This window comes from Hafnia psychrotolerans (genome assembly GCF_014639435.1).
Lineage (GTDB): Bacteria > Pseudomonadota > Gammaproteobacteria > Enterobacterales > Enterobacteriaceae > Ewingella > Ewingella psychrotolerans.
Map to the genome: position 1 here is coordinate 288,357 of NZ_BMFZ01000002.1, position 230,686 is coordinate 519,042.

A 230,686-nucleotide genomic window follows, 5' to 3' on the forward strand; every position below is an offset into this window, starting at 1 on the left:
TGTGCTGATGGAGTTTGCCAGGAGCTACAAGTATCTGGGTACACTCGATGATGCCCCGCCTCACATCATTCCGATAGGTTACTTCAACGATATCGGCCATGCCATCAAGGTGCAGGAGCAGTATTGTTGCGGTGAGTTATTTCACGTCATCGACGTCCGCGATGAATGGATCAGAAAAACTCTGACCCGACTGAGGGATATTTATTCCGATATGGACAGGCTGGCAATGGAGTGATCCGAGAGTGCCAGAAAGCGGATCTGCGCGTCAGGAAACCACTAGAGGATTTGATTTATTCCAAGAGCAATAAAATCATATCAAGTGTGGTGTTTATCATTTATAAAAGAATCATATTTAATATGATATTTACTTAATTTATATAATCATTGTCAATATCATTTACTACAGTATCGGACATCATCAAATGGAGTGTGCAATATGGTTCGGGAACCGAACGCTTCACTCGGCGATGAAACGCTGACAAGCGAGTGTGAAGATGATTGATGACAGTCAGACCATGAGGCGGTATCTATGACCGATGTTAACATTCCGCGCCGGCCGTTGCCGCCTGGAGGAGAGTGGCCTGCTGCGCACCCTGCGGGCGCCGAACCTGCAACTGGTCCCGCTTGCTGTTGGCCAGAAAACCATAATATCGTACCATCTTAAAATGTCGCGACGGGATGTGGCTGACGTAACGCTGCAGCATCTCCTCTAGGCTGATCTTCTGGCGGTTGAGGCTGCAAAGCAGCCGTGCTCGCACCGCAGGTGCGCTACGTTCTCGTTGATTTATATTCACGCCGGATTACCGGTTCAGCTCTCTCATTAACTGCTGATGCTGATCTGGTGTGCAGGGCTTTGCGTAATGCGCTGGAAACACGACCGCGTGATGGCCGTCTGATGTTTCATTCCGATCAAGGCGTTCAGTATAAAAGTAATAAATACAGAATGTTAATCTGGAGTTATGGGGTAATGCAAAGTATGAGTCGCAGAGGGAATTACCTGGATAATTCACCGATGGAAAGAGTCTTTCGCAGTCTTAAAAGTGAATGGCTTCCGAAAGATGGTTATGGTGATTTTAGCCATGCTGTACGCGATATAAACCAATGGATGAATGGTTATTACAACGTTTATCGCCAGCATACGAACAATGGTGGTTTATCGCCTTGCTCGCATGAAGAAAAGTGGCAACAGGTTATCGCGGTCTCCTGATTTTGTGATCCACTACAATTGACAGTAAGGTTTTGCAGGAGCACCATTATAGATGAGAATCAAATAGTTGCATTTACCATTTACCATGGTATTCAACTGAACCTCCTGTGGAGGCGAAGTAAGGATTTTGTTCAGTGGTTGGCGTCTTACAGCCACGACGAGGTATCCTCTTGTTGTTTCCAGAGTTCTGATTGGTGGATTAAGTTCGTAAAACGGAGAAGGATTTTCTTGTGCGTATTCTCTTTATTGGCCCTCCTTTGTATGGGCTGTTATACCCGATAATTTCTCTGGCTCAGGCTTTTCGGGTGAACGGACATGAAGTCGTGGTTGCGAGTGCAGGTAAATTCACGCATAAAGCGGCAGATGCTGGTCTGGTTGTTTTTGATGCCGCACCAGGACTGGATTCAGAAGCGGGTTATCGCCATCAGGAAGAGTTGAGAAAGAAAAGTAACATTGTGGGGCGTTTCTCTTTTTTCAGTGATGAGATGGCTGACCGTCTCGTTGATTTTGCAGGGCAATGGCACCCGGATTTAATCGTCTACCCCCCACTTGGTTTAGCCGGACCGCTGATTGCCGCTAAGTATGGGATCCCTTCGGTCATGCAGACGGTTGGATTTGCCCATACTTCTGCCCATATCCAGATGGTAACTCGTTCTCTGGCTGATGCTTACAGGCGTCATGGTGTCAGTGGCCCGCCGCGTGATCTTGCATGGATTGATGTCACACCTCCGAGTATGAGCATTCTTAAAAATGATGGTGAGCCTGTTATTTCCATGAGGTATGTGCCCTACAATGGAGGTGCTGTCCGGGAGCCGTGCTGGGACAGAGCACCGGGAAGAAAACGTCTGTTGATAAGTCTTGGTACAGTCAAACCAATGGTGGATGGGCTGGATTTGATATCATGGGTGATGGATTCTGCAAATGAGGTGGATGCTGACATTATTCTGCAACTGGCGATGAATGCACGTGCCGGATTGCGAAAGTTGCCATCAAATGTGCGTCTGGTAGAGTGGATCCCTATGGGGGTATTTCTCAACGGAGCTGATGGATTTATTCATCATGGCGGTGCGGGTAATACCCTGACAGCCCTGTATAGTGGGATACCGCAGATTGTGTTTGGTGAAGGTGCTGATCGCCCTGTGAATGCAAAAGCAGTTGCGAAGCGTGGATGTGGAATCATTCCTGGTGACAATGGTCTGACCAGTGATTTGGTTAATACCCTTCTTTATGATGATTCACTTCGCTTATGTTCAGCACAGGTTGCTGCTGAAATGGCTGAACAACCCAGCCCAGCTGAGATCGCTGGCGTTCTGGTAGCGAAACTGAAAACCAACCGGCAATAATTGTATAACACTGCTGAAATTATCCACGAAAGCTGCCATTGGAAATATAAAGTCCTTCATCATATGAGTGAAGGACATTGCTGAGTGGGAAATGAACATGAAATAATGTAGCTGAAAGGGTTACCAGAACGGTGAAATCATTGCCGATAGGACATTACTCTCTGGTATCTAGTCACGATTACACATCTGATAATCCGTCGATAATTGCTCCACGCCACCAGGCATAATCGTGCCCCCCGGTATAGACAGAAAGTTTACTTTTCAAACCACCGGCGAGCAACGATTGATGTAACTGCTGAACATGAGGGACTGTAGCTCCTTCCCGAGAACCGACCCCCAGCTGAATATTTACGTCTTTCGGAAGCGCAGAAAGTACCTGTTTACTTACCCAGGAGGTATCATTCTCCGTAAACATTCGAGGAGTGTTTCTGTTGGGACTCCACCACATTGAAGGGGAGTGGCTGATTACTGTGCCAAATATATCCGGTGCATATAAGGCCGCCATCAGCGCGGTGACTCCACCAAGGCTTTGTCCGGCCAGTATAGTATTCGAGTGACCAGCCCATACGATATCAGGATACTCCTTGTATAATCGAGGGATCAGATTTCCCGCGATATCGAGAATGAGTTCTTTGTTACCCCCCAGAATATTCACACGATCAGATTCATTAATATTGTCTATTCCCAGAATCGCCATCGGCGCAATACGTCCAGTAGTAATGGCAATGTCTATTGCCCGAGTAATACCTATACGGTCAAACCATATTTCTGCATCAGGTAATACTAGTAACCCCAGAGGAGCTGAGGTTCGATACCCCGGAAGGTAGAAACGAATCTGGCGCTGGTGTCCCGCAACAAAGGAATATGATGTGGAAAGGACTCCGGAACAGGTGTGGGAAGTATCATCCCACTCCGTTTGTCCAGGAGCCAGATCAAGAGAAAGGACTGATTCCCCGAATCCTCGTATATTTATTTCTGATGTTTTGTTAAACGGGTCGGGCTGGCCGGGTAACGGTGAGAAACGACCTCCAAGCTGAGAAATATCTTCTTGCTGCATTTCCGGTGGAATTTCTATAAACGAGTATGAACCACGATATGAAGCAGGTAACTCCAGAGTCAGTGTCCAGATATCCGTAGAAGGGATATGGGTCATAAGTCCTTTTTCGACATCTTTTTTATCTGTAACACGGTTCAGGCGAAGATATACGCCTTGTAGCACTTCTTCTGAACGCCACAGAAATGTGACCTCCCGATTTTCTGTGTTGCTGCAGCTTTTTGTCATCAGGGGAAGAGCAGCAGATTCAACTTCGCGCCAGAAGTGGGTGATATCCATTGGTGGATTTGTGGACAACTGTGCACATATTCTTGATTCCGTACAGATATCATCAAGACTTCTGGATGGATGATTCCTCATAAATGGCATACCTTGTAGACAAAATTTATATATTATAAGGATGATGCGAAGCTCTCTTAGCTATAAAAGAGGGTTCACTTCCCGTGATGCGGTCTAGTAATATCGGACACCAGTTAAAGTTTTTACGCTAGATGCTTCTCTTTGACATACGGCGTCTGACCGGTTCTGTCGCATTAAGGTTATGTCGGGTAAGATGCTGTTTTTTTTTGAACATACCTGTGATCCGAAACGCCTTCCGGCGGCTGCATTATCCCATCTATATTATCGCCCAGTGTGTTCGCTGGTATCTAGACTAGGCACTGAACCTGCGTAATCTGGAAGAAATGATGGCGGAGCGTGGCAACGTAAGTAGCGGAAACACTTGCCATAACCACTGGCAACATGGCATAACGGAAAGTCAAAATACCTGTCTATCATCCGATATGCGTGGTGCAGAATATATGTCGCGGGTTTGAAGGTTATGAGGTCGGAAACGGCTAATATTTTTCAACGGAAATGTCGCAGATGTTCTGTGTTCGTATAACCTGCATTGAGACGACCCATTAATAAATATATTTATCCGCACAACACCACGCATGGAAAATTTTTGATAAGCACTGTAATCACAATCGCTCACGAAGTGCCTCTCTGTTTATGACAGCACTAAAAATGTTCATTATTATATAATAATCAGCATACTAATCTGTCCCAAAACAATCGAATCAGATTAGTATGCAATTGTTATTTCTTCGTCAGATTTTAAATCGGTTTAGCTTCCGCTTCCGGCTGCTGAAGAGGAACTAGATGGACCACTATTTCCAACTGCATCATATAATGCACCAACCCCAGCGCCGATCGCCACCCCAATGGCAGGCCCCATTGGACCTGCCAAGCCAGTTCCAAAAGCTGTACCTGCAACTGTAGCACCGCCAACAGCCACATCCCTGCCTACCTGTACCCAGTTAACATCTCCTGCACCAGATACAGAATTCATATCATTATAACTTAGTGCTCTTATTTAACTCTTCCTTTCATTTGAAAAAAAATGAACATTACAATGGCAACAAAAATAGAAACACATAGAGACTGGACTAATGGAGAGGCATTAAAATACCTTGCAATCCATCCAATCACTACCTCAATAAACACACAAAGCATTGCAACTATTGTATTACTCAACTTACCTCCTTATGGTTTATAAGAAGCTATAGTCACAGAAACTCATACCAACAATCAGTAAAAACTTATCCTACTGAATTATAAATTGAAATGATTCAATCGACCGTACTCAGCGTTGTCTCCCTGTGTGCGATAATCACTCTGATGATGTTCATGTTTTTTATAACAACATTCACAAAGCGTTCACTTTCTGTATCAAGTGAACTGGTAGCCTCATCCATTAATAATATGGATGGTCTACGGTACAGAGCTCTGGCGATAAAAATACGTTGTTTTTGCCCTCCGGGAAGCCCTTCAGGTGAAGATACAGGCCTGAAACTCTGTACTCCAAGAGTACAGAGTTTCAGGAGTGATCATAGATTCCTAACTATCAAGCCACCTGAATATAGTAGATGACTTAGTTTAATTATTAGCTCCCCCCCCCAGATGATGAAGTTGCGCTGGAATTGTTACCGAAGAATGACTGGACTAACGAACCAGCCACGTAAGCAGCTCCAGCAGTAGTTGCGCCAGCTATAGCTCCTGGACCTGCTCCCAATCCACCTATAACGGCACCACCCATTGCACCAGCGACAGCACCTCCAGCAACAACACCAGCAAGTTCACCATAACTGAACTCACCAGCACCTGATATCATACTCAGTTTGGTATCACTTATTGGTCTCATATTTACTCTCCTTATTATTGCATTAAGTCTCTAGATATCCGAACGTACTCTTTTTCTTAATAAGAGTACTGTAAAGAGACTAGAAAAAATGAACGCTAGCATAGCTGTACGGGAAGGTTTAAAGATCTCACCACAAACATACACTCCGATATAGATACAACCATAGAAAACAATGAAAAACAAAAACCAATAGATTAACAACTTCATTTTACGCATATAAACTCCTTTAGGGAAAAAGAGATTTTTATGTCCTCCTTACCTCCAGCTCTCCGATTAAAAAACTCACATTACTTCCGTTGAATTACGTTACTTATACAACCATACAACTAAACCATACTCATAATTCAGCGCATTAAGATAAACCCTCTTAAGAAATCACATTGATATTACCCTGCCAACTGTCCTAAGAGTCGTTTCTCTGTGCGCAATAATTACTCTGGTAATGTTCATGTTTTTTATGGCAACATTCACAAAGCGTTCACTTTCGGTATCAAGTGAACTGGTAGCCTCATCCATAAATAATATTCCTGGTCTACGGTACAGAGCTCTGGCGATAAAAATACGTTGTTTTTGCCCTCCGGAAAGCCCTTCCCCCAGTTCACCAATCAGGGTTTCATATCCCATAGGCATTTTCATTATCACATCATGGATATAACTGGCCCTGGCACACTCGATCATCCAGGCCTCGTCCATCTCTTCAGAGAACCCACAAATATTCTCCCTGATAGACCCTGAAAATAATCGGTCATCCTGCATCACGCAGGCAATCTTCCGGTGATAATTGTTTATCCCCAGTTGCCGTATATCCGTACCATCCACCAACACTTTTCCCGTATCTGGCTCAAACAACCCACATAATACTTTCATTAACGTGGTTTTTCCTGCACCGGATGTACCGGTTATGGCCACACTTTCTCCGGGAGTCACTGACAGGTACAGACCACTGAACACCGGCGCTGACTGGCTGTCATACCGGTAACTTAAATCAGTGGTTTCCAGAGAGACCGGGCTCATATCAGCAACAATATCAAATTCAGGTTTCTTCTCTTCCTTTTCATGCAGTGCGATATCAGCAATACGCTCATTATGCAGACTCATCATTCTCAGTTGCAGAAGAAAGTTGGTCAGAGAGGCAACCCGATCCGAAAACTGCCCACGGAAAGAACCAAACGCCACAAACATCCCTATTGTCATCTGATTATCGATCACAAGGCTGGTTCCCAGCCATAAAATCGCCACCTGGTCACAGGCTGCAACAAAAGTGTTTATCCCGCCAAAGAATAAATCCATTTTGGTTAACTTAATGCCTGAATTGATGGCATCAATTTTAAGGTTAAGCCAGTGCGTTCCCCGCCGTTCAGCCATGCCCTGAATTTTTACAGTGGCAATGCCATACAGGGTTTCCATAAAATAGGAACTGGCTCTGGCTCCCCTGACCAGCGTTTCCTCCGATATCTGCCGGTAATAGCCGTATGTCACCAGGCGAATCAGAACGTAAACCGTGGTAAACCCGAGAACTATCCATGTAAGATACCCTCCGTATAACAGCATCATCACGAAAACACCCACAACCATAATACTGTCCATAATGGCCCCCACCACACTGGTGGTGAAGGTGGCTCTCAGAGTATCAAGGGAGCCAAAACGCGACTGGATATCACCTAATTTGCGACGTTCAAAATATGCCAGCGGTAGCCTGAGCAGATGGTTAAACAGACCCGACTGCCACTGAACATTGATGAGTGTGCCCATAACCAGCGAGGACCATGCACGGAGCATACCCGTAGCTGCCCTGAGCAGTATAAAGAACATAAGGCCAGCAGAAATGAGTGTCAGCAACCCTCTGTCCCCGGCCGGAATCGCATGATCCATAACCAGTTGAGTACCCACAGGCATTACGAGATTGATAGCTTCAATCACAACCGACAGGCAGAATATTTTCGCCAGTGTACTTTTAATACCATAAACACTGTTAATAAGTGAGCGTAGATGGATTCGATTCTGCGTGGTCTCCGCCGAAAATTCACTGCCTGGCCAGACCTCAAGCGCAACTCCGGTAAAATACCGGGTCATTTCCTCCAGTCCGACATTTCTTCTGCCTCTGGCCGGATCATGCAGTACATAACGGTTACGCTTTACGCTGACCAGTACGACAAAATGGCTGAAATCCCAGTGGAGAATACACGGCGTTTTGAGCCCACCAAGTTCATCCAGCTCCAGCGAAAGTGCCCGGGTTACCATCCCCAGCTGCTCCGCTATACTATTTATTCCCGCAAGGTTTGCCCCACGGGCAGAAAGATTAAACTTCCGCCGAAGGGATATCAGGTCAATATTCTTGCCAAAATGTCCACATATCATTGCCAGACAGGCCAGTCCACACTCCGAGGTCTCCGTCTGGTGAATAACCGGAACCCGACGTCGCCAGCGCATATCAAGCTGATTTATCATTCGTCTGACATTCCCGTTACTCATCGATCGGCCCTGTTGCACTGTGTTTCATGTCATAGAAAGGAGAAAGCATCCACTGGTAAATGCGTCTTTTTTCCAGGAATAGAGTGCTTTCAGCTTTCATTCCATTCTCAAGAGAGAGAGATTTCCCGTCATAAGAAATAATCTGTTTTTCAGGTTTAACGATGACCTTATACCAGGGAACAGAGGTGCCCAGCGTATTTTGAGGCGCCCCCTTGTAGGTCAGCATTTCCTGAGTTGAGGCTGGCGTTCTGGATATGGTTTTCACCGTAGCAGAGAACTGACCAAATTTTTCTGCAGGAAAGGCTTCATAACGAACGTTCACTTTATCTCCTGCCGAAATATAAGGAACAGCATCATTAGGGACCCAGAGAATAAGGTAATAGTTTTCGATATTTTCAGGGAGAATCTGCAGGAGACTGTCTCCGGCATTGACCATTTGCCCGACAGTGACACTCAGGGAGTCAACTTTCGCGTCAGACAACGCACGGATAATGATTTCCCCCGCCACATCAGTGTCAACCAATTCTTTCTGCAACTCGTACCGTTGCAGTTCCATCTGATAGATACGGTTATCAAAATCCGCAGCCTGAGTCTGGATCTGGCTCTCCAGGCTGGTTATCTGCAGGGCATTCTGTTCATTTTGTCCGCTCAGGCTGAGAAGATTATTTTGTTGCTGATAATATAATGCTACCTGGTTAGTTAACTGATCTTTATTAATCAGCCCTTTTGACTGGTAGTTTCTGTAATTCTCCATGTTGTTCTTCATTATTTTTATCCCTTCCTCTGCCCGCCGTATAATATCTGATGAGCGACGGAACGCATCGCTGTATTGCAGATGTTGCTTTTCCAGCGTATTCAGCGTAATTTTTTTACTTTCTTCCAGACGGGAAATGATGTTGTCCACTCGGACCAGTTGGTTTTCGATATCCCTGCGCTGATTATCGGTGACAACGCCACTGCGTGTGCTTTTACTGACGTCAATCTGGTAAATCGGATCCCCTTTTTTTATCGACTGACCTTCATGTACAAACTGCCTGACTACAAACCCCTGCACACCGGAGTATATATTGACGGCTCGCGGCCAGGTCGTGACCTCACCACTGACATTGACACGACGGCTATAGGTACCAGCTATAACGAACGTCAGAAATGCCGTGATAAACGCAATGCTTCCCAGCATGGTTAACCAGAGCGGTATCCCGGGAAGTAAAATTGCCCGTCCCCGCCATTTCATTCTTCTGTTTTCTAAAGCATCCTGACGAAACAAAATATATGTCCTTACTCACTCGTTTCCTGTCATACCTTCAGAATTCATCCGAACAGGCATAATCAAAACTCCGAAAATGCAGCGTTCCATCAAAATGATACCGGGGTGCATTCCGCCTCCGGTATTCACAGTTCTTTTGTCTCCGGGGCCACTGGCATTTTATGTCGCCGCGTGGGCCGAAATGTCATGATTTTCTTTCTCCTGCTCAGCCAGCGCACCTCACCCTTCCCCCATGGGCGAAGCTGAAATAAACGCTCAATGGCCTTTCGGCCAAAGCCGGGCTTACAACAGAAATCCAGGATCCAGATCCTTCCATCTTCATCCCATTCAGAAGGATGTAGTCTGAACTCCGGATCGTTGAGCAGGCGTGCTTCCGTATCTGCCTCAAGATACGCCCAGGTAATATACGCCAGTGGAAAACCTCGCGAATCAAACAGAAACTTTATCTGATTGTGCTGTATCGCATATTCAGTCCAGTATTGAATGGTTAACACCGGATACAAGCTGTAGTTACGGTTATGAAGCATGCAACTGACTGCAAAACCAATCTGCTCATAGACAGCCCATTCCTCTCTGCCCCTGATGGATTCTCGTATATGCGACATCATTGTCATTATCCTTATATTTTACACCGCAATTCTGACAGGGTTTACATGGCCGAAGGCTTCTCTGGAAAATGCCTGCATTCGGGTTCCCATATCAGAAAATGCCTCCCGCAGGTAATATGGGTTATCGCTGTGTTCATCCAGAAGAGAGGCAATCTCCTCAGACAAACACGCCTTTCCCAGCCATTTTCTGGGTTGCAACCTCTTTCTGACATGGTTTTCCATTTCTTTCAGGAGGGATGAAACATTTATTTGACGGCTGATACTGACCTGCGTCAGCCAATGTATAGCACGGGAAAAACACTGTTGCGCTTCTGTAAAATGAACATCATGCTCAGCGTCATTATCCACTGGGTGGGTTTGGTCCTGGCTCTGCCGAATCAGTTCCACCACAAGGCTTTGCAGTGGTGAATCATCTCTACAAGCAGTATCTGGACAGTACAATCGATCGCTGCGTTTATTGACCAATACAACGAGGCTGTTGACCAGTTGTTTCAACGTATCCGGTATCCCTTCCTGTGGTAGAAACTCTGTTGGGATACCCAGTTGTTCCAGATAACAGTAATAGCATGCTTCATGGAAAGTTTTCTGAAAGGTCTCCTCAACCATCAGGCGGGACACCATTGTAAAATCAGGGTCAAACATGTATTTTCCGATGTACAAACAGAGATCGGACAGCCCCTGCATCAGTACCATCGGTTCTTTCACCAGTTCAGCAAGTCTGAGCCGATGTCCAAAATCATCGGGGGAATCTCCCGGGAACAAACAGCTGAGCCCGTTAAAATCCATTAACCTGCCATCCATCGCAATATTAGAAGGAGATGTCGTCAATCTCATGAAACGTGTACGACAAAAAGCCATCTGCCATGCTTCACGGCGGGCCAATTCACATAACCCCTCAATACAATAAACCCGGGGATTACGTCGAGCTTCTCCACTGACCCCTTCTGGTGGTACAGGTAAATTACCTGGCAGCATGTAGATCACGGAGCCGACCCGACGGGCATCATGAATCAACTGACCGGCATATTTAGGTTGAGGTCTGAAGTAAGGCGCGCGTTCAAAATGCGCCGGGCGAACCACCGGTTCGCGTACCAACAGGGCTCGTCGGGATTTCCCATGGGGGCGATCAAATGCTTTGTCGGAATAGAGATTGGTAAGCAAAACTGCCCGAACTCGCACAGCACTATAGGGTAATATTTGCGCTAGTACTTCTCCCCATAAAGCCTCATAGATTGCATGAGTGGCACCGAGTGCGCCGTTAGAATGGCGCCCGTCAGTCCCTTCACCGACTAAAGGATTGGCTCCTATGCCTTTAACCTGATAGTTACCATCAAATCCACAACGTGCGCCACCGCCATTACGCTGAATACCACTTCCACCATAGCGCTCTGCGTGGAATGTTTTGGCAGAAGCTGAACTGACAGGATCTATTATATAGCTGCATGCTTTTAGTAATACTTCTGTATTTCGGACATTTTCAGCACACCAAATTAACGAAGAGGTTATCCGTCGGGCAGTGAAGGGCACCAGGTTTTCATTCAGTTCAGCAAGCGAACATAGCTGGTTCATTTAACTGTATTTCTCCGTTACAATGGCCTGAAGAGTCGTTGACTCCGGAAAGGCTTCATCCTTTTTCTTATTTCTTACATACCCAAATCAATTGGGTAACCCAACACCAATAAAGACAAGGGACTCTATACGGAATAAGACCGCATAAGATTTCTTTCTGGGTTACAAAAAGTCAGAACATTGACAAAGAATACTCGAGCAATGTTGCGGACATGATCAAAGCCAGCAACGTTGTTCTTAACCCGCCATCTGCCGCCACCAAGTCTGTAGCAAACTCCATTTCACTTACCTCACCAAGAAGAGAATGATTGTTATTTACTTTTACTTAAAAAATTGACATATTAGACACACGAAGTCAAATGTTAATTTTTATTGATGTATATATACCAATACACTCGCACAGCATACGGGGTTTAGCAGGGACACCTTGGTTTAATAACTGGTTAAGTACTGATTACGTTAACTACCAGTAGTGGTAGTTAACTGATGGGAGGCTGAAATGAATGGCAACAAAGTTCACAAAAAAACCAAAAAGATAAGCATGGATAATGAAAGTGAAGTGCAACACCAGCAGGTAACAGAGGTGAGTAAAGAGGCTGGAGATTTCCTCACTCTCCTCCATTCCCCCGAACCCCTGCTATTCCTAGAAAATACAGCATTAAAAGCTAATTATTCCATCCGAACAGAAAACACTGTTTCTGAATATCAGAATATAGCGAATGCAGAATGCAACCAGCATATTATGCAGATAGATTCAGCCCTAGATAAACGAGAGTATGGGGATGATAATTATATTTGTGGATGCGGTTGTGAAAGTTGCAGCGGCTGCGGTCATGACCTATAACAAAAAAAGGGTTCTGTCGCATTAGCGTAGACACGTCAGAAAAAATGGCATTGCCGATTTATTAGGCTGCCAACAGATAAAATTGCTGTGCCGGCGACAATGAATATTTATAACAGGTGAGTACATGGATGTTACTATAACTGCTGCTTTAATAATAAAAAATGAATGTCGCTGTATCAGAAGATGTCTCGATAGAATCTGCAATATATTTGAAGAGATTATCATTGTTGATACAGGGTCCAGTGATGGCACTTTAGATATAGTTAATGAATGCAGTAATAATAAAATAATAACTTTCCAAATTCCTTGGGTAGATGACTTCTCCTATGCTAGGAACTTTGCCATCAGCAAATCAAATTCTAAATATATTTTTTTTATAGATGCCGATGAATATCTTGAGACTGATAGAGAGGGCGTTATAAGAGAAATAAATGAGATTGACTCTAGGGGTGCTAAAACTCCAACAGTTTATTGCCCTGTGATAAAAAATCATGATGGGAATACATCCAAAGGAATAGGACGGATTTTTAGAAATGATGGTGAATATTTTTATGCTGGATTTGTGCATGAGGAAATAAGGCATAAAAGCAATGTGAGTGTTACAGGGTGTGAAGTTAATGTGATTTTATTACATGATGGATATAAAGATGAGTTCATCATAGATAAAAATAAAGCTGAAAGAAATAATTTTCTAAATAAAAAAATATTAAAAAAGAGCCCTGCAACTTAAGGTGGCGATATTTCTATTTTCGTGACAACTTCTCTAAACTTGATCCTGGTAGAGTGTGTGATGATATATTTAATCTGATTGGAGTTGGCGACGACAGAAAATTACAATTAGATAACATCCATATTATGGATTACGCTTTTCCAATGTTGGATATCCTTGCCAAAGCGTTGCTAATAACACTTGGTAATGATGTGGGATTCAGGGGTGTTATTAAGGCAATGGAAAAGATAATCCCTTATAATAGTAATTCATTCTATTACGAATCGCTTTATGATATATATAAATTTAAATCACTTGCCAAGGAATGAATTCAAAAAATAATTGAATTAAATAATGATAGTCTTCTACAGCATGATGGCATGATTCATTCTAAAGGACTTCATATTGATGCGGTTTTATCATTCTATCTTTACGAGTTAGGACTTACAGAACAGTCTGAAAAATTATTGCGAAGCGTGGTAAGTAACGGTTTTAAATCAGAAATGACTTTTTTATCTTAATAAATTTAATTGAAAAACAAATGAGGAAGGTTATGAGCGTTAAGAAAATATTTATGATCTCAACCCCATCCCCAATGTTGGGTCGTTCCCCGTTACACGGTGCAGGTGGGGGGCTTTTTGGATACTATAATGAAAATAATTATGTTGCAGAAGTTCAAAGAAAACTAGATGCAAATTACCCTGGGTGGATTATTATTGCTGATGATACTGAAGCAAATATTGAGAAGATTATTGAACAAAATGCGATTTTAATTGTTTGTGCTCCAGGGTTGAAATTTCAATTTAACAGCAATGGATTTGATAAAAAAAGAATAATTCATCTTAACACTTTTGATTACGCATCAAAAAATGTCACCCCTGTAATGAAAAAAGTAAAGGAGCTAAGTAATGAGAAATGAGCATTTAAATATTTTAAAAGAGATCACAGAGGAAGCAGAATTAATGCTAATTACTGGAGGTGAAGGTAGCGGGCAATGGGAAACAGGAGCGGCTGGAGTTTGGGCTGGGGTTATGGGAGGTTTAGGCTATAGTTGTTCATTACCTGGCGGATTTTATGGAGGAGGAGGTTCATTTTCTGATGGTGGTTATGGTGGTGCTTCAGGCCCGGGAGGATACGGTTCAAGTTCAAGTGCTAGTAGTGGCTCGTGATTATATTAGTTAAATGTAAACACGTTTAATTAGCCACTACAAGTGGCTAATTAAACCCTATAAATAGGTAATCCACCCATTTATTGATACTGTAATTTAAATTGTATTTAATGCAATTCCGATCACGACAAAAGCTGCCAATACGGCAACGGATAATACGAATGACATTTCCGTAGCCAAAGGGGATCAGACAATACGCACACTTTCTGGCATGCCTGCCTTCGTCATTTTGTTTAACGCCCGCACCATAGTCAAAGCCTCTGCTACCTGACCGTCGTAGTTACGCAGCGTCAGTGAACCTCCGAATAACTGTTTAACCCTAAACATCGCCGTTTCCGCTATCGACCGACGGTTGTATTCTGTTGTCCATTTCCAGCGCGCATTGCTCCTGCTCAGACGTTGATTCGCAACGGCACGGTTCCGGGCTGCATACTCCTCAGGCCAGTAACCTGCGCCCTTTCGGGGGGGAATAAGGGCACTGATTTTCTTACGCCGAAGTTCATCGTGACACCGTCGGGTGTCATAAGCCCCATCCGCAGCGGCTGACCTGATTTTTCGAAGCGTTTGCCGGATTAATCCGGCAAACGCCTCTAAGTCCGTAACATTGTTCAGCGACAGGTCTGCACAGATGATTTCATGTGTGTTTGCATCAACCGCAAGATGAAGTTTTCGCCAGATAAGACGACGCTCCTTGCCATGCTTTTTGACCTTCCACTCACCTTCGCCGAAGACTTTCAGCCTGGTCGAATCAATCACCAGGTGCGCGATCTCACCTCGAGTGGGCGTTTTAGGGGTCCGCTTGGAAAACGGAAAATATCCCACGTTAGGCCTGTTTTTTAAGCAGTCAGCATTTGACAGGCTGCTGTGAGCGAAATATAGACTTTCATACCCTGAAAACTACGCTATTAGGTGATCCAGGGTATGCGCTTACTGGTTACAAATATTGAGCGATAATCATGCGATGATCACCGTTTTTCTTTCGAACCAGCAGGTGCTCCGCGTTCGCTAACGAATGCTCAGGGCATGCAGATAAACTGCTGGCTATATTTCTTTAGGAGAGCGTGGAATGCATACCAATCCCCGATAAAAAGGAGTTGGTGATGACTGCGATTAATCAGTTTTCTGCTCATGTAGGTCTGGACTGGGCGGATAAAATGCACGATGTCTGCGTTCAGTTTAAAAACGGTGAACGCGTATTCCATGTGATGGAACAATACGGTGGCCCAGTCTGCAACAACTGAAACGCGCCAGATGCGGGGCTATTCAAATCACTTCCGGGCATGGGGCCGTGTATGGGCCCACGGATGCTTGCTGCACTTGGTGATAACCGTGACCGATTTAACAGCGCTGAAGAAATTCAAAACTATGCAGGTATAGCACCGGTGACAGAACGAAGTGGCCAGAAATCCTGGGTTCACTGGCGATGGCAATGTACCAAGTTCATCCGACAGACCTTTGTTGAGTGGACTGCCAAGACGGTTAACTCATCATACTGGGCCAAACTGTATTATCAGAGCCTCAGAGAGAAGGGGAAATCTCACCAATCTGCGATCCGAGCACTGGCGTTCAAATGGATCCGGATAATTTATTGCTGCTGGAAGAACAGAACCTGTTACGACGAAGCAAAATATTTACTGGCTCTCAAAGAACGAAATTCGCCCTTACTGAAGCCATAAAAAACTTGTTGAATGTCTCAGGGCGTGAAGCGGACCTACCGGTTATAAAGTTTGCAGAGGCAATTATGACACAATGGAAGTATGACTAAAATCAGAGTGCGCTATTCCACGGGGAGCAGCTCAGGACTTCTATGTCATGAAAATTTCATAAACATGAGTTATCAAATATCTTATAGCTCACTTCAAAGCTGGTTATTACCGAGGTGACCCACCTAATATCGTATTGGAATTCACAAATGTATGAGTTAAGAAAGCCTGCATCCAGTTCTCAATACATCGCTGTCTTTATCATTTTGGCGCTATCTCAAATAACAGGATGGGGTGTTATTGGCATACTGCCGGTGACTGCCGGGGCAATGGCCGTTGATCTGCATACAACATTACCCACCATTTTTCTTGGCTTAGCAGTGATGAAGGTAATTATGGGATTTATGTCCCCATTGATAGGTAAAATTTTCAAATTCTATGGAACACGCAGAGTAATGTCCGTTGGCGCAGTGGTATTAGGATGCGGGATCTTGGGTGTTGGGGCCGCTCAATCGATCCCATTGTATCTTGCAGCTTGGAGCATGCTGGGTATTTCAGGCGCCATGTTTTTGACTACGCCTGCCTATATATATCTTGCGGATTTCGCAAACGAAGGTGCCCGTAAACTCATTGGTTTACTAATGCTTGTAACCGGCTTGGCAACCAGTATTTTTTTACCACTCACCTCCATATTAGAACAGTTTATTGGTTGGCGTGGTGCAGCTCAAATTTATTCGGGGATGTTAATTTTCATTGTCGCTCCACTGATTTTATTTTACCTTCCTGAAGTGGGTGAGCTGCCTCAACCGAATAAGCCAGTTGATGAAGTATTGCGAAAAAACCGCATTTTCTGGTTACTCGTCACGGTTATCGCTCTAAATAGTTTTGTAACATTCGGTATTGAAGCTGTAGGCGTTGAACTCTTGAGTTCGCTTGGAGTGAACTTAGTATGGGCAGTCACTACTGTTTCTTTTCTTGGTGTTTTCAAAATTTTCGGGCGACTATTCGATATGTTCGGCGGTAAACAATGCGATGCAATAATAGCGGGTTTAATAGCCGGGGCAATGATCCCAATAGGCATAATAATTCTTATAACCTGTGGGACTGGATTGTGGTCACTAACAGCCTTCCTCTTTTTCTACGGGGTGGGTAGTGGAGCATTTGCCGTTTCACGAGCCACGATACCGCTAGTTTTTTACAGTAAATCTTTATACACAACAGCTATATTGAAAATTGCCCTCCCAATGAATTTGATCAGCGCAATAGCTGCCCCTGTCTTATCATTTGTTTTATTAAAACAAGGTGCCGATATTACACTCATGCTACTTATATTTTGTAGTGGGGGTGCACTTACATTGCTGTTTCTGCTTAATCATTATAAAAACAAGTTCTTAATGAGAAAGTGTTCCTGTTTATAGCACCTGCTGTACAAGCTAATGCGCCTGCGGCTTGTTCAACTGGCCTGACGGTATGTGATCAGTAAATTCAGGCTGGCGACGGAATTATCACTCATGTGAACGGAAAGGCAATTGAGTACTCCCACCCGATGCGGCCACATCGAGCGAGGAGCGGAAGTTGGGTTAACCGGAGTACAGGAACTCCCACAAGAGTCGGGTCCAGTTAAGCGGGGTACAGCTTAACCTCCAGAACTATATGCAGATGACCGCCAGTAAAGAATATCTTCCCGTCGTACAGTCATCTCTGCACAATAAGTGGAAGTGGTTTCCTAGCGAGTCATTAAATAAAGCAATTTATTTGCAAAATTCTGATAATGTTCCTGCAAGCGCCTCAGGATTTTCCCATGACATACAGTGTCCACATGTCGGTAAAATAACCGTTGATATATCAGAGCCTGTCAGGTAGGCGAAATTATCATCAGGCAGAGAATACTCACCGAATATCAGCTGTTTCTTAATAGGAAGTTGGATAAATAAATCCCTCCAGCTATTGCCTGATATAAGGCTCGCAGCTCCACGGCATACCGCCCACGACGCATTGGCCTCCAGGCTGGCTGACCAAGGAGTGGAGTCCTGTGCCACCATTTCTTGCCATCCGCTGTCGATAAATTCATCCTCGCTGTAGCTACAAATTTTTTTACTGAAAAAACCGCCACCGGGATGAAAATTAGGCTCGGATACGACCAATCCCAACAAATATTCTTCGAGTAAACCTGCCGCTTCGATGCTAATACTGCCTCCCATACTGTGCCCATAGAGATAACAGTGATCGATCCCCAGATGCGCCACCAACTCGGCTACCACGCTAGCCTGATCAGAAATTGAGTAACTATAATCCCTAGGCTTTTGGCTATATCCACAGCCGGGTAAATCAATGAGAATGGCCCTTCTGCCACCGAAAAAGGGTCTGTTACAACGCGTGGATATTCATAGGAGGAAGCACAACCTAATCCATGAACAAAGAGCACCGGCGCTCCCGTCCCAGGGAAGTCGTGCCAACGCACAAGACAATTAGCAGTGGATGATAAAAAAGAGTTCATTTTTTATCCTTTAGATAAACAATGATGAGCAGCTCGCCGTTATTTTTCAAGTTGGCCTGAAACCACCAGAACAAGGTGCACATAAAACAAGGGGTATAATTTTTTACCTGTTTTTTTATACAGCCATATGAATCATGTGTCAAACTGACATAGCAGTCCGCTGTTGGCACAGGTTGTGTGAAAACTTTTTTGGCCGCTGAAACTGCCAAAAACAGAGCTGAAAACCGCGCTCATACGTAAAATTCGGCTCTAACTAACCAGTCGATCAATTCCAGATTTTGCGTAGACGTGTGCACTTCAGTTTTTGGTCAGGGTTTTCACACAGCCTGGGCACTCATCTGCCTCTCGAAACATAGCCGGCAGCTTTACTGCGAGAAGCGTACGTTTTACCTGCAAAAAAAGCGGCTCTAGTTCGTTGTTGTTCGATATGTCTTGATTGAACGTGGCGAATCCATGTCAATTTCAGTCCCTCTTCGGCCAACGCAACATAAGGAAAACACCTCTTCCAATGCAACGCATTGACGCCATGTAATAAAAAGGCATGATGGGATTTTAAAAAAGAGGATCTTGTTATGAGCCATTCTACATGCACATCAATAGGGCTGCTCCTGTTTCCAGATCTCACTCAGCTTGATCTCACCGGCCCGTATGAAGTTTTTGCCAGGGCACCGAATACCAAAGTTCATCTCATCTGGAAGAATCTGAACCCTGTCGTTTCTGACCGTGGAATGGCTATTCTGCCAACAACCACTTTCAATACGTGCCCGAAACTGGATGTGATTTGTATTCCTGGAGGACCGGGACAGATAAACCTGATGGAGGATGAAGACGTTCTCTCGTTTATCAGGCATAAAAGTGCAGAAGCCAGACTCGTTACCTCGGTATGCACCGGATCTCTTGTTCTTGGTGCTGCCGGACTGTTGAAAGGATATAAAGCCACCACGCACTGGGCTTCGCTAGACCAGCTCGCTCTACTGGGTGCAGAACCAGTAAACGAACGCGTAGTTCGTGATAGAAACCGGATTACAGGCGCTGGCGTCACCTCAGGTATAGATTTTGCACTTAACGTGGTGGCAGAAATATATGGAAGCGATGTTGCTCAAAATATTCAATTAAATTTGGAATATGATCCAGCGCCTCCCTTTAATTGTGGCTCTCCCCGAACTGCGTCAGCAGTGCAGCTTAAAAAAGCACAAGATCAGCTCGCTTCATTCATTGAGAAGAGACGACTGGCTACGGTGAAAGCAGCTGCCAATCTTCAAAAATAAGAGTCATTAGAGGAAAGAACAAATCTCTCTGCTAAGTTATTCCGGATGTATTTCTTCCATAGCATCCGGTCGTTTATCGCCAGTCTGAAAGTTTATTTATTATATCCATCTCTGGCACGAGGTCGCCGACTCCAGCATTATCAGGCAGTTCAGAGCGAGGAACGAAAATCGCTACTCATGGTGAAATCCGCATCATTGGTAAATCAGTGGCTTTGAGAACATCAAAGCATTTTTACAGTGTAATCTAACCAGGCAGGAAGATTTTCTCTGTACCAATTGAGATATAAATGAAAATCACTTTTCTGCCGTTCATTAAGCAGTACGACTACTTCGGTAACAATCCATGCTTTGGCAATTGCCATTTCTTTAGCCAAATCATTAGGCTTAGAATGGCAAGATATACAGTTATAGCGATCTGCAAGCTCAATAAATTTTTGTATAGAGCCCATTCCCTTTATGAGTGGAGCAAGATCTATAGCTGGGCTTCCAATGCTGAATCTCTCCCAGTCGAAAAGAACTAAATCACCGTCATCCCTTTTTCCCCAATTACCCGCATTACTATCACCTGAAATTAAGCACTTACCACTAAACAGTGCATCACTTGCCTGCTGGAAATGCCGTAACTGTTGTGCTGATCTGCCCGGTAATGCCAAAAGATTGAGAGATTTTTCGAGCGCAGATTCTGACCAAGTATGATTGTGATAAACCCATGAAGGGTCAGCTGGATAGCAATGTAAGCGAGACAGAATTGACAACACTTCATCTCCTGAAACTGCGTCCTGATCAACTTGATGTGGGATATATTCCAGCCTCAACTTGCGTAAGGACGGATCGGCGAAAAACAGCGTTGGGGTGGCAATGTCTACCTGGGCGAGATTCTTGGCTGCGTGTTGATAAAAACTGTACTCCACATCACTCACAGGAAATTTCTCGATTACCTGATGACCTGATTCATCCACAAAAAGTACCACTTTGGCGGTACCCATTCGGGATATATTGTCATCGGACATAGATCTTTCCTTTAGCGTTGACCGGTTGATTATTTTGAGGCGTTTGAGTTTAACGCAAACTGGAGATCATGCTGACAGACCTCCTCCCCATAGTGAGTATATTGTGATGGTTGCTCCGTCCGCTTGGCAAAGAGTAGCCGAAGCAACACCAGGGGACTGCAAGGCGCGAAAAACGGAAGTCGCAGTTGCTCTCACAACTGATGAAGACATTACTCAAATCGCGGTGTATTAATCAACAGGTGCCGCTATGTGTCACTCTCCAGTATCTGCTTGGCATTAAGGTATTCGTAAGTCGTAACTTCAATCTTGTTGTTACTAAGATCGCTAAAGTATACGGACATCGATACAGCATGGTCACCGACGGTGAAAGCGATTCTTCTGTCCTTGAGGATCGGTATCAGCTCGATGAATGCAGTTGCCCCTACACTGAAAGCCATTGTATGACCGGGGTGCTGATCTTTTCTGCGGAAAAGGGAAAGTGAAGCTCCGTTATTCCTGATAACCAGCGGTCCTCCCTGTTCAAACCAGAAGTACAGTGAGTTATCGCGGGAGAATCCAAGCACCTCGTAATACCAGTCTTCTGCCTGCTTAATGTCTTCAACGTATACGTGTATATGATCAATCTCAGTTATCTGCACAGTACAACTCCCTGATTTTTGTTATCAGAAATACTCGCTAAATCCTCTTTGATAAACAACCCACAAAGCATATGGCAACACGACATTTATCATAACCACTAGGGTTAATCTGTAACTATAGCTTTTTGCCTAAAGAGACAGTTAAAAAAATTAATTATCGGGAAATTAATAAGTTAAGTTATTCGCCCCCGTTAATTAGTGCCCTCATGTGTCAGCAACATCCACTCCTGGCAAAAAAACTGCCGACGCTACAATTAGGGGCAGCTATGAGTGAATAACTCTCACAATGCCAAAGGATCGCTAATAAGAAATGGAAGTTCTTACCGGATTAAAAGATAAACTTAAAAATATTTTCAGGATCCCCTCAGACTGGATATATTCTCTTAAACATCACTTTTCCTATGCGGAGCGCGAAATGCCAAATTACTGTTTTTTTCAAAAGGGTAAGCAAATTGTTGTGCTGGAAAGCTCGGACGTGAGCAAAGCGTCTCAACTGATGGAGCATGGTTACGAAAAACAGTTTGAAGAGGCCAGTGCCACGAATGAAAAAAACGCGCTTGCACGCTTTGCTGACATTCGCCGAGATAACCAAATAGATCGCGACAACTTCCTGGCGGGCGCTGGACCTATGCCCCTTATAGGTGGATTAACGGCCATTGCTGCTTATCTTGTTAGCAAAAAGTAGCTCAGCTACGAGCGAAAAACGGGCGTCCAGTTTGCAGGAAATAAGGCTTGAGAATGTCTAGATTATCCTTAGTGATTCATTTTCTTGAACTCACCGTTCGCTTTAGCCGCGCCGGAATTTGAGACATTCTATAACGATTTTTTCATAAAAATACGGCTAGTTCCTTCCGGCTTACAGTCAATACGCCCAAACTCTTCCCAACCATACTTTTTATAAAAATCAGGAGCCTGGAAGCTTATCGTATATAGAAACGCAGCAGAGCAGCCTCTTTTTCGCCCTTCATCTTCGAAGCGGTGAAGAATGTCTGAACCTACCCCCATTTTTCGCAACTCTGGTGGAAGATAAAAAAGATCTATAAATAGGAGTCCTAGCGATGAACGTCCTTGCATTCCGCCAAGTACCTTACCCGTGTTGGTTGATTTGACCAATACAGACAGCGGCTTACGATCGCTTATGCCAGTAATAAGATCGTTAAATTCGTTAAGCCCTTCTTCAATTGGCAGCCATTGCGCTGCATCGGAGTTTTCACATACCTCAAGACTGATTTCTTTTGATAAGTCGCTCATTTCATATGCCCTTTCAAAAGTGATAGACCCATTACCTAAGTAGTCTGTGAGATTATCGCGGAAAACTCGGGTTTACTATCTTTCGGCCACTTCAGTCTGGCGTTGAAATTTGAGGCAGTCCGCTTTGGCACACAGCAGACAAACACGTGACGCTGAAGATCTGCTGATAGCAAACAGCCTCGTGCACCCACAGACTCCTCTAAATGGTATAGTTATCCTCCCGTAACAAGGAAAGGAAAAGTGAATGATTGTACGTACATGGCACGGCTGCGTTCCGCTGAAACATGCGGAAGGCTTTGCAAGGCATCTTGAAAAAACGGGCGTTGAGCATTCAAGAAGCATTCGGGGTAACCGGGGAGCGTTAGTACACAGAGAAACCCAGGGCAGCTGGGAGCATTTTTTCCTAGCGACTTACTGGCAGGATCTCGATGCAGTGAAGGCATTTGCAGGTGAACGCTACAACGTGGCCGTGACCTACCCGGATGACGAAGTGTTTGAGTTGCTTTCAGATCCCTACGTTTTCCAGCATGAGGTGGAAGCCGTTTCACCCCTCTAGCCACGCATCAGAGTGATTTTTGAACATAACATTTGTCCGCCCCATTTTGATGCTCACTCAACGCGTGAAGAAAACGTCTCGAGATCCTTCCCCTCCAGTCGGAAGTACTGTTTTTCATCAATCAGAGCAGCACCAAGGGACAAGTAAAATGCCCCGGCTTACCGAGCCGGTCTGATTGGCCGCATCACTGAAATACATGGCAGTTATTATGCAAGAGAACATCATTTTGGCCGTTTTTTTGAAAGCAAGGTTGCAGCGGGTCTGGCTGAATTTCGGGGCGCCTGGAAAAGTCATGTAATGAAATCTGGTTGGCCATACAAAACGAACGCATAGTTGGCTTTGTGGCAATTTTTGAAATCAATGGAGGTGAATGAGATGGTTGATGAAAACATGCTGATTACTGAGAGTAATGAGCTTGAGCAACTTTACGGCGCGGTAGCCAAGCCTTCTTTAACCAAGGTGACTGACCATATTCATCCTGCCTACCGACCCTTTATTGAGGCATCCCCTTTTGTGGCGCTTGCAACATCAGGACCGGACGGTCTGGATGTATCTCCAAGAGGTGATCCCGCAGGCTTCATTCACATCGAGGACGCTAAAACGCTACTTCTACCCGATCGTCGAGGTAATAACCGCATAGATAGTCTGCGCAATATTTTAAATGACAACCGGGTTGCGCTTCTCTTTCTAATTCCCGGCATTGGCGAAACGTTGCGTATAAGTGGGACAGCTGAAATACGTAAAGACCCAGCTTTACTTGATAAATTCTCAATCAATAATCAATCTCCCAGAACCGTATTGCGCATTTCAGTGGAAAGCGTTTTTTTCCAGTGTAGCAGAGCAATCATTCGCTCAAAACTCTGGGATCCTGCCACACAAATTGAGCGCCAGGCCCTCCCCAGTACAGGCAGTATCTTGAGTATGATTTCTCAGTCAGAAATTGATGGTTTGGCTTACGACGAAGCCCTGCCCGAGCGATTGAAAACCACACTTTACTGATTATTGCGAAAAGTGAGCCCCGACACAGTCAGGGGCTTAGCGGCTAGCAGAAGAAAGCGCCGCCGCTACGAGGGCAGGCTTCGTGCTTCAAGCATTCAAGGATATGCGCCGGGATGGCCGTTCCCGCCCGCGGCATCGTGATAAACAACGGAGCCGTTCCACGATGCAAAATATCATCTTCGGCCTCAGTCACCCTTTATTCCTCCAGGTAACTTGCCAGCACCCGTTGGCGAATCGCTGCGATGTCCCCTTGCTGCGGTGACATTGCCATGCTCGACGCTTGATAGCGCAGCGTTCCCCGGGTCCACACCCGCTTGATGGCCGATTGCCGCGAGCTGGCAAAAATATGGGCCGCAAGTATGGCGTCTGGCGAAATCCCCGCCAGAGCAGGATGCGCTGTATCGAGCTCAACAAAATCAGCATGCTGACCATATTGAATACCCGAAATTAACCGGCCCGAGGCCTGCGCCCCGCCCTGCAAGGCCTTCCGATAAAGATAACTGGCAACGTCGGGTTCCACTTCATCGCAGCAGAGATTACGTTGCTGGTGCAGCAGTCGCTGTGAATACTCAAGTTGCAGTAACTCTTCTGCGGCATTCACAGCGATATGGCTGTCCGAACCTATACCCCAATGGCCCTGATGCCTTTGCCACTGGCAGTAATCAAAAATACCATCGCCGAGATTCGCTTCTGTCGTTGGGCATAACCCAATAACCGCACCGGTCGCTGCCACTTCCCGATACTCCTGCTCGTCCATATGGGTGGCATGAATCAGGCACCAGCGAGCATCAACCTCGATATTATCCAGTAACCATTGCACAGGGCGTTTTCCGCACCAGGCAAGGCAGTCATCAATCTCTTTCTGCTGTTCCGCAACGTGGATATGAACGGGCGCGGTGGCATCTGCCGCAAAGATATGGGATAGCACGCCCTGTAAATCAGCGGGATTTATCGCGCGTAAGGAGTGAGGCGCAAGCCCCAGTTTGACACCCGCTTCATGACAAAAGCGAAACAGCTGATCCCAAAAAGCCAGGAAGGATGACTTATCATGCGTAAAGCGGCGCTGATGTTCTTCTGGCTGCTGATTGCCAAACCCGCTGGTCTGATAAAGCACGGGCAGCAACGTCATGCCCATTCCGGTGTGTTGAGCCGCTCGGACCAGCGCAGCACTCATCGCAATCGCATAAGGATAAGGCTCGCCACCCGGCTGATGATGCACATAATGGAATTCACAGACTGAGGTATATCCCGCGGCCAGCATCTCCTGATAAAGCTGTGTGGCAATAATTTCGAGTTGATCCGGCGTGATTTTCTGGGCAAAGGCATACATCAGTTTCCGCCAACTCCAGAAGCTATCCCCCGGATTCTGGCGATATTCCGTCATGCCGGAAAAAATGCGCTGAAAAGCATGTGAATGCAGATTGGGCATACCGGGCAGTAACCAGGAGACACACTCACTCCCCTTAGAGGGCGTTGAGTTGGGCGCGACGGCGGTAATAAGGCCTTCATTGTTCCAGGAAATCAGTACATCTTGTTGCCAGCCTTGTTCAAGCCAGGCATGTCGGGCAAAAATCTGGTTAATACGCATACGCTAATGATCTCACTTCAACGCTATTATCGTGTTAATACGGCATTGAGGAATTGACGGGTTCGCTCGCTTTGTGGCGCGCCAAAAATCTGTTCAGGCGGACCGGCTTCCACAATCCCACCGCCATCCATCACCACCACGACATCCGCCACTTCGCGCGCAAATCCCATCTCATGCGTCACAATCATCATGGTCATGCCTTCACTCGCGAGCATCTTCATGACCTGAAGCACTTCACCGACCAGTTCAGGATCAAGTGCTGAGGTGGGCTCATCAAACAGCATGACACTGGGAGACATCGCCAGCGCGCGGCTGATGGCAACACGTTGTTTTTGTCCACCGGAAAGATTGCCCGGCATGGCTTGTGCTTTGGACGTCAGGCCCACTTTATCCAGCAACTTGAGTGCGTTCTGCTGCGCGGTGGCTTTATCAAGGTTACGTAACATCATTGGCGCGACGCACAAATTTTCCAGAACGGAGAGATGCGGAAACAGGTTAAATGACTGGAACACCATGCCAACCTCTTTGCGCAGTTGGTTTAACTGTTTCTCAGGGAGTGGCTTCCCCTTGCTGATGAGTGGGCTGCCGCACAGCGTGATATCACCGCGTTCGGGGAGTTCGAGTCCGTTACAGCAGCGCAGGAAAGTGCTTTTCCCCGAACCACTGGGCCCGATAATGACAATGACCTGACCACTGAATACATCAAAATCGATGCCACTGAGCACCACATTGTTGCCAAAACGCTTATGCAGGTCTCGGATGCTGATTTTGGGGTGTGGACGGGTTTCACGATTCGACATTATTGTACCCCTCTCTGATGATGCCGTTTTTCAAAGTGGCGCAATGCCATCACGGTGACGCTGGTCAGCACAAAGTAGATCGCAGCGATAACCAGATAGGTCTCAAGGTCCCGATAGGTATTACTGATGATGGTGTTACCCTGCTGCATCACATCGTGGATAGTAATCAGCGAGACCAGCGCTGAGTTTTTAATTAAGGCGATAAATTCATTACCCAACGGTGGCAGCATACGAACCACCGCCTGCGGGAGAATGATTTTCATCATGGCTTGTTTGGATGACATCCCCAGCGAACGTGCCGCTTCATTCTGGCCACGGTCAATGGACGTAATGGCACCCCGTACAATTTCTGAAATGTAGGCGGCTGAATAAAGAGCGAGTCCAATCACGCCGCAGAAAAATGAGGGCAGCATGACCCCGAGTCGTGGCAGGCCGTAATACCAGATAAACAGCTGAACCAAGAGCGGCGTGCCGCGGATAATGGCAACATAAGCGCTGGCGATACCGTACACGGCTTTCCGCTGTGGATTGATTCTGGCGACACCAATGACTAAGCCAAGCAGGCAGCCCAGAATCAGGGCGCAAAGGGTAATTTCAACGGTCACCAGCGTGCCTGCCAGCAGTGCATCACTGCTGGCAAACACGGGCGAGAAATCAAGATCTAAACTCATCTTTAATCCTATGTTTTCGCCAATGAATTACTTCGAGGAACCCGGAAACCACTTATCAACCAGTTGCTGGTAGCTACCCTCTGCTTTCATTTGTTCCAGTGCTGTGTTTATTTCCGTCACCAGCGACGTTTCATCTTTACGCACGGCGATTCCGTATTCTTCACTGGTAAGGGAACCTGGCAGGATTTTTACACCACCACGGGTTCGCGCGTACTGGAATGCCGCCGGTTTACCGGTCACCGCGGCGTCCACACGTCCGATGCTTAGCAGATTGAACATTTGCTGATTCTTCTCAACTTCAACGGTTTGTGCTTCCGGAATGTGGGTATGTAGCCACTCAACAGATTTGGTACCGGTCTGCACGCTGACTTTTTTGCCTTTTAAATCATCGGCCGTTTTAATACGGTCATTACCTTCTTTCACCAGGGTAACCAAACCACCCGCCATGTAAGGTTGGGTGAAATTAACCACCTTCTGGCGCTCAGGCGTAATGTAAATGGCGGACACAGCAATATCAGCACGTCCTGCCGTCAGGCTGGGAATGAGTCCCTTAAAATCGACGTTAGTCCATTGAACGGAACGGCCAAGCTTGTGCGCAATGGCTTCAGTGAGTTCAATATCAAACCCAACCATTTTTTGGTTTTCGGTAAACTCCATCGGTGGGAATGTCGCGTCGGTCACCGCCTTGATCGGCTCCCCGGCGGCAAATGCTGCGGCTGAAACGCTCAGTAAGGTCAGTGATAACAGAGCATGTTTAACTGTGTGTTTGAATGAAGGCATGGGCTCAATTCCTAACATTAAGATTGATAAATAACCGCAGGAGATGCCTGCGCGAATGTCGTGTTCAGACTGTCTTGAACACGTTTGGCTGCGCTCAGCGTTTCTTCGATCAAACGCTGGTGCTTGTTCTGTGTACGGATCACCGGAGCCATCAACGTCAGCGCTCCGAGCAATTGTTGATTGGGTGAAAAAATGGGGGCACTTATCCCCCATACGCCCGCATCCACTTCGTTTTCACTGCAGGCATAGCCCTGTTGAACAATCGAGAGCAACTCTTTCTCATGTGCAACACGTTCGAACATGTTGCTGAAGTGTGCTTTTAAAATATGTTGGCTGACAGGCACCGGCAGATGCGCCAGCAGGCATTTAGCGGTTGCTCCTCGATGAAGAGGCAAGCTGCGGCCCTTTTCAAAGGAACAGCGTAAGGATTGCCGGGGTTCTAACATACTGATGCACACCGCTTGCTGCTGCATGACGACAGTAACGGCAACGGTTTCCTGCGTGGCATCCCGCAATGCCATCATCGCGTCATTGGCGTGCAACGAAAGCAGCGTAACGGCATCAAAGTTCAGGGCCATTTGCAGACAAGCGGGACCCGGCGCATACATCGCATCGGATTCCATCACAAACCCCCAGCGACGCAACGAGGCTAAAAGCCGATACACCGTGCTTTTGTTTAAGCCGGAAGTATGGATGAGTTCGCTGGCGCTGACGGGGCGTCCATATTCAGCCACCGTGCGAAGCACCATAAGCACTCTTTCGGAGGTGGGTACCTGTTCATCAGAATCAACCGGGTTCTGAATCGTCTCCATGCGTTAATTCACCTTTCTTGCATCATTTATATTCAACATTGCAGGGGTTGTGCCAAATATGAGGAAAGACATTCCCCTAATAAGGGAATGGCTTTTTAAACAGAAAGATAAAACGAATAATAAATCGGCGGAGGTGACGTTAATGAAGACGTTTTTATTGAAGCTATGGATGATGGTGAGGCGATGAACCCGTAGGGTGCAGGCAACGCCCAAATTGAGAGCGCTGTGTTAATTGGGTGTTCGTTATATCGCTAACGAGGATAAGCTGAGAAAACGCAAGCGAGCTTATGGAAGATCCGTCCTGATACGGGGCGTTCAGGTAACGACCAGCGCCTGACGACGCCATTATCTTGCTCCAGGGCGAGCAGTTCGCTGCTTTCAGTATTCGTCCAGTACAGCCTGCGTGTATTTTCGCACCATAGTGGACACTCTCCCAGCGTATTCCTGATATCAGTTGCCATTGAAAACATGTTATTCCCCCGGAGGATAAAAAGCTTTTTAAGCCATGCTTACGAACGTTGCACAGCGCCTGCGGATCGGCATGGATGGGGCCGCGCCCCATTCACCGTCACTGTGGGGGATTTATCTGGCTGAAACATGCTTGTGCAAAGAATGATCTCTAATGGCGCAATATTTTGCTGACAAATTGGCGGGTACGTTCATGGGTTGGGGCGTCAAACACCTGCTGTGGGGAGCCGGTCTCCACCACCTGGCCATCAGCCATAAACACCACCTTCGACGACACTTCACGAACAAAACTCATCTCATGGGAAACGATAAACAGAGTGATCCCTTCCGAGGCCAGTTCGCGAATGGTGTCGAGCACTTCGTTAACCATCTCGGGGTCGAGCGCCGCCGTCACCTCATCCAGCAACAGGATGGTCGGCTTCAGTGCCAGCGCACGAGCAATGGCTACGCGCTGCTGCTGACCGCCGGAGAGTTGATCCGGGTAAGCATTGATACGATGTGACAACCCTACCCGCTCCAGCAAACGGCGCGCATCATGCTCCACCTGTTTCTTCGGCCAACCTTTAACTTTGGTTGGCGTGATCATCACGTTTTCCAACACCGTCATATTTTGGAACAGGTTGTACTGCTGGAACACAATAGCGATAGACTCACGCAACTGACGTAACGCGTTTTTATTGGTGTAATCCACCACGCTGTTTTCCAGCACAACCTGCCCCTCTTTCGGTAACAGCAATCCCATCAGCACCCGCAGCAAGGTACTTTTCCCCGAGCCGGAAGGTCCGATCAGGCTAACGATGTCGCCCTTCTCCACCGATAACGTGACATTCTCCAGCACGGGCTGATCGTTATAGGCGGCTTTTAATTTAATGATGTCGAGCTGTGGCAATTTTTCTCTCCAGACGCTTACCCAGACGCGATAATGGATAAGACACAATGAAATACAACATGAGGACAACGGCATACACCAGCGTTGCCGAGTAGCCTTTATCAGACAGAATTTTGCTGGCGGAGGTGAGTTCCATTACCCCAATCTGCGAGGCAAGCGTCGTATCTTTGATGTACATAACGAAGAAACTGAAGGTCGGTGCGATCACCACGGTCAGGGATTGCGGAATGATCACGTAGCGCAGTGTTTGCAGATATGAAAAGTTCAGCGTCACCGCGGCTTCCCACTGATTATGATGGACGGATTCCAGTCCACTACGGATGATCTCCCCGAGATAGGCGGCAGCGATGATGCACACGCTGATCAGCGCCACAGTAAACGTGGAAAAACGCAGGCCGGAATACTGGCTAATAAAAAACACCAGAAATAACGTCACCAGGAAGGGAATTCGCCGAAAAATAAACAAGTAAACATGCACCACACTGCGCAGTGGCGACAGGATGGCCGCTTTCGTGCTCATGGTGACCGCCAGCACGAAGCCCGCGAGAAAACCGATCAGGCAGCCGAACGCTGACAGTGCCAGCGTGATGCCTAACCCCTGCAATAACAACACCAGGTTGTAGTACGAGAACAGACCCGTAATTTCCGACCAGTCGAAGTAGCTCATCAAAATACCCCTGTCCTGACCCGGAAGAGAAACCGCCCCATAATTGCCAGAGCAAAGGTGGCAAGAATAGTGATAGCGATATAGATAACGGCAGCCACAGAGAAGGATTCCACTGACAGATAAGTTTGTGAGCTCAAGTTATAGGTACGACCGGTGAGTTCTTCGACGCCAAACATCGAGGCCATCGAGGTGCCCAACGTCATAACAATGAACTGGTTGGAGAGCGGTCGGAACATCACCTTGATCACATGGGGAAGGATAACGTAACGAATGATCTGGACACGGGAGAATCCCAGCACTTCCGCGGCTTCGATTTCCATGCGACGGACTGAATCAAAACCCGCCCGCTGGATTTCACACAAGTAGGCGCCTGCGTTGAAGGTCGCGCCAATCAGGACTGCCGCGAAGGGTGACAGCAAAATGCCGACTTCCGGCAAGGCAAAAAACAGAAAATAGATCTGTACCAGTTGGGGAGTATTGGTGGCAAAAACCACATACGCGTTAATAAATTTGCCTGCTAATTGAGGCCCATAGCGCAGGACACTGGTACAGATCATCGCAATCACCATACCAAAGGCGAACGCCAGCACCGCCAGTTGCAGGCTGATCCAAGCTCCGCCCAGTAGGTAAGGCAACTGGTCAAGAATGGGGAAAAAATTCAGATTCATCAGAACAACGCTCAATCAGGCAAGGGCGCCCAGCCTTCGGGCGCCCGATTTAACCAGAACGAAACTCAGTATTTCGTCGGCGAGGCGGTGGGATCATGCAGCATGGCGTGACCAAACCATTTCTTCCAACTGCTGGCGATAAAGCCGGATTTATGCAGCACCGCGATCTCGGTATTTAACTTCTCACGCAGGGCTGTGTTGCCTTTGCTGACAGCGATACAGTCGTAGTCCACTTCGATGGGGTCATCCACCACATGCCACTTGGTGGGATATTTTTTGGTGTAATCCAGCATGAAATCGAGCACATCAATCAGCGCATCGGCGCGGCCCTGGGCAATGGTGCGCACCGCATCCGGGTAGTTATCCAGGATTAACAGCTGGGCTTTGGGAATATTGTCCTGGATATATTTGATCGGCGTGGTGCCACGCACCTGAACCAGCTTGACGGACGGATCATTCAGGTCCTGCCATTTTTTGTACGGCTTTTTGTCGGTGGTCAGAATCCCCAGCACTTCGGTGTTGACCGGATCGGTGAAATCCACCACCTTCATGCGGTCATCGTTACGGGTCATCCCGCCCATCACCGCATCAATTTTGTCAGACATGATAAACGGCACACGGTCATTCGACCCAACCGCCACCAGTTCCAGTTTCACGCCCATTGAATCGGCAATCTTCTTCGCCACTGTCGCATCAAAACCGGAGATCTGATTTTTATCGTCATACACCCCTAATGGCGGAAGATTCGGGTTAACACCGACGACCAGCGTTTTGGATTTCATGATCTCATCCAGCGATCTGGCGTTGGCCGTTGCGGTGCCGAACAGCGCACTGACGATACAACTCGTGATGACCAGTTTTTTCAACATACTAATTTCACTCATTATTTAACTCCTGATGTCGTCTGATTGCTTACCCTGATGTTGGCAAATGACCAACGATATAAACTTCGCATGCTTTACATATACGATTAGTATACGATACTATGCATTCCATCTTGTCAAGCCTCAGTGAGTCATTTTCGACCAAAAAGAGAGACTTTATGCCGCACACTTCAGGGAAAAATGTCCGTTTCGTTTTCGACAATCAGCGCTATATGGCATTACCCGGCCAAAGCATTGCTGCTGCGCTTTTTTCCAATGGCGTCAAAACGTTGCGCTTGAGTCCGCATCAACATCAGCCCCGTGGCATGTTTTGTCTGATGGGGTCGTGTCAGGAGTGTCTGGTCATCGTTGAGGGTAAGCGGGTATTAGCTTGCAAGACTGAGGCCAGTACTGATCTGATTGTTCACTCTGTTTCGGATAACGATCCTTATGAATCATTATGATCTGATCGTCTTAGGTGCTGGCCCTGCGGGCGTTTCTGCCGCCATGATGGCTTCAGCGAAAGGGCTGTGTGTCGCGCTGTTCGACGAAAATACAGCGGCCGGTGGGCAGGTTTACCGCGCGCCGATCCTGCCTGACGCAAAAATGGATGGCGCGGAATTCAGGGCCGGTGAAACCTTGCGTGATGCATTGGCGCGAAGCAATGTACGCCTCTTTTTAGGGCATACCCTGTGGGCAGTAACCGGCGATTATCGTGTTGATGCCCTCGGACCGGGCGGTTCGATATCCTGCACCACAACACTGCTGCTGGTGGCAACAGGCACCACCGAACGTGTCGTGCCCTTCGAGGGATGGACGCTGCCGGGCGTGATCGGGCTGGCAGCCGCCACGATTTTACTCAAATCGCAGCGTACCTTGCCGGGTAAAACCACGCTGGTGGCGGGATGTGGCCCGCTGCTGATGGCGGTGGCCGGGCAGACCCTCAAAGCGGGCGGCGACGTGAAGGCGATTGTGGATATTGCCTCGCGCGGTGAATGGCTCGGCACAGCTTCTGCGCTGCTGACCCGACCGGCCATTTTCAAACAAAGCCTGAGTTATGGCTTACCGATCCTGCGCGCCCGAACCCCGCTCTATTCACGCCATACGCTGGTGAAAGTGAGTGCGCACGGTGATCAACTTCTGGCTGAACTCGCCCCTTGCGATGCCTCGGCACGCCCTATCTCTGGTCAAACTAAAAAGATTCTGGTGGATTGTGTTGCCGTGGGTCATGGCCTGACGCCGTCGACCGACATTACGCGTTTGCTGCATGCTAAACATCATTATTGCCGCGAAGCCGGTGGCTGGATTGCCCAAACGGATGCAAACGGGCAGACCAGCCGTGAACGGTTGTTTGTCGCCGGTGACGCTGCGGGTATCCGCGGTGCCGCCGCTGCGATTGAACAGGGTAAACAGGTCGGTCTGGCCTGTGTTGGCATCATTCTTGGTCATGCCGGACCAGAGCCGGCAGCAGAAAACTTCAGCCAAGCCTGGCAGCACGCAGCCCGCTTTGGTCAGAGAATGGCCGCAATGATGGCGCTGCGTGAAGGGCATGTTGAGAGTATCCCACCAGCCACTGTGGTGTGCCGCTGTGAAGACGTGACGCGCGCCGAGATTGAACAAGCCTGCGAGGCCGGTGCACATGATGTTAACCAACTGAAAGCCTGGACACGCTGCGGTATGGGCCCTTGTCAGGGACGTACCTGTGGGGATATCGCCGCCGAACTGCTGGCGGCTAAACAGGGCGTGTCGCGTGAATCTGTGGGGATCTTCTCTCCCCGCACCCCGCTGCGTCCACTCACTATCAGCGAGATGACCGGTGACTATGACTATTCGGACATCCCTATTCCTAAGGCGGCCCCACTATGACTTCACCCCGCTTTGATGTGTGCATCGTCGGTGGCGGCGTGATGGGCTGCTCCACGGCGCTGTTTCTGGCGAAAGCCGGGATGCGTGTGGCGGTGGTGGAACGCGATGCCTTGTGCAGAAGCGCATCCGGCGTCAACGCCGGGACGTTAACACTGCATATGACCCGCGCGGCGCTGGTGCCCTACGCCATAAAAGCCTGGGAGATGTGGATGCGGCCGGAAACCTGGCTGGGCCAGAGCGTGCTGGCGACCCATGCGCCCGGTTTGTCCCTCGCCTTCACTGATGCCGAAGTCGTCATGCTGGAGGAGCGCGCCGCGGCCCGCCGTGAGTATGGAGCGGATATTTCAGTGATTTCGTCGCAAGCGGCGATGAATATCGATCCGGGTATTAATGGATCAATCAAGGCTGCCGCCTTTTGTGAAATCGACGGCTTCGCCAGTGCCTATCTGACAGGTCGTGCATTCCATGCGGCGCTACGTGATGCCGGTGTGACCCTCATTGAACAGTTCTCTGTGGGGCATATTGAACGACAAAACGCCGGTTATCGCGTATCAACCGAGGATCGTCTGCAATCTGTTGAAGCCTCTCGCCTCGTGCTGGCCGGTGGCGTGTGGCTGGAGCCGCTGCTGGCGATGGTCGGCCTGACCATTCCGGTTAAAACGCTGATCAACCAACTGATTGTGACCGAAAGAATGCCGCCAGTGATGCGATCCGTCCTGAGCATCGCCAATGGTTTGTTATCCATGAAGCAGTTTGCCAATGGCACCGTGGTGATTGGCGGTGGCTGGCAGGGTATCGGCTCGCGTGAGCTGGGCGGTCGGGAGACCATCCCCGAGAACCTGATCGGCAACCTGCGGCTGGGACAACATGCCGTCCCGGCGCTGGCCTCCGCGCGCGTCGCCCGCATCTGGCTCGGGCTTGAGTCCGAAACCGCTGATGCGATGCCGATGATTGGGCCGGTTGCACAACACCCAGATCTTTACGTGATCGGCTGCGTCCACTCCGGTTATACCAGCGGGCCTTATATGGGCAAGTTGTTAGCGCAGCAGATTTTAGGCCAGCAGCCAGAGATGCCGCTTTTCGATCCCTCACGACTGCTGCCCACTGATGACAACACCGTCGCATTCTTATCCAGAGGCTAATAATAAAATGAAAGAGTTACACCATTACCAGGGTGTCTATGCGGCGACGGTCTGTCCGATGGACGAAAGTGGCAGAGACATTGATGAAGCCAGCCTGATTGCGCATTTGCGTCGGGTTTCGCAGGTGGCCGGGATTCGCGGCCTGTTAATCAACGGGCATGCCGGTGAAAACTTCGCACTCTCGCGTGAGGAGAAACGTCGGGTGGTGACCCTGGCACGCCAGGTCTGTTCCCCGGATACCCTGCTGGTGGCGGGTCTCAATGCGGAAGACAGTTACGATGTCCAGGCGCAGGCAGACGATGCGAAAGCCGCCGGTGCCGATGCCATTCTGCTGTTCCCGCCCTACTCCTGGACACTCTCCACCGATGATAAAACGGTGCTCAACCATCACCGTATCGCCAACGAAAACGCCGCGTTACCGTTGATGCTCTACCAGTCAGGCGTGAGCAGCGGCGGCATGGCATATCCCCCCGCCCTTCTCCAGCAGTTGGTCTGCTTACCCCATGTCGTTGCGGTGAAAGAAGGCAGTTGGGAAACCGCCACCTATGAGGCGAACCTGCGGCTGGTACATGAAGTTGCGCCCCATGTGGCGGTGATGGCCTCGGGTGATGAGCACCTGATGACCTGTTTTGCGCTGGGCACCGATGGCAGCCTGGTGAGCCTGGCGGCAGTGGTACCGGAGCTGGTGGTGGCGCTGTACAACGCAATGCAGGCGCAGAACCTCGCAGAAGCGCAACGTCTGCATCAATTTGTCTATCCGCTGGCCAAAGCGATCTATGGCACCTGGCCGGGCACCCATGCCAATGCGCGGTTAAAAGCCTGCCTGCATCTTGCCGGACATCTTCCTCATGCCATGCCGCGCCCACCGGTGCCTGCCGTCGATGACGCGCAGCGTCAGCGGTTAGCGACAGCGCTGACCTTTGCACAATCTTTTACTGCCATCCCCTAAGTACAAGCGGAGACCAACATGACCAATACCCTGATTCGCGGTGGGCGCATTATCACTGCTGTGGACGATTATCACGCCGACATCCTCATCGAGAATGAGAAGATCGTCAGTATCGGACTTAACCTGCAACCTGGCGCAAACTGCCAGGTGATTGAAGCCAACGGCATGCTACTGTTCCCCGGTGGCGTTGACTGCCATACCCATATGGAAAATACCTTTGGTCCCTCAGTGACCGCGGATAACTTTCAATCGGGCACCCGCTCGGCGGCCTTTGGCGGCACCACTACCATTATCGACTTTGCGTTGCAAAATCATGGCACCAGCCCGTTGCAGGCCATCGAGCGGGCGCAGTCAAAAGCGGATAACGTCGCCAGCATTGATTATGGCTTTCACGTCATTATCACCGAGGTGGATAAACAGGTTCTGGAGGATATGCGCTACGCCATCCGTCATGAAGGGGTCTCCAGCTTCAAGATGTTTATGGCTTATCCTGGTACGGTAATGTCAGATGATGCAGCCATTTTCCAGGCGATGCGCATGGTGGGCCAACATGGCGGTATGGTGGCACTGCATGCGGAAAATGGCACCATCGTCGAATTGTTGATTCAGGAAGCACTGGCGCAGGGACACACCTCTCCACGCCATCACGCCCTGACGCGTCCGGCCCTGCTGGAAGGTGAAGCAACCCATCGCGGTATCAAGTTGGCTGAACTGGCAGAAGCGCCGGTCTACTTTGTCCATCTCTCGGCAAAAGAAGCCCTGAAGCATGTGGTGGAAGCGCGCGACCTCGGCATTCCGGTCTTCGCCGAAACCTGCCCGCATTATCTGTTCTTTGATGAATCTTCTTACGCTGACAGCGACGAATCTGACAGCTTTGATGGTGCACGTTTTGTGATGAGCCCGCCGCTACGCTCTAAAGAGGCGCAAAACGCCCTTTGGACGGCACTGAAAACCGATGACCTGCAACTGATTTCCACTGACCACTGCCCGTACTGCATGAAAGAAGGTCATTTAGGCAAAATGAATCAGAAGCCGCTGGGCGCTAATGATTTTTCCAAAATCCCGAACGGCGTACCCGGTGTGGAGACGCGCATGACCGTGGTTTATGATGGTGGCGTGCGCAGTGGCCGCATCTCGTTAAATCGCTTCGTCGAGCTCATGTCCACCGCCCCGGCGAAACTGTTCGGCCTGTTCCCGAAAAAAGGCACTATTGCGGTGGGCAGCGATGCCGATATCGTCATTTTTGATCCCAATGAAAAACACACCATCAGTGCCGCGACGCAACATAGCGACGTTGATTTCACGCTTTTCGAAGGACATCAGGTTCAGGGCAAAGTGAAGAAAGTGCTGTTACGCGGCAAACTCCTGGTCAGCGATGATCAATGGGTGGGTAAAGCCGGTCAGGGACGCTTTATTTCACGCGGTGAAGTGGGTAAGTGGTAGGAGAATGTAATGCCTTACTATGACTATCTCTGTTCAGACTGCGGCGCATTTGAATTGCGCCGTTCTGTGGCAGCGCGTGATGAACCCGCGCTCTGCCCGATTTGCCAGAAAAACGCCGGGCGGAAAGTCAGCTTTCAACCGGTGTTGCTACGCAGCAAACCGGTCGCCGAGGTGCGCAACCCGTTACATGTTGAGGGATGTCCCTGCTGTCCTGCCGCGTTCAAGTAATCTGCTGTTCAAAGGTATGCGACTGAGGCATACCTTTGCTGTGATTAATTGCCTTCCGTGATTCTCTTCAGCACGAAGGCTGACAGGTTTCTGATATGCGTTCTTACCGCCTGGCTGGCCGCCGCGGCATCTCCGCTTTTCCACGCATTGAGAATCGCCAGATGTTCTTCACGATCTTCTTCAATACGGTTGAACGGCGTGATCAATTCGAACATCCGGCTCTGAGTCCGGGCCTGTTCAATCATTCGGGCCAGCACCGCATTACCTGAACGTTGAGCGAACAGCCTGTGCACGGTATCGTCAACATCCCAGTAAGCTTGTTCAGGTTGACCTGCCGCGAGGGACTCAACCTGGTCGGTGAGCTGATCGATGATCTCAGGTTCAATCTTGTTGATGGACAGCCCAATGGCTTCGGTTTCCAGCAGCTCGCGCACTTTCATAATCTGAAAATATTCCTGCGCGCTGATAAAGCGAACGGAATAGGAACGGGCGCTTGACCGGACCAGCAATCCCTCACCCTCGAGTCGCAGCAACGCTTCACGCAACGGTGTACGGGAAATATTCAGTTCTTCAACCAGTCGACCTTCAACTACGGCTCCGCCGCTACGAAGGGTTTTTTCCAGGATCATACGGCGCAGGGTCTGGTAGGCCAGTTCACCTAGTTTTTCTGCACCAGCTTGTTTATCTGAGGTCACGAGGTACTCACTATTAAGACATTTACCGGAAAGTATACAATACGTGTACGATGGAAAAAAGGAGCCAATTCTGAGTTCTACTCCCTCAAACACATTGTCTCTAGACCGCAACGCTAAAATGAGTGCCATCGAGAAAATTAACCTCCAGGAATGCCACTCCGCCTCCAACGACTTCAGCACTATTCCTTCCTGTTATTGTTGATTACCTATATCCCCATGCTTTCACTGTGGCTGCCTTCTCATTTCCATTAAGCCAGGGAATGGTTGAATGCATGCCGTTAGCAAGGTTAAGTCGCATTGACGTTATGATGCTGAGGGCAGAAGACGGTTTTCGGTCCAGTCACAATGGTCTGGAGGGCGTTTCAGAGCGTCATGAGAGTCCGGCAACGCTTCCCGAACTCTCATGATCTCTGGCGTGGTGATTAGCCTAATACTTTCTTAACACAGCTTTTAAACACCTGAACGCCGATTTCCAGCGCGTCGAGGTCAAACCGCATCTCGGGGTGATGCAGGCCAGGTGTCAAGTTGGCCCCTAATCCCCAGAACCCGGTTTTTACCTGAGGACGCTGGCGAGGATAGTGGAAGAAATCTTCACAGCCCGGCGTAAACTGGGGTTCAGTCAGCCCTTCGGCCCCCAACACCTCGACAATCGACTCCGCAATCAGCGCCGTGACGTCATCATCAATGATGGCCGCATGCATCTCTTTCATCACGGTGATTTCAGCCGTGGCACCCATTGCCGCCACGCTGTGTGTGATGGCATTAATGACTTTGGCTTTCAACGTATCCATTGGCTCGTTGAACTGTGAACGCAGATCCCAGCATACGCGGGCCTCAGACGGCACTGAATTCGTTACCCCGGCATCGCACAGCATACGCGTGGCTTTAACACTCCAGGTAAGATTTGGGGCTAAGTGAATGGTATTCACCGCCTGGACGGCAGCAACAGCGGCATCCAGGGCATTAATGCCCAAATGCGGACGGGCGGCATGCGCGGGTAACCCCGTGATCACGGCTTCAACGGTAGCGCCCGCAGAGTAGAACATGGCAGGCACGGCTTTGCCCATCGGACACTCTTCCAGCGGGCGAACGTGGAAGCCCAGCAGGATGTCTACATCGTCCAGTACTCCTCCTTCCACCATGGCCAATGCGCCAGTGCCGAGCTCTTCCGCGGGTTGGAATAAAATTTTCAGACGCCCTTTTTTGACGACGCCTTCGTTAATCACCTCCTGCGCGGTGGCGAGTACCACCGACGAGTGACCGTCGTGACCGCAGGTGTGGCGAGCTACCAGCTGGCCATCAATGATGTGTCCGAGTGCGTCCATGTCGGCACGCAACGCCATCACGGGGCCCGGCTTGCCGCTGTCGAGTTCGGCGACAATACCGGTGGTATCGTTGATGTTGCGCGTGACCTTGAAACCGGCCACTTCGAGCGCATCGGCAATGTAGGCCGATGTTTTGAATTCAACAAATCCCAACTCCGGGATTTGATGCAAATGTTGATAATGTTCCAGTGTTTTAGCCACGAAATAGTCTCCTGTTAAAATATTATTCAATGCATACCAGCGAAAACGATCGGATCATCAGGAGATCACTCGCATCACAATCATGGCAATAATTGAGTTCAAAATACTGGTCAGCATCAGCAGCGGCCAATACTTTTTCGGGACATCTGCCACACCCAACAGGCGTCCCATATACTGCAACTGCGAGCCCATAAGAAAGATCGCTGGCGCCAGAATAGTGATCTGCGCGGCATCCAGCGTGCCCTTCGTCAACAGACTGATCGCCACGCCGGTTCCAGCTGATGAGGAGAGCCAGGCGGTCAGCAAGACGGTAACCGCCTCCCCCGGAAGACCCAAGAGGCCCATTAATGGTGCAAAAAGATGACCAATAAAATTCATAACACCCAGTAGGTTGAGAATTTCGGCAATAACGTAGGCCATGACGACATTGGGCATCAGGTTGTTGATGGCAATATTAAAACCTTTACGCGCCCCAACAACAAAAATATCGAACGGATTATTTGAAACCTTGGCAATATTACTCATTGTCGAAATCCTTTTTATAAACAGTATTCAGCATTAAGCGGACAAATACCGCACCCACGAATTTCATCACCAGCATCAATACCAGGGGAATAATCACCGGGAGCGTTAATGAGGCGAACATGGCAGATCCGATAGAAAAATAGTTATTAATCAACCCAGCCCCGGAATACTGCCAGGCTCCCATAATAACGACGTCTTTGCGGGTAATACGTTTACTGTCGTAAAGCTCTTTACTCAGTGCCGCACCTGCATCGGTACTTTGCAGGTCGGTGATCAACGCCAAACCGGTATGGCCGGGAATCCCCAGGATCGGTTTCAGCAAGGGTGTCAGCAGTCTATGAGCCGCACGGATGGCACCATAGTGGGTAAAAATCTCCAGCAGGCCAAGTGCCAGCATAACCGTTGGTACCAGTGAGAGCGCGAACAGGAACCCCGCTTTGGCGCTGAGCCCGCCCGTACCGACAAAGGTGTTGGTGGCTGGATTTTTCATCGTCCCAAAGGCGCCGCCGAGTGTTGTAAAGTCAAACGCCCCCAACCAGGCCATGCCATCTACTTTCAAAAAAGCGCCGGAGAACATCAGAACCACGGCGATCAAAGCGATATACGCGCCTTTACTGACTTTCCACTCACTGGCTTCATCGGCCGGTTTATCTGTGGATATTGGTGTTTCACTCATTGAATTCCCCTTCTAAGGTGTCAATTATAATTACAATGCCTAACCGTGTTTTATTAATCGAATGGGTAAATCGTAAAAGGATAAACAATTAACGCATTGGCCCACTCATTATTCACTTACGTAAGTAAAGGCAGGATTCATGCCAATATGCTTAGAAAGATGAAAATAATATCAGCCACGCGATATCAATGACCTTAAAGGAAATAATGTCAAAAAATTGTACAATACTCAAAAGTTATTAAGAACACAAAAACCACCCTTAATTAAATAAGCGTGGTCATCATTAACCGGTTTGATGAGGTTATCAATCAGTCACCCCAACGCACCACTTTGGAATGCATTGCACTAAAAAAGTGCAAGGTGGTGGCAAACAGTGTGACGTTACGGTTTCATCATACGCGGGGTCCTGCCTTGTTCAACGAAGACCACGTGGCCAGTACCAGACATTTCATCTCGCTGAGGATGAGCGACGCATGCTTTGGCAGATAATCGTATGCAGTTGGCATCAAGGTTCCTGGTGTTAACGGTCATTCTGGTGTTAACGGTCATTAAAGAGTCTATTGGGATTATCACCAACGTATCGCTCGATATAAATATCATTTCAATGACGGTATTGTTGACCTGTGAGCAACACCGATGAGCGGACAAAATGAGCCAACTATTTCACGAAAAGCAGATCAGCTATCTGTACGAAGTGGGCATTCAGGGTGGGATTCGACGCGCGGCAGATATTCTGGGGATTAATGCCTCAGTGATCAGTCGGCAGATTTCTTTACTTGAACGCACGCTGCAACTGCCGTTGCTTGAGCGCAAAGGTCGCACTGTGGTGTTAACGGAGGCGGGTAAGCTGCTGGCCGACGATTTCTTTGAGAGCCGTGAGCGGCGTACCCAGCTTGAACGTCACCTGAAAGATCTGCGCTACATGAAAGGCGGTGCGATCAGCATCCGGGTCGGGGCCGGACTGGTGGATACGTTCGTTGAGTATGTGCTTAAAAAGTTTGCTGCCTCTTATCCCAACGTTTTTGTGGAAATTGTGGCAGGGAGTATGCAAGCCACGCTGGCGGCCATCGTTCAGGGAGAGGCCGACATGGCGCTGGCTTTTGGGCCGATTGGCAACCCGGAATTGAAGCGGCACAGTTTTCCGTGGGGGCCCATTTGCGCGGTGGTTAATCCGCAGCATCCGATAGCCCACTTAAAGAGCGTCACCATTGAAGAGTTGAGTAAGCATCGGCTTATCTCGCTGAGTGAAACCTTTGGGCTACAGCGTCACATGAACGCCATGTTCCAAAGTCAGGGTTACCTGTTCACTCCTGCATATCGCTGCAATCTGTTCTCTACGGCCATGAGTTTGAGTATTTCAGGAATGGGCATTTCGTTTATGAGCGCCCAAGCGGCAGGCGAGCGGATCGAGCACAATATTCTGGTCGCCGTGCCTGTCGATCATCCGATTGCTACCGAGGCCCAGTGCCACCTGTTGCGAAACTCTGACCGTCGATTTAGCCCGGCTGCGCATCATCTGTGGCAGCTTTTACTGAATTTTTTTCAGCAGGAGGAAAAACCAACAAGTCATCAAGAGTGAGTTTGAACACCCCATGAATTTAATTGGTGTTTTGCATCTGTTGTGTGAGCAGCGTACGCAATGGAACGCTGCTTTTGACGATCGGCGATTTAATCACGATGTAGCTAAAATACTTGTCGATACCAATGTTTTTATCCAGCAACGATTCAATGACTTCCTGATAGTGTTCAATGCTGCGGGTGATAAATCGCAGCAAATAGTCATAACCGCCGGTAATGAGATGGCACTCAATAAGCTCATCGTATTCGCGGATGCAGTTCTCAAATTTTGAGAACTCTTCGCGACGATGCCCTTGTAGTGTGACCTCGGTAAACACGGTCACTGATCCCGTGATTTTAGGGAGATTAACGTGCGCTTCATAGCCGGTAATATACCCTGCACTTTCCAGACGTTTGACTCGCTGCAAGCATGGGCTTGGCGACAGTCCCACCGCATCTGCCAGGTTAACGTTGCTGATGCGACCGTCTTTTTGTAACTGAACCAGTATATTGATGTCGATGCGATCAAGTTTTAAAAAGCCGTTCATAGCACCTCAATGTCGTCTTGAGCGTCGACTCGCAATAAAGAGCAGGTTTTCTCTCTGCGTCTCATTCGACCCTGAAACCACCGATAATCCATCATGAGTACGAAGGATGTGCCACCAAAATTGCCTGGCTACGACCTAGGTATATCACGGTTATACGCATGAACACCAGAGCTCGACGCAGAGAGCTTTAAACCAGCAACATAAGCAAACACCATGAAATAATTAGAAAAATTAGCCAAGACGTCCAGTTCCACGCGCCAGTGCGATATCAAAGATATGCATTGCCTCTTCTAACTGTGCATCCGTGGTGACCAGTGGAGCAAGAAAGCGGATGGTGTTACGATAAAGACCGCATTTGATGAGTAGCAAGCCTGCATCACAGGCGCAGTGAAGGATCTTCTCGGTCAGGGGCGCATCGGGTTTGCCTGTGTCATAATCCACGATTTCGACCGCCTGCATAAAGCCGACCCCACGTACTTCACCAATACAGGCATATTTATCCGCCAACTGAAGTAAACGAGCCTCCAACTGCTGCCCTAATGCGACCGAACGCTCAAGCAAGCGTTCATTTTCCAGTACGTCGAGCACAGCCAGTGCCGCAGCACAGGCCAGGGCGTTGCCGCCATAAGTACCACCCAGACCGCCAGGACTCGGTGAATCCATGATTTCGGCTTTCCCCACCACGCCAGAGATAGGTAAACCACCGCCCAGACTTTTCGCCACGGTGATCAGGTCAGGCACGATGTCTGAATGCTGGAAACCGAACATTTTTCCGGTACGGCCAAAGCCGGTTTGCACTTCATCACAGATCAGTAAAATACCGTGTTTGTGGGTCAAATCTCGCAGTGCCTGCATAAACGCTTTAGGCGCTGGCAGAAAACCACCGTCGCCCTGCACCGGTTCGATCAGGATAGCGGCCACGCGTTCGGGCAGCGTTTGCGTCGCGAATAGCGTATCCAGCGCGTTAAGTGAGTCTTCGGGGCTGATACCGTGAAACGCATTCGGATAAGGAATACGGTAAATATCACCGGGAAAAGGTCCAAAGTTCTGCTTATAAGGCTGGCTCATTCCGGTCAGTGCGCAACCTAATAAAGTTCGGCCATGAAATGCACCATCAAATGCAATGATGCCGGAACGGTGCGTATAAGAACGCGCTATTTTAACCGCGTTTTCCACCGCCTCTGCACCTGAGGTAAATAGCACTGACTTATAATCCTCGCCTTTGCCGACCACTTTATTTAAACGTTTTGCCAGCTCAATATACGGAGGGTAAGCCACGACCTGAAAGCAGGCATGAGAGACGTTTTCTAACTGGCGCTGTACAGCTTTAACCACCTCAGGATGATTATGCCCAACGTTTAATACCCCAATACCACCCACAAAATCGAGATAGCGACGACCTTCGTCACTCCACACTTCCGAACCCTTCGCTTTTACCACCACCAGGCTGTGGGCAGTCACTACGCCGCGCGGCACATTTTTTTCACGCAGCGCAAGCCAGTCGATATTCTCTTCAGTTACAGGTTGTGTAATCAGTACATTGTGCATGGTTTGCCTCATCCGGTTAATTCGGGCGCTGTCAGAATTTGATTCAGTATCTCAATACAGGGTTTTATTTCGTGCCGTAATGCCGGTTAAGAAAAAATATCATGCGGTAGTTAGGTATTAACAACGCAGCATTTTCTTTCATCCCATTGGGACTTGAATTAAAAGTTGAAATTAAAAAGAAACCGCTAATTGAATTCGCACCACGCTCGCAAACCACGCTATCCCGTCAGGAATAATATGGTCATTAAAGTCATAGGCAGGATGATGTAAGGGGGCCAGCGGTTTTGTACTGCCGTCACCCTGTCCAAGCCACAGATAGGCACCCGGTTTTTGCTGCAGCATAAAAGAGAAGTCTTCCGAAGTCAGCGCGGGCTTCGGGGCTACGCTGGCATCAAGACCTGCATTTTTAGCCGCTTGCAAGGCAATTTCAGCCTCGTCGGGGGTATTCACTGTTGCCGGGTAATAACGATGGTATTTTACTTCAGCGTTAAGGCCATGTGCAGCGGGAACGTGCGCCGCAATGCGTCTCAGGCTGGCTTCGATAATGTCCTGCGTGCGCAGATCAAAACTGCGTACCGTGCCGGTAATATGCGCCTCTGCCGGGATCATATTGTGCGAAAACCCACCGTGCACCTGCGTGACCGTTAACAACGCCGGATCAGTCGGGTCAATACAGCGGGCAATGATGGTATTAAGCTGAACCACCAGTTCGCTGGTGGCCAGCATAGTGTCGGCAGAAAGGTGTGGCTGCGCCGCATGACCGCCGCCGCCGTACACCCGGATATCGAAGCGATCGGCTGCTGCCATAATGGGGCCGGGACGGGTTTGCGCTATCCCCTGTGGCAACTCAGGCCAATTGTGTACTGCGAAAACACTGTCGCAAGGGAAACGCGCAAATAGGCCGTCGTCAATCATCGCCTTGGCCCCAGCCAGCCCTTCTTCGGCTGGCTGGAAGATAAAGTTCACTGTACCGTCAAAATCAGCCGTGTTTGACAACAGCCACGCTGCGCCAAGCAGCATCGTGGTGTGACCGTCATGGCCACAGGCGTGCATCACACCGTGATGTTTGCTGACGTACTCTGGCGAGCCCTGTTCTATGATCGGCAACGCATCCATATCCGCGCGCAACCCGACACTTCTGTCGCTGCTGCCTTTACGCAACACCCCCACCACGCCGACTTTACCGATCCCCTCGTGCACCTCGAGTCCCAGTTCTCGGAGAAAATCCGCCACCACTTTCGCAGTCCGGTATTCATTAAAACCCCGTTCCGGATGCGCGTGAAGGTCATGACGTAGCGCAATCAGGCGCGGCAGAATGTCATTGATGAGTGGTTGACGGGTTAATGATTCACTACCACTGGCGACAACATTACTCATGTTAATCTCCCTTTGTTCTCTGAATTTCACCCTGCATCGGCGGCCGGTGCTCAAAACGCGGTGAATGGGCCTGACGGCTGATACTGACCCCGTACCGGCTCGGAACGATAAAAAGCAGAGTCTGGGGGTTAACCCTTAACCCATCGCCTGGCTCATGAGCGAAAAATTAAACCATCCCGATGGAGAAACCAACGGCCCACCCTGTTTATACATGGTCGTTGGCCGATCGACGCACGGCAGGCCGAGTTCTTCAAGCCACTCGCTCAAACCTGACGCGCCCTCCACGTCAAGACGGACAAATTGACCGGCACTCTCGTTTAGCAACTGGGCGACCAGGCATTTGGCATCGTCGAGGTTATCGGCAATCACCGGGCCTATCGTATATCCGCGACCAAACTTGCGCAGCATGCTAAAACCGGCGGGCTGGCCGTTGCGAGTCAGCATCAGCGTTGTTTCGAGATGTGGCAGGTTTGCCGCGTCAAACAGTGCCTGGTACAACACCGCCCGCTGCATGCCGCTCGAGAGCGCGTCAAGTTCAGCCAACGTGATGGCATTCTCAGCGGTTAATCGCCGGAACTGGCAATCACCTGACAGCATCGGTGCAGCAAGGGTAGGCAGTTCACGGTGTTGGTGCTGACAGACACTACCGGTAGTCACAAACCCTAATTTTTCGTAGAGCGGTTTACCTTCTGGTGTGGCGTGCAGGCGAACTGTCGTGCCTTCAAGCTGTGCCAGGACGGCGTTCAGTAGCGCTTTGCCTACCCCGCGGCCCTGGCAGTCAGGACTGACAATCACCAGCCCCAGCGTGGAGTATGTACTGCCCCATTGCCAGTAAAGCGCACTGCCAATCACTTTACCGGCGGACTCAGCCACCCACCCTTTTCCGCATTGAAAAGCCAGTTCCCAGTCCGCCAAACGATGAGGCCACTCAACCGCCTGAGAAAGCGCATGACAGGCCGGGAGATCGGTTGACGTTATCTCACGCAACCGGATTTGAGATGCGCCCTGAGGTGTCGTTTGAATAGTATGTTCAGTCATTTACATCATTCCCGGTTTTTTGATATCACTGCCGTCACTAAAACGGCTATAGCGGAAAGGTGTCGGGTCGACAACCGGTGTGCTAGCGGTCACAAGGTCAGACATCAGGCTACCCGCACCCGGTCCAATACCAAAACCGTGACCACTGTAACCGGCAGAAATAAACAGCCCCGGCAGCTTCTCTACCTCAGAAATGACTGGCACGGCGTCGGGCGTGCTGTCTATCATGCCGCCCCACGACTGCACCACTTTTACCGCACCCAGTTCGGGATATTCACGCCGCATGGCGTCAATGCCTTCTTGCACCATCGCATGGTCCGGCTCGGGGTCGAGTATGCGCATTTGTTCAAACGGCGAGCGGGCATCAAATTGCCATTTCCCCAAGGCCTCCGGTCCTTCAAAGAACGCGCCGGGGCTAAAATGAACATGGAGATTTTTACGACGAGCCAGGAAGGTAGGGTAAAACTTTTTAGCATAGCGTAAGCCCTGTGGACCGATATCCAATCGCCCTCTTCCCGAGATTGACAGCGTATAGCTGCCGTCGAGCTGCGGACGACAGGCAAAACTTTCGGTGTAGAGCGGTATCTTGATCACTTGCTGGATCGGCGCGGTGCGCATCGCGGTGCCGACCACATTCCCCAACGGTAAATCGATGCCGTGGCGGCGGCAAAACATTGAGCTCCATGCCCCTCCGGCACACACCACCGAACTGGTGCGGATTAATCCGCGCTCAGTCCATACGCCGCTCACCCGGCCCGCCGATACGTCGAGTCCACGGACAGCGCATTGCTGAAACACCTGTGCACCAAGCTTTTGTGCGGCAATGGCTAACCCCGGCGCGGCCAGCGAGGGTTCTGCGTGACCGTCCGTCGGCGAATATACGCCACCTAACCAGTCCGAGGTGCTGCCTGTGGTGAGCGTTTTAGCCCGTGCGGCAGTAAGAATTTCGCTGTGCATACCGTAGTTTTTCGCCATCTCTCCCCATGTTGTCCAGGCGTCGATCTCCGCCTGCTGTTTGGTGGCATATAACAAACCAGTATTGCGAAAGCCCAGCTCTTCACCGGTCTCCTCTTTAAGCACTTTCCAGCGCTGAAGAGCATGGATTGACAGCGGCAGTTCGCGCTCGTCGCGGTTCTGCTGACGGCACCAGCCCCAATTGCGGCTGGACTGTTCTGCACCAATTAATCCCTTCTCAAGCAAAACCACAGAAACCCCTTTACGCGCGAGTTCGTAGGCGGTAGCGACACCGGCAATGCCTCCACCAATGACCACCACATCAACCGCGTCGGGAAATAGATGACTGTCTTGTACAAATCTAATCGGTGCTGGCATCGACTGTTTTCCTTATTGAAACGTAATACCTGGCGCTTGTTTGAGGTAATGAATTTATAAGCAAAACCATTACATTTTCGGCAGTTAAACCACGTCACTGTCCTGCTCGTCAAGCCATCCCTGACGGAGCTCAGGCACGGCGCGTTTAAGCTTTTCGTAGTAAAGATGACTGGTGGGCTTGTCAAAATCGGTACGGCTGACCTGAGTGACCATTTTTCCATTATTGACGACAATAATGTCGTCGCAAATGGAGCGTACGGCATGAAGGTCATGGCTGATAAACAGAAACGAAACCTTCAGTTCACGACGCAGTTCGGAGATTAAATCCAGAATTGCAGCGGCGACCACAGAATCCAGCGCTGACGTCACTTCATCACAAAGAATAAGATCCGGTTCCGCCGCCAGCGCTCGCGCCAGGTTGACGCGCTGCTTCTGTCCACCAGACAATGCACATGGCTTACGATGCAAAATGCTGTGCGGCAAACGGACAAGATCGAGAAGCTGTTTAAGTCGGGCATCGAGCGATATGCCCTGAAGTCCGTGGAAGAACACCAACGGACGCTTCAAAATGGTCGCAATAGTCTGGCTTGGGTTAAGCGCAGTATCGGCCATCTGAAACACAAACTGTACGCGGCGGAGTTCGTCTAGGGTGCGGGCTGACATATCGCCAGCCAGGTAGCTTCCGTTAAACAAGATATAGCCATGACTCGGAACAATCATGCCCGCAATCGCGCACGCCAGCGTGGTTTTACCCGACCCCGACTCACCAATAATACCAATCGCCTGTCCCGGATAGAGTTTGAAATTGATATCATGCAGGATGCTGATTTTCGGTTGACCGTTCGCATCGAGGGGACCATATCCGGCAGCCATCTCGCGCACCTCAAGCAAACAACTCACTGGCGCATCTTCGGGCTGCCACGGGCTATTGCGCGGTAGGTGTTGTGCAGCGTCGAGCAGGCTACGGGTATAAGCTGAAGCGGGTCGCTGCAGCAAATCTTCTGTGGTGCCGTATTCAGCGACTCGCCCTTTTAGCAGCACCAGGATTTTGTCGGCCATTTGCGCGACCACCGCGAGATCATGGCTGACATAGATTGCCGTGGTACCTCGCTGCTTCACTACGCGGCGGAAAGTCTTTAAGACTTCAAGCTGGGTGGTGACATCAAGCGCCGTGGTCGGTTCATCGAGAATAACCACCTCTGGGTCACCAATCAGCGCCATCGCTGCCATCACGCGCTGCAACTGCCCTCCAGAGACCTGGTGTGGATAGCGCTTGCCGATAGTTTCAGGTGAAGGCAGCGCCAGCTCGCGGAAAAGCGCCACCGCTTTTTTCTCGGCCTCGGCGCGTTTCATGGTGCCATGAATCAACACAGGCTCCACTACCTGTTCCATTAGCGTCATCGCGGGGTTAAACGAAGCCGCCGCGCTCTGCGCGATATATGACACGGTGGAGCCGCGAAATTGGCTCAGTTGACGTGCACTCAGTTGGGTGACGTCAGTTCCTGCCAGTTGAATATGTCCTTCACTAATGCGGCAACCGTGACGCGCGTAACCCATCAACGCCAGCGCAATGGTGGTTTTTCCGGAGCCGGACTCGCCAATGAGCGCCAGGACTTCGCCTTTTTTCACATCAAAGCTGATGTCTGAAACCAGCACGATCGGCTCGTCACCGTCGTTGATGGCCTGCACCTCGAGATGGCTTACCCTGACAATAACCGATGCGTCGAACTGCGTTTCCGGCGTCAGTTCCCTGACATCAGACGGTGAATTAATTGAAGCGGTATTCATGCCAACTCCTCTTCCAGTTCATGCCGGGTCGCACGACGTGATTGCAAGCTGTCGATGAACAGATTGACGCCAATGGTCAGGCTGGCAATCGCCAGGGCTGGCACCAGCACTGCCGGAGATCCATCAAATAACGCCTGTAAATTTTCATGCACCAGGGTTCCCCAGTCAGCGTAAGGTGGCTGTACTCCCAGTCCCAGAAAACTCAGGCCACTTAACAACAGCACGATGTAAACAAAGCGCAGGCCAAAGTCAGTGAGCATCGGGTGTAACATGTTGGGTAGCACGTCGGTCAGCGCGATATAGAGTTTGCTTTCGCCGCGCAAATGCGCCGCCTGCACATAATCCATAGAACGCAAGTTGGAAGCCATCGCGTAGGCAATGCGGTATGCGCCCGGCCAGTAGGTGATGATCGCAGTGAGGGTAAGCATCGGCAGCGAAGAACCAAACACGGCGACCATCAGCAGCGCCATGATTTTACCCGGCATAATCAGCAAGGCATCGTTGATGCGGCCCAGTAACTCTTCCAGCCACTTGCCGGACATGGCGGCCAACAAAGCTAATAGCGTACCGAAGACGCTGGCGAGAACGGCGGCGGAGAGCGCCAGGCCAATCGAATAGCGCGCGCCGTAAAGCACCCGCGTCAACATGTCCCGCCCAAGATAGTCGGTGCCGAGCAGAAAGGCGCGGCTAAACCCTTCATCGATACCGCCGCCGGAGATATCTTCAATATTGTAAGGTGAAAGACAGCCGCCAAATATCGCCATGCATAGCCAAAAGAGAGTCATCACCAGCCCTACGCGGCCGCTAATAGATAACGAGCGCCAGAAGTTCAGTGCCGTTTTCAACAACATGACTATTTTACGCATCACTGAGTCCTCTGTAGAGAGTCGCTTATTTTTTCAGCTTGGGATTAAAAGCAATGGTGGCGATATCAGCCAGCAGCAACAACACCAGATAGCAGGTGCTGAACAGCATCACACACAGTTGCACAATAGGCAGGTCGCGGTTGCTCACCGCATCCACCATCTGACTGGCAAGTCCTGGATAGCTGAAAATGGTTTCGATAATAATCACGCCGCCAAACAGATAGGACAGGCTGAGCGAAATCGCGTTGGCAATCGGCCCCACCGCATTGGGCAACGCGTGACGCAGTACGGCACGCAGTGGCCGCACCCCCTTTAGCAGCGTCATTTCAAGATAGGGACTGTCGAGCTGGTTGATGATGGCCGAGCGGGTCATGCGCGCCATCTGTGCCACCAGTACACAACATAAGGTGAACACCGGCAGCGCATAGCTGCGCAGGTAACCGAGAAAGTCCTGGTCGGCTGAACCCAGTGACATCGCCGGGAACCAGCGCAGGTGGACAGCGAACACCATAACAGCGACGGTAGCGACCAAAAACTCGGGGACCGCCACCACCGCCATGGTGCCAACCACTAATATCCGATCAATCAGCGATCCCCTTTTCATCGCCGCCGTAATGCCAATAATCACCGCCAACGGTACGGATACCAGTGTTGTGATGCCCGCCAGTTCAAAGGTGGCGGGAATACGCTGGGCAACCAATTGGCTCACCGGTAGATGGTTGGCGAAGGACGTACCAAAATCGCCGTGCAACATACCGCCGAGCCAAGCAAAATAACGCGTCCAAATCGGCAAGTTCAGACCAAGCTGTTCGCGTAGGGCTGCCACCGTTTCCGGCGTAGCGGCTTGCCCCAGGAGTTGCTGGGCTGCATCGCCGGGTAGCATGCTGGTGATGACAAACACCAGCGCAGAAACGATAAACAGCGTCAACATGCCCGAACCAAGACGACGAAGAATAAGGAAAAGGATAAGCTGATTCATTACCGCCTCCGAATCACGATGCCAACCAGACGAACTCGCTGAAGCGATAGCCCATCATCATGCCGGACGGATAAGACTCCACCCCTTTAACTTTATTGCTGTAACCGTCCAGTGAGCTGATAAACAGCGGAATAATGGTACCGCAGTGGTTATAGACCAGCGCCTGCATGTCGCCATACATCTGCTTGCGCTTGGCCTGATCGCGTTCGCCACGTGCCGCTGTCACCAGTTGGTCGAACTGCACATTTTTCCAACCGGATTCATTCCAAGGCGCATCAGACTTGTAGAACTGACTGAACAGCATATCGAGTGTGGGACGTGGATTGACCGAGCCGTAAGAGATCGGATGCTTCATCCAGTGTTGCGACCAGTAATTGTCATAGGGCACGCGGCGAACTTTCAGATTCATGCCGACCTGTGAACCAAGCTGTTGCAGGAATTGCGCACCCTCAACAGACCCTTCGATATTATCAGTCGCCACAATCTCCAGGCTCGGCTTCACCAGACCAGACTTTTTGAGGTAGAACCTGGCTTTATCGAGGTCGTTAGGACGCTGCGGCAGATCCTTGTTGAAAAAGGGATGCCATGGCGGAACTGGATGATCGTTGGCAAGGGTGCCGAAACCCTGCATGACGGTCTTCAGCAGGACTTCACGCGGCTGTAAGTACTTCATGGCCAATACAAAGTCCGGATTACGGGTTATCGCTGCGTCCTGACGCAGGATCAGATCGCTGTACATGCCAGATTTACTCTCCAGCACGGAGCATGAGTTTGATCCGTTGATTCGTTTTACATCGCGTGAGCTGATGGTAGAGACAAAGTGCAGCTCACCAGAGAGCAACGCATTAACGCGCGCGGCCTGATCTGTCACACCCAGCAGTTCTACCTGGTCGAGATGAGGCAAGCCCGGCTTCCAGAAGTTCTTGTTGCGTGTACCAAGGGTACGCGTGCCCGGAGAGAATTCTTTGCAAGAGTAAGGGCCGGTGCCAATGGCTTTGCTAAAATCTTTCGTGCCGTCCTGCACGATAAGGAAAGCGGGCGTACCGAGGATTGACGGCAAGTCAAAGTTTGGCTGATCAAGTTTGATTTCGACTTCCATCAGGCCGACGGCTTTAACGGTGACAAACTGCTTGGCCAGTGCAATGGCGGTAGAGGCGACGGCGGGATCTTTATGACGCAATAATGAGAACATCACATCCTGCGAGGTCAGCGATTTTCCGTCGTGGAAGGTTACGCCCTGACGCAGTTTAATGCTCCAGGTCAGACCATCCTCGCTGGTCATCGACTCAGCCAACCCCATTTGCGGAATAAGTTGAGTGTCTAGCTCGGTCAACCCGCTGTAAAACATATACTGGCGCATGTAGTCGCCGCTGTTGTTAGCCCTGGCAGGATCCAGCGTATCCGCCGCAGAGGAATTTGACACAGCGGCGCGCAGTGTCCCTCCTTTAACCGGTTTAGCTTCAGCGGCCCAGGCGCTATTTGGCAGGCTGATGATACCGGTGCTTAACGCCGCTCCGGCAGAGAATACTTTCATCATGCCACGGCGTGAAATGTTGATATCTGACAGTGATGATGTTGATAGAGATGAAGCAGACTTCGGTGTGACTGGACCTGATTCTTTACGAAATTTACTCATTGAAATCTCCTCGAATGCGGTGTTTACCGAAAAAAGCCATTACTGCTATGGGATAACGCGTTGCCGCCGACTTAACACACTTTGTCTTTCGCTTTGTAATACAGCCCCGCCACGGGTAAAAACCAGGGTTTGCCAAAGTAGCCGGGCATCGCCGCCCAATGGCTGCGCTGCCAGGGATTGCTTACCGGCTGGTCGGTAACCAATGCCGCCATCACCTTACCCATATAGACCGACATCTGGGTCCCGTGGCCGCTGTAGCCCATCGAATAGAACAAGCCCTCATGCTCTCCGGCGCGCGGTAGACGGTCAGCCGTCATGTCGACTAACCCGCCCCAACAGTAGTCAATGTTGACGTCTGCAAGTGGCGGGAATAATTCGCGTAGTCCCTGACGCAGCACGCTGCCGCTGCGCACATCCGAGGTTGGGCTGCTGATAGCAAAGCGGGCTCGGCCACCAAAAATAAGTCGATTATCCACGGTGGTACGGAAATAATTGCCGATATTGAGGGAGGTCACGTAGGTGCGATTATGGACAAACGTCTTCTGTACCTGTTCGGCGCTCAGCGGAGCGGTCGCAATAATAAAGCTGCCCACGGGCACAATACGGCGCTGAAACCACGAAAACGGCCCTTTATCCGACGTCCCGGTCGCCAGCAGCACACGACCTGCGTCAATCTCACCGCGTGCCGTGCTGACGCGATAACGGTGGCCGTCCACCTGCTGTAAACCGGTTACCGGGGTATTGGCGTGAATTACTGCACCTTTGTTGACGGCTGCCTGTGCCAGCCCCACGCCGAATTTCCCCATGTGCATCTGACCGCCGTTCTTTTGCAGCAGGCCACCGTGAAAGGCATCGGAGCCGATTTCATCACGGATTTGGCTGGCGTTAATCAATTCGACCTGACTGTCGACAGTGCGCCTGAGCAGTTCATAGGTTTTCACCAACGAAGAGAAATGCCTGGCCTTACTGGCCAGTTTGAGTTTACCGGTGCGGATTAAATCGCAGTCAATGGCTTCATCTTTTACAATCGACTGCACGTAATCCACCGCCTCGCTGTAGGCATGGTAGTAAATGGAGGCCTGCTCAAGGCCGATGCTGTCAACCAACGAGGAAAAATTTTGTGCTACACCGGCATTGCATTGTCCGCCGTTACGTCCCGAAGCCTGGCTCAGGATCTCCCCCGCTTCGAGCACGACCACGTCTACACCGGCCAGCGCCAGGTTGTAGGCAGCAGACAAACCGGTAAAACCGCCGCCAACGACGACAACCTCAGTTTTTTTCGGCAGGTCACCCCCTGCCGCACCGCTAAATACCGGTGCCGTTGCCTGCCAAAATGATTCAAGCTTCATGTTTTGCGCCTTATCCCATTCACGTTTTTACTTCACGTCGACAATGACTGCGTGCCAATGCCCCTTCAGCAACAACGCTCTGACTTACAGCCCAAGTACGCCGGGCAGCCCACCGATATCGTTGATTTCGGTGTAGCCATAGGCCGGATTCGCGGGCTCGTGGCCACGGTTGACCCAGACCTTGTTTTTTATCCCCATATCGTGGCAGGTCATCAGGTCATAACGCAGACTGGAAGAGACGTGCAGAATGTCTTCAGGACCGCAACCCAACTGGTCGAGCATGTATTCAAAACCGCGCATTCTTGGCTTGTAGGACTGTGCCTGCTCCGAGGTAAAGACGCGATGGATAGGTGCGCCAAGGCGCGGTACATGATGAGAGATTAAGTCGTTCATGCTGTTGGTGAGCAGTACCAGCGGGAACGCTTTGGCCACTGTCGCCAAACCAGCTGGCACATCAGCGTGAGGCCCCCAGGTGGCACAGGCTTCCATAATTCCGGCACCGTCGCTGTCCTGATACTCCACGCCCCATTTCTTGCAGGTTCTTATCATTGCCTGGCAGACAACCTCACCATAAGGTTTCCAGGCACCCAGCACTTCGTCTAAGCGATAACAGGCAAAATCGTTAGTGAAGGGCAGCATGTCGTCAGCGCTAACGCGATCGGAGAAAATAGCGCTTGCCGCCCCGGCCATGTCGAATTTAATCAGCGTGCCGTAGCAGTCGAACGTAATAAACTTAGGTTTAAATACCGCCATGATAATTTCCTTCCTCGATAGTATTTTCGTGGTGTAAAAAGAAGTAAAAACTTTAAAAATCGATCAACACACTTTTGTACCGCAGGCAGGCTTCAAACGCCTGACGCCCCAAATCTTTACCAATACCTGAGCCGTTAAACCCACCGGTAGGGATAATAAAATCGCCAGAACGACCATATCGGTTGATCCATACGGTTCCCGCGGCAAGGTGACGCATAGCGCGTAGCGCACGTTCAATATTCAGGGTATGCACGCCCGCGGCCAGCCCGTAAATAGCGTGCTCAGCCAGTGCCAGCCCCTGCTCTTCGGTTTCAAAGATTTGAATGGTCAGTACTGGTCCGAAAATTTCTTCCTGCACGGCGGCAGACTCGGCTAAAACACCCACCAGCAGTGTTGGCTTAAAGAAGTAGCCTTGATTTGTATTGGGAAAGAATTCACCGCCGGCCAGTAATTGCGCGCCTTCTTTAATAGCCGAATGCACGATGAATTCGATTTTTTTCGCCTGACGGGCGTCGATAATCGGCGCATAGCGGCAGGTGCTTTCCCAGGTATTACCTGGCTCAACGCTGTCACACAGCGCCACCAGCTTTGAAATTAGTGCATCGGCAATGCCTGACTGCACCACAAGACGGGTGCCTGCGACACAGGCCTGCCCGCCGTTGACGGTAAAACCGCGAAAAATACGCAATGCAACGTCATCGACATGACCAGCATCGTCAAACACCAGTTGCGGGCTTTTCCCCCCCAGTTCGAGAGTCACTGGCTTCATCCCGTTCAACGCCGCCTGACTCATAATGTGCGCGCCGGTCGCGGTTGAGCCGGTAAACGAGACTTTGCGCACCAGCGGATGATTAACCAGTGCGCTACCGCAGGTGACGCCCCGGCCTTGCACAATATTCAGCACACCAGCGGGTAAACCGGCCTCAATCGCCAATTCGGCAAGTCTGATGGTGGAAAACGGCGTGAGCTCAGAAGGTTTGAGCACCACGGCATTGCCTGCCGCCAAGGCCGGCCCGAGTTTCCATGAAGCCATCGATAACGGGAAGTTCCACGGCGTAATGGCTCCAATCACACCATAAGGTTCAGGCACCAGCATGCCGAGGCTATTGCTGCGTGTTGGCAGCACATCACCACTATATTTGTCACAGCATTCGGCATAAAAACGGATAGCTTCAGCGGTGAAAGGGATCTCGTGATTCATCACGTCATAAATAGGACGGGTCGAGTTCACCGCTTCGAGGCGGCCAAGTTCCTCACCTTGCTCCTCAATGAGGTCAGCCCAGCGGCGCAACACTTTTGCACGTTCGCGGGGCGGCCGCGTACCCCAGCCGCTCGTCAGCCACGACTGATGGGCATTGGTCACAGCCAGGTCGACCAGCGCAGCATCACCATCGGGAATTTCACCGAGGAATTGTCCGTCAGACGGGCGATTAACGCGCAGGCGCTCACTGCCGCCCGCGTGGATTTCTCCGCCAATCAGGTGCCCGGCAGGTAAAGGCACTTTTTCAGGTGCAAAGCTCAACATGATTAATCATTCCTTATTCACTTCAGAGTAAGATCCGAAGAACATGGGTTGCAGAATACATTGCCATTCTCAAATATCCGCCAACGATAAAATAACGCCCATGCTTTTATCTTTTATTTACCGCGGACAGATTATTAGTCCTCCAATCACCGCTAATTTTAATACTTCATCCCTTTGCTGATTTATATGTCATTTGTTAAATATTACTTTTACCTCTATTTACTCACTCTTATATTAATAAGCACGAAGCGTGCCAAACCATCAAAAATTTAAAATGCGGAATCGGCGGTCCAAAAAAATTTTTATGCCGCCAGTGTGGCCTAAACTTCATGAATCCGTTTTTTCGAGCGTCGATATCATTACACTCCGGTTTTCTTGCACCATGACGAGATGCCTGGATTTTAGATTGCACCAAAATAGAGGCACCACGACAGAAAGTAAAATAACGTATTATTTTTTAAAGATAATACACCATCACTCTGATGTGGGGATTTCAGATTTCAAACCACTTACTGAAGTAACCGGACAGTGCGTGCAGATAAAAAAGTGGCTATCCATTACAGGAGTCGCCACTTCTTATATAAATAATGTCATTACTTAAAGTATGACTTTATACAGCAGATAATGTCATTCAGTCGAGGCCGCCAATATGGAAGGATTTGCTTTCAAGATATTCTTCGATGCCAGCCTTCGCCCCTTCACGACCTATTCCGGAAAGTTTTATCCCACCGAAAGGTGCTATTTCCAACGATACCGATCCGGTATTTAATCCGACCATGCCAAATTCTAGTTTTTCAGCCACACGCCATGAACGGCGTAAATTTTCAGTGAAAAAATAAGCCGCTAATCCAAAAGGTGTGGCGTTGGCTAAATCAATGGCTTGCTGTTCGTCATCGAAGCAGAACAACGGTGCAACCGGGCCAAATGTCTCTTCATTAGCAATCAACATGCGGCTGGTGACATCCGCTAAAACGGTAGGCGTCACAAAGTTGCCGTTGTCTGCGGCGATCCCTCCCGTCAATACCCGCGCCCCCTGATTGAGGGCGTCATCAATATGCCGATTAACTTTTTCTACTGCCGCCTTGTTGATCAACGGCCCCATCTGCGTCCCGGCAGCAAAGCCATCGCCAACCTGGAGTTTTTTCGTCTCGGCAACCATGCGGGCAGCAAATTGATCGTAGATGCCGCGCTGCACCAAAATGCGGTTGGCGCAAACGCAGGTTTGCCCGCCGTTGCGAAATTTGCTGACCATAACACCAGCGATGGCAAGCTCAATATCAGCGTCGTCAAATACGATAAACGGCGCATTGCCGCCGAGTTCAAGACTTAGCCGCTTGATCGAATCGGCACATTGTCGCATCAACAGTTGGCCGACGCGGGTTGAGCCGGTGAATGACAGTTTGCGTACCAGCGGATTACCGGTCAGTTCAGCACCGATACCCTGTGGCATGCCAGTGATGACCTGAAATACACCCGCTGGGAATCCCGCACGGGAGGCCAATTCAGCCAGCGCCAGCGCGCAAAGCGGGGTTAAATCTGAAGGTTTAATAATGATGGGGCAACCCGCCGCGATCGCCGGCGCGCATTTACGGGTGATCATTGCAATCGGGAAGTTCCAGGGAGTGATGGCGGCCGCAATGCCAACAGGCTGTTTCAAAATCAAAATTCGTCGATCCCGGGTCGGCGCTGGAATCGTTTCACCATTGATGCGGCGCGCCTCTTCAGCAAACCATTTCACAAAACTGGCCCCGTAGCGTACCTCGCCTCGCGCTTCCTCCAATGACTTCCCCTGCTCAGCCGTCATTAGCACAGCCAGATCTTCGATGTTATCAAGGATCAACTGATACCACTTCTCCAGCATAGCAGCACGTTCTGCGGCGCTACTGGCAGCAAATTCGAGACGAATCCTCTCGGCTGCCTGAATCGCCCTGCGGGTATCCTGCTCACCCATCGCCGGAACGCGAGCAATCACTTCAGCAGTGGACGGATTCACCACCTCAATCGTTTCCTTACTGTGAGCATCAACCCAGCATCCGGCAATAAATGCCTGCTGGCGGTAGAGCGATGGGTCCCTTAGGGGCAATGGCGACATGATTTCTCCAGAATAGGGGTATAGTTTCCATTAGCACGGCATAAAACCCTGCTCGTCTTAACGAGGTCATGCTTTCACTCTACCGTCTGCAATGAATTTATTCTGGTGAAAGGGCCAGCCGAGACAGCAGAATCTGCGGTATCTGTCCGCTGAAAGAAATTTCGTTGCAAGCTGTTATAAAAATGAAAAGTGATGATCTCTACGTCTGACTCCATTGCCCTGTTTCTGCAAGAGAAAGGATAACCAGCGATTGTTGGAATGAATCCGAGCCGCGCTTGATAAGCACCTGGTTGTAAGTTTTATCGCTACAAGATGAGGAATCTGGTGATCTGATCCTGATTGAGGCCAAAAGTTCGATTTATTCAACAAAAGCCCCTTTTCTGCTAGGGTTATTCAGAAAGCAATGTGGTTAAGGAGATAAAATGCGCCAGAGAGTCATTGTGTGCCCTGTTATACAAAATGACGGTGAGTTTCTGCTTGGTAAAATGGCTTCCGATCGTGGGGTTTTCCCGGGACAGTGGGCTCTGCCTGGTGGCGGAATGGAACCCGGCGAAACGATGGAAACCGCGCTCAGGCGCGAAATCAGGGAAGAATTAGGAGAGGAACTGCTTATTACTGATGTTAAGCCGTGGGCTTTTCGTGATGATATCCGGACTAAAACGTATCCAGATGGTACCACCGAAGAAATTTACATGATTTATCTTATATTTGATTGTGTTAGTGCCAATCGGCATATTACGTTCAACGAAGAATTTCAGGAAATTATTTGGGTAACACCTGAAACGATGAAAAGTATGGATTTAAATGAGGCCACTCGGATCACTTTCACCCAAAAAGGACTCATTTAGCTGTTGATTTTTCGGGTTATGGATACTTTTTCACACGGGGAATCGTTCTTGAATTCAGCCCGATGTCATGAATTCGGTACAACGCTTTACTCTTTAAATATGCTTTTCTAAGCGGACTGTAAATATGCGACCTTTCCCTTTGAGCCATGAGTCAATCAACCAAAAAAATCAATATTTGAGAAAAGTCAGTGGCTATTTTTACAGAACCATACCGGCAGAAGGAATTGATCGTGTCCTGACTTCTCCTGCCCCCGAAAGTGCTGGACGATATCATAGGCCTGGGCAACCCATACTTTACATGAGCCCAATGAAGGAGTGGTCTATAAGAGCTGTGGCTGGCTATATGCGTACTGATGGTATCCGTCGCGTAGTGATTCCCCTTTACGTTGATGAAGCGTTTGTCGTCGATCAGACCGATGATCTGCTATGCAGTAAACTTGGAATAAGCAGAGAACGATCAAATCAGCCATGGATACCCGCTCTACAACAAAAGCAGGAACCTCCGTCATGGAAAAATTCTGACTTAGCGAGACTATATGGCGCTGATGGGATCATAGACTGCTCAAGATTAATTCCTGGCGGATGGCATCTGAACCTCTTTCGCTGGAATGAACCTGGCGCACCCACCATCACTGTATGCGGTGATCCCATAGAATTCAGACTATCAGATGACGGTGGAATGTGGGATCTATGAGGTCTCACACTCAGTTGACGGTTACTGTACGTTGTTTGGGCAGACGACTGCGAGCCGCTCTGGGAAGCTGACAGAAATGGAATCCGGGTGGTGTCGGCTTTTGTCGGCTATGCCGATGAGCATGGCTCCATCAAATTGAACGAAAAGCAGCGCAATTTTTACCGGGCAATATTTTCAGCCGCAGAGAAGAAGATAAGAGAAGAAGCTGCTGTTTTCCGCGCAGTATCGGGTTTTGGAAAGCGATACTGACAGGCTTAGGCTACTTGCTGACGCAGGAATATCGTTCTTTCTGGTCCGGCGTACCGGACCAGAAAAAGATTAGTAACGGCCTTTCTTGGCATCAAGCGCTTTATGAAGCGCCGCTTCGAGTTCGTTAATTTCAAACTTCGCCACATAACCGTCTGCGCCGACTTTACGCACGTGATCTTCGTTGGCGCTGCCGGATAAAGACGAGTGGATGATCACCGGAATGTTTTTCAGGAACTCATCGCGTTTAATATTCAGCGTCAGCGTAAAACCGTCCATTTCGGGCATTTCCAGATCGGTCAACACAAACGAAATTTTATCCGAAATAGGCTTGCCTTCTGCCTTGGCCTCTTCCGCCATTTTTTTGATTTTATTCCAGGCTTCAAGGCCGGTAACGTGCATGATGGCCGGGATTTCCATCGAATTCAGCCCTTGCTCAAGCATCAGGCGGGCAACTTTGGAGTCTTCTGCCACAATCGCAACCGTACCCGGTTTCAGATCAAATGCCTTGGTTTTCTCGCTGTCGATTTGGGTATTGCGTTCCGGCGGTACGATGTCATATAAGATTTGCTCAACGTCCAGTACCAGTGCCAGACGGTTGCTGGCGGGATCATTATCCAGACGCGCGATACTGGTGATATTGCGGCTCTTAACGCCGGATTCGGCGGCGAGTACCTGGCTCCATTCAAGGCGCACAATATCGTCAACCGATTCCACCGCGAACGCCTGAGTACTGCGCGCATATTCAGTGACCAGTAAAATGTTCAACCCGGTTTTGGGTACACAACCGACCACTGCAGGAAGATCAATAACCGGAATGATTTCACCGCGGATATTGGCCATCCCCATCATCGGTGATGTCATGCCTGCCGCTTTGGTCAGCGTTGGCATCGGCACGATTTCGCGCAACTTGAACACGTTGATTCCGTAGAGTTCAGATTGATCTTCGTCCGGAGAACTCCCCAGGCGGAACAGCAGCAGCTCAAACCGGTTTGATGAAGTGAGATTGGTTCTCTCATCGATGTCTTTCTGAAAATTATCCATACTTTCCCCAATGAGAAAACTGTGTGATGTGCGCTGACCTGCAGGTATTTTTCATTACTGATCTCTTTATCGGCCATCCATGAAAAATGCTTAGGCGTAATAGCAGAAAAACCCGCTGAATGTGACTTGAGCGGGTTTTTCCTGGTGGCAGATGTTTACCTCAGTCTATGACTCCGTATTTCTGTCCTCGACCGACAACGAAACCAGACCGATGCCCAACTTCCTTGGTTCGAACCCTCCACTGGTGCCTTCGGTTGGCTCGGTGGGTGATGGTGGTGTGATCACAATACTTTGTGCGTTGCCAGGATTGGAGAACGGCAAGGTCAGGGTTTGGTCTTTGTCCGTAAAGGTGACGAATTGCTCCTCATCGCCCACTTTCACAGAAATAGGTTGGCCAATATTATCGCCATAGGCGCGGGCACGTAACACCAGGTTGAAATTGGCGGGAAGTGGCTCGACATAATCAATTTTCACTGCCGGTGCCACATTGGCATCTGACCAACGCCCCCAGCTTTCAACACCGGACACACCGGTAATCGCTTTCACCTGCTGCGGCAAGCCGGGCAACATAAAGGCAATCGCTGGTGACTGATATTTTGTTTGTGCGTCATCAATATTCAGGGTCTTTATGGTCTCCTGATACACATCCTGACTTCCGGTCGACTCTTTGGTGAAATCGACGCTGCCTTTATATACCTCATCGCTGATCTGCGCGATAACCGGCTTAGAAGCCAAATTGCCTGACACGACACACAGCCCGGTGTTCAGCGCCAGTTCCGGTGCCCATATGCGGCCCATCTCATAACACTTATCCACCCAGACAAAATTGTCGCTGGCGGTCAGTGAGGCCAACTGCTTTTTCAGCGGTGTTGATAAATAGACGTCAAACATTGGCTCAATTTTATTCAACGTGACTTTAAGAATAAATGGCGCTTTGATCGTCATACCGGAGAAGGTAAAGGTATTCGCTTTACTGTCCACCACATAGTGGCTGATGCTGTTCGGGAAGCCCCACTGCCTGATCACTGCGGGTTTCCAGCCTTCAATTTTCTCGTCGATATTCATAAACTGCGTGGCCAGTGAGGTACCCGACAGGCCACTGCGTCCCAGACCAATAAAGTTATCACCGCCCATCAAATCCAATACGGTGGCACCGTTATCGATAGAACTGCGTTTGAGGTTGTTCAGCTCAGCCTGTGGGTTACGGCCATCCATCACGAAGAACAAATTTTTGCGATTTTTCTTGTTCAGAATGTCGTATGCGGTGTTGTTCATCGCCAAATGGTCCGAGCTCACCACAATAATGGTGTTGTCGTAGTATCCAGAGGCTTTGATTTTATCGATAAACGCGGCAATCAGCTGCTGACTGCACGACACAGCGCTCAGTGAACGGTTCTCTTTCTTGTTGTAGAAATACTCTTTTTTGCTACAGCCCCGCGAGATAAAACCGTCCGGATGGTGGGTATCTACCGTCAGGGTAAATAGCGAGAACGGTTGACCCGCCTCGCTCAGCGCGACAAATTTCTTGAAAACCTCATCCAATACGGTGTCGTCATACCATCCCCAGTCATTTTTATAAGCCGGATCGGCTACCGTGCTGCGCAGTTCGTTGTAACCATAGCGATAGTCAAAACCGTGCGATTTGAGGAAAGTCCCTTTCCCCGCAAACGCCAGCTCCGCACCCTGATAGAAATAGTTTTGGTAGCCCGCACCTTTGAGGACATCGCCGAGGCAGACATTTTTAGGATAGAACGTTGAAAGCGCACTGGATGCATTGCCATCAAACGGCGCAAACAGCGGAATACCGCATTGGGAGGAAACCATACCGGCGATGGTATAACCGGTGCCCGGCACCTGTCGCGTCGCGGTGAAATCGATGCTGGCATCTTTGTGACGCGCCAGTTCGGTTGTCAGTCCAGGGAAAGTTTGTTCGTCGAAATAGGTTCTCTCCAGACTTTCGCCATAGATATAGACCAGATTGGGTTTTTTACCTTTGACCGTTTTTTGCGGCGTTTTGTAATAAGTCTCAAAGTCTGCGGTATCGCCGCTGATTTGCGTTTTAACCAGCCGGGAAATATTCTGGAAAGCCTGAGTGGAACCCACAGAAAACACCGCCAGCACCACCGCCAGCACGCTGTAAACCCAGCTACTGTTATGGGCTCGGCGTTTTTTCAGGCACCAGATCAGCAGAGTCACGATCACTGCCAACGCCACTACCAGTCCGGAAAACGGCAGAATATACTTGCTCATGCCCGCCCCTTTCAGGCTGCTGGTCAGGGTGTAGAGCACCGCATCGGTAATACCATCACCGGTAAAATAGTTACTGCCAACCAGGACCAGATTAAGCACGACGTACAGGCTGAGGAAAAACAGCAACAGAGAAAACCATACGCGCCCAGCCGAGGCATGCCGTACATAAAGGAAAATCGATGATATGAAAAACAGAAATGAAACCAAATCTAAAACCATCTGCCGGGCCCTGCGAGATAAAAAGGTTAAATGATGCCTGCAATACGCAGGGGCCGTAAAAAAACGGGGATGCCTGTATAACGTAATAAAATCAACAGGGTCAATGACGCTTTACTGCCAGGACTCAAGAAAACGTCAGAAAGCCTCAAGCATTCAACATGATACCGGCTTTGCGCAATTTGTATTAAAAATTTAATCCAAGCTTAATTATGTCGCAACACTTGGTAACAGCAAGTTAAATTGTGCGCATGTGCATCAACTCACACTCTTTCAGATAATGCTCAACGGGGATAAATAGCGGGGAAGGCGTTCGATAATTTATTGTGATGGTTTACTCTCTCAAATACGTTACCTTATTGCACAGAGCACTAATGACATTAAAAAGGAAAACCCCATTGATTAATAAGATAGCTTTACTGCCCGTTGTCGTATTGATTCTGGGTTTAACCGGTTGTACCAGCAATTACACGGTGAACACCAAATCCGGCGACAGCTTTATCAGCCACGGTAAACCTGAACTCGACCAGAGTACAGGGATGACCAGTTACATCGATTTGAACGGCGATTATCATCTTATGAACACCAATGACATCGCCGGGATGACCAAGATTTAAAGGAATGGCTAAAATTTTGTAGCGGATCAGAGACCGTTTTCGGCAATATCCATCGCAAAATAAGTCAGGATAATATCGGCGCCTGCACGCTTAATCGCGCCGAGGCTTTCACGTACTACCGCACGTTCATCAATCGCTCCAGCCTGCGCAGCAAACTTGATCATCGCGTATTCACCGCTGACCTGATATGCCGCCAGTGGCAGGCGAGAGGCTTCGCGGATCTCACGGATCACATCCAAATAAGCACCAGCCGGTTTCACCATCAGCGCATCAGCGCCTTCTTGTTCATCCATCAGCGATTCACGTACCGCTTCGCGGCGGTTCATCGGGTTCATCTGATACTGTTTGCGGTTGCCTTTCAGCATGCTTCCCCCCGCTTCACGGAATGGCCCGTACAGCGAAGAGGCAAATTTAGTGGAGTAAGCCATGATTGAGGTGTCGATAAAACCCGCCGCGTCCAGCGCACTGCGGATTGCCTGCACCTGGCCGTCCTGCGCAGCAGACGGGGCGATGAAATCGGCACCCGCAGCAGCGGCATTTACCGCCTGTTTGCCGAGGTTTATCAGCGTGGCGTCGTTGTCTACCCCGTGATCGTGCAAGACACCGCAGTGGCCATGTGAGGTGTATTCGCAGAAACAGGTGTCGGACATGACGATCATTTCCGGCACGGTATCTTTGCAGATCCGCGTCATACGAGCCACCAGACCGTTTTCATCCCAGGTGTCGCTGCCGGTGGCATCCATGTGTTTGGAAATACCGAACGTCATCACTGAACGGATCCCGGCGCGGGCAAAGCGCTCAATCTCAAACGCCAGACGCGATTCAGGAATACGCATGACGCCAGGCATGGCTTCGATCGGTACGTATTCAGATGTCTCTTCTTCAACGAAAATCGGCAGAACCAGATCATTCACGCTGAATGCGGTTTCCTGAAAAAGAGTGCGCATTGAGTCGGACTGTCTCAGGCGGCGAAGGCGTGAGGCTGGGAACTGATTAGACATGAAAACTCCTAAGAAATTAGCCTGTTGCGTATAAAAACATTTCGCATGCCAGGGATGATGGCAAAAGGCGAGGTGATGATTTTATAACAACGCGTATAAAAATGATGAACTTTACGTGAGGACGTTAAGCACAGAGCCTGTTCCAAACGATAAGTAACATAGCCCGTTCATCCGATCTGCACAAAGTGTCCCTTTGACACTTCATTGTACTGCCTGACTGGCGGTACATAACGGCTATCACGTACCGGGCTTTTCAGCTCATCAATTTGCATATGACGTTTGAAGGCACGGCGCGCAGGATCAGGAACGGGCACGGCCGCGATAAGCTTGCGAGTATAGGCGTGTTGCGGATTATCAAAAATCGCGGCGCGCGGGCCGATTTCAACGATTTCGCCGAGGTACATCACCGCCACGCGATGGCTGACCCGTTCGACCACCGCCATGTCGTGCGAGATAAACAGGTACGACAGGTTCATGCTCTCCTGCAGATCGAGCAGTAAATTGACGACCTGCGCTTTGACCGACACATCCAGCGCCGACACCGACTCATCAGCGATAATCACTTTGGGATCGAGGGTTAAGGCGCGGGCGATGCAGATCCGCTGACGCTGGCCACCGGAAAACTCATGCGGGAAACGGCGCATCATATCCGGCGTCAGCCCGACTCTCTGCAGTAACGCAGCGGCTTTCTCTTTGGCATCAGCGCGGTTATGCAATTTATGTTGCAACATCGGCTCAATCAGAGCGTCTCCGATACGCATTCGCGGATTCAGACTGGCGAACGGGTCCTGAAAAATCATTTGGATACGCTGACGCATTGGCAAAATGTCGCGCGGGTTGATGTTCATCACGTCGAAGCCGTCGAAGTCGATCGCGCCGCTGTGTGGCGTCATCAGCCGCGTGACGGCGCGACCCGTGGTGGATTTACCACAGCCGGACTCCCCCACCAGCGACAAGGTTTCCCCCTGAAGCAGATCAAAACTGATGCTCTCGACCGCATGGACTGCGCCGACCTGGCGGCTGAATAAGCCGCCATACACCGGAAAACGTGCGCTAAGATTTTTCACCGACAGCACCGGCGCCAGGCGGGTATTCGGCGTATTGGCCACTTCCCGTGGCTGGCTGACTGCACCGGTTTGCAGATCGATCTGCGGGAAACGGAGCGGCCAGTCACGCCCCTGCATCGAACCCAGTTTTGGCACTGCAGCCAGCAACGCACGAGTGTACGGGTGTTTCGGGCGATGGAACAATTCAGCAGTTTCACCACTTTCGACACACTCACCGCGATACATCACCAGCGTGCGGTCAGCGATTTCGGCCACCACACCCATATCATGAGTGATAAACAGCACCGCCATGCCCTCCTCTTCCTGCAAGGTCTTAATCAGATCAAGGATTTGTCCCTGAATGGTGACATCCAGTGCCGTGGTGGGTTCGTCAGCAATCAGCAGTTTGGGTTTCAGCGCCAGTGCCATGGCGATCATCACCCGCTGGCGCATGCCGCCAGAAAACTGGTGCGGGTATTCGTCAAAGCGCGCGCTGGCATTGGGAATGCGCACTTTCTCCAGCAGTTTCAGCGTTTCAGCACGAGCAGCCTTTGAGGACATCCCGCGATGACGCTTTAGGCTTTCGGCAATCTGCCTGCCGATGCTGAACGTCGGGTTCAGTGAGGTCATCGGCTCCTGAAAAATCATCGCCATTTCGTTACCGCGAATATCGCGCATCGCCTTGTCAGACAAGCCAAGTAAACTGCGCTGATTGAGACTGACCGCACCTTCAATCTTACTCGAGCTGGCTTTGAGCAGCCGCATTACCGAAAGCGACGTGACACTTTTGCCGGAGCCAGACTCGCCGACAATCGCCAGCGTCTCTCCTGGGTAAACCTCAAAAGAAAGGTCCCGGACTACCGGTAGCCAGTCGTCTTCACCACGAAATGATGTCGTGAGATTTTTCACTTCCAGTACCGGCAGGCGCGGCGTGGCGGCAGGTTCTGTCAAGATAGTGGTCATGATGTCTCTCCGGCAAATTCTGGGTCAATGATTAGCGGCTACGGGCAGACAGCACCGGTTGCGGCGTATAGCTGAAGTTTTTATCAAACGGGAAGGTGTCGCGCACTTTGCGGTTACGCGGCAAACGTTCGACAAACTGATCCACCACACCGTTAGAAAGCGCCATCAGATTCGGGCTGGCAATGGGGGCCAGTTCCGGCGAGAGATAGCCGGACTTCACCACCACGATATTGGCTGAGTGCGGGTCCAGCCCCAGCGCGGTGAAATCGCTGATGTGGTGATAAGGGCGGCGACGCGCCGAAACGACCACGTCGATTGCGCCAATGCGCAACACCGCTTGCCGATCGGCCGGTCGTGTTGCATCGAGCAGCCGTACCACTTCATATTCCCCTTTCACCTGCGGGCTGGAGTGATCCAGCGAGCCGCCCAACACCAATGTCAATGTTGAACCCACACCGACGTTAAACGCCGCTTCAGTGGCCGGTAGATCCGTGATACCGGCAACAATCACGCCTTCGGCGTATTGCGCGATAAGTTCCGCCAACACGTCAGCGCGGTCGCCCACGCCGCCGCCGGTCGGGTTATCCCCCGAATCGGCCAGCACCACAGGACGGGTTTCGCTGCCGATGGCTTTGGATACGCAAGCTTTTATGGTGTCAGTTTCGCAGCCAAACACGAAATCTTCACGCGCATCCCAGTAGGCCTGTGCCAGCGTTTTCGCTTCCCGCTCAAGTACCCTCTGATCGGTTCCGGTCATAATCACCGCTGCCGTGGCGCGAGGTTCATCCGCCCAGACATACCCCACCATCAACGAGCTGTCCCACACGCCGTCAATGTCATCCATCGCCGGTAAACGGGCGTAAAGGCTTTTGGCCGGTTCATCTTCAGTACTGGTGCGCTCGCCCGGCAATACCACCGGGACCGGGACCCATAACAGCGTTGGTTTCACACCGGTTTGCAGCGTTTTTATCAGCATGGCCACCGAGCGGCGCATGGTCTCTTCAGTATCAATGTGTGGCGCGGTGCGGTAAGTCGAGAACATGTCGATGGCATCGATGATTTTCTGCGACACATTACCATGCAGGTCATAACTGACGCTGATGGGACAATCTGGCCCGACAACATCGCGGGCAGCAGTGATCCAATCCCCTTCGGCGTCTTCCATTCCTTCGACATACATCGCACCGTGCATCGGCAGGTAGAGGCCATCGAAAGGTTTTTGTGCTTCAAGACCGGCGACCAATTCGCTTTTGAATTTCTCATAGGTCGCGCGGGAGACCGGTCCACCCGCGATGGCGCGTGCATGAAGGGTCGGTAAAAAGGTCGCCGGATAATCCTGTAAGAACCTGAAATAGGGTGCGGCCAGCAGTTCGGCGTCACGCGTTACACGGAAGTCTTTCTCTTCGTTAAGCACCGGGTTGTAGGTGCTGCATTCAATATGGATACCGCCGACGGCTATACGCATGATGTGGTTACCTTACTGTAGAATCAGGGCCTGCCAGAAAACGATGCGCAGAGATGCTCGCCGCAGCGCGCGCCCACGTATCGTCGTTAAGTGAAAATGTCCGCACCGGCGTCATGCCGGCGACGCCGGGCAAGACATTGGCGTCAATGGATTGTTGTACTACCGTGCCGAATAGTCCGTTAAAAGCGCCTTCCTGATGCGCGATCAGGATCATTTCAGGATCGTTAATCTGAATCAGATGCGATACCGCCAGCCCCAGCGCCGTTCCGGCGTGGTGCAGAATGCGCACCGCCTGATTATTTCCCTGCAACGCCAGTTGCTCCAGTTCTGCCATCGAACTGGCATTCAGTTTTTCTGCTTTGGCCGCCTGCATCACGGCATTGACCGAAGCAATAGTGTCGAGGCAACCGCGTTTTCCGCAGCGGCACGGTGCGCCGTTGAGTTCGATGGTACTGTGGGCGATCTCTCCGGCACCGCCGTGTGCGCCCCGGTATAAATGGCCGGCAATAAAGTGTGCGCTGCCGATGCCTGCCCCGTGGCTGACCAAGCTAAAACTACTGAGTTCACGAGCGTGACCAAAGCGTTTTTCACTGACAGCCAGTGCTTTGGCGTCGTTCTCAATCGCGACGTCTACGCCCGTTGCCTCACTGACCAGTGACGCCAGCGGAATGTCGCGCCAGCCGAGCAGCGCCGATTGCACGCAGGTCGACTGATGCTCGTCAATAAATCCAGAAAGAGTGACACCGAGTCCAAGCAGCTTTTCAGCCGCACCGGTATGGGGTTCGAGCAGCCCAGGCAGTGCCACTGCAATATCTTCAGCTAATTTTTGCGGCACGTTGCTGAGCGGGAACGTCACCCGCGAAAGAATGTCACCGTGAAGATTGATCAGTACCATGTGCGCCGGATCTTGCAGCAGTGACACTCCGGCAAAGTAAGCCCCTTCGGGGTGCACCATCAGTCGCACCGAAGGCCTGCCTTGTCCGGCACTCGATACGGTTTCGGCTTCGAACAAAAAACCTGCGTCGATCATCTCCCGAACAACGCCACTGACGGCGGCTTTACTCATCCCGGAAAACTGTACCAGGTCAGTTCGGCTCATACCGTCTGACCCTGCAATCGCACCTAAAATCTGTCGCTGTAAGGGAGTTAACATCGTCGTTTCCGGCTCTCAATTTTTACTCAGTTGCATTGACATTAAACATTAAAAATGGATATATCAATGCCTATTAGTTCATAACTTGAACCAAAAAGGCTTATATAAGTTTTTAGTATGAACTAATTACACCGTCCACGGGCCACACTATTTTCAGTCATTTAAAAAGGGAATTGTGACGGTTTCTGAGCAGTTTTTTCTCACTCACACTTTTGGCACTGACAGAGGAAATACCATGAACAGTTTCAGTAAAATCAGCTACCGGGGACGGTTAACGCTTCTCAGTACGGCGTTGCTTGCTGCGCTCTCGTCGCCGATTTACGCGGCGACCCTAACCGTGATGCAAAACGAAGCGCCGCGCAGTATGGACCCAGGTAACCAGACGGCCACCTTTACCGGTACGGTGCTTGACCCGATGTATGAAGGTCTGCTGCGCATGTCATCAGATCTGAAGCCGGAGGCGGCGCTGGCCACCTCCTGGAGCAGCGATGAAAGCGGCCTAAAGTGGACCTTCAAACTGCGCCACGGGGTGACTTTCCATGACGGCACACCCTTTAATGCCGATGCTGTAGTGGCAAACTTTGCCCGCCACCTCGATGCCAAACGCGGTCTGGCCGCCAGTGGTCGCCTGCGCACCTTCCTCGACAGCGTGACCAAAGTCGATGATTCCACCGTGCTGTTCACGCTGAAAAAACCTTATCCTGCGTTCCTCAATTTACTGACCACGGGCGCGGCGCTCATGGTCAGTCCAACGGCGGATAAAGCGGGCCAGCTCGACAGCAAAGCGGTCGGCACCGGACCCTACGAAATGGTGCAGTATAAAACCGGTGAGTTCGTACTGGAGCAGAAATATCCAGGCTATTGGGGCAATAAGGCCTCTGGACCGGATGACATAAAGTGGACCTGGAGTGCAGAACCGTCCGTCATGAACATGGCCTTACAGGCCGGTGAAGCTGACGTGATTAACCCGGTACCACCCCAGTTTGCCAAACTATTGAAAAACAATCCTAAGTTCCAACTACACGAAAGCCCGGGCTCCGCTGTATTTTGGGTGGCGCTGAATACCGATCTCAAACCACTGAATGACGTGCGAGTGCGTCAGGCGCTGAACTTCGCAACCGATCGGGTGGGTCTGGTGCGCGCCATCATGTCCGGCTTCGCCATTCCGGCTAACTCGCCGCTGGCACCGGTGACGGCCGGTTATGACAAAAAACTCGACCCGTATCCACTCAATCTGGAAAAAGCGAAAGCACTGTTGAAAGAAGCTGGCGTCGGTGACGGCTTTACGATGTCGATCGCCGTTCAGGGTCAGGACGCACGCATCGGCCAGGTTCTGCAAAGCATGTGGGCAAAAATCGGCGTGAAGCTGGATGTGCGCCAGATGGAGAGCGGCGTGTGGGCCAAAGCGGCCTTCGCTGATCAGGCAGGTAAACAGGCCGATAAAACCGGCGCGGTACTCGCGTCGTGGTCATCCGGTGTCAATGGTGCCGACCTGCAACTGCGACCGCTCTATTACAGTAAAAGCTTTGCGCCAGGCGGTGCCAATTTGGGCTTCTTCAGTGATCCGAAACTGGATGAGATGTTAGACAAAGCGGCATCAACACAGGATGAAAATGCCCGCAACGCCATTTACGTCGAGGCACAGAAAGAGATCAACCAGCAGGCCCCGCAAGTGCTGCTCTATTACCAGAATGACTTGTACGCCACCGGGACCGATGTGTCCGGCGTGACCATGATTCCCGGCGGACAAATTGTCGTAAAAGACGCACATAAGGGTTGAGATGAAAGCTTATCTGGCAAAAAAACTCATCGCCTTTCCGGTCATTCTGATCGGCGTGTCGATGCTGATTTTTGGGTCGATCCGCGCGCTGCCGGGCGATCCGGCGCGCCTGATGGCCGGGCCGGAAGCGACACAGGAAGCGGTGGACAATATGCGCATGCGCCTCGGGCTAGACCAGCCGCTGGTGACGCAGTACGTGCATTTTGCCACCGACGTTCTGCACGGTAATCTGGGGTTGTCGTTGCAATCACAACAACCGGTCACTCAGGAGATCGGCGAGCGTCTGCCTTACACCGTGATGCTGGCGGTATTGGCCTATTTTCTGGCCATCGCCATTGGCGTTCCCGCCGGGATGATTGGCGCGGTGTACCGCAATCGCTGGCCGGATTATGCCGTGATGCTGCTGGCCATTGCCGGTGCGTCCATCGCTAATTTCTGGCTGGGGCTGATGGCGATGAACTATTTCTCGGTGTCGCTTGGCTGGCTGCCGCTGCTGGGGGCGACATCGTGGAAGAGTTATATTCTGCCGTCGGTCACGCTGGCGGTTTTGCCAATGGCGGTGATGGCACGAATGACCCGGTCTAGCATGCTCGACGTGCTGTCGGAAGATTACATCCGTACCGCACGTGCCAAAGGGTTGTCAGCAATGACAGTCTATTGCAGCCACGCGTTTCGTAACGCGTTGATCCCGATTGTCACCATCGTAGCCCTTAATTTTGGCAGCCTGATTGGCGGCGCAGTCGTCACCGAGTCGGTATTCAACTGGCCCGGAATTGGTCGTCTGCTGGTCGATTCAGTACGTTACCGTGATTATCCGATGATTCAGGGAGTAGCACTGGTTGCGGTGTGCGCCGTGGTGGTGATGAACCTGCTCGGCGAGCTGTTGATTGCCTTCCTGAATCCTAAAATAAGGTTCGACTGATGTCAGCAATGATCACCCAGTTACCGCAGCGCAAACCGCGCGCCCTGCGCTTTTTCCGCTGGTTGTGGCGGCATCCTGCCATTACTCTCGGCGGGTTGATTGTCGGGGGAATTGTTTTGGTGGGCATCTTTGCGCCACTTATCACGCGTCATGACCCCTATGCGCAGGATTTGATCGACACCTTGCTGCCGCCGTCTGCCGACCACCTGTTTGGTACCGACGATTATGGCCGGGATATTTTTGCCCGCGTGATTTATGGCGCGCGGGTTTCCATTGTCGAAGTGGTGTTGAGCGTTGGGCTGGCGATGATTGTCGGCATTCCGCTCGGCGTGATGGCTGGCATGGCCGGACGCTATGTCGACATGATGATCATGTGGTTCATGGATATGCTGTTCGCCTTTCCTGGCATCGTTCTGGCTATTCTGGTGGTAAGTATTCTCGGTGGCGGACTGATTAATTTGCTGATTGCCATTTCACTGTTCGCCATCCCGGTTTACGCCCGTTTGAGCCGTAACCTGACGCTGGGGCTGAAACAGATGGAATATGTTGAGGCGGCGCAGTCCCTGGGGCTATCGCGCTACCGAATCATCGTGCATTACATTCTGCGTAACGCGGTCGGTCCTCTTATCGTGCAATCAACCCTGACTGCTGGCACGGTGATCCTCGCCGCCGCCAGCCTCTCCTTTCTCGGTTTAGGCGTGCAGCCCCCCATGTCGGAATGGGGTACCATGATGAGCGATGGCCGAAACTTCCTCGGTATCAATATTTACCTTTCGCTGTTCCCCGGTCTGGCGATTATGCTGACCGTGCTCGGATTCAACGTTCTGGGCGATGGACTGCGCGACTTACTGGACACCCGATCATGAGCAGTGAAGCTATTACCGCCGCGCCCGCAGGTGCGGCGGTTTTTTGTGCCGATATCGGCGGCTCTTTTATTAAGTTTGGCGTCTCACACCGCGCGGGAGAGGTGAAAGAGTTTGGCAAGGTGCCGACGCCGACCGCATCATGGCAAGAGTTCGTGGCTACGTTCCAAAGATTAATGACGCAATTTGGTGCTGATTTCCCCGCTGAGACACCGCTGGCGCTCTCCACCGCAGGACTGGTTTCACCCCAAACGGGCGAACTGCTGGCCACCAATATTCCAGCCTTTACCGGGCGTGCCTTAGCAGCGGACTTGAGCCTGGAATTACAGCGCCCGGTCACCGCAGCCAACGATGCAGATTGCTTTGTCCTGGCCGAAGCCTATGCGGGATACGCGCAAAACCAACCGGTGGTCGCCGGGATTATTCTCGGTACCGGTGTCGGCGGTGGTTTAGTGGTCAACGGCCAACTGGTGCGCGGCCACGGTGGCGTCACTGGCGAATGGGGTCACGGCGCGATCACCCGCACTGAACTCACGCTGGACGAACGTATTTTCCTCATCCCTCGCCTGGCCTGCGGCTGTGGCCAGGTCGGTTGTCTGGATACCCTTGGCGGTGCCCGTGGCATGGAACGGTTGCATCAGTATTTGCATCAACAGACCTGCACCAGCCAGCAAGTTGTCGAAGCCTGGCAACAGGGTCAGGCCGCGTCAACCCTCACCGTTAATGCCTGGCTGCAACTGGTGGCTGAGCCGCTGGCGCTGCTGGTGAATATCCTTGGTCCTTCAAAGATCGTCGTCGGTGGTGGCCTGGCGAATGCCACGGCGCTCATTACCGCCCTGGATATGCAGGTAAGGACGGGGACGCTACACCATTATGCTGAACAGCTGGTGATAACCGGAAAGTTTGCCGGGAACGGTGGGATGATTGGGGCATCAGTGCTGGGCCGTTTGAACCCGCGTCCTTGACGTGCCAGGTCCGAAAATCTGAGGCACAGACTTTAGATTGGCGACCATCGCTGGACGTGAAGAGATAAAACCGCGCTGGACACCCGCAGCGCGGACTCAAACGTTTTAACCGTTATCCTTACCTGCTTTGGGGAACTCGCTTTTTGTCGGGACTTCAGGCAGGTCATCCAGATCCGGTTGGAGACCTTCTGAGATGTAATCTTTGGCGGCTTTGGCCTGCTCATGTCCGCTGCTGTCCCGCACCAGAACATGCTTGATTGTGCCATCTTTCAGTACTTCACGATGAATTCCAATAAATTCGCTCATAAGTTCCTCTTTCTATTATCAATACGACGCCGGATGCGATATACCGACAGTGAACTGTTCATGTTTAAGCGTAGTCTTATTCGTGCAGAAGCTGGATAGAAAAATTCTGAATATTCCTTCACCGGCCATAAGCTTTTCCTGATAAATTAGTCGACGAGTCAGGAGCACGCTGATTTCTACAGGACTTATCAACGCACCAACAGGAGAAAGCATTTTGGACGCGAGCACTATCAACACACTTTTTTTTATTGGCGCCCTGTTGGTAGCAGCAAGCATTCTGCTCAGTTCGCTCTCTTCACGACTCGGGATCCCCATTTTAGTCATTTTTCTCGCCATCGGTATGCTGGCGGGCGTTGATGGCATTGGCGGTATCGCGTTTGATAATTATCCTGCCGCTTATTTAATTAGTAATCTGGCACTGGCCGTGATTTTGCTCGATGGCGGTATGCGTACCCGCGCCTCCTCTTTTCGTGTGGCACTCTGGCCCGCCCTTTCACTGGCCACCGTCGGGGTTTTAATTACTGCCGGGTTAACTGGCCTGGCAGCCGCCTGGCTGTTTAATGTCGACTTGATTCAGGGTCTGCTGATTGGCGCGATCATCGGTTCAACCGATGCAGCCGCAGTGTTCTCTCTGATTGGCGGTAAAGGTCTGAATGAGCGTGTCAGCGCCACTCTGGAGATTGAATCCGGCAGCAATGACCCGATGGCAGTGTTCCTCACCATCACGCTGATCGATATGATCGCCAAAGGTCAGCACGGTTTGAGCTGGATGTTCCTGCTGGATGTCCTTCAGCAATTCGGGCTGGGGATTCTGTTCGGACTGGGTGGCGGCTGGTTACTGCATAAGATGATCAACAAGATTTCCCTGGCTACCGGCTTGTACCCGTTACTGGCTTTCAGCGGTGGCCTGATGGTCTATGCGCTGACCACGGCGATGGACGGCAGCGGTATTCTGGCGGTTTACCTGTGTGGCCTGGTGCTCGGCAATATGCCTATACGCAACCGTCACGGCATTATGCAGACCTTCGACGGTCTGGCGTGGCTGAGCCAGATCGGCATGTTCCTGGTGCTTGGCCTGCTGCTGACACCCAGTAATCTGTTACCCATTGCGGCTGGCGCACTGGCGCTTTCCGTTTGGATGATCTTCTTCGCCCGTCCGCTTTCTGTGTTCGTCGGTCTATTACCATTCAGAAACTTTACCCTCCGCGAACGCTTCTTTATTTCTTGGGTCGGACTGCGCGGTGCGGTACCGGTCATTTTGGCCGTATTCCCTATGATGGCAGGGATCCCGCAGGCGAATCTCTACTTCAACGTCGCCTTCTTTGTCGTGTTGGTGTCATTGCTGTTACAGGGCACTTCTCTGAGTTATGCCGCCAAAAAAGCCAAGGTGATTGTACCCCCGATGCCCACGCCAATGTCGCGCATAGGGCTGGATATTGATGTCTATAACAACTGGGAACAGTTTATTTATCAGTTGGGATCGGAGAAATGGTGCGTCGGCGCTGCCTTGCGAGATTTGAAAATGCCGCAGGAAACGCGCATTGCCGCGCTGTTTCGCGGCACCGAAATGTTGCACCCAAGCGGGAGTACGCGTCTGAAAGAGGGCGATATTCTGTGCGTTATCGGGCAGGAGAAAGACTTGCCAGAACTGGGGAAACTGTTCAGCGACAGTAACGCCGTGGTACTCGACGACCGCTTCTTTGGTGACTTCATTTTACAGGCTAATGCGCCGCTGGAGGCCATTTCGCAACTTTATGGCCTTAATATTGAGGACTCCGTCGATAAGTCGCAGTCACTTGGCAATTTCGTTATTAAGCTGCTGGGCGGCGAACCGGTGATCGGTGACCATATAGAATGGGATGGTCTGACATGGACGATCGCAGAAATGGAGGGCAAATTGGTCAGTAAAGTCGGCGTGAGAATTGTTACGCAGAAAGCCGGGGCTGTCGGTAAATAGAAACGCAAAAAAAAACGCCAGTCGGAGTTTACCTTCTGGCGTTTTTTTGATGTCAGACTTTATCTTTAGACAGCGTCGACGTTACATCAAACCGTTACTGACCAGCTTGAGGGTTTTTGTCGTAGTCAGAACAAGACTGGTAGTCTTTATTCATGACATGACCCGTGTCGTTGAAACTAACAAAGTAAGTTTGTACTTTACCATCACGCGGGGCAACCGCATAAGTCTGGCAGGTCCCTTTAGCATGTACCAACGACGCTTCTGTAGACGGTGGTCCTGCAATCGCACGTACCTGAGCTCTGGTCATGCCGACTTTTACATCACTGACTACCGGCTCTTCGACGTAACTTGCGGCACGATCATATGCCTGACACCCAGCAAGGACTAAAACCGCTGTTGCGACAACACCCAACATTTTCTTATTCATGACTTCTTTCTCCTGAAGTGCTTATGTGTCATTAAGAGTAGAAGAGATAAGGATTTTTTCCAGTCCATATGATTTTTATTTATTGATTTCACCATATATTCGGTTTTTTCCGATAACTCACTTTCCCTCTCCTGTACGGCGACAATTTTCTGCAAATTTAATGTTAACCCACCATTTTTGTTCTATACCTGAAGGTTGTAATCCATTGAGTTTAGGGCGCTTCATTCAAATTTTCGGTCAAGGAGCCGTGTTCATGCCTTTAGATCGACGCCAGTTTTTTAGGCTACTCGGTGTGGCTGCCCTGCTGCCGTTTTCCCTATCGCTGCAAGCCCAACCCAGAGAGGTGCCGGTGGAAATTCTGCATATCGATAAACCCGACGCGGGCGTACCGAATAACCGTCTGCCTTTATTGATCTATCATCGAGTGATTCCGCCGCAAGTGGCGAATAACGCAGAGTATTTGGAACAGCTGTTTAAATCCAATGGCTGGCCGCCACAGTGGCGTTATCAGGCCTACCCCTTTACGCATTTTCACGCTAATACGCATGAGGTTGTGGGCGTCTTTTCAGGATCAGCGCGGCTGCAACTGGGAGGAGAGCATGGGAAAGTGGTGGAAGTTAACGTGGGTGACGTGCTGCTCATCCCGGCGGGCGTCGGGCATAAACAACTTTCAGCTGACCAAGATTTCATGTTGGTTGGGGCTTACCCACCGAATATTGCTGCCGATCTTTGCCATGATGAGCCAAAGAAAATGGCAGGACGGATGAAGCTAATTACCGCAGTGCCACTCCCCCAGACCGATCCGGTGACCGGCCATTCCGAAGGCAGCATGCTTTACTGGCACGGTAAAAACTGAGTTTTCAGCGTAGCGGGCGCTGCATGACTGTCACCTGCTCGTTATCCACTTCGCGGGTTTCGACTTCCTGCCAGCCGAGGCCCGCATACAAACCTTGTTGATCGGGCGTATACAGCCATAGGGTTTCGACCCCGGCTGCACGGGCGCGCTCAATACTGGCTTTGATCAATGCTGAACCAATGCCCCTGCCCCGTAAATGATGAAGCGTAAAAACTTCGCCCAGCCAGTATTTTCGCTCTGCCACGTCATCGAGTTCATAGCGCATAACGCCAGCCGTGCCGACGACTTCGTCATTTTCGTCGAATGCGACTAATACAAACTGACGGCCTTTGCTGCTCAGGCGCTGCTCAAGCCTCTGATAAATATATTCTTTCTGTGCCCAATGAGGAAAGGCAGACCATTCGCGATGTAGGTATTCCGTGATCACATCAAGACATTGTGGGACATCTACAAGGTTGGCGATTTTCACGGCACAGGCACTGGATGGAGAAGAAGTCTCAGTCATAGGAAAACCGTTTTAAGTTATAGGGGGAACTAATTTGTCGATTCCCCCGTTGAGTGTCAAGGGACAGCCGTTATTTCTCCCAAACCAAATCGGGAAACCGCATTTTCCAGCCGTTGCGACTGCGAGAGTAGCTGTTGTGACGAGCTGGCCGCCTGCTGCGCCAGTTGGCTATTTTGCTCAGTCACCTGAGTCAGCGTCACAAGACGTTCAGAGACTTCATCTATGCTCTGACGTTGATCCAGAGACGCTTCGGCGATCTCACTGACCAGCGTATGCAAGCCGCTGAAAATAGTGATGATCTCATTCAGGCTTTTACCAAGTAGCGTTACGGAGGTTGAACCGCGCCCAATTTGCGCGACAGACTCTTCAATCAGCAGATGAATGCCGCGCGTTGAGTGGCTGCTTTGTTGTGCCAGCAAGCCGATTTCCCTGGCAACGACAGCAAAACCACGCCCGTACTGCCCGGCATGTGCGGCTTCAATGGCCGCATTTAAGGCGAGAATATTGGTCTGAAATGCCACGCTGTCGATCATCGCCACAATGTTGCTCATTTCAGCCGACTGGCTGACGATCTCTTTCATGGCGGAATCCACGGTTACCATCACATTGCCACCGCTGGTCGCCACTTTTTGCGCCTGCTCTGCGCGCTGGCTAGCCTGATGGGCATGCTGTGCATTGTCTTTAACCCGCTCAGTCAGCGAGTTGATATGCTGATTGGCCGCGTTAAGTTCATCGTGCTGTTTCAGCGATTGCGAAGATAACTCTTCATTGCCCTGCGCAATTTGGTTGATGTTAACCATGATATGCGAGGAAGCGTCGCGCACCTCACTGATCAGCCTTCTCAGCCCGGCCTGCATCTCGCGCAGGCTCTGACTCAACAGATGAATTTCGCTGACTCTTGAGGTTTTACTGCCAATTTGGCCGGAGAGGTCCCCCGCAGCCAATATCCCTATCTGGGCAATCACTTGTTGCAGCGGGCGGATAACCCATCGGGTAATGCCGCGCCAGACAGCAAAAGCGATCACTGCCAGCAAGACTAACGCCCCCAAAAAAAGCATTTTGGCCTGTGATAATGTCCCCATAAGCCGATCACTGAGTGACACGGTTGTCTGTTCGTTAACATGTAGGTATTGGTAATATTTATCACTGAAATCATCCTGAAATGCCTGGATTGGTACGTTAAAAAAGGCATCTATGGTGTTGGTTTTTTGCAAACCCTCTGATTGCTCGCGCAGGCCGTCGTAAAACATTTTATAGCTGATTTGCAGTTCAGCCGCCGCTTTCTGCGCGTCACCCTTCAAGCCACCGCTGAGGACGGTAAACTGTTTGAAGAATTTATCGGAAGCCGCCAGAGAACTCTGGGATGCCTCCATCAGACTGTGCCAACTGCCGTCAGAACCGGTTTCTTTGTCCTGCATGAAATAAATACCCGCCCGGTTGAGCTTATCGCTGGCCATCAGCAATTCCATGCGAGCTTTGTCCATGACGGCTTGCTGCTGGCGCAGACTTTCGGTGGCAACCACGTTTTGACGGGCGTCTTGCAAGATATGGTTCAGGATAAGCGTGGAGAAAATCTGTAACGCCGAAAACAGCGCAATAACGCAAATCACCCCAAAAAGGATCCCTCGCGGACGAGATTTGAACATTGAGCGGAAGACTGTGCTTAAAAAGCGAAACGCTTTAAGAAGAGAAAATGTTAATTTCATGATTATTCTGCGTAATTTTAGATGTGCGCAGAATTTTACTCGCGGGGAGTGACAGTAATATTTCAGGGATTGCCGTTTGACAATCCCTGAAGAAACTCACGGTGCTCACCCTTTCGGGAAGATCCAAACATCGTCGACCGGCAGAGACAGTCGGCACATTTCCTGGCTGTGCACATCGGTGCCGTAGGCTCTCACCACGAAATCTTCAGCCACGGTACGGAACAGGTACTCCCAACGATCGCCAAGGTACATGCTGGTCAACAACGGCAGTTCTAACTGATTGCCATCAGCGTTGTCGCCCATCCGGACGCGCTCTACGCGGATAACCGCCGTGCCTTCCTGACCAGCTTGCACACCTTCACCCACCTTGCCCCACAGTGCCCAGTCCTTACCTTCGATGCGCGCTTTACCGTCGCGCACTTCTGTCACTTTGCCATGCAGACGGTTGTTGCTGCCCATAAACTCGGCAGTGAAAAGCGTTTTGGGCGAGCCATACATTTCCTGTGGCGTGCCCTGTTGTTCAATTTTGCCGTTATTAAGCAGCAGAATTCGGTCGGAAATCGCCATCGCTTCGTTCTGGTCATGAGTGACCATCAATGCCGATAGACCGAGTTTGATAATCAACTCCCGCAGGAAGACCCGCGCCTCTTCGCGCAGCTTAGCGTCAAGATTGGATAGCGGTTCGTCGAGCAAAATCACCGGTGGGTTATACACCAACGCCCGGCCTATCGCTACGCGCTGTTGCTGACCGCCAGACAACTGGTGCGGATGACGCTTGCCGAGATGCCCCAGACCGAGTTGTTCAAGCACGGCCTGCACTCGCTGATTGAGTTCCGACGACGTCACTTTACGTAGCTTCAGCGGATAGGCCACGTTCTCGAACACCGTTTTATGCGGCCAGAGAGCATAAGACTGGAAGACCAGTCCAAGATTGCGCTCCTCGGCCGGGATCTCGCTGCGTGAACTGCCGTCATACACGGTATTTTTACCGATAATAATGCGGCCCTGCGTGGGTTTTTCCAAACCGGCTACGGCTCTTAATAATGTGGTTTTTCCACTGCCGGAAGGCCCGAGCAGTGAGACCACTTCTCCCCGCTTGAGATCCATAGAGACCCCTTTCAGCACCGGATTATCGCCATAGGTTAAATGCAGGTTATCTACTGATAGCTCAATCATGTAATTTGACTCCGAAACGTAAGGCAATACCCAGACCTAACACCACCAAAAGGATGTTAATAAAGGAGAGCGCGGCGACGATATCAATTGCGCCAGCCGCCCACAGAGAGACCAGCATTGAGCCGATAGTCTCTGTTCCCGGCGATAACAGATAAACACCGGTAGAATATTCACGCTCGAAAATCAGGAACATCAGCAGCCACGAGCCAATCAGCCCGTAACGCGACAGTGGAATAGTCACGTGACGGGTGATTTGTCCGCGCGTGGCACCGGTACTGCGTGCAGCCTCTTCGAGTTCAGGACCCACCTGCAATAACGTCGAGGAGATCAGCCGCAACCCATACGCCATCCACACCACGGTGTACGCCAGCCAAACACTGAAAATGGTGCTGCGCAGTGAACGTAGCCACACCACCAGGTTGTCACGTAACCATTGTGACCAGGCCATATCCGATAACCAACCCGATTTCAGCGAGTTGTCGAGCCACATCGGCAGGAATAGGAATACCCACAAGAATGCCAACCCCGCCAACAGGCCCGGCACGGCTCGCGGTACCAATACGCTATAGTCGAGAAAACGTGTGACGCCATCCGGTTTACGGTGCATGGCTATGCCGATAAACAGATAGCAGACCACAGCCAGCGCCCCACCGATAACACCAATACTCATCGAGTTGACGATTGCTCGCAGCAGGTTTGGCTGTTCCCAGATAGTGCGGAAAGTATTGAGTGACAGCTCATCCCATATCGACACACCCACACCCCAGTTGGAGATGAAGGCACGTAAAACAACTCCCATCAAGGGCACACCAATGGTGACCGTCAGCCAGAAGGCCACCACGGCACCCGCGACCCAACGCCATTTACCCAGCGGTAATGCCCGTGCCTGCGAGGCTTTGCCTTTGACGGTGACGAAACGGTTGGCGGTGCGCATCAGGCGGCGCTGTAACATGACCAACGGGATTGTGATGCAAATCAGTACCACCGCCACCGCCGCCATCAGATGATAGGATGGCGTGCCAAGTTTGTTGGTGAGCTGATACAGATAGGTCGCCAACACCAGGTTACCTTCGGGATCACCGAGAACCAGCATCAGGCCGAACACTTCCAGTCCGAGGAAAAAGAGCAATACCGCAGCATACAAAATGGCCGGACGAACCATCGGCAGGCTGACCGCCGTCATGACTTGCAAAGGCGAAGCTCCGGCAGTCCGCGCGGCTTCTTCGACGTCAGACCCGACGCTGCGCAACGCCGATGAGATGTAAAGGTAAGCGTGCGGTACGTGGGTAAGACCGGCAATCACCACGATGCTGGACATCGCGTAGATGTTCCACGGCACAAAACCGAACAAGGACTCCGCCCACAGTGAGAAAAACCCGACCGGTCCGGCAGCAACAACGTAACCGAAGCCAAGTACCATAGGAGAAACAAAAATGGGCACCAGGATCAGCGGCTCAATGAGACGGCGACCGGGCAAGTCGGTGCGCACCATCAGGAAAGCGAGTATTCCACCGAGCGGGATCGAGATGACGACCAGCCCGAACGCCAGAATAAAGCCGCTTTTCAGCGCTTTGTAGAAATCCGGGTCGGTGAAGATAAATTCAAAAGATTCAAGGCTCCACTCTTTCGACGGGGCAAAGAACGGGGCGGAAAGAAAACTCTGTATGACAATGAACGACAGCGGAATATAGATAACCAATGCCGTGATTAATACCACTATGCTGCGCGGCAGACCCTGCCACTTTCGGCGCAATGCATTCATATTACATCCCTTCGGTTAACAACCCTGAGCCGCGTGGTCAGGCAATAGAACGGGGAGTTATCCCCCCGTATAGACGCAAAATCATTCGAGCTGCAGGATGGCAGGTCTATTATTTACCGGCAGCGGTACGCCATTGCTTGATGTAGTCCAGACGCTTTTTCTGTTGTAAGTATTCCAACAGGGTTTCATTCACCGGGATCGGTTTTAACGCGCTGCCTAACATTTTAGTCAGACCGTCGATATCATTCTTACCTTCAATATCGTTGCGGATTGACGGAATGTCGGCCTGGTTAGCGAGGATGTTCTGACCTGCCTCAGAGAGCACATAGTCCAGCCACAGTTTGGCAGCATTACTATTTTTGGCTTCTTTACTGATGAAGGAAACGCGCGATAGCACCAGCGTGTAATCCTTCGGATAGGAAATACCGAGCGACGGGTCAGTTTTGGCCCGGGCTTCAGCGTAGGAACCGAGGATATTAAAACCAATCAGGTTTTCGCCTGATGACACCCTTTCCATCATGGTGCCGGTAGAAGATTGCACCGCCAGACCGCCTTTCGCCATTTCGCTCAAGTTTTTGAAGTAATTCGGGTCGGCTTTAAAGTCCTGCACGGAGAGCATGAAACCCAGCCCCGATTTTTCGATATCGTAGGTGGTGACTTTCTTGCTGAATTTTTCCGTCTGGCTGGCAATCAGTTTCGCCAGCGCCGCATGGGAATCTGGCACGTCACCGGCGGGGATCAGTCGTTTGTTGTAGATAAAGACCACTGGCTCGTAAGTTGTGCCGTAGGCCTTCTCTTTCCACACGGCCCATTTTGGTAACTGCGGCAATTCAGGAGAGGAGTATTCAGCCGCGTAATCAGTCGCCAGTTTCAGCGCGGTATCCATCGACGAACTCCACACCACGTCACCACTGTTGCCGCCCGCAGCCTGCTCACTGATGTAGCGGTTATATAACTCAGTGCTGTTCATGTCGTTGTATTCGACTTTGATACCCGGATAGGCCGTTTCAAAGCCCTGAATCAGTGGGCCTGCGGCTTTAGTATCCGTGGTGGAGTAGACCACCACTTTTCCCTCTTTGGTGGCCGCATCAACGATTTTTTGATAGTCAGCCGGGTACCCTTGAGGTAATGCAGACATTGCAGAAGTAGAGAGCAAAACAGTGGAAGCCAGCAGAGACAGACGTATTTTTTTCGACATTATCGTTAACCTCTAGTTACATTTGGGAAACTAAAAATCAACATAACGCATAACATCTGACAGGCAATAGCGTAATTTTTTTATCTTCTTAAAGTGTGATTCGAGGCGTTTTTTGAGCAATTAACACCATAAAAACCACGGGGAAAAGCGGTTTTCAGACCACCGGCAGAGATTCCGGTGCCGGCCGATCATCGCGGCAATCTCCTTAAACGGCGAGCTCGGTTCGACAGTGGCGTGAACAATAGCGTTTGCGCGCCCTTCTCCAGCACCAGGCGGAACACGCAACCGCATTCAGCACGGCGTTTAAACGGACGTCCAATGGTACAGCAGGGGCCGGTGTCCGAGAGCACTCCGATCACAGCTGAAAGGGCTTTCCCAAAACTTGTTCCCGATTGAATTTCCCGAAACGGCCAATCGGACATGGAGAAGCGGGCATGCGGGGGACCGGCTAAACGGCCAGTGTCAGGATCACGCGCTGGTCGATCGAACGATGACAAGTCGGCGCATGGCCGACCGGCGGGTTTCGACAAGATCAGTCCAACCGCTAATGGGCCGGCTGAGGTCAGTCAGCTTTGGGCTGCGAGGTCATTCTCGTCAAAGGCTTTGCCGTATCCAAATTACTCGTTCCCCCATAATGGGTTCCGAAACCCATGATGGGGACTTCAATTCCCGATGCGCCCAGACGGCGATGTTCGGCGATCGTCATAGGGAAATCCTTGTGCCATTTTTCGACGTTTTCAGTCGGCTGAAGCCATGAACCCGGTCGCCATCGCCTTGGCCAGCATGGCAGCCTCCTCGTCGGTAAGGGTGACGGAAAGTGCCGCGATGGCGTCATCAATGTGCTTATCGGATCAGGATTTTCAGGAGACGTATCGGCAGATGGTGAGCGTGGTTGGCTTGTTTATGAGCGAACGCGAGAAGGCGGGAGAAATCCAACGGGGAGCCAATCCCGAAGATTTTCTGAAACTATTGCAGTTCCTTTGGCAAACATCCTCCGGTCCGGAAGGAAAGGCCCAGGCAGATCAGCTTCTTGCTCTTCTCTTCCGTGGCTTGAGGGCTCGGGCCTGACTTGCTGCCCAAAGATGAGTGACCGTCGGCCTTCGGGAGGTGCATCAACGGTGCTGAACGTCGGAAGCTTTGAGGAATATCCTTCTTTATCGTCAGAGCAGCCTGAAGGGCCGCATTTGGCCGAGATCAGCTTTGCAACGTGTGGAACGTGATGGCGTAACCATCGGGATCGCTGGCCACAAAGAACCTGCCGAACGGGCCATTGCTCAGCGGGCTCAGCACCTTCGCGCCGCGTTCGACGATCAGGTCGTGGAAGGTGTCCGCATCGTCGCAGGCAACCCACAACACCATGCCGGTTCCCAAGGGGCCGTTTTCAGGCAGAGGCCGCAGCGGTTCGCGCAGCGCCAGGGCAATCGGCTTGGTGGTAAAGACGACAGCGCCGGGCGGACTCCGGTCTGCTGCCGTTAAGCCGAAGACGTCCTTGTAGAACGCGGCGGAGGTTGCGAGGTCACGAACCTGCAACGCGATAAAGGATGGTCCGATCGGTATTGTCATTTTGTGCGGTCCAGCATAATATAAGGTTCCTTACATTAATATCAGGCACCTTATATGTCAATGCGTAAAATGAACCCTGCGAGTGGGGAGGGCTGGATCGGCTACAGTTTGAAAATCGCCCAACATCGTCTGCGACAACGGTTGGAGGCAGAATTGGCGGGGACTGGCGTCTTCGCGTCGCAGAATGCTGTGTTGCTTGCCATTGGCGACAATCCGCGAATCTCGAATGCTTCCCTGGCGCGAGCTGCCTTCGTGACGCCCCAGTCCATGCAGGGCATGCTTGTCACATTGGAGCGAGACGGGTTCATTGTGCGCACGCCTCATCCCGAACATGGGCGGATCATCATGACGGAGCTGACCGAAAAGGGCACAGCAGCGGCACAGGCCGGCACGATCGCGGCCGAGGCTGTCGAGCGGCAGATGCTTGCCGGCCTGACCAGCGACGAGGTCAAGCTGCTGGGCGACCTTCTGCAACGTTGCGCTGATGCGCTTGAGGGGTCTTGAGCTATGGCGTTCTGGATGGGTGTCGCATCGGCGGAACATGCTCGCGGCGGCCGCGACGGCGGCTTTGCACAACTCGGGCACGGCAAGCATATTGCGGTGAAGTCTCTCAGCAAGGGCGACTGGATCGTCTACTACTCCCCGCGCGAAGGCATGGGGGAAGGCGGGACGGTGCAGGCGTTCACGACAATCGGGCGAGTGACGTCAGATACGCCTTACCGGGCCGAGCAGGCGATGGACTTCAATCCATACCGTGTCGATGTGGACTATCTGACGGACGCCAGGGCCGCTCCGATCAAACCGCTGCTGAATCACCTCCTACTGACCCGCGATCACGCCTCCAACTGGGGCATCGTGATGCGCGGGCCAAAGCGCAAGCTTGAAGAAGAAGACATGCGGCGAATCGCGGAAGCAATGGGTGTTCTGGCGCAATTTGAAAGTATACGGGACTGACATCGCGCTGGAATTGGCCGGGAATACAAGACAGAACGACGAGGACGATCCACTCTGACTGCGTAAATTACGCTTGTTTGACGATTTCCGTCTCTGGCTGTTAAGGCACTTGGTCTTATCGTCCAACTCGGGATCGGAAACTGCCGACACGGGCCTTCCCGCGGTACGCCATGTTCGATACCCGCGTACGTGGTCCGTGTGGCCTCGCAGTGTTTGCGTATCCATAGCGCGCAATCGGCGGGAAGTGACGGCGCGCGCCAGACCGCCAGACGAAGATGAGCCCTACGTCTGCGCTATAGCCCTCTAACGCCGCACGGTGTCAGTCCCAGCACAGCCTGACACCGTTTTATCAGCGCCTTTAGGCATTCTATGACTGGCAAAGATCTGACGGACTACCGACCATTAGTTTGGAAATAGGAGGCGATAGCTGCGGTTGCTGGGTGAACTGCTTTTCCGATTGGGATGATATTTGGAGGAAGGTGCGGGGAGCAGGTGCATATCATCCTTGTTGAACCCGATGGTTTCCTGTATTTATCGAGTGTCGCGAAAAACATCGGCCTGCGCACAGCGTCCATGCTCTGCAAGCTGCTGAATACACGTCGCTCACGTACGCGCGTGATCGCCCAGCGCCTCCCAACAACCACCAGCATCGAAGGATGCGGTGACACTGGAGCGCACACATGCGAAACACCATTGCCATCATCGGCGCCGGCCTTGGCGGCCTGACGCTTGCCCTAATCCTGCATCGACACGGGATCGAAGCGACGATCTACGAAGCCGATCCGTCACCGACCACCAGGAAGCAGGGAGGCTTGCTCGACATACACCAGCATAACGGTCAGCTCGCGCTCAAGGCGGCCGGTCTGTATGACTCATTCCTGCGGCTTGTTCGGCCAGGTGAAGATGCAAAGCGCATCGTGAACAAGGATGGGATCATCCTGCTGGATGATGCCGGGGGCCGTTCGCCCCGGCCCGAGGTCGACCGGGGTGAACTTCGCGCCATGCTGATCGCCTCACTTCCAGACACCGCTATCTGCTGGGATCACAAGGTCACGCACCTGACGCAAACAGAAGAAGGCCGGCACAAGGCTTGTTTCGCCAACGGGGTACAGACGACGGTTGATCTGGTCGTTGGTGCCGACGGTGCTTGGTCGAAGGTCCGCCCGCTTATCTCCGATGCCAAGCCGGTCTATTCTGGCACCTGCTTTATCGAGATAGCGCTGGCTGCCGGCGACGCGCGCTGTGCGCAAAGCGTGGCGGCGATCGGCGTCGGCACCCTCATCGCAGCGGCGCCAGGCAGGGGCATCATCGCACATCGCAATGCGGATGGCAGCGTTGCGGGATACGTTGCGTTGAACGAGCCGGAGGAGTGGATCAGATCCATCGATTTCAGCGATGCTCGCGCCGGATTGGATTTCGTCGCACAGCAGTTTTCGGGCTGGGCTCCATATCTGACAAGTTTCATTATCGACAGCATCGCCGATCCCACGATCCGTCCGATCTATGCACTACCGGTCGGGCATGAGTGGCAGCGGAAGACCGGCCTGACCTTGGTCGGCGACGCGGCACACCTTATGTCCCCCTTCGCGGGTGAGGGCGCCAATCTCGCCATGTACGACGGCGCGGAGCTCGCTCAGGCGATCATCGACACCCCCGACGACATTGAAGCAGCCTTATCCAGGTATGAGGAGGCCTTGTTTCCGCGAAGCCGTGAAGTCGCGGACCTGTCGGCGCAGAACCTGAGGCTGTTCTTCGGTAGCACTGCCCCAGGCAGCGTGGTCGATCTGTTCAGCAGCCTTGTAGCATCTGACGCATGACAACAGCCTCACCCCACCACGTCCATGCTCAATTCGGCTTCCCGAAAACGAGCCTTCGCCGGGGCAGCAGGCGCTGGGCTCCCCGCCGTTTTGGGGAGGACGCAGGCTGGACGTCGCATTCGATATCCGCGCTGGAAGCCCAGATGCTAATCGACGGCGTTTACGTATCCATCGCGCGGAATATCGGGCCATCGCGTAGAATCGGCGGGACTGGCGGGCCACGCCCGACGAAGATGAGCACTACGTCTACGCTATAGCCCTCTAATGCCGCACGATATTAACCGGCCCTTCGCGCGAAGCGGGCGTCATCATTGCCATCAACATGCAGGCGAACAGCCACGGTCATAATGAAAATCGTTTCGTTCTACATCGTTGGTCGCGGAACAGACTGTTTCCGGTGAGAAATTTCCACCCATGAAACTGGCGAAATGACGAAGCCGCCTATGCCGCCGCCACGGCGTCACGGGCGCGCTGAGGCAACTCATCGAACCACGGGCGGTTCAACAAACACCTTCTCGGCCAGGAAGTCCACGAAGACGCGCAGTTTAGGTGAGAGCTGACGGCTGGACGGCCAGAGAACCCGAAAGGCACCTGCGTTCTGGACGTGATCGGTCAGGACAACCACCAGCCGCCCCTCCTCTATCTGTTGGCGCACGGCAAAATCCGGGAGACAAGCGATGCCGGTGCCCTGTTCGGCCATGCGGATCAGCGGTTCGATATTGTTTGCAATGGCCGACTGGGGGAAGCACGATGTCGAGATCCTTGCGACCGAGTCTCAGTGGCCAGCAGCACGGAGAAGCTGGAGCACGTGAAGGCGCTCGGCGCTTTCGGCGTGATCGATACGCGTGCCAACCCAGACTGGTCCGCTGCAGCGCTGGACCTGACTGACCGACGGGCGTGGTGTCGATCATGTGCTCGAACTGATTGGCGGCGACAATATCAGCCGGTCGGCGGTCGCCCTGACGAGCGGCGGGCGTATCGCCCAGATCGGCTTCATGAAGGGATCGGAGATCGTGCTGTCAGCGGTTCCCATGATGCTCAAAAGGGCCATCATCCAGGGTATTTCGGGCGGGCATAGACGGGTGTTCGAGGTCATGAACCGCGTCATTGATGAACACGGCATCAAGCCGGTGATCGACAAGGTCTATGCCTTTGAGGATGCACGAGCGGCGTTCGGTAAGATGGTCGTTCGGTTCAAGAGTGAAGTTGGAAGCTGATTCTTAAATCCGCCCTGTCGTGGCGCGCGTTGTTCGGCGGGGTTTGCGTAGCTATGGCGCAGGGTATCGCGCCATAGCGTAGAATCGTCGGTATTTGGCGGAGGAGGAGAGATTCGAACTCTCGAATGGTTTCCCATCGCCGGTTTTCAAGACCGGTGCCTTCAGCCGCTCGGCCACCCCTCCGTAAACAACAATATCGTCTAAACACACTCGCTGTGTTTAGACGGGGCGTAGTATACAAGACCGGATAAAAGATGCAAATATTATTTTCATTACAGCTTGTTGATTTTATGAGTCTTTACACCATCCCACCGTTCAACAGACACAAAAAAAGCCGCTAATAACTTAGCAGCTTTCTTGTGTTGTTTATGGCGGAGGAGGAGAGATTCGAACTCTCGAATGGTTTCCCATCGCCGGTTTTCAAGACCGGTGCCTTCAGCCGCTCGGCCACCCCTCCGCAACGAAGCGAACTATAAACATAGCCATTCTGCTTGTAAAGCCTGATTGCATTCATTTGCCTGAAAAACCAGCATTCGAGGGTCAATCGATGATTAAATCATCATTGCGGTCTTTTTATCGTCACTGAACGATGTCGTCGCGGCCTGTAGATGGGTAAAGAAGGGTAAAACACCTTTAATCACTCACTGTAACTATTTATGATTCCAGCCTGATTGTATTTTCACCGACTCCCCTCTTTGTCGATAAGTGAGATTTTTACTATGGATCGTATTGTTGCCTCCTCCTCATCACGCGCTGGCTCCTTATTAAGCACACACCGAGTCCTGCGTAATACTTATTTTATGCTGGCACTGACGCTGGGCGTTTCTGCTATTACGGCCACGGCCAGTACCGTTCTGCGCCTGCCGTCTCCGGGCATGCTGATCACACTGGTTGGTTTTTACGGCTTGATGTTCCTGACTTATCGCACGGCCGACCGCCCTGTAGGCATCCTCGCTACCTTCGCCCTGACCGGCTTTATGGGCTATACCTTGGGTCCGATGCTCAACTCACTGCTTTCGGCCGGTGCGGGTGACATTATTATGCTGGCCCTCGGCGGCACCGCGCTGGTGTTCTTTAGCTGTTCTGCCTATGTGCTCACCACACGCAAAGATATGTCGTTCCTGTCAGGTATGATGATGGCAGGGTTTGTGGTCTTACTGGTCGCGGTTATCGCCAACCTTTTCCTACAGATCCCTGCCCTGTCGCTGGCGATAAGCTGCCTGTTTATTCTGTTCTCGGCCGGTGCAATTTTGTGGGAGACCAGTAATATCATTCACGGTGGAGAAACCAACTACATCCGTGCGACGGTCAGCCTGTATGTCTCGCTGTATAATGTGTTTGTCAGCCTGCTGAGTATTTTAGGGCTTTCACGCAGCAATTAACTTGCAGGCGGTAATTAAAACACCGATGAAGCCTCGCAAATGCGGGGCTTCTTATTTTGTGCTGGATAGCTTTTTGTTAGACTGTACGCTGTTTTTTTTACCACTTTGAGGTTTTATGCTGGAGTTTGCAGGTCGCGAAATAGAAACCGACGCGCAGGGTTATCTGAAAAACAGTGCTGACTGGAACGAAGCCATGGCCCCCCTTTTGGCCCAACAGGAATCGATTGTCCTGACTGACGCACACTGGCAAGTGATCCGCTTTGTGCGCGAATTCTATCTTGAATTCAATACCTCGCCCGCCATCCGCATGTTGGTCAAAGCCATGGGCCAAAAATACGGTGAAGAAAAAGGCAACAGCCGTTACCTGTTCCGGCTGTTCCCTGAAGGCCCGGCCAAGCAGGCGACCAAAATTGCCGGGCTGCCCAAGCCAGTGAAATGTCTGTAAATGATACCGGCAAGCTCGGTCAGTGGCGGATTTTAAAGTCGCTGAATTCGCCAGGCGCAGTGGGTTCGCTTAATACACGATCTACGGTGGCATGTTTCGGCCCGCCCTGTTTTAGCCACGCTAGCAATTGTTCAACGTTTTCCTGCTCCCCACAGGCCACAACTTCTACACTGCCGTCATCCAGATTTCTGGCATATCCGGTCAGACCTAGCGCAGTGGCTTGGTGCTGTGTCGCAAAGCGAAACCCAACACCTTGTACCCGACCATAGACATAGGCGGCTATACTGATTTTTGCCATAATATTCTCTCCGTAGCGGTATGGTTCGTTGCAATTTAGACTGCTTGCCCGGACAATGACGCTCTTTTTTGTCTCCGAACTGACAGAACCTAATTCTATGACTGCTCGTTTATTTTTGGCCAAAGGCCGCGAAAAATCCCTCCTGCGCCGCCACCCGTGGGTGTTTTCCGGTGCAGTAACCCGTGTCGAAGGTAAAGCCCTTTCCGGTGACACTATTGATATTGTAGACAGTCAGGGCAAATGGCTGGCTCGCGGTGCCTATTCTCCCGCCTCGCAAATCCGGGTTCGCGTCTGGACATTCCGTCAGGATGAAGATATCGATATCGAATTTTTCGTCCGCCGTTTACAGCAGGCACAAAGCTGGCGTGACTGGATTGCCAAACGCGATGGTCTTGACAGTTACCGCTTAATTGCCGGTGAATCCGATGGTCTACCAGGCATCACCATCGATCGTTTTCAAAACTTCCTGGTCCTGCAGTTGCTCTCTGCTGGGGCGGAATATCAGCGTGCTCCTCTGCTCGCTGCACTGCAGAAATGTTACCCGGAATGCGCTATTTGGGACCGTTCTGACGTCGCCGTGCGTAAGAAAGAGGGGCTGGAATTAACCCAGGGTCACGTTCTGGGTGAAGAACCCCCGGCCTTGTTGCCGATTCAGGAACATGGCATGAGTTTGCTGGTCGATATCAAAGAAGGTCATAAAACGGGCTTCTACCTCGACCAACGTGACAGCCGACTGGCTGCGCGTAACTACGCCGCAGGTCGAAAAGTCCTGAACTGCTTCTCTTATACCGGTGCTTTTGCTGTTTCCGCGTTGATGGGCGGTTGTGAGAAAGTCATTAATGTTGATACTTCACAAAGTGCGCTGGATATTGCCCGCCAGAACGTCGAGCTGAATAATCTGGACCTGTCTAAAGCCGAGTTTGTGCGCGAAGACGTGTTCCAGCTTCTGCGCAAATATCGTGCAGAAGGCGAACAATTCGACATGATCGTGATGGACCCACCCAAATTTGTCGAAAACAAAAATCAGCTGGCTAGCGCCTGCCGCGGTTACAAAGATATCAATATGCTAGCATTACAGTTGTTGCGTCCGGGCGGGATTTTGTTGAGTTTCTCATGCTCCGGTCTGCTGCCAACAGATTTGTTCCAGAAGATCCTCGCCGACGCGGCGCTCGATGCCCATCGTGAGATTCAGTTTGTTGAGCAGTTCCGTCAGGCGGCTGACCACCCAGTGATTGGTTCTTATCCTGAAGGTCTCTATCTGAAAGGTTTCGCCTGTGTGGTGATGTCCTGATTTTAGCGTTCTCTGTTTTATCCAGGTGCAAATCGCGAATCCTCGGTGCTTAAGGTGGTCAAAGCTTGAAATCCGTCGTTCTGCCTCCATATAGGAGAAAGAATAAAATTTCAGGAGGTAACTATGATTGCCAGCAAATTCGGGATAGGCCAACAGGTCCGCCACAGACTTTTAGGCTACTTAGGCGTAGTGATTGATGTTGATGCAGAATACTCACTTGATAAACCGGATGCCGACGAACTGGATGCCGATGACGCAATGCGCGCCGCACCTTGGTATCACGTGGTACTTGAAGATGATAAAGGCCAGCCGGTGCACACCTATTTGGCTGAGGTTCAAATTGATCATGAAGCCGCCCGCTCGCACCCGGAACAGACTTCACTTGACGATTTAGCAGAATCTGTCCGCAACCAGTTACTGGCGCCGCGCCTGCGAAATTAGGGACATTGATGCCTATTTTTGTGATGAAAAACCGATCCCATGAAGATCGGTTTTTTTATGCCCGATAACCCAACCCAGGACTATTTTTCAAGGCCCAGCCTTGGGATCTCAATTTTCGGACAACGGTCCATCACCACTTTCATTCCGGCTTGTTTCGCCAGCACCGCGGCCTGCTCATTGATCACACCAAGCTGTAACCACAATACTTTTGCGCCAATATCCACCGCTTCCTGAGCCACCCCATAAGCCGCTTCTACATTACGAAAAATATCCACCATATCCACCGGCTGGGGAATGTCGGCTAGCGTCGTATAAGCCGTTTGCCCAAGCAGGGTTTTACCAGCCAGTTTCGGGCTCACCGGAATAACGTCATACCCTTGCGAGAGTAGATACGCCATCACCCCAAAACTTGGCCGTGCGGGATTATCACTGGCGCCCACTAAGGCGATGGTTTTGACCTCGTTAAGGATCGTGCTGATATCATTATCTTGCATGGCATAAACCTCATTGAAAGATGTAATGAAAGTGTAACTCAGCCCTTCGTCTTCCACAGCCTTTCACCACCGTCAACGCTGTGCAGTAATGCACGAAATGATGTTTCAAAAAGTAAAACTAGATACATTATGTAAAATTTTGACACACTCCGTGTATTGTTTGATAATAGCGATTATCGATAGCGGTAAAAGGGATGATTATGAAAGTCAGAATGATGGCCGTATTATTGTCTGTTTGCCTATTGGCACCCGCTTCTGCTACCAGTCTGAAGCTTTCTCCTGAACTGGATTTGCTGGTAATTGATGGCAAAAAGATGTCGGGCGCAATCCTCAAAGGAGCTGACAGTCTTGAAATAGATGCCGGACAGCACCAGATTTTATTTCAGGTGAGTAAAACCCTGTCCCCCGCCATCATGCCCCCTTTGACCTACCGCTCCCCGGCGATGATCGTGACTTTCAGCGCCAAAGACTTGCGTTCCGTTTCCTTGGTATTGCCGACCCTGAATAACGAAACGGACGCCGCACTCTTCAATAGAAAACTTAATTACCGCATGGTGGATGAACATGGCCAGGACGTTGCTACCCGCCGAGATGTACTGAGATCGGCGACGTTTAGCCATTCCGCTGATTTGGTAAAAATCATGATCCATTACAACCAGTCTGGTCTGAGAGCCTCTGTGCCCGATTTCGCAGCACTGGCGCAAAAGGGTGATTTAGCCGTTGATCCCACTGCACTCTCAGCGCTAATTCCGGCCAGCCAGGATCATAATCAATCTTTACCTTCTTTCTGGGCACAACTTACTGCGTCACCGCATTTCAGCCATTTTCTGTCTTGGTTCGTTCTGCCCCGCGCCTGATATCAAAGAGATTCCACCATCAACGTCACGAATTGCATTTTCATTCCCACAATTCTTGCGCTAACACTATGCAGTAAAACGCAGTTTCAGTACTCTGAATGTCTCTATACTCTGCGTTTCTGACTCTGCGTTTAAGGGATAATTGATGGAATTTACTACCCGCACTATTGCCAGGAAAAAACACATCGCGCTTGTCGCGCATGACCACTGCAAAAACATGCTGATGAAATGGGTTGATATCAATATTACCGAACTGGCAATGCACACGCTTTATGCCACGGGTACGACCGGTAATCTGGTGCAGCGTAACACCGGCATTGAAGTCAAAAGTATGTTGAGTGGCCCGATGGGGGGTGATCAGCAGGTGGGAGCAATGATTGCGGAAGGGAAAATCGATATGCTGATTTTCTTGTGGGATCCGCTCAATGCTGTCCCTCATGACCCCGACGTGAAGGCCCTGCTACGTCTGGCCACCGTGTGGAATATTCCGGTGGCCACCAATCTGGCAACCGCAGATTTTCTGATTGCGTCACCGTTGTTTAAGTCAGAAGTGGATATTTCTATTCCTGACTACCCGCGCTATTTGCAGTCACGTCTGAAAGAGTAACCCCGTCATCTGCCCGTCAAAATCACACCATGATGTATGTGACGGGCATCTTCGCAATGGGTCATGGTTTGCGCTGAACCGGTACACCCAGATTGTCCAGCTGTTCGACAAACACTGACGGCTGAGACTTATTCTGCATTAACCAAACATTATGCTTCGCGCGAGTCATCGCGACGTAAAGCAGGCGTCGCTCCTCGGCATCATCAAAGTCCTCAGGTTTCGGCAGCAATACCTGTTCCAAAATCGACTCACGCGCAGCCGCTGGGAAACCGTCATTGCCTTCGTCCAGACCGACAATGATCACATATTCAGCCTGCTGACCTTTGCTGGCGTGGATTGTCATAAACGCGATATTCAACTGAGGCCAGCGTGTCGCGGCTTTCTGCAACACCTCAGGGCGTCGGTGATGGTAGCGGGCCAGAATGAGGATCTGCTCATCGGATTTGGCAAAACCACTGAGCTTGTCCAACAGCGCATCCAGTTGCTCTTCGGGCAGGATCACTATGGCTTTTTTATTCCCCTTCGTCAGGCTGTTTAGCGGCTTCTTCAATTGGTAGGGATTTTGCTGCACGAACTTGTTAGCGATTTCCCCGATACGATCGTTGAAACGATAGGTGGTATCCAGTGCACATTGTGCACCGTCACCAAAGTTAGCTGCAAAAGCCGTGGTCAGTGACAGCTCTGCGCCGCTGAAACGATAAATAGCCTGCCAATCATCACCCACAGCGAATAGGCTGGTATGGCTGTTTTGCTGCCGTAGGGCGGATAACAGGCGCGCACGCTGAGGTGAGATGTCCTGAAACTCATCAACCAAAATATGCTTCCATGGACTGATAAAGCGTCCTTTCTCAAGAATATTCACTGCCTGATGGATAAGACCAGAAAAGTCGACAGCATCTTCCGCCTTCAATGCTGCTTTCCAGGCTTTCAACAGCGGGGCCATTAGTCGGATACGTTTCTGAAAAAGATCGCGCACCTCTTCAGAAGCTTGTTCGACCATCTCAGCCTGGCTACCGCCGTGCATCCGCATCAAACCGAGCCAGCGTTCAAGCCGGCTGCCAAGACGTTCGCTCAGCGCTTTATCTTTCCAATAATCACCTTCGGGAACCACCCATCCCAGCTCTTCAGTCATCCATTGTCGCCAACCACTGGCCTGTACTTTTTTCTCGGCACATTGCTGCTGCCAGGTTTTGATCAACAAACTGCGGCGGGATTTACTGTCGGTTTCCAGCTTACTGATTTTTGGCGTTTTCTTACTGCCTTCCTGAATGATGTGCAGCGCCAGCGCATGGAAAGTTTTCGCCTTGATACTGCTGGTACTAAGGCGTTCTTTGATTCGACCGTTCATTTCATCCGCTGCCTGCCGGCCAAAAGCCAGCAACAGGATCTGTTCCGGATGGGCCTCTTGCCGATGCAATAGCCATCCAGCACGCGCCACGAGAACAGAGGTTTTACCACTGCCCGCACCGGCTAAGACCAATACGGCATCTTCGCCGTTGACCACGGCGCGGCACTGACTGTTATTAAGGGGTGTGGTTTCAATACTGTCGAAGAAATCGCGGTTTTGTTCGATCACCCGTTCGGTCCAGACAAGATTACGCTGATCAACACGTTGTACGCCCTGCCGAAGCCATTTAAGGCAGAGTTCGTAATCTTCACGGCAATTGTCAAACTCGCCAAGACGCTCTACGGGAACTGGCACCGCAGAGAAAGCCGCCGAAATGCCTTGCTGAACAGCCTTCAGCTCACTTTTTTTGAACCATTTATCTTGCTGCTCAATACGCGCAATATTTTCAGCTTGCTCGTGCATAACACCCGCACTGACTTCGCTCATCTCCTCACTCCAGCGCTGCCAGACTTTTAGAAGATGCTGATAAAACTGCTGGGTTTCCTGCCACTCGGTGCCGTGAAGCCTGACGACTTTCTCTTCTGGCAGTTCAAACTCCAATTCACCCCACACGATGCCGCGTTTGCATCGGATGTGAACGAGTTGATTGAAAGGGATAAGGTAGTGATGTTTATCGCCACTGACTTCCACGCCTGCATTGAGCAATCGCACCCGGTTATAAGGATGCTGTGCCAGATGTTTCCCGAATGAAGTCGATTTCAGTTCCATATCATCACGCCATTGTTCTCACTGTAAAAGCCGCTAATTGATAGCGGGTTATTAATTAAGGAGTTGCTGGCAGTTTACCTGCAACAAGCACTGGCGCTCTACCCCCCCAATCAGGGTAGAATAAAAAGAGCTGAATTTCCGTTAACGCCATGGCGTTAACTACCTGTTTCTGATTTGAGTCGAGTGATGACATGCGTGCTATTTTAAATGTTCTGAATTTTATATTAGGTGGTGCGTTTACCACTCTCGCCTGGCTGCTGGCTACTCTCGTCAGTATTGTGCTGATTTTCACTCTGCCATTGACACGCTCTTGCTGGGAAATCACCCGTTTGTCACTGGTCCCTTTCGGCAATGAAGCGATGCACGTGAATGAATTGTACCCGGAAAAACGCAATGCCGTATTGTCCGGCGGCGGGACCCTGCTGAATATATTCTGGTTTCTTTTTTTCGGCTGGTGGTTGTGTCTCTGCCATATTTTTGCAGGCATTGCGCAGTGTTTAACTATTATCGGCATTCCGGTTGGCATCGCTAATTTCAAAATTGCCGAGATTGCTCTGTGGCCAGTCGGCCAGCGGGTGGTCTCCGTCGAACTGGCAAAACAGGTTCGTGAAGCCAATGCCCGTAGCAATCTTGCCAATGGACGGATTCGGTAAGTATCGCCCGACTTTTTAGCTATTACATCAGCCTTTATGTCACATGGAGTTCGTCGTGCTCTCTTTTGCTCCGGGTTTAAGGCGTTACGCCTACAACAGCAATGTCCTTTATAACATCCGTATTTTTATCGCGCTAACCGGGGCAGCACTGGTTCCATGGTGGTTACACCTCCCGACATTGACCATCCCATTAACACTAGGTGTCGTGGCTGCAGCACTGACGGACCTGGATGACAGATTGACCGGACGACTGCGTAATTTGTTGATCACACTGGTCTGTTTTTTCATTGCATCGGCTTCCATCGAACTACTATTTCCTTACCCTTGGTTGTTTGCCTTAGGGTTGATGGTCTCCACCTGCGTTTTTATTTTGCTCGGCGCATTAGGGCAACGCTATGCCACCATCGCCTTCGGTGCACTGCTGATAGCGATCTACACCATGCTAGGTACCAGCATGTTCCACATCTGGTATCAGCAGCCCGTATTACTCTTATGCGGCGCTATTTGGTACAACCTGCTGACATTGTCCGGGCATCTCCTCTATCCTATTCGGCCATTACAAGATCTCATTTCACTCTGTTATCAACGCCTTGGATATTTCCTGGAAGCCAAAGCTGCACTGTTCGATCCTGATCAGGAAGGTGATAACAATAAACAGCTGGTGGAGCTGGCGATGGCGAATAGTCAGTTAGTCGCCACGCTGAATCAGACCAAAAATACGCTGCAAACTCGCCTGAAAGGTGATCGGGGGCAGAAAGGAACGCGTAGGACACTGCATTACTATTTTGTGGTACAAGACATTCACGAGCGAGCGAGTTCTTCCCATGTGCAATATAAAAAACTCAGCGAGCAGTTTCAGCACAGCGATATTCTATTCCGCTTTCAGCGTCTGATGAGTATGCAGGCACGTGCCTGTACTCAACTGTCACAATCTATCCTTTATCGGCAGAAATACTCCCACAATACACAGTTCGAGCTGGCTTTCTTACGCCTTGATGAGGCCCTGCAGCGCCTTGATACACAGGCACAGCACCGGAAAATGCTGCAAGCCTTGCGCCATTTACTGCGAAATCTGCGCGCCATAGACGCCCAATTGGCCAGTATCGAATCCGAGCAGACATTACCTGAAAACCAGGATGGTAAGAGCCCGTTTGCGGAAAACAAACTCACCGGTATCGACGATATCTGGTTGCGTATTTCGCGCCACCTGACGCCAAAGTCAGCGCTGTTTCGCCATGCTATCCGTATGTCGATCGTGCTCGTGGTAGGTTATGGATTCATTCAAGTCAGCGGATTGGATCACGGCTATTGGATTTTGCTCACCAGCCTATTTGTCTGCCAGCCTAACTATAACGCGACCCGGCGTCGGCTGGCACTGAGGATCATTGGCACCATTGCAGGGATTGCACTCGGAATGCCCATTTTATATTTTGTTCCTTCTATTGAAGGGCAAATGGTACTGATTGTGATCAGCGGTGTGCTGTTCTTTGCATTCCGCAATGTGCAATATGCACATGCAACCATGTTCATCACCTCGCTGGTGTTACTGTGCTTTAACCTGCTGGGTGAAGGGTTCGAAGTCGCGATTCCTCGTATCATTGATACGCTTATCGGATGTGGCATTGCATGGGCTGCGGTTAGCTTTATCTGGCCAGATTGGAAGTTCAGACAGTTGCCTATCGTCGTGGATAAGACATTCACCGCCAATTGCCGTTATCTGGATGCCATCCTGGTCCAGTACCATCAAGGTAAAGACAACGGACTTGATTACCGATTAGCAAGGCGCGATGCACACAACTGCGATGCGGAGTTGGCGTCAGTTGTCTCGAATATGACCTCCGAAAAAAATATTGATCCTGAAACTCTTGAGGCGGCATTCCGACTGCTGTGCTTAAATCACACTCTGTTGAGCTATATTTCGGCACTTGGAGCACACCGAGAGAAGTTGCATGACGCAGAAACCTTGCGCCTGCTTGATGAAGCTGCATGCTGTGTTGACGGCGCCTTGCATCATCAACCCTCAGAATCAGGGGCGATTCAAGAAGCGCTGGAACAGTTGATGGCACGTATTCAACTACGCACCACCGAGTCAGACAATAAAGAACAACTGGTTTTGCAGCAAATCGGCCTGCTGGTTGTGCATCTTCCTGAGCTAACCGAACTTAACAACAAAATTCTGCCGGTAGCTGGCGCATAATCTTCTCCCTCAGCAAAGCAGTTTTCCTGTGAACGACAATTTAGTGCGCGGAGCTGCACACCAAAGCTTGGTGCGAGATAAACCACTGGGTCAGAGAGTGACGGGTATCATGTGGCAATGCCGCTTCATGAAAGCCCAATATTGCCCCTTCGAGTGCAATCAAAACATTCAAACCCATATTTTGTTTTATTGAACACAGCTTTAAATAGGTGGAACAAGAGCCTTGCTCCCTTAACTCTGCTGAAGTTGATATTCCTACCTGCCAGAGGAGACGCTCGAGACTCAGACTAATATTGGGTAAATCTTTCAATCTCATCTCACCGTTTTTTCGTGTTTTGATATCATTGAGCATACCGTCGAGAGAACTTTTTGCCAGTTGCAAAAGACGGTCAGGATCATCCCAAAGTATCTTCCCCACCTTGAAATACCGTAATGAAATGGGGATACCTCTTTTGCGGTAAATCAGAGACTCCATCCCCATGAGGTAAAATTGTTTTTCATTCTCGGCATTGCCCCGCAGATATAGCTCTCCCTCAGAGACGAGTGCAAACATGATTCCATTTGCAGACAGGCTATAGCCGCCAAATTGAGATCTGGATTGTATATTTCCGAAAGAGGAGAACAGGTGTTTAGATTGAGAAATCCTTTTTTTTGATTGATTAATCATTGCGATATCCTTTTCATTTGTGTGTACAGACATGCCCTTTTTAGTTACCCGGACAACTAAATGCAAAATACTCAAACTCCCGCCTGGTACCAAACACAATATGCAGTTACATGAGTTTTCCTTCAAAATATGCGAGATTTCTTGGAAAAATTGGGGTTGATCTTTATCCAACCAACGAGTACTGTACATCCATACAGTAACTCACTGGCAGGGCATCTTATGCAAACTCAATACCAGGCAAATCATCGTTTAAGTGATCAGACGCTTTCCCCTGAAAAAACACAGTTCAGTCAACCGACGTCAACAAGTAATGGTCTGATCACTGAATTTGTCTACAGCGAGAGCCAGCCAGCCTTGTCACAACTCCTTTTACCCGTTCTGCAGCACCTGGGAATGCAATCACGCTGGTTGTTATGGCTTACGCCACAACAAAAACTCAGTCGTCGTTGGGTGTCTCAGTCAGGTCTTCCCGTCGGGAAAATTGTCCAGGTTAGCCAAATTAATGCGATGTCGACCGTCGATGCGATGGAAAAAGCTTTGCAGACAGGAAACTACAGCGTAGTGCTTGGATGGTTGCCTGATTTGAGCAATTCAGAGCGCGAAAGATTGAGATTGGCGGCAGTTCACGGAGGGGCATATGGGTTCATCATGAGACCAACAAATGATGCAATATCAGGTCATGGACAGCAACCAATCGCAAAAATTCAGTCATCAGTATACCATTAGTTTAAATTAAGAACATTCCTATGAAAATAGATAAAATAGCAGTGATTCATGCTAAAAAGTGCATAATTGTCGATAAAACTGGGCTAAAAGGGTGCAAGTGAACCTAGAAATTCGTCAACAAACAGCCAAACATGTTAAGAAATGTGTACGTTTTGGCTTTTCTACTATTGCAGTTGCTATATCAAGCTTGTAAGTTTCTCGCCACGTTGTAGACTTTACAACGCCAAGGTTGCTTTATAATGCCAACGTGAAGTGGCAAAGTTCTTAACGGAAGCAATAACTTTGGCTCAAGGATTTTAACCAAGGGCTTAAAATGCTTAAAGCTCAATTGGCCCATTTGGATAGCCGCCCCTAAAGATAACACCTGGTATGTCGGTGGTAAATTGGGTTGGTCCCAATACCATGACACTGGTTTCGCAAATGCTTACAAAGGTATCGGCGACGGCCCTACCCACGAAAGCCAATTAGGTGCAGGTGCGTTCTTGGGTTACCAAGCAAACCCGTACCTGGGCTTTGAAATGGGATATGACTGGCTTGGCCGTATGCCTTATAAAGGCGATACCCAAAATGGCGCGTTCAAAACACAAGGCGTTCAGCTGGCTGCTAAATTGAGCTACCCACTGACTGACGATCTGGACGTTTACACTCGTCTGGGTGGTATGGTTTGGCGTGCGGATGCCACCGGTATCGATACCGCTGGCAACCGTATCAGCGATCACGACACTGGTGTTTCTCCACTGGCAGCCGTTGGTTTCGAATATGCTGTAACCAAAAACTGGGCTACCCGTCTGGATTACCAGTGGGTTAACAACATCGGTGATGCTGCTACTGTTGGCGCACGTCCTGATAACGGAATGCTGTCTGTAGGTGTTTCTTACCGTTTCGGTCAAGATGATGCAGCTGCTCCAGTTGTTGCACCAGCACCAGCACCAGCGCCAGTTGTTGAAACCAAGAAATTCACTCTGAAATCTGACGTTCTGTTCACTTTCGGCAAGTCTAGCCTGAAACCAGAAGGCCAACAGGCTCTGGATCAGCTTTACACCCAACTGAGCGCGATGGATCCTAAAGACGGTTCTGTTGTAGTTCTGGGTTACACCGATGCTGTAGGTTCTGAACAGTCTAACCAGAAACTGTCTGAGCAACGTGCTCAAACTGTTGTTGATTACTTAGTTTCTAAAGGCATCCCGTCAGATAAAATCTCTGCACGTGGTATGGGCGAAACTAACTCAGTCACTGGCAACACCTGTGGTTATAAATCTGGTCGTGCTACTAAGGCTCAAATCTCTTGCCTGGCACCAGATCGCCGCGTAGAAATCGAAGTTAAAGGTATCAAAGACGTTGTGACCCAGCCTCAGGCTTAAGTCATCACAGACTTTAATACTGTTTAACCACAGATATGAAAAAACCCCGCTGAGGCGGGGTTTTTTATATATAAATTTTGCTGGTGACATTAAAGCGCCATGACACCCCGCTAAATGCCCCCTACTCTTTACTTCCAAGAATTTGCTGTAAGTCTTCTTTGAGTGCTGACATTTGAGTCGCGTACCTCTCCTTGCGCTCTGCATCTTCCAATAGCTGAATAATGGTATCAGATAGTGTAGCAGCACGGCGTTGAGCCAAGCCTGCCAGCCGTTGCCAGACTAAAAATTCAAGGTCGATAGATTTCTTGCGGGTGTGTTGATGTTCGGAATTGAAATGACGTTTACGCCGGGCACGGATTGTCTGCTTTAGGCGGTTCTCTAAAGCGCTATTCATGTTAACAGTAATCCACTCGAGAACTTTAACCGGTTCATTTTCTAACCTTAAAAGTTCATCAACCGCATCCTGAGCAGCACTGTTTTCTAAATGGCGGGTAATACGCTCACCTTCACGGTGCTTCTTTACCAGATATTTCCATTTCCAACCGCTCTCAAGATTTTCCAATTGCTGATATTTCATCGTGAGCTCTTCTGTGACCCCGTAACTTTGTTAAGCATAACAGCTTTATTTCAATTTTCACTGCAAATAAATCATGCTGCTTTGCTCGTTTTTTGCACGGATAAACCTCATCTGCGCTGACGAAGGTCTTAACCGTGACTCTCACTGTATGCAGCAGTGTGAATTCTTGTATAATCGCCCTTTCCCTTTTTAAAGATCACAGCTAACACATTGACCAATAACCGACTTGATTGGCAGCTATTACTGCCTGATACCGCGCCTTACGAGGCAACATTCGCAACGGCTGCTGAGTTGGCCCCAGTTGATTTCGCTGTTATACAGCCAAGACTGGAAAATGGTTTAACGCTGTTTTGTCATCCGCTCTCGCGCACACGCTTTATGACCATTAAGGCGCTCGAAAGCCGTGAGTATTTGTCACGAATTACGGATGTCGTTAAGCAGATCTTGCCTGAACAAAAAGATGTCGTCGGCTCCCGATATATTATCAGTGGCAGCCAGATCACTCTGGAACCTGCACAATCTGTAGATGATACCTTTGCAGCAAAACTCTCCTGCCACTTCCAGGAATGGATTGAATCAGAGCAGTTGTTTGGCTGTGTACGATTGTACAAGGATCAAATTCAGCTTGAGCCTGGCTTGATTCATCAGTTAAATGGTGGCGTGCTGATCCTCTCAGTACGTTCTCTGCTAGCCCAACCGCTGATGTGGTTGCGTCTCAAACAGATGATCTCGAATGGCTGGTATCACTGGACCTCTCCAGATGAAAGCCGTCCTCTGCCTGTTTCCATCCCACCTATGGCGCTGGATATTCGTCTGATACTGGTCGGCGATCGCATTTCGTTGGGTGAATTCAACGAGATGGAATCCGAACTGCTGGAATCTGCGGTATATGGTGAATTTGAAGCTGACCTGCCACTCACCGAACCCAGTGATATGGGAATCTGGTGTGGCTATATCAATACGCTGGCAGATGAGTTGGATATCCCCCGTCTGGCGGCAGACGCATGGCCAGCTTTACTCAGACTCGCCATCCGATATAGCACCGATCAAGGTAGCCTGACACTCTGCCCCGCCTGGCTTAGTGCTCAGCTTACTGAAGCGGCATTATACAATGAAGACGAGCTGCTAAGTCTGAAGGCCTTTGAGGCTGCTATCAACGCACGCGCGTGGCGCGAAAGCTATTTGCAAGAGCGCATGCAAGATGAGATTGAGCTCGGGCAAATTCGTATTGAAACCGAAGGCGAAGTCATTGGTCAGATCAACGGTCTGTCGGTGCTGGAATACCCGGGTCACCCGAGAGCTTTTGGTGAACCTTCCCGTATAAGCTGTGTCGTACATGCCGGCGATGGTGAATTCACTGACGTCGAACGTAAAGCAGAATTGGGCGGTAATCTACATGCTAAAGGTATGATGATTATGCAGGCTTTCCTGATTTCTGAGCTGGAACTTGACCAGCCTCTCCCATTCTCCGCGTCGATTGTTTTCGAACAATCCTATGGAGAAGTGGACGGTGACAGCGCATCGCTGGCAGAACTCTGTGCGCTGGTAAGCGCGCTTTCACTGCAACCCATCAACCAGCAGATTGCCGTGACCGGTTCCGTTGACCAGTTTGGTAACGTACAACCTATTGGTGGCGTGAATGAGAAAATCGAAGGGTTCTTCGAAGTTTGTCAGCGTCGCGGATTGACCGGTAAACAAGGGGTTATTTTGCCCACCAGCAATGTGCGTAATCTGTGTTTACACCCGCAGGTGCTGGATGCCGTTCGTGAAGGCCAGTTCCATTTATGGGCAGTTGATAACGCCGCTGAAGCGTTGCCGATCCTGACCGGTTTGATTTACTCATACGAAGAACAGGCTGAAGAAGTACGTCCAAGCTTGCTGGGTTTGATTCTAGAACGTATCGCGCTGGCTTTGCCACACGAACGTCGCCGTTACCCCTGGCCTCTTCGCTGGTTGAACTGATTCAACCGCCGCTGATCGGAGTTGTTCAGCTTATATCTCTTAGCTAAACTCCGTCCTTCAATAAAATAAGGCTTATATAGAACATGGTAGATAAACGCGACTCCTATACGAAAGAAGATCTTGAGGCCTCTGGCCGTAGTGAACTTTTTGGTGCCGGTGGCCCGCCATTGCCATCTGGCAATATGTTGATGATGGATCGTATCGTCAAAATGCAAGAAGACGGCGGCACTCATGGCAAAGGCTATGTTGAAGCTGAGCTGGATATCAACCCTGATTTGTGGTTCTTCGGCTGCCACTTCATTGGTGATCCAGTGATGCCAGGCTGCCTCGGTCTGGATGCCATGTGGCAGCTGGTTGGTTTTTATCTGGGCTGGCTCGGTGGAGAAGGCAAAGGCCGTGCACTGGGTGTCGGTGAAGTTAAATTTAGCGGTCAGGTATTGCCTACAGCCAAAGTCGTGACTTACAGATTGAACTTTAAACGCGTGATCAACCGTAAACTGATCATGGGTGTGGCTGACGGTGAAGTCCTGGTTGATGGCCAGGTTATCTATACCGCCACAGATCTTAAAGTGGGTCTTTTCAAAGACGCTGCTGCTTTCTGATAGAACGGTCTCCGTTTCCCCTTAAAAAACGAATATGGCGACATATTCGTTTTTTGTCGTTTCCGTCATCAATGTTTTGTCTGGGGCAGAAATGAAAACCTCCGCACTTAGCGGAGGTTGTTCCTTTTTCTGACAGAGCGCCTATTAAGCGGTAAATGCTCTGATCTCCATGGCTTGTCGCCACCCCCCGAGCCAATGTGATCGGGCATCTAATGATTGATAGGGGCAAATCTCTTTCGAACGGCCGCCTATTCCAGCTTGGTAACCCCGTGATAATGCCCTTTCCAGGCGATCGCGTTTTTGTCTCTTCATGCCTTATTTCCCTTATTTATTCAGGTTCATGCGGAAAGAAAACAGTGGCCCACATTTGCGTCCACACTTAACAAATAGCTGCAATCACCAAAGAGGTCAATGCTCAAATTTCACGCCAATGTCATATTTGTAAGGTATTTTATCTGATCGCGTGCGAGCTAATCGCGCCATAGAAATCTCATCTGGCTGATCATAAATAAAAAATCCCGGACGCTGAGCATTCAGCACCCGGGATTTTATGTGTTTAGCTTAAATAAAATTAAGCTTAAAAAATGTTCATTTTATCTGTTTAGCAATTTGGCCTGCCTCTTGCTGCCAACCAACTGCAAGGATGCGTACCAGTGCATCATAACCATCTTCATTCTGTTTCAGTGTCAGATTGAAATTTCGCTGAGTCGTCTGGCCATTGTGTGTCAGTACCCAGCTTCCGCTAATCAGTGCACTACCATCATAACGACCATGGAAGCCTGTCACGTTGACGTTAAGAACGTCCTGTTCGACGCTGCTGGCGGGTTGTGCTGAGACAACTCGTCCCGGCAAGTCACGTCCCAGATATGTCACTAATGACTGCTGAAGCTGCTGATCTAGCGGACTCGCCCAAAGGTTGTTTTGTGTTAACACGTATTGGACGTCATTGGTCTGAAACACCAGACCATTACCTGCCAGATAGTCCGCCACGCTGACATTTTCCACCCACAACTGCCGTTGAACACCTTGTGGCACTATACTGCTGCCGCTGGTGGTTCCCGTTGTACTGCTAAGTATAGGCAGCTGGTAGTAGGTTTTATGGTCACTGCTGCTACAAGCCGTTAGAAATAATGCTAAGACGACAGGTATCCATTTCATTATTATTTGGCCTTTTTTGGCTGAGGATCATCTTGCCCAGGGGCTGCAAAAATCAGTGCATTGCTTTTCTGATTCAGTGTTTTCAGAACCGGTTGCAGTTCACGCAGGGTTTTATCCAGACTTTGCATATCTCCAACCAGATTACGGTATGCCGGTGAACCCGGCTGGAAACCTTTCAGACTGCGGTTCAACTGGATAAGCGTTTGCTGCATATCTTGCGGTAAAGCTTTCATCTCTTTACTGTTCACAATACTATTCAGTGAATCAAGCGTTCTCTGCATCGCTTTCATCGTTTTCTGACTTTCAGCCAGTGAACTTGTCGCTTCTCGCAGCATCGGCTCAATTGGCAGACCATTGATCTTGTCAAGAGTGGCCATCAATTTCTGTTGAATCTGTGTAAATCCACCGCTGACAGTTGGCAAGATCTTAACACCCTGCATTTCAGCAGGTCCTGTCCAAGGTTTCTCCTTTGGATAGAAATCAAGATCGACATACATCAAACCTGTTAACAGGTTGGCAGTCTTCATCGAGGCACGCAGACCGTTGGCAATGCCAACTTTGATGTGCTCATTCACATCAAAATTGTTACCCAATAACTTCTCGAACCGGTCAGGTTCAATCCGAATCAATACTGGAATACGGTAATCGCTTTCGATCTGCTGTTTAAACCCAAGCATGGCATAAGGCACTTCTGCAACAGTGCCCATACGTATGCCTCGAAATTCCACCGGTGCGCCGGGTTGCAGGCCGCGTACGGAGTCGGAGAAGAACAGCACGTAATCCATATGACGGGTATACAGCGATTCCTGAATACTTTTCTGATCGTCAAATAGTTTATATTTATCGCCAGTTTTAGCGTCTTTGCCTTTCTCCCAGCCATTGGGAACATCAAAACTGACACCCCCGCTAAACAACGTGGTGAGTGATCCCATTTCTACACGCATACCCTGCGCAGACATGTCGAAGTTGACACCGCTGTCTTTCCAGAAACATACGTTATCCGTGACCAGAGAATCGTAAGGAGCGCGAATAAAAAGTTGATATTTGATGTTGCGGGCTTTCGGATCAAAATGGCTAGTTTCCACTGTACCGACCTGGAATCCGCGAAACAGCACCGGATCGCCGGGGCTAAGCTGACCGGAACGTTCACTCTCCAGAACGACGCGGATCCCTTTAGCATCAGGAGATGCCAGGGGCGGCGAATCATCCAACGTATATTCAGCTTTCTCATCACCTTTATTGCCCGGCTGCAGTTGAATATACGCACCGGACAATAGTGTGCCTAAACCGGAGACACCTTCCCGGCCAATCTGCGGTTTGACCACCCAAAATACGGAGTCTTCACGCAGCATTTTTTCCATCCCTGTGTTTAGACGCGCTTTAATAATCACTTGTTGCAGGTTGTCGCTCAGGATGACACTTTCCACTTTACCGACATCGACATTGCGACTTTTTATGGTCGTTTTACCACCTTCAATGCCCTCTGCCGAGGTGGTAACCAGCGTGACTTCAGGTCCCTGATTACTGTAATGGTAGAACAGGATCCATGCACCAATCAGCGCTGTGACAATAGGGATGATCCACACTGGAGACCAGCGTTTGATCTTCTCGACTTTCGCCGTACCGCTCTGTTCATCGTCGATTTTATTTTCCGCCATCTTGTTGCACCTTTAAAGACTGAACTCCGGCTCGATCCCAAATCAACCTTGGGTCGAAAGTCGCCGCCGCGAGCATAGTAAGAATAACGACCCCAGCAAATAGCAGTACGCCGATGTCCGGATAGATACTCATTAATTTCCCCATTCTGACCAATGCAGAAAGCACGGCGATGACGAATACGTCGATCATTGACCACCGGCCAACAAATTCGACCATTTCATAAATCACATGCAATCTCTCTCTGTCGATCTGCTTGTCGCTGTTGGCATCCCAACACAACCAACCAATCGCCAGCATTTTCAATGTAGGGACCATGATACTGGCAATAAAAATCACCATGGCAACAGGATAAGAGCCGTCACTCCATAACAGCACAACGCCGGCCATGATGGTGGAGGTGATTTTAGTCCCCAGCGCCTGAGTGATCATGATGGGCAATAAATTAGCGGGAATATAAAGGAGAATCGACGTCACTAATAATGCCATAGTCCATTGCAGACTGTTTTTACGCCGGGCATATCCTTTGGTTTCGCAACGGCTACACTCGGACTGATTGACCGGCAAAATAGCCATGCAACAGTGGCAAGAACGTAACCCTTGACTCAAACCGCTCTCTCCAATACGCAACGGTTGCGCTAACCGCGGTGCGGGTCCAACCTGCTGCCATAACCCGTAGCGGTCAGTACATTGAAAGGCGCGTAATTGAAGCAGGCAGAAAAGGACATAGGGAATGAAACTGGTGCCAATACCGACATCACCGTAAGCCATCAGTTTAACGAAACTGACCAGCACACCAGCAAGGAAAATCTCTACCATGCACCAGGCCTTTAAACGAAACAGCATGCGCGCAATACTCACTTTCCAGTGAGCTGAAAGCCGGGTATTCATGTAAAGTACAATAATTGACAGCATGCAAATGGCAGGCAGTAATTGCACCACGATCATAAATAAGGAGGCCATACTGGTGTAGTTTTCAGAGACCAGTAACTGTGGAATTTGGATCAACGTAACTTCACTACCAAGACCGGCCACCTTCATGTTAACGAAGGGGAAAAGATTGGATAACAGCAGCATAAACAGCGCGCTGATGGCAAAGCTGATAGGACGTCTGCGGGGATCTTTCCAGCGCGATGTTAGCGTGGTGTGACAACGTGGACATTTTGCCTTTTGCCCGATGGCAATAGCAGGGATCTCCACCAACAAATCGCATTGGGGACACAAAATGTGCGGGTCATGAATATGAGAACACACAGTCAACTCCTCAACGGCGGAAGATACCTAAGACCTGCGCAGACCAATAGATCCATTATTCACCTGCGCAGGATGATGCAGCTTTAGCCGTTTTTCTGCGTTTCCAACGCTTCCCAACGTTCAAAGGCCTGCTCTAACTCTTGTTCGACAACCGCCAGCGCCTTTACGACTTGCTGGGTTTCATCATGCGGACGGGTGAAAAAATCGGCGTCACTCATTTGTTGCTGTAAAATAGCGATCCGCCCTTCCAACTCACTGATTTGCTGAGGCAGTAGCTCAAGTTCGCGTTGTTGATTATAGCTGAGCTTATTGGCAGAGCGTTTAGCAGATTCTGCTTTGGGCTGTGACACCACTTTGGTCTCTGAGGCCGCAACCTGGCGGATGGGCTTCTGGTTACGACGCTGCTGTTGCGCATCATGGTAACCCCCAACATAGCTGTTAATCACGCCGTTGCCTTCATAAATCCAGCATTCGGTTGCCGAGTTATCAACAAACTCACGGTCATGGCTCACCAGCATTACGGTGCCCTGATAGCTGTCGATCATCTCTTCCAGCAACTCCAGCGTTTCTACATCCAGGTCATTGGTCGGTTCATCGAGAATCAACAGGTTACTTGGACGCAGGAACAATTTTGCCAGCAGCAGACGGTTACGTTCGCCGCCTGACAGCGCTTTCACCGGTGTCATCGCGCGTTTAGGGTGGAACAGGAAGTCCTGTAGATAACCCAGTACATGGCGTGAGCGGCCATTGACCATCACTTCCTGCTTACCTTCGGCGAGGTTATCCATCACGGTACGTTCCGGATCAAGCTCCGCACGGTGCTGGTCGAAATACGCTACTTCCAGCTTGGTACCGCAGTGAACGCGGCCGCTGTCTGCCTGAATTTGACTTAGCATCAGTTTAAGCAGTGTAGTTTTACCACAACCGTTCGGACCAACCAGTGCAATTTTATCGCCGCGCATCACCTGAGCCGAGAAGTTGCTCACCAGCTGTTTACCGGCAATCGCGTAGCTGACATCTTCCATTTCGAACACAATCTTGCCGGAACTTGAGGCCTCAACCACCTGCATCTTAGCGGTACCCATCACTTCACGACGGTCAGAACGCTCTTTACGCAAAGCTTTCAGGGCGCGTACACGGCCTTCATTACGGGTACGACGGGCTTTGATGCCCTGACGGATCCACACCTCTTCCTGTGCCAGTTTTTTATCAAACTCGGCGTTCTGCAGCTCTTCAACGCGCAACGCTTCTTCTTTCGCCAGCAGGTAAGCTTCATAGTTACCCGGATAGGACACCAGTTTGCCGCGATCGAGATCGACAATACGGGTTGCCATGTTGCGGATAAATGAACGGTCATGGGAAATGAAGATGATACTGCCCTGGAATTCCTTCAGAAACTCTTCCAGCCAGGCAATACTTTCGATGTCCAGGTGGTTGGTCGGTTCATCAAGCAATAATACCTTCGGAGAACTGACCAGCGCACGGCCCAGCGCAGCTTTACGCAGCCACCCACCGGAAAGGGAAGTCAACTCAGCATCGGCATCCAGACCCAGTTGCAACAACACTTCGCTGATGCGACTGTCGAGCTGCCACAGACCTTGGTGATCAAGAATTTCCATCACCTGAGAGAGCTTATTCAAGTTTCTCTCACTTGGGTCAGTTTCTACCAGATGCGAAATCGCATGATAGGCCTTGAGATGTTCAGCCTGTTCAGACACGCCTTCAGAGACGAAGTCAAACACAGTGCCGACTACATTACGGGGCGGATCCTGCTGTAGACGCGCGACGATTAAATCCTGCTCGTAAACGATACGACCGTCATCGAGTGGCACTTCGCGGTTGATGATTTTCATCAGCGTCGATTTACCGGCGCCGTTACGACCGACCAGACAAACGCGTTCGTTCGGTTCGATGTGTAATTCGGTGTTATCTAACAAAGGCGAGTCACTGAATGACAGCCAGGCACCTGACATACTGATTAACGACATAAACTTTACTTTTCCTCGCTAGCGTGAGAAAGCAGCCAGCAGTTATGAATTTGACGATTACGGGCGAAATCCTGCGACAGGGTTTGGCTGGTGATCTCTTTAGCGCTCAGACCGAGCAAGCTCAGTCCCTCGAGATCCATCTGGAAACCGCGCTTGTTGTTGGAGAACATAATGGTACCGTTGTGACGCAAAATACGTTTCAGATCTTTCATCAATGACAGATGATCACGCTGAACGTCGAAACTTTCGGCCATACGTTTAGAGTTGGAGAAGGTCGGTGGATCGATAAAGATCACGTCAAACTGCTCGTCGCACATGCCAAGATAGGAGAGACAATCAGCCTGGATAAGGCGATGCTGACGCCCTGTCAAGTTATTCACTCGCAGGTTTTTCTCTGCCCACTCCAGATAGGTGCGTGACATATCGACAGTGGTCGTGCTGCGTGCGCCACCGAGGCCTGCGTGAACGCTGGCGGTACCGGTGTAGGCAAACAAGTTAAGGAAGTCTTTCCCTTTACTCATTTCGCCAAGCATTTGGCGCGCAATGCGGTGATCGAGGAACAGACCGGTATCCAGATAATCGGTCAGGTTAACCCACAGCTTGGCATTGAACTCTTCCACCAACTGGAATTCGCCTTTTTGCGCCAGTTTCTCGTACTGATTGGTTCCCTTCTGACGTTCACGGGTTTTCAACACCAGTTGGCTGGAAGAAATATCCAACACAGAGAGTGTGGCGTTAATGACATCAAATAAACGTTGACGCGCTTTCTGCGCATCCACGGTTTTTGGTGGTGCGTATTCCTGTACTACCACTTTGCTACCGTAGCGATCAACGGCCACGTTGTAATCTGGTAAATCGGCGTCATACAGGCGATAACACTCGATCCCCTGTTGTTTGGCCCATTTCTCCAGCTTTTTGACGTTCTTGCGCAGGCGGTTGGCGTAGTCTTCTGCCATTTGCGTGCCTGACGCTCCGGTTGGGTTTTCGGCCAACTGGTAGTTTTTTTGCACACATTCCAGCGGGCCATTTTTAGCCTTAAACTGACGATCGGCGCGTAGCTGCACGCAGCTCAGCAGTTCAGGCGAGGCGCTGAACAGAGAGAGCTGCCAGCCACCAAACTGAGTTTTCATAATACGGCCCAGCTGGTTATGCAGGGCAATCAACGCAGGTTCACTTTCCAAACGCTCGCCATAGGGTGGGTTACTGATGACCGTACCGGTTGGGCCTTCAGGCAGCGGATTCACCAATTTGCCAACTTCACCCACTTCGAGTGTGATGAGTTCAGCCACACCGGCACGACGGGCGTTAGAACGCGCCATTTCAATCACGCGGCGGTCAATATCAGAACCGAAGAAACGCGACGAGGTCTCCTGCAATGCACGACGAGTACGCACTTCGGCCTCTGTCGTCAGTTCACGCCATAAATCAGCATCAAACTTATTCCAGCCGGTAAAGCCCCAATGTGGACGATGTAAACCCGGCGCGCGATCGGCGGCAATCATTGCCGCTTCGATCAACAACGTGCCGGAACCGCACATAGGATCAACCATCGGCGTGCCAGCTTTCCAGCCAGAACGCATGACGATGGCAGCCGCCAAGCTCTCTTTTAAAGGTGCCTGACCGGCCAGGTCACGGTAGCCGCGCTGATGCAGGCCTTCGCCGCTCAAATCTAGCGCAACGCTGGCAGTATCACGTTGCAAGAACACATTGACGCGAATGTCAGGCTGCTGTTTCGCCACGTTAGGGCGTTCATCCATTTTGCGCGTAAAGCTGTCGACGATAGCGTCTTTCACTTTCAACGCGCCGTACTGACTGTTACGAATCTCATCATTCAGACCACTAAAATGAACGGCAAAGGTTTTATCGACACCGAACATTTCCGGCCAGTCGATCGCCATCACACCCATATATAGGTCTAAATCGCTGTGTACTTTAAATTCATTAAGAGGCAGCAGAATGCGCGAAGCCAGACGGCTCCAAAGCAGACTTTGATACATCAGGCGATCGTCACCTTCAAAATGCACCCCTCCCTGCACAACTTTGCAGGCTTGCGCACCCAGCGTTTCCAGTTCGCTTTTTAAAAGTTCTTCCAGTCCACGCGCCGTGCTGGCAAACAAAGAGTTCATATCGACATATCACCAAAAAGAAAATAGTTGCGCATTATAGCTAATCCGTCCCGCTTGTCATAAAGTCTCTTCCCATCATAAAATATTACCCAACGTCATTCGAGTTGCATCTGGGCCGCAACGGAATGAATCCTCGGGTGCTTACTCAAGTAAGTGACCGGGTTGAATGAAGGCGGCCAACGCGGAGGCAGCTCGAAAGATGAAAGGTATAGAGCAAGGAGGCGCGTTTACGTGGCTACCCTTTCACGATTATTTGTTCACCCCGTAAAGTCGATGCGCGGACTGCAGTTGTCTCACGCACATGTCACAGCCAGCGGTCTGGCATTTGACCGTCTTTTCATGTTGACAGACCCACAGGGGATGTTTATTACCGCACGCCAATATCCGCAGTTGGTCCAGTTTACGCCCGCTTTGCTGCCAGATGGCCTATTAATCACCCGTCCCGATGGCGAAACCGCCAGCGTGCGTTTCCGTGATTTTAGCGGACAAGCTGAACCCACAGAAGTTTGGGGCAATCAGTTTACCTCACTCATCGCGCCAGATGCGTTAAATCAGTGGCTAAGCCGCTATTTAAAGCGCGACGTACAACTGCGCTGGGTCGGTGAAGAACTGACTCGCCGCGTGAAAAAATATGCTGAAGTCCCCCTCTCTTTCGCCGACGGCTTCCCTTATCTGCTGATCAATGAAGCCTCAATGCGCGATTTACAAAACCGCTGCCCCAGCAGCGTGAAAATAGAACAGTTCAGGCCGAATCTGGTGGTTACTGGCGTGGAGGCTTATGCCGAAGATAATTGGCAGACCATTCGCATCGGTGAGGTTATTTTTGACGTAGTGAAACCCTGCAGCCGCTGCATACTAACGACGGTAAGTACCGAGCATGGCCGCAAACATCCGCGTGGGGAACCACTGAAAACGCTGCAGGGCTACCGCACTGCCGACAACGGTGATGTGGATTTCGGTCAGAATATGATTGCCCGTAACACCGGCATGATCCGGGCCGGTGACAGCATTCAGGTACTGGCGACCAAACCACCCCGCCCATACTCTGCCGGTATCGTGGTTGAAAATGTGGCAGCGCCAAAGAGCGATGTCAAAAGTGTCAGCATTAACTATCAAGGCACGGAGTTTACCGGAAATAATCAGCAGATTTTGCTTGAGCAGCTAGAGATGCAGGGTTTACGCATTCCATACTCTTGCCGTGCAGGTATTTGCGGAGCTTGCAAGCTGACGCTAGAGGCAGGGGAAGTGTCGCCACTAAAGGCAAGTGCGATAGGTAAAGATGGGACGATATTGTCTTGCAGTTGTATTCCAGGAACGGACGTCGTGTTGCGTTGATCAAGAAGAGAAGAGGTCTATCAGGCGGGAAATCAAACCGCCCGATCATATTGTTGAGTATTCGTGGTGCGAACGGGTGCAGGCATCAAACGATCATGCATGATCTTAATGGCATCACCGAGCACCATTCCCCGACCTGCCAGAGTTAAGCGCTCTTGTGCCAGTAAACAAAGACTGGCGTTATCGCCGGACTCAACCACCAGCAGGATTGCATGCTCGCCACTCTCCGTCACCTGAACTTGCGCTATCTGGCCGTTCTGCGGCTGAAAAGGTAAGCGCTGTTGGGTAAAATGCCAACTTTTTGGCATTAGCGGCTTGAGAAAACGGAAGGCAACCAAGGCATTAAGTACTAATTCAGCACGCTGCTCATTGGCCAGTTTCACACCTTTGCACTGCTCTTCATAACCATAATAGAGAGCAGCATCATCCACACAGAATGAGGCGTCACCAAAAGCATCTGGCGTCAGCATTTTTGCAGGGAAACGGGAACGGAAAATCATACCATTGGCGAGATCCAGCATCAGCCGATCGTGTTCAGTATCAAAATACCAACGCCAATTATCATCTGGTTTAATTTTCATTTTCTATCCTGTTTTTCCCGAACTTGCGATCTGATCACTCATTAATAAAAAAAACCGGACTTACCCTACGCGATTTAATCATGGGTATAAATCAGACAAATCTTGAGCTACTGCCGCTTCTATATTATAGAACCAGTGGACAAAATATAGACGAGCCGGATGAATAAATAAACCCCCGGCTGTCAATAGCGATGAAAAATATTAGATATGGGTGACAATATTCTTAATCAGGCGTGGTCCGTGATAGATAAACCCGGAATATATTTGTATTAAAGAGGCACCCGCCGCCATTTTTTCCCGTGCAGCGGTTAATGAATCTATCCCGCCAACACCAATAATAGGCAACTGGCCTTTAAGTTCATCAGAGAGCATACGGATGATTTCTGTACTCCGAAGTTGAACAGGACGGCCACTTAATCCACCGGTTTGCTCGCAGTAATTAAGTCCCTGGATCAACTTACGGTCGAGTGTTGTATTGGTGGCGATCACCCCATCCATATTATGACGAACTAAACTGTCAGCTATTTGGATCAATTCCTCGTGTGAAAGATCCGGGGCGATCTTTACTGCAATAGGGACATATTTTTGATGCCGCTGCTGTAGCTCAAGTTGCTTATTTTTTATCGCTGCCAGTAGATCGTCAAGCGCTTCGCCGTACTGTAATGAGCGTAATCCCGGCGTGTTAGGGGAAGAAATATTCACCGCGATATATCCGGCGTAAGGATAAATCTTATCCATACAAGTCAGATAATCATCTTTGCCATTCTCGACCGGCGTGTCTTTATTCTTGCCAATATTAATACCGAGAATGCCACCAAAACGAGAACGTTTAACGTTGTTAACTAAATTGTCGACACCTTTATTATTGAAGCCCATGCGGTTAATCAGGCCTTCGGCTTCCACGATGCGGAATAAGCGCGGCTTATCATTACCGTCCTGAGCCCGAGGCGTCACGGTACCCACTTCCACAGCACCAAAGCCCATCGCGCCAAATGCATCAATGCAATCACCGTCTTTATCCAGACCGGCGGCAAGACCTAATGGGTTTTTAAATGACAGCCCCATGCAACTGACCGGTTTGGTCGGTACAGACTGGTTAATAAGAAATTCAAACGGTGAACCAGAAATACGGCTCAATAGGCGGAAAGTGAGTTCGTGCGCGCGCTCAGGGTCGAGCTGAAACAGTGCTTTCCTGACAAGAGGATAAAACATGAAGACTCCTGGATTCCCGGTGGCTAGACGGGGCGATATTATCGACTAACCGCCGGTCAATTGGAAACGTTAACCAGCTATTTGCGATAATAAGTGCTTTTGTACGCAAACGATTACTTTTTATTTACCTTTGATTCACGTTTTGCGCCCTTCCCACCTCCCCTTTATACCTGCCGTTTCGCCGACTTTATCCGTTTTGCGACTATGGATAGCCAAAATTGAGATTTCCGCTCCGCCGCCTCTGCCTGTTACGTTAATTTCACTTTGTTAATGAAAACAATGATTCTATAACTTTTTGTTATATCCAAGTCACTCACGTTGCATTACGGCAGCCAACACAGAGGCAACTTGCAGGACGACGGATATATAAGGAATTCAGATGCGTGTTATTACCCTGGCAGGCAGCCCGCGACAACCGTCCCGCTCTTCTTCCCTGCTGGCCCTCAGCCACCAGTGGCTGGCAAACCGTGGTGTGAAAGTCTTTACCTACCATCTGCAGGATTTCTCTGCTGACGATCTGCTGTTCGCGAATTTCTCCAGCCCGCAGTTGAAGCAGCTGACTGCCGAACTGACGAGTGCGGACGGGTTGATCGTCGCAACACCCGTGTATAAAGCGTCTTTTTCCGGCGCATTAAAAACGCTGCTGGATTTACTACCTGAACGCGCACTCGACCATAAAGTCGTTCTGCCGCTGGCGACCGCCGGTTCTATCGGTCACATGCTGGCGGTGGATTACGCTCTCAAGCCGGTTCTCGCCTCGCTGAAAGCACAGGAAGTTCTGCAAGGCGTATTCGCCGATGACAGCCTGATTACCGACTATCACACTTTTCCGGCGCGGCTTGATCCGGCGCTCGCCGAGCGTTTGAACGAATCGCTGGAAAATTTTTATCTGGCACTCAGCCGCCATCGGCCGATCGTCAACACTTTCGCAACCTCTCTTTCAGCGCAAGTTCTGCGCGTCTGACTCAAAAGGAATTCACCATAACTGCGTTATTCTCTTTGTCATCACTTCGCCGCCTGCCAGTGGTTGCCGGTTTGCTTACCAGCCTGACCCTCAGCGGTCACGCCGTGGCGGAAGAAAAAGCGCCGCAGCAGCTGCGCATCGCCTATCAGAAAGGGTCTGTCGGTCTGGTGCTGGCAAAATCGCACAAATTGCTGGAAACACGTTTTCCCAACACCAGGATTACCTGGATTGAATTCCCTGCCGGACCGCAAATTCTGGAAGCCCTCAACGTCGGCAGCATTGATTTAGGGGGCACCGGCGATTTACCGCCGCTGTTCGCGCAGGCGGCGGGCGCAGACTTGCTCTATATCGGCTCGGAACCGCCAAAGCCAAAAGCAGAAGTGATTCTGGTCGACAACGACAGCCCGATCAAAAGCGTCGCGGATCTGAAAGGTCACAAAGTCGCCTTTCAGAGAGGCTCCAGCTCGCACAATTTACTGATCCGCGCCCTGCAACAGGCGGGGCTGAAACCCAGCGACATCCAGCCGGTTTATCTGACACCGGCCGATGCCCGTGCGGCATTTCAGCAGCATGACGTCGATGCCTGGGCCATCTGGGATCCTTACTATTCCGCTGCGCAGGTTCAGGGAAATGTCCGGGTACTGATTGACGGTTCATCGTTGCATCAGACCGGCTCCTTCTACCTTGCGCCGAAAAAATATACTGAAGCCAATTCGCAGTTTATCCAGCAGGTTCTGACGGTGTTAACGCAGGCGAATGCGCTGACCAAAACCGATCGCGACCAGAGCATCAAACTGCTTTCTCAGTCGATGGGTTTACCGGAAAAAGTGGTGGCGTCATATCTGGATCATCTGCCGGATTTACCTATCACGCCGGTCAGTGCCGAAACGGAAAAGCGCCAGCAGCAAACCGCCGATCTGTTCTATGAAAACCGTATTTTGCCGAAGCAGGTCGACATCAAAGACCGTATCTGGAAACCGACAGTACAAGCCAACTGAGTATCCGACGATTTAACCGCTACGCACGAGCGAAAACGAATGAGAGAGGAGTTACCCCATGAGTCTGAACGTATTCTGGTTTTTACCTACCCACGGCGATGGTCGCTATTTAGGCACGGAAGAAGGTGCGCGCGTCGTTGATCACGGTTATCTGCAACAGATAGCACAAGCGGCCGATCGCTTAGGGTTCGGTGGCGTGCTGCTGCCTACCGGCCGTTCATGCGAAGACTCATGGCTGGTGGCCGCGTCGCTGATTTCCGTTACCCAGCGGCTAAAATTCCTGGTGGCGCTGCGTCCGGGGATTATCTCCCCGACGCTGGCTGCTCGTCAGGCCGCCACGCTCGACAGGCTGTCCGGCGGTCGCGCGCTGTTTAATCTGGTGACCGGTGGCGATCCGGCTGAACTGGCCGCCGAGGGTCTGCATCTCAATCACAAAGAACGTTACGAAGCGTCTGCCGAATTCACCCGTATCTGGCGTCGCGTACTGGAAGGCGAAACGGTGGATTACTCAGGCCAACACATTCAGGTCAACGGCGCGAGCCTGATGCATCCCCCGGTTCAGTACCCTCGCCCGCCGCTGTACTTCGGTGGTTCTTCTGAGGAAGCGCAGGATCTGGCCGCCGAACAGGTTGAACTGTATCTGACATGGGGCGAGCCACCGGCGTCAGTCAAAGAAAAAATCGAACAGGTTCGCGCCAAAGCCGCGGCCCATGGCCGCACGGTGCGCTTCGGTATTCGTTTGCATGTCATTGTGCGCGAAACCAATGAAGAAGCCTGGCAGGCCGCCGACCGCCTAATTGCCAACATTGATGATGACACCATTCAACGCGCACAGGCGGCGTTTGCTAAAACCGATTCCGTGGGGCAGCACCGCATGGCAGCGCTACACGGCGGCGATCGCAATAAACTGGAAATTTATCCAAACCTGTGGGCAGGGATCGGTTTGGTGCGTACCGGTGCGGGCACTGCGCTGGTTGGTGATGGTCCGACCGTAGCGGCACGCATGCAGGAATATGTCGATCTGGGCATCGATACCTTTATTTTCTCCGGCTATCCGCATCTGGAAGAAGCGTACCGCGTCAGCGAGTTGCTGTTCCCGCATCTGGATCTGGCGAAACCGGAAGATGAGAACGTGGTGAAGAAGGCTATTTTGCCGCGTGGTGAACTGGTCGCTCACGACTTCGCCAACAAAAAAGTCGCCAGCCAGCATTAAGGAGAACGGACATGACCTCATCACCACGCGAGTTAGACCGTATTTTGCCGTGGATTGTGCCGGTGGCGCTGATCGGTGGCTGGCAGGTGGCTGTCGAAGCAGGCTGGCTATCTCAACGCATTCTTCCCGCGCCCAGCGCGGTGGTTGAGGCGTTCTGGACACTGACGAAAAGCGGCGACCTCTGGCAAAACCTGAAAATCAGCACCTTCCGCGCGCTGACTGGTTTTGCCATCGGCGGCAGCCTCGGTTTGCTGCTCGGCTTTATCACCGGGCTTTCCCACTGGGGAGAGCGCCTGCTCGACAGTTCACTGCAAATGCTGCGCAACATTCCCCATCTGGCGCTGATCCCGCTGGTGATTCTGTGGTTCGGTATTGATGAAACTGCCAAGATTTTTCTGGTGGCACTGGGCACCCTGTTTCCGATTTACCTCAATACTTATCACGGTATTCGCAATATTGATCGCGGCCTGCTGGAAATGTCGCGCAGCTACGGTTTGTCCGGTTTCCCGCTGTTTATTCAAGTGGTATTACCCGGCGCGCTGCCGTCGATTATGGTCGGAGTCCGCTTTGCGCTCGGGTTCATGTGGCTGACGCTGATCGTCGCAGAAACTCTTTCTGCCAACTCCGGCATCGGCTATCTGGCAATGAACGCCCGTGAATTTTTGCAAACTGACGTCGTGATGGTCGCCATCGTGCTGTACGCCATCCTGGGTAAACTGGCCGATATTTTAGCCCGCCAGCTGGAAAGTGTCTGGCTGCGCTGGCACCCCGCTTATCAGAAAAAACAAGGAGACGCCGCATGAGCGCACCTACCCGTATTCCGCAAGGCACGCCGGTCACGCTGTCCGGCATCACCAAACAGTACGGCAACCGCGCCGTGCTCAATGACATCAATCTGCGCATTCCGCCCGGCCAGTTTGTGGCGGTGGTTGGCCGCAGCGGCTGTGGAAAAAGTACATTATTACGTCTGCTCGCCGGGCTGGAAAAAACCACACTGGGCGAACTGCTTAGCGCCAGTGCTCCACTGAGTCAGGTGCACGACGATACGCGGCTGATGTTTCAGGATGATCGCCTGCTGCCGTGGAAGAAAGTGATCGATAACGTCGGCTTAGGCTTAAAAGGAAAATGGCGCGAAGCCGCGCTGGCCGCGCTGGAAGAAGTCGGATTGGCGGATCGCGCCGATGAATGGCCTTCGGCACTGTCGGGAGGACAAAAACAACGTGTGGCGCTGGCGCGTGCGTTAATCCATCGACCACGTTTGTTGTTATTAGATGAACCGCTCGGCGCACTGGATGCCCTAACGCGAATCGAAATGCAAAGCCTGATCGAGCGTCTGTGGCAACAGCATGATTTCACCGTGCTACTGGTGACGCACGATGTCAGTGAAGCCGTGACCGTTGCAGACCGGGTGATCCTCATCGATCAGGGACGGATTGGTCTGGATCTGACCGTGGATTTGCCACGTCCACGCCGGAAAGGTTCAGCGAGACTAGCAGAGCTGGAAGCCGAAGTGCTGGAACGCGTGCTCACGCCTCAACCTGCGCAGACGGTTCCGCAGGAAGCGAAACGCGCACAGCGATAACTTATATTTACCCGAAATAATTCGAGTTGCAGGATTAAAGCGGCGGCAAGCGGATGAAGGATAAAAAGGGCAATGTTTCCATCGCCCTTTGTCATTTCTGAGACTCGGTTATGCGTCTAACGCTTTGGTGATTTTCTCGAACAAATCACCGGACAGATTTTCCAGCCCTTTTAACTGCTCAAGCGCACTGCGCATCAGTGCCTGACGGTGAGCGTCATAGCGTTTCAGACGGATCAACGGCTCAATCATACGCGCGGCAACCTGCGGGTTACGGGTGTTCAGGTCGGTGAGCATTTCCGTCAGGAACTGATAACCGCTGCCATCGGCGGCGTGGAATGCCGGCGGGTTGGTGGAGGCAAACGACCCTATCAACGAACGGATGCGGTTCGGGTTACTCATGGTAAATGAACGGTGGCTCAGTAATGAACGAACTTTTTGCAGTACATCCGCCGACGGGCTGGAGGCTTGCAGCATGAACCATTTGTCCATCACCAGACCATCTTGATGCCAGCGCTCATCGTAAGTCGCCATCAGCGCTTCACGACAAGGCAACTGGGCCGAAACGGCCGCAGACATCGCCGCCAGAGAGTCGGTCATGTTGTCGGCCTGCTCGAACTGAGCCTGTACGATTTTATCCGCCTGCGTTACGTCACCAAACGCCAGATAACGTAAACAGGTATTACGCAGTGCGCGCTTGCCAATATCTTCATGCACCACACGGTATGCCGGCAGACGGTTAGCGTTATAAACGGCCAGTAACTCATCTGCCATTTCGGTTGCCAGGCAGCGGGTGATGGCTGAATGCACCGCACTGATCGCTTGCGGATCGATAATATCGAACAATTCAGCCATTTCGTTTTCAGAAGGCAGCGTGAGGATCTGTGCCGCCAAGCCCGGATCAATACTTTCGTCCAACAACACGGCACGGAAGGCATCGGCCACGTGCAACGGCAGTGACAGTGGCTGTTTCTGCTGATGCCGTGCGACGTTGAGCTTAATATAAATAGCCAGCAGGCTTTGCGCCGAATCCCAGCGAGAGAAATCATTACGCGCATGTTTCATCAGGAAGGTGAGCTGATGATCGCCATATTTATAATCCAGCTTCACTGGTGCAGAGAACTCACGTAGTAAGGATGGCACCGGTGGGTATTCCACATCGTCAAAGATGAAGGTTTGTTCTGCTTGAGTCACATTCAGCACGTTGCTAACCACACTGCCGTTTTGCTTAAGCGGAATCACATTACCTTGCGGATCATACAGTTCAATATCCAACGGAATATGCAGTGGCAGTTTTTCAGCTTGATCCGCCGTCGGTGGCGTTTTCTGGCTAACGGTTAACGTATATTGCTGTTTTTCTACGTCATAATCATCACGTACGGTGAGAACAGGTGTGCCCGACTGGCTGTACCAACGGCGGAACAGAGACAGATCAACGTTCGACGCATCTTCCATCGCCTGCACGAAGTCATCACAGGTTGCCGCGCTGCCATCATGACGTTCAAAATAGAGTTGAATACCAGCCTGGAATTTCTCTTCACCCAGCAAGGTATGCAGCATGCGGATCACTTCTGAACCCTTTTCATACACCGTCAGTGTGTAGAAGTTGTTCATTTCGATCACTTTTTCCGGACGGATCGGGTGCGCCATCGGGCTGGCGTCTTCGGCAAATTGTGAGGAACGCATCACGCGGACGTTATCAATACGGTTTACTGAACGTGAGCCGAGATCCGAGCTGAACTCCTGATCGCGGAACACCGTTAGCCCCTCTTTCAGGCTGAGCTGGAACCAGTCGCGGCAGGTCACGCGGTTACCGGTCCAGTTATGGAAATATTCGTGACCGATCACCGCTTCAATACCCAGATAATCTTTGTCGGTGGCAGTTTCGGCTTTCGCCAGCACATATTTGGAGTTAAAGACGTTCAGGCCTTTGTTTTCCATCGCGCCCATGTTGAAGAAGTCAACGGCAACGATCATGAAGATATCGAGATCGTACTCCAGATTGAAGCGGCTTTCGTCCCACTTCATCGACTGCTTCAGGGATTCCATTGCCCAGTCGGCACGGTCCAGATTGCCACGATCGACAAACAGCTCCAGCGCCACATCACGGCCTGAGCGCGTTTTGAAGGTATCACGCAGCACATCAAAATCACCGGCGACCAGCGCAAACAGATAGCAAGGTTTAGGGAACGGGTCTTGCCATTTTATCCAATGTTTGCCACCTTCCAGCTCACCGGAATCAATGCGGTTACCGTTGGATAGCAGGTACGGATAGCGGGCTTTATCAGCCACGATACGCGTCGAAAAGCGCGCCAGAACATCCGGGCGATCCAAATAATAGGTGATATGCTGGAAACCTTCGGCTTCACACTGAGTACACAGCGCTTCACCGGAGAGATAAAGCCCTTCCAATGCGCTGTTTTTGGCTGGGTGAATTTCGTTGACGATGCAAAGCTCGAAGGCTTCAGGCAGACGGTCAATCACGAGTGTTTTATCCGTTACCTGGTAACTCGGCCAATCCTGCCCATTCACTTTCAGACTGATTAGGGTCAGATCTTCACCATTAAGTACCAGCGAAGCGCCTTCTGCACCTTGGCGTTTAATCTGGCTGACAGCGGTAACCACGGTAGTTTGGGCATCGAGTTCAAAATTGAGGTCAATATCGGTAATGGTGTAGTCCGGTGCACGGTAATCGTGGCGGAATTTGGCTTGTGGCAGTTGAGTCATAAAGAAACCTTTTAACGTTTTCGTCAGTCACGACGTCTGTTGTTGATCCTTGCTTATCTGGACGCTCCGGCAGGAGAAAGGCCAGCGGCTGATAAAGCTTTCCTGAACTTTACCACAGGCGCTTAGAATTCCCAGATTGTTGCAGACTTGTAAGTCTGTTAGGCCATGTTTCGTTCAAAACGGAAGCCTATGCCACTGTGCAACCTAATTGTTAACAAAAAGATGCCATTTTGAAGACCTGAGCACGTTTAAGCCTCGACCCTTCGCTGACAATTATGATGTGATGAGCGTTCTTTCACAGGATATTACGGTATACTTCACAGACTTTGCTGTTTTATCCAGAATGCTTTTTTATCTGGAATGGTTGGCGTGATGCGAACTGCCTTTAATAAGTTATGTGCAGGTTTTTGCTGGCCAACCCTTTCTGACGAGGATGCTGTAAACGCGCTATGACTTCATACGCTTCCCCGATTTTGACTTCGCTGTTAGATACCGACGCCTACAAGCTTCATATGCAGCAAGCCGTCTTCCACCGCTATCACGATATTAGCGTGGTGGCCGAATTCCGCTGTCGTGGCGACGACCGACTAGGCGAATATGCCAGCGAAATTCGCCAACAAATCGAAATGATGAGCCAGTTGGCTCTGACAGACGATGAATTTTCCTATCTTTCCAGTCTGCCTTTTTTCAGCGCTGACTACCTCAACTGGCTGAAAACTTTCCGCTATAACCCTAAAGATGTCGAGGTGGCCGATCGCGACGGTCATTTACACGTGCGGATTTCCGGGCCATGGCGTGAAGTGATCATGTGGGAAGTGCCGCTGCTGGCCGTGATTAGCGAAGTTGTTCACCAACATCGTTCTGGTCAGGTGACCCTACAAATGGCAGTGGATCAACTACGCAAGAATCTGACACGTTTCAAACAAGAAGCGGCAGATATTGATATATCATGCTTTCGCCTGATGGATTTCGGAACGCGACGCCGTTTCTCCGGCGAAGTGCAGCAGGCGATTGTTACTACATTGAAAGCCGAATTCCCTTACCTGCTAGGTACCAGTAACTACCATATTGCCCACAGATTGCAGTTGTCTCCGGTAGGAACCCAGGCGCATGAGTGGTTCCAGGCGCATCAGCAGATAAGCCCAACACTGGCCAATAGCCAGCGTGCCGCTTTGCAGGCATGGCTGGATGAATACCCTGATCAATTGGGTATCGCGCTGACCGACTGCATAACGATGGATGCTTTCCTGAGGGATTTCGGCCCGAAATTTGCCAACGCCTATGACGGTTTGCGCCATGATTCAGGAGACCCGGTTGAATGGGGTGAAAAAGCGATAGCGCATTATCAAAAGCTGGGTATTGACCCGATGAGTAAAACCCTGGTCTTCTCAGACAATCTTGATTTAGATAAGGCTCTGTCTCTGTATCGCCATTTCCATCAACGCGTGAATCTGGTATTTGGTATTGGAACGCGTCTGACCTGTAATATTCCAGACGTAAAACCGCTGAATATTGTGATCAAGCTGGTCCAGTGCAATGGCAAACCGGTGGCAAAACTGTCTGACAGTCCAGGTAAAACAATCTGTCAGGACAAAGCTTTTGTGAAGGCATTACGTAAAGCTTTCGATATCCCTCTGGTTAAAAAAGCATCTTAATAAAACGTCTGTGGCCATCACGGCCGCAGGCATTCTTCCTTCTCCTTTCCAGAACCGTTCTTCTGATCACTGACTCTTCTTATATATAGGCGTGCTCCTTTATATTGATGCTATTTAGATTTACGACATTCACATCCATCGCAATGATAATTTTGGATAACTATTGCCCTGCCCGGACAAATGTTGTCCAAGCGACGTGATTTCTGCTTGTGTCCTGAGAAAGGCTAAGTAACATAGCAAAATCCCTTTTTATGGGGTCCGTTAGTTCTCAATCATCATCTGAATATATAAGAAAGAGAGAAACCTATGAGCGTTGTGCCTGTAGTCGACGTACTGCAAGGCCGTGCTGCGGTTGACAGTGAAGTCACCGTCCGCGGTTGGGTGCGTACCCGGAGAGATTCTAAAGCTGGCATCTCCTTCCTCGCCGTTTATGACGGCTCCTGCTTTAATCCGTTACAGGCCGTTGTGAATAATTCTCTGCCCAATTATCAGAATGAGGTTCTGCGCCTGACCACCGGTTGCTCAATTGAAGTGACCGGCACTGTTGTCGCCTCACCGGGTGAAGGCCAAAGTTTCGAACTGCAAGCGACGGCCATTAAAGTGGTTGGCTGGGTTGATGATCCTGACACTTACCCGATGGCCGCAAAACGCCACAGTATCGAATATCTCCGTGAAGTGGCGCATCTTCGCCCACGGACCAATTTGATCGGTGCTGTTGCTCGCGTGCGTAACACCCTTTCGCAAGCCATTCACCGTTTCTATCATGAAAATGGTTATTTCTGGGTATCAACACCGCTTATCACAGCATCGGATACCGAAGGCGCTGGCGAGATGTTCCGCGTTTCAACCCTGGATTTCCAAAACTTGCCGCGTACTGATAAAGGCGACGTTGATTTCAGCGAAGATTTCTTCGGTAAAGAAGCATTTCTTACTGTTTCCGGGCAGTTGAACGGTGAAACTTACGCTTGTGCACTCTCCAAGGTTTATACCTTCGGCCCAACCTTCAGAGCAGAAAACTCCAATACCAGCCGACACCTGGCTGAATTTTGGATGGTTGAACCGGAAGTGGCCTTTGCCACTCTGGACGACATCGCCGCACTGGCTGAAAGCATGCTTAAATACGTGTTCCAGGCCGTTCTGAACGAAAGAAAAGATGATATGGCGTTTTTTGCCGAACGCGTAGACAAAGATGCTGTTTCACGCCTTGAGCGTTTTGTAACATCAGATTTCGCCCAGGTTGATTACACCGATGCAGTAGCAATCTTAATCAATTGCGGTAAGACCTTTGAAAATCCTGTGTCGTGGGGTGTCGATTTATCGTCTGAGCATGAACGCTATCTGGCAGAAGAGCATTTTAAAGCGCCGGTAGTGGTTAAAAATTACCCTAAAGATATCAAAGCATTCTATATGCGAATGAATGAAGATGGTAAAACCGTCGCAGCGATGGATGTTCTGGCCCCCGGTATTGGTGAAATTATCGGCGGTTCTCAGCGTGAGGAACGTCTGGATGTGCTGGATGCTCGCCTTGAAGAAATGGGCCTCAATAAAGACGATTATTGGTGGTATCGCGATCTTCGCCGCTACGGCACAGTGCCGCACTCCGGTTTCGGCTTAGGGTTTGAACGCTTGGTAGCCTACGTTACTGGTGTACAAAACGTGCGGGATGTGATCCCATTCCCACGCACACCACGTAATGCAACCTTCTAATTAGCTAAAACATTTTCTACGTAACATTTTAGTTACAAAACTAAGGCCAGCTCAGCTGGCCTTAGTCATTTTCAAAGGTAGATCCCTGTCACAAAGTTCCGTGAAATTTACATTTTGTAATACATTCTTTCCCCGTGAAACAAGTTTAGGGGTTTAGTAGCATTTTCGATGTAGATTAAGCCGCCCTCGGGTGGAACACTGCCTCCAGACACAGGAGACACAAAACTCTCAACAATAGTTCCCTAAAGAATTATTGACGGCAGTGGCAGGTGTCCAAATAAAACCAATGAGGGTAATAATAATGATGAAGCGCAACATTCTTGCAATCGTAATCCCAGCTTTGTTGGCTGCTGGCGCAGCAAACGCTGCTGAAATTTATAACAAAGACGGCAACAAACTGGATCTCTACGGTAAAGTTGACGCACGCCACACGTTCTCTGACAACACGGGTAACGACGGTGATCAGACTTACGTTCGTTTTGGCTTTAAAGGCGAAACTCAAATTACTGACCAACTGACCGGTTACGGCCAGTGGGAATACAACGTTCAGGCGAATCACGCTGAAAGCGCTGGCACCGAAGGTAACAAAACCCGTCTGGGCTTTGCAGGTCTGAAATTTGGCGACTACGGCTCATTCGACTACGGTCGTAACTACGGCGTGATCTACGACGTAATGTCTTATACTGACCAACTGCCAGTATTTGGCGATGACACCATGTACCAGAACAACGACAACTTCATGATTGGTCGTGGTAATGGTATGGCGACTTACCGTAACAGCAACTTCTTCGGTTTGGTTGATGGCCTGAGCTTCGCTGTACAGTACCAGGGCAAAAACGAAAACGACCGTAATACTGAAGCATTTGCTGCAGACGGCGTGACTAGTTTAGGTGTTCCTCAAAGTTCAGCCGTTACTCAAAACGGCGACGGCTGGGGCGCATCAACCGCTTATGCTATCGGTAACTCTGGTGTGAGCCTGTCTGGTGCTTACTTCTCTTCAAACCGTACTAATACTCAGAAACTTGACGGTAACGGCGATAAAGCCTCTGCCTACGCATTCGGTACCAAGTACGATGCGAACAATCTGTATCTGGCAGCATTCTACGGTGAATCTCTTAACACCACACCATACGGTTCAGGTAACAACCAAACAGCCAATAAAACTCAGAACTTTGAAGTGGTTGCACAGTACCAATTCGATTTCGGTCTGCGTCCGTCCATCGCTTACCTGCAGTCTAAAGGCAAGGACTTGAACGCAGTGGGTACAGGGTTTGCTGGCGGTGACGCTGACCTGGTTAAATACATCGAAGTGGGTACCTACTACTACTTCAACAAAAATATGTCCACCTATGTTGACTACAAAATCAACTTGCTGGACGACAATGATTACACCAAAGCAGCTGGTACTAACACCGACAACGTGGTTGGTGTTGGCTTGCAATACCAGTTCTAATTTCACTTAATTGATGCACCTACGGTTGCATTCTAAGTGATTTGAAAGGCAGGGCTTCGGCTCTGCCTTTTGCTTTTAAATACCTTCCCACCCTTTTCAATTATCAAAATTATTAATCTCAAAGCCCGCTTCACAACTCCGCTTTCTTTTTGTCGCAAACGGTTGGCAAACTGACTTTCAGGCGGTAACCTGATGACCTCTTTCTGCTAAATATCAGGCCATGGAAGTCTCACCCTATGTTTGAAAAAATCACTGCTGCACCTGCTGATCCTATTCTCGGTCTTACCGATCTTTTCCGTGCTGACGCTCGCCAGGATAAAATCAATCTTGGGATTGGTGTTTATAAAGATGAAACGGGCAAAACCCCGATTCTGACCAGCGTGAAAAAAGCCGAGCAATATTTGCTGGAAAACGAAACAACTAAGACCTACTTGAGCATTGACGGGCTGCCCGATTTTGCACGTTGTACTCAGGAACTGTTGTTTGGTAAAGATAGCGCCATCATCACAGACAAGCGTGCGCGCACCGCACAGACGCCAGGTGGCACAGGTGGCCTGCGTATTGCCGCAGACTTTATCGCGACACAGACCCGTGCTAAACGTATCTGGGTGAGCAATCCAAGCTGGCCGAACCACAAAGGGGTATTTAACGCCTCGGGTCTGGAAGTCGTGGAATACAATTACTACGATGCCGCGAACCACTCACTGGACTTCGATGGCATGGTGAAGAGCCTGAATGAAGCTCAGGCTGGCGACGTAGTGCTATTCCACGGTTGCTGCCATAACCCAACAGGTATAGACCCAACAACAGAACAATGGGCGCAACTGGCTGAACTGTCTGTGGCTAAAGGTTGGCTGCCGCTGTTTGACTTTGCCTATCAGGGCTTTGCTAAAGGGTTGGAAGAAGATGCACAGGGCCTGCGCATTTTTGCTGCTAAGCATGCTGAATTGCTGGTCGCCAGCTCTTACTCGAAGAACTTTGGTCTGTATAACGAGCGTGTGGGGGCCTGTACTCTGGTCGCCGCTGATGCCGAAACCGCTGACCGCTCCTTCAGCCAGGTAAAATCAGTTATCCGCGCAAACTACTCTAACCCACCGTCACACGGTGCTGCAGTTGTTGCCACAATACTCGGCAATGAAGCGCTGCGCGCCATCTGGGAGCGGGAACTCAGCGACATGCGCCAGCGTATTCACCGTATGCGCCAGTTGTTTGTGGCTACCTTGCAGGAGAAAGGAGCTCGGCAGGATTTCAGCTTCATTATTAACCAAAATGGTATGTTCTCATTCAGCGGGCTGACCAAAGATCAGGTTATGCGTCTACGTGAAGAGTTCGCCGTGTATGCAGTTAACTCCGGTCGTATTAATGTTGCCGGTATCACTCTCGACAATATGGCACCGCTGTGCGAAGCCATCGTCGCCGTGTTGTGATCAAATAATCATGCTGTAAAAAAACCAGTCAGGGCAACTGACTGGTTTTTTCATTTATAGAATTCTGTCGTTTATCGCAATGTATTACCAGACCGGCATTTCATCCTGCAAGAACGGATTGGTCTTACGCTCATGGCCGAAATCTGACATCGGACCGTGACCCGGAATGAAAGCCATATCATCGCCGAGTGGTAAAAGCTTGGTTTTGATCGAATGGATCAACGCCTGATGGTCGCCTCGTGGGAAATCACTACGCCCGACACCACCGCGGAAAATCACGTCTCCTGAGACTGCCAAGCGACGTCTAGCGTTAATAAACACAATATGGCCTGGCGTATGTCCCGGGCAATGGAGAATAGAAAGAGATTCTTCACCAACGCGAACTTCATCCCCCTCTTCAAGCCAGGTGTTGGGTGTCAAAGGGGCACAGTAAGCTAAACCAAACATTTGGCTTTGGGTCGGCAGAGATTCGAGCAGGAAGAGATCTTCTTTCTGTGGGCCGACGATAGGAACATTGTAGTGTTTTGCTACCTGAGCTGCGCCACCAACGTGGTCAAGGTGACCATGTGTCAACAAAATCTGGCTCACTTTTACATCCAGTTTGGCAACTTCGCTGATGATTTTTTCCGCATCACCACCAGGATCGACAATCGCTGCCTGATGCGTTTTGCTACACCAGATAACTGAACAATTTTGGCTAAACGCCGTGACAGGAATAAGATGGTATTTCATAAGTCTCCACAGCAACTTAACTCAAATAGATAAGCCGCAAATGACACATACTACCAGGCTCTTGCCGGACCTGTATCAATGTGCACAAAGTTACTTCGTGGATAATATCCTACACCACCCATCTTCATTTTCATCGCAGCTTTGCGGATATTGCTCAGTTCGATACCCTGGATGTGGAAGTCCATCGCCTGTCCAAGCGTATGGTAGCTATGTTTAGCCACTCCGCTTCCCGGTTTACGCATACTGTTATTCGTTGCCAATGTGCGATACCCGGAGATCAACTGAACAGGTTTATTGGTACCCAGCATAATCTGCAAACGATAAAGGTGATCAAACAAAGCCGGATCAATATTTTTCACCTTTTCTGCCCGGTAGTCCCTGAACAGATGATTCAATCTCGCCAACTCACCCTTATTGTAACGCTTTCCATCAAAAAACTCGGTTTTGAGGATTTCGCCAGTATTTAAGTTATTTACCACTAAAACACGTGGGCGAGGAGTAGAAAGAGTGGCAAAAGCACGTCCAGGAAGGAGTGCGATACCCATAGCAGCACTGCCAAGTGCCAGCCATTTACGGCGATGTTTGTCGATTTGATCCATGAACTGTTTACTACCCGGTGAGAGAGTCAAAAATAGGGACGAAAAGCGTACTGCTTCGAACCTTAACCGCCTTAATTCAGTGAGTCAACCCACCCATACAGCAAAACGGGTGCGGCTTCACAGCCACGCCCGTTATAAGGTCAATGATTTAGACCGCTATCATTTTAGTTTTACTGCATTTATTGCAGCAAGAATTTTGCTTTGGCGAGAATTTGTGCACCCGATTTTACCGGTGAGTCGTAATTGTAAATATCTGTACGATATTGCGGCTTACCATCTTCAGCAACCCAAGCCGTCAAGTAGAACAGTTTTACCGGTATACGATGCCTGATTGGCACAAATGTGGTGTTCCCGCCCTGCAATGTTGATGAAATCCGCGTGTCATTCCAGCCCGCATCCTGTAGTAGCATATTGGCCAGTTCAGAAGCTTTATTAACACGCACACAACCTGAACTCAGGGCCCGAATATCTTTCTGGAATAAACCGTGGTTTGGTGTGTCATGCAGGTAAATCGCATCAGAACTCGGCATATTGAATTTGTAACGGCCCAGAGAGTTGCTGGCACCAGGCGCCTGCCGGATACGGTACGGGAAATGGCTGGGTGACACAACGCTCCAGTCAATCATTGAGGGATCAATGACCTCGGCATCATTATTCCAGCCAGCAAGTACGGTGTAGCCATGCTTTTGGAAATAGCTCATATCCTGCATCGCTTTTGGCACAATGTCTTCGCGCACCAGCGTCGTTGGAACATTCCATGGTGGATTAACCACCACGTTATTCAGTGCACTACTCATTAAAGGTGTTTTCCGGCTCGGACGCCCCACAATCACTCGCGAAGTTAAGACCTGATTACCATTAAGGTAGTAAGTAAGTTGATAGTTAGGAATGTTCACCATAATACCGGTATTGACGTTACCTGGCAGAATTCGCAACCGCTGGATATTCAGTGCCAGCAAGGTTGCGCGTAAATCGGGTGAAGCATTCAACCACTGACGGGTACGCTGACCAATAATCCCATCCGGTTCAAGCCCTTGCCATTTTTGGAAGCGTTTTACTGCTTCGACTAATTCAGGAGAGTATTGGTTATCAGCAACGGCAACAGGCACCGCGGCGGCTGGCTGACCATTGGATTCAACTGTCGGCAGGATTTCCGTGACTGAAGTGGCCGCAGGGCTCACGACCGACGAGGGTGACACAGCTTTATCGGCTGACTCATCAACAGATAAATCGTCGTTAGCTGCTGCACCTGGGCCATCTTTAGCAATAGTTTCATCGGTGGGTAGCGGGGATGTTCTCTCCGCAGGAGCCGCCGCCATCATGCCGGTTCGGTTGAGAATTTCACGCAGCGCCGGAATATCATCACTCATTTGCCCGGGACGCAGACTGGCCGCCGTGGTCATCTGCGGCCACGGACGGTTATCCTCTAACATGGCGCGTAGTGCGCTATGCATCTTGGAATATAATGGGTGCTGCGGCACCAAGGTCGCGACATAACTGGCCGTGGTCCCTTGACGCAGCGCCAACTGCCACTGGTTGATCACCGTTAACGGCGGTGTGGTCATCTTATAAGGTGTGGAACTGTATAACCAACTGTCCCCTTTCGCTTCTACACCACTGACAAATTGCAAATACCCCAACATAGCATCTGACAGTACGATATCGCGTGCCATACCGGTCACTTCAGGATCAGTCAGCCATTTTACCCATTGAGTAAATTGTGGTTGAACACCAGAAAGCGCTAATTCAGCCAACTGTTGCTGAAATTGATGGACTGCGTTGCTGTCTTGCCACATCGGCTGCATGTGATTAGCTGCATAGAGTGATGCAAGGGATGAGAGATAAAGAGGTTTAACGCTTTTTGGCAACTCAGCCTGCAATTGACTGAGGCTTTGAACGCTGGAGAGCGTCGCTGAGCGAACAGGCAGAGTAGGAATGGCAGAAAATGCAGCAGTTAACGGAGCCATCCCCGTAACAAACAGGCAGCTCACTGCCAGAAATCTGAGAGACCTTTGACTCATGTACATCATCCCTTGCCTCCCGTTAAAGTGCTCAAATTAAATACCCGAATTTGAACGAACAACTCATGAGTTAAGTATATAAAGAAACTCTTAATTTTGCGCAGGATCTCAACATAATAGCGGCCCGCCTTCAAAGATGAACTCTATGCCAGCAGCGGTGCGAAATAAAGCGTTGTCAGTGGATAATTTCCACCCGATTCAAACAAGTGGTGAATATTCATACAAAACCAGAGCATTTGATGAAAATGACCGAGTTAACACCTTTAACGTTTGAGTCTCGCTGTTTAAATAACTTCCCGGCAACGCGCCACATGATTCATCGCTCATTTTAAAACACATTCAGAATGAGTCCTTAAACTTTACTGGCTTCGGCATTTAGAACTCTGTGTTTGTACTATAGCGATTGCATAAAGTTACAGATTTAAATATGTAAAATTAATAGATGAAATATTTATTTTTTATCCACTAAATTTATGCAGATGCTATTAAATACACCGCGATAATATTAGGGTTTGATCCTGAAAATATCTTTGGTTAAGCATCTTATGACGTGTAAAAATATTCTCTATGACATAAAAAAGCCCTGACATTTGCAGGGCTTCTCATGACTTATTGGATGAGCAACGTTACGAACTGCCGGCTTCAACGCTGCCGATCGCCGGCTGTTCCGTCGCAAAACCTCGCAAACCAACCACATGTACGTGTTCATTGTTATTGAACACCTTACGCACCAGTTTATAGGTAGTGCCTTTTTCCGGGCTGATGTTTTCCGGCGCGGCGATAATCAGCTGCATTTCCAGGCGATCACAGAGTTCGAACAGCGTGGCGATAGATTTGGCATCAAGACGCGCAGCTTCATCGAGGAACAGCAGACGGCAAGGAGAAATATCTTTGCCACGCATCCGGCTTGACTCTTCTTCCCAGCTTTGTACCACCATCACCAAAATCGACATGCCGGTCCCGATAGCTTCACCGGTAGAAAGCGCTCCGCTCTCTGCACGTAACCAACCGTCTGAACCCCGGTTAACTTCCACTTCCATCTCAAGATAGTTGCGGTAGTCGAGCAGTTCTTCGCCGATGGTTTGCGGCGTACGCTGCCCCATATCGATTTGCGGATTCAGGCGTTGATACAGTTTTGCCAACGCTTCCGAGAAAGTCAGGCGGTTACTGCTAAACAGATCCTGATGCTGTTCTTGCTGTTCAGACAGCACATCCAAGAGACCAGCATGCGCCTCACGCACGTTAACGTTAAGCCGCACACTTTTGACCTGACCAAAGGCCACAGTCTGCAAGCCTTGGTTGAGCATACGAATACGGTTCTGCTCACGCTGAATCGTTTTACGAATGATACTGGCAACGCTCTTCGAGCTTAATGCCAGTTGCTGTTCGCGCGCAGTCAACTCTTCGGTCAGTCGCCCCAGTTCAATCTCCATCTGTTCGATAGCTTCAACTGGGTCATCGGTACGAATAATATCCTGACGGATACGTTCGCGCAGATGTTGATAAACCGCAATGTAGAACTGGATTTTACGTTCAGGACGTTTCGGGTCTTCCGACAGACGAAGTACGTCACGCAGATGTTCGTTATCGGCCACAGCAAGACGCAAGGCACCCAAGGACTTATCAGACATAGATCGCAGTTCATCACCGTCCATATAAGCCAGCTCACGCCGGTGTAGGCGGCGCTCAACGCCATTATCTTTAACAAGCCGCATCACCGCGCACCAGCCTGCTTTCGCCGTCACTACCTGTTCGCGGCTCTGATGATAATCACGTTCTAGTTTGCGCAACTTCTTCTGCAAATTATCCATTTCGGCTTCGCAGAAGGTGATCTGTTTTTCCAACTGATTGCAGCGCGAACGGTTGGTACTGAGTGCCGTATGCAGTTCGTCACGCCGCAGTTTGGCGCGCGCTTCGGCATTGGCATCGGCCTGAACACCGATATCCTGCAACTCCTGCCCCAGTTCCTTGAGCATGTCACGTTTGGCATCAAACGAGCTTTTCAGTGAGGCAAGCACCTGGCTGTACTGGGCAAATTGCGCCTGATGTTGGCGTAGCTGGTCACGCGCACGGGTTCGTTCTGCTTCAGCATGTTCAAGACGCTGGCGCAGCTTGTCGTTCAGATCTGAATTCTCAGTCAACATGCCGGCAGAATCGGTATAACCGAAGTGTGCGCGACGTTGAACGACTTCAGTCAGCGAGAATGCTTGCTGCTTCGCCAGGCGCTGCGCATGCTGTGCCTGAGCATAATCCTCTTTCAACTGTTCATGCTGTTCAGGGTCACTTTGCAGTACAGCAACCAGCGGCTCGAGTTTGGTCAGCGAAGCGCTATGCTGCTGAATAAAGCGGGCAGACTCCTGCGCTTCTTCCAGCTCTTCACGCAGCTCTTCAACGCGATCAACCAGCGTCTCATCACACAGCAGCCCGACACGCGGCTGTAGTTTGTTAAGCATACTGTAGGCATCTTTTGCCTGCTCATATTGCTGACGCTGCTGCTGATTAGAGCTCTCATGGGCGTTAAGTGCCCGCTCCAGTTCACCACGACGTCCATTCAGGGTTCGAATGTCCACCTCAGGATCGGCATCAAACGCCACGGCCAAATGACTGCCGATAAACCGGCTGAATGCCTGATGAACCCGCTGAATTTTCTGTACGTCAAACGACAGATTAGCATAACGTTCGGAGAGTGTTTCACGCTCTTTATTCAATGTCTCAAGGCGATTTTCACGCGCTGCACGGCCGAAAAGGGGCACTTGAGGGAAATGGGAGTAGCGCCACTGGCGCTCGCCACTCTTTACCAGTACCGCGCCAGACATCTCTTCGACGGCGAAAACGCTGTCATCGAAGGACTGCGGATCCCCTTCGATAAGGTATAAATCTTCCGGGCAGTCATCCAGACCCTCAAGTTGGTCACGGATACCCGACAAATCAGGTACAACGATGGCGTGACGTGCCGGGCCATACAATGCAGAGAAGTACGGCGCATCGTCGATGGTCACATCATCATAAATCTCGGAGAGCAACACACCCCCGAAACGCTCCGCCAGTGCAATCATCCGCGAATCTTCAGCGCCGCTTGGCTGGCTTAGGCGGGTGATCTGCCCTTCTAGTCGCCGTTTTTTCGCGGCAACCTCGTCACGTTCGACGGTCGTTTCACGCTCAGCTTCCAGCAGTTGCTGCATATGCTCAGTCACCTGCTGGCTACTTTCCAGAGGCTCTTTGCTTTGCTCGCTTAACTGACTGAGAGCCTCCTGAGCGGCAAGCCACACCGGCGCACGGGCAGTCAATTCACGAATACGCGCCTGTACCTGCTCCAGCTCTTGACGCATTTCCATGCGGCGTTCACCGGCCTGAGAAACCACCTGTGACAGCTCTTCAATTTGTACATCGAGCTCACGTTGCAGTTCATCCAAGTCTTCAGGATGCACATCCTGACCCGTGCGCTTGCAGAATGCCTGCAATTGGCGCTCGGCATCCTGTTGTTCCCGCAGACGCCCTTCTAACTCGGAAAGACGCAGGCGCAATGGATCCACGCGTTCGGCCTGATGTTGCTGGGAAGACCAGTCGCGCAGCAGTTCACGCGCTGTTTGCCAGGCTTCACTACGGCTGACTTCACCGGCGATTTTCACCACCAACTGATAGGCATTTTCGAACTGGCTGTGCGCCGCATCCGCCACACTCATTTTTTGCTCAAGCATCAGCAGGATATCAGTCGCTTCCTGCTCTTTGCTCTGGAAAGTTTCCAGCCACTCTTCGCTGTTTTGGATCGTCAGGTCTGGGATCTGACACAGTTCGCGGGCACGTTCGATGGCATGTAATGCTTGCTGATATTGAATGGCGCGAGTTTGCTGTACGTCAAGCGCCTGCTGGTAATCTGCCAGTTGGCTTTTCAGTTCATCCACTTCCAGTTCAGCCGCTTCAGCGCGCGCTTCATGCTCGGCGTGCAGTTCTCCGGCTTCGGCTACAACTTCATTTTGCTCTTCGAGACGATAGGTCAGTTCCTCGAGATCGCCTTCGTAACGTTCGATTTTTTCCTGCTGACGCATCGCGGTCTGCACCAGACTCAGATGATCGCTGGCCGCCTGATAATCGGTTTCTAAATCGCTTTGTGAACCGCTCTGCTCCGCCAGTTCACGAGCCATTTCAACGTGACGGTATTGCTCACTGGAGAGCTGCTTGCGACTGCTCAGTAAATCATTACGCAGAACCAGCGCGCCATCGAGGTGAATACGGCGTTCATTGGCGTGACGCATATAGTCCGCGGCCACGTAAGATGTCGCTTCCGATATCAGATGCTTAAACAGGTCACGATCAGACTGGGTAACGCGAATGGCTTCCAGTGTCATGCGGTTTTCACGCAACGCGGCCTCCATATCCTGGAAGGCTTTGCGCACGCCGCTGTTTTCGGGCAACAGGTAGTCTCTTAGAGAACGAGTGATCGCGCTGGATATACCGCCGTAAAGCGACGCTTCAATCAGGCGATAAAATTTGCTGCGATCGGAAGCCGTGCGCAGACGACGCGGGATAACCCCCAGATCGAACATCAGCGAGTGGTAGTCGGTGATGGAGTTGAATTGCTTAAATTGCACGCCTTCCATCGCTTCGACGTTGTCTTTCAGTTCCTGCAAAGAAAGCACGCGTGCCTGGCGCTCACCCACGGTTTCCGTCAGTATTTCGGTTGGTTGAATCGACGTGGGTAAGCCCTGGATGGTGAAAGGTTTGATGTCCACTTTGCGATCACGACCGGCAACCTGTTGCAGACGAACACCGACAATCACCCGCTGATGGCGCGAGTTGACGACGTCAAGCGTCGAGTAACAGACGCCGGCACGTAATTTACCGTGCAGGCCTTTGTCGCGTGAACCTGAAGTCGCGCCCGCTTCTGTCGTGTTACGGAAATGCAGCAAGGTTAAGTCTGGGATTAGCGCCGTGACAAAAGCAGCCATGGTGGTGGATTTACCGGCTCCATTACCACCGGAAAGCGTAGTCACCAAGGCATCAAGGTCAAAGGTGCGGGCAAAAAAACCGTTCCAGTTAACCAGCGTTAATGAGCGAAATTTACCACGTTCAATCATTCCTGTTCATCCTCTGTGCTGTCATGCTCCGGAGCTGCTGGTGAGTCGCCGTCTTCACTCTCATCATGGAGCGACAAAGCATTTTCAATCGGCATCGCTTCACCGTCGCGGATCATTCGCAATTGCGCTTCACGGGCATCGTCACCGCTGCGCACATCGGCACCGAAGCGGAACACGGCTTCAGTAATACGGAATTTTGTGCTATCAACGCCCATAAACCACACCATACCGAGACGGCGCAGGCGGTTGAGCGAGGTTCTGACTTTATCCTGCAGTTTCTGGCGGTCCAGATCGGAACCCGTAGAGCGCTGATTGACATATTTCAGCAGTTTGGATTCGTCAGCCAGGCTTAAAAGCTCGTCGTACAGCTCCTGCTGAGTAAAAATTCCTTCATGCGCCAGACGTTCCGGGCTGAGATAGAGATAGCAAAGAATTTTGCCGACCATCATATCCAGTTCGGAAAGAACCGAACGCGGGATAAGTGTGGATGAACGCGGGCGCAGATAGAAGAAGCCTTCCGGCGCACGGATCAGTTCAACGCTATAACGGTGGTAAAACAGCTCAAGTTCTTCATGATATTCCATCAGAAAGGCGTGGTTATCCAACTCATCAATTCCGATGTGACGACCGGAACGGAGCTGGCTGTCCAAAGCAGGAAAGAGGGCATTTGCCAACGCCTGCGCCAGCTTAGCTGGCATTATGTGTTCAATATTTATTGATGACATGGGCCTGCACCTTGGCTCCGAAATCATTGATTGCCTGCCATTCGGCTGGCAACCCTGAAAAATCTGCTTCAGCCACACCAAGGCGCACGGCCTGGTCGACTACAATTCGCGCTACGTCAAAATGCCGCGCACGCGGATACTGCTTGAGATAATCATGCATCACAGTTCCCAGGTTAAGTGGAGTCTTCTGTTGTTGATAAACCTGCAATGCCTGTTCAATCAACGCGGTAAGTTGCTCACGGATTTCACTGAACTCTTCATACTCGAGATCCGGCGGTAATTCCCCGGTCACTTCCTCACTGCGCAAGGTCAGCTCTTCGTCACGCATGTCCAATAGACGTTCCGCATTGGCGAAAGTCAGAGTCCAGGGTTGATCAAAATAGTTTTGCACCGACTGACGCAGCCGCTGCGCAAAGACGCGGTTTTTATCCATGTCGATGGCAGTACGGATAAATTTATGAACATGACGGTCGTAGCCAATCCACAGGTCAATCGCCTGCTGGCCCCAACTGGTAATGCGGTCAAGCTTACTTTGCAGATCAAATACCAGTTTGTCGACAAAGCCCAGCTCGCCATCACCCAAGGTGTACTCCTGAATACGCAGCAAATGCGCCTGGAGTAGGTCACCTGCGGCTTCCAGCGTATCTTGCAATTCACGTAGCGTACCCGACGTTTCAGACAATAACATTTCACAACTGGAAATCGCCGCCCGCCAGTCTTTGTTTAACAGCGCAGCGATATCGTCTTTCACGCCCTGTTGCTGCTCGTCCATGATCCTTTGCGTCATGTCGATACTGTCGAAAATCTCGGCAACAGAATATTTCAACGGCGCGAAAACATTGCGATGCCAGTGAAGCTCATCACCGCCCTCTTCGGCAGCATCAGCTGCACGTTTCAGCTCCTGAGCAACAATCGATAGTTGCATCGAGAGCCGCAGCGTTGAGAACTCTCGCTGGCGGATATAGTAATCGGTAATGCCAATACCCAACGGGGTTAAACGATAGATGGCATTGCCGTCAGCCAGTTCACTGACAAAACGATTAAGTAAACGCTGGCGCACCATGTCATTGATGGCGTTATTGGCACGTACCGTCACAGTTTCATGCGTCTGATCGAAGCCTTTGCTTACGTGACGAAACGCATCAACCAGTTCACCTTCGCTCATTTCCCCATCAAGACGCTCGCCATTGAGCGTCGCAATCGCCATTAGAAAGGCCAGCCTTTCCGTTGGCAGCGAAATTGAGAAGTCATTTTTGCGTGCCCAGGCAACCAGTTCGGGTACAGTCTGGGAAAATTCACTCATGATTCGTCCTTCAGATTGGGTTTGTGCGCCATCACATGGATGTAACGTCCCAAACTAACAAAAGGTTCCTGTCGGCAATAACGCTGTTCCAGCGCCAGAAGCTCGTCAAAATCCTGTTTATGTTGTTGCCTGTTACGCAAGTAATCGTGGAATACCCGAACACCCGTTTTGCCAGCAATGATCAACCCGAGCTCTTCAAGCCATTGGTACACCTGTTTGGGATCCAGCGGGTGATCGGGCAACAGCGAGCTTTTCTTAATTTTTGGAACACCCGCTTCGACGTGACCGAAATTACCTAAAATCATGTGGCGCATAACCAGACCGTGGATATTGTAAAACATCAACGACAATGCGCCACCAGGCGCAAGGCACGCGGTTAATGCCTGTAATGCTGGTTGCGGTTCCGCCAGCCATTCGATAACCGCGTGAAACAATATCAGATCAACCGGCTGTTCCATATGTTGTGCGATATCCTGAGCCGGACATTGTACAAATTGCATGTTCCCGCTCACACCTTTTTCATCGGCGGCAACTTTTGCGCGGCGGATCATCTCACCGGACAGATCGCACAACAAGACCTGATGTCCTAAAGCGGCAAGTTCACAGGCCATTTGCCCTTCACCACCGCCGGCATCGAGAATACGCAGCGGGCGATCGGGCAGTGTTCTCATTAATTCCTTGAGATCCTGCCCCAGCACCGCCTGACGAATGCGACCTTTCGTCGTGCCGTAGATATTGCGCGAAAATTTTTCGGCTATATCGTCGAAATTGCGATCCTGCATGAAGTGATACCTGTTCCTGAAAATGCAATTTGTTGAATAAAACCAGACCCAAAATAATTCGAATTACAAGCAGTCGGTAAACGAAGGCGGCCCGATAAGCTAACATGAGTCAGTGACTCGGGTGACTGAACTCAGCCAACGCATCTGCAGCTTGAAATCTGTCGGCTATTTTGGCACAGGCTGACGTAGAATAAATCATCCTGACGCGGATTCATTCCCAGATGCCGTTTTTTCACTCAAAAGGAGCTTTTTTCGATGCTGTTTATGCTCAAAAAATTTGTCGGTGGGCTGTTACTTCCCTTGCCTTTTTTATTATTGTTAATGGCATTCGCACTGGTTTTACTGTGGTTCACCCGCTGGCAGAAAATGGGCAAAGTTTGTTTTTCATTGAGTTGGTTAATTCTGACCTTACTGAGCCTGCAACCCGTTGCCGATAGCCTGCTCCGTCCGATTGAAAATACCTATCCGACTTACCAGCCGAACATGGCACAGCCAGTGAAATACATTGTGGTGTTGGGGGGTGGTTATACCTATAACCCAGAATGGGCGCCCAGCTCGAATCTGATCAATAACAGTTTGCCGCGCGTGACGGAAGGGATCCGAATTTATCGGCTGAATCCAGGCGCAAAAATGATTTTTACCGGCGGTAAAGCCTTAACCAATCCGATGAGTACAGCAGAAGTCGCGGCTAAAGTGGCTGTAAGCCTGGGTGTACCGGAGAATGATATCCTTACCCTGGATACGCCACGTGATACGCAACAGGAAGCCGAACAGGTGAAAGCGCTGATCGGGCAACAATCTATGGTGCTAGTGACGTCTGCCAACCATTTACCCCGCGCGATGATTTTCTTCCATCAGCAAGGGCTGACGCCGATCCCAGCTCCCGCGAATCAGTTGGCAATAGATTCCCCCCTGAATCCGTGGGAAAGAATATTGCCAAGCCCTCAGTTCTTAGCGCACAGCGAGCGCGTTTGGTATGAAACCATAGGAAGGATCTGGCAGTGGCTCTGCAGCCGGTAAAACTAAACTCAATTAAGCCATGGCAACAACTGCTGGCGTGCAAAATCAAACGCACGCCGGTCAAATTTACCGGTATGGATCATATTAGCCATAGATTCCCATACCATATAGAACCCACGGCGGGCGAGGAAGTTTTCCGACACCGGCGCACGCTGAAGGTAGCTAAACAACAGCTCTTCGCTCATTCCCGGTTCCCACAAACGGAACAGATCGAATTCACGCGGCGCCCATAATACGGTTCCCGGGTTGATCATCGCCAGTAGCTGGTCGCTACGCGGATCTTTTAGCAAGCTTCGCATCGACAGATTGCCATGTACCAACACAGCATTGTCATTGAAATCAGCGAATAAATTCGGCAGACAGGCTTTGGCGCGGAACAGCAAGGTGCGGTCATCCGCCGTTAGGGGCGCAGAATGTAGATTGCTCACGGCAATCCACAGCACTTCAACGCGTTGCTGATACCATGCAGCCCAGTTGTTCTCCTGAGTACTGTCGACCGTTCCCACGCAGCCGTGGCTGTCAATACGATGCCAGGCCAGTAGGCCTTCAACGATTTGATCTTTTAGTACCGCCCAACTTTGCTGCGTGCGCGCAGGAGCTTCCGCAGAGACACCGCGCAGCCGTTCAATAAGGAGGATCTCCTGATAAGGAGACTGATGGGTGGCAACCATGCCGAATACCGTCGGGACTTTAACGCCGCCTTCGCGCGCCAGTATTGATAGTTTGTAGGCTTCCTGAGCCGCAATCCCGGCGCAGGTGAAGCTTTTTGCCAATAATGGCATCGCATGTCCTTGCTCATCATATAAAGCAAAAAGATGCGCATAAGGCTGTTCGCTAACGCACTCGAGACGCGACAGACGCTCGCCCAAGACAATACTCAATTCGGCTTTCAACTGTTCCATAATAGTCACACTGTAGCAAATCGGCTCAGGGCTATGATGAAAGCATCAATCGAGGATTTCCCCGTTTCAGATCAATTAATACGGCATAAAGTGAAACGACTTAGAACAGAAAGTCGGTACGGTAGATTTTGGAGAGGCAACGACGGAATGCCACGATGGCATTCCGTATCAGTACAGATTGGGAAAATGAGGGGTCAAACCGAAATTCAGTGACCAAAGAATTCGCGTACCCGCTGCAAATCTTCTGGTGTGTCAACACCGACAGAAGGGATCTCTTTAGCCACTGCGACGTGAATTTTTTCGCCGTACCAGAGAACACGCAGTTGCTCCAGCAATTCAATGTGCTCTAACTGGCTCGGAGCCCAGTTGACATAGCGCCTGATGAAACCAGCACGATAAGCATAAATGCCAATGTGGCGTAGGAAGTTATCGCCTATTGTCTCTTTCGATTCAGCAAAGCGTTCGCGTTCCCATGGAATAGCAGCACGAGAGAAGTAAAGAGCGTAGCCGTTAACATCTCGTACCACTTTCACTGCATTAGGATTGAACGCCTCTTCAGCCGTTTCAATGGGGACAGCCAGTGTCGCCATGCCCGCGTTACAGGAAGCCAGATTATCAGCAACCTGCCGGATAATCACCGGTGGTACCATCGGCTCGTCACCCTGTACGTTGACAATGATGTCGTCATCACTAAAGCCGTAGCGCTCAATCACTTCAGCCAGACGCTCTGTACCAGACTGGTGATCAGCACGCGTCATGCATGCTTCACCACCTGCAGCTTGCACCTCGTTGAAAACATCGGGATGGTCCGTCGCCACGATCACACGCTCCGCACCTGACTCTTTCGCACGCTCCATCACATGAACAACCATGGATTTGCCGTTAATATCCGCCAGAGGTTTACCAGGCAAACGACTGGATGCATATCGCGCAGGAATGATCACAATAAAACTCATGGATGCGTCTCGTCAGCAGAAAGCGCACGGGCTTCCGTTTCTAATAACACAGGAATACCATCGCGAACGGGATACGCCAGCCCATCCACTTTACACACCAACTCTTGCGACTCTTTATTAAAATAGAGCTTACCGGTACAGACAGGACAAGCGACTATTTCGAGTAAACGATGATCCATACTTCCTCCCCGAGATTGACCACATGGCAAGCAGACCAATGCAGCAATGCTTTTTAATATAAACCTTTAGGGGCTGAGAATACCATAAGCCGTAACAGGTCGTTAATCGGTATGGTTGGGAGAGTGAAAAGAAAAGAATGTTGGGATGATGGTGACGGAGATATTGCAAAGAAGATTACGGCAGCGTAGAATTTTTCGTGACCTGCGTCACAAAAATAAATCTTATTACGAGTAAAAAAATGAAACTGATCAACAAAATCATCTCAATGTTCGCGAACTTCAGTCATTAATCCTGAATTAGCCTGCATTCACCATTAAAGAACGGCCACTGATTGTGGCCGTTTTGTTTTACGTCATTTCAGATTTTGAAGTAAAGACCAGCCCTTACCCCAGAAGGCTTGCAGCGCATCAGGGAGTTTACCTGTCGTGACATTCTCTGCACCATGCCATAGCGCGCAGCGGCTAAATGCATCGGTTAAATCTTTGACCCGCCGAGCACTGAGTTTTATGCCGTCTTCCAGATGCAACGCTTTGACCTCAAATACTTTTTGTTTACGATGAATTTTGGCATCCACACGACCGATCAATTCACCACGTTGTAAAATTGGCAAGGTGAAATAACCAAACTTACGTTTTGCCTCAGGGGTATAACACTCCAACCTATAATCAAAATTAAACAGCGTTAGTGCACGCTTGCGGTCCCAAACTACCGGATCGAAAGGGGAAAGTAGCGTCGTCACGGTTGAGCTAATCCGCCCTTCCAGCGCCTGTTGTAATAATTGATACTGCGCCTGATGCACATAACACTCACCGTCGATCCCTTCGACATTCACCGTTGTGATTTCACCACGTTGTAATAAATCCTCAATCACTGTTGCAGTTTTCACGCGCTTTAAGCGGTAATAATCTGCCAGCCATTCAGCCTTGAAGAAGCCGAGGCTTTGAGCCGAACGGCGTAGCATCTGAATTTCTGCCTCGGCCTGAGGTAAAGCCTGCGTCGCATCATTCCATTCCGGCAATACCCTTTCTGCAAGGTCATAAACGCGATGGAAATTACGTCTCTCTATCACCATCAATTTTCCGGCAGTAAATAGCGTTTCGAGATGTTTCTTATGCGGCTTCCAGTCCCACCAGCCGCTGGTAGCGCGTTTTTCTGCTGTGAAATCTGCCGAGCGTACCGGGCCGTTATCCGCAATGTGATTCAACAAAAGCGCAATGTCATCTTGATGGGTATCAAACCACGCCTGAGAGTATTTCCAACCCATGATCTCTGGCATAAGCATACGATGGCGTAGTAATTGATAGTCGTCGATGGGAATGAAGCAGGCCTCATGTGCCCAATACTCAAACAGCTTTCCTGCGGCTAATGCTTGTTCCAGCCATTCGGTCGGATAATGGCCGAGGCGACTAAATAAGACTAAATAAGGGCTGCGCGCTACGACGCTGATGGTATCAATTTGTAGCAAGGCCATATTGTTTATGGCAGAGGTCACATCGTCGCGGACAGGTTTACGCTTAAGGGGATGTTGTAACTGTTGTGCAGCAAGATGTAATGTACGGGCGGCAGAAAGAGAGATTATGGGGTGAGACATATCGGTATCCATTAATGGAAATCATCTTACAGATACCGATAGCATATTTTAATCAGAGCGTAAATTTTACGCGCTAAAATCTGACTTAGAAGGCAATCACGTCAGCTGCGGCTTGGCCGTGAACTACGCTGCGGTAAGTTGTGAACTCGACACGCTGACCTGCATTCAAAGACTTATTGCCTGTATTGGCAATGGAGGCACGTTGAACATAAATTTCAGACGAACCATCAAGCGGGCAGATAAAACCATAACCTTTAGCCTGGTTGTACCACTTAACTAAACCCATTTTTAACATCATAATGTTTAAATCCTTTATTTGGGCATCCATGAACACGCTTTTTATTATTGTTCGGATGCGCTTGCCCATACTAAAGTTATTTTTTTATAAAAACCTCTAATGAGCGATTGTGAAAATAGTTTTCTTTTTAATTAAAATATTAAAAAGATCTGCCATAAGGCAATCGGGGCCAATCGATAAGATTGAATACTTATGGGAGGGACTTAGAAGGTTCGTCTTTGAAGCGGAATCATTAAATCTTAGATAACGTTTTGGGAGGAACTACTTAACTCTAAACTCATACATAAATAGCTCTGTATCACAGGCCGGAAAGCATTTACTCATAAGTAAAAGGTAATAGCAAGAATATTATGGAAAATAAATCTTCAACAAAGCGTTTTCCCCAAGTTTTTATCTTAAATCATAGGGTTATAAATTTCACATAACCTGCATTAAATCTGCCAATAAACATTAAGACAAGACCATCACATCACGTTGGTGAAGATTTATTTCTGAGAAATAACACGCTCTATCTTACTGATAAGAGCGTGAGTATCTATCGGTGAAATGATTGCATTAACAGGCAGATACCACCAATTGGGTTCAGCAAAAGAGCGGCATTTCACAGCATCTTTTTCTGTCATCAGGAGTGTCTGACCTGAAATGGTCAGTGGTTTTAGTTGATCAGGTTGATAATTCTGGTGATCCGCAAAGGCTACTTCAGCCTGTAGGCTCACTCCAAGATTTTTCAATGTCGCAAAAAAACGCGGAGGATGCCCTATTCCGGCCATAGCGACAACATTCGGCAAAGTGGCCACATCGCATCGCTCACCATTAAGCACATTCACCGCCAACCCGGCGTCCAGGACCATACCTATTTCATTGGCCATTGGCGTGCCACCATTGGTGATCACCGCATCAACCGTTCGCAGCCGCGAAGCGCGTTCACGCATGGGACCCGCAGGTAGCCACCAACCATTACCAAAACGCCGGACGCCGTCGATCACAACCACTTCAATATCGCGTTGCAGCGCATAATGTTGCAGGCCGTCGTCCGTGACGATCACATCAAGCCGGTATTTGGCTAGCAGGGCTTTGACCGCATCTGAGCGGACCGGCGAGACGGCAACCGGCGTACCCGTGCGCTGATATATCAACACGGGTTCATCACCGGCCTCCGCCGTGGTCGTTGTGATATCCAACACCAGTGGATATCTCGCCGCTTTTCCCCCATAGCCGCGCGACACAACGCCAGCACGCAAACCTCGCTGTTTTAACGTTTCAACTAACCAAATAACAATAGGGGTTTTACCGCTGCCGCCTGCCGTTAAATTACCGACGACAACCACCGGTAAAGGGGCACGCCAGCTTTTTTTCCATCCCTGCCTATAGCCGTAGCGAAGCAGCGTAGTGATCAGTCCGTATAACCATGAAAAAGGTAACAGCAACAGATAAAGCGCTGATTTACCTGACCAGATACGTTCTATCATTGACCAAATTGCATCCGGTGAAGTTGCGCATATGCGCCATGCTGAGCCAGTAAATATTCATGATTACCACGCTCAACCACTCGCCCTTCCTCAATCACCAGTATTTCATCGGCTTTTTCGATGGTGGAAAGCCGATGCGCAATCACCAATGAGGTGCGGTTTTTTTGCAGTTCATCCAGTGCAGCCTGAATGGCACGCTCGGATTCGGTATCAAGGGCGGATGTGGCTTCATCAAGAATAAGTACGGGTGAATCACGTAAAAGTGCACGGGCAATAGCGATACGCTGACGTTGTCCGCCAGAAAGTAGTACGCCATTTTCACCAATGACGGTATCAAGACCATTTTCCATCTTGCTAATGAAGTCCATCGCGTAAGCCATCGTCGCCGCTTTCTCAATGTTTTCACGCGTGAAAACATCAGTACGTGCATAGGCGATATTATTGGCAATGGTGTCATTAAACAGGTGAACATTTTGCGACACTAAGGCCACCTGATTACGCAGGGAAGATAATGTATATTCACGTAGCTCATGATCATCCAGCAAGATTTCGCCTTTCTGAATGTCGTAAAAACGGGTAAGCAAATTCGCTATCGTCGACTTACCTGAACCTGAACGGCCAACTAATGCAATTGTGCGTCCGGCCGGTATCTTGAAAGAGACGTCATGCAGTGCAGGCATATCCCGGCCCGGGTAGGAGAAGGTGACATTTTTGAACTCAACGTCGCCCTTGGCTCGCTCAATAACACGCTTACCGTCATCTTTTTCCTGTTCCATATCAAGAATGGAAAACAGTGTCTGGCAGGCTGCCATACCGCGCTGGAATTGAGCATTAACGTTGGTCAGTGACTTCAGAGGCCGCATCAGCGCCATCATGGAAGCGAAGACTACTGAGATAGTACCAGGGCTTAATGTCTCCATTACGGAAGGGAAGCTGGCCGCATAAAGCACGAATGCCAGCGCCAAAGAGGCAATTAACTGAATGATTGGATCTGAAATCGATGAGGCTGACACCAAGCGCATGCCTTGTCGGCGCATATGATTGCTGACAGAATCAAAGCGCTCTGTTTCAATTTTTTGCCCGCCGAAAATCAAAACTTCCTTATGCCCTTTCAGCATCTGCTCGGCGCTGGTGGTCACATGCCCCATGCTATTTTGCATATTTTTACTGATATTACGAAAGCGCTTTGATACGACACGGATAACGATAGATACAATAGGTGCAATAATGACCAAGATGATAGACAACTGCCAGCTGTAGTAAAACATCAGGATAAACAAGCCGATAATTGAAGCACCTTCACGTACTACGGTAACCAGAGCGCCCGATGAAGAAGACGCTACCTGCTCAGAATCATAGGTTATACGTGATAATAAAGTCCCGGTGGATTGTTGGTCAAAGAAGGCCACGGGCATGCCCATCATGTGTCCAAACAGTCGGCGACGCATTTGCATCACTACTTTGCCGGAAACCCATGAGATGCAGTAACTTGAAATATACCCACTTATGCCACGAACGACCATCAGGCCGATCACTGCAAGTGGCATCCACAGTAAAATTGAGCGATCTGCTTTACCAAAGCCGTCATCTAGTAGCGGCTTCAGGAGAGATAGCATAAACGTATCACTGGCGGCGTTAGCAACCAGTGCAACAGCCGCAGCGATAAGCCCGGCTCTAAAAGGAGTGATCATCGGCCACAGGCGACGGAATGTCTGCCAAGTGGAGAGATCTTTATCATTCATCATGCATTATTAACCAGCAGCGATAGAAACAGCGGACCATTCTACTCATTATCACCGGATACACCAAACCGCTGGTGGTACCAACGAGGAAATAATTGTTCACGTAAGCCACTAATAGACCAATAATCGTCGTAAAAACGAACAGTCAACTGCCCCGAATGCGCGGTATCGCGCCATGCTAGCTGTGCGCGCTGATATCGGTGAACCACTTTTTTCGCGGGCAGATGCCATTGATTGAATCGCGAGGCAGACGCGATAGACATTTGCGGACTCACTGCACGCAGGAAAGGCGCCGTCGATGACGTATTACTACCGTGATGCGGCACCTGCATCACGGTAGTATTCAGTTCATGACGATATCGCGAGACTAGCTTACGCTCAGCAGCAGCTTCAATATCCCCTGTTAACAATACGCTAAACTTTCCGTCATCAATGCGGATCACACAGCTGTCATTATTCATCGGCCTGTCAGTCGGTTTTTCCGGCCAGAGAACATTAAAAGTGAGATCCTGCCACTTCCACGCCACACCTTCCAGGCAAGGTAACTGAGCATTCACCGAACTTTCGCGCACGGCAGCAAACGGAAAAGCCTGCTTCAAACTATCTAATCCCCCTCGATGGTCTTCGTGACTATGGCTGATGATAATTTGCTCCACCACAATATTGTTCCATCGGATGAAAGGTAAGATATTCATCTCTGCCGCTGAGCCACTTTCCCAGCGATTACCTGTATCGTATAAAATCCCTTTACCATTTTTACTAATTAATGTCGCCAAACCGTGGCCAACATCGATCATATCGACCCTCCACCGTTCGGGCGCTTTCGCGTTCAGCCACAGGATCATGACAGACACCAGCGCCAGCAAATTGGCTGGACAGGTCAGTAACCAACCAAAACGCCAGACCATCACACCGCCCCAGCCGGCAAACGCCAAAGAAAAAGTAGATGCACCCAAAAAAAACCATTCATCCGAAAATTTCCGCACACCCCAGAATGTGATTGAAAGAGTGTGATCAGCTATCGACCAAATGATCTGTTTTATCCCTGCTGGAAATATCCCATGACCTATTAAGCTAAGTAAAACCAGCGGTACGGTGAAGAGTGAAACAATGGGTACTGCCCACATATTTGACATGAAAGAGGAGTAGTTGACGCCATGAAATAAACCTATTTGCATCGGCAGGAGCAACAGTGTCATGCCCAATTGTAGATGTGCCCATCTCAGAGGAGCCCAATACCAATGGCGGGTAAATTTAGGAGACAATGGCATCCACTGAAACCAGAATATCAGCGCAGCGACAGCTAAGCAGGAGAGCCAGAAGCTGTCAGAAAGAATACTCATTGGGTCCATCAGCAAAAGAAATGCGATCCCCCAAAGCCACACTTGCCAGGGATGACACCTGACCCGGTAGAAGCGAAGAGCCAGCCATAACGAAAGAGCCAGAGCAGCGCGTAAAGCTGGGGCATTTCCTCCTGCCAACCAAGTATATAGAAGCAGCACCACTTCACTAACAACCAGCGGGAAACGGTAATCAATAAATCTCAGCGGCAAGAAATATTGTATTCCCCTCGCAAATAACCAACCGACCCAGGCAGCGATACCTATATGCAGCCCTGATATCGCCACAAGATGTGCAACGCCTGTTTTTTGCAAAAGTGCATTATCTTGCCTGCTAATAAGGCCTTTTTCACCGAAACCTAATGCTATAAGAACCGCTCGGTTATTGAGTCCCAGCAAGTCATTATCAATGGCGGTGATAAACCGCTGACGAAGATTACAGCTGTCCTGAAGCACTTGACCTTGCTCTACTCTTCCCTGCAGCGGCCAATGATTTGCCAGAGCCCAGCGCTGTAAGTCAAATCCGCCTTCATTGAGAGATGCATGTACAGGCCTTAAATTCGCTTTAAATCTCCACTTCTGCCCGGCGCAGTAACTTGCTGCTGTATTACCCCACTGAGCCCTAAATAGAATAGGTGGGAAGACTCGCCTGCCTGCGGCTTGGTTAATACTCATGACAACCTGATGTTTGTCCAGGCGCCCTAAATTTATTGACTGAACGCTGGCAATAATCTCAATTTTTCCTCGACTCAGGATGTCGGTCTGCGATAGCAAGTATTGTCCCTGACTTACAGCCCAAACGAAGCTCAGCAGCATTATTGCGCTAAGGCGCGCACATCGGTGGCGGATTAACCATATTCCCCACGCGAAGGTAGCGATCAGCAGACACCATGAAATCGAGGGTAAAGACGGTAATATCAGCAACGGGAGCATGCCCGCGGTGACCGTTAGCGCCACCTCATCCAATGAGATTTTAATAATGACATCCTTGCCTGAATACTTAATTAAAAAAACCGAGGCTCGGTGAGCAACAGTTTTGCTAACTCGATATTTCTGGGGTTGAGTATGGTTTAGGCGATATACCGGAACAAGGAAAGGAGTTGAACGATGCGGGACATCGCGCAGAAAATGAATGGATAGGGATGAATTTAAGCAAAAAAAACGGCACCTTGAAAAGGTACCGCTTTAGGTTCGCTATAGGCAGAATTTATGTCAGACCGAAATCTTAGCCATAAATATTCGCGCGATCACGCAACTCTTTACCGGGTTTAAAATGCGGGACGTATTTACCGTCCAATTCCACCTTATCGCCAGTTTTTGGGTTACGCCCAACACGCGGAGCACGGTAGTGAAGAGAAAAACTGCCAAACCCACGGATCTCAATGCGTTCACCATCAGCCAAAGTTGCAGCCATATGTTCAAGCATCTCTTTCACTGCATCCTCAATGGCTTTCGCAGGGACATGAGAGTGCTGGCCAGCAAGTCTTTCAATAAGTTCAGACTTGGTCATATTACCTCCAAGCTTTGCAGCTAAACTACCGTTTCGGGGCGGTGTGAAAACCGCCCCCCGTCATTACTCGCCTTTTGCCGCTTTGAACGCTTCAGCCATAGCGCTAGAGAAGTTACTTTCGTCTGGTTTGTTGTTCACAACAGCGATTGCTTCTTTCTCATCTGACTCATCCTTAGCACGGACGGACAGGCTTACTACGCGGTTCTTACGATCAACACCGGTGAATTTAGCTTCAACATCATCACCAACGCTCAGAACCAGAGTTGCGTCTTCAATACGGTCGCGAGAAGCTTCAGAAGCACGCAGGTAACCTTCTACGCCGCCTGCCAATTCAACTGTAGCACCTTTGGCGTCAACTGCTGTGACTTTACCAGTAACAATAGTACCTTTCTTGTTCATAGACAGGTAGTTATTGAATGGATCTTCAGCCAGTTGCTTCACGCCCAGGGAGATACGTTCGCGCTCTGCGTCAACTTGCAGGACCACAGCTGCGATTTCGTCGCCTTTCTTGTATTCACGAACTGCTTCTTCGCCTGCAACGTTCCAGGAGATGTCAGACAGGTGAACCAGGCCGTCGATGCCGCCGTCCAGACCAATGAAGATACCGAAGTCAGTAATTGACTTGATTTTACCTTCAACACGGTCGTTCTTGTTGTGGGTTTCTGCAAACAGCTGCCATGGGTTAGATTTGCATTGTTTCAGGCCCAGGGAGATACGACGACGTTCTTCGTCGATATCCAGAACCATAACTTCAACAACATCGCCAACGTTCACAACTTTAGATGGGTGGATGTTTTTGTTAGTCCAATCCATTTCAGAAACGTGAACCAGACCTTCAACGCCTTCTTCGATCTCTACGAAGCAGCCGTAATCAGTCAGGTTGGTAACGCGACCCGTCAGTTTAGTACTTTCTGGGTAACGTTTAGCGATAGCAACCCAAGGATCTTCGCCCAGCTGTTTCAAGCCAAGAGACACACGGGTACGTTCACGGTCAAATTTCAGAACTTTAACAGTGATTTCGTCGCCAACGTTCACGATTTCGCTTGGATGTTTAACACGTTTCCAGGCCATGTCAGTGATGTGCAACAGGCCGTCAACGCCACCCAGATCAACGAATGCACCGTAGTCAGTGAGGTTCTTAACGATACCTTTAACTTCCATGCCTTCTTGCAGGTTTTCCAGCAGCTGATCGCGCTCTGCGCTGTTCTCAGACTCAATGACTGCACGACGGGAAACAACAACGTTGTTGCGTTTCTGGTCCAGTTTGATGACTTTGAACTCAAGATCTTTGCCTTCAAGATGCAGCGTGTCGCGAACAGGACGAACGTCTACCAGTGAACCTGGCAGGAACGCACGAATGCCGTTCAGCTCAACAGTGAAACCGCCCTTAACTTTACCGTTGATAATACCGGTAACAGTTGCAGCTTCTTCGTAAGCTTTTTCCAGCGTGATCCAAGCTTCATGACGTTTAGCTTTTTCACGGGACAGCAGAGTTTCACCGAAGCCGTCTTCCACAGCGTCCAGCGCAACATCAACTTCGTCGCCAACCTGGATTTCCAGTTCGCCCTGGGCGTTTTTGAATTGTTCTACCGGGATTGCAGACTCAGATTTCAGACCGGCGTCAACCAGTACGATATCTTTATCGATAGACACAACAACACCACGAACGATGGAACCTGGACGGGTTTCGATTGTTTTTAAGGATTCTTCAAAGAGTTCAGCAAAAGATTCTGTCATGTTGATAATCTTTAGGTTCTTAAGTTTAACGTCCATCTGGCATCCTGCTGGATGGGGTTGTTTCAAATGCCCCGCTACAGATCCTTGCGGCGAGGTTAAAAAAAACTATAGCTAAAACTGGCACTGAATCATTATCCAGCACCAGATACATAGCTCGATCACCGGGTTTGTTTTTGCGGCAATCCTAGAATTTCAGTGGCATAAGCCAGCGCACGTTGGATAACTTCGTCAATCGACATACTGGTTGAATCCAGTAATAACGCATCAGAAGCAGCGACCAAAGGCGCTATAGCACGATTGCGGTCACGGTCATCCCGCTCCCTTATCTCGGCTAAAAGACGTTCAAAGTTAACACTAAAGCCTTTTTCCTGCAACTGTAGCATTCTTCTGTTTGCACGTTCTTCCGAACTGGCATCCAAAAATATTTTTACCTGTGCATCTGGAAATACGACTGTGCCCATATCGCGCCCATCAGCAATCAATCCTGGTGCTTCACGAAATGCCCGCTGGCGGCGAAGCAAGGCTTCACGAACTCGGGGAAAAGCAGCAGCCTGAGAAGCGGTATTCCCTACCGTTTCAGTGCGGATTTCATTACTTACATCCTCACCTTCTAAAATCACTTTTAATTGCCCATCCTGAGCGACAAAACGAACATCAAGGTGTGCGGCAAGTGGCACCAAAGCATCTTCAGAGACAATTTCAACCTGATGATGTAAAGCAGCCAGTGCTAAAACGCGATAAATGGCACCGGAGTCCAGCAAGTGCCATTCAAAGGCCTCAGCCAGCGCCTTACACAGCGTACCTTTACCTGCACCACTTGGCCCATCAACGGTTATCACCGGGGCTAAAGCCATCATTTATGTCTCCTTTGGTGGGGTAAACCCGCATCATTAACCCGATAAGGCTAATTCAGGAGCAATATTATACGCTGCCTTTATCACAACTGTTACCCCATGTTGTCCAGTTGCCGAAAAAAGCAGACTACACCTATAAGATAAGAAGGTTTGCTGTGACGTACAAAAAAACGGGCATCTTTCGATACCCGGTTTAGTTATAGACTATGCCAGCGTAGTTATAGCGGCGAGCCTATCAAAATAATCGGGGAACGTTTTCGCGGTACATTTAGGATCAAGGATCGTCACGGGGGTATCCGACAATGCCACCAGCGAGAAACACATCGCCATCCGATGATCATTATACGTTCCAATTTCGGCAAAGGTCAGTGATTGCGGCGGTTCAATGCAAATGTAATCTTCCCCCTCTTCCACCGTCGCACCCACTTTACGCAATTCCGTGGCCATCGCAGTCAAACGGTCGGTCTCTTTGACGCGCCAATTGTAAATATTACGCAGTGTCGTTGACCCTTTGGCAAAGAGTGCCGTGGTGGCGATGGTCATTGCAGCATCGGGAATGTGGTTCATGTCCATATCAATGCCGGTCAGTTCGCCACGCGTACATTCGATATAATCCTCAGCCCAGCTGATTTTAGCGCCCATCTTTTCCAACACACTGGCAAAATGGATGTCACCTTGCATGCTGTTTTTGCCAATACCCGTGACGCGTACCGTGCCACCTTTAATGGCGGCTGCGGCCAGGAAATAGGAGGCGGATGAAGCATCGCCTTCAACCAAATAGACGCCCGGCGAAACATACTGCTGATTACCGGTGATACGGAACTGCTGGTATTGATGATTCTCCACTTCAATACCAAAGGTCTTCATCAGATTCAGGGTAATGTCGATATAAGGTTTGGAAACCAGGTCACCCTTTATCTGAATTATGGTGTCATTTTCTGCAAGCGGAGCCATCATTAGGATTGCCGTCAGGAACTGGCTGGAGACGCTGCCATCAACGGTTACTTCTCCCCCTTTAAACCCACCACGCAGACGTATTGGCGGATAATTTTCCTGCTCAATATATTCAATATCGGCACCACCCTGGCGCAACGCATCGACCAAATGCCCTATCGGACGTTCTTTCATACGCGGTTCGCCGGTCAGCACGACATCCTGTGAGCCGAGGCAAAGAGCCGCAGCCATCGGGCGCATAGCGGTGCCGGCATTCCCCAGAAAAAGCTCCAGGGATGCAGATGACTGGAAAGCGCCAGCAAGACCGTCGATATCACAATGCGTACGGTCGGCAGACAGACGACAATTGACCCCCAAATGGGTAAGGGCATTCAGCATGTGGCTGACGTCATCGCTGTCCAACAGGTTATTCAGGCGGGTCGTGCCCTGCGCAAAAGCAGCCAATAAAAGTGCCCGGTTGGAGACACTTTTTGAGCCAGGCAAATTGATAGTGCCGTTAACCAGGGCAACGGGTTGTAATGTCAGGGATTCCACGCTTTCTCCATTTTCTTTTTCTTTTATTTATAATATGACCCCGAATTTCCAGGCGAGGTCATTTTCAAACCCTACTTAGTCAGCCATTCCGGCATGCGTTAACCGTGGCGTTTTTCGAAGTCAGCCATAAAATCAGTCAATGCTTTAACGCCTTCGATTGGCATTGCATTGTAAATCGAAGCACGCATCCCCCCCACCACACGGTGACCTTTAAGCGCATGCAGACCCGCATCAAATGCTTCTTGCACAAAAAGTTTATCCAGAGAGGCATCCGCCATTTGGAAAGGTACATTCATCCACGAACGGTTAGTTTGAGCCACATCGTTGCGGTAAAAGTCGCTGTGATCAATGGCACCATAAAGCAGCTCTGCTTTCGCCTGATTGCGCTTTTCCATCTCTCTTAATCCGCCCTGCTCTTTCAACCATTTAAACACCATTCCTGACAAGTACCAGGCAAAGGTAGGCGGTGTGTTGAACATCGAGTCATTTTCAGCCAGTACACTGTAATCGAGAATCGAAGGCAGCGCTTTCTGTGCTTTACCCAGTAAATCGTCTCGTACGATAACCAGCGTCAAACCCGCCGGGCCGATATTTTTCTGCGCACCCGCATAAATCACCCCAAAGCGACTGACATCGACAGGTCGGGATAAAATAGAGGACGAGTAGTCGGCGATGACAACTTTATCGCCAAAATTGGGTTCTTCATCGATAGCCACGCCATCGATGGTTTCATTTGGACAGTAATGCACATAGGCGGCATCAGCATTCAAGGCCCATTGGTTCATCGGCAGGATACCGCGCTTGCCATTAACGGTGGTGGTTACATCGATAACATTAGGAGTGCAATATTTTTGGGCTTCTTTGACTGCACTATGTGCCCAATAACCGCCATCGATATAATCCGCAGTGGCTTTGTCGCCGAGTAAATTCATCGGTACTGCAGCAAATTGTGCCCGCGCGCCACCGTGACAGAATAAGACTTTATAATTGGAAGGAATGCCCATCAGCTCGCGGATATCACGTTCGGACTCTTCTGCAACCTGGATAAACTCCTTACTACGGTGGCTAATTTCCATTACCGAGGTACCCAGCCCATGCCAGTTACACAGTTCTTGTTCAGCACGACGTAACACTTCTGCCGGGATCATTGCCGGACCTGCACTAAAATTATAAACCTGAGTCATTTCCCCTCACCACTCCGCTGAGACAACTAATAGAGATAACCAATTTACCGGTTTTATCATTCGAGACAAGCTGTCTGCAACGGTTATTCGTAACGGGAGCATGATCACATTGTGGTCACTGCGTTATCGGTTGCCTGCAGCCTAAAATCCCGTATGATTGCGCGTTTTTAGAACGCTCAAAAGTGAACTCAATGACCCAAACCTTTATTGCAGGAAAAGACGCCGCGCTGGAAGATTCAATTTCCCGTTTCCAAAAAAAACTGACTGACCTCGGTTTCAACATTGAGGAAGCTTCCTGGCTGAATCCGGTTCCTCATGTCTGGTCTGTGCATATACGCGATCGCGACTGCCCGCTGTGCTTTACCAACGGCAAAGGCGCCAGCAAAAAAGCGGCGTTAGCTTCTGCATTGGGTGAATATTTTGAGCGTCTGTCGACCAACTATTTCTTCGCCGACTTCTATCTGGGCGAAGAGATTGCTAATGGCGATTTTGTGCATTACCCGAACGAAAAGTGGTTTCCAATTCCTGCGGACAACACTCTGCCAGCAGGGATTTTGGATGAGCGTCTGCACGATTTTTATGATGCCGATAAAGAGCTGACGGGCAGTGACCTCATCGACCTACAATCCGGCAACCTCGACCGCGGGATCTGTGCCCTGCCTTTTACACGTCAGTCGGATCGGCACATCGTCTATATTCCGATGAACATTATAGGAAATTTATACGTATCTAACGGTATGTCAGCAGGGAATACTGCCAACGAGGCCCGTGTTCAGGGGCTTTCTGAGGTGTTCGAGCGCTATGTAAAAAACCGTATTATCGCTGAATCTATCAGCCTGCCAGAAATTCCGGCCGATGTGCTGGCACGTTATCCTGGCGTGGTAGAAGCCATCGCTAAACTGGAGGATGAAGGCTTCCCTATCCTCTCTTATGACGCTTCACTCGGCGGTCATTACCCGGTCATCTGCGTGGTGTTGTTCAATCCGGCCAATGGCACCTGTTTTGCGTCCTTCGGCGCACATCCTGATTTCGGCGTAGCGCTGGAGCGTACCGTAACCGAACTGCTGCAGGGCCGAAGTCTGAAGGATCTCGACGTTTTCACAGCACCAACCTTTGATGATGAAGAAGTCGCGGAACATGCAAATCTGGAAACCCATTTCATCGATTCCAGCGGTTTGATCTCTTGGGATATGTTCAAAAGTGATGCTGACTATCCGTTTACCGACTGGAGCTTCAGCGGCACCACGGAGCAAGAGTTTGCCACACTGATGGCTATTTTTGAAAAAGAAGACGCCGAAGTTTACATCGCTGATTATGAACATCTTGATGTTTACGCTTGCCGCATTATTGTTCCGGGCATGTCTGATATTTATCCTGCAGAAGATTTGCTGCTGGCAAATAACACCATGGGTGCTCACTTGCGCGAACAACTGCTGGCATTGCCAGACAGCGATTTACCGAAAGAAGCCTATCTGGAAATGATCACCCAATTAGATGAAGAAGGTCTGGATGACTTTACCCGCGTGCGCGAGTTACTGGGTATCGCCAGCGGGAAAGACAATGGCTGGTACACGCTGCGCGTAGGTGAGCTAAAATCTATGCTGGCTCTGGCTGGAGGTGATATGGATCAGGCATTAATCTGGGCTGAATGGGCGCATGAGTTTAACTCTTCCGTTTACAGCGACGAGCGCAACAATTATTACCGTTGCTTGCAGACCTTATTGCAACTCACTCTGGAAGAAGATCGCGCTCCAGCTCAGTACTATGGTGCTTTCGTCAAAATGTACGGTCAGGATGCGGTAGACTCTGCCTCAGCCGCGATCAGTGGCGAAGAACGTTTCCATAGTCTGTTTACTGTAAACACCGACCTGCGTGCCCTGCCGGCGCATCAGGGATTGCTGGCAGCTTATGAGAAGCTACAAATCGCTAAACGTCGCCATTGGTTGAAAGCCTGACGTCTGGTTTTTAACCCTCGTTGAAATTCCATGACCGGTGGCTTTGGCTACCGGTTTTTTTTACGCAGCAGAATGTCAGAGGGAATTTGACTCTCAACAAAAAGTGGCGTGTAATTCTCAACGCCCTGTCATTTGATACCAGAGATTTTAATCGTTCGTATTTTAGAAAATGTTAAATACCAGTGAAAATATCATGTATTTTCGGATCTAAATAAGTTACAGCACGTCCCGATAATTAACATAAGCCTTATATGTTGCGCGGGGTCATTAAACTTTAAGTGTAATATTTAAAATATTTTTATTTTATATATTTCAAGTAGATAAAAAATTAATTACCTCTTTAGGGTAAGAACAATCCCCCCCTAAACCCGCCCCTTATGATCCATGTCAATTCTTACATTATACTGCTTTGCTAGTATCTCGTTGTGCAGTAGATAACCCTTAAGAGAGAGTTACTGTGAAAGCTGACAACCCCTTCAATTTATTATTACCCGCAGCTACAGCGAAAGTTGCCGAAGATGCCGGTGTTTATAAAGCCACTAAACAGCCGCTGAAGACCTTTTATTTAGCGATCACTGCCGGCGTCTTTATCTCCATTGCTTTTGTTTTCTATATTACGTCCACCACTGGTACTGCCGCCGTTCCTTTTGGTCTTGCAAAACTGGTTGGGGGGATTTGCTTCTCACTCGGCTTGATGTTAGTTGTCGTTTGTGGTGCTGATCTTTTCACCTCAACTGTCCTCATCGTTATTGCCAAGGCAAGTGGGCGGATAACCTGGGGCCAATTAGCCTGCAACTGGATCAACGTCTACATTGGTAACTTGATTGGCGCACTGTTTTTTGTCGCACTGATTTGGTTTTCTGGCGAACATATGGTCAACAATGGTTTGTGGGGACTGAATGTCTTACAAACCGCAGATCACAAAATGCATCACACTTTCATTGAAGCTATGTGTCTTGGCATTCTGGCTAATCTGATGGTCTGTCTGGCGGTATGGATGAGTTACTCTGGCCGCAGTCTGATGGACAAAATGTTTGCCATGATCCTTCCTGTCGCCATGTTTGTTGCCAGCGGCTTTGAGCACAGTATAGCCAACATGTTTATGGTTCCACTGGGTATTGTCATCAAGAACTTTGCATCGCCTGAGTTCTGGCATGCCGTTGGAACCACACCAGCACAGTTCTCAGAATTGAATATCAGTAACTTTATCATCGACAACCTAATCCCCGTCACGATCGGGAACATCATTGGTGGTGGTCTGATGGTAGGGTTAACATACTGGGTAATATATCTCCGCGATGAGCAACCTCATTAAGTTCTGTGGAATGCTTCTCACGACAGGTTTATAAACCGATTTTTAAAGAAAGCCAAATTAGAAGGTAGGTGCATAATGTCCAAGCTCAATGAAAAATTGACCAACGCATGGCAAGGTTTTAGTGCTGGCGACTGGCAGACTGAAGTTAACGTTCGTGACTTCATCCAGAAGAACTACACCCCGTATGAAGGTGACGAGTCCTTCCTGGCAGGTGCGACCAAAGCGACGTCCACGCTGTGGGATAAAGTAATGGAAGGCATCAAACTGGAAAACAGCACCCATGCTCCAGTTGACTTTGATACCGACGTTGCTGCAACTATCACCTCTCATGATGCGGGTTACATCAACAAATCTCTTGAAACTATTGTTGGTCTTCAGACTGACGCACCATTGAAACGTGCCCTGATTCCTTTCGGTGGCATCAAAATGGTTGAAGGTTCATGTAAAGTTTATGGCCGTGAACTGGACCCAGCACTGAAAAAAATCTTCACCGAATACCGTAAAACCCATAACCAGGGCGTATTCGATGTATATACCAAAGACATTCTGAACTGTCGTAAATCAGGGATTCTGACTGGTCTGCCAGACGCCTATGGTCGCGGCCGTATCATCGGTGACTACCGTCGTATCGCGCTGTACGGTATTGATTTCCTGATGGCTGACAAATATAAGCAATTCCTGTCGCTGCAAAATGATCTGGAAAATGGCGTAAACCTGGAAATGACCATCCAACTACGCGAAGAGATCTCAGAACAATATCGTGCTCTGGGCCAGATTAAAGAAATGGCAGCTAAATATGGCTGTGACATTTCTGCACCAGCTAATACCGCTCAGGAAGCCGTTCAGTGGACTTACTTCGGCTATCTGGCTGCGGTGAAATCTCAGAACGGTGCTGCAATGTCCTTCGGCCGTGTATCCACCTTCCTTGACGCGTTCATCGAACGTGATATCAAAGCGGGCAAACTGACTGAAGAAGCCGCTCAGGAACTGATTGACCATTTGGTTATGAAATTGCGTATGGTCCGTTTCCTACGTACGCCTGAGTATGATGAACTGTTCTCTGGTGACCCAATCTGGGCAACTGAATCTCTGGCAGGTATGGGCGTTGATGGCCGTACTCTGGTCACCAAAAACAGCTTCCGCTTCCTGAATACCTTGTACACCATGGGGCCTTCACCAGAGCCGAACATGACCATCCTGTGGTCAGAAAAACTGCCATTAAACTTCAAAAAGTACGCAGCAAAAGTGTCTATCGATACTTCATCTGTTCAATATGAAAATGATGATCTGATGCGTCCTGACTTCAACAATGACGACTACGCAATTGCTTGCTGTGTTAGCCCGATGATTGTGGGTAAACAAATGCAGTTCTTTGGTGCGCGTGCCAACCTGGCGAAAACCATGTTGTATGCAATCAATGGCGGCGTTGACGAAAAAATGAAAATCCAGGTTGGCCCTAAAGAAATGCCAATGATGGATACTGTGCTGGACTATGACAAAGTCATGGAACGCATGGATCACTTCATGGACTGGCTGGCTAAACAGTACGTCACTGCACTGAACATCATTCACTATATGCACGATAAATACAGCTATGAAGCTGCGTTGATGGCTCTGCATGACCGTGATGTTTATCGCACAATGGCATGCGGTATCGCAGGTCTGTCTGTCGCGGCTGACTCCCTGTCTGCTATCAAATATGCGAAAGTGAGCACCATTCGTGACGAAGACGGCTTGGCCGTTGACTTTAAAATCGAAGGTGAATACCCGCAGTTCGGTAACAACGATTCACGCGTAGATGATATTGCCTGTGACCTGGTAGAACGTTTCATGAAGAAAATTCAGAAACTACGTACCTACCGTGGCGCTGTAGCAACTCAGTCTGTTCTTACCATCACCTCTAACGTGGTTTACGGTAAGAAAACAGGTAACACTCCAGACGGCCGTCGTGCTGGCGCACCATTTGGCCCAGGCGCTAACCCAATGCATGGTCGTGACCAGAAAGGCGCCGTTGCCTCTCTGACTTCCGTTGCTAAACTTCCGTTTGCTTATGCAAAAGATGGCATCTCTTACACCTTCTCTATCGTGCCTAACGCACTGGGTAAAGATGATGACATTCGTAAAGCTAACCTTGCGGGTCTGATGGATGGTTACTTCCATCACGAAGCTAGCATCGAGGGCGGTCAGCACCTGAACGTCAACGTGATGAACCGCGAAATGCTGTTAGACGCGATGGAAAATCCGGAAAAATATCCGCAACTGACCATCCGTGTTTCTGGGTACGCAGTACGTTTCAACTCGCTGACTAAAGAGCAACAGCAAGACGTTGTCACCCGTACTTTCACCAAAACCATGTAAATACTGTAGCTTGCAGTAAGCAGGTATAAGACTAAGGCTCCACACCCGTGGAGCCTTTATTTCATCCTCATCAGGGCCCTTGAGTTGTCTGATTTTTCAGACATCTGCCTTTGTGGGGGTATCGCGAAGCAGTTCTGCAATACTGTGAGAATCAACCTTACTGTTTGTCTGTTACTATAAGCAGGTAACCAACCACTGACGGATACCCGAAAGCGATTAAGGTTTTACGTTGAGTTTATTTCTGCCAGGCCAGTCTCTGCGCATTTTAAACTGCAACTTATTGGTCAATATTGGAGAAAAAAACGCAATGTCAGTTCAAGGTCGTATCCACTCTTATGAATCCTGTGGCACGGTAGATGGCCCAGGCATCCGTTTTATTGTTTTCTTCCAGGGCTGCCTGATGCGTTGCATGTATTGTCATAATCGAGATACCTGGGATACACACGGTGGTAAAGAGATCAATGTCGACGATTTAATGAAAGAAGTCGTGACTTATCGCCACTTTATGAATGCCTCTGGTGGCGGCGTTACTGCATCGGGTGGTGAAGCCATCCTGCAAGCTGAATTTGTGCGTGACTGGTTCCGTGCCTGTCAGAAAGAAGGGATTAATACCTGCCTGGATACCAACGGTTTTGTACGCCGCTATGATCCGGTCATTGATGAACTGCTTGATGTCACCGATCTGGTGATGCTTGATTTGAAGCAAATGAACGACGATATCCATCAAAATCTGGTTGGCGTATCAAATCATCGTACGCTGGACTTTGCCCGTTATCTGGCAAAACGTAATAAGCGCACTTGGATCCGCTATGTCGTCGTGCCTGGCTGGTCTGATGATGACAAATCAACGCATCTGCTGGGTGAGTTCACCAAAGATATGACGAATATCGAAAAAATTGAACTGCTGCCTTATCACGAACTGGGCAAGCATAAATGGACGGCAATGGGTGAAGAGTACGGTCTGGATGGTGTAAAACCGCCAACAAAAGAGATAATGGAACGCGTGAAAGGTATTCTTGAAGGTTACGGGCATAAAGTTATTTATTAATTAAGCCGGCTAAAAAATTCACAATAAAAATGCCCGAACTGCTATGATTTCGGGCATTTTTTTCAGCAAGCAAATACTCAGTACATGCTTCTCAGGCAGCCGCCACCGGATTTTGATGTTTGTCGGCCTTGCGCAGCAGAACCACCAAATATGCCAGCGCGACCACGGCAATCATCACAAAGAGTAAGCGGTCGGAATAACTTTGCATCAGCATAGCGGTCATGGTCGGGCCCGCCAAACTACCCATGGTGTAACTCATCAACAACGCCTGATTCATTGCCACCAACTCGTCCACATTGACCTTTTCGCAAGCCCAGGACATCGCCACCGGATAGAGGGTGAACCCTGCGCAACCCAGAATAAACAGTGTTGGCGCCATAGCATAACCACTGAGCATCGCGATGCTACCAACAATCACCACAAAGACCTGCACACGTAACACAATAAGACGGCCGTAACGATCGGCAAGGCGTCCGACAGGCCATTGCCCGATGATCCCAGAACTGACTAACAATGCCATCCAGTAGCCCACGTTGGCATCACTCATACCCTGATGGTTCAGGAACAGTGGCATCAACCCATACAATGAACCCAAGATAATGCCCGATATCACACAACCATTAATACCCAGTCGGGCGCTGCGCCGCTTCAGCATCGGCCATACTGCCCCGTGTGGCTGACCGCTATCTTGGTTGGTGATATGGGTCAAAAGCAACGGCAGCATGGCAATAACAATCAATGATGTTACCCACGGCAGCACATTGAGCAACTCGGTTGAGACCATACCAAGCATCAACTGACCAAAAACTGTCCCGATATAGTAAATGATCATGTAGGCCGCCATGAGCTGCCCCCGATTTTTAACCGTACCGCTACGCAGTAACGCACTCTCAACTACAACCCAAATTAGCGCACACCCCATGCCCGCAAAAAAACGCCAGCCAATCCAACTCCAGAATGTCATAGACAACGCCAGACCGGCGGTGGCGATAGCAAAAACAATGCAGGAGAGATAGTAACTGCGGTTAAAACCAATTCTTTTTATCAGCGCACCGGCGAGTAGCGTACCCACCAGATTTCCGCAATAGTATGAAGAGCTGACCAGCCCGACCTGCCAGGTTGGCAGCATTTCGTGACTCAGCCAGAGGGGGACTAAGGTGTTGAGAACTGCGATAGAAACCGTCAACAACAACAACCCACATAGTAATAAAACTACCGGGCGAGAATAGGCGGACATAGGAAGTTGGTGACCAAAGATGTGAAGAAATTGCGCGCATCATGCCACCAGCGAATTAAAAGTCAATCCGGTGAAAACGGTGATAAGCACAAACTGCAAGCCGATGATTCAAATCACTCATCAATGGCGGTGGGCAGCCCTAGAGACTTAATAATGACAAATCAATATCACCATGATAACAAACGAGTTTACATTTTCCACAACCATTGCAGCGGGTATTATCCACGACGGGTTGATTCTGTTGATTAAAAAATATTGCCGTGAGTGGACAGGCAATTTCGCACATCCGGCACAGATCATCCAACCGCCCCAGACAACCTGCAGAAAGTATCGGGCGCAACCCGGTGTCCATGACCACCGAGACGTCTAATGCACCAGTCACACAAGCATGCGTACAAGCCCCACAAAAATCACACTCTGCATAATCAATGGCGAGTTCAGGTTTACCGTCGGCGATAGAAATGATGCCCATCGGGCAGGCTTCACTACAAGCTCCGCAATCATTACAAGCCTGCAAAAACAGCGGTTCCGCAATAGCCTGCGGTGGGCGAGCAACCTGCCGTTGTAATAGGCTGGAGTCCATTCCCTGGTGGACTGCACGCTGTCCCGATGCAAACAAGCCACGGAAAAGACCTCGGCGGGTCACCGTTCTCGTACTCATCCATGCCCGATAATAGCTGCTGTCGCGAGAATCACTCATTAGTGATACAACTCACGCTCAATCATTGGCAATGCGCACTGCTCTTGCCAGCCCGTCAAAGTGAGCTGGGCCAACTGTGCAATCGCCTGATAAACAGGATTACCCGCTTGCTGCTCCAGTAATGCTAAATAACGGGAAGACCAGGGAAAGAGATGGGTCACTAAAAATACATCCAGCAAACCTGGGGAATGACTCGCCAACCACGCGGCCATCATTAACATCAAACCGAAGTGGTCCTCCGGTTCTGCTTGTGTCAGGTTCGGTTCAATACCGTTCTGGTGCATCCATTCGCGCAGTGCCAGAGTTGAGTCACCAAACAGCACACTTTCACGATCCAGATATACCGATCCCCAGGGTGGCGCAGGTAAGGCATAAGGACCGATAAACAGACGCTGAAAGGCTTCTTCAACTGACTCAACAGGCCTCTTGCTGCTGGTTAATAGGGCTACGATCGGTAGCAAGTTTTCAGGCTCGCCATAGGGCCAGTCCTGTTCCCAATGACTGCTCTGCAACCACTGGATAAGAGGTCCTGCCTGCTCTGAGCTTGGTGAGAAATATAAGAGTGAACCTAGGATTTTACCGGTAACGGCGATGGTTTCTGCTGACATAAATCACTCATTTTGAAAGCGCGCATTGCCGCTAAGCAATGCGCGAGGGGAAGATTAACTGCCGATTGCCATACCCACGGTCATATGCAAGCCGTAGAAAATCGCACGCCCAATCAGCTCACTGGCGAAGACCAGCACAAAGGCCAGAACCATTGAGGCTAATGCCGGGCGTTTACGCATGATCAGAGGACAGAACCAGCAGCCCAACCCCAGAGCAATCAGCACCAGCCGCCATGCAGACAGTGTGCCGTATTGCGGGATGAGTGCTGAAGCCGCCTGAACCGAGCTGTTGATCATCGCCAGACTGGCACCCTGCATGATCACAACCGCGAAACTGACCATCAGCGCTGCAAGGCTAATCATCGGCAACAGGCGTAATGTACGACGCTCAATGTTTGCCATACGCAACAGCAGCGCAGCGAGCAATGGACCACCAATGAATACCGTCAGACCAAAACTCAGCGCGGTATAGGCGTTATTCCAGGTAGGCACCGTGTCGATTTTATACACAAGGCACATGGCATAAACAAAGCCAACGCCCGCCAGCATAGTGATCACCAGCCAGATCTTACCTAACGCCGGAGGTATTTTGTTCAGTATGGCCAGCAGCCAATAAATACCGCCCAGCGCGAAGAACAAAGAGCCGCTGCCGATTTCGTTACTCAGTGCCGAAGCCCCGAGACGATTCAGTGAGTTGAACGCTCTGAGTGGCGAACCGAGATGCAGCAATGAGGCAATAAACGCCAGTCCCATTAATACCCACAGGCAAAACATCGACAAGTGGATACGTCGTGCCTCTTCCTCGGTACATTTTCCCAGTAAAACCAAGGCTAAGACGATAAAACCACCCACCACACATTGCCCTAATACGGTAAAGACCATCAAAGGCCATTCGTGCCATCCGTTTCCCATCTTAAACCTCCTTCGGGTTAGCAAGATATCCAGAGGTATCGCCTACAGGGCGGCAATTTGCATTGGGCTTGATGACAATACTCGGCTTAGTGAAGTGCGCCTCTGGCAGAGGTGCGACCTGTGCCAGCGTGCCGTATTTAGCCCGCAACTCCTCAATAGGTGCCATATCCAGTGCACGCAGCGGACAAGATTCTACGCAAATGGGTTTTTTGCCCTCGGCCACACGTTCATAGCAGCCGTCACACTTGGTCATGTGACCTTTAGCCTCATTATATTGTGGTGCACCATACGGACAGGCCATGTGGCAATAACGGCAACCTATGCAGATATCTTCGTTAACCACCACAAAACCATCATCGCGTTTATGCATCGCGCCAGTCGGACACACCTTGGTACAGGCCGGGTCTTCACAATGGTTGCAGGCAATCGACAGATAGTAGGCAAAGACATTCTGATGCCATCCATCACCATCCTGCTGCCAGTCACCACCGGCGTATTCGTAGATACGGCGGAAACTGACATCCGGCGTCAAATTTTTGAAATCTTTACAGGCCAGTTCACACGTCTTACAACCGGTGCAGCGGCTCGAATCAATATAAAAACCGTATTGGGTTGTCATAAATTATTCCTTTAAACCTTCGCCACTTGCACAAGGTTGGTATGAGAAGGATTACCTTTCGCCAGAGGAGAAGGCCGCTGAGAAGTCAGAACGTTAATGCTGCCAGCGCGGTCTATTTTTTTGCTGTCAGGCGAATACCATGCCCCCTCGCCCAGCGCCACCACACCAGGCATCATGCGCGGAGTGACTTTGGCAGCAATCTGAACTTCGCCGCGATCATTGAAAATGCGGATCATGTCCCCGTTGGAGATATTGCGAATAGCCGCATCCATCGGATTGATCCACATTTCCTGACGGCACGATGCCTTCAATACGTCAACATTGCCGTAGGTAGAATGGGTTCGGGCTTTGTAGTGGAAACCGGTCAACTGCAGCGGGAAACGGCTTGCCAGCGGATCATCATAATTTTCAAATCCGGCAGCGTAGATTGGCAGCGGGTCAATCACGTCATCTGGTGCTAATTGCCATCTGGAAGCGATTTCAGCCAAACCGGCTGAATAGATTTCAATTTTACCCGATGGGGTTTCCAGCGGATTAACTTTAGGATCCTGGCGGAAGGCTTTGTAGGCAACATGATGCCCTTGAGGATCACGCTGCTTGAAGATCCCTTGCTGACGGAAGGTATCGAAGTCGGGTAATTCAGGGATAGCCTGCATCGATTGCTGATACAAATGACGCATCCACTCTTCCTGAGTACGGCCTTCAGTAAAGCGCTGCTCTACCCCCATGCGCTTGGCAATTTCGCTGGTCATGGTGTAGATATTTTTGCATTCAAAACGCGGTTCAATGACCTGATCGGCAAAAATGACATAGGCCATGTTACCGGCAGAGGCATCCAGACAGAAGTCCATCTGCTCGGAGGCGGTGCAATCGGGCAAGACGATGTCTGCGTATTTGGCTGAAGAGGTCATGTGGTTGTCGATCACCACAATCATCTCGCACTGTTTGTCATCCTGTAGAATTTCATGAGTACGGTTAATCTCAGAATGCTGGTTAATCAGGCAGTTACCCGCGTAGTTCCAGATGAACTTGATAGGAACATCGAGTTTATCCTTACCACGTACACCATCACGTGTGGCCGTCATTTCAGTGGCGCGGACAATAGCGTCGGTCCACATAAACATTGAAATGCTGGTCTCAACCGGATTTTCCAGAGTTGGCATACGCACAAACGGCAGGCTGTAAGAACCTTCACGCGCGCCAGAGTTACCGCCATGAATACCGACGTTTCCGGTTAAGATTGCCAGCATAGCAATAGCTCGGGTGACAATTTCACCGTTGGCATGGCGTTGCGGGCCCCAGCCTTGAGAAATATACGCGGGTTTGGCTTGGCCAATTTCACAACCAAGTTTGAAGATTTTATCGGCTGGAATACCGGTTATTTTAGCTGCCCACTCCGGCGTTTTAGCCGTAGCGTCGTCACCTTCGCCCAAAATATAAGCTTTATAGTGACCATTTATTGGTGCGCCAGCAGGCATGGTTTTTTCGTCATAACCGACGCAATATTTATCCAGGAATGGCTGGTCGACAAGATTCTCGGTGATCATGACATAGGCCAATGCAGTAGCCAGAGCACCATCGGTTCCGGGCCGAATTGGCAGCCACTCATCTTCACGACCTGCGCCAGTATCGGTATAACGCGGATCGATGATGATCATTCGCGCATTAGACTTTTGCCGTGCCTGTTCGACGTAATAGGTTACGCCACCGCCGCTCATGCGTGTTTCACCCGGATTATTACCGAACAGCACCACTAACTTACTATTCTCGATGTCTGACGGGCTATTGCCATCAGCCCAACCGCCATAGGTATAGTTCAGGCCTGCAGCAATTTGTGCCGAGCTGTAGTCACCATAGTGATTGAGATAACCACCGCAACAATTCATCAGGCGGGCGATCAGTGTCGAACCCGGCGGCCATGAGCGGGTCATGGTCCCACCAAGAGTACCGGTACCATAATTGAGGTAGATGGCTTCGTTGCCATATTTGCTGATGATATCTTTCATGCTAACGGCAATGGCGTCGTAAGCCTCTTCCCAACTGATGCGCTTGAATTTTCCTTCACCACGCGCACCGACGCGCTTCATCGGATATTTAAGTCTATCAGGGTTGTAAACCCGCCGGCGCATCGAACGGCCACGCAGGCAGGCACGGACCTGATGCAACCCTTCATAGTTATCATCACCGGTGTTGTCAGTTTCAACATAACTGATCTCACCATTAACGACATGCATTCTCAGCGGACAGCGGCTACCGCAATTGACGGTACAGGCACTCCATACCACTTTTTCGTTAGCTAATGGTTTACCAGCCTGCGTTTCAGCGGCCTGAATCTTGCGAAATGGCAGAGAAACACCACCGGCTACTGCAGCTAAACTGACCAAGGCAGAACTTTTCATCAATGTACGGCGGGTGATGCCTGTAATCCCGACAGGGGATGGTATTTTTTTTTCCGACATGCTCTGGCTCCGTTAATCAACCTGATTTCCCCGCGTCCGTAAATGGCGAACACTGTAACGGGTTATGGTGAAGTGGAGTGGGTCAGAAAAGCGATAGTAATGGAATGTCGCAATATACCCACTCAAACAGAGTGGATATTACTCACTAAGAGGTACAGAACTTTGTTTACTATCAAAGAAGGAAGGGTTCAACTAAAGCGAACAGTAGAAACATCGTGCTGCTCACAATTTCACAAATAAAAAAGGCGCTCACAGGCGCCTTTTCGATATATTATAGAATACATAGCGCTTTTAGCCGATATATTCTAAACCACGCATGTAAGGTCGCAGAACTTCCGGAACCTCAATACGGCCATCGGCCTGCTGGTAATTTTCCAGCACGGCAACCAGAGTACGGCCTACGGCCAAACCAGAACCGTTCAGGGTATGGACCAGACGCGGTTTTTTCTCGGTTTTACTGCGACAGCGTGCCTGCATGCGTCGTGCCTGGAAATCCCACATATTTGAGCATGAAGAAATTTCACGGTAGGTATTCTGCGCCGGCAACCACACTTCCAGGTCGTAGGTTTTAGCAGAGCCAAAGCCCATATCACCGGTACACAGCAACATTTTTCGGTATGGCAGATTCAACAACTGGAGCACTTTCTCGGCATGGCCAGTCAATTCTTCCAGCGCCTGCATGGAATCTTCAGGACGAACAATCTGTACCATCTCGACTTTATCGAACTGGTGCATGCGGATCAGACCACGAGTATCACGACCATATGAACCGGCTTCAGAACGGAAGCATGGTGTATGGGCGGTCATTTTCAGTGGCAAAGACTCCTCTTCAAGAATTTCATCACGCACCAGGTTGGTCAACGGAACTTCTGCGGTTGGGATCAACGCATAATGGCTGCTTTCCGCTTCTTCATCTAGCGGTTTAGTGTGGAACAAGTCCTCACCAAACTTCGGCAACTGGCCTGTGCCGTAAAGCGTATCGTGATTCACCAGATACGGTACGTAAGCCTCAAGATAGCCGTGCTGCTCTGTGTGCAGGTCCAGCATGAACTGTGATAATGCACGATGCATACGTGCAATCTGCCCTTTCATCACAACGAAGCGTGAACCGGTCAGCTTGACGGCAGCAGCAAAATCCAAACCACCAGACATTTCACCCAGTGATACGTGATCGCGCACTTCGAAATCATACTGACGGGGTGTACCCCAGCGGCTAACTTCCTGATTATCATTTTCGTCTTTACCGCCAGGAACGGAATCGTCCGGCAAATTCGGAATAGCGGAAGCAATGTTGCGAATTTCATTTTGCAACATATCCAACTCTGCCTTCGCAGCATCCAGTCTCTCACCCAGCGTATTCACTTCCTGACGCAGGGGCTCGATGTCTTCGCCACGCGCTTTAGCTTGACCAATAGATTTCGATCGAGCATTGCGTTCAGCCTGGAGAGCTTCCGTTTCTACCTGCAAGACTTTGCGACGTTCTTCCTGAGAACGCAGCGTTTCCACATCGAGTTTAAAACCTCTGCGAGCGAGTTTTTCTGCAACTGCGTCTAGCTCATTGCGCAGTAAATTGGGATCGAGCATGCTAATCCTGTACGTGTCGTTTTGTTTATAAATTAGATTAAGCACACCACCTGAACAGGCGGCATGTCAAAGAGTTACCAGAAGTCACCTTACCGCAAGAGTAAAATTAGCGGTAGCGTTTTGTCGGGCTATTTTGATCTTGTTCAGTCAACCATGCCAGCTTTTCGCCGATCTTGCCTTCCAGCCCGCGAGATGATGGATAATAGTACTGCGTTTTCGCCATTTGCGGCGGGAAGTAGTTCTCACCAGCAGCATAGGCGTTGGTTTCATCATGGGCGTAACGGTATTCCGCACCCAGCCCCATTTCTTTCATCAGTTTTGTTGGTGCGTTACGTAAATGCTCAGGCACGTCATAGTCTGACTGTTCACGGGCGTCCCTCATTGCAGCTTTGAACGCGGTGTAGACCGCATTGCTTTTTGGTGCGCAGGCCAGATAGACGATCGCTTGGGCGATAGCCCGCTCACCTTCTGCCGGACCGACACGGGTAAAACAATCCCAGGCGGAAATGGCAACTTGCATAGCGCGGGGATCGGCATTCCCCACATCCTCTGAGGCAATCGCCAGCAAACGGCGGGCAACATACAACGGATCGCCTCCCGCTGTAATAATGCGCGCATACCAGTAAAGCGCCGCATCCGGCGAGGAGCCACGTACGGATTTGTGCAACGCAGAGATCAGATCATAGTAACGATCGCCTTTGTTATCAAAACGCGCACTGCGTTCACCGGCAATCTCGGTCAGCAGTGCTGGGGTTAATGTGCGAACGCCCTTGGCATCAATTTCAGCCATATCAGCCATCATTTCGATGCTATTCAGCGCGCGGCGAGCATCGCCATTCACCAGTTCGGAAAGCATACGGCGGGTTTCATCTGGGACCACAATCTTTTGGTCGGCGTAACCGCGCTCTTTATTGGTTAACGCCTGATCAATGACTTTCTCTATATCTTCAGCCGTCAGGGACTTAAGCAAATAGACTCGCGCACGGGAAAGCAGCGCGGAGTTCAGTTCAAAAGAGGGGTTTTCTGTGGTGGCACCAATAAAAGTGATGGTGCCATCTTCTATGTGCGGCAGGAAAGCATCCTGCTGGCTTTTGTTGAACCGGTGCACTTCATCCACAAACAGTATGGTACGCCTACCCGCATCACGGTTTTGCCGCGCGCGCTCGATGGCTTCGCGAATCTCTTTAATACCTGAGGTCACGGCCGAGATGCGTTCAACATCTGCGCTAGCGTAACGCCCAATAAGTTCTGCCAGCGTCGTTTTCCCCGTTCCCGGTGGTCCCCAGAGGATCATCGAATGCAACTGCCCCGCTTCTATTGCGCGAGGCAGTGGTTTACCCGGTGCCAAAAGATGTTGCTGACCAATATACTCTGCAAGAGAAACTGGCCGCATTCTCGCGGCCAGTGGCTGGAACTCGTTGTGGGAAAAATCGAGTGACAGATTACTCAAAGGGACCTCACTGGCGCTGATCGTCCACCGTCACACCTTTCGGCGGTGTAAATTTAAATTTAGCATCATCAACCGACGAATTTTGCTGGCCTTTCAGGCTATATGCACTTTTCTGACCATCTTGCTCAACCGCAGTAAAGCTCTTAATGGTGCCAGTAGGCGTAACGTTAATGGTGAACTGCTTAAGATTACCGGTTGTTGCTTTCGGCGTTAATTCGAAATCATCGCCTTTCTGTTTGATATTATATTTTGACCAGTCACTACTGTCGTTGCGGGTGATCAGCATAAACGGCGTGTTACCGGTGGCATTTTTCAGCCAGGTTGCAGTCACTTGTTCGACAAATGGGTTATAGAACCACAGAGTTTTGCCATCCGAGACCAGGATACTTTCATCCGGTGACGTCATGTGCCAGTTGAATAAGTTTGGACGTTTAACCCACAGCTCGCCTTCGCCCTGCTGAACGGCAGCCCCATCACTGGTGACCGTTTGGGTGAAACTGGCATGGAACGTATTGAGTTTGCCGAGACGGCTTTTCAAGTCACTGCTGGCATCGGCGAATACCGATGTGGAAGTCAATGCAGTCAGTAAACAACCTACTACTAACAATTTTTTCATTCTTATACTTACCTCAGAAATCTATTGCGGCTAAGACGTTGCCCTGCGCACATAGCGAAAGACGCATGTTGCGAACTCTAGCCGAGGCTGGCGCACAAAGGTAGCTCATTCGTCTGAAAAGCTTGCGGTTTACGCTTCTTTGCACAAAGGACCGCCACGGCGGTCCTTTGTGACTCGCTGGCTTTGCCGACGTTTATTCGTGAGAAGGAGGCGCTAACACTTCCCGGTTACCATTATGGCCCGGCACACTGACAATGCCTTGTGCTTCCATCTGCTCAACGATGCGCGCCGCACGGTTGTAACCGATGCGGAACTGACGCTGAACGCCTGATATTGAAGCTCGACGCTTATCCACCACGAAGGCTACAGCCTGATCAAACAGAGCATCCAGTTCTTCTTCGCTATCGAGACCCAGACCACTACCGTCTCCCTCTTCACCACCTGAGATGATGCTTTCAATATATTTTGGACGACCGCGGGCTTTCCAATCCTGAACCACCGCATGCACTTCCTGGTCGCGGACAAAAGCGCCGTGAACACGTACAGGTATCGAGGAGTTAGGTGCCATATACAGCATGTCCCCCATTCCCAGCAAGGACTCGGCACCGCCCTGATCAAGGATGGTACGTGAGTCAATTTTGCTCGAAACCGTAAACGCAATGCGGGTAGGGATGTTGGCTTTGATCAGGCCGGTGATAACATCCACCGACGGACGCTGGGTTGCAAGCACCAGATGAATACCCGCCGCACGCGCTTTCTGCGCCAGACGTGCAATCAATTCTTCAACTTTTTTGCCCACCGTCATCATCAGATCGGCAAACTCGTCCACCAGCACCACAATAAACGGCTCTTTTCCGAGGAACGGCGGCTCAGCGGCCATGCCATCACCCGGTTTCCAGAACGGATCAGGAATTGGGCGTCCCATGGCTTCGGCCTGTTCCACGCGCTCGTTGTAACCAGCAAGGTTACGCACGCCCAGTGCAGACATCAGCTTGTAACGACGCTCCATTTCACCGACACACCAGCGCAGCGCATTGGCCGCATCTTTCATATCGGTGACCACTTCAGTCAGCAAATGCGGAATGCCTTCATAGACGGACAACTCGAGCATTTTCGGGTCGATCATAATGAAGCGCACTTCTTCCGGCGTGGCTTTATAAAGCATGCTGATGATCATGGCATTAACGCCGACAGACTTACCAGAACCGGTTGTACCCGCCACCAGCAAATGTGGCATTTTCGCCAGATCAGCCACAACAGGCTCACCGGAGATATCTTTACCCAGTACGATAGTCAGTGGTGAAGGACTGTCTTTGAATTTCGGACAATCGAGCACTTCTCGCAAGTACACAGTCTGACGTTTCTTATTGGGTAATTCCAAACCAACATAAGGCTTACCCGGTATAACCTCGACGATGCGGACCGCCACAGCGGACAAAGATCGGGCCAAGTCACGTGACAGATTGGAAATACGTGCTGCTTTAACACCCGGAGCCAGATCAAGTTCAAAACGAGTGATCACTGGACCAGGCTGGCGGCCCACGACGTCAGCTTTAATTCGGTAATCGTTAAGACGAGCTTCGATCAAATTGCCCATCTGTTCCAACGCAAACTCATCGACCGGCTCAGACTCAACCGGTGGAGAGGTCAGTAAATCCAGTGAGGGTAGCGGCGTAGTCGGTTTGGCCAGTGGCTGTTCATTTCGCATCAGGAACGGATGGATCAAGCTGTCCATATTCGGCTGAGCCACCGGAGATTGTTCCGGCGCTTGGTACTGCTCAATAGCCTCAACGGGCGCATGAGAAGGTCGGTGTGCAGACTGTCCAAAAGTTGGCACTTCAGGCTCATCATCTTTCTGTGGTGACAGCGTAAACATCGGTTCCGAAGGCGTGTCATCCACTAAATCAGCCATTGGCGATGAGGTGAATACATCATGCGTACTGAGGTTCTTTGCCGCCGTCGCCAGAGCCTCAGAAGCGGACTGTGCCGGTGAGAATACTCGCTCCTGATAAGGCACGGAATCTATTGGCTCCTGCTGATAGCGGTTCTGCTCGCGGGCAGAGAAAGCCTGACGCAGCGCAGCTTCCTGCAGTTCGGCATCTTCATCCTGCTCAGCGGCGACATGTTCTTCGCTATAACGCTGGCTTTGCTGTTGGGCAAACTGTTGACGCAGTGCGGCTTCTTGCAGTGCCTGATCGTTATCGCTATCCGTTGCGGATGGAACCTGCGCAGCCACCTGCTCCTGCTGCTCTATCATCCTCTGGGAAGGTAATTTGATACCATAAGATGCCAGTTCACGGCGCGTAGGGATACGCACCGGATTAGGACGCGGTAATTCAGGCCCAACCCCTTTTTTGATTTGCGAATTGCCATCACTGACAGCGCTGAACGCTGGCATAAAGGTATTGGTTGCCGATGTGGTTGATTGTCCGGCCTGTGCCAGCCCGGTTGCCAGTGCCGCCGTAGCGGCAACGCTGCTGTCACGCTGCGCGGTGCTGAAATCAAACGGTGAACGCTCAGAGATCGGATCAACATTCGCATTCCAGTTACCCAGACGCGGCTCATCCTTGTCATACTCTGAATGAGGAGCAGGTTGCTGTGGAGCAACGGCTTCTTGTGGGATCTCAAAACTGTATAACGGCGGTGGCGGTGCAATGGTCGCGTCCGGCGCAGGAATGTGCACAGGCGTAGGAGATGGACTCATTTCAGCCGGGATTTGCTCAGCGGAAGTGACATCTTCTGGCGAGGCTGCATTCTCATCCTTATTCTCATGGAGTGACGACGCGGAGAGCAACACATCGTCGTCTTCTACCTCCATACCAGTCGGAGTGCTTGATGCCATCGCACGCGCAGCATCTGAAGGCACATAATCACTATCGAGCAGTGGATCGTCATGCACATCATTAACATCAAGTTCGTGCTCATGGCGATCATCATAGTCTTCATCGTCATCACGGCGCGAACGATTGGTCATAAAGTTAGTAACACCCAGTACCGCTCCGCCAATTTTCTCTGCAATCGTCAACCACGACCAGCCGGTAAACAACGTTAAGCCTGCGGCCCATATGCAAAGAAGCGCCATCGTGGCTCCGACATTGTTAAACCACGGCGTCATGGCCGTCGCTAACAAACTACCAATCACGCCGCCAGAGGCGAAGTAATAGAGGTCATCGATATTAAAGGATGCTAATCCACAAGACGTGAGGATAAGCGCCAACGTCCCGATAAGACGCAGCGATAAAGAGAAATAATCGACGTGATCTTGATTATTACGCTGGCTAAATGCTGCCCAACACAAGCTAAGCATGATAGGCGGAATAGCATAAGCAAATACGCCAAAGACGAAGAATAAGGTATCGGCCATCCAGGCCCCAACCGCCCCGCCCCAATTATGAATAGGCCCATGCCATGCGGTCTGCGACCAGCTCGGATCTGACGGATCAAAACTCACCAATGCCGCGATAAGGTAAACGGCGAAAACGGCTACCACAACTAACACAGCCTCCAATACACGGCGACTACTGCTTAGTTTCTTCAAGGTAACGTCTTTATCTTCTGTATATTCCTGGCTCAAGAAAGGCTCTCCAGGTTCCTGTGGGCTGAAAAAACAATAGCGCCGAGAACGGGCCTCGGCGCCAGAGCTGTATAGATACACAGGAGTGTAGCTAACTTTATAAGGTTTTGCACCTGAACCTTTACCGGGTCTTTATAACCAGTCGATTAGTTTGTTTTACTTCTTCCATCACCACATAGGTGCGGGTGTCGTTGACGCCCGGCAGACGAAGTAAAGTCTCTCCTAACAGTTTACGGTAAGCGGACATATCAGGTACGCGGGTTTTCAACAAATAGTCAAAGTCCCCAGAAACCAAATGACACTCCTGAATATCTTCAAGTTTTTGCACTGCAGCATTGAATTGCTCAAACACATCCGGCGCACCACGGTTAAGTGTTATTTCAACAAACACCAGGAGCGACGCATCCAAATAATGTGGATTGAGCAACGCAGTATAACCGTTGATGAAACCCTGGCGTTCTAAACGACGAACGCGCTCCAGACACGGCGTTGGAGATAATCCCACACGTTTGGAAAGCTCGACGTTTGAAATCCGGCCATCCTTTTGCAATTCGTTGAGGATGTTACGGTCAATACGATCGAGATCTTTTCCCGGACGTTTTTTGTTGTCTACCATTATTATTGTCTCTCTGCTGTCCTTCCATGCACCTGCCATACCCTAGCCAACTTCAATGTGTCAGGGTTTGTCCCAAGCGAAGACCTGATTGTTATAGGTTTTAGCACCCTGTGTGAACGCATTCGTCCCCTGTCGAAAGAAAACGCGCTCAGTGACCGGATGCCGAAAAAATAATGCTGTGAAATTATTAGCTTGCATAAAGCCAGCTGTTTTCACTAAATCCTGCCCAAGAAAAAACCAACGATGCATAATCCCGAACGAGTCCGGTAGCAGCTGATCGTATAATTTCAAGTCACAGGCAGGCGATTAATTTCTTCGTCCCCAGATGTTTTCGCAAATGCACAGCGGATTGTCAAAGTAAAAGAAGCAAAATCAGAAGAACGTGCCAGATTGAAAAGGCACAGCACCCTTTTTGGCTATCTTTCTTCGGACAAATAATAACAAAACAATGAGATGAATTTCCCGCGCTAAGCCCTGTAAGAAGCAGGGCTTTTTTGAGAAAAAGCCACACCCTATTGACAACAAACAAGCCCAACCTTCACCACATGCGGCATCATATTTCTCGGCCCATCAATCGACTACCTGGCACAACACCGAGCAAAAGATGTTTTTTACGCGGTTTTAAAAGTAAAAACTATCAGACAAATCGCTAACAACATCTGAGTTTGCTTTTTTTACCGCACGCTTTTCCCTACAATCATTTCATTGCTAGTCGCCATCACGGAGATGAATTGCTCATGAGTACGGTTAAACACAGTAAATTATTGATTTTAGGCTCAGGACCTGCTGGTTATACCGCAGCGGTTTATGCTGCCCGCGCCAACCTGAACCCGGTGTTAATTACTGGCATGGAAAAAGGCGGGCAGTTGACCACCACCACCGAAGTTGAAAACTGGCCGGGTGATCCGGAAGGCCTGACAGGTCCTGGCTTGATGGATCGTATGTACGAACACGCGGCGAAATTTAACACCGAAATCATTTTCGACCATATCAATAAAGTTGATTTACAAAACCGTCCTTTCCGCTTATTCGGTGACAGAGAAGAGTACACCTGCGATGCGCTGATTATCGCCACCGGTGCTTCCGCCCGCTACATTGGCTTGCCATCCGAAGAGGCTTTCAAAGGTAAAGGCGTCTCGGCCTGTGCAACCTGCGATGGTTTTTTCTACCGCAACCAGAAAGTCGCAGTGATCGGTGGAGGTAATACCGCCGTTGAAGAAGCACTATATCTGGCGAACATCGCCGAAGAAGTGCATCTCGTCCACCGACGTGACAGTTTTCGTGCAGAAAAAATTCTGATTGACCGCCTGAACGAAAAAACCAAAAGCGGTAACATTGTTTTGCATACCAATAAAACGCTGGATGAAGTTCTGGGCGACCAGATGGGTGTGACCGGAGCGAACCTGCGTGATGCGCGTACTGATGAGCTGAACAGACTGGACGTTGCCGGTGTATTCATTGCTATCGGCCACAGCCCGAACACCGCGATTTTTGACGGTCAACTCGCGCTGGAAAATGGCTACATCAAAGTGCAATCAGGTATTCATGGCAATGCGACACAGACCAGCATTCCTGGCGTCTTCGCCGCAGGCGATGTGATGGACCACATCTACCGTCAGGCAATCACCTCTGCCGGTTCGGGTTGTATGGCGGCCCTGGACGCTGAGCGTTATCTGGACGGCCTATCTCAGGCTCCAGATTTATAAGCACTCTGCTCACCGAGTATCCACATAAACAATAAGGCGGCTTAATTGCCGCCTTATTGTTTTCAGTTTTTAATCTGAGCATGTAACATGAGCGGCCTCCCATCCGTATTGCTGCGCAGACTGATTGCCTGATGAATAAAACACGACAACAAGAACTGACCCGCTGGTTAAAGCAACAAAGCTCTCGTGCTAAAGGCTGGATACGCCTGTCGATGATGCTCGGTTTACTCTCAGGTTTCTTGATTCTTGTTCAAGCCTGGTTAATGGCCGGATTACTACACAGTCTTATTATTCAACACACTCCGCGCGAAGCACTGCTGCAAAGTTTTCTGTTCCTGGCACTGACTTTTATTCTACGCGCCGTGGTGACCTGGTCACGCGAACAGGTCGGTTTTATCTGCGGGAAAATCATCCGTCAGGAGATGCGTAAACTGGTACTAGACCGGCTGGAGAGGCTAGGACCAGCATGGATTCAAGGTAAACCGGCCGGAAGCTGGGCAACCATTATCCTCGAGCAAATCGAAGAGATGCAGGACTATTACGGGCGCTATCTGCCGCAAATCGCTTTAGCAGGGATTATCCCGCTACTCATTTTAGTCAGTATCTTCCCGATCAACTGGGCCGCCGGTATGATCCTTCTGGTCACAGCGCCACTCATTCCTATCTTTATGGCACTGGTTGGTATGGGGGCTGCCGATGCCAACCGCCGTAACTTTACGGCTCTCGCCCGCCTCAGTGGCAATTTTCTCGACAGCCTTCGAGGTCTTGATACCCTGCGTCTGTTCCACCGCGCACAGGCCGAAACCAAGCAGATCGCCCGATCCACCGAAAACTTCCGTGCCAGAACCATGGACGTACTGCGTTTAGCATTTTTATCTTCCGCCGTGCTTGAGTTCTTTGCTTCCCTCGCCATTGCCGTCGTCGCAGTCTATTTTGGGTTTTCGTTTCTGGGTGAATTGAATTTCGGCAGCTACGGTACACCCGTGACTCTGTTCGCCGGCTTCCTGGTACTGATTCTGGCTCCAGAATTTTTCCAGCCACTGCGTGACCTCGGGGCGTTTTATCATGCCAAAGCGCAGGCCGTAGGCGCTGCAGAGAGTCTGCTGACGTTTCTCAGTACAGAGGGCGAAAGCCAGGGGCAAGGCACGCAAAGCTGGCATAGCCAGAAGCCAGTATCTCTTTCGGCCAAAGATCTGATTGTCTGTTCGCCTGAGGGTAAAACGCTGGCCGGGCCTCTCAATTTTGACCTGCCCGAAGGTACCCGTGTCGCCATCGTTGGCCTGAGCGGTGCGGGGAAAAGTTCACTGCTCAATGCACTGTTGGGGTTCTTGCCCTATCGGGGCTCATTGCAGGTTGACGGCTGTGAATTGCATGACATTCGCCGCAGTGACTGGCATCAACATCTTGGCTGGGTCGGACAAAATCCACATCTCCCAGAACAAACCTTGCGTGCCAACATACTGTTAAATCAGCCTGATGCCAGCAAGTTGCAGCTCCATTCGGCCATTGAGCGCGCCTATGTCAGTGAGTTTTTAGCCCTGCTGCCACAAGGACTGGATACCGAACTTGGCGATGACGCAGCACGTCTGTCCGTCGGACAGGCACAAAGAGTTGCCGTAGCCCGAGCCCTGCTTTCACCGTGTCAGCTATTGCTGTTAGATGAACCGACTGCAAGCCTTGATGCCCATAGTGAAAAACGCGTGATGCATGCGTTGACTGAAGCCTCTCAGTCACAAACTACCCTTCTCGTTACGCATCAATTAGAAGACACCGCACATTACGATGTCATTTGGGTGATGGATAAAGGTCTGTTGATCGAACAGGGTAACTACCCACAGTTAGTGGCGCAAAACGGCGCGTTCTCCCGTTTACTCGCTCAGCGCAGTCAGGAGGTTTAATCGTGAAAATTCTACTGCCCTATCTCGCGCTATACCGTCGTCACTGGTTACGGCTGTCATTGGGCATCATTCTGGCCATTGTCACCCTACTTGCCAGCATCGGGTTGCTGACGCTGTCCGGTTGGTTCCTTGCCGCTTCGGCCGTCGCAGGTTTAGCCGGTTTATATACGTTCAACTACATGCTGCCGGCCGCAGGCGTGCGCGGTGCAGCTATTTTCCGCACCGCCGGGCGCTACGCTGAACGTTTGGTCAGCCACGATGCCACTTTCCGTGTTCTCGCTCATCTGCGCATATTTACTTTTACGAAAATCATGCCGTTATCGCCAGGTGGCATTGCCCGTTACCGTCAGGCAGATTTGCTTAATCGTCTGGTGGCCGATGTTGACACCCTCGACCACCTTTATCTGCGGGTCATCTCTCCGCTGATCAGCGCGCTGGTGGTTATTTTAGTCGTCACCTTCGGACTCAGCTATCTGGACCTTAATCTTGCACTGACGCTTGGCGCGATAATGATGGCGCTTATGTTGTTGTTGCCGATTATTTTTTACTATGCAGGACAACCCATTGGCCGTGAGTTGACCCGTCTACGTGGAACCTACCGCACACAATTGAACGCCTGGTTACAAGGCCAGGCAGAGCTGGTGGTGTTTGGGGCGCAGACACGGTTTCGCCAGACGCTGGATAACATTGAGCATCACTGGATGGAGCGTCAACAGCAGCAAGCAAAGCTCTCAGGACTCGCACAGGCGATGATCATAGCCTGCGCGGGACTGACTGTGACGCTGATGTTGTGGCTGGCCGCAGGCGGGTTCGGCCCATTGACTCAGCCCGGTGCACTGATTGCCCTGTTTGTCTTCACGCCCTTGGCTGCCTTTGAGGCGCTTGGACCGGTTGCGGCTGCCTTTCAGCATCTCGGGCAGGTCACTGCCTCTGCACAACGTGTTAGTCAAGTGATTGAGCAGCAGCCGCTGGTTACCTTCCCGTCGCGGGGTGCTTCGGCGCAAGATCATGCAACCTTGCACATCGACGGACTTAATTTCACTTATCCGGGCCAGCCGTTGCCGGTGCTCAAACACATTGATCTACATGTCAATGCAGGCGAACACGTCGCTTTACTGGGCCAGACCGGCTGTGGTAAATCGACACTGCTACAACTGCTGACCCGTGCATGGGATGCCGACGGCAGCATCAAGCTCAACGACCAGCCGCTGGCCGACTATGCTGAATCAACTCTGCGCCAAATGATGACTGTGGTCAGTCAACGGGTGCATATTTTCAATAATACACTGCGTGAAAACCTGCGGATGGCATCACCACACAGCAGCGATGCTGAATTGGTGTCGGCACTGGAAGCGGTTGATTTACATACACTGCTTGAAGGTGAAGGGCTAAACGCCTGGCTTGGAGAGGGCGGCAGGCAGCTCTCTGGCGGCGAACAGCGCCGACTTGGGCTAGCACGCGGTTTATTGCATAACGCGCCGCTGTGGCTGCTGGACGAGCCCACAGAGGGCCTGGATGCTGAAACCGAGCGCCATATTCTTGCGCTGCTGCGCAAACATTGTCTGGGCAAGACGCTGATACTCGTCACCCATCGCTTATATTCCCTTGAAAAGATGGATAAGATCTGCGTGATGGAAGAAGGTCGAATCGTCGAGCAGGGCGACCACCAGACCCTGATGAGCCTTGCAGGTCGCTATGCCCGTTTTCGCATACGTGGTTAATCAACTTTCGGCAAAAGATGAGCAAAGCTTGATATGCAGTTAGTTAAACTCGAGGCAAACTCGGTCAACTTTCCAGAGCCAGAAATGGCTTTACAGGAACCTAACGGGCTGCTGGCAATAGGCGGAGATTTAACTCAGCCACGCCTGCTTTCCGCTTACTATCAGGGTATATTTCCGTGGTTTGATCCTGGCGAAATGATCCTCTGGTGGTCACCAGACCCGCGCGCTGTTCTCTTTCCACCTGAACGGCACGTTAGCCGCAGTCTGCGCCGTTTTATGCGTCAGGAGCCCTATCGCTTCACCCTCAACCGTGCGTTTGCCGATGTAGTCCATGCCTGTGCTCAGCAACGTTCGGAAGGCACCTGGATTGGTCAATTGGTAAAACATGGCTACCAGGATCTGCATGAGTCAGGCCATGCGCAGTCGGTTGAAGTCTGGTCAGGTGATGAGCTCATTGGCGGTATGTACGGGGTGAGTGTGGGGAGCCTCTTTTGTGGTGAGTCGATGTTTAGCCGCCAGATCAATGCATCAAAATGTGCCGTGATGATTTTTTGCCAACATTTTACCCACTATGGCGGAGAACTGATTGACTGTCAGGTGCTCAACCCTCACACTGCGTCGCTGGGTGCGAGAGAGATCCCCCGCCGCCAATTTTTGCAGCTGCTTTCCCGGCTTTCAAAGCATCAATTACCACCGGAATGCTGGCTGCCCCAAGACTTATCCCCACGTTATGAAGACCTGCCGATAGTCCCAAGGGATAGGGAATAGATGCGGTGGTGGTCCATATTTCTTTACATAATGTGGGTTTTTCGGCATTATCTTGCCGGTTAAAAACTATGGTAGTTAGACCTAGAGGATTCGATGGCCAAAGAAGACAATATTGAAATGCAGGGCACCGTACTTGATACGCTGCCAAACACTATGTTCCGCGTTGAATTGGAAAACGGTCACGTAGTTACTGCACACATCTCCGGTAAAATGCGTAAGAACTACATCCGCATCCTGACGGGCGACAAGGTTACTGTCGAGCTGACCCCTTACGACCTGAGCAAAGGCCGCATTATCTTCCGTAGCCGCTAATAAACAGCTCACTCATCGCTGATTTTTCTGGCGATACCTGAGGATACCCTTTTCGCCCTTCCTGCCGTTGCAAGGGCGTTTTGTGGTATCCGAAATTTGGCGTTTATGCAAAGTGTCCCTGCTTTGTATCCCCAGCCAGTGACCCTGCTCTCCTCACTCGCAGGCATAAAAAAGGCGATGATATCATCGCCTTTTTCACTTTTACGTTATCAGCTACTGCTTAATGCACAGCGCCTTCCGCTTTTTTCTTTTGCGCGCTCATGAAATGGTACGTCAGTTTATCCGCGCTCTTATCGAGCTCAACAGAGACTGAGCCACCGTCAACCAGCGAACCAAACAGCAATTCGTTAGCTAATGGTTTCTTCAGGTTCTCCTGTACGGCACGGGTCATTGGACGTGCGCCCATCGCCTTGTCGTAGCCTTTGACCGTCAACCAGTTACGCGCTTCGTCGCTGACTTCCAGCGAAACGCCCTTCGCATCTAGCTGCGCCTGCAGTTCGACGATAAATTTATCTACAACCTGCTGAATCACTTCGGTAGACAAGTGGTTGAACCAGATCACATTATCCAGGCGGTTACGGAACTCTGGCGTAAATACCTTCTTGATCTCATCCATCGCATCCGGGCTGTTATCCTGATGCACCAGACCAATCGATTTACGTTCAGTTTCACGAACGCCAGCATTCGTGGTCATCACCAGAATAACGTTGCGGAAGTCTGCTTTACGGCCATTGTTATCGGTCAGCGTACCGTTATCCATCACCTGTAATAGCAGGTTGAAAACATCAGGATGCGCTTTCTCTATTTCATCCAGCAGTACGACAGAATGCGGATGCTTGAGAACCGCATCGGTGAGCAAGCCACCTTGATCAAAACCGACATAGCCCGGAGGTGCGCCAATCAAACGGCTGACCGTATGACGCTCCATGTATTCCGACATATCAAAGCGCAGCAGTTCAATATCCAGCGCTTTTGCCAGTTGAACCGTCACTTCGGTTTTACCCACACCGGTTGGACCTGCGAACAAGAAAGAACCGACCGGCTTGTGATCCTGCCCCAAACCAGCACGACTCATTTTGATCGCTTCTGTCAGCACTTCAATCGCAGGGTCTTGTCCGAACACCAGCATTTTCAGACGATCACTCAGGTTTTTCAGCACATCACGATCCGTTGAAGAGACGGTTTTTTCCGGAATACGTGCAATACGTGCTACCACGCTTTCGATATCGCTGACGTTAACCGTTTTCTTGCGTTTGCTGACCGGCATCAACCGGCTGCGGGCGCCGGCTTCGTCAATAACGTCGATGGCTTTGTCCGGCAGGTGTCGATCATTGATGTATTTGACCGACAGCTCAACCGCCGCGCGTACTGCTTTTGCGGTATAACGCACATCATGGTGAGCTTCATATTTAGTTTTCAGCCCGTTGATGATCTGCACAGTTTCTTCAACAGAAGGCTCTGTGATATCAATCTTCTGGAAGCGACGTGCCAAAGCACGGTCTTTTTCGAAGATATTGCTGAATTCCTGATAAGTCGTAGAACCGATAACCCTGATTTTACCGCTGGAAAGCAACGGTTTGAGCAGGTTTGCCGCATCCACTTGCCCACCAGATGCCGCACCTGCACCGATGATAGTATGGATCTCATCAATAAACAGGATGCTGTTTTTGTCTTGTTCGAGCTGTTTAAGCAGTGATTTGAAACGTTTTTCAAAATCGCCACGATATTTAGTGCCAGCCAGCAATGAACCGATATCCAGAGAATAAAGGGTACAATCCGCAATGACTTCCGGCACATCGCCCTGCTCGATTCTCCATGCCAGACCTTCAGCAATAGCGGTTTTACCCACGCCGGACTCACCCACCAGCAACGGGTTATTTTTACGACGACGGCAAAGCACCTGAATAGCGCGCTCCAGTTCTTTGTCACGGCCAATCAGCGGATCGATCCCTCCCACACGCGCCAACTGGTTAAGATTAGTGGTGAAGTTCTCCATACGATCTTCCCCCGCCGACTGTTCTTCGTTAACTGGGTTTTCAGCATTGTTCGGCGTCTGGCCCGATTCGTCTTTACGCGTGCCATGAGAGATGAAATTCACCACATCAAGGCGACTGACGTCATGTTTACGCAGCAGATACGCGGCCTGGGATTCTTGTTCGCTAAAGATAGCAACCAGAACATTGGCACCAGAAACTTCGTTACGGCCGGAAGACTGAACGTGGAATACCGCACGTTGAAGAACGCGCTGGAAACTCAGCGTTGGCTGGGTATCGCGCTCTTCTTCACTTGCAGGTAAGGTGGGCGTGGTTTGTTCGATGAACGCTTCCAGTTCCTGGCGTAATGCCACCAGGTCAACGGTACAAGCTTCAAGCGCTTCACGGGCTGCCGGGTTGCTAAGCAACGCCAGCAGCAGGTGCTCCACGGTCATAAACTCATGCCGGTGCTCACGGGCTCTTGCGAAAGCCATGTTGAGACTGAGTTCAAGTTCTTGATTGAGCATAGGCACCTCCCAAATAGATTGCCTTAATCAGGCTTTTTCCAGCGTACACAGCAAAGGATGTTCATTCGCTTTGGCATAATCATTCACATGTGCGACTTTGGTTTCAGCAACTTCGGCAGTGTACACACCGCAGATGGCTTTGCCTTTATAGTGCACCTGGAGCATCAGTTGCGTTGCACGTTCAATATCATAAGAAAAGAACTTTTGCAGAACGTCAATCACAAATTCCATTGGAGTGTAATCGTCGTTGTTTAATATCACTTTATACATAGATGGCGGTTTTAGCTCATCCTTTAGCTTGTCCGCCGCTAAATGTTCGAAATTCAGCCAGTCTTGATTCTTACCCATTGCCTACCCATCACCCTTCGAAGATCGATACTGACTTAAAAGGACACGGATACCTCAGTGCTTGTCTTAAGTCATGACGTTTAACATTCATTTTACCATCTCTTACGCCATCATGCCGCAGCACATAACCCTGTCTTTGCTATCGGCACTAACGTTGAAATAATGAACAAATTATTTCAATAGCGTTACCTGCTTCAAAGTTTGGCTATCTGCCTGGAGCCGACAAATGCCGTTCCCTTGACGTCAGGATCAATTCCACTAGAGTGTAATTTCGTATGCTGAATACCCATTTGAAGACCTCTATTCAGCGACACGCGGGCATTTTCGCTCACGACTGGCTTAATCTTTTCAACTCACCAAACTGTCATGAGAGGGAAGTAGAAGCATGGAGACGGGTACTGTTAAATGGTTCAATAACGCTAAGGGCTTTGGCTTCATTTGCCCTTTAAATGGCGGTGAAGACATCTTTGCACATCACTCCACGATCCAAATGGAGGGTTATCGTACTCTCAAAGCCGGACAACAAGTGAGCTTCGATGTTCATGAAGGGCCAAAAGGAAATCATGCCAGTCTCATCATTCCGGTGGAAAGTGAAACGATTACCGAACCGTCTGCATAACGCTTGTTATCAAACTCTCTTGCTACAGATTATTTTCCCAATGCCAGTCTTTAGCTCGACGGGTATTTTATTTATGGGGGAGAATAGTTCTGGCTTCAAGTCCTGATGCAGAAAAAGGCATTTATTTGTCAGATTTTCCTACGATGAAATAGCGCATAATTCCGCCAAAAGTTACACTTAGTAACATCATATAAACAGAATTAAAACAATTGTAAGTCTGTCACCGCGGCCAAACCGCCATTGTAATTTGGTTTATGCAACACCTGTTCAAATAGTCCTATTTTCGGGCCAGTAGGCCCGTGACGAACAGGCGTAACGCAATGACACTCATTTACCCTCTCGAAAACCACAAAGCGCTTTCTGGCTTACAATTGCTGTCGGCATTGGTTTCACATCAACGGGTACCGGGTAAGGCATGGAACCACGCGAGTTACCGTCTGAAGTTTTTGCTGCGTACGCTGTGGTCACCGCGTGTGACGTTAAATCTGCTGGACTATCTGGCCCAGCATCCGCAGCGCGATGCCATTCTTAAGGCCATGCCTTCACTGCCCTGCAAACTGCACCGCGTATATCAGTCGGTGAACATTAGCCGTAAGACGGCATTAAACAATATCATTGCCCATTACGATCATCTCACCTCCCACGTTCCACCGGCTATCAGTGATGCGCTGCTGGACGCCAAACCGCTTAACATCGCCGAACTCGAAGGGAAAGAGGGTCAACGCTTTACCCTTCGACTCAACGCTGTTTCCCATTTTGACAAAGAAGGAGAAACCTCTTTAATGTTCACCAATGAAACCGGTGAATCTCTGGCCACAGTGACCTTCTCACTGATCGACTATCAACAACAACCGACGCTGTTCATTGGTGCGATACAGGGGCCGAAAGCACATGTTGAACACGCAGAAATCCAGATAGCTACCAAGGCCTGCCACGGTTTATTGCCGAAAAGACTGGTGATGGAAGCCGTGATGCAAGTAGCCGAACTGACCCAAATGACGCACATTGTGGCAGTCAGTAACCGCACACATATTTATGAACACCCACGCTATAAAAAGCGTAAAGGGATGGTATTTGCTGATTACGACAGTTTTTGGGAAACCCTGTGCGGTAAGTTAGGTGAAGATGGCTATTTTCATCTGCCACTTCAGATCCATCATCGCCCACTGGACGAGATCGCCAGCAAGCGCCGTTCAGAGTATCGCCGTCGCTACCTGTTGCTTGATGATATGCAAGCGCAGATCCGGCAGGCTTTTTCACCGGGAGCCTCGCGCCAACGTCTATCAAGGACCATCTAGTCAGCTCGCCCGCGTGCCAACCATGCCACGCGGGAAAACATTTTCCGGAGCAGAGGCGGCACAGAACTGACACCCCGCTGCGACGCTGCCAGAGCCACATCAATGGCCAAATCAGGTTTTGAGGTACGGTGAATCGCTTTGTCGATGATCCTGCGCGGCGACATGGGTACGTTTTCCGCCAACGCAGCATGGCGGCGATACACATCCTCAAAACCGCTACGATAAAGAAAGTGTTCGATATCCTGTGACGGCAACGCCGTCAGACGATAGCGCAGCGTATCGTTATGGCTTTCGACATTGCTTATGACGGTCGCCGCATATTTCTTTCCTGCCTCGTCACCGTCTACCAGCACATGCCATTCAATCCCCATCTGTCTGGCAAAGCGCAAGAGCGGCTTAAGCCCGGACTGGGCGAATTCAATGACCTTGATCCCTTCTGACTCAAAATGATAACGACATAGCCGCGCCAGTTGGTTTAGTAGCCACACCTCGGTTTCCCCTTCCACCAGCAGCCAGCAGCGGGCGAAAAGCGATGAAGGCCGGTTAAAACGAATGTGAAAAGCAATGCGGCGGCTGTCTTCAGCGCTTAGCCCTTGCGGCCCGATGCTGTACGCCGCTACCCGGCCAGACTCGCGCACGAGTCGACAAATTTGCTCAACCGGAACCAGCGACAACAGCTCGCCGGAATTGGTGGTCGTGATACGTTGCAAAGGCAGTTGATCGAGTAGCTCCCAGGCCACCGACAGCATAATCGGATGAAGGCGGGTTTCGGGGTCTTCTATCAATAGCAGCGGACGTGCGTCGGGATGCAGCAGCACTGAGCCTTTTGCCTGTAACAATGTCGAGAACATCCCCAGTAGCATAACGCGCATGCTGCGGCTATTGGGTTCGGCAATCATGCGGTTGATATTACCCAGTGAGCGCCACGCCCGACGGCTTTCCTCCCTGCCATGACGTTTTTGCTGCCACGACACACTATTCGTCGCGCCCTGCTCCGCGAAGTAGTGCTCGAGCAATTGCTGCATCGCCGCCAGCCCACTGCGCAGTTCACTGTTGGTCAGATTCTGCGGATTATGGATCAGGCTACGCGTAAGCTCATCCAGTTCGCGAGCCATCTGCTCATTGTTTTTTGCCAGACGTGGCGCCAGCGTTTCGCTACGTAAACGACGAATGAAGCGCGCATCGCGCAGGCGCAATACGGGATTAAGCGTGATCAATGCCTGGGCCAGTGGATCGATCGTTTGCAGATTAAGCGCCTGCCCGTTGGCGGACAGAAAGCTGCGCAACGTCAACACGCTACCGTCGTCATCCAACTCGCCCTCAAGCTGGTAATAGATCCGCGTCAGTTTATCAGGGCACTTCACCCATAAAGGAGAGAGTGGATTAAATCGGGGCGAAGTGTGGTGCCCCACCTGATTTTCACAGAAGGTAAAGACGACATGCAGGTATTTCGTTTTCTCCTCTCGCTCACCGGCGGGGAAATAAAAGTCTTCTTCTTTAAAGCAGTAAAGTGCTGGCTGCGGCGAGAGTAGCAACGTCAGTGCGTCCAAGAGACTGGACTTACCCCAGGCATTTTCGCCAATCAGCACAGTATTGGTGGTTACCGACGACACACTCTCATCGTTGATAGGCCCGGTGATCGACGCTCCACGCCGAGTCGGTTGCGTCAGGGTCAATGAAAGCCGGTTAAGACCGCGAAATCCTGCAATGTCGATATGTTCCAAATACATCAAAATGCTCCCGTATGCCTCCACCTGTCATACCCTAACTCATTGATGTTACATCAAGGCAACAAATGACGACCCGTTCCGATGAACTTAGTCAATTAAGTGATTCGGGTGAGTACCGCCAACACAGATGCGAGTTCAATGATGAAGGGTATATGAGCATGGCGTTAAAAACAGTTGTGGGTCAAGCACTCTGCCCATAGCCTGCGTGTTTAAGCGGCTTTACAGTTCGATAACTTTTGGTTAGCGTGTTGGGCGCCTATTCAGGATTCATATCACACACGGACTCTTCTAATGTACTCAGGTTTATTGATCATCCTTTTACCCTTGATCATCGGTTATCTCATCCCGGTAAAAAAACGCACACTTCTTCATATTATCAATAAATCATTGAGCGGGATGGTTTACGTTATCCTGTTCATTATGGGTACCAGTCTGGCGTTTCTCGACAACCTCAGCACCAATTTAGTGCTGATATTTAAATACACCGCCGTGTTTTTTCTGTGCATTTTCATCATCAACTTTGCGGCGTTATGGCTGCTGGAACGTCGCAAACCCTGGAAAACCACGCATAAGCAGGAGTCCCTGCCGTCACGCCTGAGCATGGCGCTGGACTCGCTGAAGCTGTGCGGCGTGGTTGTCGCCGGTTTCATGCTCGGTCTGACCCAGTGGCACTGGCTGACGTTCGCTTCACAGGCCAGCGAAGCCGCGTTGATTTTCCTGCTGGCGCTGGTCGGTATGCAGTTGCGCAACAGCAGCATGACCCTGCGTCAGATCATCCTCAACCGCCGTGGAATGCTGGTGGCCATGGTCGTGGCCGTGAGTTCATTAGTCGGCGGCGCACTGGCGGCAATCATGCTTGGTTTACCGCTTAATACTGGCCTGGCAATAGCCTCCGGTTACGGTTGGTACTCACTTTCCGGTATCGTCCTGACTGACTCATTCGGCCCGGTGATAGGCAGCGCCGCCTTCTTTAATGACCTGGCACGCGAACTGGTCGCCATCATGCTAATCCCGACATTGGTGCGCACCAGCCGTTCTTCCGCACTCGGCCTGTGTGGCGCGACCTCCATGGACTTCACGCTGCCGGTACTTCAACGCAGCGGCGGTCTGGATATGGTCCCACCTGCGGTGGTGCACGGCTTCCTGTTGAGTCTATTAGCCCCGATTTTGATGGCCTTCTTCTCCGCCTGATTTCTTCATCCTGCCGGTCCATGGACCGGCGATTGCCGGCCAAAACTTGCGCCAAATCAACTCTCCCGCATATAAAACAAAAAACGCTTCAATTATTAGCACGTCGGTTCTAGGCTTATTTTAAAACACGCATTTAAAATGCAACTTATAAAAGGAACTGATGATGTTTTGTGTGCAATGTGAACAAACAATCCGTACCCCGGCAGCAAACGGTTGTGCTTATACGCAGGGGATGTGTGGCAAAACGGCAGAAACCTCAGACCTGCAAGACCTGCTGGTGGCGGTGTTGCAAGGCTTGTCAGCCTGGGCACTGGTAGCACGCGGATATGACATTATCGATGATGAAATTGATGCTTTTGCACCACGCGCCTTTTTTTCAACCCTGACGAATGTGAATTTCGACTCGTATCGCATCGTCGAATATGCCCGCGAGGCCATTGGGTACCGCGAATCGCTGATAACGCGCTGCCGCCTGATGGACCCGACAATCACCGTCGATCACCCGATGGCGCATCTGGCGCTAGTGGGCGAAACGCTGAATGAATTACAACAACAGGCACAGCAATTTGCACTGAATAATGACAAAGCGGAAGTCGGCGACGACATCCACGGTCTGCGTCTACTGTGTCTCTACGGGCTCAAAGGGGCGGCGGCCTATATGGAACACGCTCATGTTCTCGGTCAGTCTGATTCGACTCTCTATGCTGATTATCATCGTCTGATGGCATGGCTCGGCACCCAACCTGCTGACATGAATACCTTACTGGAAAATGCCATGGGTATCGGCAAAATGAATTTCCACGTGATGGCGATCCTGGATAAAGGCGAAACGGATGCTTATGGGCACCCGATACCGACCGTGGTCAACGTTCGTCCACGAGCCGGCAAAGCCATTCTGATCTCCGGTCATGACCTAAAAGATCTGCAAATGCTGCTTGAGCAGACCGCAGGCCGCGACATTAACATTTATACCCACGGTGAAATGCTGCCAGCCCACGGCTACCCTGAGTTGAAGAAATACCCGCACCTGGTGGGGAATTACGGCAGCGGTTGGCAAAACCAGCAGATTGAATTTGCCAAATTTCCCGGTCCGGTAATTATGACGTCCAATTGCATCATTGACCCTAATGTGGGTAATTATAGTGACCGCATCTGGACCCGCAGCATCGTCGGCTGGCCGGACGTAAAACATCTCGAAGGAGATGACTTCGCGCAGGTGATCGATCAGGCACTGGAGCAGCCAGGCTTTCCGTATAACGAAATCGAGCAAGAAATTACCGTTGGCTTTGGCCGTGAAACCCTACTGGGGGCCGCCGATACAGTGATTGATCTGGTGGCCACTAAACAGCTGCGTCACATCTTCCTGATTGGCGGTTGTGATGGCAGCCGCGGTGAGCGCAGTTACTTCACCGATCTCGCCCGTGCAGTGCCTGAAGACTGTCTGATTATGACGCTGGCCTGCGGCAAATATCGCTTCAATAAACTCGACTTCGGCACCCTCGGTCCCTTGCCTCGTCTGCTTGATGTCGGTCAGTGTAACGATGCCTATTCCGCCATTATGCTGGCGGTCAATTTAGCCGAGAAACTCGGCTGCGGCGTGAATGACCTGCCGCTGAGCCTCGTGTTGTCATGGTTTGAGCAGAAAGCCATCGTGATCCTGCTGACGCTATTGTCTCTGGGTGTGCGCAATATCACTACCGGCCCTACCGCTCCAGCTTTCCTGACGGACAACCTGCTGGCCGTACTGAATGAAAAATTTGGCCTGCGCGCCATATCCTCGGTTGAGCAAGATCTGCGTACCATGCTGGCGGAGTAATCGACGATGAACTTTCCAATATTTAGCGACCAGCCTACTGCACTCTGCCAGAACAGGATGCAGGTCCATGACATTCATCAGGAAACGCCTGACGTCTGGACGCTCTCATTGTTCAGTCATGTACATTACCCCTATCAGCCTGGTCAGTTTGCACTGGTTAATATCGGCCACAGCGGCAAGATCCAGCGTGCCTATACACTCTCTTCGACGCCGGGCGTCAGCCGTTTTATTACCCTGACAGTACGCCGCATTCATAACGGCGCGGGTTCCGACTGGCTGACAGGCGAGGTGCGCCCGGGGGATTATTTATGGCTATCCGATGCACAAGGTAAATTTGTCAATGACCGCCCGCAGCCGCTGTTGCTGCTGGCAGCCGGTTGTGGCGTTACGCCAGTGATCTCAATTTGCCGCGACGTACTAAAACGGACACCGGCGCAATCGGTGGCGGTGTTTTACAGTGTACGCAGTCCGCAGGAAGTGATTTTTGCGGCCGAATGGCAACAGATGAAAACGCAATATCCGCAATTACACCTGACAATTCTGGCCGAGCATAATGCCCAACCCGGCCAGATCGCCGGACGGCTGAGCCAGGATATTCTGCAAACACAGGTGCCCGACATCCGTTCGCGTCAGTTGATGATTTGCGGGCCAGCGCCCTACATGCAATTAGCCGAGAGATGGGCGATCTCACTGGGCGTTGCGGCGGAGAATATTGTCAAAGAGCAATTTCACGCAGTGGCAGCAGCGACGGTTTCTGAGGGTGATCAGCTCACACTGACCCGCCTGACGCCGCTGCAAAACTATCGCGTTCCGGTTGGCTCAACCCTACTCGCCGCCATGGAACAACATGGTTTACCTGTGGCGGCGGCCTGCCGCGCGGGCGTGTGCGGCAGTTGCAAGACCCGCATTATTTCTGGTGATTATGAGACGACCAGCCGGATGACGCTGACCGATGCAGACATTGCCGAGGGATATGTTCTGGCATGTAGCTGCCAGTTGAACGGTGATATTACTCTGGCTTAACCCCGCCCCACTCCGCTGCCCCTTCATGACTTTTTACAGTCAAAGTGGGCAGCTTTACACATCTTCAAATTCCTCGCACCGCGACTTAGGTATGGTTTACGCACGAACATTCAATGCCGCAATCATTGGACTATGATTAACGCAGTTATTTCATTGTGCGTACGGATGAAGGGATCTGATTATGAAACACAGCGTAGCGTCATTACTGGCAAAAACTCTTGAGCAGGCAGGCGTCAAACTGATTTGGGGTGTCACTGGCGACTCCCTCAACGGGCTAAGCGATAGCCTGAATAAAATGGGCACTATCGAATGGATGGGGACACGCCACGAAGAAGTGGCGGCGTTTGCGGCAGGAGCAGAAGCCCAACTGACTGGCGAATTGGCAGTATGTGCCGGCTCCTGCGGGCCGGGCAACCTGCATCTGATCAATGGCTTATTTGACTGTCACCGTAACCATGTCCCTGTGCTGGCGATTGCCGCACATATTCCTTCCAGCGAAATCGGCAGCGGCTATTTCCAGGAAACACATCCGACCGAACTGTTCCGTGAGTGCAGTCATTACTGTGAAATGGTGACCAACCCAGAGCAGCTACCTCAAGTTCTGGGCATCGCCATGCGTAAAGCCATTCTTAACCGTGGTGTCTCGGTGATTGTATTACCAGGCGACGTGGCGCTAAGTCCTGCACCGGAAGGGGCTACCTCCAAATGGTATGCGCCGCAGTTGCCGGTCGTGCATCCCAATCCCGCTGAAATGGAAAAACTGGCCGCCACGCTCAATGGTGCAAAAAATATCACTCTGATGTGTGGCAGCGGCTGCGCCGGAGCACATGACGAAGTGGTGAAACTGGCCGAGATGCTCAAAGCACCGGTCGTTCATGCGCTGCGCGGAAAAGAACATATCGAGTGGGACAACCCTTATAGCGTGGGGATGACCGGTCTGATTGGCTTCTCCTCCGGCTTCCACGCCATGATGAATGCTGACACACTGGTTCTGCTCGGTACCCAATTCCCCTATCGTGCCTTCTATCCCACCGACGCCAATATTATCCAGATTGATATCAATCCGGGCAGCATCGGCGCGCATTGTCAGGTCGATATGGCGCTGGTCGGTGACATCAAGTCGACGCTGACCGCCCTGTTGCCAAATTTGCAGGAGAAAAGTGACCGTAAATTCCTCGACAAAGCGCTGAAGCATTACGCCGAAACACGCAAAGATCTGGACGGTCTGGCGACGCTCAACGACAAACAGGCGATCCACCCGCAGTATCTGGCGCAGCAAATCAGTCGCTTTGCCGATGCTGACGCGGTGTTTACCTGCGACGTCGGCACACCGACCGTCTGGGCCTGCCGCTATCTGCAAATGAATGGCAAACGCCGCCTGATTGGCTCGTTCAATCACGGTTCGATGGCCAATGCCATGCCGCAAGCGCTGGGCGCACAGGCCATCGACCGCAACCGTCAGGTGGTCGCGATGTGCGGAGACGGCGGTTTCACCATGTTGATGGGGGATTTCCTGACGCTGGCGCAGCAAAAACTGCCAGTGAAAATCATCATCTTCAACAACAGCGTTCTGGGCTTTGTGGCAATGGAAATGAAAGCAGGAGGTTATCTGACTGACGGCACTGAACTGAAAAACCCGAACTTTGCCGCCATGGCAGAAGCGGCGGGAATCAAAGGGATCCGCGTTGAAAAAGCCTCAGATGTCGATGCCGCATTGCAGGATGCTTTTGCCTATCAGGGGCCGGTACTGGTGGATGTCGTGACCGCTACCGACGAACTCGCCATGCCACCGCAGATTAAATTCGAGCAAGCCAAAGGCTTTAGTCTCTATATGCTGCGTGCGGTGATTAATGGCCGGGGTGACGAAGTGGTGGAACTGGCGAAGACCAACTGGCTGCGGTAAGCCCGCTGGTGCTATATACCCAAAATAATTGAAATTGCATCAAGGCCGCTAGCGAACACCAAAGATGCAACTTCAGGGATGAAGGGTATAGTGATGAAAGCTGGGTGCCAACCGCCCAGCCTTTCACCTTTGTCTTCTATTTTGCAGAAGGAAACCGACGTTGATCGATTTACGCAGTGATACCGTAACCCGCCCGAGTGAGGCGATGCGTCAGGCGATGGCCTGCGCTGAAGTCGGCGATGATGTTTACGGTGATGACCCGACGGTCAATGCTTTACAAGATATGGCCGCCACGCTGACCGGTAAGGAAGCGGCGCTGTTTTTACCCACCGGCACTCAGGCCAATTTGGTGGCCTTGCTGACTCACTGCCAGCGCGGCGAAGAATATATTGTCGGCCAGAAAGCGCACAACTATATGTATGAGGCCGGCGGTGCGGCCGTCCTCGGCAGTATTCAGCCTCAGCCGCTGGATATGGATGCTGATGGCTCAATTTCTCTGGATAACATCGCCGCCGCCATCAAGCCTGACGACATTCACTTCGCACGCACCCGACTGTTAAGTCTGGAAAATACCCACAGCGGCAAAGTTCTGCCATTGGATTATCTGCAAAAAGCCTTCGCGTTCACCCGCGAAAAAGGGCTGGCACTGCACATTGATGGGGCACGGATTATGAACGCTGCCGTTGCGCTGAATGTGCCGCTGAACGAGATAACCCAATATTGTGACACGCTGACAATCTGCCTGTCGAAAGGGCTGGGTGCGCCGGTCGGTTCTCTGCTGTGCGGCAGTAAAGAGTATATTCATCGCGCGAACCGTTGGCGGAAAATGACTGGAGGCGGTATGCGTCAGGCAGGTATTCTCGCGGCGGCAGGTCTCTATGCGCTGGAAAATAACGTCGCACGCCTGCAGGAAGATCACGACAATGCCCGCTGGTTGGAACAGCAGCTACGCGATATTGGCGTAGAAATCGCAGAACCTGGCGCACAGACCAACATTTTGTACATTAAACAAAAGGCTGATTTGGCGGTTAAAATGGGTCCCTGGATGCGTGAGCGAGGCGTACTTATCAGCGCCGGTCCGCTGACCCGCGTTATTACACATATCGACATCAGTCGCGCTGACCTGCAGAAAGTGGTGTCGTTGTGGCAGGACTTCCTGCAACATCACAGCTGACAAGCGTTCCGGCGACACGTTTTGGGGCGACAAACACCCCATTGTGCCGCTGGCTTTCACTTCTTTCCCCTCAATGAGCAAAATGGATGATGCCTGCTTCAATACGTAACGGACGGGTTGTGGTGCTTGGTGCCAGTGGTTATATTGGCCAACACCTAACGTCACATCTAAGCCAACAGGGCTTTCAGGTCACCGCTGCCGCACGCCGTCTCGAGTGGTTACAACAGCAAAAGTGGCCCAGTAATGTGCGCTGTTGCTTCGCCGATGTTTATCAGACTAAAAGCCTGAAGGAGGCGTTCGACGGTGCTGAGGTACTGGTCTATCTGGTCCACGCGATGGCAGAAGAGGATGACCTGCTGGAGAAAGAGCGACAGGCGGCGCAAAATACGCTGCTGGCGCTGAAGAGCTCCACCATCAAGCACATTATTTATCTCGGTTCTATGCAGCCTGAAGATAGCCATTCGGCACACCTACAAGCACGTAAACTGACTGGCGACTTACTGCGGATGGGCAATATACCTGTCACCGAACTGCGCGCCGGTATTGTGATTGGTGCAGGTTCAGCCGCTTTCGAAGTGATGCGTGACATGGTCTACAATCTCGCCATCCTCACGCCACCTCGCTGGGTGCGCTCCAAATCGTCCCCGTTGGCACTGGAAAACCTGCTGACGTATCTCTCTGGCCTGATTGCCATACCTGCCGAATCTCACCGTCAGTTTGACGCCGCTGGGCCTGAATACATCAGTTATCAGACTCTGTTCGAACGCTTTATTGCCATCAGCGGTAAACGCCGCTGGCTAATCCCCATTCCGCTGCCAACGGCGATGATTTCCGTCTATTTCCTCAGTCTTATTACGTCGGTTCCGACGGTGCTCGCCAAAGCGCTAATTCAAGGGCTGAACCATGATTTACCGGCCAACAGCGCAGCCCTGCAAGCATTGATCCCGCAAGATCTTATCCCGGTAGAGGAAGCTATCCGACGCACTCTCGCGCAGGAAGAACAGCAGATTCTCGACTCTTCCGACTGGCATTACGACCCCGATGCCCGCGCTCGCTGGCGGCCAGGCTATGGTTACTACCCGAAACAAGCCGGTTTTACTCTTGAAACCTCAGCGTCAAAAAACGCGTTGTGGCAAGTTGTTCAGCAACTGGGCGGTAAAGAGGGCTATTTTTACGCCAACGCACTCTGGCGCTTGCGCGCACGGATTGATGATCTGATCGGTGGGCGAGTTATCTATGGCCGCCCGCTGCACGACCCGTTAAAAATAGGTGATAAAATTGATGGCTGGAAAGTTATTGGTCTGAAACCGCAGCAGGAACTGTCGCTGCTTTTCGGCATGAAAGCACCGGGATTAGGGCGTCTGACGTTCACCATTACCGACCACGGTGAAAGCCGCAGTATCGATGTCCGCGCTTGGTGGCATCCGGCCGGGTTCAGCGGTTTACTGTACTGGTTCAGCATGATGCCTGCGCATCAGTTTATTTTTCGCGGCATGTCGAAACGCATCGCCAGCCTGGCACGGCAAAAAGATCGCTGCGGTCGCTGATGTTGGCTCATTTAGCGCGCAATCGCACAGTTTCAGACAAGCAGACATACCTTACCCATTGCAACCCACACAATTTCAAGAAAGAATGGCATCCTTCTTGCTGTTAAGGGCTCGATTGCCTTATCAGCTATTGTTTTTTCTAATGAAAACTTTACTCAAAATCATTCGAACTGCGGCAAGGCAGCAAACGAGTGAATCCGATAAGCTGACTGATATCAGTGATTCGGGTAAGTGAGTGCAGCTAACACCGCTGCAGCGTGAAGGATGAAGAGTAATATGAAGGTACTTGTTACTGGCGCAAGCAGCGGTTTAGGCCGCAACGCGGTGGAGTTTCTGCTCAACAAAGGCATCAAAGTCAGGGCGACAGGCCGTAATGCGGCTATGGGACCGCTGTTGCAGAAAATGGGCGCTGAATTTATTCATGCCGACCTTACCACGCTGGTTTCCGGCCAAGCGAAAGCGCTGCTGGCTGATGTCGATACGCTGTGGCACTGCTCTGGCATGATCTCTCCGTGGGGCAGCGAACAAGAGTTCGAACTGGCCAACGTGCGTGCTACCCGCCGTCTCGGTGAATGGGCCACCGCCTATGGCGTCGGTAGCTTCGTTCACATGTCCTCGCCGGTGGTTTATTTCGATTTTCACCATCATCGTAATATCAAAGAAGATTTCCGTCCGAACCGCTATGCCAATTCGTTTGCCCGCAGCAAAGCCGCGGCTGAACAGGTGATCAGCACACTGGCGCTGTCAAACCCGCAGACTCACTTCACCATTCTTCGCCCTCAGGGCGTGTTCGGCCCGCACGATAACGTGCTGCTGCCGCGTCTGCTCCAGATGCTGAAATATAGCGGGACGCTCATGCTACCACGCGGTGGTGAGGCGTTGGTCGATATGACTTACGTGGAGAATGTGGTGCACGCCATGTGGTTGGCTTCGCAAACGGAAAAGACCGAATCTGGCCGCGCCTTCAACATCACCAACCAGCAACCGCGCCCACTACGCACGCTGGTGCAGCAACTGATGGACGCATTGGAAATGAAGTACCGTATCCGCTCGGTGCCCTACCCGCTACTGGACATGATGGCGCGCGGCATGGAGAAGATCAGTAAAAGCTCGCACAAAGAACCGGTGCTGACCCACTATAGCGTAGCCAAACTTAACTTCGATTTAACCCTCGATACTCAGCGCGCGCAGGATGAGCTTGGCTACCGCCCATCGGTGTCATTGGATCAGGGCATTATCCGCACCGCCAACTGGTTGCGTGACCACGGACGCCTGCGGGGCTTGCAAAGTGTTGCTCCACAGCGCGACTGATCCCACCGATCAATTCACATCAGGGTACTGCTGTAAGAGTGCGCTGACGATGGCATCAGTTTCAGCATCCGCTTCACCGCGATAATCCTGCGGCCTAAAATGCATCTGGAAGGCCGAGATCACGCGGCGTTGCTGATGGTCGGTCATGTTATCAGTCAGCGGATAACCATACTTCCCGAGTTTCTCCAGTAAGGCCTGCGCAGACACCGGCTGATGCGGATCACGTCCGGCCAGATTGGAATCTACTCGCTGCGGATCAGGCCAGACACCAATTCCTCGTTTTGCCAGTTGTTGCCATGGAAAAAGCGGTCCCGGATCGTCTTTGCGCTGTGGTGCAATATCGCTATGCCCGACCACATTGCGCGGTTCAATATGATAGCGCGAGATTATCTGTTGGCTCAGCGACGCCAGCAGGTCAATTTGCGCGGGCGGGAAGGGATAAAAATGCTTGCCAAGCAGGTACTTGCTATAGCCCTTGTTTTCCAGCTCAATCCCAATCGACGTGTCATTAAGATTGTTGCGCCCCCGCCAGCCGCTGACCCCGGCATGCCAAGCACGCAAAGACTCGGGCACCAGCTGCCAGGCCACTGGCTTGCCATCTTCTATCTGCGGGCGTGCCGGAATGAGATAATGCGCACTCACGTGCTCATCAGTAAGCGTATTTAATGCGTTGTGGAAATCTTCGGCAGTGTAATGGATCACCAGAAAGCGGATACGTTGATCCGCGCCTTGCGCCTGGCGCTGGGTTTCCAGCCGGTAGGGCAGATTATGATCAGTCTTAGGCGGTGACGACTGACATCCCATCATTAGCATTCCGGTTAATATTGCCCACACAGGCTGCAGGAATCGTTTCATGAGGAACCGACGATAGTGATAGTTTGCATAAGTATTCCTTATTAATTTTCGTCCGAATGACTCCGTCTGACAGATAAATGCTGCCGGTCAATGTACGCCATGCCCACCAGACAGATTTCAGTGCGCACCATGCAACAATTAAAATCGGTTTTATACTGTATGATAAAGAAAATCATGGTGAAAACATCAATCTTTCAGTAAGGAATATGATGAAATATAAAACACTTGCCGCCGCGTTCCCCTTGGTGCTGACACTTAGCGCCTGTACCACGGTTGATCCCGTGTTTAAGGATATTGGCACGCGTACCGCGCCATGCGTTGATGGTGGTCCAGACACCGTGGCACAAAAGTTTTATGACCTGCGTATTCATCAAGGTGGCGGCGGTCTACCTAACAGCAGCCAACTGGCCGAATATCGCCCCTACCTCAGTACCGGTTTGTATAATGCACTGCTTAAAACACAGTCAGAACGCAAAGTAGACATCGCCGCGACACCGAATGAAAAACCCGGTGCCAGCGGTGGCGACATGTTTTCAAGCCTATTTGATGGCCCGACCTCCGCGACAGTAAACAGCGCGTCTACTATTCCCAATACCGATGCCCGCAACATCCCGCTACGCGTAACGATGTCGCACCAGAAAGACAACGGCGCGAAGTCGACCTGGAAAGATGAAGTACTGATGGTGCGTGAAGGCCATTGCTGGGGCATCGATGACGTACGCTATATGGCTAACCTCGATTTCGTCTCCAGCGGTTCGCTGCGTCAGGTCCTGGAAAAACAGTAATAGCATCCTTCCGATAAGCCCAAAATAAGTCGATGTGCAGAAGGCGGCAAACGAACTAATCCCGATGAACTGGCATGAGTCAGTGAGTCGGGGAAACACCTACCGTTAACGCATAGGCAACTTGATTCATGATGGGCATTCACCGTAGGGCAACAATATGTTGTGCTACACTTTAGCCTTCCTGCGGCTAGAGATATTTTTTAAGCCGCGATCGTTGCATAACTATGCTACGGAAGTTACCATCTGCGGCATCAATGGCTATTCACTATTTGCGCATGAGTATTCAACTTAATAGCATCAACTGCTTCTATGGCGCGCACCAAGCGCTGTTTGACATTCAGCTCGACTGCCCTGCCGGAGAAACACTCGTGTTGCTCGGGCCAAGCGGTGCGGGAAAAAGTTCTCTTCTGCGGGTTTTAAACCTGCTGGAAGTACCACGCTCAGGCACTTTGCAGATAGCAGGGAACCTATTCGATTTCACTCAAAAACCAGACGAGAAAGCCGTGCGTGAACTGCGGCAAAACGTCGGCATGGTGTTTCAGCAATACAATTTATGGCCGCACCGCACCGTGCTCGACAACCTACTTGAAGCGCCCTGCCGCGTTCTGGGGTTGAGTAAAGATGTCGCCATGAAACGTGCGGATAAACTCCTGGCCCGTCTGCGTCTGACTGATTATGCCAGCCGCTTCCCGCTACATCTTTCCGGCGGTCAGCAGCAGCGCGTGGCGATTGCCCGTGCGCTGATGATGGAACCGCAGGTGTTGTTGTTCGATGAACCGACGGCAGCGTTAGATCCGGAAATCACCGCTCAAATCGTCAGTATTATTCGCGAATTGGCCGGCACAGGCATCACTCAAGTTATCGTGACCCACGAAGTCGAAGTGGCACGTAAAACCGCCAGCCGAGTGGTGTACATGGAAAATGGCCGCATTGTTGAACAAGGCGATGCCTCCTGCTTTACTCAGCCGCAAACCAAAGAGTTTGCCAGCTATCTGTCACATTGATCTCATTGATGGTTACTACGGAGTTTGCGATGAAAAAATTATTAATTGCTGCTGTTCTGGCAAGTGTCAGTTTATCCGCCAGCGCGGCTGAAACTATCCGTTTCGCGATGGAAGCCTCTTATCCTCCGTTCGAATTTGTGGATTCCAGTAATAAGATTCAGGGGTTTGATGTCGATCTGGCTAACGCTATGTGCAAACAGATGCAGGCAGACTGTACCTTTACCAATCAGGCTTTTGACAGTCTGATCCCAAGCCTTAAATTCCGTCGTTTTGACGCGGTCATTTCCGGCATGGATATCACCGCCGATCGCCAGAAACAAGTGGCCTTCACTGATGCTTACTATGATAACTCCGCGATTTTCATCGCTGAGAAAGGTAAGTTTGCTGACCTCGCAGCCCTGAAAGGCAAGCGTGTTGGTATGCAGAACGGGTCTACCCACCAGAAATTCCTGATGGAAAAACACCCAGAAATCACCGCCGTATCTTATGACAGCTATCAGAATGCTGTGCTGGATCTGAAAAATGGCCGTCTTGATGCCGTCTTCGGTGACACCGCGGTGGTTAACGAGTGGCTCAAGCAGAACCCTAACCTCGCTGCTGTTGGCGACAAAATCACCGACAAAACCTACTTTGGAACCGGCCTCGGTATTGCTGTTCGCCAAAACAATACTGAATTATTGACTAAAATGAATGCAGCCCTGGCGAAAGTGAAGCAAGACGGCACTTACCAGACTCTTTATTCAAAATGGTTCCAGCAATAAGTTTTGCAATCAATGAATGAATTCCAACCTTTAGCCAGCGCCGCCGGGATGACCGTCGGCCTTGCCCTGTGTGCACTGATCCTTGGTCTGTTTCTGGCGATGTTTTTTGCCGTCTGGGAATCAGCGCCGTGGAAGCCTGTCAGTTGGCTCGGCACCGCGTGGGTCACTGTCCTGCGCGGCTTGCCAGAAATACTGGTAGTGCTGTTTATTTATTTTGGCTCCTCACAGCTGCTGGTTGTGCTGGCCGATGGGTTTAACATCAATTTTGGTCTGTTCCAACTGCCGGTAAAACTACCGGTCGATAACTTCGAAGTCAGCCCGTTCGTGTGCGGTGTCATCGCGCTGTCACTGCTTTATTCCGCCTACGCATCACAGACGCTGCGCGGTGCACTCAAAGCCGTGCCACAAGGACAGTGGGAATCAGGTCAGGTCTTGGGCATGAAAAAAGCGTCGATTTTCTTTCGCCTGATCTTGCCGCAAATGTGGCGCCACGCTTTACCGGGACTGAGCAATCAGTGGCTGGTACTGCTCAAGGACACCGCGCTTGTATCACTTATCAGCGTGAATGATCTGATGTTGCAAACCAAAAGTATCGCTACCCGGACTCAGGAACCCTTTACCTGGTACATGATAGCCGGCGGAATTTATCTGGTTGTTACCCTATTCAGCCAGTTTGTTATCAAACGCATCGAACTCCGTACCACCCGCTTTGAACGGAGCGCTTCCTGATGTGGGATTACTTACCTGAAGTCGTGAAAGGACTGCATACCAGCCTTACCCTGACCGTGGCGGCACTGATTGTCGCACTGTTGTTAGCCCTGATTTTCACCGTAATACTGACGCTGAAAGTGCCGGTGCTGAGCCAAATAGTGAAGGGTTACATCACGCTGTTTACGGGTACACCGCTGCTGGTGCAAATCTTCCTCATTTACTATGGTCCAGGGCAATTTCCTTCCATTCGTGAGATCCCCTGGTTATGGGAGATGCTTTCGCAGCCGTGGCTGTGTGCGATGTTTGCGTTAGCACTCAACAGTGCGGCGTACACCACTCAGCTCTTTGCCGGTGCGATGCGTGCCATCCCATCGGGGCAGTGGCAGTCGTGTGAAGCCCTGGGTATGTCGAAAGCACAATCTTTGCGCATTCTGCTGCCGTTTGCCTTCAAGCGCGCACTGTCGTCCTACTCCAACGAAGTGGTGCTGGTGTTTAAAAGTACCTCACTGGCCTACACCATTACCCTGATGGATGTGATGGGCCAAAGCCAGTTGATGTATGGCCGGACCTACGATGTGATGGTGTTTGGCGCAGCGGGCGTGATTTATCTTTGCGTAAATGGCCTACTGACGCTAATGATGCGGCTGATTGAACGACGAGCTTTGGCTTTTGAGCGACGCAATTAGCCTGGCGAGATAAAATAAGCAAAGCTGAAATGGCGACCGATGAGTCGCCATTTTTATGTTCACAAGATGCCGGTTTATAAGGAAAACTTGCGATACATCTCGCAACCTTGCAACGTGATAACTAAAATTTCATAATAATAGAGATCTTCATCACACAAAAAAGCATAAAAGGCTCATAAAATAATCCCCCGTAAAACCTGAAGGATCATACCTCATGCATTCCCGTTTTATTGAGGCATTCGCCTTACTGCCTGCCGCGCTTCAGACCGCACTCGAACCCTTGCTCAGCCATGACGATTTCCCGGCCATGCTGACCGCAGCGCAGGTTGCGGACGTATGCGCGCAAACGGGTCTGGATGATGATGCACTGGCTTTTGCGCTTCTGCCGCTCGCCGCTGCCTGTTCCATCACACCGATTTCGCATTTCCACGTCGGCGCAGTCGCCCGTGGTGTTTCCGGTGATGTTTACTTTGGTGCCAATATGGAATTCAGCGGTGCCTCCATGCAGCAAACCGTGCATGCCGAGCAATCCGCCGTGACTCATGCTTGGTTACGCGGTGAAGCTAAACTGGCATCGATCACCGTGAACTACACGCCGTGCGGCCATTGTCGTCAGTTTATGAATGAACTCAACAGCGGTACTGCACTGAACATTCATCTACCAGGCCGCGACGTTGCAACGCTGGGCGACTACCTGCCCTACTCATTCGGTCCAAGAGATCTGGATATCGCCACACTGCTGATGGATAAGTTCGATCACGGCTACACCCTCGATGAAACGGATGCCCTGAGCAAGCAGGCACTGCAGGCCTGTAACCAGAGTCATGCGCCTTATAGCCAGTCACATAGCGGCATTGCTCTGGAAACGCATAGTGGAAAAATTTTCGCCGGACGCTATGCAGAAAACGCCGCCTTCAATCCGAGCCTGCCGCCATTACAGGGCGCGCTGATCCTGCTGAATCTTGCCGGTGAAGACTATCTCAACGTGCGCCGTGCGGTGCTGATTGAACGTTCACAACCGCTGGTCAGTCAACGCGATGCCACCCGTTCTACGCTAGCGGCAATTGGATGCACTGAGCTTACCGCGCTGACTTTGTAACTTCTTGGTAAACATATTGACGGGCGCTTTTCAGCTGTCCGTCAATACACCATGATTTGAAATCCTCCCTTGCCATTGTTACTCTTCCCTGCCGAAATCGGATATAAATCACAAATTCCCTGCTTTTTTTCATAGCCTGATAACAAATACTGTACATATTTACTTAATCTCTTAGGATCTGCTTCCTAACATAGTGAATACTAATAAATCAGTCACCGCTCCGAGAGCCTGAAGAGTAAAATCAATGGAACTTGAATACGAGAGTAAACGCCCGCTGTATATCCCGCATGCCGGCCCGATTCTGCTGGAATTCCCTTTACTCAATAAAGGCAGTGCCTTCACTGAGGAAGAGCGTAGCAATTTCAATTTGCATGGACTCTTGCCGGAAGCCGTTGAAACCATAGAAGAACAAGAAGAACGCGCCTACCGTCAATTTCGGGATTTCAAAACCGATATCGATAAACACATCTATCTGCGTAATATTCAGGATACTAACGAAACCCTGTTTTATCGCCTGATTGACTCCCATCTCAGCGAAATGATGCCGGTGATTTATACCCCGACCGTGGGCGAGGCCTGCGAGCATTTCTCTGATATCTATCGCCGGGCACGCGGACTATTTATCTCTTATCCAAACCGCGCACACATCGACGATATGTTGCAGAACGCAACCAAACAACACGTAAAAGTGGTGGTCGTCACCGACGGTGAGCGCATTCTGGGCCTTGGCGATCAGGGCATCGGTGGAATGGGTATTCCGATTGGTAAGCTGTCGCTCTACACGGCCTGTGGTGGCATCAGCCCCGCTTACACACTGCCCGTCGTGCTGGACGCGGGAACCAATAATCCGCAGTTACTCAATGATCCGCTCTACATGGGCTGGCGTCATCCACGCATTACCGGCGACGAGTATTACGCTTTCGTTGACCAGTTCATCGAAGCCGTTAAAGTACGCTGGCCGAACGTTTTGTTGCAGTTCGAAGACTTCGCACAGAAAAACGCCATGCCGCTGTTAACACGCTACCGCGATGAACTGTGCTGCTTTAATGACGACATTCAGGGTACTGCATCCGTCACGCTGGGTAGCCTGATTGCCGCCTGTAAAGCCGCAGGCAGCCGCCTGCGTGATCAAACGGTCACCTTCCTCGGTGCGGGTTCTGCCGGTTGTGGTATTGCCGAGCAAATTATTGCGCAGATGAAATCCGAGGGTTTGAGTGAGGAAGAAGCTCGCGCACAAGTCTTCATGGTGGACAGATTCGGCCTGCTAACCGACAAGCTCCCTAACCTGCTCGATTTCCAGAGCAAGCTGACGCAAAAAAGTGCCGACCTTAATGTATGGGGGTTGAATAATGACAGCATCTCCCTGCTCGATGTGGTTCGCCATGCTAAACCGACCGTGCTTATTGGCGTATCAGGCCAGCCTGGGTTGTTCACCGAAGAGTTGATCCGCGAGATGCACAAACACTGCGCACGCCCGATAGTGATGCCGCTAAGTAACCCCACGTCACGCGTTGAAGCGCAACCCGCAGATATCATCAACTGGACCGACGGTGCTGCACTGGTAGCCACCGGCAGCCCGTTCGCGCCAGTGCATCATAAAGGTCAGGTCTACCCTATTGCGCAGTGCAACAACTCCTATATCTTCCCCGGCATTGGCCTTGCGGTTGTGGCATCGGGTGCAACCCGCGTTACCGACGGCATGCTGATGGCCGCCAGCCGTGCGCTGGCCGACTGTTCACCGCTGGCAACCGACGGCGTAGGCTCACTGTTGCCAGACGTAGATGACATTCAGGGCGTATCAAAATGCATCGCGATGGAAGTCGGTCGAGCTGCGCAGTTACAAGGTGTGGCAATGGTGACGTCTGAAGATGCGCTGTCAAAAGCGATCGAGCACAACTTCTGGGCACCGCAGTACCGCGATTACAAACGGACCTCGTTCTAAATGCCAAACGCGTTATCGCGTCAATAGACCAAAGCCAATATCCTCGGATATTGGCTTTTTTTGTAATAAATGCAGCGCTATTTCCAATATACCGAGTCATTCACTGAAAATTGCCCAAAAAGTCCGCGAAGCCCCGAGATCAGGCTTTGTGCTTATTGCATGGCTTGCACAGGTCAAGTAGCCTTGAAACCCTGATTTCCAGCATTTGACTCCACACAGGACGTAACCATGTTTAAAAGGCTCATAGTAGGCTTCATCAGCATCGTAGTATTGATGCTGGTTGTCGCTATTGGGCTTGATCGGTGGATCAGTTGGAAAACCAAAGATTATATTTATGATGAAGTCCAGCAACTGCCCCGCCGTCAGGTGGGTGTGGTGCTGGGTACGGCAAAATATTACCGCGCCGGCGTGCCCAATCAGTATTACCATTATCGTATTCAGGGCGCGATCAATGCTTATAATAGTGGCAAGGTAAAATACCTGCTGCTCAGTGGGGATAACGCCCAGCAAAGTTACAACGAACCGATGACTATGCGGCGTGACCTGATAGCCGCAGGCATTCCTGCCAGCGATATTGTGCTCGACTACGCCGGGTTCCGCACATTGGATTCCATCGTGCGCACCCGCAAAGTATTCGATACCAACGATTTTATCGTCATTACCCAGAGGTTTCACTGCGAGCGCGCACTGTATATCGCACTTCATATGGGCATTCAGGCACAGTGTTTTGCCGTGCCTTCACCCAAAGACATCCTCACCGTGCGGGTACGCGAAATATTTGCCCGCCTTGGTGCCCTTACGGACCTCTATATTCTTAAGCGTGAACCACGCTTCCTCGGCCCGCTGATCCCTATCCCGGCTATACACCATATTCCCGATGACGCCCAGGGCTATCCAGCGGTAACACCGGATCAACTGCTCGTATTACAACAACGTCTTGCCGATGAGAAAAAAGCGGCCGAGGTTAAAGCCGCGCAGTTGAAAGCCGCCGCCGAAAAGGCGGCAACTGACCAAGCTGCAGCGGATGAAGCAGCCAAAATCAAAGCCGAGCAGGAAGCCACTGATACCCAGCAAGAAGACACCGATCTCGCAACGCCGCCACCCGCTTCTGTCGTTCCCGGCAGAGACCCATTCTCGCAATCACGGCCGGTCAGTCGCTGAATTAATGCAGCAAAAAGGGCGCCTCAGCGCCCTTTTATTGACTCAGGTGTTTCTATCAAATGTTATTTCTTCTTAGCGTACTTCAGTGAATCCAGTGCTACGGCGAAGATGATGATCGAACCCTTGATGATGTACTGCCAGTAAGGGTTCACGCCGATATAAGTCAAACCATAGTTGATCACAGTAAATATGAGCACCCCGGTCACCACACCCGCCACTGAGCCAACACCGCCGGCGAACGATACGCCACCGACCACACAGGCAGCGATAGCATCAAGCTCATACATAAAGCCAAGGTTGTTCGTGGCACTGCCGATACGCCCGGCTTCCAGCAAACCGCCGAAAGCGTAGAAAACACCTGACAAAGCATAAATCATGATCAAGTTTAACGGCACGTTAACACCGGAGACTTTTGCCGCTTCCGGGTTACCACCGATGGCGAAAATGTTTTTACCAAAGCGGGTTTTGTTCCACAGTACCCAGACAAAGCCGATAGCCAACACCGCATAGAAGGTAATATAAGAGATCTTCAGGCCGCCCATTTGAATAAACCCTTGGGCAAAATTCGAGAAACCTGGATCAAAACCCGCAACCGGTGATGAACCCACATAGTCGTAATACAGCGAGTTAATGCCGTAAACGATGATCATGGTACCTAACGTCGTAATAAATGGCGTAACGTTTAGATAGGCAATAATAATGCCGTTCACCAAACCAATCAGTGCGCCAATAATACACACGGTCAGGATAACCAGCGGAATAGGCACCACTTCGAGATGTGGGAACACCTTATTAACGTTATCCATGGCTTGCAACATGGTCGCCGCCACCACCGCCGCCAGCCCGACCTGACGTCCGGCTGACAGGTCAGTACCTTGGGTCACGATGAGCCCCGCCACACCAAGTGCAATAATGACACGCACTGAGGATTGGGTAAGAATGTTACCTAAGTTGACCAAACTGAGGAAAGTGGGATCCTGGATAATAATAATGGCCAGCAATACCAGCAGAACCACATAAATCCCGCCCTCTTTTAAATAAGTGAGCAAACTTTTCTTATTTAATGCTTTCATAATAAGAACCCTTAAAAATTAGAGATGCAAGGATGCAAGGCGTAGAATTTCATTCTGCGAAGTCGTTTTTGTATCAACAATCCCCGCAACCTGTCCATTGCTCATAACCAATATTCTGTCCGTTATTCCCAGGAGCTCTGGCATTTCAGAAGAGATAATAATGATCCCTTTATCTTTTTTCGCCAACTCTGTGATTAACTGATATATTTCGAACTTCGCGCCCACGTCAATACCGCGCGTAGGTTCATCCAGCATTAATATTTCTGGCTGAGTTAATAACCAACGGCCAATAATGACCTTTTGCTGATTACCGCCAGAGAGCGAACCAATACTGGTTCTTTGTCCCGGCGTTTTCACCCGCATGGCATCGATGACCCATTGGGTATCGCTTTTCATACGGCCAGCATCAAGCAGCCCGATTTTATTTTTATAGTTACGAATATTTGAAATCAGCGAGTTAAAACCGACGTCCAAATACGCATAAATACCCGTCGAACGGCGCTCTTCGGTCACTAATGCAAAGCCGTGATTAATGGCTTCATTAGCGCTGTGATTTTTAATCGTCTTGCCATGCAGTTTGATCGTGCCGGCAGCCTTCTCACGAATACCAAACAGCGTTTCCACGATGTCAGTACGCTTAGCCCCCATCAACCCGGCAATGCCAAGGATCTCACCTTTATGCAAGTCAAAGGAGATATCACGAATGGAAGGTTGACGCAGCGACGTCAGATTACGGACTTCAAGAATGACCTCTCCCGGTACATTCTGGCGATCCGGAAAACGCTGGCTAAGGGAACGGCCGACCATCATGGAAATGATTTTATCCATGTCGAGGCCTTCCAGCGTCTGGGAAGTAATCCACTGACCGTCGCGCAGAATCGTGATCTCATCACACAACTGAAAAATCTCTTCCATCTTGTGTGAAATATAGACAATGCCACAGCCACGGTCTTTCAGCTTGCGAATAATCGTGAAGAGATGATTGACTTCTTTTTCGGTCAACGATGACGTCGGCTCATCCATAATCACGATTTTCGCATTATAGGAGAAGGCCTTCGCTATTTCGATCATTTGCATCTGTGAAACGGACAACTTGCCGACTTTCTCTCGTGGATCAATATCAATATCCAGTTCGTCGAAAATAGCCTTGGTATCACGATACATCTTGTCCTGATCGACGAAGAAGCTTTTGGTCGGATAACGCCCGAGCCACATGTTGTCCATGACAGTACGCTGCAACACCAGGTTTAACTCCTGATGGACCATCGATACACCATGTTCAAGCGCTTCTTTCGAACTTTTGAAATTAATTTCCTGCCCCTGAAAAAGAATGGTGCCGGAATCTTTGCTGTAAATACCAAACAAACACTTTAATAGTGTAGATTTACCCGCTCCGTTCTCGCCCATCAAGGCATGAATTGAGTGTGGGCGAACCTTTAAATTCACATTATCAAGTGCCTTGACGCCAGGAAATGATTTATTAATACCGCTCATTTCCAGCAAAAATGCACGTGGCTCTGCTGCCACCGTGTCAGACTGCTTGATGTCAGGCTTAGGAATATCGGCCATAATTATACCTGGCTAAATACGGGGAGAATCCGATTATATTAATACCTGATGCCATGAATACCGCCGGTCATTAATAGACCGGCGGTATATTGACATCACTTCCTGCCATACAGGTATTAACGTCGTGTTGATTATGACTGCCACTGCATAGCTATATATTTAGCTATTTTCTTTTCTGCCAATACTGTCTGAATTATTTAACAAAGTCAGATAAGTTGGATTTATCCACCGGCACGTAAGCGATTCGAACGACTTTATTTTCGATCTTCCAATTAGTGCCTTCTGCTGCTGGTTTGCCTTCAGCCAGATTTTTCGCCAGATCAAACGTGGCTTTAGCCTGATTGTCAGCATCGTTAAGTACGGTACCGGCCATTGCACCAGATTTCACCATCGCCAGCGCTTCTGGCAACGCATCAACACCAAATACCGGGATGCTAGATTTGTTGTGAGATTTCAGTGCTTCTACTGCGCCCATGGCCATTGCATCGTTGTTAGCGATAACCACTTCAATTTTGTTGGCGTTGGGTCCAGACAACCACGCATCCATCTTGTCTTTCGCCTGTGCGGTATCCCACATGGCTGTATCAAGTTGCAGCTGCTGAGTTTTGATGCCTTCTTTATCATTTAAGGTACTGATTACATACTTAGTTCGGGCTTCTGCATCCGGATGGCCCGGTTCGCCTTTAATCAGCACGTACTGAATCACGCCGTCTTTGTTCAAATCCCAGGCAGGATCGGCTTTCCAGTGTTTAGCAATCAGCTCACCTTGGATCACACCCGATTCTTTAGAATCTGTACCGACGTAATAAGCTTTGTCATAACTATCCAGCGCTTTACGGGAGGGTTCTTTGTTATAAAAAACAACTGGGACACCCGCACTGCGGGCTTTCTCAATAATGACGGGAGCGGCAGCCGGGTCAACCAGGTTGATCGCCAGAGCCTTGACGCCCTTCGCCAACATCACGTCAATCTGGTCATTTTGCGTGGACTGGCTGTTTTGTGAGTCATTCATCAGCAACTGTACACCAGGAGAGGCTTTCGCATCTTTCTCGATGGCTTTGCGAACGACAGACATGAAGTTGTCATCATATTTGTAAACAGTTACGCCGATTTTGGTATCAGCAGCATGGGCGGTAGCGCCAAACATCATGCATGCAGCCAGAGTCGCCAGGGTGAAGACCTTCTTATTCATTTGTATCTCCGGTTATGTAGGGTGTTACAGAGTTTGGCACCGGCAATCCATGCTGAAGCAGTGCGCCCGCGTTTCAGCCATCCTGCGGTGCCTGCCTTCCCTGACGTCTGACTTCCTGCTCGCTGTGAAATCTGTCCGATAGGTCGAACTAAAACTGAGACATGTGAAAACGCATGAATCATAATGGTGCCAATGTTAATAAACTGTGAAATTTCTCACAGATTGAAAACGGTTACACAAGGTTATTTAATCAATAAGTGACCGGAGCCACATTTTGCCAAGGTGCGACAGAATGACGCCTGACCAACGTAGGCATGAAGCAATGCGAAATCCCCTCCACCAGCGGGTTTGATGCTCCCTTCAGGGCCAATTCAGTCGCTAATGTCGCCATCGAAACAATTGGATAGCGAACCGTTGTCAATTTTGGGCTGGTGTAGCGCGCAATCGGGATATCGTCGAAGCCAACCAGTGAAAAATCCTGCGGGACGTTGATACCGTTTTCTTTCAGTACTGCCAGCGCGCCTGCGGCCATAGCATCGTTGTAAGCGAAAACCGCACTCAAATGGAGATTACGGCCCAATAACTCAACCATCGCGGCTTCCCCGCCCTGCAAATCCGGTGACCCCTGCGCATACCAGCTATCTGGCGGTAACTGACGTGCCTGCGTCATTGTCTCTGACGTGTCCGCCATCATTGCCGCCAGATATCCCTGATGACGTTGTAATTCGTCTTCAATTCCGTGGTTAGAACCGATGTAACCGATACGCTGATGCCCCTGTGACAGCAACAAACGTGTGGCTATTTCCGCGCCCACCACGTTATTAAGAGAGACGCAGCGATGCTCATAACCCGCAATCACACGGTTAACCAGCACCATCCCCGGCACCTGATCAAGAAAGCGGGAAAGTTCGTCGTCACCCAGGGCTTTAGCATGCACAATCAGTGCGTTACAGCGTTGACGAATCAGGACTTCTATCGCGTGGCGTTCTTTCTCCGCCTCATGATAACTGTTGCCGATCAGTACATATTTCTGATGGCGCTGGGCAACCATATCGACCGCTTTCACCAGTGCACCAAAAAAAGGATCCGAAACGTCCATGACGACCACACCAATGGTGTCGCTGCTTTGTGTCGCCAGAGCCTGCGCGTTGGCATTGGGTCGGTAGTCAAGCACAGTGACCGCCTGCAACACCTGTTCGCGAGCCTCTTTACTCGCGATAGCGGGGTTATTCAGAACCCGTGAAACCGTGGCAACCGAGACACCGGCCAGCTTTGCCACATCACGAATGGTGACCATAGGTCGCTCCGTGTTCTGATGCCACAGGCGTTACGCAAGCCGAACTGGCCCGAAATGAATAGGGAGGAAAACTGAGGGATAACGCCCAGGTGGTGATAAAGGACTTCAAGAAAGGTCGCAGTACAGTGATCATGGTGTTTCCTGTTTTAGTGTAACGATCGGCTAACTCTGCACGACTGCTATCCTAAACGCTTTGCGAAAACACCTGCGTGAATCTCGTCACAGGAAAGAAAACGTTTACATACAATTCTGCAACCTTTCTCTCAAATTCATCATTATGGTGAATATCAATCCTGCTCTTTTAGCGCTATACCCGATGCCTTGATGGTCAGTTTACGCCACAGCCATTCAACCGGCCCTTGCGGGAAATAGCGCAACCACGCCAGCGTCACCGCCAGGTTGATGACCCAAACCAGGGGAACCAGCGCCAGTAATTGCAGGCGATCAAAGTGCTGGTAGAAGCCGAGTATATTGAAGAAAAGCGTGCAGATCAGGGTCTGTAATAGGTAGTTGGTAAGCGCCATGCGTCCAACCTGGGAAATCCAGTGTGCCATTCGCAGCCGGGAAAGATGTGGCCAGAAACCGTAACAGAGTGCCAGATAGCCCACAGCCTGCATCATCCCCCCGATTTCACGCGGTGCTTGCAGCAAAAAACCACTCCAGCGGTAGGCCCAGCCGAGATGCCATTGCAGATAAATCGCCGGCAGTTGGATCAACAATGAAAGCGGTAACAGTAGCGCGGCAAGATAACGGTAATGGCGCAAACTGTACCCTCCGCGTAACCAACCACTGCGCATCAACCCTGCGCCTAACAACATCGCACCGGCCAGTTCCCAGCCGTACTGCACGGCGATAGCCATCAGGCTGGATGAGAGCAAATCAAGGCGGTTGCGGATAGCTTCCAGACCGCCTTTTAGTTTCCAGTACTGCTCATATTGCAGATCCGCCGGGCCGGGCGACCAGAAACTGCCAGGCGTGTGGGTCGAGATAAACCCCAGCATCAGTAAAATTGCCACGCCAATCGCATACAACAGGATGCCGGTGCTGATCAGCGACTGGCTGCTGCGGCCCTCTCTGACCATCCGCCAGCACACCAATCCGATCAGTCCATAGGAAAGCAGAATATCGCCATCCCAGAAAAAGGTAGCGTGCAGCAGGCCGCAAAGCACCAGCAGCGATAAACGCGACTGGATCCAGTGTTTACCACGCGGCAACAACAGATAAAGACCGCCACCAAATAGCATAGCAAACATCATCAGGAATTTGCCCTGCGCCAGCGCGTCAAGGATCGCCCAGGTCCAGGCGTCGCTGTGCGAAGGCTGACCGGAAAATGCCGGGTTCAAATAGGCCGCTTTAGGCAAACCAAACGCGCTAATATTGAGCAGCAAAATGCCGAAGATGGCTATGCCACGGGCAAAGTCTAGTGTGGCAATACGTGGGCGCATTCCTGACGTTCCTTTCTGGAATTAAGGAGAATTTCTAAGAGTAAATGAAAAATGAGGAAGACGACATCTCAAGTGAATGGCACGGCAGCGAGGACGCAGCAGCCAACGCTGCTGCAACTTCAGTTACGAATGATGGCGAACGGTGCGTAAAAACTCCTGACGCGTGTTCTGGCTGGACTTAAACAGGCCGCCGAGCGACGTCGTCGTCGTCGCGCTGGTGGCATCGCGTATACCGCGAGCTTTGACGCAATAGTGCACGGCGTCAATCGAAACAGCCACGTTGGTGGTCCCGAGTAGAGTTTGCAGCGCCAGCAGAATTTGCTGAGTCAGACGCTCCTGCACCTGTGGACGTTGCGAGAAAAATTGCACGATACGGTTGATTTTCGACAGGCCAATCACTTTATCTTTCGGAATGTAAGCCACGGTCGCTTTGCCATCGATAGTCACAAAGTGATGTTCACAGGTACTGGTCAGCGTGATGTCTCGCACGGTCACCATTTCATCCACCTTCATCTTATTTTCGATGACAGTGATTTTCGGGAAATTGGCGTAATCCAGACCGGAGAAGATCTCATCCACATACATTTTGGCAATACGCCGTGGCGTTTCGGTCAAACTATCATCCGTCAGATCCAAATTGAGCAACTGCATGATGCCTGTCATGTGCTCCTGAATACGCTGTTTGCGCGTTTCATTATCGATAGGCAAAGGTTCTCGCAGTGGGGTCTCCAGGCCACGGGCCATTAACGCCTCGTGTACCAGAATGGCTTCTTTACTCAACGTCGACATATTTTCTCTCCGGCAGGTCCCGCAAATGTAGTCAATTTGACGTGGATCACGTCAAATTGAGGTGGCTTACTTTAGTGGAGAGCAGATCCATAATCCAGTGATTGTGTTTCATGATAGGTGAAATAGCTGCAAGTTATCATTGCAGGTTTGTGGACGGACGGCGCACCACCAGTGCACCGGCAATCATAAAGCCCACCAGCGCGACATACAGTGCCGGTTCCAAACGATGGGTGAGCGAAGTAGAAACCGCAGATAATATCGGTCCACACAGCTGACCAATGGCATAACCGGTGGTCAGCAAACCGGCCAGATAACGGCTGTGATTAGGTGCCAGCTCGCGACCATACTGTAGGGCCAGTTGCACTACACTGAGAAAACCACCGCCGACCAGCAGCGCGCCAAGCACCAGACCGGTCACACCCGGCACAACTTCAGCACATAGAATCCCCACGCCCTGTGCCCACAAGGTCAAAGCCAGACGGGTATGAGTCGTCAGGCAATGGCGGGTCAGGATACCGATGACAATCCCAACCACGGCCGCACCGCCGAATACCGGCCAGACAAACTGCGCAAACAGGCTGTCTGGAAAACGGGCATTGGCCATCTGTGACAAAAATGTCGCAGGCAGAATATAACCAAATCCCGCCAGACTGTAACAGAGCACCAGTCGCTTGAGCGCTGGCGTCATTTTCAGCGGTTCGGTGGCGACGTGAGCCCGATGCAATTCACCCTTGCGCGGCAAATTCACACTGATCAAGGCAATAAGAATCAGCGCCAGTACACCATAAACGCTCCACGCCTCTGCTGAGCTGAGGTGCATACTGTGAATACCCACTGCCAGCATGCCGCTGAGGAAAATCCCCGCGCCCGGCCCGGCGAACACGGCGGCACTCATTGCCGGTCGACCATAATGCATCAGCCGCTCGTTACACCATGCGGCCACCATGACCATAGCCCAGCCGCTGGTCCAGCCAATCATAAAACGGATCACACTGTGCATAACTTCGCCGGTCACTGCCGCCGAAAGCAGCGTCAGCACGACGGCGCCCCACACCCCCAGCCACAGACGACGCTCGAGATGCCGGCTGGCACGCATGGCATCAAACGCTCCACAGAGATAGCCGAGATAGTTAACCGCAGCGACCAGCCCGGCACCCGTCAAGGTGAACTGATGTTCAGCTATCATTAAAGGCACCTGCGGAGTGAAGGCAAACCGCCCGATACCCATCGCCACGACAAAGGCCAGAAAACCACTTAACGCAATACGAAATGCCATGACTGCTCCACCCATCAAGAAACTGCGACGCAACATATAAGAAACAATGAGTGAACATACTCAAAGTAACTCTGCGAAAACAGAGAATATTTTTCTTTAACCAAGCAACAGAGTTAAAAGAATGTTGTGGTCATGATGCAGCAAAGCTACAATCACAAAAACTGAATAATAATCATCAAGTTCTTTCCTTTAAAAGAACATCTTATTTTCTATACCCGGAGAGCAGATCATGGACCTCACCCAACTGCGCATGTTTTGCAGTGTGGCCGAAACCGGTTCGCTGGCGCGCGCCGCAGAGCAGATGCACCGCGTGCCGTCGAATCTGACCACTCGCTTACGTCAGTTGGAATTGGAGCTCGGCACCGATTTGTTCATCCGTGAAAAACAGCGCATCCGCCTTTCTGCCATGGGCCATAACTTCCTCAATTATGCGCAGCGTATTCTGGCACTCAGCGATGAAGCTATGAGCATTACCCATGCAGGTGAACCGGCCGGAAGCTTTACGTTGGGTTCGATGGAGAGCACGGCTGCAACCCGTCTGCCGAACTTGCTGGCGGCCTATCATCAACGCTATCCGCAGGTGGCGCTGTCGCTGAGCACCGCGACCTCCGGTGAGACCATCGACGGCGTACGCGCAGGTCGGCTTGCAGCGGCTCTGGTCGATGGTCCGATTGACTTTGATGACATCAATGGCTGCATTGCCTTTCGCGAGCGAATGGTGGTGATCTCCCCGCTCGGCGAACACCCCCTGGAAAAACCGCCCGGACACCCCGGCCATACCGTATTTGCCTTTCGTCATAGCTGCTCTTACCGCTCGCGTTTACAAGCCTGGATCAAACACACCGGCCTGCACGTCACCCATACGATGGAAATTCAGTCCTACCATTCGATGGTAGCCTGCGTCGCCAGTGGCGCGGGCATCGCCATGGTGCCGCGCAGCGTACTTGAACAGCTTCCCGGCCACGAACGTGTGCAGGCCCATGAAATCCCAGATGAGTTTGGCGATACCGCCACCTGGCTTATCTGGCGTCGTGATGCCTTCAGCCCCAATGTGCGGGCGTTGAAAGAATTGATAATCGTACAAAACGACGGCGTTGTGCCGTTGCTAAAACACCCTATTGCCGGTGAAAATCACCCGGTGATGCATTCAGGAGCACTACCATGAGCACGAATATGAAAATGATCAAAACCCGCGCGGCAGTTGCCTGGGGCCCAAACCAGCCGCTATCTATAGAAGAAGTGGACCTGATGCCGCCACAGAAAGGCGAAGTTCTGGTGCGTATCGTAGCAACCGGCGTGTGCCACACTGACGCCTACACGCTGTCAGGCAAAGATCCGGAAGGTGTCTTCCCGGCGATTCTCGGCCACGAAGGTGGCGGTGTGGTGGAGGCGGTCGGTGAAGGCGTCACCAGCGTGGCGGTAGGCGACCACGTGATTCCGCTGTACACCCCGGAATGTGGTGAGTGCAAATTCTGTAAGTCGGGCAAAACCAATTTGTGTCAGGCTATCCGCACCACTCAGGGCAAAGGCCTGATGCCCGACGGCACCACGCGTTTTTTCAAAGATGGCAAGCCCATTTTCCACTACATGGGCACCTCAACCTTCTCTGAATACACCGTCGTTCCTGAGATCTCCCTGGCAAAAATTAATAAAGAAGCCCCATTGGAAGAGGTATGCTTGCTGGGTTGCGGCGTGACAACCGGCATGGGTGCGGTAATGAACACCGCCAAAGTGCAGAAAGGCGACACCGTCGCGATCTTTGGCCTTGGCGGTATTGGTCTGTCTGCCGTTATTGGCGCAGTCATGGCCGGTGCAGGCCGTATCATCGGTATCGATCTGAACACCAGTAAATTCGATCTGGCGCGCAAACTGGGTGCCACCGATCTTATTAATCCAAAAGATTTTGATAAGCCGATTCAGGACGTGATCGTCGAAATGACCGACGGCGGCGTGGATTTCTCCTTCGAATGTATTGGTAACGTGAACGTGATGCGTTCCGCGCTCGAGTGCTGCCATAAAGGCTGGGGCGAATCGGTGATCATCGGGGTAGCCGGTGCCGGTGAAGAGATCGCGACTCGACCGTTCCAACTGGTGACAGGCCGCGTATGGCGGGGTTCTGCGTTCGGCGGCGTCAAAGGTCGTTCCCAGTTACCGGGTATCGTGCAGCGTTATCTCGACGGCGAATTCGCGCTCAATGATTTCATCACCCACACCATGCCGCTCGAACAAATCAATGAAGCCTTTGATTTAATGCATGAAGGGAAATCGATTCGCACAGTTATTCACTTTAATCAATAAAGGATCCTGGCGATGAGTAGTTCGATAGAGCTTCTGGAAGAACACCGGATGTTTGGCGGCTGGTAGCAACGTTACCGCCACATGTCCACCAGCCTCAATTGCAGCATGACATTCAGTATTTACCTGCCTCCGCCGCGTGATGATAACCCGCCACCGGTGCTCTATTGGCTGTCAGGACTGACCTGCAATGACGAGAACTTTACGGTGAAGGCTGGAGCGCAGCGTATCGCCGCCGAACTGGGTTTGGTGCTGGTGATGCCAGATACCAGCCCGCGCGGTGATGATGTCGTCAATGACGAAGGTTATGATCTGGGTCAGGGTGCCAGTTTTTACCTGAATGCCACCCGCGCTCCCTGGTCCGTACACTACCGCATGTATGACTACGTCATTGACGAGTTACCGGCTCTGATCGCCGGACATTTTAGCATCAGTAATAGGCAGTCAATCTGCGGGCACTCCATGGGCGGCCACGGTGCACTGATGTTGGCACTGCGTAATCCACAGCGTTTCCGCTCGGTGTCGGCTTTTGCGCCTATCGTCAATCCATGCCAGGTGCCCTGGGGCCGTAAAGCCTTCAGCGCCTATCTGGGCGATGACGAAACGCAATGGCTGCAATATGACAGCTGTCATTTGCTTAGCATCCTGCCAAAAGATCAAAAGCCATTTCCGATCATGGTAGATCAAGGCGACAACGATCAGTTTCTTGCGGACCAACTGCAACCCGCAAAACTGGCTGAACTGGCGCGTCAACGCGGCTGGCCATTGCAGCTGCGGGCTCAACCGGGCTATGACCATAGCTATTTCACTATCGCGACCTTTATCGAGGATCATCTGCGGTTTCATGCACAATGGTTGCGTAGTTAAAAGGTCGTGGGCGTCGGCCCACACCGGTAAACGTTAGGCCGCCGTCCAAACCTGCTGTTAAATCTTTAAATTCAAGGTCAAGGTCGTGGGCTCGCCGCCCACACCGGTAAACCTTGGGCTGCCGCCCAAACTGGCCTTAAGAGGCGCCTATCGCCGCGCCTCTTAAGAATCTCCGGCTCTTTTAAAAACAGCAGCTACGCTGGTCACAATGGCCGTGTTTCAGGAATTTCTGTTATAGCCGCAAACTCCGCCGCTGCGCGGTACTCTCAGTTCGGGCTTCAACCCGCGTAAAAAACCACGCGGTTTTGCGCCTCTCCCTCGACGTCGTTTTGAACGCGGCCGAGGCTTTTCTAAATTCAAAATCCAGACTGTGTTTGTTTTTAAAAATGTGTGGGCCGCATTCAAAAATGACGCTGAGCAAGTGGTTCGAGACCTATGGCTCGAAACCCGTAGCGAAGGAACCGCCTAAGCGGCGGCATTTTGCGGCTATCACTATGGCAACTGGAACACGGCCCCCCGATTCAGCGATAGCGCGCAGTTTAAAAACGCAGGATTCCAAAGGAGGTTCGTTTAAACCTCCTTTGGGCCAGTGTGGGCGGCGAGCCCACGACCTTGAATTTGAATTTGAATTTAAAGTTGAATTTAAAAGCGGCATTTGGGCCGCCCCCCAAAACTCACCCCTTGAGCTTGGGATCAAGCGCATCCCTCAACCCATCGCCTAACAGATTAAACGCTAACACGGTGAGAAATATCGCCAAACTTGGGAAGATGGCGACATGCGGAGCCATCACCATGTCGGCGCGGGCTTCGTTGAGCATCGCGCCCCATTCTGGTGTCGGCGGCTGTGCGCCCATACCCAGGAAGGACAAGCTGGCGGCGGTGATAATAGAGGTGCCGATGCGCATGGTGAAATAGACCACAATGGCTGACAGCGTGCCAGGCAAAATATGGCGGAACAAAATGGTGGCATCCGACGCACCGATGCTGCGCGCTGACTCAATATAGGTTTGATGTTTCAGTACCAACGTGTTGCCACGTACCAGACGCGCGAAAGCCGGCACGCTGAATATCGCCACCGCAATAATGACGTTTGACATACCACTCCCCATCACGGCTACCACCGCGATCGCCAGCAAAATACCGGGGAAAGCGAACAGCACATCACAGATACGCATGATAATGCGGTCCCACCAGCCTTCGTAATAACCCGCCATCAGCCCCAGAACGGTGCCAATTGCACCGCCCAGCGCCACGGACAATACCCCCGCCGCCAGGGATATCCGCGCGCCCATCAGGATACGGCTGAAAATATCCCGCCCGAGAGAATCGACGCCCAGAAAATGCACCAGCGATGGTCCCTGATTGAGACGGTCATAATCAAAGTAGTTCTCTGCATCAAAGGGCACCAACCACGGAGCCAGCACTGCCACAGCAATCATCAGCAGAACAAAAATACCCGCCACCATCGCGATATGCTGTTGGCGAAAACGTCGCCAGAAGGCTTTCAACGGCGTGCGCACCTTCGGTTGTTTCGCCGATTCCGTGGTCATTACCGGTATGGACGCCAGTACGGCATTTCGCCGCCAGTTTTTCATGCGCATGCTCACTTGTATCGGATTGAAGGGTTGATGACTGCGTACAGCATGTCTACCAACAGGTTGATCAGGATGAACTCCAGCGAGAACAGCAACACTTCTGCCTGTATCACCGGGTAATCACGCATTTCGACAGAATCAATCAGCAGCCGCCCAAGGCCGGGCCAGTTGAAGACTTTCTCCACCACAATGGAGCCCCCGAGCAGAAAACCAAATTGCAGACCCATCATGGTCACGACCGGGATCATGGCATTGCGCAGTCCGTGTTTTACCACCACCAGAAACTCATGTACCCCTTTGGCCCGCGCCGTGCGCATGTAATCTTCTTGCATGACTTCAACAAACGATGCGCGAGTAAAGCGTGCCATAATGGCCGCCACCGCCGCACCGAGAGTAATTGACGGTAAAATATAGTGTTGCCAGCTGTCCGCGCCCACTGTCGGTAGCCAACCCAGCTCTACCGAGAAAACCTGCATCAGCAGCATACCGAGTGCAAAAGCTGGGAAAGAGATACCTGAAACCGCCAACGCCATGCCCAGACGGTCCGGCCAGCGGTTGCGCCAGACGGCAGACACCACACCAATCACCAGACCAAAAATCACCGACCACACCATACTGGTTAGCGTCAGCCACAAGGTCGGTAGAAAACGGGAACTGATTTCATCCATCACCGGACGCTTCGAGACCATCGAATGTCCGAAGTCGCCCTGCAAGGCGTGATAAAAGAAGGTGAAAAATTGCTGATAGAGTGGTTTGTCGAGACCCAGGTCTTTACGCACCAGTTCGATCACGCTCTGGTCAGCATCCTGACCCGCCATTAACCGCGCGGGATCGCCCGGCAATAGGTGCACAAACAGGAACACCAGTACCGCCACAATCAGCAGCGTAGGGATCAGACCCAATAATCGTTTGAGAAAGTAATTCAGCATGACCGGTTAACTGTATCCATTAAAAAAACCTCCGAGACGCCAGCTTGATCGAGATTCACGGGTCGAGCATGGCGTGGGGTATCCCTGCGGGAACCCCATCACCATGCTTACCCTAAAATGAAACTCAGTTAACAGAAAGGATCTACTTGATATCCGCATTATCGAAGTTAAATGACGTATCCGGCATCACGTAGAAACCGCTCAGGCGTTTATTGTTGGCAGACACCAGACGTTCAGTCACCAGAAATGCCCAAGGTGCATCGGCCCAGATTCTGTTCTGCGCGTCTGCATACAGTTTGGCTTTCTCGGTTTTGTCGGTGATTTTCAGCGCATCAGCCAGATCTTTATCAACCTGCGGGTTGCTGTAAAACGCCGTATTAAACTGTTTTGGTGGCGCTGACTGAGTGGCAAACAGCGGCGTTAAGGCCCAATCGGCTTCACCGGTAGACGCAGACCAACCAGTGTAAAACATGCGCAGACCAGACTCTTTCTGTCCGACGTTTTCTACCTGAGCGGCACGCTGCGCAGCATCCATGGCGGTCAAGGTCACTTTAATCCCCACCTGCGCCAATTGCTGCTGAGTGAACTGAATCACTTTCTGTGCAGTGCTGCTGTTATGCGATGACCACAGCGTAGTACTGAAACCGTTCGGGTAACCGGCTTCTTTTAGCAGCTGTTTTGCTTTGGCTGGGTCATAAGGCCAGGGCTTGAATTTCGCGGCGTACTCAATACCCTGCGGCAATGGGCCTTCAGACGGGACGGCGTAACCTGCAAAGGCCACTTTGATCAGCGCCTCTTTGTTAATGGCGTAGTTAATCGCCTGACGAACTTTCAGGTTATCAAAGGGTTTTTGTGTCACGTTAAAACTGATGTAACGATGCAGGATGGATGGCGCAGCCACCAGATCCAGTTTGCTGTTTTTCTCCAGCAATCCAGCTTGCTCATACGGTACCGGGAAGGCAAAATCCGCTTCGCCTGTTTGCAGCATGGCTGCACGGGTATTGTTGTCGACCACCGGGCGGAAGGTGATAGTGTCGAGCTTCGGCTCACCTTTTTTCCAGTAACCATTAAATTTCTTCACTTTCACAAAATCCGTCTGATTCCACTGGTCAAGCACATACGGACCGGTACCCACCGGGTGGAAGCCAATCTCTTTGCCATATTTGGTCAACGCAGCAGGCGAAATCATCACCGCCGATGGATGCGCCAAATTGTTAATAAAAGCAGAGAATGGCGTTTTCAGAGTAATTTTCACCGTGTTGGCGTCAACCACCTCAGTCTTATCGATGTTTTTAAACAGGTTATAGCGCTTGAGATGATTCTCAGGATTGCTGGCACGATCGAGGTTCACTTTTACTGCGGCGGCGTTAAAATCGGTGCCATCCGAGAACTTCACGCCTGGATGCAATTTGATGGTATACACCAGGCCATCTTTGCTAACCGTGTAACTTTCAGCCAGTACATTGGTCAGCTTCATGTTCTTATCAAAGCCAAACAAGCCCTGATAGAAAGACTTCGCCACCGCCTGCGACAGCGTGTCGTTGGCATCGTAAGGATCAAGCGAGGTAAAGTTCGAACCCACCGCGATGGTGACATCTTTTGCTGCCCATGCAGAACCGGAAACCAGTCCACCAGCGATGGCAACCATGAGGAGAGCGTTGCGAAGTCCTGTCTTAGTCTGAGTCATGATTATTCCTTGTTCTGTCCAAAGTAAACTACAGGTTAAAAGTCACAAAAGCGGTACTCAAATTAGTACAAACCACCGACCCGATGCCTCGCGACAAAATGCCCTTCGCCTACCTGAACCAGAGAAGCGACGATGGGTTTATCGTGCAACGCACGGACAGGACTCGGGGTCTCATCCACTAGCAGCGTCTGTTCTTTACGACGATGTGCCGGATCCGCTACCGGTACGGCAGCCATCAGTTTGCGGGTGTAGGCATGCTGGGGATGCTCAAACACCGCACGGCGCGGGCCGATCTCCACAATTTGGCCGAGATACATTACCGCCACACGGTGACTGATGCGTTCCACCACGGCCATATCGTGGGAAATAAACAGAAATGCGATGCCGAATTCGCGCTGTAAATCCATCAGCAAATTGACAATCTGCGCCTGAATAGAGACATCCAGCGCTGACACTGACTCATCAGCGATCACCACTTTCGGATTAAGCGCCAGCGCACGGGCAATACAGATGCGTTGCCGCTGCCCACCGGAAAATTCATGCGGGTAGCGCTGAGCGTGCTCCGGCAGTAAGCCTACTTTCTCCAGTAGCCATGCCACGCGGGCTTGCGCCTCTTTGCCACGCGCGACGTTATGCACCAGCAATGGCTCCATGATGGAGTAGCCGACCGTCAGGCGCGGATCGAGCGAAGCATAAGGATCCTGAAAGATAAATTGTATGTCACGCCGTAAATGTTGCAGCGCGGAACCGTTGAGATCAGTAATAGTCTGCCCGTTAAAGATGATGCTGCCGCCCTGACTTTCCACCAGCCTCAGCAACGAGCGTCCAGTGGTGGACTTGCCGCAGCCTGATTCGCCTACCAGCGCCAGCGTTTCGCCAGGATAGAGGTCAAAACTGACTTTCTCCACCGCATGTACCTGTCGGGTAACGCGGTTGAAAATACCGCTGCGCAGATTAAAACGGGTGACCAGATTATGCACCTGTAACACCGGTGCTGCGCCGAACGTCAGCGTATTTTGGGTCAG

The 230,686-nt window shown here is 50.6% G+C and carries 199 protein-coding genes, 2 tRNA genes and 7 pseudogenes (2 of these 208 only partly in view); 90 read left to right on the forward strand and 118 right to left on the reverse strand.

Annotated features, from left to right (window positions below):
- A protein-coding gene (locus tag IEV89_RS04490) for a hypothetical protein (RefSeq protein ID WP_188470833.1) crosses the window boundary here: on the forward strand, positions 1–235 show its 3' portion. The gene continues 116 nt to the left of window position 1, outside the view; 235 of the gene's 351 nt are visible here — the last part of the coding sequence; its start codon lies beyond the left edge, outside the window; its stop codon occupies positions 233–235.
- Positions 236–611: 376 nt separating this feature from the next.
- Here IEV89_RS04490 and IEV89_RS04495 read toward each other — a convergent pair.
- Positions 612–719: pseudogene (locus IEV89_RS04495) on the reverse strand (transposase); the annotation flags it as partial.
- 53 nt (positions 720–772) lie between these two features.
- On the opposite strand from IEV89_RS04495, the pseudogene IEV89_RS04500 reads away from it, so the two are divergent.
- Positions 773–1,207, forward strand: a pseudogene (locus IEV89_RS04500) (DDE-type integrase/transposase/recombinase); the annotation flags it as partial.
- A gap of 230 nt (positions 1,208–1,437) precedes the next feature.
- Positions 1,438–2,550 (forward strand): nucleotide disphospho-sugar-binding domain-containing protein, encoded by a 1,113-nt coding sequence (locus IEV89_RS04505; RefSeq protein WP_188470835.1) that lies wholly within the window; start codon positions 1,438–1,440, stop codon positions 2,548–2,550.
- A 178-nt stretch (positions 2,551–2,728) separates the two neighbouring features.
- Here the strand turns inward: IEV89_RS04505 and IEV89_RS04510 are convergent, their stop codons facing one another.
- Positions 2,729–3,964, reverse strand: coding sequence for an alpha/beta hydrolase-fold protein (locus IEV89_RS04510; RefSeq protein ID WP_188470837.1), 1,236 nt, complete (start codon positions 3,962–3,964; stop codon positions 2,729–2,731).
- A gap of 212 nt (positions 3,965–4,176) precedes the next feature.
- Between IEV89_RS04510 and IEV89_RS21990 the strand changes: the two are divergent.
- Positions 4,177–4,332, forward strand: a pseudogene (locus tag IEV89_RS21990) (IS6 family transposase); the annotation flags it as partial.
- 380 nt (positions 4,333–4,712) lie between these two features.
- On the opposite strand, the gene IEV89_RS21995 reads toward IEV89_RS21990, so the two are convergent.
- The 6 genes from IEV89_RS21995 to IEV89_RS04545 form a co-directional block, all read right to left on the reverse strand.
- Entirely contained in the window at positions 4,713–4,961 is a 249-nt protein-coding gene (locus IEV89_RS21995; RefSeq protein WP_373283353.1) for a colicin V family bacteriocin, read from the reverse strand.
- Between the two features lie 256 nt (positions 4,962–5,217).
- Positions 5,218–5,469: an ATP-binding cassette domain-containing protein gene (locus IEV89_RS04525; protein ID WP_188471357.1), complete on the reverse strand. Its 252-nt coding sequence runs from the start codon at positions 5,467–5,469 to the stop codon at positions 5,218–5,220.
- Positions 5,470–6,164: 695 nt separating this feature from the next.
- Positions 6,165–8,261, reverse strand: coding sequence for a peptidase domain-containing ABC transporter (locus IEV89_RS04530; RefSeq protein WP_268235631.1), 2,097 nt, complete (start codon positions 8,259–8,261; stop codon positions 6,165–6,167).
- Positions 8,254–9,528, reverse strand: a complete 1,275-nt coding sequence (locus IEV89_RS04535; protein ID WP_188470843.1) for an HlyD family secretion protein — start codon at positions 9,526–9,528, stop codon at positions 8,254–8,256. The genes IEV89_RS04530 and IEV89_RS04535 overlap by 8 nt, the downstream gene beginning before the upstream one ends.
- A 125-nt stretch (positions 9,529–9,653) precedes the next feature.
- Entirely contained in the window at positions 9,654–10,133 is a 480-nt protein-coding gene (locus tag IEV89_RS04540; RefSeq protein ID WP_188471359.1) for a toxin-activating lysine-acyltransferase, read from the reverse strand.
- A 21-nt stretch (positions 10,134–10,154) separates the two neighbouring features.
- On the reverse strand, positions 10,155–11,705 hold the full coding sequence (locus IEV89_RS04545; protein WP_188470845.1) for an MchC protein: 1,551 nt from the start codon (positions 11,703–11,705) through the stop codon (positions 10,155–10,157).
- A 499-nt stretch (positions 11,706–12,204) separates the two neighbouring features.
- Between IEV89_RS04545 and IEV89_RS04550 the strand changes: the two genes are divergently transcribed.
- From IEV89_RS04550 to IEV89_RS04565, 4 genes are all read left to right on the forward strand, one after another.
- On the forward strand, positions 12,205–12,549 hold the full coding sequence (locus IEV89_RS04550) for a protein MceE (protein WP_188470846.1): 345 nt from the start codon (positions 12,205–12,207) through the stop codon (positions 12,547–12,549).
- 124 nt (positions 12,550–12,673) lie between these two features.
- Positions 12,674–13,279 (forward strand): glycosyltransferase family 2 protein, encoded by a 606-nt coding sequence (locus IEV89_RS04555; protein WP_188470848.1) that lies wholly within the window; start codon positions 12,674–12,676, stop codon positions 13,277–13,279.
- Positions 13,280–13,811: 532 nt separating this feature from the next.
- On the forward strand, positions 13,812–14,177 hold the full coding sequence (locus tag IEV89_RS04560) for a hypothetical protein (RefSeq protein WP_188470850.1): 366 nt from the start codon (positions 13,812–13,814) through the stop codon (positions 14,175–14,177).
- Positions 14,167–14,427: a hypothetical protein gene (locus IEV89_RS04565; RefSeq protein ID WP_188470852.1), complete on the forward strand. Its 261-nt coding sequence runs from the start codon at positions 14,167–14,169 to the stop codon at positions 14,425–14,427. Before IEV89_RS04560 ends, IEV89_RS04565 begins: the two co-directional genes overlap by 11 nt.
- A 186-nt stretch (positions 14,428–14,613) precedes the next feature.
- Here the strand turns inward: IEV89_RS04565 and IEV89_RS04570 are convergent.
- Positions 14,614–15,216, reverse strand: a pseudogene (locus tag IEV89_RS04570) (IS5 family transposase); the annotation flags it as partial.
- Positions 15,217–15,527: 311 nt separating this feature from the next.
- On the opposite strand from IEV89_RS04570, the gene IEV89_RS04575 reads away from it, so the two are divergent.
- The 3 genes and pseudogenes from IEV89_RS04575 to IEV89_RS04585 all read left to right on the forward strand — a co-directional run bounded on the left by IEV89_RS04575 (position 15,528) and on the right by IEV89_RS04585 (position 17,548).
- Entirely contained in the window at positions 15,528–15,668 is a 141-nt protein-coding gene (locus IEV89_RS04575; RefSeq protein WP_188470854.1) for a hypothetical protein, read from the forward strand.
- A 6-nt stretch (positions 15,669–15,674) separates the two neighbouring features.
- Positions 15,675–16,103: pseudogene (locus IEV89_RS04580) on the forward strand (transposase); the annotation flags it as partial.
- Positions 16,104–16,339: 236 nt separating this feature from the next.
- Positions 16,340–17,548 carry an MFS transporter gene (locus IEV89_RS04585; protein WP_188470856.1) on the forward strand — a complete coding sequence of 403 codons (1,209 nt, stop codon included), beginning with the start codon at positions 16,340–16,342 and terminating at the stop codon, positions 17,546–17,548.
- Between the two features lie 333 nt (positions 17,549–17,881).
- On the opposite strand, the pseudogene IEV89_RS04590 reads toward IEV89_RS04585, so the two are convergent.
- A pseudogene (locus IEV89_RS04590) lies at positions 17,882–18,627 on the reverse strand (alpha/beta fold hydrolase).
- Between the two features lie 572 nt (positions 18,628–19,199).
- Between IEV89_RS04590 and IEV89_RS04595 the strand changes: the two are divergent.
- On the forward strand, positions 19,200–19,895 hold the full coding sequence (locus IEV89_RS04595; protein ID WP_188470858.1) for a DJ-1/PfpI family protein: 696 nt from the start codon (positions 19,200–19,202) through the stop codon (positions 19,893–19,895).
- Between the two features lie 221 nt (positions 19,896–20,116).
- Here the strand turns inward: IEV89_RS04595 and IEV89_RS04600 are convergent, their stop codons facing one another.
- Both IEV89_RS04600 and IEV89_RS04605 read right to left on the reverse strand, forming a co-directional pair.
- Entirely contained in the window at positions 20,117–20,905 is a 789-nt protein-coding gene (locus tag IEV89_RS04600; protein WP_188470860.1) for a phosphotransferase family protein, read from the reverse strand.
- Between the two features lie 245 nt (positions 20,906–21,150).
- The gene (locus tag IEV89_RS04605) at positions 21,151–21,543 is read right to left on the reverse strand and encodes a VOC family protein (protein ID WP_188470862.1); all 393 of its coding nucleotides are present in this window, start codon (positions 21,541–21,543) and stop codon (positions 21,151–21,153) included.
- A gap of 415 nt (positions 21,544–21,958) precedes the next feature.
- On the opposite strand from IEV89_RS04605, the gene IEV89_RS04610 reads away from it, so the two are divergent.
- Entirely contained in the window at positions 21,959–22,228 is a 270-nt protein-coding gene (locus IEV89_RS04610) for a hypothetical protein (protein ID WP_188471361.1), read from the forward strand.
- 128 nt (positions 22,229–22,356) lie between these two features.
- Here the strand turns inward: IEV89_RS04610 and IEV89_RS04615 are convergent, their stop codons facing one another.
- Positions 22,357–22,794 carry a GNAT family N-acetyltransferase gene (locus tag IEV89_RS04615; protein ID WP_188470864.1) on the reverse strand — a complete coding sequence of 146 codons (438 nt, stop codon included), beginning with the start codon at positions 22,792–22,794 and terminating at the stop codon, positions 22,357–22,359.
- 244 nt (positions 22,795–23,038) lie between these two features.
- Between IEV89_RS04615 and IEV89_RS04620 the strand changes: the two genes are divergently transcribed.
- From IEV89_RS04620 to IEV89_RS04625, 3 genes and pseudogenes are all read left to right on the forward strand, one after another.
- On the forward strand, positions 23,039–23,350 hold the full coding sequence (locus IEV89_RS04620) for an antibiotic biosynthesis monooxygenase family protein (RefSeq protein WP_188470866.1): 312 nt from the start codon (positions 23,039–23,041) through the stop codon (positions 23,348–23,350).
- A gap of 159 nt (positions 23,351–23,509) precedes the next feature.
- A pseudogene (locus IEV89_RS21640) lies at positions 23,510–23,700 on the forward strand (MarR family transcriptional regulator); the annotation flags it as partial.
- 25 nt (positions 23,701–23,725) lie between these two features.
- On the forward strand, positions 23,726–24,349 hold the full coding sequence (locus tag IEV89_RS04625) for a pyridoxamine 5'-phosphate oxidase family protein (RefSeq protein WP_188470868.1): 624 nt from the start codon (positions 23,726–23,728) through the stop codon (positions 24,347–24,349).
- A 196-nt stretch (positions 24,350–24,545) separates the two neighbouring features.
- Here the strand turns inward: IEV89_RS04625 and IEV89_RS04630 are convergent, their stop codons facing one another.
- The 10 genes from IEV89_RS04630 to IEV89_RS04670 all read right to left on the reverse strand — a co-directional run bounded on the left by IEV89_RS04630 (position 24,546) and on the right by IEV89_RS04670 (position 32,576).
- Complete coding sequence (locus tag IEV89_RS04630) at positions 24,546–25,937, reverse strand: formimidoylglutamate deiminase (protein WP_188470870.1); 1,392 nt, start codon at positions 25,935–25,937, stop codon at positions 24,546–24,548.
- Between the two features lie 26 nt (positions 25,938–25,963).
- Positions 25,964–26,737 carry an amino acid ABC transporter ATP-binding protein gene (locus IEV89_RS04635; protein ID WP_188470872.1) on the reverse strand — a complete coding sequence of 258 codons (774 nt, stop codon included), beginning with the start codon at positions 26,735–26,737 and terminating at the stop codon, positions 25,964–25,966.
- Complete coding sequence (locus IEV89_RS04640) at positions 26,737–27,408, reverse strand: amino acid ABC transporter permease (protein ID WP_188470874.1); 672 nt, start codon at positions 27,406–27,408, stop codon at positions 26,737–26,739. The genes IEV89_RS04635 and IEV89_RS04640 overlap by 1 nt, the downstream gene beginning before the upstream one ends.
- Positions 27,409–27,435: 27 nt before the next feature.
- Positions 27,436–28,188 carry a transporter substrate-binding domain-containing protein gene (locus IEV89_RS04645; protein WP_188470877.1) on the reverse strand — a complete coding sequence of 251 codons (753 nt, stop codon included), beginning with the start codon at positions 28,186–28,188 and terminating at the stop codon, positions 27,436–27,438.
- Positions 28,189–28,205: 17 nt separating this feature from the next.
- Positions 28,206–29,000, reverse strand: a complete 795-nt coding sequence (locus tag IEV89_RS04650) for an IclR family transcriptional regulator (protein ID WP_188470879.1) — start codon at positions 28,998–29,000, stop codon at positions 28,206–28,208.
- A 251-nt stretch (positions 29,001–29,251) separates the two neighbouring features.
- Complete coding sequence (locus IEV89_RS21940) at positions 29,252–29,470, reverse strand: SMP-30/gluconolactonase/LRE family protein (RefSeq protein ID WP_373283348.1); 219 nt, start codon at positions 29,468–29,470, stop codon at positions 29,252–29,254.
- 149 nt (positions 29,471–29,619) lie between these two features.
- A complete protein-coding gene (locus tag IEV89_RS04655; RefSeq protein WP_188470881.1) occupies positions 29,620–30,357 on the reverse strand; it encodes an amino acid ABC transporter ATP-binding protein in 738 nt (245 codons plus the stop codon).
- Positions 30,335–31,024 carry an amino acid ABC transporter permease gene (locus tag IEV89_RS04660; protein WP_188470883.1) on the reverse strand — a complete coding sequence of 230 codons (690 nt, stop codon included), beginning with the start codon at positions 31,022–31,024 and terminating at the stop codon, positions 30,335–30,337. Before IEV89_RS04660 ends, IEV89_RS04655 begins: the two co-directional genes overlap by 23 nt.
- On the reverse strand, positions 31,024–31,692 hold the full coding sequence (locus IEV89_RS04665; RefSeq protein WP_188470885.1) for an amino acid ABC transporter permease: 669 nt from the start codon (positions 31,690–31,692) through the stop codon (positions 31,024–31,026). The genes IEV89_RS04660 and IEV89_RS04665 overlap by 1 nt, the downstream gene beginning before the upstream one ends.
- Before the next feature lie 65 nt (positions 31,693–31,757).
- Entirely contained in the window at positions 31,758–32,576 is an 819-nt protein-coding gene (locus IEV89_RS04670; RefSeq protein ID WP_188470887.1) for a transporter substrate-binding domain-containing protein, read from the reverse strand.
- Between the two features lie 158 nt (positions 32,577–32,734).
- Between IEV89_RS04670 and IEV89_RS04675 the strand changes: the two genes are divergently transcribed.
- From IEV89_RS04675 to IEV89_RS04700, 6 genes are read left to right on the forward strand one after another with little or no spacing between them, the layout of a single operon-like run.
- Positions 32,735–33,019, forward strand: coding sequence for a (2Fe-2S)-binding protein (locus IEV89_RS04675; RefSeq protein WP_188470889.1), 285 nt, complete (start codon positions 32,735–32,737; stop codon positions 33,017–33,019).
- On the forward strand, positions 33,006–34,421 hold the full coding sequence (locus IEV89_RS04680) for an NAD(P)/FAD-dependent oxidoreductase (RefSeq protein ID WP_188470891.1): 1,416 nt from the start codon (positions 33,006–33,008) through the stop codon (positions 34,419–34,421). The genes IEV89_RS04675 and IEV89_RS04680 overlap by 14 nt, the downstream gene beginning before the upstream one ends.
- A complete protein-coding gene (locus IEV89_RS04685; RefSeq protein ID WP_188470893.1) occupies positions 34,418–35,563 on the forward strand; it encodes an NAD(P)/FAD-dependent oxidoreductase in 1,146 nt (381 codons plus the stop codon). Before IEV89_RS04680 ends, IEV89_RS04685 begins: the two co-directional genes overlap by 4 nt.
- A gap of 7 nt (positions 35,564–35,570) precedes the next feature.
- Positions 35,571–36,512, forward strand: coding sequence for a dihydrodipicolinate synthase family protein (locus IEV89_RS04690; protein ID WP_188470895.1), 942 nt, complete (start codon positions 35,571–35,573; stop codon positions 36,510–36,512).
- A gap of 18 nt (positions 36,513–36,530) precedes the next feature.
- Positions 36,531–37,955, forward strand: a complete 1,425-nt coding sequence (gene hydA / locus IEV89_RS04695; protein WP_188470896.1) for a dihydropyrimidinase — start codon at positions 36,531–36,533, stop codon at positions 37,953–37,955.
- Positions 37,956–37,964: 9 nt separating this feature from the next.
- Complete coding sequence (locus tag IEV89_RS04700) at positions 37,965–38,183, forward strand: FmdB family zinc ribbon protein (protein ID WP_188470898.1); 219 nt, start codon at positions 37,965–37,967, stop codon at positions 38,181–38,183.
- Between the two features lie 44 nt (positions 38,184–38,227).
- Here IEV89_RS04700 and IEV89_RS04705 read toward each other — a convergent pair whose 3' ends face one another.
- From IEV89_RS04705 to IEV89_RS04720, 4 genes are all read right to left on the reverse strand, one after another.
- Positions 38,228–38,878, reverse strand: a complete 651-nt coding sequence (locus tag IEV89_RS04705) for a GntR family transcriptional regulator (protein WP_188470900.1) — start codon at positions 38,876–38,878, stop codon at positions 38,228–38,230.
- Positions 38,879–39,300: 422 nt separating this feature from the next.
- Positions 39,301–40,404 (reverse strand): amidohydrolase, encoded by a 1,104-nt coding sequence (locus tag IEV89_RS04710; protein WP_188470902.1) that lies wholly within the window; start codon positions 40,402–40,404, stop codon positions 39,301–39,303.
- A gap of 57 nt (positions 40,405–40,461) precedes the next feature.
- Positions 40,462–40,929 carry a YjiG family protein gene (locus tag IEV89_RS04715; protein ID WP_188470904.1) on the reverse strand — a complete coding sequence of 156 codons (468 nt, stop codon included), beginning with the start codon at positions 40,927–40,929 and terminating at the stop codon, positions 40,462–40,464.
- On the reverse strand, positions 40,922–41,605 hold the full coding sequence (locus IEV89_RS04720; RefSeq protein WP_188470906.1) for a nucleoside recognition domain-containing protein: 684 nt from the start codon (positions 41,603–41,605) through the stop codon (positions 40,922–40,924). The genes IEV89_RS04715 and IEV89_RS04720 overlap by 8 nt, the downstream gene beginning before the upstream one ends.
- A 649-nt stretch (positions 41,606–42,254) precedes the next feature.
- Between IEV89_RS04720 and IEV89_RS04725 the strand changes: the two genes are divergently transcribed.
- Complete coding sequence (locus tag IEV89_RS04725) at positions 42,255–43,184, forward strand: LysR family transcriptional regulator (RefSeq protein WP_188470908.1); 930 nt, start codon at positions 42,255–42,257, stop codon at positions 43,182–43,184.
- A 19-nt stretch (positions 43,185–43,203) separates the two neighbouring features.
- Here the strand turns inward: IEV89_RS04725 and IEV89_RS04730 are convergent, their stop codons facing one another.
- The 13 genes from IEV89_RS04730 to IEV89_RS04790 all read right to left on the reverse strand — a co-directional run bounded on the left by IEV89_RS04730 (position 43,204) and on the right by IEV89_RS04790 (position 59,993).
- The gene (locus tag IEV89_RS04730; protein WP_188470911.1) at positions 43,204–43,710 is read right to left on the reverse strand and encodes an Lrp/AsnC family transcriptional regulator; all 507 of its coding nucleotides are present in this window, start codon (positions 43,708–43,710) and stop codon (positions 43,204–43,206) included.
- A gap of 231 nt (positions 43,711–43,941) precedes the next feature.
- Positions 43,942–45,258 (reverse strand): 4-aminobutyrate--2-oxoglutarate transaminase, encoded by a 1,317-nt coding sequence (gabT, locus tag IEV89_RS04735; protein WP_188470912.1) that lies wholly within the window; start codon positions 45,256–45,258, stop codon positions 43,942–43,944.
- 171 nt (positions 45,259–45,429) lie between these two features.
- Positions 45,430–46,572, reverse strand: coding sequence for a M20 aminoacylase family protein (locus IEV89_RS04740; protein WP_229746386.1), 1,143 nt, complete (start codon positions 46,570–46,572; stop codon positions 45,430–45,432).
- A gap of 198 nt (positions 46,573–46,770) precedes the next feature.
- Positions 46,771–47,673: a GNAT family N-acetyltransferase gene (locus tag IEV89_RS04745; protein ID WP_188470916.1), complete on the reverse strand. Its 903-nt coding sequence runs from the start codon at positions 47,671–47,673 to the stop codon at positions 46,771–46,773.
- Positions 47,674–49,005 carry an NAD(P)/FAD-dependent oxidoreductase gene (locus tag IEV89_RS04750; protein WP_188470918.1) on the reverse strand — a complete coding sequence of 444 codons (1,332 nt, stop codon included), beginning with the start codon at positions 49,003–49,005 and terminating at the stop codon, positions 47,674–47,676.
- Between the two features lie 84 nt (positions 49,006–49,089).
- Positions 49,090–50,793, reverse strand: a complete 1,704-nt coding sequence (locus IEV89_RS04755) for an ABC transporter ATP-binding protein (RefSeq protein ID WP_188470920.1) — start codon at positions 50,791–50,793, stop codon at positions 49,090–49,092.
- A complete protein-coding gene (locus IEV89_RS04760) occupies positions 50,790–51,659 on the reverse strand; it encodes an ABC transporter permease (RefSeq protein WP_188470922.1) in 870 nt (289 codons plus the stop codon). Before IEV89_RS04760 ends, IEV89_RS04755 begins: the two co-directional genes overlap by 4 nt.
- A 25-nt stretch (positions 51,660–51,684) precedes the next feature.
- On the reverse strand, positions 51,685–52,638 hold the full coding sequence (locus IEV89_RS04765; protein WP_188470925.1) for an ABC transporter permease: 954 nt from the start codon (positions 52,636–52,638) through the stop codon (positions 51,685–51,687).
- Positions 52,639–52,651: 13 nt separating this feature from the next.
- Positions 52,652–54,274 (reverse strand): ABC transporter substrate-binding protein, encoded by a 1,623-nt coding sequence (locus IEV89_RS04770; RefSeq protein ID WP_188470927.1) that lies wholly within the window; start codon positions 54,272–54,274, stop codon positions 52,652–52,654.
- 71 nt (positions 54,275–54,345) lie between these two features.
- Complete coding sequence (locus tag IEV89_RS04775) at positions 54,346–55,623, reverse strand: NAD(P)/FAD-dependent oxidoreductase (RefSeq protein WP_188470929.1); 1,278 nt, start codon at positions 55,621–55,623, stop codon at positions 54,346–54,348.
- Between the two features lie 84 nt (positions 55,624–55,707).
- Positions 55,708–56,376 carry a haloacid dehalogenase type II gene (locus IEV89_RS04780; protein ID WP_188470932.1) on the reverse strand — a complete coding sequence of 223 codons (669 nt, stop codon included), beginning with the start codon at positions 56,374–56,376 and terminating at the stop codon, positions 55,708–55,710.
- 52 nt (positions 56,377–56,428) lie between these two features.
- Positions 56,429–57,901 (reverse strand): aldehyde dehydrogenase family protein, encoded by a 1,473-nt coding sequence (locus IEV89_RS04785; RefSeq protein ID WP_188470934.1) that lies wholly within the window; start codon positions 57,899–57,901, stop codon positions 56,429–56,431.
- Positions 57,902–58,532: 631 nt separating this feature from the next.
- Positions 58,533–59,993, reverse strand: coding sequence for an NAD-dependent succinate-semialdehyde dehydrogenase (locus IEV89_RS04790; RefSeq protein ID WP_188470936.1), 1,461 nt, complete (start codon positions 59,991–59,993; stop codon positions 58,533–58,535).
- A 422-nt stretch (positions 59,994–60,415) separates the two neighbouring features.
- Between IEV89_RS04790 and nudI the strand changes: the two genes are divergently transcribed.
- From nudI to IEV89_RS04805, 3 genes are all read left to right on the forward strand, one after another.
- Positions 60,416–60,841, forward strand: a complete 426-nt coding sequence (nudI, locus tag IEV89_RS04795) for a nucleoside triphosphatase NudI (protein ID WP_188470938.1) — start codon at positions 60,416–60,418, stop codon at positions 60,839–60,841.
- 124 nt (positions 60,842–60,965) lie between these two features.
- Positions 60,966–61,535, forward strand: coding sequence for an RES family NAD+ phosphorylase (locus IEV89_RS04800; protein ID WP_188470940.1), 570 nt, complete (start codon positions 60,966–60,968; stop codon positions 61,533–61,535).
- Positions 61,536–61,625: 90 nt separating this feature from the next.
- A complete protein-coding gene (locus IEV89_RS04805) occupies positions 61,626–61,784 on the forward strand; it encodes a hypothetical protein (RefSeq protein ID WP_188470942.1) in 159 nt (52 codons plus the stop codon).
- A gap of 69 nt (positions 61,785–61,853) precedes the next feature.
- Here IEV89_RS04805 and IEV89_RS04810 read toward each other — a convergent pair whose 3' ends face one another.
- On the reverse strand, positions 61,854–62,825 hold the full coding sequence (locus tag IEV89_RS04810) for a chemotaxis protein (protein ID WP_188470944.1): 972 nt from the start codon (positions 62,823–62,825) through the stop codon (positions 61,854–61,856).
- Between the two features lie 165 nt (positions 62,826–62,990).
- A complete protein-coding gene (gene opgB, locus IEV89_RS04815; RefSeq protein ID WP_188470946.1) occupies positions 62,991–65,294 on the reverse strand; it encodes a phosphatidylglycerol--membrane-oligosaccharide glycerophosphotransferase in 2,304 nt (767 codons plus the stop codon).
- A 395-nt stretch (positions 65,295–65,689) separates the two neighbouring features.
- Between opgB and IEV89_RS04820 the strand changes: the two genes are divergently transcribed.
- Positions 65,690–65,908 carry a YgdI/YgdR family lipoprotein gene (locus IEV89_RS04820; RefSeq protein WP_229746374.1) on the forward strand — a complete coding sequence of 73 codons (219 nt, stop codon included), beginning with the start codon at positions 65,690–65,692 and terminating at the stop codon, positions 65,906–65,908.
- Positions 65,909–65,934: 26 nt separating this feature from the next.
- Here IEV89_RS04820 and hemB read toward each other — a convergent pair whose 3' ends face one another.
- From hemB to IEV89_RS04840, 4 genes are all read right to left on the reverse strand, one after another.
- Entirely contained in the window at positions 65,935–66,909 is a 975-nt protein-coding gene (gene hemB, locus IEV89_RS04825; RefSeq protein ID WP_188470948.1) for a porphobilinogen synthase, read from the reverse strand.
- Positions 66,910–67,076: 167 nt separating this feature from the next.
- Complete coding sequence (locus tag IEV89_RS04830; protein WP_229746375.1) at positions 67,077–68,918, reverse strand: ABC transporter ATP-binding protein; 1,842 nt, start codon at positions 68,916–68,918, stop codon at positions 67,077–67,079.
- A 31-nt stretch (positions 68,919–68,949) separates the two neighbouring features.
- The gene (locus tag IEV89_RS04835) at positions 68,950–70,383 is read right to left on the reverse strand and encodes a M81 family metallopeptidase (RefSeq protein WP_188470950.1); all 1,434 of its coding nucleotides are present in this window, start codon (positions 70,381–70,383) and stop codon (positions 68,950–68,952) included.
- Positions 70,384–70,390: 7 nt separating this feature from the next.
- A complete protein-coding gene (locus tag IEV89_RS04840; protein ID WP_188470952.1) occupies positions 70,391–71,536 on the reverse strand; it encodes an ROK family transcriptional regulator in 1,146 nt (381 codons plus the stop codon).
- Between the two features lie 235 nt (positions 71,537–71,771).
- On the opposite strand from IEV89_RS04840, the gene IEV89_RS04845 reads away from it, so the two are divergent.
- From IEV89_RS04845 to IEV89_RS04860, 4 genes are read left to right on the forward strand one after another with little or no spacing between them, the layout of a single operon-like run.
- A complete protein-coding gene (locus tag IEV89_RS04845) occupies positions 71,772–73,316 on the forward strand; it encodes an ABC transporter substrate-binding protein (RefSeq protein WP_188470954.1) in 1,545 nt (514 codons plus the stop codon).
- A gap of 1 nt (position 73,317) precedes the next feature.
- A complete protein-coding gene (locus IEV89_RS04850) occupies positions 73,318–74,238 on the forward strand; it encodes an ABC transporter permease (protein ID WP_188470956.1) in 921 nt (306 codons plus the stop codon).
- Positions 74,238–75,104 (forward strand): ABC transporter permease, encoded by an 867-nt coding sequence (locus IEV89_RS04855; protein WP_188470958.1) that lies wholly within the window; start codon positions 74,238–74,240, stop codon positions 75,102–75,104. Before IEV89_RS04850 ends, IEV89_RS04855 begins: the two co-directional genes overlap by 1 nt.
- Entirely contained in the window at positions 75,101–76,066 is a 966-nt protein-coding gene (locus IEV89_RS04860) for an ROK family protein (RefSeq protein ID WP_188470961.1), read from the forward strand. Before IEV89_RS04855 ends, IEV89_RS04860 begins: the two co-directional genes overlap by 4 nt.
- Before the next feature lie 105 nt (positions 76,067–76,171).
- Here the strand turns inward: IEV89_RS04860 and IEV89_RS04865 are convergent, their stop codons facing one another.
- On the reverse strand, positions 76,172–76,372 hold the full coding sequence (locus IEV89_RS04865; protein ID WP_188470963.1) for a hypothetical protein: 201 nt from the start codon (positions 76,370–76,372) through the stop codon (positions 76,172–76,174).
- Positions 76,373–76,586: 214 nt separating this feature from the next.
- On the opposite strand from IEV89_RS04865, the gene IEV89_RS04870 reads away from it, so the two are divergent.
- Positions 76,587–78,329 (forward strand): potassium/proton antiporter, encoded by a 1,743-nt coding sequence (locus IEV89_RS04870; protein ID WP_188470965.1) that lies wholly within the window; start codon positions 76,587–76,589, stop codon positions 78,327–78,329.
- A gap of 94 nt (positions 78,330–78,423) precedes the next feature.
- Here the strand turns inward: IEV89_RS04870 and osmE are convergent, their stop codons facing one another.
- On the reverse strand, positions 78,424–78,756 hold the full coding sequence (gene osmE, locus IEV89_RS04875) for an osmotically-inducible lipoprotein OsmE (protein ID WP_188470967.1): 333 nt from the start codon (positions 78,754–78,756) through the stop codon (positions 78,424–78,426).
- Between the two features lie 253 nt (positions 78,757–79,009).
- Here osmE and IEV89_RS04880 point away from each other — a divergent pair, with 253 nt between their 5' ends.
- The gene (locus IEV89_RS04880) at positions 79,010–79,612 is read left to right on the forward strand and encodes a cupin domain-containing protein (RefSeq protein WP_188470969.1); all 603 of its coding nucleotides are present in this window, start codon (positions 79,010–79,012) and stop codon (positions 79,610–79,612) included.
- 4 nt (positions 79,613–79,616) lie between these two features.
- On the opposite strand, the gene IEV89_RS04885 is transcribed toward IEV89_RS04880, so the two are convergent.
- From IEV89_RS04885 to IEV89_RS04910, 6 genes are all read right to left on the reverse strand, one after another.
- Positions 79,617–80,117 carry a GNAT family N-acetyltransferase gene (locus IEV89_RS04885; protein ID WP_188470971.1) on the reverse strand — a complete coding sequence of 167 codons (501 nt, stop codon included), beginning with the start codon at positions 80,115–80,117 and terminating at the stop codon, positions 79,617–79,619.
- 56 nt (positions 80,118–80,173) lie between these two features.
- Positions 80,174–81,823, reverse strand: coding sequence for a methyl-accepting chemotaxis protein (locus IEV89_RS04890; RefSeq protein WP_188470973.1), 1,650 nt, complete (start codon positions 81,821–81,823; stop codon positions 80,174–80,176).
- 105 nt (positions 81,824–81,928) lie between these two features.
- On the reverse strand, positions 81,929–82,999 hold the full coding sequence (locus tag IEV89_RS04895) for an ABC transporter ATP-binding protein (RefSeq protein ID WP_188470975.1): 1,071 nt from the start codon (positions 82,997–82,999) through the stop codon (positions 81,929–81,931).
- Positions 82,992–84,761 (reverse strand): ABC transporter permease, encoded by a 1,770-nt coding sequence (locus IEV89_RS04900; protein WP_188470977.1) that lies wholly within the window; start codon positions 84,759–84,761, stop codon positions 82,992–82,994. Before IEV89_RS04900 ends, IEV89_RS04895 begins: the two co-directional genes overlap by 8 nt.
- Positions 84,762–84,870: 109 nt before the next feature.
- Entirely contained in the window at positions 84,871–85,959 is a 1,089-nt protein-coding gene (locus IEV89_RS04905) for an ABC transporter substrate-binding protein (RefSeq protein ID WP_188470979.1), read from the reverse strand.
- Between the two features lie 562 nt (positions 85,960–86,521).
- On the reverse strand, positions 86,522–86,665 hold the full coding sequence (locus IEV89_RS04910; protein WP_188470981.1) for a hypothetical protein: 144 nt from the start codon (positions 86,663–86,665) through the stop codon (positions 86,522–86,524).
- A gap of 47 nt (positions 86,666–86,712) precedes the next feature.
- Here IEV89_RS04910 and IEV89_RS04915 point away from each other — a divergent pair, with 47 nt between their 5' ends.
- Positions 86,713–87,027: an SbtR family transcriptional regulator gene (locus IEV89_RS04915; protein WP_188470983.1), complete on the forward strand. Its 315-nt coding sequence runs from the start codon at positions 86,713–86,715 to the stop codon at positions 87,025–87,027.
- A 126-nt stretch (positions 87,028–87,153) separates the two neighbouring features.
- Here the strand turns inward: IEV89_RS04915 and IEV89_RS04920 are convergent, their stop codons facing one another.
- Positions 87,154–87,522 carry a VOC family protein gene (locus tag IEV89_RS04920; protein ID WP_188470985.1) on the reverse strand — a complete coding sequence of 123 codons (369 nt, stop codon included), beginning with the start codon at positions 87,520–87,522 and terminating at the stop codon, positions 87,154–87,156.
- Between the two features lie 54 nt (positions 87,523–87,576).
- Between IEV89_RS04920 and IEV89_RS04925 the strand changes: the two genes are divergently transcribed.
- The 3 genes from IEV89_RS04925 (at position 87,577) to IEV89_RS04935 (ending at position 90,293) form a co-directional block, all read left to right on the forward strand.
- The gene (locus IEV89_RS04925) at positions 87,577–88,026 is read left to right on the forward strand and encodes a MarR family winged helix-turn-helix transcriptional regulator (protein WP_188470987.1); all 450 of its coding nucleotides are present in this window, start codon (positions 87,577–87,579) and stop codon (positions 88,024–88,026) included.
- Positions 88,027–88,029: 3 nt separating this feature from the next.
- Positions 88,030–88,476 carry an EVE domain-containing protein gene (locus IEV89_RS04930; RefSeq protein WP_188470989.1) on the forward strand — a complete coding sequence of 149 codons (447 nt, stop codon included), beginning with the start codon at positions 88,030–88,032 and terminating at the stop codon, positions 88,474–88,476.
- Positions 88,477–89,156: 680 nt separating this feature from the next.
- Positions 89,157–90,293: an FAD-dependent oxidoreductase gene (locus IEV89_RS04935; protein ID WP_188470990.1), complete on the forward strand. Its 1,137-nt coding sequence runs from the start codon at positions 89,157–89,159 to the stop codon at positions 90,291–90,293.
- Positions 90,294–90,774: 481 nt separating this feature from the next.
- Here IEV89_RS04935 and IEV89_RS04940 read toward each other — a convergent pair whose 3' ends face one another.
- Positions 90,775–91,053, reverse strand: a complete 279-nt coding sequence (locus IEV89_RS04940; protein ID WP_308420858.1) for a LysR substrate-binding domain-containing protein — start codon at positions 91,051–91,053, stop codon at positions 90,775–90,777.
- A 124-nt stretch (positions 91,054–91,177) separates the two neighbouring features.
- On the opposite strand from IEV89_RS04940, the gene IEV89_RS04945 reads away from it, so the two are divergent.
- Positions 91,178–91,510, forward strand: coding sequence for a zinc-binding dehydrogenase (locus tag IEV89_RS04945; RefSeq protein ID WP_373283354.1), 333 nt, complete (start codon positions 91,178–91,180; stop codon positions 91,508–91,510).
- 95 nt (positions 91,511–91,605) lie between these two features.
- Here IEV89_RS04945 and IEV89_RS04950 read toward each other — a convergent pair.
- Positions 91,606–91,693, reverse strand: a tRNA-Ser gene (locus tag IEV89_RS04950).
- A 186-nt stretch (positions 91,694–91,879) separates the two neighbouring features.
- Positions 91,880–91,967: transfer RNA gene (locus tag IEV89_RS04955), tRNA-Ser, on the reverse strand.
- Positions 91,968–92,229: 262 nt separating this feature from the next.
- Between IEV89_RS04955 and yccA the strand changes: the two genes are divergently transcribed.
- Entirely contained in the window at positions 92,230–92,892 is a 663-nt protein-coding gene (gene yccA, locus IEV89_RS04960) for an FtsH protease modulator YccA (RefSeq protein WP_188470997.1), read from the forward strand.
- A gap of 115 nt (positions 92,893–93,007) precedes the next feature.
- The gene (gene tusE / locus IEV89_RS04965; protein ID WP_188470999.1) at positions 93,008–93,337 is read left to right on the forward strand and encodes a sulfurtransferase TusE; all 330 of its coding nucleotides are present in this window, start codon (positions 93,008–93,010) and stop codon (positions 93,335–93,337) included.
- A gap of 19 nt (positions 93,338–93,356) precedes the next feature.
- Here tusE and yccX read toward each other — a convergent pair whose 3' ends face one another.
- Positions 93,357–93,635, reverse strand: a complete 279-nt coding sequence (yccX, locus tag IEV89_RS04970) for an acylphosphatase (RefSeq protein ID WP_188471001.1) — start codon at positions 93,633–93,635, stop codon at positions 93,357–93,359.
- Between the two features lie 97 nt (positions 93,636–93,732).
- On the opposite strand from yccX, the gene rlmI reads away from it, so the two are divergent.
- Entirely contained in the window at positions 93,733–94,926 is a 1,194-nt protein-coding gene (gene rlmI / locus IEV89_RS04975) for a 23S rRNA (cytosine(1962)-C(5))-methyltransferase RlmI (protein ID WP_188471003.1), read from the forward strand.
- A 123-nt stretch (positions 94,927–95,049) separates the two neighbouring features.
- A complete protein-coding gene (gene hspQ, locus IEV89_RS04980; protein ID WP_188471005.1) occupies positions 95,050–95,367 on the forward strand; it encodes a heat shock protein HspQ in 318 nt (105 codons plus the stop codon).
- Between the two features lie 80 nt (positions 95,368–95,447).
- On the opposite strand, the gene IEV89_RS04985 is transcribed toward hspQ, so the two are convergent.
- Positions 95,448–95,861, reverse strand: coding sequence for a CoA-binding protein (locus tag IEV89_RS04985; RefSeq protein ID WP_188471007.1), 414 nt, complete (start codon positions 95,859–95,861; stop codon positions 95,448–95,450).
- 200 nt (positions 95,862–96,061) lie between these two features.
- Here IEV89_RS04985 and IEV89_RS04990 point away from each other — a divergent pair, with 200 nt between their 5' ends.
- Entirely contained in the window at positions 96,062–96,718 is a 657-nt protein-coding gene (locus tag IEV89_RS04990) for a DUF2057 family protein (RefSeq protein ID WP_188471009.1), read from the forward strand.
- A gap of 145 nt (positions 96,719–96,863) precedes the next feature.
- Positions 96,864–97,325, forward strand: coding sequence for a methylglyoxal synthase (locus IEV89_RS04995; RefSeq protein WP_188471011.1), 462 nt, complete (start codon positions 96,864–96,866; stop codon positions 97,323–97,325).
- Positions 97,326–97,386: 61 nt separating this feature from the next.
- On the opposite strand, the gene helD is transcribed toward IEV89_RS04995, so the two are convergent.
- The gene (gene helD / locus IEV89_RS05000; protein ID WP_188471013.1) at positions 97,387–99,441 is read right to left on the reverse strand and encodes a DNA helicase IV; all 2,055 of its coding nucleotides are present in this window, start codon (positions 99,439–99,441) and stop codon (positions 97,387–97,389) included.
- Positions 99,442–99,632: 191 nt separating this feature from the next.
- Between helD and IEV89_RS05005 the strand changes: the two genes are divergently transcribed.
- The gene (locus IEV89_RS05005) at positions 99,633–100,094 is read left to right on the forward strand and encodes a YccF domain-containing protein (RefSeq protein ID WP_188471015.1); all 462 of its coding nucleotides are present in this window, start codon (positions 99,633–99,635) and stop codon (positions 100,092–100,094) included.
- 55 nt (positions 100,095–100,149) lie between these two features.
- Positions 100,150–102,291, forward strand: coding sequence for a YccS family putative transporter (gene yccS, locus IEV89_RS05010; RefSeq protein ID WP_188471017.1), 2,142 nt, complete (start codon positions 100,150–100,152; stop codon positions 102,289–102,291).
- A gap of 40 nt (positions 102,292–102,331) precedes the next feature.
- On the opposite strand, the gene IEV89_RS05015 is transcribed toward yccS, so the two are convergent.
- Entirely contained in the window at positions 102,332–102,958 is a 627-nt protein-coding gene (locus IEV89_RS05015; protein WP_188471367.1) for a TfoX/Sxy family DNA transformation protein, read from the reverse strand.
- Positions 102,959–103,177: 219 nt separating this feature from the next.
- Between IEV89_RS05015 and sulA the strand changes: the two genes are divergently transcribed.
- Together sulA and ompA are read left to right on the forward strand one after the other, a co-directional pair.
- A complete protein-coding gene (gene sulA / locus IEV89_RS05020) occupies positions 103,178–103,684 on the forward strand; it encodes an SOS-induced cell division inhibitor SulA (RefSeq protein ID WP_188471019.1) in 507 nt (168 codons plus the stop codon).
- Between the two features lie 293 nt (positions 103,685–103,977).
- Positions 103,978–105,045, forward strand: coding sequence for a porin OmpA (gene ompA, locus IEV89_RS05025; protein WP_188471370.1), 1,068 nt, complete (start codon positions 103,978–103,980; stop codon positions 105,043–105,045).
- A 121-nt stretch (positions 105,046–105,166) separates the two neighbouring features.
- On the opposite strand, the gene matP is transcribed toward ompA, so the two are convergent.
- Positions 105,167–105,622 (reverse strand): macrodomain Ter protein MatP, encoded by a 456-nt coding sequence (gene matP, locus IEV89_RS05030; RefSeq protein WP_188471021.1) that lies wholly within the window; start codon positions 105,620–105,622, stop codon positions 105,167–105,169.
- A gap of 210 nt (positions 105,623–105,832) precedes the next feature.
- Here matP and IEV89_RS05035 point away from each other — a divergent pair, with 210 nt between their 5' ends.
- Both IEV89_RS05035 and fabA read left to right on the forward strand, forming a co-directional pair.
- Complete coding sequence (locus IEV89_RS05035) at positions 105,833–107,584, forward strand: AAA family ATPase (RefSeq protein WP_188471023.1); 1,752 nt, start codon at positions 105,833–105,835, stop codon at positions 107,582–107,584.
- An 83-nt stretch (positions 107,585–107,667) separates the two neighbouring features.
- Complete coding sequence (gene fabA / locus IEV89_RS05040; protein ID WP_188471025.1) at positions 107,668–108,186, forward strand: bifunctional 3-hydroxydecanoyl-ACP dehydratase/trans-2-decenoyl-ACP isomerase; 519 nt, start codon at positions 107,668–107,670, stop codon at positions 108,184–108,186.
- Between the two features lie 144 nt (positions 108,187–108,330).
- Here the strand turns inward: fabA and rmf are convergent, their stop codons facing one another.
- The 6 genes from rmf to rlmKL all read right to left on the reverse strand — a co-directional run bounded on the left by rmf (position 108,331) and on the right by rlmKL (position 116,368).
- Positions 108,331–108,498 carry a ribosome modulation factor gene (gene rmf / locus IEV89_RS05045; protein ID WP_188471027.1) on the reverse strand — a complete coding sequence of 56 codons (168 nt, stop codon included), beginning with the start codon at positions 108,496–108,498 and terminating at the stop codon, positions 108,331–108,333.
- Positions 108,499–108,774: 276 nt separating this feature from the next.
- Positions 108,775–109,347 carry a membrane integrity-associated transporter subunit PqiC gene (gene pqiC / locus IEV89_RS05050; RefSeq protein ID WP_188471372.1) on the reverse strand — a complete coding sequence of 191 codons (573 nt, stop codon included), beginning with the start codon at positions 109,345–109,347 and terminating at the stop codon, positions 108,775–108,777.
- Positions 109,347–111,002 (reverse strand): intermembrane transport protein PqiB, encoded by a 1,656-nt coding sequence (gene pqiB / locus IEV89_RS05055; RefSeq protein WP_188471029.1) that lies wholly within the window; start codon positions 111,000–111,002, stop codon positions 109,347–109,349. Before pqiB ends, pqiC begins: the two co-directional genes overlap by 1 nt.
- Positions 110,989–112,254, reverse strand: coding sequence for a membrane integrity-associated transporter subunit PqiA (gene pqiA / locus IEV89_RS05060; protein WP_188471032.1), 1,266 nt, complete (start codon positions 112,252–112,254; stop codon positions 110,989–110,991). Before pqiA ends, pqiB begins: the two co-directional genes overlap by 14 nt.
- 83 nt (positions 112,255–112,337) lie before the next feature.
- Complete coding sequence (locus tag IEV89_RS05065; RefSeq protein WP_188471033.1) at positions 112,338–114,242, reverse strand: ABC transporter ATP-binding protein; 1,905 nt, start codon at positions 114,240–114,242, stop codon at positions 112,338–112,340.
- A gap of 5 nt (positions 114,243–114,247) precedes the next feature.
- Positions 114,248–116,368, reverse strand: coding sequence for a bifunctional 23S rRNA (guanine(2069)-N(7))-methyltransferase RlmK/23S rRNA (guanine(2445)-N(2))-methyltransferase RlmL (gene rlmKL, locus IEV89_RS05070; RefSeq protein WP_188471036.1), 2,121 nt, complete (start codon positions 116,366–116,368; stop codon positions 114,248–114,250).
- 231 nt (positions 116,369–116,599) lie between these two features.
- Between rlmKL and IEV89_RS05075 the strand changes: the two genes are divergently transcribed.
- Complete coding sequence (locus IEV89_RS05075; protein WP_188471038.1) at positions 116,600–117,703, forward strand: YcbX family protein; 1,104 nt, start codon at positions 116,600–116,602, stop codon at positions 117,701–117,703.
- A 32-nt stretch (positions 117,704–117,735) separates the two neighbouring features.
- Here the strand turns inward: IEV89_RS05075 and IEV89_RS05080 are convergent, their stop codons facing one another.
- Positions 117,736–118,284 carry a cell division protein ZapC gene (locus tag IEV89_RS05080; RefSeq protein WP_188471040.1) on the reverse strand — a complete coding sequence of 183 codons (549 nt, stop codon included), beginning with the start codon at positions 118,282–118,284 and terminating at the stop codon, positions 117,736–117,738.
- A 201-nt stretch (positions 118,285–118,485) separates the two neighbouring features.
- A complete protein-coding gene (gene pyrD, locus IEV89_RS05085) occupies positions 118,486–119,496 on the reverse strand; it encodes a quinone-dependent dihydroorotate dehydrogenase (RefSeq protein ID WP_188471042.1) in 1,011 nt (336 codons plus the stop codon).
- A gap of 379 nt (positions 119,497–119,875) precedes the next feature.
- Between pyrD and ssuE the strand changes: the two genes are divergently transcribed.
- From ssuE to ssuB, 5 genes are read left to right on the forward strand one after another with little or no spacing between them, the layout of a single operon-like run.
- Positions 119,876–120,460 carry an NADPH-dependent FMN reductase gene (gene ssuE, locus IEV89_RS05090; RefSeq protein ID WP_188471044.1) on the forward strand — a complete coding sequence of 195 codons (585 nt, stop codon included), beginning with the start codon at positions 119,876–119,878 and terminating at the stop codon, positions 120,458–120,460.
- A gap of 35 nt (positions 120,461–120,495) precedes the next feature.
- On the forward strand, positions 120,496–121,458 hold the full coding sequence (locus IEV89_RS05095; RefSeq protein WP_188471046.1) for a sulfonate ABC transporter substrate-binding protein: 963 nt from the start codon (positions 120,496–120,498) through the stop codon (positions 121,456–121,458).
- 58 nt (positions 121,459–121,516) lie between these two features.
- Positions 121,517–122,671 (forward strand): FMNH2-dependent alkanesulfonate monooxygenase, encoded by a 1,155-nt coding sequence (gene ssuD, locus IEV89_RS05100; RefSeq protein ID WP_188471048.1) that lies wholly within the window; start codon positions 121,517–121,519, stop codon positions 122,669–122,671.
- Between the two features lie 11 nt (positions 122,672–122,682).
- The gene (gene ssuC / locus IEV89_RS05105) at positions 122,683–123,474 is read left to right on the forward strand and encodes an aliphatic sulfonate ABC transporter permease SsuC (RefSeq protein WP_188471050.1); all 792 of its coding nucleotides are present in this window, start codon (positions 122,683–122,685) and stop codon (positions 123,472–123,474) included.
- Positions 123,471–124,253, forward strand: a complete 783-nt coding sequence (ssuB, locus tag IEV89_RS05110; RefSeq protein ID WP_188471052.1) for an aliphatic sulfonates ABC transporter ATP-binding protein — start codon at positions 123,471–123,473, stop codon at positions 124,251–124,253. The genes ssuC and ssuB overlap by 4 nt, the downstream gene beginning before the upstream one ends.
- 108 nt (positions 124,254–124,361) lie before the next feature.
- On the opposite strand, the gene pepN is transcribed toward ssuB, so the two are convergent.
- On the reverse strand, positions 124,362–126,977 hold the full coding sequence (pepN, locus tag IEV89_RS05115) for an aminopeptidase N (RefSeq protein ID WP_188471054.1): 2,616 nt from the start codon (positions 126,975–126,977) through the stop codon (positions 124,362–124,364).
- Between the two features lie 449 nt (positions 126,978–127,426).
- Between pepN and pncB the strand changes: the two genes are divergently transcribed.
- The 4 genes from pncB to IEV89_RS05135 all read left to right on the forward strand — a co-directional run bounded on the left by pncB (position 127,427) and on the right by IEV89_RS05135 (position 133,219).
- Positions 127,427–128,632 (forward strand): nicotinate phosphoribosyltransferase, encoded by a 1,206-nt coding sequence (gene pncB / locus IEV89_RS05120; RefSeq protein ID WP_188471056.1) that lies wholly within the window; start codon positions 127,427–127,429, stop codon positions 128,630–128,632.
- A gap of 306 nt (positions 128,633–128,938) precedes the next feature.
- Positions 128,939–130,339 carry an asparagine--tRNA ligase gene (gene asnS, locus IEV89_RS05125; RefSeq protein ID WP_188471058.1) on the forward strand — a complete coding sequence of 467 codons (1,401 nt, stop codon included), beginning with the start codon at positions 128,939–128,941 and terminating at the stop codon, positions 130,337–130,339.
- Positions 130,340–130,640: 301 nt separating this feature from the next.
- Positions 130,641–131,792 carry a porin OmpC gene (gene ompC, locus IEV89_RS05130; protein WP_308420853.1) on the forward strand — a complete coding sequence of 384 codons (1,152 nt, stop codon included), beginning with the start codon at positions 130,641–130,643 and terminating at the stop codon, positions 131,790–131,792.
- Positions 131,793–132,028: 236 nt separating this feature from the next.
- Positions 132,029–133,219 carry an amino acid aminotransferase gene (locus IEV89_RS05135; RefSeq protein WP_188471060.1) on the forward strand — a complete coding sequence of 397 codons (1,191 nt, stop codon included), beginning with the start codon at positions 132,029–132,031 and terminating at the stop codon, positions 133,217–133,219.
- 84 nt (positions 133,220–133,303) lie between these two features.
- Here IEV89_RS05135 and IEV89_RS05140 read toward each other — a convergent pair whose 3' ends face one another.
- From IEV89_RS05140 to cmoM, 7 genes are all read right to left on the reverse strand, one after another.
- Positions 133,304–133,951, reverse strand: coding sequence for an MBL fold metallo-hydrolase (locus IEV89_RS05140; RefSeq protein ID WP_188471063.1), 648 nt, complete (start codon positions 133,949–133,951; stop codon positions 133,304–133,306).
- Between the two features lie 50 nt (positions 133,952–134,001).
- Positions 134,002–134,550 carry a peptidoglycan L,D-endopeptidase MepK gene (gene mepK, locus IEV89_RS05145; RefSeq protein WP_188471065.1) on the reverse strand — a complete coding sequence of 183 codons (549 nt, stop codon included), beginning with the start codon at positions 134,548–134,550 and terminating at the stop codon, positions 134,002–134,004.
- Between the two features lie 179 nt (positions 134,551–134,729).
- Positions 134,730–136,580: a L,D-transpeptidase gene (gene ldtD, locus IEV89_RS05150; RefSeq protein ID WP_229746376.1), complete on the reverse strand. Its 1,851-nt coding sequence runs from the start codon at positions 136,578–136,580 to the stop codon at positions 134,730–134,732.
- 617 nt (positions 136,581–137,197) lie between these two features.
- A complete protein-coding gene (gene mukB / locus IEV89_RS05155) occupies positions 137,198–141,646 on the reverse strand; it encodes a chromosome partition protein MukB (protein ID WP_188471068.1) in 4,449 nt (1,482 codons plus the stop codon).
- A complete protein-coding gene (gene mukE, locus IEV89_RS05160; RefSeq protein ID WP_188471070.1) occupies positions 141,643–142,371 on the reverse strand; it encodes a chromosome partition protein MukE in 729 nt (242 codons plus the stop codon). Before mukE ends, mukB begins: the two co-directional genes overlap by 4 nt.
- The gene (gene mukF / locus IEV89_RS05165) at positions 142,352–143,674 is read right to left on the reverse strand and encodes a chromosome partition protein MukF (RefSeq protein ID WP_188471072.1); all 1,323 of its coding nucleotides are present in this window, start codon (positions 143,672–143,674) and stop codon (positions 142,352–142,354) included. The genes mukE and mukF overlap by 20 nt, the downstream gene beginning before the upstream one ends.
- Complete coding sequence (gene cmoM, locus IEV89_RS05170) at positions 143,671–144,456, reverse strand: tRNA uridine 5-oxyacetic acid(34) methyltransferase CmoM (RefSeq protein ID WP_188471074.1); 786 nt, start codon at positions 144,454–144,456, stop codon at positions 143,671–143,673. Before cmoM ends, mukF begins: the two co-directional genes overlap by 4 nt.
- A 255-nt stretch (positions 144,457–144,711) precedes the next feature.
- Between cmoM and elyC the strand changes: the two genes are divergently transcribed.
- A complete protein-coding gene (elyC, locus tag IEV89_RS05175; RefSeq protein WP_188471076.1) occupies positions 144,712–145,476 on the forward strand; it encodes an envelope biogenesis factor ElyC in 765 nt (254 codons plus the stop codon).
- 8 nt (positions 145,477–145,484) lie between these two features.
- Here the strand turns inward: elyC and IEV89_RS05180 are convergent, their stop codons facing one another.
- The 13 genes from IEV89_RS05180 to serC all read right to left on the reverse strand — a co-directional run bounded on the left by IEV89_RS05180 (position 145,485) and on the right by serC (position 160,727).
- Positions 145,485–146,378 carry a YcbJ family phosphotransferase gene (locus IEV89_RS05180; protein WP_188471079.1) on the reverse strand — a complete coding sequence of 298 codons (894 nt, stop codon included), beginning with the start codon at positions 146,376–146,378 and terminating at the stop codon, positions 145,485–145,487.
- Positions 146,379–146,584: 206 nt separating this feature from the next.
- Entirely contained in the window at positions 146,585–147,334 is a 750-nt protein-coding gene (gene kdsB, locus IEV89_RS05185) for a 3-deoxy-manno-octulosonate cytidylyltransferase (RefSeq protein WP_188471081.1), read from the reverse strand.
- Positions 147,331–147,513: a Trm112 family protein gene (locus IEV89_RS05190; RefSeq protein WP_188471083.1), complete on the reverse strand. Its 183-nt coding sequence runs from the start codon at positions 147,511–147,513 to the stop codon at positions 147,331–147,333. The genes kdsB and IEV89_RS05190 overlap by 4 nt, the downstream gene beginning before the upstream one ends.
- Before the next feature lie 353 nt (positions 147,514–147,866).
- Positions 147,867–149,105: a winged helix-turn-helix domain-containing protein gene (locus tag IEV89_RS05195; protein WP_188471085.1), complete on the reverse strand. Its 1,239-nt coding sequence runs from the start codon at positions 149,103–149,105 to the stop codon at positions 147,867–147,869.
- An 85-nt stretch (positions 149,106–149,190) separates the two neighbouring features.
- Positions 149,191–149,403, reverse strand: coding sequence for a cold-shock protein (locus IEV89_RS05200; protein ID WP_188471378.1), 213 nt, complete (start codon positions 149,401–149,403; stop codon positions 149,191–149,193).
- A 485-nt stretch (positions 149,404–149,888) separates the two neighbouring features.
- Positions 149,889–150,872, reverse strand: a complete 984-nt coding sequence (gene lpxK, locus IEV89_RS05205; RefSeq protein ID WP_188471087.1) for a tetraacyldisaccharide 4'-kinase — start codon at positions 150,870–150,872, stop codon at positions 149,889–149,891.
- Positions 150,869–152,617, reverse strand: coding sequence for a lipid A ABC transporter ATP-binding protein/permease MsbA (gene msbA, locus IEV89_RS05210; protein WP_188471089.1), 1,749 nt, complete (start codon positions 152,615–152,617; stop codon positions 150,869–150,871). Before msbA ends, lpxK begins: the two co-directional genes overlap by 4 nt.
- Before the next feature lie 38 nt (positions 152,618–152,655).
- The gene (locus IEV89_RS05215) at positions 152,656–154,920 is read right to left on the reverse strand and encodes a ComEC family protein (protein ID WP_308420854.1); all 2,265 of its coding nucleotides are present in this window, start codon (positions 154,918–154,920) and stop codon (positions 152,656–152,658) included.
- 259 nt (positions 154,921–155,179) lie between these two features.
- Positions 155,180–155,464 carry an integration host factor subunit beta gene (ihfB, locus tag IEV89_RS05220; RefSeq protein ID WP_034789191.1) on the reverse strand — a complete coding sequence of 95 codons (285 nt, stop codon included), beginning with the start codon at positions 155,462–155,464 and terminating at the stop codon, positions 155,180–155,182.
- Positions 155,465–155,527: 63 nt separating this feature from the next.
- Positions 155,528–157,201: a 30S ribosomal protein S1 gene (gene rpsA / locus IEV89_RS05225; RefSeq protein WP_188471383.1), complete on the reverse strand. Its 1,674-nt coding sequence runs from the start codon at positions 157,199–157,201 to the stop codon at positions 155,528–155,530.
- Positions 157,202–157,359: 158 nt separating this feature from the next.
- Positions 157,360–158,058, reverse strand: coding sequence for a (d)CMP kinase (cmk, locus tag IEV89_RS05230; protein WP_188471091.1), 699 nt, complete (start codon positions 158,056–158,058; stop codon positions 157,360–157,362).
- A 201-nt stretch (positions 158,059–158,259) separates the two neighbouring features.
- Positions 158,260–159,543: a 3-phosphoshikimate 1-carboxyvinyltransferase gene (gene aroA, locus IEV89_RS05235; RefSeq protein ID WP_188471093.1), complete on the reverse strand. Its 1,284-nt coding sequence runs from the start codon at positions 159,541–159,543 to the stop codon at positions 158,260–158,262.
- A gap of 98 nt (positions 159,544–159,641) precedes the next feature.
- Complete coding sequence (gene serC, locus IEV89_RS05240) at positions 159,642–160,727, reverse strand: 3-phosphoserine/phosphohydroxythreonine transaminase (protein ID WP_188471095.1); 1,086 nt, start codon at positions 160,725–160,727, stop codon at positions 159,642–159,644.
- Between the two features lie 191 nt (positions 160,728–160,918).
- On the opposite strand from serC, the gene ycaO reads away from it, so the two are divergent.
- The 4 genes from ycaO (at position 160,919) to pflA (ending at position 167,403) form a co-directional block, all read left to right on the forward strand.
- Complete coding sequence (gene ycaO, locus IEV89_RS05245) at positions 160,919–162,682, forward strand: 30S ribosomal protein S12 methylthiotransferase accessory factor YcaO (protein WP_188471097.1); 1,764 nt, start codon at positions 160,919–160,921, stop codon at positions 162,680–162,682.
- Positions 162,683–163,139: 457 nt separating this feature from the next.
- A complete protein-coding gene (gene focA, locus IEV89_RS05250; protein WP_188471099.1) occupies positions 163,140–163,997 on the forward strand; it encodes a formate transporter FocA in 858 nt (285 codons plus the stop codon).
- Positions 163,998–164,072: 75 nt separating this feature from the next.
- Positions 164,073–166,355, forward strand: coding sequence for a formate C-acetyltransferase (gene pflB, locus IEV89_RS05255; protein ID WP_188471101.1), 2,283 nt, complete (start codon positions 164,073–164,075; stop codon positions 166,353–166,355).
- A gap of 307 nt (positions 166,356–166,662) precedes the next feature.
- Positions 166,663–167,403, forward strand: a complete 741-nt coding sequence (pflA, locus tag IEV89_RS05260) for a pyruvate formate lyase 1-activating protein (protein WP_188471103.1) — start codon at positions 166,663–166,665, stop codon at positions 167,401–167,403.
- A gap of 91 nt (positions 167,404–167,494) precedes the next feature.
- Here the strand turns inward: pflA and IEV89_RS05265 are convergent, their stop codons facing one another.
- The 11 genes from IEV89_RS05265 to lrp all read right to left on the reverse strand — a co-directional run bounded on the left by IEV89_RS05265 (position 167,495) and on the right by lrp (position 181,778).
- A complete protein-coding gene (locus IEV89_RS05265; RefSeq protein WP_188471105.1) occupies positions 167,495–168,640 on the reverse strand; it encodes an MFS transporter in 1,146 nt (381 codons plus the stop codon).
- A gap of 139 nt (positions 168,641–168,779) precedes the next feature.
- Positions 168,780–169,340: a ferredoxin-type protein NapF gene (napF, locus tag IEV89_RS05270; protein ID WP_188471107.1), complete on the reverse strand. Its 561-nt coding sequence runs from the start codon at positions 169,338–169,340 to the stop codon at positions 168,780–168,782.
- Entirely contained in the window at positions 169,340–169,948 is a 609-nt protein-coding gene (gene dmsD, locus IEV89_RS05275) for a Tat proofreading chaperone DmsD (protein WP_188471109.1), read from the reverse strand. Before dmsD ends, napF begins: the two co-directional genes overlap by 1 nt.
- Positions 169,949–170,002: 54 nt before the next feature.
- A complete protein-coding gene (locus IEV89_RS05280) occupies positions 170,003–170,860 on the reverse strand; it encodes a dimethyl sulfoxide reductase anchor subunit family protein (RefSeq protein WP_188471111.1) in 858 nt (285 codons plus the stop codon).
- 1 nt (position 170,861) lies between these two features.
- Positions 170,862–171,479, reverse strand: a complete 618-nt coding sequence (locus IEV89_RS05285; RefSeq protein WP_188471113.1) for a DMSO/selenate family reductase complex B subunit — start codon at positions 171,477–171,479, stop codon at positions 170,862–170,864.
- 11 nt (positions 171,480–171,490) lie between these two features.
- Positions 171,491–173,938 carry a dimethylsulfoxide reductase subunit A gene (gene dmsA / locus IEV89_RS05290; protein ID WP_188471116.1) on the reverse strand — a complete coding sequence of 816 codons (2,448 nt, stop codon included), beginning with the start codon at positions 173,936–173,938 and terminating at the stop codon, positions 171,491–171,493.
- Between the two features lie 291 nt (positions 173,939–174,229).
- Positions 174,230–175,522: a serine--tRNA ligase gene (gene serS, locus IEV89_RS05295; protein WP_188471118.1), complete on the reverse strand. Its 1,293-nt coding sequence runs from the start codon at positions 175,520–175,522 to the stop codon at positions 174,230–174,232.
- 106 nt (positions 175,523–175,628) lie between these two features.
- On the reverse strand, positions 175,629–176,972 hold the full coding sequence (locus IEV89_RS05300; RefSeq protein WP_188471121.1) for a replication-associated recombination protein A: 1,344 nt from the start codon (positions 176,970–176,972) through the stop codon (positions 175,629–175,631).
- A gap of 7 nt (positions 176,973–176,979) precedes the next feature.
- Positions 176,980–177,588 carry an outer membrane lipoprotein periplasmic chaperone LolA gene (gene lolA, locus IEV89_RS05305; RefSeq protein WP_188471124.1) on the reverse strand — a complete coding sequence of 203 codons (609 nt, stop codon included), beginning with the start codon at positions 177,586–177,588 and terminating at the stop codon, positions 176,980–176,982.
- Between the two features lie 193 nt (positions 177,589–177,781).
- On the reverse strand, positions 177,782–181,162 hold the full coding sequence (locus IEV89_RS05310) for a DNA translocase FtsK 4TM domain-containing protein (protein WP_188471130.1): 3,381 nt from the start codon (positions 181,160–181,162) through the stop codon (positions 177,782–177,784).
- 121 nt (positions 181,163–181,283) lie between these two features.
- Positions 181,284–181,778, reverse strand: coding sequence for a leucine-responsive transcriptional regulator Lrp (gene lrp / locus IEV89_RS05315; protein WP_013574775.1), 495 nt, complete (start codon positions 181,776–181,778; stop codon positions 181,284–181,286).
- A gap of 737 nt (positions 181,779–182,515) precedes the next feature.
- Here lrp and trxB point away from each other — a divergent pair.
- From trxB to infA, 5 genes are all read left to right on the forward strand, one after another.
- Entirely contained in the window at positions 182,516–183,484 is a 969-nt protein-coding gene (trxB, locus tag IEV89_RS05320; RefSeq protein ID WP_188471132.1) for a thioredoxin-disulfide reductase, read from the forward strand.
- Between the two features lie 131 nt (positions 183,485–183,615).
- Positions 183,616–185,382 carry a heme ABC transporter permease/ATP-binding protein CydD gene (gene cydD / locus IEV89_RS05325; RefSeq protein ID WP_188471134.1) on the forward strand — a complete coding sequence of 589 codons (1,767 nt, stop codon included), beginning with the start codon at positions 183,616–183,618 and terminating at the stop codon, positions 185,380–185,382.
- Positions 185,383–185,384: 2 nt separating this feature from the next.
- Complete coding sequence (gene cydC / locus IEV89_RS05330) at positions 185,385–187,103, forward strand: heme ABC transporter ATP-binding protein/permease CydC (RefSeq protein WP_188471136.1); 1,719 nt, start codon at positions 185,385–185,387, stop codon at positions 187,101–187,103.
- Between the two features lie 33 nt (positions 187,104–187,136).
- Positions 187,137–187,871, forward strand: a complete 735-nt coding sequence (aat, locus tag IEV89_RS05335) for a leucyl/phenylalanyl-tRNA--protein transferase (protein WP_188471138.1) — start codon at positions 187,137–187,139, stop codon at positions 187,869–187,871.
- A 93-nt stretch (positions 187,872–187,964) separates the two neighbouring features.
- Complete coding sequence (infA, locus tag IEV89_RS05340; protein WP_004244560.1) at positions 187,965–188,183, forward strand: translation initiation factor IF-1; 219 nt, start codon at positions 187,965–187,967, stop codon at positions 188,181–188,183.
- A gap of 220 nt (positions 188,184–188,403) precedes the next feature.
- On the opposite strand, the gene clpA is transcribed toward infA, so the two are convergent.
- Positions 188,404–190,683: an ATP-dependent Clp protease ATP-binding subunit ClpA gene (gene clpA, locus IEV89_RS05345; protein ID WP_188471140.1), complete on the reverse strand. Its 2,280-nt coding sequence runs from the start codon at positions 190,681–190,683 to the stop codon at positions 188,404–188,406.
- Between the two features lie 27 nt (positions 190,684–190,710).
- Positions 190,711–191,031, reverse strand: a complete 321-nt coding sequence (clpS, locus tag IEV89_RS05350; RefSeq protein WP_188471143.1) for an ATP-dependent Clp protease adapter ClpS — start codon at positions 191,029–191,031, stop codon at positions 190,711–190,713.
- Between the two features lie 385 nt (positions 191,032–191,416).
- On the opposite strand from clpS, the gene cspD reads away from it, so the two are divergent.
- Complete coding sequence (cspD, locus tag IEV89_RS05355) at positions 191,417–191,650, forward strand: cold shock-like protein CspD (RefSeq protein ID WP_188471145.1); 234 nt, start codon at positions 191,417–191,419, stop codon at positions 191,648–191,650.
- Positions 191,651–191,970: 320 nt separating this feature from the next.
- The gene (locus IEV89_RS05360) at positions 191,971–192,948 is read left to right on the forward strand and encodes a VirK/YbjX family protein (protein WP_188471147.1); all 978 of its coding nucleotides are present in this window, start codon (positions 191,971–191,973) and stop codon (positions 192,946–192,948) included.
- Here the strand turns inward: IEV89_RS05360 and IEV89_RS05365 are convergent.
- Entirely contained in the window at positions 192,945–194,678 is a 1,734-nt protein-coding gene (locus tag IEV89_RS05365; RefSeq protein ID WP_188471149.1) for an ATP-dependent nuclease, read from the reverse strand. The genes IEV89_RS05360 and IEV89_RS05365 overlap by 4 nt on opposite strands.
- Positions 194,679–194,969: 291 nt before the next feature.
- Between IEV89_RS05365 and IEV89_RS05370 the strand changes: the two genes are divergently transcribed.
- From IEV89_RS05370 to IEV89_RS05400, 7 genes are all read left to right on the forward strand, one after another.
- On the forward strand, positions 194,970–195,869 hold the full coding sequence (locus IEV89_RS05370; protein ID WP_188471151.1) for a LysO family transporter: 900 nt from the start codon (positions 194,970–194,972) through the stop codon (positions 195,867–195,869).
- Between the two features lie 163 nt (positions 195,870–196,032).
- Positions 196,033–197,685 (forward strand): hydroxylamine reductase, encoded by a 1,653-nt coding sequence (gene hcp, locus IEV89_RS05375; protein WP_188471385.1) that lies wholly within the window; start codon positions 196,033–196,035, stop codon positions 197,683–197,685.
- A 6-nt stretch (positions 197,686–197,691) separates the two neighbouring features.
- Positions 197,692–198,708 (forward strand): NADH oxidoreductase, encoded by a 1,017-nt coding sequence (gene hcr, locus IEV89_RS05380; protein WP_188471153.1) that lies wholly within the window; start codon positions 197,692–197,694, stop codon positions 198,706–198,708.
- A 181-nt stretch (positions 198,709–198,889) separates the two neighbouring features.
- Positions 198,890–200,611: a ubiquinone-dependent pyruvate dehydrogenase gene (gene poxB, locus IEV89_RS05385; protein WP_188471155.1), complete on the forward strand. Its 1,722-nt coding sequence runs from the start codon at positions 198,890–198,892 to the stop codon at positions 200,609–200,611.
- 160 nt (positions 200,612–200,771) lie between these two features.
- Positions 200,772–201,785, forward strand: a complete 1,014-nt coding sequence (ltaE, locus tag IEV89_RS05390) for a low-specificity L-threonine aldolase (protein ID WP_188471157.1) — start codon at positions 200,772–200,774, stop codon at positions 201,783–201,785.
- Positions 201,786–201,874: 89 nt separating this feature from the next.
- A complete protein-coding gene (locus IEV89_RS05395; protein WP_373283356.1) occupies positions 201,875–203,332 on the forward strand; it encodes a DUF2867 domain-containing protein in 1,458 nt (485 codons plus the stop codon).
- 276 nt (positions 203,333–203,608) lie between these two features.
- Positions 203,609–204,643 carry an NAD-dependent epimerase/dehydratase family protein gene (locus IEV89_RS05400; RefSeq protein ID WP_188471159.1) on the forward strand — a complete coding sequence of 345 codons (1,035 nt, stop codon included), beginning with the start codon at positions 203,609–203,611 and terminating at the stop codon, positions 204,641–204,643.
- A 9-nt stretch (positions 204,644–204,652) separates the two neighbouring features.
- Here the strand turns inward: IEV89_RS05400 and IEV89_RS05405 are convergent, their stop codons facing one another.
- Complete coding sequence (locus tag IEV89_RS05405) at positions 204,653–205,456, reverse strand: N-acetylmuramoyl-L-alanine amidase (RefSeq protein ID WP_229746389.1); 804 nt, start codon at positions 205,454–205,456, stop codon at positions 204,653–204,655.
- A 251-nt stretch (positions 205,457–205,707) separates the two neighbouring features.
- On the opposite strand from IEV89_RS05405, the gene IEV89_RS05410 reads away from it, so the two are divergent.
- From IEV89_RS05410 to sanA, 8 genes are all read left to right on the forward strand, one after another.
- Complete coding sequence (locus tag IEV89_RS05410; RefSeq protein ID WP_188471163.1) at positions 205,708–206,283, forward strand: lipoprotein; 576 nt, start codon at positions 205,708–205,710, stop codon at positions 206,281–206,283.
- Positions 206,284–206,558: 275 nt separating this feature from the next.
- Positions 206,559–207,287: an arginine ABC transporter ATP-binding protein ArtP gene (gene artP / locus IEV89_RS05415; protein WP_188471389.1), complete on the forward strand. Its 729-nt coding sequence runs from the start codon at positions 206,559–206,561 to the stop codon at positions 207,285–207,287.
- Between the two features lie 29 nt (positions 207,288–207,316).
- Entirely contained in the window at positions 207,317–208,048 is a 732-nt protein-coding gene (gene artJ, locus IEV89_RS05420) for an arginine ABC transporter substrate-binding protein (protein ID WP_188471166.1), read from the forward strand.
- 12 nt (positions 208,049–208,060) lie between these two features.
- Positions 208,061–208,777: an arginine ABC transporter permease ArtQ gene (gene artQ, locus IEV89_RS05425; protein WP_188471391.1), complete on the forward strand. Its 717-nt coding sequence runs from the start codon at positions 208,061–208,063 to the stop codon at positions 208,775–208,777.
- On the forward strand, positions 208,777–209,445 hold the full coding sequence (artM, locus tag IEV89_RS05430; protein ID WP_188471168.1) for an arginine ABC transporter permease ArtM: 669 nt from the start codon (positions 208,777–208,779) through the stop codon (positions 209,443–209,445). The genes artQ and artM overlap by 1 nt, the downstream gene beginning before the upstream one ends.
- Before the next feature lie 214 nt (positions 209,446–209,659).
- Complete coding sequence (gene cdd, locus IEV89_RS05435; protein ID WP_188471169.1) at positions 209,660–210,544, forward strand: cytidine deaminase; 885 nt, start codon at positions 209,660–209,662, stop codon at positions 210,542–210,544.
- 244 nt (positions 210,545–210,788) lie between these two features.
- On the forward strand, positions 210,789–212,486 hold the full coding sequence (locus IEV89_RS05440; protein ID WP_188471172.1) for an NAD-dependent malic enzyme: 1,698 nt from the start codon (positions 210,789–210,791) through the stop codon (positions 212,484–212,486).
- Positions 212,487–212,714: 228 nt separating this feature from the next.
- On the forward strand, positions 212,715–213,647 hold the full coding sequence (gene sanA / locus IEV89_RS05445) for an outer membrane permeability protein SanA (RefSeq protein WP_188471174.1): 933 nt from the start codon (positions 212,715–212,717) through the stop codon (positions 213,645–213,647).
- Between the two features lie 62 nt (positions 213,648–213,709).
- Here the strand turns inward: sanA and mglC are convergent, their stop codons facing one another.
- The 7 genes from mglC to IEV89_RS05480 all read right to left on the reverse strand — a co-directional run bounded on the left by mglC (position 213,710) and on the right by IEV89_RS05480 (position 222,288).
- On the reverse strand, positions 213,710–214,720 hold the full coding sequence (mglC, locus tag IEV89_RS05450) for a galactose/methyl galactoside ABC transporter permease MglC (protein ID WP_188471176.1): 1,011 nt from the start codon (positions 214,718–214,720) through the stop codon (positions 213,710–213,712).
- Between the two features lie 18 nt (positions 214,721–214,738).
- Positions 214,739–216,289: a galactose/methyl galactoside ABC transporter ATP-binding protein MglA gene (gene mglA / locus IEV89_RS05455; RefSeq protein ID WP_188471178.1), complete on the reverse strand. Its 1,551-nt coding sequence runs from the start codon at positions 216,287–216,289 to the stop codon at positions 214,739–214,741.
- Between the two features lie 193 nt (positions 216,290–216,482).
- Entirely contained in the window at positions 216,483–217,481 is a 999-nt protein-coding gene (gene mglB, locus IEV89_RS05460) for a galactose/glucose ABC transporter substrate-binding protein MglB (protein ID WP_188471180.1), read from the reverse strand.
- Positions 217,482–217,731: 250 nt separating this feature from the next.
- On the reverse strand, positions 217,732–218,778 hold the full coding sequence (gene galS, locus IEV89_RS05465) for an HTH-type transcriptional regulator GalS (protein ID WP_188471182.1): 1,047 nt from the start codon (positions 218,776–218,778) through the stop codon (positions 217,732–217,734).
- A gap of 287 nt (positions 218,779–219,065) precedes the next feature.
- On the reverse strand, positions 219,066–220,223 hold the full coding sequence (yeiB, locus tag IEV89_RS05470; protein WP_188471184.1) for a DUF418 domain-containing protein YeiB: 1,158 nt from the start codon (positions 220,221–220,223) through the stop codon (positions 219,066–219,068).
- 123 nt (positions 220,224–220,346) lie between these two features.
- On the reverse strand, positions 220,347–221,012 hold the full coding sequence (gene folE / locus IEV89_RS05475) for a GTP cyclohydrolase I FolE (RefSeq protein WP_188471186.1): 666 nt from the start codon (positions 221,010–221,012) through the stop codon (positions 220,347–220,349).
- 136 nt (positions 221,013–221,148) lie between these two features.
- Positions 221,149–222,288 (reverse strand): YbfB/YjiJ family MFS transporter, encoded by a 1,140-nt coding sequence (locus IEV89_RS05480; RefSeq protein WP_188471188.1) that lies wholly within the window; start codon positions 222,286–222,288, stop codon positions 221,149–221,151.
- A gap of 229 nt (positions 222,289–222,517) precedes the next feature.
- Here IEV89_RS05480 and ptrR point away from each other — a divergent pair, with 229 nt between their 5' ends.
- The 3 genes from ptrR to fghA all read left to right on the forward strand — a co-directional run bounded on the left by ptrR (position 222,518) and on the right by fghA (position 225,450).
- Positions 222,518–223,453 (forward strand): putrescine utilization regulator PtrR, encoded by a 936-nt coding sequence (gene ptrR / locus IEV89_RS05485; RefSeq protein WP_188471190.1) that lies wholly within the window; start codon positions 222,518–222,520, stop codon positions 223,451–223,453.
- A gap of 8 nt (positions 223,454–223,461) precedes the next feature.
- Complete coding sequence (locus IEV89_RS05490) at positions 223,462–224,586, forward strand: S-(hydroxymethyl)glutathione dehydrogenase/class III alcohol dehydrogenase (protein WP_188471393.1); 1,125 nt, start codon at positions 223,462–223,464, stop codon at positions 224,584–224,586.
- Between the two features lie 81 nt (positions 224,587–224,667).
- Positions 224,668–225,450 (forward strand): S-formylglutathione hydrolase, encoded by a 783-nt coding sequence (gene fghA / locus IEV89_RS05495; RefSeq protein ID WP_229746378.1) that lies wholly within the window; start codon positions 224,668–224,670, stop codon positions 225,448–225,450.
- A gap of 674 nt (positions 225,451–226,124) precedes the next feature.
- On the opposite strand, the gene gsiD is transcribed toward fghA, so the two are convergent.
- The 4 genes from gsiD to gsiA all read right to left on the reverse strand — a co-directional run.
- Positions 226,125–227,051, reverse strand: a complete 927-nt coding sequence (gene gsiD, locus IEV89_RS05500) for a glutathione ABC transporter permease GsiD (RefSeq protein WP_188471192.1) — start codon at positions 227,049–227,051, stop codon at positions 226,125–226,127.
- A gap of 2 nt (positions 227,052–227,053) precedes the next feature.
- Positions 227,054–227,974: a glutathione ABC transporter permease GsiC gene (gene gsiC / locus IEV89_RS05505; protein ID WP_188471195.1), complete on the reverse strand. Its 921-nt coding sequence runs from the start codon at positions 227,972–227,974 to the stop codon at positions 227,054–227,056.
- Between the two features lie 142 nt (positions 227,975–228,116).
- The gene (gsiB, locus tag IEV89_RS05510) at positions 228,117–229,661 is read right to left on the reverse strand and encodes a glutathione ABC transporter substrate-binding protein GsiB (protein WP_188471197.1); all 1,545 of its coding nucleotides are present in this window, start codon (positions 229,659–229,661) and stop codon (positions 228,117–228,119) included.
- A 62-nt stretch (positions 229,662–229,723) separates the two neighbouring features.
- On the reverse strand, positions 229,724–230,686 hold the 3' portion of the coding sequence (gene gsiA / locus IEV89_RS05515; RefSeq protein WP_188471199.1) for a glutathione ABC transporter ATP-binding protein GsiA. The gene runs 909 nt beyond the window's last position; the window shows 963 of its 1,872 coding nt (coding positions 910–1,872); its start codon lies off the right edge, out of view; its stop codon occupies positions 229,724–229,726.

Excerpts from the sequence above, each read along its gene's own strand:
- mukF (WP_188471072.1), bottom strand. The coding sequence starts at position 143,674 with ATGAGTGAATTTTCCCAGACTGTACCCGAACTGGTTGCCTGGGCACGC.
- IEV89_RS05200 (WP_188471378.1), bottom strand. The coding sequence starts at position 149,403 with ATGATGTTAAAAATGGGTTTAGTTAAGTGGTACAACCAGGCTAAAGGT.
- IEV89_RS04575 (WP_188470854.1), top strand. The coding sequence starts at position 15,528 with ATGACTGCGATTAATCAGTTTTCTGCTCATGTAGGTCTGGACTGGGCG.
- IEV89_RS04640 (WP_188470874.1), bottom strand. The coding sequence starts at position 27,408 with ATGAGTTTAGATCTTGATTTCTCGCCCGTGTTTGCCAGCAGTGATGCA.
- IEV89_RS04920 (WP_188470985.1), bottom strand. The coding sequence starts at position 87,522 with ATGACAATACCGATCGGACCATCCTTTATCGCGTTGCAGGTTCGTGAC.
- IEV89_RS04835 (WP_188470950.1), bottom strand. The coding sequence starts at position 70,383 with ATGCGTATAGCCGTCGGCGGTATCCATATTGAATGCAGCACCTACAAC.
- gsiB (WP_188471197.1), bottom strand. The coding sequence starts at position 229,661 with ATGACTCAGACTAAGACAGGACTTCGCAACGCTCTCCTCATGGTTGCC.
- IEV89_RS04925 (WP_188470987.1), top strand. The coding sequence starts at position 87,577 with ATGTCAATGCGTAAAATGAACCCTGCGAGTGGGGAGGGCTGGATCGGC.
- IEV89_RS04660 (WP_188470883.1), bottom strand. The coding sequence starts at position 31,024 with ATGAGCTACTTCGACTGGTCGGAAATTACGGGTCTGTTCTCGTACTAC.
- rlmKL (WP_188471036.1), bottom strand. The coding sequence starts at position 116,368 with ATGAACTCTTTGTTTGCCAGCACGGCGCGTGGACTGGAAGAACTTTTA.
- pncB (WP_188471056.1), top strand. The coding sequence starts at position 127,427 with ATGACTTCATACGCTTCCCCGATTTTGACTTCGCTGTTAGATACCGAC.
- ycaO (WP_188471097.1), top strand. The coding sequence starts at position 160,919 with ATGACCCAAACCTTTATTGCAGGAAAAGACGCCGCGCTGGAAGATTCA.
- IEV89_RS04600 (WP_188470860.1), bottom strand. The coding sequence starts at position 20,905 with ATGTCCGATGACAATATATCCCGAATGGGTACCGCCAAAGTGGTACTT.
- IEV89_RS05480 (WP_188471188.1), bottom strand. The coding sequence starts at position 222,288 with ATGGCATTTCGTATTGCGTTAAGTGGTTTTCTGGCCTTTGTCGTGGCG.
- IEV89_RS04880 (WP_188470969.1), top strand. The coding sequence starts at position 79,010 with ATGCCTTTAGATCGACGCCAGTTTTTTAGGCTACTCGGTGTGGCTGCC.
- rlmI (WP_188471003.1), top strand. The coding sequence starts at position 93,733 with ATGACTGCTCGTTTATTTTTGGCCAAAGGCCGCGAAAAATCCCTCCTG.
- IEV89_RS05280 (WP_188471111.1), bottom strand. The coding sequence starts at position 170,860 with ATGGGAAACGGATGGCACGAATGGCCTTTGATGGTCTTTACCGTATTA.
- dmsD (WP_188471109.1), bottom strand. The coding sequence starts at position 169,948 with ATGTCAGCAGAAACCATCGCCGTTACCGGTAAAATCCTAGGTTCACTC.
- IEV89_RS04865 (WP_188470963.1), bottom strand. The coding sequence starts at position 76,372 with ATGAGCGAATTTATTGGAATTCATCGTGAAGTACTGAAAGATGGCACA.
- IEV89_RS05195 (WP_188471085.1), bottom strand. The coding sequence starts at position 149,105 with ATGTCTCACCCCATAATCTCTCTTTCTGCCGCCCGTACATTACATCTT.
- IEV89_RS04775 (WP_188470929.1), bottom strand. The coding sequence starts at position 55,623 with ATGAAGCTTGAATCATTTTGGCAGGCAACGGCACCGGTATTTAGCGGT.
- IEV89_RS04670 (WP_188470887.1), bottom strand. The coding sequence starts at position 32,576 with ATGAGTGAAATTAGTATGTTGAAAAAACTGGTCATCACGAGTTGTATC.
- IEV89_RS04785 (WP_188470934.1), bottom strand. The coding sequence starts at position 57,901 with ATGTTGAGCTTTGCACCTGAAAAAGTGCCTTTACCTGCCGGGCACCTG.
- IEV89_RS04935 (WP_188470990.1), top strand. The coding sequence starts at position 89,157 with ATGCGAAACACCATTGCCATCATCGGCGCCGGCCTTGGCGGCCTGACG.
- fabA (WP_188471025.1), top strand. The coding sequence starts at position 107,668 with ATGGTAGATAAACGCGACTCCTATACGAAAGAAGATCTTGAGGCCTCT.
- IEV89_RS04890 (WP_188470973.1), bottom strand. The coding sequence starts at position 81,823 with ATGAAATTAACATTTTCTCTTCTTAAAGCGTTTCGCTTTTTAAGCACA.
- IEV89_RS05180 (WP_188471079.1), bottom strand. The coding sequence starts at position 146,378 with ATGGAACAGTTGAAAGCCGAATTGAGTATTGTCTTGGGCGAGCGTCTG.
- helD (WP_188471013.1), bottom strand. The coding sequence starts at position 99,441 with ATGGAACTGAAATCGACTTCATTCGGGAAACATCTGGCACAGCATCCT.
- clpS (WP_188471143.1), bottom strand. The coding sequence starts at position 191,031 with ATGGGTAAGAATCAAGACTGGCTGAATTTCGAACATTTAGCGGCGGAC.
- gabT (WP_188470912.1), bottom strand. The coding sequence starts at position 45,258 with ATGCACAATGTACTGATTACACAACCTGTAACTGAAGAGAATATCGAC.
- ssuC (WP_188471050.1), top strand. The coding sequence starts at position 122,683 with ATGACCTCATCACCACGCGAGTTAGACCGTATTTTGCCGTGGATTGTG.
- IEV89_RS05405 (WP_229746389.1), bottom strand. The coding sequence starts at position 205,456 with ATGCTAATGATGGGATGTCAGTCGTCACCGCCTAAGACTGATCATAAT.
- aat (WP_188471138.1), top strand. The coding sequence starts at position 187,137 with ATGCAGTTAGTTAAACTCGAGGCAAACTCGGTCAACTTTCCAGAGCCA.
- IEV89_RS04650 (WP_188470879.1), bottom strand. The coding sequence starts at position 29,000 with ATGGAGACGATTCAGAACCCGGTTGATTCTGATGAACAGGTACCCACC.
- IEV89_RS04560 (WP_188470850.1), top strand. The coding sequence starts at position 13,812 with ATGAGCGTTAAGAAAATATTTATGATCTCAACCCCATCCCCAATGTTG.
- mglB (WP_188471180.1), bottom strand. The coding sequence starts at position 217,481 with ATGAATAAGAAGGTCTTCACCCTGGCGACTCTGGCTGCATGCATGATG.
- IEV89_RS04585 (WP_188470856.1), top strand. The coding sequence starts at position 16,340 with ATGTATGAGTTAAGAAAGCCTGCATCCAGTTCTCAATACATCGCTGTC.
- IEV89_RS04630 (WP_188470870.1), bottom strand. The coding sequence starts at position 25,937 with ATGCGTATTAACCAGATTTTTGCCCGACATGCCTGGCTTGAACAAGGC.
- IEV89_RS04910 (WP_188470981.1), bottom strand. The coding sequence starts at position 86,665 with ATGACGATCGCCGAACATCGCCGTCTGGGCGCATCGGGAATTGAAGTC.
- IEV89_RS04915 (WP_188470983.1), top strand. The coding sequence starts at position 86,713 with ATGAACCCGGTCGCCATCGCCTTGGCCAGCATGGCAGCCTCCTCGTCG.
- IEV89_RS04625 (WP_188470868.1), top strand. The coding sequence starts at position 23,726 with ATGGTTGATGAAAACATGCTGATTACTGAGAGTAATGAGCTTGAGCAA.
- IEV89_RS05080 (WP_188471040.1), bottom strand. The coding sequence starts at position 118,284 with ATGAAAATTAAACCAGATGATAATTGGCGTTGGTATTTTGATACTGAA.
- IEV89_RS05400 (WP_188471159.1), top strand. The coding sequence starts at position 203,609 with ATGAAGGTACTTGTTACTGGCGCAAGCAGCGGTTTAGGCCGCAACGCG.
- IEV89_RS04510 (WP_188470837.1), bottom strand. The coding sequence starts at position 3,964 with ATGAGGAATCATCCATCCAGAAGTCTTGATGATATCTGTACGGAATCA.
- IEV89_RS04635 (WP_188470872.1), bottom strand. The coding sequence starts at position 26,737 with ATGTCGAATCGTGAAACCCGTCCACACCCCAAAATCAGCATCCGAGAC.
- mepK (WP_188471065.1), bottom strand. The coding sequence starts at position 134,550 with ATGGATCAAATCGACAAACATCGCCGTAAATGGCTGGCACTTGGCAGT.
- IEV89_RS05265 (WP_188471105.1), bottom strand. The coding sequence starts at position 168,640 with ATGTCCGCCTATTCTCGCCCGGTAGTTTTATTACTATGTGGGTTGTTG.
- IEV89_RS04830 (WP_229746375.1), bottom strand. The coding sequence starts at position 68,918 with ATGACCACTATCTTGACAGAACCTGCCGCCACGCCGCGCCTGCCGGTA.
- IEV89_RS05360 (WP_188471147.1), top strand. The coding sequence starts at position 191,971 with ATGACACTCATTTACCCTCTCGAAAACCACAAAGCGCTTTCTGGCTTA.
- IEV89_RS04760 (WP_188470922.1), bottom strand. The coding sequence starts at position 51,659 with ATGCGTAAAATAGTCATGTTGTTGAAAACGGCACTGAACTTCTGGCGC.
- trxB (WP_188471132.1), top strand. The coding sequence starts at position 182,516 with ATGAGTACGGTTAAACACAGTAAATTATTGATTTTAGGCTCAGGACCT.
- cspD (WP_188471145.1), top strand. The coding sequence starts at position 191,417 with ATGGAGACGGGTACTGTTAAATGGTTCAATAACGCTAAGGGCTTTGGC.
- IEV89_RS05395 (WP_373283356.1), top strand. The coding sequence starts at position 201,875 with ATGCCTGCTTCAATACGTAACGGACGGGTTGTGGTGCTTGGTGCCAGT.
- mukE (WP_188471070.1), bottom strand. The coding sequence starts at position 142,371 with ATGTCATCAATAAATATTGAACACATAATGCCAGCTAAGCTGGCGCAG.
- gsiD (WP_188471192.1), bottom strand. The coding sequence starts at position 227,051 with ATGCGCATGAAAAACTGGCGGCGAAATGCCGTACTGGCGTCCATACCG.
- IEV89_RS04685 (WP_188470893.1), top strand. The coding sequence starts at position 34,418 with ATGACTTCACCCCGCTTTGATGTGTGCATCGTCGGTGGCGGCGTGATG.
- napF (WP_188471107.1), bottom strand. The coding sequence starts at position 169,340 with ATGAGTGATTCTCGCGACAGCAGCTATTATCGGGCATGGATGAGTACG.
- IEV89_RS04545 (WP_188470845.1), bottom strand. The coding sequence starts at position 11,705 with ATGAACCAGCTATGTTCGCTTGCTGAACTGAATGAAAACCTGGTGCCC.
- IEV89_RS04895 (WP_188470975.1), bottom strand. The coding sequence starts at position 82,999 with ATGATTGAGCTATCAGTAGATAACCTGCATTTAACCTATGGCGATAAT.
- IEV89_RS05440 (WP_188471172.1), top strand. The coding sequence starts at position 210,789 with ATGGAACTTGAATACGAGAGTAAACGCCCGCTGTATATCCCGCATGCC.
- hcr (WP_188471153.1), top strand. The coding sequence starts at position 197,692 with ATGAACTTTCCAATATTTAGCGACCAGCCTACTGCACTCTGCCAGAAC.
- opgB (WP_188470946.1), bottom strand. The coding sequence starts at position 65,294 with ATGGTTTTAGATTTGGTTTCATTTCTGTTTTTCATATCATCGATTTTC.
- pepN (WP_188471054.1), bottom strand. The coding sequence starts at position 126,977 with ATGACTCAACTGCCACAAGCCAAATTCCGCCACGATTACCGTGCACCG.
- mukB (WP_188471068.1), bottom strand. The coding sequence starts at position 141,646 with ATGATTGAACGTGGTAAATTTCGCTCATTAACGCTGGTTAACTGGAAC.
- ihfB (WP_034789191.1), bottom strand. The coding sequence starts at position 155,464 with ATGACCAAGTCTGAACTTATTGAAAGACTTGCTGGCCAGCACTCTCAT.
- IEV89_RS04530 (WP_268235631.1), bottom strand. The coding sequence starts at position 8,261 with ATGAGTAACGGGAATGTCAGACGAATGATAAATCAGCTTGATATGCGC.
- IEV89_RS04720 (WP_188470906.1), bottom strand. The coding sequence starts at position 41,605 with ATGAGTGAAACACCAATATCCACAGATAAACCGGCCGATGAAGCCAGT.
- IEV89_RS04990 (WP_188471009.1), top strand. The coding sequence starts at position 96,062 with ATGAAAGTCAGAATGATGGCCGTATTATTGTCTGTTTGCCTATTGGCA.
- gsiC (WP_188471195.1), bottom strand. The coding sequence starts at position 227,974 with ATGCTGAATTACTTTCTCAAACGATTATTGGGTCTGATCCCTACGCTG.
- IEV89_RS04755 (WP_188470920.1), bottom strand. The coding sequence starts at position 50,793 with ATGAATACCGCTTCAATTAATTCACCGTCTGATGTCAGGGAACTGACG.
- artP (WP_188471389.1), top strand. The coding sequence starts at position 206,559 with ATGAGTATTCAACTTAATAGCATCAACTGCTTCTATGGCGCGCACCAA.
- IEV89_RS04885 (WP_188470971.1), bottom strand. The coding sequence starts at position 80,117 with ATGACTGAGACTTCTTCTCCATCCAGTGCCTGTGCCGTGAAAATCGCC.
- IEV89_RS05190 (WP_188471083.1), bottom strand. The coding sequence starts at position 147,513 with ATGGATCATCGTTTACTCGAAATAGTCGCTTGTCCTGTCTGTACCGGT.
- tusE (WP_188470999.1), top strand. The coding sequence starts at position 93,008 with ATGCTGGAGTTTGCAGGTCGCGAAATAGAAACCGACGCGCAGGGTTAT.
- IEV89_RS04565 (WP_188470852.1), top strand. The coding sequence starts at position 14,167 with ATGAGAAATGAGCATTTAAATATTTTAAAAGAGATCACAGAGGAAGCA.
- IEV89_RS21940 (WP_373283348.1), bottom strand. The coding sequence starts at position 29,470 with ATGTTTTCAATGGCAACTGATATCAGGAATACGCTGGGAGAGTGTCCA.
- IEV89_RS05410 (WP_188471163.1), top strand. The coding sequence starts at position 205,708 with ATGAAATATAAAACACTTGCCGCCGCGTTCCCCTTGGTGCTGACACTT.
- IEV89_RS04770 (WP_188470927.1), bottom strand. The coding sequence starts at position 54,274 with ATGAGTAAATTTCGTAAAGAATCAGGTCCAGTCACACCGAAGTCTGCT.
- mglA (WP_188471178.1), bottom strand. The coding sequence starts at position 216,289 with ATGGCCGATATTCCTAAGCCTGACATCAAGCAGTCTGACACGGTGGCA.
- cmk (WP_188471091.1), bottom strand. The coding sequence starts at position 158,058 with ATGATGGCTTTAGCCCCGGTGATAACCGTTGATGGGCCAAGTGGTGCA.
- clpA (WP_188471140.1), bottom strand. The coding sequence starts at position 190,683 with ATGCTCAATCAAGAACTTGAACTCAGTCTCAACATGGCTTTCGCAAGA.
- serC (WP_188471095.1), bottom strand. The coding sequence starts at position 160,727 with ATGACTCAGGTTTATAATTTTAGTGCAGGTCCGGCAATGATCCCGGCA.
- IEV89_RS05140 (WP_188471063.1), bottom strand. The coding sequence starts at position 133,951 with ATGAAATACCATCTTATTCCTGTCACGGCGTTTAGCCAAAATTGTTCA.
- cdd (WP_188471169.1), top strand. The coding sequence starts at position 209,660 with ATGCATTCCCGTTTTATTGAGGCATTCGCCTTACTGCCTGCCGCGCTT.
- kdsB (WP_188471081.1), bottom strand. The coding sequence starts at position 147,334 with ATGAGTTTTATTGTGATCATTCCTGCGCGATATGCATCCAGTCGTTTG.
- IEV89_RS04555 (WP_188470848.1), top strand. The coding sequence starts at position 12,674 with ATGGATGTTACTATAACTGCTGCTTTAATAATAAAAAATGAATGTCGC.
- IEV89_RS04745 (WP_188470916.1), bottom strand. The coding sequence starts at position 47,673 with ATGACTGAACATACTATTCAAACGACACCTCAGGGCGCATCTCAAATC.
- IEV89_RS04615 (WP_188470864.1), bottom strand. The coding sequence starts at position 22,794 with ATGAGCGACTTATCAAAAGAAATCAGTCTTGAGGTATGTGAAAACTCC.
- dmsA (WP_188471116.1), bottom strand. The coding sequence starts at position 173,938 with ATGTCGGAAAAAAAAATACCATCCCCTGTCGGGATTACAGGCATCACC.
- infA (WP_004244560.1), top strand. The coding sequence starts at position 187,965 with ATGGCCAAAGAAGACAATATTGAAATGCAGGGCACCGTACTTGATACG.
- folE (WP_188471186.1), bottom strand. The coding sequence starts at position 221,012 with ATGTCGACGTTGAGTAAAGAAGCCATTCTGGTACACGAGGCGTTAATG.
- hemB (WP_188470948.1), bottom strand. The coding sequence starts at position 66,909 with ATGTCTAATCAGTTCCCAGCCTCACGCCTTCGCCGCCTGAGACAGTCC.
- sanA (WP_188471174.1), top strand. The coding sequence starts at position 212,715 with ATGTTTAAAAGGCTCATAGTAGGCTTCATCAGCATCGTAGTATTGATG.
- lolA (WP_188471124.1), bottom strand. The coding sequence starts at position 177,588 with ATGAAAAAATTGTTAGTAGTAGGTTGTTTACTGACTGCATTGACTTCC.
- IEV89_RS04765 (WP_188470925.1), bottom strand. The coding sequence starts at position 52,638 with ATGAATCAGCTTATCCTTTTCCTTATTCTTCGTCGTCTTGGTTCGGGC.
- IEV89_RS04730 (WP_188470911.1), bottom strand. The coding sequence starts at position 43,710 with ATGAACGGCTTTTTAAAACTTGATCGCATCGACATCAATATACTGGTT.
- asnS (WP_188471058.1), top strand. The coding sequence starts at position 128,939 with ATGAGCGTTGTGCCTGTAGTCGACGTACTGCAAGGCCGTGCTGCGGTT.
- nudI (WP_188470938.1), top strand. The coding sequence starts at position 60,416 with ATGCGCCAGAGAGTCATTGTGTGCCCTGTTATACAAAATGACGGTGAG.
- IEV89_RS04855 (WP_188470958.1), top strand. The coding sequence starts at position 74,238 with ATGTCAGCAATGATCACCCAGTTACCGCAGCGCAAACCGCGCGCCCTG.
- IEV89_RS04715 (WP_188470904.1), bottom strand. The coding sequence starts at position 40,929 with ATGAGTAATATTGCCAAGGTTTCAAATAATCCGTTCGATATTTTTGTT.
- IEV89_RS04620 (WP_188470866.1), top strand. The coding sequence starts at position 23,039 with ATGATTGTACGTACATGGCACGGCTGCGTTCCGCTGAAACATGCGGAA.
- sulA (WP_188471019.1), top strand. The coding sequence starts at position 103,178 with ATGCAAACTCAATACCAGGCAAATCATCGTTTAAGTGATCAGACGCTT.
- artQ (WP_188471391.1), top strand. The coding sequence starts at position 208,061 with ATGAATGAATTCCAACCTTTAGCCAGCGCCGCCGGGATGACCGTCGGC.
- matP (WP_188471021.1), bottom strand. The coding sequence starts at position 105,622 with ATGAAATATCAGCAATTGGAAAATCTTGAGAGCGGTTGGAAATGGAAA.
- IEV89_RS05285 (WP_188471113.1), bottom strand. The coding sequence starts at position 171,479 with ATGACAACCCAATACGGTTTTTATATTGATTCGAGCCGCTGCACCGGT.
- IEV89_RS04900 (WP_188470977.1), bottom strand. The coding sequence starts at position 84,761 with ATGAATGCATTGCGCCGAAAGTGGCAGGGTCTGCCGCGCAGCATAGTG.
- IEV89_RS05065 (WP_188471033.1), bottom strand. The coding sequence starts at position 114,242 with ATGTCGTTAATCAGTATGTCAGGTGCCTGGCTGTCATTCAGTGACTCG.
- IEV89_RS04860 (WP_188470961.1), top strand. The coding sequence starts at position 75,101 with ATGAGCAGTGAAGCTATTACCGCCGCGCCCGCAGGTGCGGCGGTTTTT.
- IEV89_RS04905 (WP_188470979.1), bottom strand. The coding sequence starts at position 85,959 with ATGTCGAAAAAAATACGTCTGTCTCTGCTGGCTTCCACTGTTTTGCTC.
- IEV89_RS04540 (WP_188471359.1), bottom strand. The coding sequence starts at position 10,133 with ATGTCGCATATACGAGAATCCATCAGGGGCAGAGAGGAATGGGCTGTC.
- hydA (WP_188470896.1), top strand. The coding sequence starts at position 36,531 with ATGACCAATACCCTGATTCGCGGTGGGCGCATTATCACTGCTGTGGAC.
- ompC (WP_308420853.1), top strand. The coding sequence starts at position 130,641 with ATGATGAAGCGCAACATTCTTGCAATCGTAATCCCAGCTTTGTTGGCT.
- yeiB (WP_188471184.1), bottom strand. The coding sequence starts at position 220,223 with ATGCGCCCACGTATTGCCACACTAGACTTTGCCCGTGGCATAGCCATC.
- IEV89_RS04750 (WP_188470918.1), bottom strand. The coding sequence starts at position 49,005 with ATGCCAGCACCGATTAGATTTGTACAAGACAGTCATCTATTTCCCGAC.
- IEV89_RS04680 (WP_188470891.1), top strand. The coding sequence starts at position 33,006 with ATGAATCATTATGATCTGATCGTCTTAGGTGCTGGCCCTGCGGGCGTT.
- hcp (WP_188471385.1), top strand. The coding sequence starts at position 196,033 with ATGTTTTGTGTGCAATGTGAACAAACAATCCGTACCCCGGCAGCAAAC.
- lrp (WP_013574775.1), bottom strand. The coding sequence starts at position 181,778 with ATGGTAGACAACAAAAAACGTCCGGGAAAAGATCTCGATCGTATTGAC.
- IEV89_RS04810 (WP_188470944.1), bottom strand. The coding sequence starts at position 62,825 with ATGGATAATTTTCAGAAAGACATCGATGAGAGAACCAATCTCACTTCA.
- pyrD (WP_188471042.1), bottom strand. The coding sequence starts at position 119,496 with ATGTTTTATCCTCTTGTCAGGAAAGCACTGTTTCAGCTCGACCCTGAG.
- lpxK (WP_188471087.1), bottom strand. The coding sequence starts at position 150,872 with ATGATAGAACGTATCTGGTCAGGTAAATCAGCGCTTTATCTGTTGCTG.
- osmE (WP_188470967.1), bottom strand. The coding sequence starts at position 78,756 with ATGAATAAGAAAATGTTGGGTGTTGTCGCAACAGCGGTTTTAGTCCTT.
- ldtD (WP_229746376.1), bottom strand. The coding sequence starts at position 136,580 with ATGATGTACATGAGTCAAAGGTCTCTCAGATTTCTGGCAGTGAGCTGC.
- fghA (WP_229746378.1), top strand. The coding sequence starts at position 224,668 with ATGTCCACCAGCCTCAATTGCAGCATGACATTCAGTATTTACCTGCCT.
- rmf (WP_188471027.1), bottom strand. The coding sequence starts at position 108,498 with ATGAAGAGACAAAAACGCGATCGCCTGGAAAGGGCATTATCACGGGGT.
- IEV89_RS04995 (WP_188471011.1), top strand. The coding sequence starts at position 96,864 with ATGGAATTTACTACCCGCACTATTGCCAGGAAAAAACACATCGCGCTT.
- IEV89_RS04790 (WP_188470936.1), bottom strand. The coding sequence starts at position 59,993 with ATGTCGCCATTGCCCCTAAGGGACCCATCGCTCTACCGCCAGCAGGCA.
- serS (WP_188471118.1), bottom strand. The coding sequence starts at position 175,522 with ATGCTCGATCCCAATTTACTGCGCAATGAGCTAGACGCAGTTGCAGAA.
- IEV89_RS05370 (WP_188471151.1), top strand. The coding sequence starts at position 194,970 with ATGTACTCAGGTTTATTGATCATCCTTTTACCCTTGATCATCGGTTAT.
- hspQ (WP_188471005.1), top strand. The coding sequence starts at position 95,050 with ATGATTGCCAGCAAATTCGGGATAGGCCAACAGGTCCGCCACAGACTT.
- IEV89_RS05135 (WP_188471060.1), top strand. The coding sequence starts at position 132,029 with ATGTTTGAAAAAATCACTGCTGCACCTGCTGATCCTATTCTCGGTCTT.
- IEV89_RS04780 (WP_188470932.1), bottom strand. The coding sequence starts at position 56,376 with ATGGCGGTATTTAAACCTAAGTTTATTACGTTCGACTGCTACGGCACG.
- mglC (WP_188471176.1), bottom strand. The coding sequence starts at position 214,720 with ATGAAAGCATTAAATAAGAAAAGTTTGCTCACTTATTTAAAAGAGGGC.
- cydD (WP_188471134.1), top strand. The coding sequence starts at position 183,616 with ATGAATAAAACACGACAACAAGAACTGACCCGCTGGTTAAAGCAACAA.
- IEV89_RS04840 (WP_188470952.1), bottom strand. The coding sequence starts at position 71,536 with ATGTTAACTCCCTTACAGCGACAGATTTTAGGTGCGATTGCAGGGTCA.
- IEV89_RS04700 (WP_188470898.1), top strand. The coding sequence starts at position 37,965 with ATGCCTTACTATGACTATCTCTGTTCAGACTGCGGCGCATTTGAATTG.
- IEV89_RS05015 (WP_188471367.1), bottom strand. The coding sequence starts at position 102,958 with ATGATTAATCAATCAAAAAAAAGGATTTCTCAATCTAAACACCTGTTC.
- IEV89_RS04930 (WP_188470989.1), top strand. The coding sequence starts at position 88,030 with ATGGCGTTCTGGATGGGTGTCGCATCGGCGGAACATGCTCGCGGCGGC.
- IEV89_RS04645 (WP_188470877.1), bottom strand. The coding sequence starts at position 28,188 with ATGCCTTCATTCAAACACACAGTTAAACATGCTCTGTTATCACTGACC.
- IEV89_RS04985 (WP_188471007.1), bottom strand. The coding sequence starts at position 95,861 with ATGCAAGATAATGATATCAGCACGATCCTTAACGAGGTCAAAACCATC.
- yccX (WP_188471001.1), bottom strand. The coding sequence starts at position 93,635 with ATGGCAAAAATCAGTATAGCCGCCTATGTCTATGGTCGGGTACAAGGT.
- IEV89_RS04675 (WP_188470889.1), top strand. The coding sequence starts at position 32,735 with ATGCCGCACACTTCAGGGAAAAATGTCCGTTTCGTTTTCGACAATCAG.
- IEV89_RS04595 (WP_188470858.1), top strand. The coding sequence starts at position 19,200 with ATGAGCCATTCTACATGCACATCAATAGGGCTGCTCCTGTTTCCAGAT.
- poxB (WP_188471155.1), top strand. The coding sequence starts at position 198,890 with ATGAAACACAGCGTAGCGTCATTACTGGCAAAAACTCTTGAGCAGGCA.
- IEV89_RS04550 (WP_188470846.1), top strand. The coding sequence starts at position 12,205 with ATGAATGGCAACAAAGTTCACAAAAAAACCAAAAAGATAAGCATGGAT.
- ptrR (WP_188471190.1), top strand. The coding sequence starts at position 222,518 with ATGGACCTCACCCAACTGCGCATGTTTTGCAGTGTGGCCGAAACCGGT.
- ssuD (WP_188471048.1), top strand. The coding sequence starts at position 121,517 with ATGAGTCTGAACGTATTCTGGTTTTTACCTACCCACGGCGATGGTCGC.
- IEV89_RS05490 (WP_188471393.1), top strand. The coding sequence starts at position 223,462 with ATGAAAATGATCAAAACCCGCGCGGCAGTTGCCTGGGGCCCAAACCAG.
- pflA (WP_188471103.1), top strand. The coding sequence starts at position 166,663 with ATGTCAGTTCAAGGTCGTATCCACTCTTATGAATCCTGTGGCACGGTA.
- IEV89_RS05365 (WP_188471149.1), bottom strand. The coding sequence starts at position 194,678 with ATGTATTTGGAACATATCGACATTGCAGGATTTCGCGGTCTTAACCGG.
- IEV89_RS04850 (WP_188470956.1), top strand. The coding sequence starts at position 73,318 with ATGAAAGCTTATCTGGCAAAAAAACTCATCGCCTTTCCGGTCATTCTG.
- ssuB (WP_188471052.1), top strand. The coding sequence starts at position 123,471 with ATGAGCGCACCTACCCGTATTCCGCAAGGCACGCCGGTCACGCTGTCC.
- elyC (WP_188471076.1), top strand. The coding sequence starts at position 144,712 with ATGCTGTTTATGCTCAAAAAATTTGTCGGTGGGCTGTTACTTCCCTTG.
- rpsA (WP_188471383.1), bottom strand. The coding sequence starts at position 157,201 with ATGACAGAATCTTTTGCTGAACTCTTTGAAGAATCCTTAAAAACAATC.
- IEV89_RS04610 (WP_188471361.1), top strand. The coding sequence starts at position 21,959 with ATGCCAAATTACTGTTTTTTTCAAAAGGGTAAGCAAATTGTTGTGCTG.
- cmoM (WP_188471074.1), bottom strand. The coding sequence starts at position 144,456 with ATGCAGGATCGCAATTTCGACGATATAGCCGAAAAATTTTCGCGCAAT.
- ssuE (WP_188471044.1), top strand. The coding sequence starts at position 119,876 with ATGCGTGTTATTACCCTGGCAGGCAGCCCGCGACAACCGTCCCGCTCT.
- IEV89_RS04690 (WP_188470895.1), top strand. The coding sequence starts at position 35,571 with ATGAAAGAGTTACACCATTACCAGGGTGTCTATGCGGCGACGGTCTGT.
- IEV89_RS04800 (WP_188470940.1), top strand. The coding sequence starts at position 60,966 with ATGCGACCTTTCCCTTTGAGCCATGAGTCAATCAACCAAAAAAATCAA.
- IEV89_RS04725 (WP_188470908.1), top strand. The coding sequence starts at position 42,255 with ATGAGCCAACTATTTCACGAAAAGCAGATCAGCTATCTGTACGAAGTG.
- IEV89_RS04845 (WP_188470954.1), top strand. The coding sequence starts at position 71,772 with ATGAACAGTTTCAGTAAAATCAGCTACCGGGGACGGTTAACGCTTCTC.
- artJ (WP_188471166.1), top strand. The coding sequence starts at position 207,317 with ATGAAAAAATTATTAATTGCTGCTGTTCTGGCAAGTGTCAGTTTATCC.
- galS (WP_188471182.1), bottom strand. The coding sequence starts at position 218,778 with ATGGTCACCATTCGTGATGTGGCAAAGCTGGCCGGTGTCTCGGTTGCC.
- IEV89_RS05005 (WP_188471015.1), top strand. The coding sequence starts at position 99,633 with ATGCGTGCTATTTTAAATGTTCTGAATTTTATATTAGGTGGTGCGTTT.
- artM (WP_188471168.1), top strand. The coding sequence starts at position 208,777 with ATGTGGGATTACTTACCTGAAGTCGTGAAAGGACTGCATACCAGCCTT.
- yccA (WP_188470997.1), top strand. The coding sequence starts at position 92,230 with ATGGATCGTATTGTTGCCTCCTCCTCATCACGCGCTGGCTCCTTATTA.
- IEV89_RS04665 (WP_188470885.1), bottom strand. The coding sequence starts at position 31,692 with ATGAATCTGAATTTTTTCCCCATTCTTGACCAGTTGCCTTACCTACTG.
- pqiB (WP_188471029.1), bottom strand. The coding sequence starts at position 111,002 with ATGGCGGAAAATAAAATCGACGATGAACAGAGCGGTACGGCGAAAGTC.
- pflB (WP_188471101.1), top strand. The coding sequence starts at position 164,073 with ATGTCCAAGCTCAATGAAAAATTGACCAACGCATGGCAAGGTTTTAGT.
- msbA (WP_188471089.1), bottom strand. The coding sequence starts at position 152,617 with ATGATGAATGATAAAGATCTCTCCACTTGGCAGACATTCCGTCGCCTG.